The sequence below is a fragment of the Bacteriovorax sp. BSW11_IV genome (assembly GCF_000447755.1).
Lineage (GTDB): Bacteria > Bdellovibrionota > Bacteriovoracia > Bacteriovoracales > Bacteriovoracaceae > BSW11-IV.
Genome location: NZ_AUNE01000052.1, coordinates 1 through 199,238, shown reverse-complemented (window position 1 = coordinate 199,238; position 199,238 = coordinate 1). Strand labels below are relative to the sequence as shown.

Below are 199,238 nucleotides of genomic sequence, written 5' to 3'. Positions count from 1 at the left end.
AAAAAAAATTGGCCTTCATTTTGAGAAGAAAAAGTTTTATATTATCATTCCCAAAAATAATAAGAAGGCCAAAGAGTTCTTAGATATCGTTAATCAAACTTTAGAACAAAGAAGTTAATTCGACTTCGGGTCATTCCCAACTTTTTGCTCATTCTCAAAAAGAGCGACATTTTCATTAAAAGTCTTGTAACCCTTTTTAGAAAATTGTTTCTTCACTTCTTTATCGAAAGCAACTTTATGCTTTGTAAAAGCGGGATAGATAAATTCAATCGAATAATAATTTGAATCTACAGAGTATGAGCTCTTCAGTAGACCCACGAGAGAAACAAGCAACTTCTCATCATAATTTTTTGCCAGCTCTTCACTTGCACGAATAAGCAGTTTGTTCACGGACAACAAAGGTGTTTTTTTAATTTCTTTTGAAACACTTTTGCACTCATTTATTAATGATTCATGTGCTGTTGCACTGAACGCTGAAATATTAAATGTAAAAAGAATTAAGAATGTAAAAATAATATTTTTCATAATGATCTCTCTAGCTCTGCAGGTAGTTTAACATAGATACCAATGAGTTCTCTATGAGGATGATAGTCACTAATTGCTCTAGTGTTAATATGGTCTGAACCAAATTTACCATTATCAAGCTTAATTTCAATATGGCCTGGTCTTCCCGTTTTCTTTTGTGTATTTCTATAAACAAGAACTGCACCCTTTGGCGCCGTAGATGGTGTCATATTTCTAAAGCCTTCAACTTTAGTAATATCGATAAAACCAGCAGGCTTCAACCACTCTGCAGAATCAACAGCATACTCCCCATTAGGATATCCGCCAGTAACGTGCTTTGGGTTTTTCTCCCATAAACCGTGCTTTACATACTTTCCACAAAGACCAATTGATTTTCTTTCCGATTTTTTATAACCAGCGCCACGACAAACATTAACGCCTCTAAGAGTTTGTGCTCTTAAACACTTTGAAGCATTTTTTTCAATTGTAGAAATAGCACTAATTGTTCTAGGATCATTTGAATATGACTCCAATCCTTTTTGAATGGCCACCATTCTAATGTCACTGACTTCTTTGGGAATCGTTACTCCATGGGCCTTTAGATATTGCTCTTGCGCACATGTGTCGCAATCTCCATTGGCGATGGATAAATAAGGTAATAATAAAAATCCTAATAATAATTTCTTAATCACTTGGTCCTGCCCTGTTTTCTTCTCTTTCAACTCCAAAGCCTATATCGGACTTTGAGCGTTCAACTTGAGAAAACACAGGGCCAAGTGCTTTAATTAGGTGATAGCATTCCTAGAACTTGAAAGTAATCTTCATTACTTTGCCACAACTCATTGTAATATAGTAATCCATCAACCATGGTTGCATTCAATGAGAACTCTTCATATTGAAGAGATAACTTGTGTTCAGAAATATAACCGACTTTATCACCATGATAAATAAGTTCACCGTCTACAACGTTAAAAACTGAATAAGGATACTCGGCCTGGATATCGCCGCAACGATATCCTCCCCCTCTCAAAATGAGCTTATCACCCTCATGAATAAAGCGAATTTCGAGCATCTCGCAAGGGATTTCCTTACCGTTTAAAGTGGCCATTCCCTCTCCAGAGTAAACTCCTGAAGGAATGGCAAAAGAATTGAAACTTATTAGTAAAAAAAGTAAATATGTTTTCACTAAATCTTACCATCCATGATTTTTTCAACAACACTTGGGTCTAAGAGAGTTGAAGTGTCCCCTAAATTATCTGTCTCATCACAAGCAATTTTTCTTAAAATTCTTCTCATGATTTTTCCAGAACGCGTTTTAGGCAAGTCCGTTACGAATTGGATTTTATCTGGCTTTGCGATGGGACCGATATGTCTATTCACTTCGCCAATGATTTCGTCTTTAATATCACTCGCCGCTTGTTCTTCGTCGATGATAACGTATGCATAGATTCCTTGACCTTTAATATCATGGGGGTATCCAACAACGGCCGACTCGATAACAAAAGGATGTTCGTTAATCGCGTTCTCAACTTCTGCTGTTCCGATACGGTGACCCGAAACGTTCAATACATCGTCTACACGACCTGTAATTCTATACTTTCCATCTTCATCGCGGCGGGCACCATCACCTGTGAAGTACATACCTTTGTAAGTTGAAAGATAAGTTTCAATGAAGCGGTTGTGATCCCCCCAAATAGAGCGCAACATTCCTGGCCACGCTCTTTTAATACACAAGTTTCCTTCTGCTGGATCTCCCACAACTTCATCACCTTTTTCATCAACAAGAACTGGTTCAATACCAGGTAGAGGGTATGTGGCAAAAGAGGCCTTCTCTTTCGTAATTCCTGCAAGAGGAGAAATCATGATTCCTCCTGTTTCAGTTTGCCACCAAGTATCTACGATAGGACAAACTTTTTTCCCAACGAGATCATGGTACCAATCCCAAGCTTCTTCGTTGATAGGCTCACCAACACTTCCTAAAACTTTCAAACTCGATAAGTCTTTGTCTAAAACAAAATCTGCACCGGCACCCATAAGCGCACGAATGGCCGTTGGGGCAGTGTAAAAGTGTGTGATCTTATGCTTGTCGACAACTTGCCAAAATCTTCCGGCATCTGGAAATGAAGGAACACCTTCAAACATCGTTGTCGTCGCCCCATTAAGAAGAGGTCCGTAGGTAATATAGCTGTGTCCAGTGATCCAGCCGATATCGGCCGTACACCAATACAAATCATTTTCTTCAACTTGAAAGACATTGGCAAAAGTATAGGCGGCCCAAATCATATAGCCCGCAGTTGTGTGCTTAATGCCCTTAGGTTTTCCCGTTGATCCTGATGTGTAGAGGATAAAAAGATCATCTTCACTATCCATAACTTCGGCCTTGCACTCACTACTTTGAGATGCAAAAAGATCATGCCACCAAAGATCACGACCTTCTTTCATTGTAACTTCTTCGCCTACTCTTTTATGAACAATAACTTTTTCAACAGAAGCACACTCTTTTTTAAGTAGCGCTTCATCACAGATTTTTTTGAGCTTTACAGTTTTATTGCCTCTAAAGCCTGCATCATTTGTGATTACAAGCTTTGCACCACAATCTTCAATTCTTCCAGCAAGGGCCTCCGCAGAGAAGCCACCGAAGACAACCGAATGAACAGCACCGACTCTAGCACACGCAAGCACACTGATAAGAAGCTCTGGAACCATTGACATGTAAAGGCATACACGATCGCCTTTTTTTACACCTTGGGCCTTGAGCATATTAGAGGCCTTGCACACGGCCTCATGAAGTTGTTTATAAGTATATTTTTGAACTTGATCAGAAGGATCATTGGGCTCAAATAAAAGGGCCACTTTATCGCCTCTATCTTTAAGATGACGATCCAGACAATTTTCCGTGATATTGAGTTTTCCACCTTCAAACCATTTCACATTGGCCTCTGTGAGATTTCCTGAATGGACTTTATCCCACTTTTTTTGCCATAAAAAAGTTTCGGCAACATTACCCCAAAATGACTCTGTATTTTCTAGGGAGTTTTTATAGGCCGTTTGATAATCTTTCCATGATTTAATTTTCCATTCCATCGATTCCATCCTTTTCACTAATCTCTATTTAATTGTGAAAAGGATGGTATGAAATGTAAAGGAATGCAGTGGCTATTTTACGACTGTTTTACTTCGTAGAGATGAACATCTCTTTGCGGGAATGGAATTGAGATACCTTCTGTATCAAAAGTAGTCTTTACTTTTTCTAAAGTATCAAAATATACGGACCAATAATCCTCAGTTCTCACAAACATTCTAAGAACAAGATTAACCGAACTATCCCCTAACTGACTTACTCCCACAGTAATAGGATGCTCAGTTAAACGGCGAACCTCTTCATTGGCCACACGCTCAAGAATATTTTTAGCTTTTTTAATATCGTCACCATAACCAATGCCGAAAAGAAAATCCACACGACGATATGATTGGCGAGAAAAGTTAACAATATTACCCGTTGCCAGCGGACCATTTGGGATAAAGACTGTTTTATTATCAGGAGTCAAAAGAACGGTGTTAAAAAGGAGAATCGAATTTACCGTACCACCTTGCCCTTGGGCCTCAATATACTCACCGACTTTAAAAGGTTTAAAAAGAACGATGAGAACACCACCAGCAAAGTTTGAAAGAGAACCTTGTAAGGCCATACCAATTGCAAGACCGGCCGATGCTAGTATCGCAGCAAAAGAAGTTGTTTCAACTCCCATATAACCAAAGATTGAGATTGCTAAAGCAATCTTTAGGGCCATATTTAAAACAACACTTAAAAAAGATGATACTGTTTTTTCGATGGCCTTTCTTTGGAAAAACTTATCGACAGCGATTTGAACAAAACGAATGGCCTTAAGACCAATCCATAATAAAATAAGGGCCGCAACAAACTTTAATCCAAGCTCTGCTGCATTTGTGCCCAACTTATCTAATAGTTTTGAGTAAGAATCTAAATTCACAGCTTAACTCCCTCTATTCTTAAATCCTCAAAAATCTTTTCAATGATCACAACACTCTCTCCATCAGCACCATCTGGTTCGCTACAGTTTTTCCCATCATCATTACAACGATTCACTGTATAACAAACCCCAAACTTAGGATCATAGTCTTCTGCGTAATCAGTTTTACCACGCACAAGAACTCCTTCAACTTTTTTAGTTTTAGCATTCAACACTGGTGAACCAGAATTTCCCGCAAAAGTGTCGAGCGATGCGGTGAATAGAAAGTCTGAGGTTTTATCTAAAACTTTTCCATTGTCTGCAAATTTAAGGGGAAGGCCTAGTGGGTGACCCATAGTAAAAAGCTCTTCACCTTTTGCAATACTTGCTTTTCTATTAAGGCGAAGCGCACTTCTATTTCTCACGGGACGATCAAGTTTAATAACAGCGTAGTCTAGTCGATTCGTTGTTTTGGAATGGAGGACTTCTTTACAATTGTAGACGGCCTCTTTACTAATTTCGTTTAACAGATCTTCTGGTCCAACCATATTGTAGCTGAAGACCCATGAAAAATTTGAACAAGAATCTTCAATGTGATCGATACAGTGACCGGCCGTTAAAAGAATATCATCGCCAATTAAAAAGCCTGAGCAAACACCAATTACAGTTTGATCCCAGTACTTCACATCGCGACAAAGTCTTTTTCTTGTTATAAGAGTTGGTAATTTTTCTGTGTAAGTATAAGTGCCATTACCTTCTACGAGATAACTTTTTTCAACCATCGCACCCACAGAGCGGGCCATAGTTTTTTCACTTTGAGACAATTCGTACCAATCGCGTCGGTCATCATTTCCGTAGAGAACTTTATCCGAGCCAAATACCTGAGTGCACAACATCAATGCTAATAATATTTTATTCATCAATTCCTTCCTCATGGGGGTCAAAATACGCTTTGGGGCGGACTTTGACAACCGAGAACGGCAAAAATGGGAACATCTATTATTTCCCTACACCAATGGTAAAATCAAAGAGTTATGACTGGAAATAGAACCATCGACACAGTAATTATGGCCTTAACTCTCCTGCTAACCATGGCGACGGCCGGATTGTTTATCTACACTGAAAAAGTGTACAAACATCCTGTACCTTCAGATGCGGCCGAAAAAGAGCGCTTAATGCAGGACTCAGCGCAATATAATGCACTAACAACGACTAAAATTGAAAAACTAATCATCAATCTCGACTCTCCAACAAAGCGTCTGCGCTTCTTAGAAGTTGAGGTTAACTTCGTTACTTTTAAAGAATCTGGGGCCAAGGACATCACGGAAAACAATGCCATTGTAAACGATACGATTATCCGCCTGGCCAATGAAATGCCACCGGAAGAATTAAACTCAATATCTGGAAAAATTTTATTCGAAAATAGAATTAAGCGCGCCTTAAATGATTTCTACGGCAGACCTGTTATTAAGGAAATCTTCTTCTCTAGCTTTGTGGTGCAATAGCCCCATACAAGAAAGCCCCGTGCACAGACGGGGCAATATCAAGAATCAATTTATTTTAGAATTACTCTTGCTCTGATTTAATTTTACGAACTTCGTCAGTATATACTGAGCTTTGCTCGTCATCAGGAAGTGAATTTAAGTATTCTTCAACTTGTGCTTTAGTCACTTTTCCTTCAGCGATAAGCTTATCACGTAGGCGAAGGTCCATAACTTTTTCTTGTAAAGCTCTGCTTAATCTCATTCCAAAACCTCTTTTTTAGCATTAGTTAGCTCTGGACTTTAACATCGTTTTTGCCCATTGCCAACCTCTTTTCAGGCTATTGCCAAAAGCGTGGTGGCTTCTCATCATCATTTTTTACGATCTTCAAATGATTTTTATTACGTGCTTTTGTCGCCTTCGATGCTCCTAGATTCGGAATCTTAACACCTTTTGTCACAAAAAACATCCAAAGAACGGCCATGGCCATGGCCCCCAACTGACCCCAGGCGCCAGCAGCAGCTGGAGAAAAAAAGCCAGAGTACAGTGACATTCCAATTAAAATCAAACAAAAATATTTGGCCTTAATGGGAAAAACCATCATGAAACTAAATGTGCGCTCTGGGAATAAAATCGCATAACTCACACACATCGCCGCCCCCGTTCCCGCGAGACCACTGAAAGGATAAAGACTTAAGAGTCCATTGCTCAAAAACAAGAGATTGATGATGATATAAATAAGGCCCGCACCGATCACTGTCGTCAGTAAAAAACTTATGTAACGTCTTGGACCCCAAATTGATTCAAGCTCTGAACCTAAGAACCACAATAAGAGAGCATCAAAAAGAAAACTCATAAGACCGTTTGTGATTAAAGGATAAGTCACAAGCTGATAAATATGGCCCTCAAGAAATTTTCCAGAACTTAAACCAAAGACACCAAGAAGGCTAAGTCCAGTCGTTTTCAGAAGGATTGTATTCAAAAGAAAAAGTGCACCCGTTACAATAATAAGAACTTTATTGATCTTAGTCAGAGGTGGCATTTGAACTTGTGGTGTCTGATAACTCATATAGAATTCCTCTTATAATTTTTGTGAAATTTCAATAAGCACTCCACCTGTCGATTTAGGATGGATGAAATTAACAAGACAATTTCCTGCGCCCATAGAAGCCTTATCGTACAAAAGAACATAACCCTTATCGCGAAGTTCTTTAGCTTTTTTTTCTACATCAGGAACTTTAAAACATAGGTGATGAATTCCCTCACCTTTTTTAGCGATGTACTTATGAATTGGTCCATCTTCACCATAAGGGCACAGAAGCTCAATATGGGCATTCTCGTCAATGGCCGCAAACGCCGTAGTCACGGCCTGAGATTCGACAACTTCTCTTTCTGCAGCAAATGTAAGGCCTAGATCCTCATAAATTTTAATAGACTTCTCAAGGTCAGAAACGGCAATGGCCACATGATCTAAAATACAATCTTTATCTGGTAACATTTATAACTCCTCTAATCTTAATAATAGTTTTTGATAAATTTCTTTACGCTCTTCTTTTTCCAGCCACGCCCATTTATCTTGAGCGCGCAATTCTTTTTGCTTAAACACTAAGAGGTTTTTGAAAAACTCTTCTGAGCGCAACGTTAAAATTTTCTGTTGTTGCATGAAAGTATACTTGTGCGATTTTAAAAAGGCGACTTCTTCCAACTCCTTCTCAGTGAAAAGAGGTCTATCAAGCTCAGTTGAATTAACGGAAAAAGTCAGGGTGAATAGCATCCAAAAAATAATTTTCATGGATGCTATTGTACTAATTACTTATCGGAGGTTCAATGGCCCCTTCACAATCTGGATTTGCGGGGTCAAATTCTGGTTTTGTCGGTGTTTCCGGCTGACGACATGTTCCATCACACTCGGCAAAACGTCTTTCATTAAATTGCTCTAAGCGACATGATACAGTTCCATCAACAAGAACAGTTTTCACTTTCTTCCATACGTTCACATTTACTTGAGCACAGTACTGACTTGTCACACAACTTTGACCAACCGCCTTGCCACAAAGAACAGCATTTGCTTGTCCTTCGTTATAGTGCTCAGCACATGTTCCCGTAGACTCATTACAACAAAGACTGGCACACTCAAGATCATTTTGACACGAAAGCCCTGTTCCTAACTGACCACCAATGGCATCATCGTCATCAAAACACTGGGCCACGATATCTGTCGACCAACACTTGTTATTAAAACAACACTCATCTTTACCGCAAACTCTATTGCTATCGCATGAACGCAAAGATGTATAAACTGTTTCATTATCGTTGAAATCAATATTACTATCGCGAACGATTTGAAGCTTAAGCCCAATATTTTCGGCCAAGGTATTTGTCACTTCACCAGAGGAATCTTTTTCAATAAGGGAAATAGTCGCTGTAACGTTACATGATGAAATACTCTCTAGAGTTAATGAACTATAATCTAAAGTTCTAGCATTACAACCATACATAAAATCGGTAACACCGCTAGTTCCCACAGAGAGAATTGATTTTAGTGAGAATGGATCACTTGAACCAATATAGTTTACATTCTCGTTAAATTTAACTTTAGAAAATCTTGGATATAAATTCGCATCAAAGCCTCCGCGAATTTTCTTAACTCCTGCAACCGTTAACATCGTATCGTTAAAAACACCTTTGCCAGAAAATACGGCATCGCCTTTAATTTCCCAATCAGTGTATTCAATTTTTGATGACGGCTCAGTTTCAACTCCAGGAGTTTTATAAGGACCACTGAGATAATAGTTATCGCCAGTAATATTAACTCCTGTTGCCCAAGGCACTATGGCCGGATTTAAGGCATCAGTCATCGCCACTGTACCAGAGTAATTTGTTCTCAGAACGGCATTAAAAACACTACTTGAATTTGTGTCAGGCAGACATTTTTGAACGATATTATCAAAGTCATCATTAGCATAAGTCTTTGAAGCGTTAACATTAATTTGTGGGTATTTAGGTCTATTCGATACTTTTGTCGAAGTTCCGTTTACCACATCATCAAACATAAAAGTTTGATCTTCAATTTTTGCGTAAGCGTATAAACAAGTCTCACCTGCGGCATCACAAGTTGGATTTGTAATTGAATTTCCTTCGAATGTTGGATCGTGTTCTAACAAAAGTCCACGACAGTATAGATCACCGTCATAAGGAGAAGTCACACGCTCACCATCAGCAAGTCCTGATCCTGCTAAATAATCGTTGTAATCAAAAAGATCATACTTATTGATACGAACATTTTGAAAAGGACGTGAACTCATATCGAGAGTGACAACATCAATCGTCGTTTGTGGCGTAATACCAGAAGCACGACCAATAACGGCCGGAACATCAACCACAGTAAGCTCTCGCCCAAACTTAAAACGAACATAAACCTGGTTAGATCTAAGAGAAGTAATATTCAAACCAGAAATATACATGGGTCCATCATAATTTTTTGGAATAGTAACTTTAGATTTTAGTGTCCCCGTGAATGGGTCAAACATATTGGTCACATCAACTTTTAGAATTGTTGTTGTTCCATCTGATAGATCATTATCATCTGTTGGTGTTGTGTTATTCCCACCGCTATTGCCAGATCCACCTTGACCGCTGTCCGTTGTCCCCGCTTGAGATAGTGTTCTTTTTGCACTGACACCACCCCCAATACATCCTTGCAGGGATAACATGGCCAAAAGGCACAATGCTGTTAGGGATTTTATTTTTTCTCTCATAAATTCGTTTCTTCCTTAAAACCCATTACTTCACTGGGACTTATCGGCCAAATTGTTAAAAACGTTTAAGACCTAAGGCAATTTTAACATCAGAGTGCTTTGGTCAAGGTTGGTCATAGACAAATCCTCATAATTTCAAAGAGATAGATTAAAGTCATAGCTAAAAAATATTCCCATCATGCCTATGCTCGTTGGCGACCGTACTCGCTACTATTGTGATTTTGGCCTCATTTGTGCAAATGAATCTGGAAATTGCATATTTTGAACTTATAAAGTAACGATTTTTTGTAAAAGATTTTTACAAATGAGTAGGCCATGAACAGCTTTGCAAAGACTATTATCTTCTTCATGCTCTTAAGCTTGCCAAGCTTTGCGGGAAAATCGTTTAGTCCATGGTCCAAAGACGATATTTTAAAAAAGCAGACTGAATCTCATCTTTATTTAGATAGACATTTGGTTATAGAAAATATTTCGATAACGGATGAGCAAATTAGTAGTGAAGTAGCAAGATTGATCGATCAGAATGAGGCCATTCAAACTATATCAAATATGGCCAAGTCAAAAAATATTATCATCCGCTTCACCAATGAATCTCACTACGATTTACAGTCATATGCTTATTTCAAAATTCTAATGAACCAAAATGCAGATCTTTTGATAAAAGAAAAATTTGATGATCATATTACAAATATTTTTCCACACCTCGCAAAAGACAACGTGCTACATTTCACCTTACAAGGAGACAGCGATAATATTACTTCATTTAAAAATGAACTTCATAAACTTTTAAAAAATGTTGATATTACTCCACTTTTCCATGACGAACTTAGAGATGATATCAATATTAATTTCACCGACAGGATGCTAAGTCTTAATTCGACCATTAACAAAAAAGAACTAAGTGAAAAATTCAATTCAGTCATTCATGCCCTTCATTGGCTTAGTCGCTATGGAGTCTCAGCAAATCAACAGACATTAGAAGAAATGAAGAAAATCATTATCGATACCCATTCTCAAAACATCACTATTGATGAAGTCACAAGATTGGAAGCGGTTAAGATATTCAGCAATGCTCAAGACTTAGAGGATATTACAAAACTTATAAAAACCATTGATCCAAATAACCTGCTATCACAAGTTCTAGGTGATGAATTTAAATATTATATCGAAAAAGAAATACTAGTCCCAAAGTCAATTTTTACCAACAATGGGGCCACGGCAAAAGATATTGGACTTAATTATCTAAACCATCAAACGAAGAAACATTCATACTATGCGATGACGACGAATCCATTCGGAAAAGCAAATCTCACAATTTCACGGGCCAACCATAAAGATGAACTGGCGCGAAGAGGAGATGGTTTTTATACTATGAATGGTGCGGATAATGAATTTCATCCTGATTATGGAAAATACAAAATTATTTTTAAAGTGAATCCAAATGCTAGAGAAGGAAGAGATTTTTATCGTTACTACAATGAGATCATTTTCACAAACTTAGATGCACTCGAGATTGACTATACAATGATGTCAACAGATATAGAAATTTACGATTTCTTCAAAATGTTATCAGAGATTGGTCGAAACCAAAACGACGATGAGATCAATCGCCTTTACCGTGCTTATTACAAAATTCAATTAGATTCAATTCTTACGACTTATGATCGTCAAGCAATTGATCTTTTAGCAATCAATGTTTTTGAGAATATGACTATTTTCGAGATTTCGGAATTTTTTGTAGAAGCGTATCTCAATTTACCAAGAATCAATAACGAGTCATCTAAGAAAGCTTTTGATTCATTAATAAAGTTATTAGAAAAAAGAATTTACACAGAATCTCGAATGAAAGAGTTAAAACTACTTGATATCCTACTTGAGAGTCAATATCGAAATGATGTAAAAGAACTAGTAACTAAGTATCACAATAATCCAATTATGAACGGTAGATTCTATCTCAATGATAATATCATGCCATTTATAAACACTAAATTAATTCATGAAAATTGGTTTATTGAGCTTTTAAAAAATTCTGAATACAAAGAACAATTCATGAAAATTTTAAAATCGGGATACAACAATCCTAATATAGACTTATTGATTTCTAGAATTGAAGATGGAGCGAACTGCTTTTCGAAGATGAACGAGCTACTTTAGACAATTAATTCGATTCGGTCTCATCAGGAAGACTGGCCATTTTCCTCTCAAGAGCTTCAAGTCGCTTTTCAATCTCATCATTCTTAGCTCTAAGCTTCTCGTTCTCTTCTTCTAAATGACGAATCTTCTCATCTTGTTGTGACTGACCCACCAGATATTTTTGATAAAATTCTTTTGTGGCATTTATAACTAAAGGGATAATCTCTTGGTAGCGAACTCCTAGAAAACCGTTTCTTTCAGTTACCGCCTCTGGTAAAACTTTTTTTACATCTTGGGCAATAACCCCAACTCTTCGCTGTTGTTCAGAATCGTCTTCGTTATACCAATAAGTCACACCATCTATTTCACTCAATTTTGTAAGAGCATTAGGAATAGTTTCGATATCTCTTTTAAGTCTTCTATCAGAATTGGCAACCCAGGAAGTACCACCATTAGTAAGATAGGCGCCATTACCTGCTTGATTGTATATAATAAAATTATTTGAGCCATCAGGGCCCACTTGCCAAAATGTTGGTTGAGAAGAATGTCTAATATGTAGTGCGGCCGATCCACCAACGATATCCAATCTTGAACCTGGACTTGAAGTTCCAATACCAACGTTACCTGCACTTGTAATAACCGCTCTTTCAACATTTTGAGTTCTAAACATTATAGAAGATGGAATACTCGAAGCATCTGATTTAACACCAAAAAAACTTGAAGTGTCGTCACCACTTTTTGTTCCATACCAAAAATTGTCTGCGCCATCTTTTCCCGTTAGCCATTGACGGTTGGCAGTGAATTCAACAATTCCGGAACTATTTTCTAAAACCATCGCATCTGGCGAAGCTGTAGGTGCACCAATATGTGTTTTATCTGTAGCATCAACATAGATACCAAATGATGCCGTATTTGCAGAATTTGTAAGTCTAATTCCCTTGTGTGCAGTGTCGTCAGTTTGGACGATCGCCAGTTTTGATGTAGGAGCAGTGGCACCAATTCCGACGTTTCCAGTGACATCCGTAATTGTAAAACGATTAGCAAAAGATGCTGTCACATCTTGGATGCGAAATGAACCATCATTATGATGAACAAGGTTCCACTGTTGACCATCATCTTGAAGTCCAATTCCCATATATGTGTTTGTGCCACCCTTCTTTAAAGTCATCCATGAAGGCCAAAAGTGTCCGGCCTCCGTACCATCTTCAGACTCAACTCTAATTCCAGAAGCTCCCCCGCCAGCTTTTACAGTCATCTTATTCGTAGCATTTGGCGCAGACGTTCCAATACCGACATTACCAGTAGAATCGATGGTCATTCTGGTTTCTGCGGCAGTTGTCCCATTGGTTGTAAATTGCAAAAGGCCTGAACTTGTTACAATGGCATTTGATGATGTTGGATCCTTTAATTCTATTCTTGCAACGGCATCAGTACTTTCAACTAAAAGAGGGATATTAGATGTTGATTGAATATGAAGAGGCTGAGCAGGCGCATTTGTTCCGATTCCCAAATTTCCACCAAGTAAATAAGATGGGCCACTTGAAGTGAGTAAGGTTCCTAAGGTTCCTGTTGAATCATAAAGATTCAATTGCCCATTATTTGTAGCTCCAAGGTCTCCTAAAAGAGCATTTAACACTGCACCTCTTGTAATTCTTAAAAGTGGTGCATCTGCTTTTTCTAAGTGCAAAAGTCCAGAAGGAGATGCCGTACCGATCCCAACATTACCGTTACCATCAACTGTCAATCGTGGATCACCTGCATTGTTATCTTGTAAGATAAATTTATTCGCACCATTACCATGGCCATCAGCGGTAACAACCATTTGAAAATCGGCCCCATTGGTACTGGTATTTTGGAGTCTAATACCTGGCCCTGAAGTGGTCCCGCTGGCCGAGATATGAATATCTTTTGTAGGTGAAGTTGTTCCAACCCCTACTTTACCTGAATTGGTTATGGCCATTCTTGTATTAGTTCCCGTATTGAAAAGAATGTCTCCTGTTCCATTATTATCAGCATCGGCCGTAATCACTGAGTTCACATTATTACTTGTACTACTTGCTGTGACACCAGTTAAAGAAGAACCATCACCAATAAAGGCCGTTGCTTTTATATTACCAACTACATCAAGTTTTTCTGCAGGTGAACTTGTTCCAACTCCCACATTACCACTATCAGTAATTGTCATGCGAACTGAACCATCAATTTGACCAATTCCTGTCGTGAGAAAATATAAATAAGAACCGTGACCAGTAGCACTCCAGTCTTCAGCAGCTTTAGCAGATATACCAGTTGGATTATTTTGAGAAACAAAATTAGTTCCATCATGTCCACTAAAACTCAACCAACCTAATCGTGAACCATTTAGCATTCCCGTTGGCGCCGCCTCTGTTCCTCTTGCCCCTCTAAGTACAAGAAGACCTGCTGGATTTGTATTACTATAGGCGGTAGAAGAAATCCCTCTGCCGGCCCCAGTTCCACTCCCCGCTATTTCAAGTTGAGTATCAGGAGTTTGGGTTCCAACACCAACACTACCTGCAAAGAAGCTTGGAGCAGTAGCATCGTTAGTGAAAAATGACCATTTATTGGTTCCTTTCACTGTCTTAACATAGACACCGTAACCATTAGTAATATTCGCTTCAATTCCACCAGATGCGACTTCTACACCGTAGGCATTTTCAATTGTTCCGCTTTGTGCAGAATAACTCGCTCTCACTCCTACGGCGTGAGTGGTATTACCTGTAGACATGGAAACGATGGCCCCTTCTGATGCATGGGCACGAGTAATATTGGCCGCAGAGTTATGAACAAAGTAGCCGACATTAGAAGCATTTGTTCCAGTACTATCTAGTGCAGAATTATAGTTAACTGTTGATTGCAATCCTCTATTACTTGTCGCAGAAAGCGCGGTGTTATCAAGATCAAGAACGAAATGAATAAAGTTTGGAAAGCCAGCAACAGTATCAGTACTACTTCCTGCAACATGCAATTGGGACGTTGGCGTCGCTGTTCCTATTCCAACGTTACCTGTATTATAATAAATATCACTTCCCGTTTTAACCCATTTTCCATTGGCATCAATTTCGTTTGTGACATACGTTTTCATCGCACTTACAGATGCCGCTTGATCGGCTTCACTTCCTGCAGTTGAGTTAACGACTGAAGCACTCTTAGCTCGAGCGTCTGTAAAATAGAGATTTGTCCCTTCTGCAACATCAGTAGTTACCAAAGTAACGTTACTTGAGAGGGCCTTACCATTAACAGTTGTAGTCTTATCAACTTTGGTAGCATCTGCTGTATCTACATAAGTTTTAATTGAAGCGACACTTGGCGCTTGATCGGTTTGGGAACCAGCAGTTGAATTTACAACTGCTGCACTTTTAGCGCGAGCATCCGTAAAATAAAGATTTGTCCCTTCTGTAATATCTGTCGTGACTAATGTCACATCACTGGCCAGAGACTTACCGTTGATCGTACGAGATGTCGCGACCTTATTATTAAAGGTATTCCAATCTGTGCTTGAGAGATAACCATTTGTAGATGAGCTTGATTGTGTAATGGATAAATTTGGTGTTGCCCCACCACTCGATTGTAAAGGGGCCGTAACGGCAACATTGGTGACACTTCCTGTTGTGGGTGCAATCCAATTTAAATTTCCAGCACCATCAGTGGAAAGAACATATCCACTTGTTCCATTTGTTGCCGGAAGTATAAAGTTTAAATCTGCACTCATTGCATTATTTGCTTTTATCGTAACATAATTGATATCTGCATCTTTAAGTTTAATCCCGAAAGTAGAAGCATCAAGAGAGCCAGTCATTGCAATCGTTCCGTCACGTTTTACAAAATCAGTTGCCCCAACACCTGTAACTGCGTTATCGACATAGGCCTTAATGGCCTTTTGGGAAGGGACTTTTCCATCGCTATCCGCGGCCAAAGTAATATCGGTGTCAACATCTGAAGAATTGAACTTTGTGCCAATTGCAGTGGTGTTCGTCGCAATATCTGTAGCGTTAGTAGCAACACTTGTTTGTAAAGAAAGAATATCTCCTGCATTTGTAGAAATATTTGAAGTATTCGTTCCAACTGATGTACTTAGCGATGAAACATCTACCCCATCAACAGTTCCGACATTGCCAATATTATTTCCACCCATATCAAGAGCACCAGCTAAGGTGCCTCCTGTTAGAGGTAATTTTGCAGCAAGATCTGTTGCTAAATTTTGAATTTTTGATTGAGAGATATTTGCAGAGGCATTGATATCTGCATCAACAATGGAGCCGTCAGCGATTTCAGTTGAACTGACAGAACCGGCACCACCTCCCGAGAGGTCATCGCCCATAATCCATTTCGTACCATCATATTTTAAAACTTTACCCGCACTCGCTCCTGCCATATCAACATCAGACAAACCACTAAGAGAGTAGTCACCATCTTGAGCGGTAACGACTCCGTTTCTGCCGTTAAAACTAGTTACAGTTGAGCCGTTTGCGACTTTCTCCCACTGACCAAGAACAGCGTTGTAGATGGCCCAATCACCAACAAGCCATGAATTCGTACCTGGTCCACCTGCTAAATCTGTGGCCCCTGAACTTGTAACGATATAATAATCCCCGCCACTTGGTGAAACAGAAGGAGCTGCCAAACTTGAAGCATCCCAATTGCCTGCGTAGTTAAGTCCTGAAAGATCGGCCGGCCCCCACTCTCCTGCGGAGAATCTTAGAACCTGACCTTCTGCTGCTCCCATATCATGAATCTTTGTGGCCGTGACCGCTCCATCTTGAAGCTCAAACGTTACTGAAAATGTAGCAGAACCATAACTGTCACTGATAATGAGATTGAAAAGAGCACCAACTTTAAAAGAGATATTATTCAATCCATTGGCCACGATTTTAGATGCAGAGACAGACTCAATGGCAAAGTTTTCAGAAAAGCTATCTCCAGTTACTGAAACTTTTTTTGCGGATAAAAGATCTTCACCTTGAATGATGAGTTGATTATTTTCGATAGATACAGAAAAAACTTTCGCTTTATCCATCTGAGTTTTAGCACCTAAGATTTTATCTCCGATCCCAGAGATAGTGATGCTCCCCTTATCCATTACACATGACTGTGTTATGAATATGGTCCCAAACAAAAGAATAATGTGAAAATGTACCCTAAACACCTAATATAACTCCTCACATTCTCTTCGGAAATTTTAACTTAGCTCTAAGTTTTCCAAATAAAAGATCGTTATTTAGGCAACTTATGCCCGAGTAAAGGACTTAAGTGTTTAAAATTCGCCTCTGTCCGATGGCATCTTTACCTGCATGGCCTAATGACAAAGAGAAGCACTCGGTTTTATTTCGCATAAAACTTCTTTCATTTGATTTACTTTACTCTCCAATTTCTCATTCATATTTCTCAATGAAGAGATTTCTCTTTCTTGTTCTTGAGTGGCAGAAACAAGTAAAGGAATCATATTGGCCGTATTTAAAACATTGAAATCCTCAATAACTTTGTCACTGTATTTCTCTACAATTTTCTTTACCATTGTAGGGTCAACCAGTGCTACTTCTTGGGCGACAAATCCTGTCTTAACACCTGCAAGTTCCCTGCTACGACTTACATATTCTTTAATATATTCATAACGAACTGGACGAAGTTTCATAATCATCTCAAGTCCGTTTTGAACATCACGAATATTATCCTTCACTCTTCGATCAGAAGAAGTATCAAAGCTCGCTTGGGTCGAGCGGGCCACGCCATTGACATGTAAAAGATGCGATGGCGCAGTTGTTCCTATTCCAACATTCCCATCGTGATGAACAGTCATGCGAATAAAGGGCGAAGTCGTCCCATTTTGAGTTGTTTGAAATTGAATTTGACTTCCGGCCGCAGAAGCCGTTTGACTTTCAGTTGCACGAAAACTTATTGCACTTGAGTATGATCCCCAATTTGTTCCATCATGCCCCTGCGCTGAAATCCATGCGAGATTATCTCCCGATTGAACTGCTCCTGAAGATCTTCTCTTATAAAAATTCATCCCATGTCCTGAAGAACTGTTACTATTTCTCATTAAAACAGTTTGGCTTCCCTCAAGCTGTAAACTTCTATTCGCATAAATATAATCCGAAATAAGAAGTGCTGTACTTTCTACACCTGATTGCAAGGTTTGAAATGAAATATCCCCAGAGGCATTACCACTTGTTGCCGAAGTAGATTTCGTATAAATTCTTGAATAGGTTAATGATGACCCCGCACTATCAGGTGCAATGAATTTAATTTCACCAATTCGATCTCCACTAACACCAAGACCATCAACTCTTGATTTTGAGAATTCTAAATAGCTTCCAAAATTGCTGTCGCTATTTCTTGTAATACTTACGGTTGATGTACTCTGACTTGTTCCATAAACCTCGAGTCTCTTAGAGGGAGAGCTCGTCCCAATCCCCACACTGCCATTATTAAAATAAATATCACTTCCAGATTTTCCCCATTTGCCATTGGCATCTATTTCATTGGCCACAAAAGCTTTAACCGCTTTTTGAGAACTTACTTTAGTGTCACTATTTGCGGCCAATGCAGGGTCAATATCAATATCTGCAATATTTAATTTCGAAGCTAAGTCCGTTGTTAGATTTTGAATTTTTGATTGTGATATATTAGCAGTACCACTGATATGAGCATCAACAATTGCTCCATTTTGTAATTCAAAAGTTACCGAAAAAGAGGCAGATCCGTTTGAATCACTAATGACTAAATTAAAAATTGAACCCACTTTAAAAGAAATATTTTGAAGTCCATTGGCCACAATTTTATTTTCAGTAATGGATTCAATTGAAAAGTCTTCTGAAAAACCATCACCCGTAATGGAAATTTTCTGAACAGGCAAAAATGATTTTCCTTGGACGATCAATTGATTATTTGAAATTGCAACAGAACTCACTTGCGCACGACCTATTTGCGAGCTTCCACCTCGTGTATCATCATGAATTTCAGAAACATCAATATGACTATTGCCAACTACGCATGAAGCTAATAAACCAATAAGAACAACAAAATATATTGCTTTCATCACACCCTCCCCCTACTCGCGTGACTATTCGGACAGTGTTTAGAAAACATAAACACTCAGCTATAAATTTATGTAACTTAGGTGACTTATTCCTTATTTTTGACAATATCTAACGAAATCTTAATTCCCAATTTGTTTACAGGCCCTCTTTTGAATATTACTATGCGCCTAAATTTAACCCACACGAAGGATACCTATGAAAACTCTATTTGTTTTAATCGCTTTTGCAGCTATGACTCAAACTCAGGCCTTTTCTTGCAAACAGTACGAGGCCCAAGTCATTGGTAAAGTTATTTCTAAAACTATTGATGAAAATGGTGAATGCGCTCTTAGAGTAAGTCTTTGGCAAGTGAATGAGCACATTATGTGTCCACTTTCAAAAGGTGAAATCGAGAGCACTGAAATTACAGGTAGCTACTCTTGTTCATTTGAATCAGGCGATGATTTCTCAGGAATTGTTGTGAATGATGGAAAGACGACTTTTCTAGATTAGTCTTAAAAATATATTGAGACACTAGACTTCATCAGAAGTTCTAGTGTCCTCAAGACTTTCACGTTTTACTATCAAAAAACTCATCAATAATAAGATCACTGAAGGAATGACATCGAAAGCACAAAAAATCATTTCATACAGTGGCGTCGCTTTCAAACTTGGTAGCAAGATAAATTCACTTCCCATTCCATAAACAGATATCAGCACATATAAAATAATGACAGGTTTTAAATTGGCCTTAACAATAGCGGCCGATCTTTTAAAAACACTTTCTTCATTTTCATAAACAAGTGACACCATTGGACCAAAGGAATAATAAAATCCCACCAGAAGTCCAGGAATAACGAGTAAGCAAAAGCCTGCAATTAGGAGAATGACAAATTTAACTACAGTGAAGAAGTAATCAATGACTGACCATTTTTTATTAACAAGCAGAGAGAAAAATGAATGCTTCTCTCCTTTATCATTGGCCAAAAGTGAGAGAATAATAAAAATATTTAATAGCCCCACTAGTAAAGAAGTCACACCATCACTGACTAGGTATGCAATTTGATTATCACCAAGAAATAATCTCAAATAGACGCCAAAAGGTTTCAAGATTAGCATGAAAATATAAATGGGAAGTAAAGACACAAATGATTTTTTAAATAAGTTGATTGTGTCTTTTACAAGCATTGCAATTTCCTAAAATGTTTCAAATGTACGAGTAAGTTTATTCTTTCTCACACCTGGCACAGTGAAAATTCTGTTGTGAAAACTAATATAAATTCCAGGCCCCAATAATTTTGCGGCCAGCATGGCCTCAGTAACATTTTGAGTGGCATCGCTATTTTCGAAACCCATTGGTCTCATGGCCCCTGTGAATACGATTGGAACATTGAGATCAGTCATTTCTTGTTGAACGTATTCAGCGCTGACACTCATTGTATCAGTTCCATGGAGTACAACAATTGGTAGCCCCATCTGAGATTGGGCCTTAAGCGTATTTAATAAGAGCAAACGATCAGCATCAGTGAAATCCAATGAGTCCTTATTGATAATCGTAAAAACATTTAAATGCGTATAAGGTAAGCGTAGGCGCGAAAGAATCATTTGCTTTACAACCGACTCACGATTTAAGAGTGAACCCTCAACTTCATCGTAAGTTTTCTCAATTGTTCCCCCAGTTGTAATAATGATGACATCATCTTTATTTGGGAAAGGATTATTTGGCGTCATGTCGTCGCTCCTGCCTTTAAGGATTTTTCCTTATTATAATTGGAATTTCTTATATTTAGCCAAAAAAATTAAATTCGTCCATGGTTTGAACCTTGACGTTGGAGAAAATGGCCCCATAGTTAATGGGAGTTTAATTTAAAGAAGGAGTTTTTGACTATGAGCGAAAGAAAAGGAAGTATTTCCGTTCAAACGGCTGACATTTTTCCCATTATTAAAAAATGGCTTTACTCAGAGCACGATATTTTCATTCGCGAGCTTGTGGCCAACGCCACTGACGCCATTACAAAAAGAAGCACTCTAGGAAGAACTAGAAACGTAGAAGTTCCGGCCGGACGTGTAGAAATCAAAGTCGATGACAAATTAAATACAATTACGATCACTGATAACGGTCTTGGTATGACTGAATCAGAGGTTGAAAAATATATCGCCCAACTGGCCTTCTCTGGTGCCGAAGAATTTGTTAAAAAGATGGAACAAAATGGTGAGAAAAATAACGACATCATTGGAAAATTCGGTCTTGGATTTTACTCTGCCTTTATGGTGGCCAACAAAGTTGAAGTTGACTCACTTTCTATGGAAGATGGAGCAAAAGCAACAAAATGGATTTGTGAAGGTGATACAGACTACACATTTACCGAGTCATCTAAAACGGATGTAGGAACTACAATTACTCTACATATTGCAGAAGATTCAAAAGAATTTTTAAGTGAATTTAAACTTTCTACGACTCTTAAAAATCATTGCGATTTTATGCCTTACCCTATTGTTCTCATCAATGTGAACGAAAAACTAGAAGAAGGTAAAGAGCTAACACAACAACAAATCAACGATACAAACCCAATTTGGAAAAAAGACCCAAGTGAACTTAAAGATGAAGACTATAAAAACTTCTATCAAAAAATGTTCCCTATGGATGGTGATCCTTTATTTTGGATTCATTTAAAAGTAGACCACCCATTCACTCTTGATGGTGTGCTTTTCTTCCCGAAATTTAATCCTACGAAACCAATGACAGATAGAAATATCCGTCTTTACTGTAAGCAGGTTTTCGTTTCTGATAACGTAAAAAATATCATGCCAGATTTCCTAGGCCTTCTCAAAGGAACTGTAGACTCTGTTGATATTCCTCTAAATGTTTCTAGATCTTCACTGCAAGGTGATCCAAATATTTCTAAGATCTCAAACTATATTGTAAAAAAAGTGGCCGAGGCCCTTAAAAAATTATGGATAAAAGATCGTCCTCGCTACGAAGAGATTTGGGAAGACATTCATCTATTTATAAAATACGGATGTGTGTCAGATCCTAAATTTGATGAACTTATGAGAGAGCGTGTTCTTTTCAAAAATAGTGCTGGTAAGTTCATGACTTTGACAGAATATAAAGAATCAATTCCGGCCGAATACAAAGAAAAGCTTGGTGATAAAGTTATCTACTTTGAAAAAGAAAAATCAGACAACTCACTTAGAAAAGAGCTGCTAAGTGTTGGTGTGCAAACTCTAGAAGTAGACGACCATATTGATCCACATTTTATGCAACATGCAGAAACGAAGAAAGTTGGAGAGCACAACGTTCAATTCACGAGTGTTGATGCTGAAATTGCCAATATTCTTGAAAGCGAAAATACAAATGAAGAGGATATGAAAATCAAAGATCTTTTCATTAGCATCCTTGCTCCTAAAAAAGAGGGAGAGGAGGCCAAAATGGACGATACAGAGATCGAAATTGCCAAGATTAAGAACTCACACTCTCCGGCCTATTTCAAGGTAGATGAGCAAATGAAGCGCTTTTCAAAAATGGCCCAGAGTATGGGTGGAGGCATGAGTTTTCCTATTAAAAAGACTTTAGTCGTTAACCCCTTGAATCCTCTTGTGCGTAACGCATTGAAAATACATGAATCCGGAAAAAATGAAGCACTGGTTGAAAAATTATGTAAACACGTAGAAGATATGGCAACGATTTCTTCTGAAGGTCTGAAAGCAGAGCAAAAAGATCTGTTTATCGAAAGAACTCAGTCCCTCATGCAAGAACTCACATCAATTGCATTACAATAAGCGTCAGGGCATCCTTCTGGTTTTTTTTCAACGCAAACACTTATACACTTAGGTGTCTTGACCGCCCCTCCGCAAGGAGGGGTTTTTTATTGATGATTGGAAACTTTCCCCATAGAATTTTTCCATGCTAAACATCATCCTAAATTTTTTACTGATTATTTCAATTTGTACCTTCACCCTCTTGATGCAAAGAACTGCGAGTCACTTTAAACATAGTGGTTCAAAGACATTGTTCTTTATCTTGCTTGGGTATTTTATTTGGTGCTTTAGTGCCCTCAATATTATCCAGCTTCACGATATGGATTTACTTGTGGCCTTTACTCGCTTCAAGTTTATTGGCGTTGCTTTTATCTGCCCCCTATGGGCCCTCATTTTCATTCACGTTTTTTTCAAAGAACAAATCAAACTAACTAAAACTCTCACGACGATTATTCTTACCCCAGCTGCTGTCATTGCCATCACATGCTGGCTACCGTTTACAAGAGATTATTTCAGTTATGACTTTGAAACCATCACGATCCATGGAATAACAACCATTAAATATAAAGACGGACCCATTTTTTACTTTCATGTCATTTACACTTATCTGTTGCTATATACAGGTTTATTCTTTCTTTTTATTAAATTAGTTTTTTCTAAAACATTTAAATACCGTAGCCAGGCCACTGTTATTCTCATTAGTACTGGTTTTTCAATCTTTGCTGATACCTATGCCATGACTGTTGATGAAAACTATCGCTGGTTACAATTAACTCCTGTTACTCTTCTACCCTCTGCTCTAGGACTGAGTTTTGCCCTATTTAAGTTTGAGTTTTTAGACCTCTATCTACTCTCGCGCAATATTGCATTTGAAAATACAAAGAATCCAATTTTTGTTTTTGATAAATATAATACGCTAAAAAACTTCAACACTCAGGCCAAGGAATTATGTCATAATGAAATAAGGGCCGGGATCAATTTGGATAGAGTCTTCAGTTTTTTAAGCGACGAACAAGTGGCCAAGATTAACGATAATATTTCAATTACCATCCCTCATCTTGAACACGACCGATGCCGTTATTTTAGAATTGAATATGATCTAGTGAATAAGAAAAAGGATAGTTATCAAGGAAAAATTATTACTCTTCTTGATACAACAAAAGAGAAAGTTTTAACAAATGAACTAGAAGAATATATCGCGCTTAAAAATAAGCTACTCTCAATTATTTCTCATGACGTTTTGGGAAATATTAATAGTCTAAACTCTCTTTCAACTCAACTATTTGAAAAAGTCGATGAACTTGATAAAGAAAGAATTAAAAGAACTTTGGGTGTCATGAGCTACTCCTCCCTAGTATCTAAAGACTTTCTTTTCAATCTTCTCCACTGGATAAAAGGGCAAAACAAGACACTTGAAATTCACAAAGAAGAATTTTCTGTTTTAGATTTGATCGAAAGATGTACTAAAGAAGTTGGACCAATAGGCCATTCTAGAGAAGTTGATATCGTGAATAAGACTGAGAATAATTTTAAAATTCTCGCCGATCCAAATATTATGGCGCTTATTACAAGAAATCTCCTATCTAATGCTATTAAACATGGGGCCCGAAATAGTAATGTTGAAATCGAAGCGAAACAAGAAAATGGAACGGCCATTTTCTCAATTTCAAATAAAGGCGATAGAGTTTCTAACGCCTTTTTGAACTCACTATTTGAGAAAGAGAAGAGTAAGAAAAATCGTCTTTCTCCAGATTCAATTGGAATGGGACTCAATCTTTGCATTGACTTTGTTGAGGCCCACGAAGGAAAAATCTGGGCCACACCAAATGAAGACGGTGGATCGGTATTTAAGTTTTCAATCCCAATCCAACACGCTTAAGTCAAAAATTAGAGGTGCGAATCGAGAGTTTGCACCTTCTTCAAAAACTTTTCACGAGAGGCGGGAGTTGATTTTCGAACTTCAGCAAAATTTAAAACTTTCTTCGTTTTGATGCCGCAAAATTCGAGCACGGACTTTGTCAGCACCCGCGATGGCGCTGACCAATTTACAAGTTTTAACCAAAAATTTGGTGAATCCGAAGTCGTAATCACGGTTGCCGATTTTCCACTTAGAAGCTTATCCCAAAAAGGTGAATCTTTATGATAGCGAAAGGCAAATCCAGGAACAAAAACGCGATCAATAAAGCCTTTTAAAATTGCGGGCATATTCCCCCACCAAACAGGATAAATAAAAACAAGGTGATCAGAGTTTTGAATAAGTTCTGATGCGCGTTTTAGATCCTCTTCAAGGGGTTGCTTGGCATTTCCCTCTTTGTACTCCGTTTTAAGAACAGGATCAAATGTCATCTTGTAAAGATGAAGAGTTTCAACCCTATGACCGATTGTTCTTTTGTGATCGGCATATGTATTTGCTATGGCCTCATTGAAGCTTCCCTCTTTTGAATGGCCATTGATGACAACGATATTTTTCATTATTCCTCCAATGTTACCAACTGTAACATAAATGTTACCATTGTAAACATTGAAAATATGTTGTAGGATAAAAAAATGACAAATACCTATCATCACGGGGACTTGAAAGAGAGCGTTCTAACCCTGGCCATTGAATATATAAAAAAAGAAGGGCACCCCAATTTTTCATTAAGAGAATTGGCAACGAGTCTTGGCGTCAGTCATGTGTCACTTTATCGCCACTTCAAAAACAAAGATATGTTAATTAATGCAATTGTTGCGCGCTCATTTGAGAGTTTCCACCATGCCCTAACGAGTGCTCCAGTTCACAAGAAAGTCGATAAGCACCTTCTAAATGTTGGTCACGCCTATGTACAATTTGCTATTGATGAAGAGGGGCAATACCGCTCTATGTTCTATCGTTATTCGAGTGAACTCCAAGAAGGAAGTTGTGAGTATGCAGATAAGGCCTTTCTTTTTTTAATTGAACTCATTGAAAAAGGCATCAGCGAAAAAGTTTTCAAAAAAGTTGATCCTCAGATGGCGGCCCGCCATTTTTGGTCGGGACTTCATGGTCTTGCACTTCTAATTATCGATGGGCAATTTTATCAGACAGGTGAAAAAGAAATTGAAGAACAAGTTGAGTTTTCACTCAAACTTATTCTTCAATCTATTACTTTATAGTGCGCCTTCTAAGATAAGACCCACTTTTTCGAGATCAATATCTTGGTGCTCACCAAGTGCACCAAATTGACGAGACCTCAAGTTCTCCTTCACTTCTTCGATGAATGATCGATCCAGACCATAGTCACCAAGAGTTGTTGGAACTTCAAGCGAGTGGAAAAACTCTTCCATGGCCTTGATCCCTAATTCAATGGCCTTGTTCTCATCACTTTCATTGATACCAAATACACGATTTGCAAATTGAAGCAATTTCTCTTTTTTCTTATCTTTTTGCACTCTCAAAAGACTTGGCAGAACAACAGCAAGCGTTCTTCCATGGTCAATACCTTGAAGTGCTGTTAACTCATGACCAATTCCATGAGTTGCCCAGTCATGGACAACACCAACACCTATGATTCCATTTAGGGCCATCGTACAACACCAAACCATATTTGCCCTAGCATCGTAATCTTCCAAATTACTCATTACTTTTGGACCTTCTTCCAGCAAAGTTAAAAGAATCCCTTCTGCAATTCGGTCTTGTAGAGGTGTATTTACAGGATAAGTTAAGTACTGTTCTGTAACGTGAACAAAAGCATCAACGATACCATTGGCCACTTGTTTTTTTGGCAGAGAGAACATCACTGTTGGATCAATAATTGAAAATTTTGGATAAAGAAGAGGATGACCATAACCAAGCTTATCTTTACCTTTTGTCACAACTGTAAACATATTCATCTCAGATCCCGTGGCACTTAAAGTGAGCACACTTCCAAGTTCAATTGCCTTCGTAATTGGTAAACGCTTACGATAAACATCAAAGGGATCACTGCCTTCATAGCAAATGGCCTGTGCAATAAATTTCGTTCCATCAATTACAGAGCCACCACCTACGGCCAAAAGAAAATCAACACCCTCTTTTTTGGCAAGAGCGACCGCTTCCATCAGTGTTTCATAGCGAGGATTTGGTTCAATTCCTCCAAATTCAACGAATGAAATTCCTTCTAAAGCATTTACCACTTGTTGGTAAACACCATTTTTTTTGATACTTCCACCACCAAAAGTAATCATCACTTTTTTCTTGTTTTTCAAAAGATGAGAAAGCTTCGCAATCTCACCTTTTCCAAAAAGAACGTGAACAGGATTTTGAAATTCAAAATTTAACATGTCATGCTCCTAGATTGTTTGAAAAACTTCGTCTTCAGAAAATCGCACTTTCTTCAAATCTTGGTACTTATCATCTGCTGCTCTATAACCTACGGCAACAGCAGCAATCGTTGCATATTGAGAGTTGTCTAGCCCTAGAATTCTGTCGTAATCAGCTGGAGAAAGACCTTCTAAGCAACAAGTATCAATTCCTAAAAGAGCTGCAGCGAGTACGAGCTCTCCCATAGCTATATAAGATTGTCTTTGGGCCCAAGCAGATATATCTTGTTTTTGACCACCATTAACAATATTGGCCACCATCATATCTTTAAACCCTTTTAATCCTTCAACAGGAAGATTGCGAGTGTTTGCAATATCTTCAATGTATTTTTGAACATAACTCTCATCCATTGTTTTAAGAGCAGTAAAGACAATATAGTGAGAAGCATCTGTTACTTGTGTTTGATTCCAAGAAAACTCGCGCAATTGTGTGCGCACTTCAGGATTTTCAACAATGATAAACTTCCAAGGTTGTAATCCATAAGAAGACGGTGCCAAACGTAAACTTTCTTTTAAAACATTTAAGTCCTTTTCATTAATTTTCTTATTGGCATCAAAAACCTTCGTTGCATATCTCCAATCTAGAGCTTTCAAAATTTGTTCGTTCATTATTTAACTCCTTCACTTTTAACAGTGTTGTAAAATTCATCTATTTTATTTTTAAGTTCTGCTTCTCTTTTTGGATCAATGGCCACACATGAGAGCATTTTATCTCTCATTTCACAGGCCTTCTTTTGAAGCTCTTCACCTGATTTTGTCAAAGAGATATTAACAATCCTCTCGTCATCTGAGCATCGCTTCTTTTCAACATACCCCTTATCAATAAGACGTTTAATAAGTGGAGTAAGTGTTCCGGAATCAAGACAGAGTCTTTCTCCAAGATCTTTTACGTTTATTTTCTTTGTTTCCCATAAAACAATCATGGACAAATATTGAGGATAAGTTAAATCGATCTCATCCAAAAAGGGTCTGTACGTTTGAATCACCGCTTTACTCAGGCGGTAGATAGAAAAGCACAATTGCTTATGAAGAAGAATACTGTCATCAGTCACTATAATAGCTCCTTAATATCATCGAAAATTTCACTGGGTTTAACCTGAGGGGCATATCTTTTAACTGGTACACCATTTTTATCTACGAGAAATTTTGTAAAATTCCACTTCACGGCCTTTGACCCAAGAAGTCCTGGCAATGATTCTTTTAAGAAATTATAGAGAGGATGGGCCTCATCACCGTTTACATCAACTTTTGAAAATAATGGAAAAGTCACATTGAAAGTTAAGTCACAAAAACTTTGAATCTCTTCGGACTCACCTGGCTCCTGTGCTCCAAATTGATTACATGGAAAGGCCAAGACTTCTACCTTACCTTCAAAATTCTTGTATAGATCCTGAAGTTCCTTGTACTGAGGGGTGAAACCACATTTGCTGGCCGTATTTACTATCAGTAAAGGCTTGCCTTCAAACTCTGAAAGTGAGCGCTCTTTTCCTTTGATATCAATGGCCTTAAATTCATATACTGTTTTCATTAATCCTCCCTGTGTTTTTTGAAAATCTATCACAAAACTAAATTGTACACAATTTAATTATTGGCAATTTAGATATAAAAAAAGAGCTAGGCTAATAGGTGTCCAAAAAGCTATAATATTACTATGACAAAGAATAAAAATTACGAGGATTTACCTCACCTTCAAAGCTCATTTAAAGAAAATGTACGTGAAACAAAACGTATTGATGTCCACTCGCGTAAATCTGATAAAAAAGGAATTCGTGGGAAATTTGAAACAATCATTAGGAGTTTTCGCTCTTTTGCTTTTCTCATTGCCATCGCTCCCATGATCATTATCTATCTCCTGAGTTTTGGAATTGCCCTGACTCCCGGAGTGGCCATTGTCACTTCTTTATATGAATGGAGTGCTTCTTGGGCACTTTTACTTCGTGCTTTTTGCGTAGGAATGGGGATTGGTGTCTCTTATTTTATTTTTGGAATTTCTCTCGTGTTCTTGGCCCCATTTTTTAATTGGGCCTTAAGATTAAATTCTAAAATTAAATCAAATTGGCGTGGAAGTTGGTTCTCTATAGAGACACTTCCTTGGTATTACCACAACGCTCTTACACAGATGGTTCGTTATACTTTTCTCGATTTCATCACACCCACTCCCCTCAATATTCTCTTTTTCAAAATGATGGGTATGAAAGTTGGTCGCGGAGTTATGATCAACACTTCTAATATCTCAGATCCATGTTTAATTACTTTAGAAGATAATGTTACCATTGGTGGTTCGGCCACAATTTTTGGTCACTACGCACAGGGAGGATTTCTTATTCTTTCTCCAGTTGTGATCAAGCAAGGAGCAACCATTGGCCTTAAGGCCTCAATTATGGGTGATGTTATTATTGGTGAAAAAGTGACGGTAAAGCCTCATACGGTAATCCTACCGAAGTCTCGTATATCTAAAGGTGATCAGCTCTAGAAGTGATCACCTATTAAACTAGATTCTTAAAATATTCAGAATACTTTGCAAGCTTTTCTAGATAGGGATTGATATCTTCAACTTTCTCACGAGGCATTTCGCTTAGAGGATAAATATACTGGTCGGGCACATAGCGAAATGTCAGATTAATTCTGCGAGTTTCGTAGTCATCTAAATGATCATTGAATATGCGATTTCCCTTTGCCTCAACACGTTGGACGCGGTGAAAAAGCTCTTCTTTAAATCTCTTCGACCAAAAAATAAGTAGAGAGCCGTCGTTTAACCACATTTCATGAACAACGTTCTTTGGGTCCTGTGCCTTTCCCTTAACAAATTGGAACATGGCCCTCTCCCCCATGGAAATGGAGGCCACCGGTCCAGGTTCACTGTCTTTATGGTCTCCCACACGGGCCAAATCTTGCATCTGGCCGGCCTCATCTCTTTTTGAGCCGTAATAATTAATCAGACATGTATTTAGCTTCCATCCTTTTGGTACATCGTTACGGGCCATTTTATGAGTCATGGCCTCTATCTGATCCACAAGCTTTTGCATGAATGGAGGAAACTGCTCTGCCCTCAAGCAGCGATGTTCAAGGCCATGAGGAGGATGAAAATAATCAAGACAAGCAAATTGCCAATTGCCAAGCCAATATACCGGCCTTAGAAGGCCACGCCACGTATCCCCTTCTGGAGGGGGATTGGACTTTGAAAATCGCTCTTCCCAAATTGGATGAAATTTTTCGATTTCATTAATGAGCTGTTCTTTACTAGGTCCATTGAGAAAACCTGCATTGTAGTACATGCCATCGATGATTTTCTTCTTCGTGTTTTTAGCGGGTGATTTTTTTTTGTAATTTGATTGAGACATAATAAAGAGTATGCCATAGGCCTTTTGAAAAGAAAGGCCCCTATATCCTACAGGGGCCTTTTCTTCACATACGCCCCATCTCAATGGTGATGATAATGAGAGCGATTAGAATGATAAGATTTTTATTCACACCAACATCCTTGTAAGTGGAAGCCTCATGCCTAATAAAAATCTTAGCGTATTGAAAAACAATTCGTCAAAAAAATTAACAGCTTACAAAGCACTGCCAATTTTCGAAGGCGGCTAAACGAAAAAACAAAATAAATAATTTCATTTAATTAAGAAAGAGTCCGATAAATATTATCAGAAAGGTCAACTTATAGGCGACAATACAAACAATGAATAATCAAAGACTATTACTACTGCTAATCTTAAACTTAATTTTGCCATTTCCAATCATGGCCAAGTCGCTTCGTCCTTTCAGTGAAAAAGAAGTTAGTAACTTCTCTGGTGCGAAAAGAATTGCCATCTACAATACTTATATAAAGTTTCAGATTCTTGATGAGAGAAACACTCCCATCCCTCGCGTATCATCTTATTCATTCGGAACAAAAGATAAAATTGAAACATTTACGTCACTGTTCTTTCCAGAAAACGCCTATGCCAATGGTGCCAGTAAGTGCTTCTATGGTACTTATCCTAGCCAGGTCGTTAATCAGTCTTGTGAGCACCCTGCTAAAATTGCAAACAGTGGTTACAAATCGAGCTGTGGCCAAAACGAATTTCAATGTAACCCTCTTCTTTTTAAGCAAGGCTCATGTGTAGAAAACGCTGGACCATACCAAAACCTGACTGATGCTTGTATAAAAAAGGGAAAGCTTTCACCTTCTGAAATTGCAGATCTTGTCGCTTCCCCAAAATTTAGAAAATATCAAAACAATGTTTTAGAATATTGTAATCAGGCAAAACAAAGCGGCGACTGTATGGATCTCGAAAAGAAACTTGACGAGATTGTACGCGCTGATGACTCAATCAAGGCCGGACCAATTGTTCGCGACGTTGAAGAAATCATTCAAAATGTAAATAAACCGACATTAAATCGCGATTGTTTTGCGACCCAAGAAATTAACAGATGCCCACAAGTAATTGCAGACTCCCTTGATAATGTTTACTCAAATGGAGTTGTAGGTGCACTCAACTATGTCTTCAGTGATGGAAAATTCAAAGATCCGCGCTCGATTTGCCAATCTTCCCTTCCGAAAGATCTTGATATTGTAAAACTGAAATCAGAATTAAAAGAGAGATTTCCAAACGATGATCAACTCTCTCAATTTGCTGAAAAATGCGATTCAATCGCACTTAGCAAAGTTGAAGATGGAAGAAAAGAGTCAGACTCAAATGTAGCACCGGCCTATATGATGGTTGACTACAATATGAAATCAGAAAAGATTCAAAAAAGTATCAATGACCTTATGGAATCTAAGGCGAATTTAGATGCAACTCTTGGTGAAAATTCTTTCAATTGTAGTGAATTTAGAGGTTCATACTCTAATGCTAATCATTGTCTTGATCTAAAAGCCTGTGAACTTGGAAAGGCCAACGAACTTTTCGAGCAAAAACTGGATTCAACAACAAGTGCAGTTGAGGCCGCTAGAAAAATTCAAGATGAGTTGTATAAGATTAATAAAAAAATATCAAGTCTTGGATACGGTAGCTACATGAATGCAGGAGAAGCGGCACAGCTTATTGAGAGACAAAAAGAACTCAAAGCGCAGCAAAATGTTATTCTTGATAGCAATCCCATATTACGTGGGAAACATTTCAAAAAAATCATGGCAAAAGCACGTGCATCGACCAATGCTTATTCATACAATAAGCCAGCTCCTGAACCTACGAAAGATGAAATCAGTAAAGCACTACGCCAACAAATGAAGGACTCAAGTAAAGAAATTGATGGACTTGTAAATGACTATCAAAGAGCTCTTCAATGTCTTAAAGGTCAAAGAACAAGTTGTAGCGATTTCGATAAAATCCTTAAAAGAGCGAACTACAACACAGAAAATAGAATGTATCTCAAATCACCGAACTTAAATAAGCTCAACAACTTCTATACTTGTGTCGAAGGCTCAAAACAAAATAGAGACGAAGCAGATGAAGTTCTCATTGATGTCGGTGTTTCTATCGCACTTAGCTTCACCCCCCTATTTGCAGTGAACGTCTTAAAGGTTGCCGTAACAGCAAGTAAAGTCATTAAGGCCACAAGTACAATAAATAAAGGGGCACTTGCAGCAGATACTGTTTTTGCAGGAAATCAGGCCATGAAAGTTTACGACGCCTGTAAAGAGGCAGAAGTTACTTTCTTACAAACTCCAAAATCAGAAGTGAGATCATGTGGCGACAGAATGAAAGAAAGTTTAGCGGCCACAAATATGGATCGTTGTCGCACACAAGCGGCCTTTAGTGCGGCCCTTGCAGCACCTGTTGTGCTAAGCTCATTTAAATTGGCCAAAGTTCCAAAAACAACACCACCAACTCCTCCGAAGGCCACTGCACAAACACCGACAAAAACACCTCCGGTGAATAGACTTGCGACTTTAAAAGAAGCTGAGCAAAGAATTGCAGCTCAAAATGCTGTACCAAACGTTGGAAGTATTGCAGGAAAAGAATCTACAGCTGTTGCAACAAAGCAGTCCACTGCCGTTGCTAAAAAACAAGACGTGGTCCCAAAAGTTGAATCTCCAATAAGTGAATTCATTGGAAAAAGTACTGATATCGTTGTCTCTCCTCCAAGAGTTGCTCTTGAGAATGCTCCAATTCAAGGATTTGCAACGAGAATATTAGATCCTGAAAAACTTCCATCGCTAAAAGCTCTGACAGGACCTAAGCCAACGACTCCAAATTTACCTATTCCTTATAAGGCGCAGTTGCCGGCGACAACACCAAAAGTTGTAGAAGGGGAGTTTCTTGGCAAGGCCAATGAAGTTGTTCTAAGACCAAACTATAAACTTCTAGAAAATGCTCCAATAGATGTCACTCCAACAAGAGCTGCCCTTGGCCCAACAAAAGCTCAGCTACCTGCAAAGACAGGAACAGGTGTTGCGACAACAGGGCGTCAAGTTTCGGCCGAAGGAAGCGGAGAATATATTGGTAAGGCAACTGACGTCATCGTTAGACCTCCAATGAAGGCCATTGAGGCCGACGCACTTCCTGGAACATTCTCACGAGTTGTAGATGAACCAGCTAAAATTGCTCCAGTGAATAGATTAGCAACTTTAAAAGAGGCCGAGCAAAGAATTGCAGCACAAAATGCTGTGCGCACACCTCCAGTTAATAGACTCGCTACTTTAAAAGAGGCCGAGCAAAGAATTGCAGCAGGAAAACCACAACCAACAACTCAAGGTTCTGCTTTGAGAATTGTTAATGAGAGATCACCGCAAAGAGTGCTTGCCTCTCAAGCGGCTTCTATTGCTTATACGGCCTCTAGAGATAATGAAACAAACCAGAATCAAGTTCCTCCAACGACAAGTGCAGAGAATGAATCTGGCCCAGAAGTTCAAGGTTTACCAGGTGGAGAAATACCGCCAGAAGAACCTACTGAACCATCAGCTGAATCGCTATTTGATTTTGTTATTAATATATCAACGACTGAAACACATGAGCTGCTTACACCTGAAGTCATTTCTTCAATGCCAGATGGTGCCAGAGTTAGTTTTACATACTCATGTAATACTGAGATCGCTCCATGTAATGATAAAATTGAAAATGACGGTGTAAAAATAGCAAGAAAAGATAAAGAAAATCTTGTAACTGTAATTGGACTTTTAATCGGTGCTGATGGTAGTGAGCTTGCAAGAGTGGAACAGACACATATGGTCTCACCTCTTGATTCAGCTCCATCTCGTGATTCAGATGATGCAAATCCAGGAATTTCTATTAAGCTTGTTGAAGTTAAAAAAGAAGAAAAGAGTTATAAACTTAAAGTTGTCAAAAATGGTAATTTCACTAAAGATCATATTTGGTTCTGTTCTAAAGTTAGGATCAAAAAAGATGAATCTCCAAAAGCGGCCTGTTCAGAAAGCTCTGGTGGAATTGAAAGAACTTATGCAAGAAAGTCTTATAGCTACTACGTTAAGGTTAAACAACAAAAGAATGATTCGAATGAATTTGTTAACGCTAATTTTCTAGTTAGAAAATGTGATACTGATGCCTGTTTAAATCCTACATCAGATCGTGCTCCTGCAATGGCCCTTCCGCCTTCGGGAACAAATACTCCACCGAATAATTTAAATTTCAACATTCCAAGAAAGAAAGTAATTATTACTCCAGGATTCCTCTAATTTAAAATGAGGAATCCATTTCATTTCTTCTGACAAATGGTAAAACATTATTTTCGACTGTGTTTTCTTGATTGCGCTTAAAAGGAACAATCTTATTATAGAGTTCCACAGCAGATCCTGAACAATCATTACAATGGGTCTGAGTAGGACGCATAAAGATTTGAACTTTCTCAATTTCTTCAAGACATTCAACACAGTGACCAAAAGTTCCATCTTCGATACGCTCTAAGGCCATATCAAGCCTTTTTAAATAGTGATCGCGATTCTTTGCCAGCTTTACTTTGAGGGCACTCTCCTCGTTGCGCCAAATAAAATCATTTTCTAAATCGTAATTACTCTGCATGTGCTTGCTACGCATAACTAAGAATAATTCTCTAAAGTGACTTAGTGTTTTCTCATCCATTGAAACTCCCAATAAACGTTCATCGCACTCCCTTCCTAGGAGATGTCCGTACTATTGCTAAAACTGTGCCAATGATTTTTAAAAATGAGATGATGATTTTAGGAACTTAGATTTGGGATGGTGTCAGCGCGCCTCCGGCACATGGGCCAAAGCGCGCCCTACCATTTTTTTAGTCCCAGCGATTGTAAATAATGTTTACGTGGTCGAGCATATCTTTTGAAACCATAAAGTAACCAACGTCACTTTCAACATAACACACTTTAGAAAATGGTTTGCCTGGAATCATTTCTACACAGCTCTCGCCCATGGCATTTTTATTTGCGAGACCTAAGTCATGGGCCTTACAACCAATTGACTTCGCAACCTGTACGATGGCCTCTTTAGAAAAAGACATGGCGTCTTCATCAAAGTCATTATTTAAATCAATGTCGTTAATTTGGAATGACCTACTATCGTGATTACCGTCGTCGACAAACTTCATGTAACATTCATTTGCGTTAGCACCCATTGCGGATAGTAGTAGAACAATTGCCATTAAATACTTCATAAAAACTCCTTTTTCTAGGATCGCAACCTTCGATCTCTAGACAACTTATTTATAAAAGATTTATCGCAATTGTTAAATTATATAAAAGACATATTATCTATATAATTTATAGATACAAAAATAAAAGGCCCCACTTCATGTGAGGCCGTTTTATGACGTTATATTTTTGAATTAAACTGCAGCATATTTTTGAACTTCTTTGAAGGCCTTTTCTAACGTTTCACCGTTAGTAATGAGCTCAGTTCCAATAGTTTTTGATCTTTTCGCGTATAGTAAGTGTCCTTCATTTCTTTCGTGCTCTTCTTTACAGTTGATGCACATACTTGCAGTAGGACGGGCAAGTAATCTTTTTTCTCCGATGTCACCACCGCAGTCTTCACACTGGCCAAACTCGCCATTTTCAATCTTAGTTAGGGCCTCATCGATTTTTCTGAAAAAGAAGGCCTCGCGTTGCTTTAACTTTAAAACCATTGCGCGATCTCTTTCAGCATTTGCAAGATCAGCATCATCCCCGCCTAATCTTGTCGATCCCATTTCATCATTTGAATCTAGGGCAACATTACCGTTTTTCATTTCAAGAAACATTTTTTTGAAGTGCTCCACGTTGATTGTCATAAAATCCCCTTTTCCTTTTTCATCTACCGTGATGAAAGTCTTCAGTGAGTTTGTTCCTTAGATGATTAAAAAGCTTCTGTGCCTTAGTGCGATCTTCCTGATCTTCATCTCCATCCTAGAGATGCCATCCTTTCTGCTTTTACTATAAGCATGATGCGTGCCAAAATTGGCCACTCTAAAGGTTCCTGTAATAACATATAGTTACATCGAAAGTTAATGAAACTAATAATAAGCATTAGTGACACTGATGTCTTAATGACACTGAAAAGCAGTGACAAAAAGTGACTCAAAGAAAATTTAGTGGGGACTAAACGTACTCGTCGTTATTAGAAAAAGAAATTTCACCGCGCTCATGCATCTGCAAAACAACGTCTAGGACGCGTCTTTCGGCCTCTGCGACTTTAGTATAGAGAACTGGTGGCCCAGTAAATACATCAATCATTGTTTGCTTCATAGAAGAACTAAGTCCTTCCATAATTTTATCTTGAAGAGAGCTCGGATGAACTTTTAGAGAAAGAGCAAGGTCATCTAGTGAAATGCGCTTTAGGAGATCAACCTTCATCTTTAATGTAAGCTTAGCGAGATCTTCCAAAGTGACCATATGCTGTCTTAATTGCAAGGCCATCTGAGGGTCTTTTTTTGCAATTTGTTCAATAAGATTTTTTCGGTGCTCGGGTGCTAGAGATTGCAAAAGTTTTGCGGCCTCTAACACTCCTCCAAGTTTTTTTGCCATCTAGTAATGCGGGTCCTCTTTAAGAAGATAATTTTTTACATAATCACCAACGCCTTCCTCAACACTTCTAAATTTGAACTTTGGAAAGAGTTTAAAGAATTTCGTCATATCGGCCTCAGTAAAATATTGATACTGATTACGAATTGACATTGGCATATCTATAAATTCAACTTTAGCTGGAACATTCATAGCATCAAAAGTGGCCATCATAAGATCGTAGAAACTACGGGCCTTACCTGTTCCTAAATTATAAATACCAGAAGCTTGAACATTTGAAGTTTTCATCATCTCAATCATGGCAAGTGCAACATCAGGTCCATAGACAAAGTCACGAAGCTGTTTGCCATCTTCATAACCTTCTTTATGAGACTTAAAGAGCTTAACCATCCCAATCTCATTAATTTGACCGAATGCTTTATGAACAAGAGAGCGCATATCTGCTTTGTGGTATTCGTTTGGGCCGTATACGTTGAAAAATTTAACTCCAAACCACTTTGTTGGTTTTTCTTTTTGTCTTAGCACCCACTCGTCAAAAAGTTGCTTTGACCATCCATAAGGATTGAGAGGACGCAGTTTAGAAATTTCTTTTTCATTGTCACAATAACCATGCTCACCCGCACCATAAGTAGCCGCTGAAGAGGCATAGATAAAAGGAATGTCGCGATTAAGGGCAATATGAAAAAGATTTTGAGAATACACGACGTTATTTTTCATAAGGTAATCGACATCACGCTCAGTTGTTGCCGAACACGCACCCATGTGAAAAATACAAGTAATCTCACTTAACACATCATCATGATCACCATCAAAGAGTTCGTCAGCAAGAATATATTCTTGAAACTTCAATCCTCTAAGATTGAGCCACTTCACACCATCACGCAGACGATCAACAACAACGATATCTTCGCGGCCAATATTATTTAATTCTTTTAGTAAAACACTACCGATAAATCCGGCGCCACCAGTAAGTAGAATCATTCGTTTTCACCTTTTGGCAATTTTTGAAACGCCATTATTAACATCACAAGTAGTAATGTAACTTTCACTTTATCCAAATTCACATAGAGTCTGTGGTAGAAACCATGTTCAACAGAAATCTTTTGATACTCTGGACTCTCCATCTCATACTTAGCTCTTTCAGTATTGATCTCAATGATTCTTGGACTAACATGAAAGTTATATGTCAGAGCAATTCCAAATACCACCAAACTAAAAAAAGCAAAAATCTTACGTCCAAGTCCTTTTTTTACGACAGACTTAAGAGCGTAACCAAAAATGATAAGACCTAAAATAACTTCGACGACATTATATGTTGAAAAGATTTTCATCCCTACTGCACCGGCCTCATTCAATTTAGATACAGTTCTAAAAACCGTAGGTACAGCAACAAAATCAATCAGACAGCTTGTAGAAAACCAAGCGACAATAAGAGTAAACACTAATCTGAGCACAGGGAACTCCTCATATAAATTAGAACAATGAATTCCCTTCTATTTTATAATCAAGGAGTTGATAAGGCTAGCCTTTGTGCGAGTGGACAATCATTTCAAAAATATCACCCATCTTCGCGGCTATATCAAAAGAAGAAAAGGGTCCCTCTATAAAAGGGTCAAAGGGAGAATCTTTAAAAATGGATCTGAAGTGTGAATTATTTAGGTTGTGAGTAAATATGAGTACAGGAATTCTTTTTTCGTAAACAAGATTAATGAATTCCTCTTTCGACACATCGTGTTCATAAAAGACGAACAAATCGATATTGGCGAGGTCTTCTTTTATTTCAGAAATATTTTGAATCTTTGAATGACTAATTGGACAATCAAAGATCTCTACAAGACGCTCAAATTTAAAAGAAAGAGATTTATCTCTTATCAACGAACACACAGTGAACTTTTTCATATGGAGTTCATCGGCACAGTTTTAAAAAAAATAAAATTAAGAAATACGAAAAAGAAAATTAAGATCCGTGTTGTTTTGCCAGATACGGATGAACAATAAAACTTACTGCAAGCAGTCCCACTTCAAACAGTAATGTTAATGGAATCCATAGACCCAACATCGTTAAAACGTCTGGCGGCGTTAAGATTGCAGACATAACTGCAAAGAATACGTAGATATAACCACGCCAATTTCTCAATGAATACTTAGTCACAAGACCCATAAAACCCAAGATCAACATTAAGTTTGGCAATTGAAAAATTATTCCTAAAAACACAAGGACTTTGCTTGTTAAAACCAAGTATTCTTTCAATGAAATATAAGCATCTACATTTGAAACACCAAACATCATGAGCGTTTGGAAAGTAAGTGGAAAAACTAAGAAATAACCAAAACTGATACCAAGCCAAAACAAAATAAATCCGACAACAATAAACGGACGAACTGCTTTAATCTCGTAATCATAGAGACCAGGTCGAATAAATTTCCAAATTTGATAAAACCAAAATGGAGATGACACTATTACACAAGACCAAAAGGCAACTTGAAATTGACTGAGAACCTTATCAAGAATTCCTAAGTAAATAATTTGTCCGGCCGTTTCTTTAGAGGCCAAGGCCTCACGCAATGGCGCCAATAGAAATTCAGATATGACATCACCGAAGTGATAACAAACGCCGAAGCTGATCGCGAGGATAAACACTACTCGAACAAGGGCAGATCTTAGCTCTTCTAAATGTTCAACCAGAGTCATCTCTTTCACGAATAACCTCGTAATCCTCTCGGAATTATTCCCTTAAGGGTTTGAATTTTTTAATTTATTTAATCATAATACCGATAAGGTTATAACTCTTAGAAAATAAAATGTAAAAGTAATGATATGATGAAAAAGCTACTGATATTATTAAGTTTTTCCCTGTCTCTCCACACCTTGGCCAGTGGTACAATCATCGAGTGCTTAGGGCGTGAAGAATTAGTTTTACACAAGAAAAAATCTACGGGGCCACTCTATAAGTTGAATCAATATTTTATCATCGAGGCCAGTGCGCTTCAAAAACTGTCTCTTAAAGAAAAATACTTTGAAAAGATTTGTGGAAAAGGAATTAAAAACTCTCCTTCACTAGGACTACTCTACTATGGTCTCACTGAAGGTGTTTCTATTTTTCAACCCGTTGATGTTGAACTAGCTCCATCAAATAGATTTCTCTTAACGGAAATGGGACGTCTTATCGATTCTCTTCCTTTAATTTTCTTCGATTACCTTTCGCAAATTCAGGCCCAAGCTCCAAGTGCGGCCTGTCTTAAGACAGAAATACCGCAGCTAGCGACTCTCTTTCATGAGTACCGCTATATTGGAGAAGACTTGGATAAAGATTGGATTAAAACGAAAAATAAAGAAGTCACTTTTATTTTTTCCAAGCTTCATCAATTGAAAGATATTTTCGCGGCCTGCGAAAAAAGAGAAAAAGATAAGGAAAAAGACGAAAAATCTAAGTAAGAGCAATCAAGTGAAAGACCACTGAAGTTCTTTCTTTAATGGCCTTCTCAATTTCTCCAACGGCCACAGGCCCACTTACCTTAACATGAAGATCATGACCAATAAGATCGACGATCTCTGCTTGTACTCCTAAATCCTTTAAAATTTCATCAAGAGCAAGAATCCAATAAACTGGGGGCTGATTTTTGATATAAGGATAGCTCCCATCTTTTGCCAAGCGGGGATTTTCAGGATGGGCAAAATGCCAGCCTAAGTCATTGCAAAAATCACTGATAAGCTCTTCAATATCATGAGCACAACTACCGCATCCACCAGCGGCCATGGTTAAGTCTGTGGCCTCTCGCAAAGAAGTGATCTCACCGTGAACAAGTTTGTTCTTAATCTCTGTTTGCGTCACTCCAAAACAGCGACACAACAACTCTCCTTCTTTCCATGAAAGAACTTGAGCATCAGAATAATATAATTTTTTAAGAAGCTGACGATAAAGAACGGCCGGTAAGAAAAGAAATCTTCGCGACTCATCGTCATTTTCTTGTAATAAAATTGGCCATTCTAGCGATAAAACTTCTCTAGCATCGTGGCCAAGAATGTATTCGCAAAAAAATGAAAATTCAGCGTGATTTTTCTGATTAAAATCGCCTTCTAATTTATAAGAAATATCTTCAACACGATTTCTTTTATCTATTAGTAGATAAAGTGAAATCTTTAAATTATCAGAAACTTCAAAGGTCTCTTTAACACTTGGTAAAAAGACCTCTCGAAAAGGAATAGGTGTAGCAAGATGCTCGTTAAAAAGTCGCATTCTCTTCCTGACGAAGTGTTAGAATCTCATGGCCAGATTCAGTAACAAGAATTGTGTGTTCAAACTGAGCACTCCACTTTCCATCTTTAGTTAATACAGTCCATCCATCTTTTAACACTTTTGAATACTTTGTTCCAAGGTTGATCATGGGCTCAATAGTAAAAGTCATTCCCGGCTTCATTTCAGGGCCAGTACCTTTTTTTCCGATGTGAACAACTTGTGGCTCTTCATGAAATTCTCTTCCAATCCCATGACCACAATAATCCTCTACGACACTATAGCCATATCCATGAGCGATCTCTTGAATAACTGCTCCAATATCTCCGATATGCCCACCTGGACGAACTTGATTAATACCTTCTCTCATACACTGGTAAGTGACATCGACAAGTTTTCTTACTTCATCACTAACATTTCCTACAAGGAACGTTTTATTAGTATCGCCGTGAAACTTATTTAAATAAGTCGTCACATCTATATTTAAAATGTCACCATCTTTAAGTACATCTTTCTTGCTTGGAATTCCATGGCAGATGACTTCGTTTAATGAAGTACAAACACTCTTTGGAAATCCATGATAATTAAGTGGTGATGGATAGGCATTATTCTCAAGGATATAGTCGTGACACAATTTATTAAGCTCCTCAGTTGATACACCTGGCTTAACAAATGGTTCGATATACTCAAGGGTGCGTGAAGCTAAAGCGCAAGTTTGGCGCATAAGTTCGATTTCACGTCCTGATTTAATTGAGATCATAATGGCCCCCTAATGCCAAAAAAAGCTTTAATTTCAATACTTTTTATGTTTTTTAGACCCCTTCGTCAACGTTGGGTGATAAAATTTTACACCTTCCTTGATCAGAGTCCAAGCTCATGCAATAACAAGTGGCGTCACCACAAAAAAAAGGCCAGTAAATTGGGGAATTTAATGGTTAAATTGGTGATCTTTTTTCGGGGGGTACATAGTGAAAAGACTGAAGAGTCTAATCATTGTTTTAGGAGTTGTCTTCACAACACAACTTTCTTTTGGGGCAACAAGCAATACGCCTACCATTACACTGCAGTTAATTCGTGATGAACTCAACACAATTACTGTAGAGCGCGGTAACAGTGCCGAAACATTGCAAAATAATTTAATGAACTTCACACGCTTAAATAAGTTGGCCTTAAAGACGGGTCACTTCAATAGCGAGTTTTCAAAAAAAATCCAAATTATCATTGCAGATAACGAAGTCATAAGTGGTGCTCAATTAGACATCATGAGTAAGCTTGTTGATACCTTCCAACTTATGGCCCTTAGATATATTCAATTTTTACTGGCCTACAAACCCCTTGAAGATCTTCCTTCAGATGAAATGTTTCCTTTAGATGACGCTAAAGTTTTAAAGAAAAATATGATTTGGTACACGGCCCAACTCTATCTTTTTGATATTCTCATCGACTCTTATGACGGTTACTGGAGAGACGGTAATATTCGTCGAGTTGTCAAAAATATTTTTCTCTCAAAGAAAAATATCGAAGGACTTATGGAGCTTGCGGAGAGAATTCTCTCTAAAGAAAATCGTAAAATGCTTAAGGCCCATGCCAAGAGTTTGAGAAAGAACTGGGGTAATATCCTTGATTTGAATGATCAGGATATTGAAGTTATCACTGATGAGCTCGCTAATAATAAATCAACAAGAGAAATCCTAGATCGCTCTTACGGAGTGTTATCAAACCACGGCTTCATGGATTCAGTGATTTCATTCTTAGGTCGTGTAACAAATTTTGTAAGTGGAGTCTTTGGAAATATTGTAGGAGCAGTAAGATGGAGGCATGGATATCTTTTCGATGACCACTACGCTTACAATGCCATCAAAGATCATTTAAAACCATTAGATATTCTTGTGGAAAAGACTCCTTTTGCACTAACGGATACTTTTATTCCTGGACACTATGGTCACGCTGCTATCTGGTTAGGTACAGAAGCACAACTTAGGGCCTATGGTTTTTGGGATCTTCCGGCCATCGTGCCTTTCCATGAAAAGATCAGACAAGGCTACAATATCATCGAGGCCGTTAGACCTGGTGTACGCCTTAATACTCTTAAAGAGTTTATGGAAATTGATGAAATTGGAATAATTAGAGACCCGCGAGCTCTAACAAACAAAAAGGCCGTCAATATCATTTATAGTCGCTCTTTTGAGCACCTTGGCAAAAAGTACGACTTCAATTTTGACGTTGCGACAACTGATAAGATTGTGTGTTCAGAACTGGTTTTCCTCGCATTTGGTCATATCGATTGGCCGACAGAATATATTTGGGGAAGAAATACAATTTCTCCTGATAATGTGGCCTCACTTATTTTTTACGAACACTCACCAATTGAGTTAGAATACTCAATATACTCAAAGAAAAAAGGTGAGATTCTACCTGTAACTTTAGATGATTTAGCTGACAGGCTTGATTTCGTAAGAAGTGAAAACCAACATACATCTGGTCAAACGATGTACGATAAAAAAATCAAGAGTTGTCGAACTGTTACAGTCAGAACTCCCTTCAACGACAATGTCGAGCACAAGAGAGTTTGTACAACAAAATACAAGCACTACGTGTACGACCCAGGCGAAAGGGACGAAGCATGGAGAAAGTGGTACCTAACGGACAAAAGTATAAAGTAGTTAGAAAAAATGTATCTGAATATCAAGGTGCAAACTTCAAACAAATAGAGAAGAAGCACCTTGAGATAATCCCTGAAATAGAATATCACTGGGGAGAAGAAGTCACTGAAGGCAATTCTCCCCTTATTCTCATCACAACAAGTCAAACCAAAGTAGAACAAATTTCTGAGGAAGAATATAAGAATACAAAACTTCTTATTCATCCAAATTCGGGTCATGACAATTTAAGTTATGACTTTATTAAAAATGCACCTTTTCCCATAATTCTAGGAAACCCTATTAGGGCCCATGCCGTAACAAACTATATATTAAGTGCTGTCTTTAAACATTACAGCTCCTTTAAAAAGCAAGATGAATGGGACGCTAATAGAACTTGGAACCGTCATCTCCTAAATACCAAAAAAGTCCTTCTCATTGGTTATGGGCATATTGGAAAACTTGTTCATCAAAGCTTGGGACCATTGGTACAATCAATGAGTATTTACGATCCTGAAAAAGGTTATAAAGAACTAGAACAAAAAGATTGCGATCTTGTCATCGTGGCGGCCAGTTTAAATCCTACAAGTAAGTATTTAGTTGATAAGGCCTTCCTTACCTCATTAGCAAAAGACTTTGTCCTCATCAATCCGGCGCGAGGCCCTATTGTGAATCAACTGGATTTGATGGAAGTGCTAACTAAAAATAAGTATGCCACGGCCTACCTTGATGTTTTCGAACAAGAACCCTATAAGAAAATAGATTTTCTTGGAATGGACAATATTATAACGACTTCACATATTGCAGGTGTTTACTCGTCATTAAACTCTGAAATCATAAAATATGAATTTGACGTCATTAGTAAGTTTATTCAAACCTGTGATAAAATTGAAGAATTCAAAGGGTTTTACAAAGAACTCTTGCTACAAAACAAAATAAAAGAAGATTATATCCTATGAAAAAACAAAGTGATCTATTAACAAAAATGAAGACTTATCTTTGCCCTCCAGGCAATGGTGTCTTTACTGTAAATACGGCCAAAGAAAGAAAAGAAGGACTTCATCAAAAACTTTTCAAGACCACAGAAAATATAGAGGCCCTTTGGATGAAATCACTTGATGGCCTTGCTACCAGTGATGCTCCTTGTTTATTAGGAGTGTGTTCAGATACAGGTGGCGGTATTTTAAGAGGGGCCAACTGGGGACCATTATTTCTAAGAGAGCAGCTCTTAGCAGATAATCCCAATCTTAATATTTTTGATATGGGTGATATTAGAGTTATCCCTCACCTTTTGCATGACAAATATTTAAATGATCCAACTATCGCCAATTGTCGTAAGGCGCTTTATGGCGATGAAAAAAGTGAGCTTCCCGTAAGTTCTCTTTCGATCACAGAAGATTTTACAAAAAATTTCTATGACACTTTTCCAACCAAAGGAATTTTTGCCATCGGTGGAGACCATTCTGTCAGCTACCCTTTGGTGAAGTCATATTTAAAAGCAAAAAAGGCCCAAGGCAAGAAAGTCGCTGTTGTCCATTTTGATGCTCATACGGACTTACTTGTAGAACGACTGGGGATTGATATTTGTTTCGGATCATGGGCAACACACGTACTCGAATTCTTAGACTCACCTGCGCTTATGCATCAAATTGGTATTCGCTCTACAGGTAAATCTAAAGAGCATTGGGAAACAACATTTGGAGTTCATCAACACTGGGCCAAAGACGTAAAAGAAAAAGGCGCAGAGAAAGTGGCCAACGAAATTATTGAACATTACAAAAAAGAAGGTGTTCAAGAAATTTATGTCAGCTTTGATATCGATGCTATTGATTCAAGCTATGCATCGGCAACAGGAACACCAGAAAAAGATGGTCTTGACCCCCATGAGGCCATGACGATCTTAAAACTCATTAGTTCAAACTTCCCTATTACAGGGGCAGATATAGTAGAGATTGCTCCTTTTCTAGCAACTAACGAAGGTAAGCAAAGTGAACCGGACACGACTTTAAGTGTTGCGAGTTCTCTCGGACAATTTTTAATCGAGGCCATGGCCAATGCCAATCGTTCAATTTCCACCAATAGATAAGGCCGATGAGAATGGCCTACTTGCACTCGGGGGAGATCTCGCCCCCGAATCGCTTTTATTGGCCTATTCACAAGGAATTTTCCCTTGGCCATTAGGTGATGATTATCCGATGGCCTGGTTTTCACCAGACCCCAGAGGCGTGCTTCTGCTAAAAAATTTTCATATTCCGCGCTCACTTATAAAGTTTATGAAAAAAAGTCATTACAAAGTTACTTTCAATCAAGATTTTCTAGGAGTCATGCGCGGATGCCAAGAGTTAACAAATAGAAAAGATCAAAGTGACACTTGGATCACAGAAGAAATTATTGAGGGGTATTATAACCTTTTTAAAGAAGGTTACGCCTATAGTGTTGAATGCTATGACAATGAAGAACTTGTAGGTGGACTTTATGGCGTTTGTATTAATAGCTTTTTTTCAGGCGAGTCCATGTTTTTTCGCAAAGAGAATGCTTCAAAAGTAGTTCTTGTAAAACTTTTTGAAAAATTTCAAGACATGGGAGTGCCCATGCTGGACACTCAAATGGTAACATCAGTTGTTAAGGCCATGGGTGGCGAGGAAATTAAGCGCAAAGACTATATTAAGCTTCTACAGTCTGCCCTTTCCCAAGAACCAACTCACCTTCTTTCTCAAGATCAATAAGAAAGTTCTTATTTTCTCCATGACTTGAAAAGACATTGATTTTAGAACTCTTTAAAGAATCATCAGGACAAAAAGTGATACAGTCTTCACAGTAAATACAACGCTCAACATTTAAAAGCAGTTTATTTGAATTAGTCTCTAAAGCATTCGTTGGACAAACTTGAATACATAAATCGCAATCAGAGCAGCCACCTTTTTTTACTTTAACAGGAATACCTCTTAGCTGACTTGCCAACAAAATATCTGGCGCCATTTTTTTCTTTCTGAAAACAATGAGTAAATCTGCAAAGAAGAGTCTAATTATTTTCAACAGTGACGAAAGAGGATTTCTTTTATCATAAAGAACTTTATCTAAAATCATTTATCAACCTCCTTGCCTTCTATTCCAAACGAAGCAATGGAAGTCGATATCTCAGTGTATGAAGATTCTATCAGTAGCTTTTCCAAGGCACATAAAAATGAGCGACCAGGTAAGTTTAAAGAAAGCGAATACGGTGACGACTCTCCATCTTTAACCTCTAATAACAAACCTAGTTCTCCATGAGTCGATTCGAAACTTGAATAGTAAATTCCACTATTGAAGGTTAGTCCTTTAGAAACGGCATCAATATATTCTGCACGCTGACCATTGGCCTTTAGCTTTTTCCACTCTTTCATTGGCCCCATAAGGTATTCACCTTGTGGCATATTATCTAAAATTTGCAAAATAATACGGATAGACTGATTCACTTCTTCTAGACGAACGAGGAAGCGGTCATAGTTTGTTCCATCAATCCCTAGAGGTATATCGAACTGAACTTCATCATAAAGATAAAAAGGATCCGCCTTTCTTAAATCGTAATTTACACCTGTTGAGCGTAGAGAGGGTCCAGAGAATCCAAACGCGAGGGCATCTCCTGCATGAACTTTATAGGTTTCTGTTTTACTCATCCAAAAAGTTGAATTCGTTAAGTTATTTTTCAATGAAGAAACTTTTTGACCAAGTAGTGACAGCGTATTCAAACAGCGAGCAATCCAGCCAACTGGTAAATCGTGAACAAGTCCACCTAGCTTTATAATCCCTTCGCCGTATTGTGAATGATTATAGTGGCCAAACAGCTCGTGAACACTATTTTTAAGTCCATACACGAAATGAGATTCTAGACTTAAACCAAGTGTCGAAAAGATGCGCTCAAAATTTGCGAAATGGCCACCAATACGAGATAACTCAAGCATAACCATTCTAATGGCCTTTGCTCTAAGAGAAATATTGAGTCCAAGCATTGTTTCAAGAGTATGATTCACTAAAAATGACATTTCTAAAGACATTGGTGAATAGTAATTTTCAAGAAGCGCTGATAGTTGTAGAAAATTTCTCTTACATAAGGAAGATTCAATTCCTGTTCTATGATAACCTGTCGCTATCTTGAATCGCTTAATTGTTTCACCATCTAACTCAACAGCGCATTTCGCGAGATTAAGTGTCAAAGGTGATATTGGCCCCAAATTTAAATACTCTCTCGCCAATTCTTCTTCCTCAGAGATTGAGTAATCACGAGGAAATGGACATTGAGAAAAATCTAATGAAGTACAAGAGTTCTTATACCAATTTAACATTGGAAAAAGCTCATTAATATTTTTAACAAGTAAATCTTGTGCCTTACAGAGAACGAATATTCTTTTGTGAAATTCAAGGTTTGAAAGCTGAATAGCAATTCTATCATCACTAAGCTCATGAGTGGCCACAAGTACGATAAACCCGTACTGATTTTTTAACTCATTAATCACTTCATACAAAGACTCGCCCATATCTTTTAAAAAGAAATGACCATTTTCGCTGTAAAAAGCATCTTGAAACTTATCTTTTAATCTATTTTCAAATGAACTAAGCATTAGCACAAACTCCTTGCGCTACCCTTTCATGCAACAACTCAATGCCTTCCAGCAAAGCGCGAGATGAAATTCTTCCACCAGGGATATAAATATCGACAGCAATCTCACTTTGATTTTCAAAATCAAATTCTAGACTATCAGACCATGTAATAGTTTTTTTAGGACCGATATAAATAACCCACTTTTTCTGCGGCATTGAATGAAAGCGAGGGAGAATTTCCTCATACATCTTTTGAGTCATTGGCCCTTTGAGAATCAAAATATCAGCTTCTTTGATATCAAGACTTGGACTAATAAAATCTTTAATTGAATACTTGTGTTCATGGGCCATTAAGTAGGCACCCATCAGCTTTGATAAACCAATAAAATCGACCAAAGGATAGAACCACAATCTCTTCAAACTCAATTTGTGAACGAATCGTTCAACAAATTGCTCTGATTGTGCAAAAGTTGCAAATTGTGACAGGGCGAATTCGCCCGTTGCATATCGTGAAGTATATTTACTCATGCCCTATTCTACATCGGGAAAAGACATCTTATCAATTAGTAAATATACCCACTTTTATCTAGCTGTGTTTTCTTATGAAAGGACTGCCAGTTCACATCTTCAGGAAAAATGGACTGCGACTTGTTGTCTTCACATGACAACCTCTTGCCCGATTCATAAATCCATCTATAAATCTTCTCGTGAGTGTGCCCTGCACCAGAATCATACTCAATATATTTATAGTAAGATAGGCCACTTCTTTGGCGACTCGTCATAGCTGTAATTCCACGAATCATTGCAAGATCAAGAGATTCAGTCGAACATCCGCTAAGCATTTTTTTATTATCGTAGAGTCTTTTCCCTGATTGAAGAAGCGGATTTTCAATCCATGCTTCATTGTTACAGTTGTAAATCAAACCAACTTCTTCAAGATGAAAGTAGTTCAAAAAGTATGCAAAAAACCAATGTCTTTCAAAATTGTCTGTAATGGAACTCGATTGAATGAATTTCTCGCACGTCAGATATTTGCTTCTATGGTGGTTGTAAAAATGACGAAAAAAAGAAGAGAAGTTTGAAAAACGTTTATTCATAATTTTTTCAACTTCTGAAGGCTTCTCTTTTTGTTCGAACATTAAAACGTTACCCTGTAGCTTTGAGGCAACTGGTAGATCTTTTTCAAATTTCTCATCTTGAATTTTCTTTTCTTGCGCCTTTTTAGAAGGAGTCTTCTTCCCTTCTGGATAGAGCTCAGAAGCATTGTTCCAGACATAATCATAGAGGGCATGACAACTCTTTTGAAGGGCCTTTGCACTATTGCCCGTGAAGTGATGGTTGTTTTTACTAGAAAAATCAAGAACATTGTTCAAGCTAACTTCATTGAGAACACGATAGGCCGGAAGAATCTTATCTTCATTATGACTTGCTCCAAGATAATTCTCCATGGCCGCACGTGCATTTGACCAATCAACTTTTCTCTTAAGGCCATCGAGATCTACAACGCTTTTAAAATTTTCGTCATCATTAAAAACCGCGATATAAACAAGTCTAGAAACCCACTCATCTCTTAGTGAGCATGGAAAGTTTCGACAATACTGCTCAACAACTCCTCCGACGACTCTCACTGGGTACACGACACTGTCAGTAACCTTCCCTTCAGGTGCGTTGCCAAAGATATAGACTTTTTGGGGTGCTGCAAGCTGATCAAGGGAGCGTGGAACCAAACCGACGTTAAAAGGAAGAGTTTCAAGCTTTGAACTGTAGCGGGCCCAAGAATCTTTGTAAGGGCAAAATGTTCTTTTCAAATAAGCAGAGCCTGAGGCCAAATCGAATTCGTAGTGAAATTTTGAGTCACGTTGAGTCAAAATAAAAACATTCAACTCATTCTCAGAATAATTTTTGTTTTTCGCGGACGCATCAAAAAAGGGGTGAAAAGGAATTTCACCCATGCTAGAGCGGTATGAGAACTGTTTATCAGTGTTAAACCATGCTCTTTGATCGATTTGTTCGCCACTTTGCTTGTCCTGTTTTGCGCAAGCAGTAAGAAGAACAAAAATTAATATGAACTTTGAAATCCTTTTCAATTGACAACCCATTGTTAATAGTTAAAAATCATAAAATCTTTTTGGTCTGGTGGCGGAATCGGTAGACGCCCGGGATTTAAAATCCCGTGTCTGAATAAGGCGTGCGAGTTCAAGTCTCGCCCAGACCACCAAAAAGATTTCTTCTATTTTCCCTAAAATTCATTCGACGTGCAACCAATCATTTCAATTAATTGATGATTATGCTGCTTTTTTTAGAAAGGTTTCAATATATGCTTCCACAGTATTTGTAACCTCAGGTGATACTTCTATAAATTTTAATCCAATTCCTCTAGGTCTTGAATCACTAACTCTTACGATTTCAAATTTTACACTAAACGGTGTGGCCAAGACTGAATTTTGAAAGTGGATTTCTCCAACTTCACCTTTTTGAACATTCTCTGGCATCTTTGGCAGCTCTATAAAACATCCACCTACACTTAAACTTGTGCAATGACCTTTGTAATTTTCTTCATTCAAATCAAATGAAACCACATCATAAAAAGGTGCTCGGTAATCTGCTCTTTTAATGTAAAAAGTTTTCTTGCCTTCCATCTCATCAATTTGCAATGGCGCCCATACTTCATAGCGATCTCGCAATTTTGCCCAACGTTTTTCACTCTCCTTTTTAATGGAGTAGTCTTCATCAAGCATTCCGAGTTTTTTAAAACCGATAATATCTTCGAAAGAGTATGGCCCTTTAACTCCATCATCATTGCGAATAAGCCATTCTTTTTCATTGGTCACTTCATAAAGTGAACCAACAAGTTTGCGCTCTTCTTTATCTTCTTTTTGTCCATGGAAGTCTTTAATCTTCTCAAGTTCACCAGCACTTTGATGAAACTTACGAGCGTATTCTTTTTTCTTTTCATTTAGATAAAGAATATTCTCCTCGAGATTTTTAATTTTTGACTGGTCTTCAGTAATTTGATTTTCATACTTGGAAACTTTTTCATTGAGCCTCTTTAGCTCTGCAATTTCTTGTTTAAGCTTTGAGTTCTCAGCATGTAAAATTCTGTTTGCTTCATTGAGTCCATCAATTTCCATTCTCAATTGACGCTCTAGAATGTATTCTTCAGAGTTTGTGACCTCTTCAAGACGCGTAATTTTATCATAAATAAGCGAGAGCATTCTACCAATGCCATCTTCATTTAGCTGTGTGGGTGCAGCTCTTTGAGTTTTATTTGGTAAAGGAGGTAAAGCACCTTTTGAAGAAGTAATTATATCTTTGACAGATATTTGCTTATTGGATTCCAAATCAAGGACAAAAGTCTCTAGCTCAATCCATCCAAATTCAAGATACTCCTTGAGCCCATTGAGATCGACTTTATGTTTGTTGTTATCTAAATTAATAAGGTACACTTGCTTCATAGAAGACTTATCGACTATCTGATCAATTTACTAAACTATATTCATCAATTACCTGTAAAAACATTGAGTTATGAAAAATATCTTGTCCTTTAAAAACCTCCTAAATGATTACTTGAAATCAGATTTTCAGTGCTTATGTGATGAGAAAGCTATAGTGGAAAAAGAGGCGGCCCTTGAAGACTTGGTCGGGCTCAAAAATTGTGAGGACAATATTATTGGTAAATATAATCATCTAAAAGATAGCTACACTGATAATGAACTTTCGATGAATGCTTTAAACACATCATTTGCAGATTGGTATGTACTGTTGAAACATATCAATCATGATGAGACGCTGATTGACTTAGGTTCTGGCTATAGCAAAGGCTCCATTTTAAGTGCACTCTATGAAAACGTCGCAAATGTTGAAAGCTACGAATATATTTTGGAGCGCGTGAATAGCTCAAAAAAGGCCCTTAGATCATTAGAGTTATCTGACAAGACAATTCATCATCAAAACCTTTTGACCAACTTTCCTGAGGGAAAAAACTATTTCATGTATTTGCCTGCAAGTGTTTTTACAGAAAAAATGCTCACTCACCTTTTTGAGATTGCGTGTAAACACCAAATTTGTCTTTATGCGGTAGAATCCCATGGTGATTTTATAAATCTTTTAAAAAGTAAGAAGTGGTTAAACCTTAAAGAAAAACTTTCTTTAAAAACGCCACGCCATGATCCTTCTATTTATATTTTTAACTCTCTTGATCCAAAAGAATGTCTTAGTATTTTAAAAGAGACTCACAATAAGAACGAACAAACTCTCACAAATTTAAAAAATAAAAGTGAAACTGTGATGTGTTCAATTAACAATTTTTACTCATTACAAGAAATTTCAAAAGCAGATGATCAAATTGTCTTCGAAGATGAACGAGGACAATGGATTGGTGACTTCAAAGAAAGTAGTCTATGCTTTCTAGATCATAAAAAGCCCCATATTGAACTTCAATATCCCAAAAGAAGAATTCCATTTACAAAGGCCATAAAAATCCTTCGCCCAAATGAGGAATTAACCAAAACTATTCGCTTAAGAAGAGAGAATCCAAACTTTAGAAAAATTTATATTTATCCGCATTTTTTTATCGAGACGATTTAGAACAAATTTGTCATTCTATATAAAAATTAACATGAGGTTATTATGAAATACTTTCTACCATTTTTACTGATTACTAGCGTACATGCCAATCTCCAAATCAAATCTGGACTCTGGGGACAAAAGGCCACAGTTTTTGTAGACGGCGTAAATATGAATGATCAAGTAAGTAAAATTCTAGAGAGTATTCCAAAGGCCCAACAACAGATGGTCAAAGACATGATGAAGTCTCAAGGTGGTGGAGATTTCTTAGATATCTTGTCTGAGAAAAAAACATGTTTGACTCAGAAGATGATTGATAATCCTGAAAAACTTGCCGAAGTTGAGAAAGGTTGCACGAATAAAATCACAAAGAAAACAAAGAGCGAACTTGAAATGACCACTGAATGCAAGAATGGTGTAAAAGGTAAAACATCACTTAAGGCCAATAACGAAAAATCTTATGCCGGCCAGTTTGAAGGGACAACAAAAGACAAGAAGGCCATCAAAGTGGCATTCGTGGGAACGTTCATCGATTCTAAGTGCAAATAATTGGCACTCAATTTGAATTAATACTCCTTACAGATATGTAAGCTTTTAGAAAATGAGGCACTTAAGAACAAGGATGCCTCTTTATTCTAAACGGCCGTCTAAATTTTAGACAGTGGAGTATGTATGAAATTGCGTCAACTAGGAATCGGATTTTTAGCCTCTATGGCCTTTCTAAGTGCACAAGGTGCAGAGATAGACCAATTTAGTGTAAAAGATCAAAAAGTCGATGATTCTAGGGCCTATATCAATGCAAAAATCAATGAGTATGTAGAACTCACGCTTGAACAACTCCATGCTGACAACGTTAAATGTAACGATAAAAAACTCTACAAAGGTCTGCGCAAATATCTGCATAACCATGTCTTTGGTGAAATTACAGACTATATTGAAAATGATAAGGCCATTGAGAAAATCTTCCTCACTCCTAATGAGTCAATTTATAGAGAATGGACAATGTGGGATGGATTTGTACTTGGGCGCCCAGGAGCAGAAAAAAGTAAATTGGCCATGTCCCCTCTTATTAATATCAACAACACCTATATTGGTGTGGATAAAATCGAACATTTATTTGAGCGAGGATTTGCTTACTTTGAAGATCACTATCTGAATGGGGATGAAATTGAAGATGTCCTCCTCACTGGTGTATATACTGAAAAAGTCATTTTCGGTGGCAAGAAATGGGGAACGGGCGTATTTAGTTATGCCGATCTTGCAGCAAACTTCAACGGCCTTAGATTTTGGAATAATATCCTAGGAAAAAACAGAGATCTTCTCGCAGAAGATATCGGTCCTTATATCAAATGTGTTGATAGTAAATGGAAGCAAGTTAAGCAAATTGATATTGCCCACTACATCGATGATGCTCAAGATGAATCAATCAACTGTTCAACATATGCATCAGAAGGAAGTACGAAAAAAATTAAAAAGGCCTTAAAGGATTTAAACATAAAATCATGTCCCATTGCGCCTGAGAAATTTCAATCGCTAAAGAAGAAGTACGGCTACTATGGAAGCTTCATATTAAATTCAGATGGCGTTGGCCTTGCAAAATCAATGGATCAGTGGCGTGCAGATCATGACCGTCAGGATGGCTGGGTAAAGGTTCCAAAAAAATTCAAACCCTTATTAGAAGAAAACTATAATAATCTAGAGTACTATGCACCTAATAAATACCTTAGAACTTTTAGATCTGAAGTTCATGGCCGACATGGAAAAAGTTCAACTAACAAAGACTACAGACATCATAGTTTTAAAACAATAAAATTTGATCGCGACTATCACGATAAACAGCTACTACAATGCTGGTATATTTTCATGACAGGTGGAGATTGTGAGAAGGTCATCAATGCACCTCTCCCAACGGCGTACACAAGTAAAGGAACTTTAGATCTACTGGCGTACACACGCCAAATTTCTAAGCAATCAGGTTTAGTGAGGGCCCTTAACTATATTAAGAATGTGTTAGAAAATAAAAATGAAGATAGTAAAATTTTGAAAGAAAAAATTATTCAAACAACTCTAAATAAAGAACTCTCTTTCTCAGATAGCTTCTATACAATTGATCCAAGTGAGAGAAAAAAAATTGGTGTTTTTCTTGTTCTAGGTATAGGTGGTGATGATAGTGATAATGCAATCCTTATCAGAAAGGCCAGCGAAGAAATTCGTAATCTAGGATTTACTTCGTCAATGCTTGAAGTTGATCCTAACAAAGGGAGTAACTATAATTCTTCAATGCTTAGGGAAATCTTAAAGCACAAGATTCCTAAACTTGATAAAGTTGTCTTTGTATCTGCGAGTAAAGGTACAGCTGATTTTATTCGTTACTTCTTAAGATTTGGACATGTGTTACCTGAGAATGAAAGAGCAAAGGTACGACTTATGGTTTCATTAAGTGGTGTCGTTCGCTCATCTTTTGTGGCCAAGTATATAACAGAAGCTAATTACTTAACGGCGCTGGCAGTGAGAACAGGGCTGCGCTTAACTGGTAAATCAGATATGTTAGATGGAATAGAGTCTTTGGCCAATGATCCTTGGGAAGGATACGACATAACTAAAATACACAGAGAGTTTCCTAATATGAAATGGATGAGTTTCCCATCTTTACCTGAGTCAGAATTGGCAGTGACTAATCTATCACTATGGTCTGGCTTCTTACGCCAACCAGTACACAGATGGACACATATCGCATCTCCAGGAGATGGGCTTGTTGAAACTGCGGCAGCTATTTTACCTCCTGATACGGGAATTACTGAATATATTATTCCAATTACTGGCCCACATGCCATGGCATTAGGTAGCTATAGAGAAGGTGTTCGTTTAGCGCCGGAAGCTCAAGGAAATCGTTACGATAAGGTTAACCCTGAGGCCGGTCCAGAGATTTTAAGTGCACTTTTTAGAGCACTTCCTAAAAGTCTATTAGATTAAGAATAAATTAAGCTCTAGTAGCTTTATGCCCTCATGCTATAATAAGAAAGTATGAGGGCCATTTTAATCCCATTAATCGTTATCTTTTTTTCCCCTACAACTCTTTCACAAGAGATTATTCGTCACAACCATGTCTACAAACATTTTGAAATAATAAGAAAGATTTTAATCGCAACATTAGATGAAACAAAAACTGAGTACGGAGACTACTCTTTGAAAGAGGCCGAGTTTATCCCACAAGGACGTGAAGTAGAACTTGTAAGGGATAATGAGTTCTTCCAAGTGATGTGGTCCATGTCTTCACCTGAGCGAGAAAATAAAGTTCAAAGTATTCCTATTCCGCTTTTAAAAGGCCTCATTGGTTTACGAGTCATGATCATTAGAAAAAACGATCAAGATAAATTTCCAATGAGTCTTAATATTGAAGACTTTAAAAATATCCGCCTTGGACAGGCCAATGATTGGCCAGATTCAGATATTTTAGAATTTAATGGAATGTCACTTTTTAGATTTCCCAATTATCAAACTTCATTTCAACTTCTGAATAACTCCCGTTTTACGGGATACCCTAGAGGAATAACAGAGGCCCTATCAGAAATAGAAGAAAATAAAAATTTTGATTTTGCCTTAGAGAAAAACCATCTCTTCTACTACCCTGCTCCTTTTTATTTTTACGTTAGTAAAAAAAATAAAAGACTCTATGACAGATTACTTCTGGGACTGAATAGACTTATTGAAAAAGGTGAATTTGATAAACTACTCTTTAGTGATCCAACCGTTCGTGACGCTTTAATCAATACAAATATTATTAATAGAAAAGTTCATTATCTTACAAACCCATTATTTGATAATCAAAAAGTTTTGAATGATAAAAGACTTTGGATTGATATGACGAAAATTGATGAGTATCTGAAAAAATACAAATAAAAAAGGGCCATTTCTGGCCCTTTATTTTTTTACATATTGAGTGCGCGATTATCAGTGGCCGCTAGAGCAGCTTCTTTAAAGGCCTCTGAATAAGTTGGGTGAGCATGACAAATGCGACCAACGTCTTCGGCAGAAGCTCTAAATTCCATTGCAACAACAGCTTCATTGATAATATCAGCAACTCTTGGTCCAACCATGTGAACACCAAGAATTTCATCAGTTTCTTTATGTGCTAGAACTTTGATAAACCCATCAGCTTCATCAGAAGCTTTCGCACGACCTGAAGCTGCAAATGGGAATGATCCTGATTTATAAGGAACACCATCAGCTTTTAGTTGTTGTTCAGTTGCACCAACACCTGCAACTTCTGGCCAAGTATAAACAACACCAGGAATTAGGTTGTAGTCTACATGTGGTTTTTGTCCTGCCATAAGCTCAGCAACAAATACACCTTCTTCTTCAGCTTTGTGAGCAAGCATTGCACCCTTTACAACATCACCAATGGCGAAGATGTGAGGAACATTTGTTTGAAGATGACCATCAGTCTCAATACGACCTCTATCATCCATTTTAACACCGGCCTTATCTAATCCAAGGCCATCTGTATAAGGTTTTCTCCCTACGGCAACGAGGCAGTAATCGCCTTCTAATACAAGCTCTTTTCCATCTTTAACCGCTTTTGCTTTAACAGTTACAGTTTTACCGTTTCTTGTAACTTCGCTTACACCGTGACCAAGGTGAAATTCCATCCCTTCTTTTTTAAGAACACGGTGCAGACCTTTTGAACAATCTTTATCCATAGTTGCAATGATATCAGTTGCATATTCAACAACTGAAACCTTTGCACCAAGTCTCTTATAAACAGAACCTAACTCGAGACCAATAACTCCCCCACCAATAACGATAAGGTGCTTTGGTACTTCTTGAAGCTTAAGAGCTTCAGTAGAAGTAATTACTCTTTCTTTATCAAGAGTAATAAATGGAAGAGTTGAAGGCTTAGAGCCAGTTGCAATAACAACTTTTTTAGCTTTAAGTTCAACAGTTTCTTTTTCACCTTTTACTGAAATTGTGTTGGCATCAACAAATGAACCATGACCAGTAAAAACTTCGATTTTGTTCTTTTTCATTAGAAACTGAACACCGCCAGTAATTCCCTTAACGACTTCGGCCACTCTTTCAGACATTTTTTTAACGTTAAGCTTTACCTTACCAACTTCAATACCGTGCTTATCAGCAGAGTGAATCATCTCATAGTATCTTTCAGATGAGTCCAACCATGCTTTAGATGGAATACAACCAACATTTAAACAAGTTCCACCAAGTGTATTATATTTTTCAACGATTGCTGTTTTAAAACCTAATTGGGCACATCTAACGGCACAAACATAGCCACCTGGACCAGAACCAATGACTACTACATCAAATTCTTTACTCATAAATAAATCCTTCAAAAATAAGTAGGCGCAGTATTTAACTGCGCCTTATAAAAAACAAAAAAATTAGATATCAAGAAGCATTCTCGAAGGATCCTCAATTAAATCCTTAACGAGTTTCAGAAATCCTACAGACTCACGACCGTCAATAATTCTGTGGTCATAAGAAAGTGCAAGATACATTACAGGGTGAACAACAACTTGACCATTAATAGCAACTGGTCTTTCAACAATATTGTGCATTCCTAGAATTGCTGATTGTGGAATGTTGATAATTGGAGTTGAAAGCATTGAACCAAATACACCACCATTAGTGATCGTAAAAGTTCCACCTTGCATTTCATCTACAGTTAACTTACCGTCACGACCTTTGATGGCAAGTCTCTTAATTTCTCTTTCAATATCAGCAAGAGATAACGACTCAGCATTTCTCACAACAGGAACAACAAGTCCCTTAGGAGTAGAAACTGCAACACCAACATCTGCATAGTCATGGAAGATAATATCTTCACCGTTTATTTGAGCATTAACTTGTGGGAACTCTTTTAAAGCGATTGTGCAAGCTTTTGTAAAAAAGCTCATGAAACCAAGACCGATGTCATGTTTCGCAGCAAATGCATCTTTATATTTCTTACGAAGCTGCATTACATTGTGCATATCAACTTCATTAAAAGTTGTAAGCATTGCTGTTGAGTTTTTCGCTTCTGTTAAGCGGTTTGCAATAGTTTTTCTTAAACGTGTCATCTTCTCAACGTTTTGAACACGAGAGAAATTTGCACTCATTTTTGGCGTTTGTGCAGGAGCGGCCTTTGGTGCACTTGCAGCAGGTTTAGCAGCACTCGCGCTCATGGCATCAGATTTTGTGATACGTCCATCTTTACCAGAACCAGCAACAGAAGAAGCATCAACACCCTTTTCTTCAAGAATTTTTCTTGCAGCAGGAGATGGATAATTCTTGTCTCCACCAGTTGGGGCAGCAGCTGAAGTTGCAACAGGTGCACTTGTAGCTGGAGCTTCAGCTTTAGGAGCGCTAGCTGCAGGAGCTGCATCTGTATCAAGTTCAGCAATCTCAGCGCCGATTGGCAGGTCTGAACCTTCTTCAACTAAAAATTTAATTACACCACTTTGCTCAGCAGGCATCTCAACAGTTGCCTTGTCTGATTCGATTTCACAAATGATGTCACCTTCATTAACGTAGTCACCTTCGCTCACTGTCCATGATGCTAGTGTAACTTCACTAATAGACTCTCCAATACTTGGAATTGTAATTTTAACGGCCATAATCTCTGTCCTTTATAATTTAAATGCTTTCTCAACTATTTCGTTTTGTTCTCTTTGGTGAACTGCTGCATAACCTGTTGCAGGAGAGGCCGAAGCTTTTCTCGAAATGCAATCAAAGTCTCTAAACAGTTCTCTGAATCTTAATAAGTATGTCCAGTAACCCATATTAAATGGTTCTTCTTGTACCCACTTAAGATCAGCACCTTTATATTTTTTAAGTACTTCAGTAATTTGTTTTTCTGGAAGTGGGAACAACTGCTCAAGACGAACAATGGCCACATCCTTTCTGTTATCTTCTTCTTGTTTCTTTAATAGATCGTAGTAAATCTTCCCTGTACAGAAAACAACACGTTTAACATCTTTTGCTTTAACCGCAGAGTCATCAATAACTTCTTGGAAGTTTGATTTAGTTAAATCATCTACAGATGAAACACATAGAGGGTGTCTTAGAAGTGACTTTGGAGTGAAAACAATAAGTGGTTTTCTAAAGTTCCAAGTAAGCTGTCTTCTTAGAGCGTGGAACATATTCGCAGGTGTTGTAAAGTTACCAACAACCATATTGTCTTCAGCACAAAGCTGTAGATATCTTTCTGGACGACATGACGAGTGCTCAGGTCCCGCCCCTTCATAACCATGAGGAAGAAGCATTACAAGGTCACTCATTCTTCTCCACTTTGATTCAGCAGCAGAGATGAATTGGTCGATCATAATTTGAGCACCGTTAGAGAAGTCTCCAAACTGAGCTTCCCAAATATTCATCGAGCTTGGACTTGCTTGCGAGTAACCATACTCGAATGCAAGAACTGCGTACTCAGATAGAAGAGAGTTATAAATAAAAACTTTACCTTGCTTTTCTGAAATGTGAGCAAGACCACAGTGGGCGTGATTAGTTTTCTCATCAAATACTTTTGCGTGTCTATGTGAGAAAGTTCCACGGATTACATCTTGACCTGTAAATCTAATATTGTGACCATCTTTTAGAAGAGTTCCGTAAGCGAAAAGCTCTGCTAGGGCCCAGTCAATTTTATTTTCAGCAAATCTCGTCTTTCTCTCATCAAGAAGCTTTTGAGCTTTCTTAAGAGTTTTAAAACCTTCTGGTGTAGAAGTAATCGCCTCTAGTACTTTTTCTAGATCAGCTTTTTTCACTGCTGTATTTGGAGATTTTTCAAAGTCCGATGGCTTAGACCAAGTTAAGTTTTCCCACTCTCTGTGTGGTCCCTTAACTCTTCCTGGTAGATCTTTTTCCTTAACGCTGTTGAAACGATCAGAAAGAAGATTTTTATAATGATCAGTCATTTGTTCAGCAAGATCTTTATTAAGCTCACCACTAGAAAGAAGTCTATCAAGGTAAAGCTCTCTTGGGTTTTTAGCTTTAGCAATTAGTCCGTAGAGATGTGGCTGAGTATATTTCGGCTCATCCCCTTCATTGTGACCATGCTTTCTATAACAAACCATATCGATGAAAACATCTTTCTTAAATTTTTGTCTAAATTCCATTGCAAGTTCAGAAACAAAAAGAACGGCCTCTGGATAATCCCCGTTAACGTGAAAAACAGGAATATCAAGCATCTTAGCAACTGAAGTACAGTAAGCAGATGAACGAGCATCAGCAAAGTCAGTCGTAAAACCGATTTGGTTATTAATTACAAAGTGAATTGCTCCCCCTGCTTGGTAACCATCAAGTTCAGACATTTGAAGTGTTTCGTAAACAACACCTTGACCCGCAACGGCGGCATCACCGTGAATGATAATTGGAACAATTTTCGATGTATCTTTTTCGTAGTTAAGATCAACTAGACCACGACAGTAACCCACTGCTACTGGCGCAACAGTTTCTAAGTGTGATGGATTTGGAAGAATTTTTAAAGTGACATCTTCCCCACCTGTAGCTTTTCTAATTGATGTAAAGCCCATGTGGTACTTCACGTCTCCATCACCTTGACCTTGTTGCTGCTCAAGTGAATTTCCTTCGAATTCAGAAAAAATGTACTCGTAAGTTTTACCAATGATATTTGCAAGAACGTTTAGACGCCCTCTGTGGGCCATACCAAAAACAAATTCTTTCGCTCCAAGCTCAGCACCTTTATTGATGATACCGTCTAGAGCTGGAATTGTCGTCTCTCCACCTTCAAGAGAAAAACGCTTTTGCCCTGTATATTTTGTTTGAAGAAAGTTTTCAAAAACGTTTGCTTCATTCAATTTTTCAAGAATTCTTTTTTTCTTTTCGAAAGGAATTTGAATTGTGCTTGAACCTTTTTCAAACTTTTCTCTTACCCAACGACGAATGTCTGTATTGTTAATATGCATGTACTCAACACCAACTTTGTTACAGTAGATGCTATTCATGCGATCGATAATATCTTTTAGTTTTGCTGGACCTAAATCAACAAACTCTCCTACCATGAACACTTCATCAAGATCAGCTTCTGTGAGATCGTAATGCTTAAGTGAAATTCTTGCATCTCTGTCTCTACGTGGACGAATTGGGTTTGTATCAGAAAGTAAATGTCCTCTTGTTCTGTATGATTGAATCATTCTGAAAACATTAAATTCTTTTCTAAGTTTTGCTTCACTTAAGTCGCCTCCTCCAGCAGGAGAATTTGAACCGAATTCAAAACCTTGGAAAAATTTTAGCCATGACTCTTCTAGCGCATTAGGATCTTTTTTGTATTGATCAAAAAGCGAGTCAATGTAAGTAATGTCTGAACTTGATAAGTGGGTAAAATCGAGATTCTTCATAAAAATAAAAATCCATTTAAGACGATTGTCTGAGTTAAAGGGTCAACTTATTAAAACACACTTTTAATATATTACTAAGTTACCATTTCGTGAAGAATTCTTTTACTCTAGGCAGATTTATCTTGCTGGAATACTTGAGAAAGTTACGCCCCGCAACCTCAATGTTGACGGGGCTTATTTTCTAAAATTTCATCAAGAATTGAGAATACTTCCTGACTGGCAATTTCCATTTGGCGCGCTTCTTCTGTGAGCATCTCATAGTTAATGCTAGAAGTGGTTTCAAGCAGCGACAAAATCGATTTAGTCGAGTTATGTACTTTAGAGTGCGGCAAATCCAAGCTCGAATAACCGCGCACATTAGAAAAGTTTTTGTGCCCGTCGCCACCAATATACCACTTTCCTAGTCGACAATTCTTGTGATCAACAAAATCAAAAACAGCGCTGCCATGAATAACGGAAAGGTATGTGTTGATTTTCCAAATCACGTGATCGATTTTTGCGAGTGACATAAAAATTTGATCGTTCGTATAGTAAACGTCCTCTAGCGAAGCAGAATTTCTATTCAAAAGTTCCACTAAAACTTCTTTAAAATTGAGAAGGGTTGAAGAAATTTTTGAACTGGCCTCATGGGAGCGGTCAATTGAGTGATTTAAGCGATCACTAGAGCCTGTGATTCTCTCCATACCCTTTTTGATCTGCGCCAAAAGTTCAGAAGTTTGCACAGACATCTTCTGGACTTCCATGGCCACAACAGCAAAGCCCTTTCCGGCCTCTCCGGCCCTGGCCGCCTCAACAGAAGCGTTGAAAGACAAGAGCTTACTTTGTGTCGCAATAGATTCAATATTCTGGATCAGCTCTAAAACACTTTCTGTATTGGTGTTCACTTCTTTTACAACTTCTCGGGTTTCTTCTACGACTTGATTAAGATGGCCTGTGCCCTGCTCAATTGTGGCCACTTCACTAAGTACAATTTCAACATTGTGCTCATTACTTTTAAACTCTGTAACGGCCTTTTGAGAGCGTGAAACGGCCTGTGAAAGCCCACTTTGAATATTTTGAAGAGCGCTCTTGAGCTTTTCATTTTCTTCTTCGAGGATATGCAATCGTGACTCTAGCGCACTGACTTTAGCTGTATCTTCTCGGTAAACGATCTTTTCTTCAACTTTATGAACAATATTTGAATGATTTGATTTCTTTTTTTTGAATAAATTAAGCATAACTTCCCTCATTTAACATAAGAGAAGTTTAAACGATTTTAGTGATTTAAAAGATTAATTTTTTTTAATGCTGAACAACAAGCTCAACTTTATTATCTGGAGTGCATTCTAGCTTTACACACTCGGCCTTATGCTCGGGATCGTTGTCACATTCTTCTTTTTTACCGCAGAACATGCAATCTTCACCAATAACATTACCTAGACCACCACATGAACCCTTCAACTCTTTCTTGGCAAAGATGAATCCAATCGCCATAGCAACAATTGATAGAGAGAGGACAGCAAATGTGATTAAAAAATATTTCATATCAACCTACTCAAAGATTTTTTTAAAAGCAGAGGACTCTTTACTAACAAATTGCGAGGCCTCTTGTCCATTTTCTTGATTATCAAGTCTGTAAATAAAGTATGCGGCTATATTTAATTTCTCGGCCAGCTCCATGGCCGCGACTGGACCCATTGCATTAAAAGCTGTGGCCCATGCGTCGGCGTTCATACAACTTTTTTCATCGATAACCGTTACTGAGGCCATAGTATGCTCTACAGGCTTACCTGTTTTAAAGTTTATCGTATGGGAATATTTTTTTCCACCTTGCTCAAAGAAATTGCGATAATCACCAGATGTGGCCATGGCAAGGTTCGAAAGAGAAACAACTTTTTGATAGCGCTCAGTAATATTTGTTGGATGTGGCGCTTCAATGGCAATTTTCCATTTATGACCATTTTTTAGGCCAGATGTCTTCACCTCGCCACCTATCTCTACCATATAATCATGGATTCCTTTTTGATCCAAAACCTTAGCCACTGCGTCAACACCATAGCCCTTTGCTGAGGCCGAAAGATCTAAATAAAGTCTTGGGTGCAACTTTTTGATGCGTCGATTTTCTTTATCGATCACGATAAGGTTATGACCGACGGCCTCCATGGCAAAAGCAAGCTTTTGTGCTTCAGGAACTTTGCGCGTACCATCTGGCCCAAAGCCCCAAAGATTTACAAGAGGACCAATTGTTGGATCAAAAATGCCATTAGTGGCCTCACTTACGCCAAGAGCATGCTCTAGAACATAGAAAAAATCTTGATGAATAACTGTCCAATCACTACTTTGATTTTTATTAAAAAGTGAAATCTCAGAAGTTGGAATATAAGTCGACATGAGAGCGTTCACATGAACAAGCTCCTCATCAATAAGTGCCTGGAGCGCTTTTTCAGAAATAGTTACTTTACCTAAAGTGTACTTTACTGAATAAGTTGTGCCCATTGTTTTGCCAAAAAGTGAATAAACTTTTTGCTCTGTACAAGCGCTCAATAAAAATAGGGATAGAAAGATTAAAGATAGTGTTTTCATGGCCATTTTTTATCCAAAAAGAAGAAATAAGGCCATGGATATTTTACACAAATTGTCATAGAAAAGGCCCATGATTAAATATTTCAATATCAATACTTTTAATCTCTCGGCCGGCAAACTTGATGCCCTCATTTTGATTAGGTTGCGCTGGTTGATGTGTGCTCTCTTGGCCCTAATGGCCATGATGATGGCCATTACTGAACTGATCGCCAGTGAACAATTTGTTAAAGTAATTTTTGTTCTCATGGCCGCAACACTCATCAACAATATTTTCGAAGATCAGTACAAAAAAAATGGGAGCGCTCCCGTATCAAATTTTTGGCAACTGTTTTTAGATTTAATCATAACAACAATTGCCTTCTACTTTTTAGGTGGGATTGTTAATCCGACATACTTCATAATGCTTCTAATTCCCATGATTGCCCCACTTTTTGTAAACTTCAAAGAAAGTATTGTCCTTCTTCTTTCGTGTGCTCAAATGCTTCTTTTACAAATCTGGTCACCTTATTTACAAAGTGATGATTTCATCCCACAGGCCCACGATTTAATTGGAATCTATATTGTTCTCTTTGCGAGCTTTTCTTTAATGAGCTGGCTTTCATATCTCTTAGAACAAACTGGTCTTCGATTACAAAATATGGTGAAACAAAATATAAGAGTTGACGGTCTCAAGGCCCTAGGAGCTCTTAGCGCAAGTTTTTGCCATGAGCTGGGCACCCCGTTTGCAACAATGAGATTGTGCTTGGATAGAATAAAAGAAGGAAGAGCAACACAATTAGATATGGAATTAATTCGCAATTCATTCTCGCAATGTGAATTAAGTCTGCAATCAATGATGTCAATGGGACTAGATGACAAAGATATAAAACTCTCTAAGACTTCTCTTAATGAAATATTGGAAAAAACAACTGATAATTTTCTTAGAGAAGATTTAAATATCAAATTCACCCCAGCAATCAGTGAAACATATGTTTTACTACCGAAAATTCCTTTCACAAAAATGATTGTAGATATTATTGAAAATTCATTTGAGGCCGATGCAAATGAAGTCATCATTTCACTTAATAAAAATGAAGACCATTTCATCATTGAAATTACTGATGATGGCGAAGGAATTGATGAATCTGTTTTAATAAAACTTGGAACTCCTTTTAATACAACAAAAGAGCAAGGTACAGGAATAGGACTTTATAATGCAAAGACCTTACTTGAAATGCTTGGCGGAAATCTTTCAATTGAAAGAAGAAAAGGAACAACAAGAGGAACAGTAGCTAATTTAATTATTTCTAAATCTCTTGAGCATAAGGATTAGATGATGAAAGTTCTCTTAGTTGAAAATGATCTCAACTTCACCACAGTTCTTAAAATGGAATTTGAATTTAATAATATCGAACTTTATACCTATTCCGATCCTAAAAATGCTCTAACTTTGGATGAAAATATTGACCATATTATTTTAGATCAAAAACTAGGCGAATATAATGGCATTGATTTTATTCCAAACTTTAAAAAGAAGTGGCCTCTTGCCAGACTTGTTGTTCTCACAGGACATGGGAGTATAACGTCAACAGTTGATGCTGTAAAAAAAGGTGCTGACGATTATTTGATCAAACCAATTTCTTTTCCTCTACTTCTTGCAACCATTAAAGGAAATAGGGCCGATATCCAAAATGTTTTAGAAAATGAAGAAATGAGCTTGGAGCGCAAAGAACGTGAACATATTGAATTTGTTCTAGGACAATGTGATGGAAATATTTCTAAGGCCGCAAAAATCTTAGGACTTCACCGTCAGAGCTTACAAAGAAAGCTCAAAAAGTACACCCCGAAATAATTTGACATGTAACTCGAATTTAGATATTCGATAGTTCCTTATAGTTCTATAAGGAGAATCCATGAAATCAATCATCGCTACACTAACACTTGTTACTTGCCTAAACGTATCTGCAAACTGTCGTTTTATTGAAGCTTCAACCAACTTTGAAAAGTGCTCACTTGAAATCCACAAACTCTATTATGGTAATAGTAAGATTTGTTTCGAAGCGACAACTGAACAAACCATTAATGCTCTCGAATTTATAAATGACAACTACTTTGATGAAATTGAAATTTCTGAATTCACTGTGGCCGAAGATGAGCAGTCAATTCATTTGACTTATTCACCTTATGCTGGGGATACAAAGAGATTAGTGATCAAAAAATGTGATTAAAAATAAAGGCCCTTATTAAAAATAAGGGCCATGTCATTTAGGCAGAAATTTTTATTTCGTTCCCAACTAGTGCAGACAAATTACTGTATGCCTTTCGCATCTCAATGGTCTGCGCATTCAGAGAGTGAATCGTTGTCACATTTTCAGTTGCGAGGACAGAGTTTTCTTGGGTTACTTTGTCCATTTCTGAAATATTTTTTGTGATTAAAGAAAAGCCTTCACTTTGCTCTTTCAAAGAGTTTCTCATTTCAACACCCATATCTGTAACACTGTTAACCTTTACGACTATTTCCTGTAAAACATCTGAGCATTGTCTTGCAATTATACTTCCCGCTTCAACTTTTTCTTTACCTGACTCAATTAGCTCACTAACTCGACTTTGTGTTTCACTGACGATTGATTCAACTTTGGCACTAGAGTTTGTTAACATATCTGAAATTTCTTTAGCTGCAACACCACTCATTTGAGCAAGTTTTCCAATCTCTTCGGCCACAACAGAAAAGCCTTTACCATGAATTCCTGCTCTTGCTGCTTCAACTGAAGCATTAAAAGAAAGAAGTTTCGTTTGAAAAACAATATCATTGATAATGGTTGTCTTCTCACCAATTTGCTCAATAACTTTTGCAATCTCACTCATTTGACGATTACTATCGTCCACCTGGCCCATGATTTTATAATTACTTTCATTAATTGCCTCAATCGCATTAACCATATCCATCACAACACGCTCCCCTTCCTGAGCACTTTCACGAGATTTTTGGGCCAGTGATGAAGTCCTTTCAGAAAATTCTGCGTTTTGTCTTACGATATGGTTCATTTGTTCAATGGCCGAGCTAATTTCTTCAATAGACGCCGCTTGTTTGGTTGAACCTGTGGCAACAGAGTTACTAGAAGATCGAATATGATCAGCAACTGAGGCAACTTTATTTGAAGATTTATCAATATCATGTGCCACACGGTTCAAAGGATCAACAATTGATTTTGTAACAATCAGCCCCGAAACAATTGCAACCAAGAGACTAATGGCCGTTAGAATAATCATAAGATTTTGAAATCCGCTGGCCGTATTTCTTGCAGATATTGCATCTATATTATTTACCGACTCTTGATAATCAATAAAAGCATTAATACTCGCAAGCCATGCAATAAAAACAGGACGGGCATTATTCATCAAAGTGTCCTGGGCCAACGCAAGCTGATTATTCTTTTTATACTCCATAGTTTTGTTAATAATGGGTAATGCTTTTTGCTCTATTTTCTTAATATTTTCTAAAAGGCTTCTTTCTTTTTCATTAACGATATTTTTTTCAAAAATATCATCAAGCTTAATGGCAGCATTTTTATAGTCCTGCTCAAGAGTTCTAATGTCAGAAATAGACTTATCAATTTCCAAAGGATCAGAATTTAAAATAACATCACGAATACTAATTGCTCTATCGTGAACGCTACCTCGAAAATTGATTGCATACCTTTGCTTCACACTCGTAACATCATTGATTTGATAGAGTTCGCGATCGATCGAATTAACTTCACTAATGCCTACAATATTTAAAATAACCATAATTGTAGGAACGATAAGAAAACCAATCACCAACCTGCGTTTAATATCTATTTTTGAGAAATCCAACATACGTACTCCTTTATTACTACTTCATCATCTTAAGGGCCTATGCTTTTTGGATATAATGAAATTAAACTATCTATGGATAGAGAAAATTGATGATCAATAGGAGAATTTGACCAAATATTAACAAGGAGTTAACGCCAAATTCGACCATATTTTCTCTAATTAATTAATGTTTAAATTAACGATTATTTTCTCAGTACTCATTCATGCCCTCATTTTGTTCTTTCATATAAAGGGCCATTCCGTACAGATGGAGAATGCACTATCAAGGAAACAGATTCCCGTAAAAATAAAAAAGAGAGAAAAGAAAAAAACAAAAACTAAAAAAGCAAATAGAGGAATTGGAAAAGTGAGTTTAAAAGATTTAGCAATAACTCCAAAAAGCCTTGAAGAAAATGAGAAAGACTTCATCTTCGCAAGTGGCTCAGAAGTACTACAACTGAGTGCTCGTTTGAGAATGATTCAATACGATTATGCCCTGAGGGAAAAGAGTATTCTTGGTCATTGTCATATATTTTTAAATTTTAATAAGAAAGGATTTATGGCAAAAAAAATAACAAGATGTTCTTCCCCCTATCTTAACGTCAATTTGAATTTGGAATTAGATCGACTCTTAAAGAACTCATACTTTCAACAGATGAAAGGAAAGAACTTTGAATTTAGAGTTGTTTTTGATTTAACAACAACTCCTGACCTCATAGGAGTATTTGAGCTTGGTAATATCATCACGATTAGAGAATATGGGGCCAAAGATAAGGGAGGAAAGATTGTTAAAGAAGGACTTTTCGCCATCGGTGCCGTAATGAACATTTTGGCCATTCCTGCACGAATTAGTGAAATCAAAAAGAATGATCAAAAATTAAATAAATATCGAGAATCAACTTACTTTAAGTAGAACTACTTTTACTTATAAACAATTTTAAATCGCTCACATAGAAGGTCTTCATCTTCGGAGAAATCTTTGTAATATTCTGTGAAGAAATCGATATGTACCTTGCGCCAATATGCTAGAGTCCTATCGCCCTCTCCTTCTTCAAAGGCCTGTCTATCATCAACATCGCTGAATTTTTCAATCCATGTGTGAGTAATGAGAATAATGCATAATGGGTTTTCGCTACCATCACAAAGGACACTGAAGACTCCCGCGCGGGGTATCTCATCTTCATATCCACGATAAGAACGCAGTAAGCTACAGGTTGCCGTTTTCTTACCTGATAAAACAAGAGCGCCTAACTTGTTGGCCAGATCTGAAGTATAACCAAAACTCCAGGCGTGAAATTTATAATCTTTCAGATGAGTATAATTCTCATCAGAACTTATAAAAGAATTCCAAAACTGTTGAATTTTTTCAGATATCTTGATTGTCATTTTTTATATGCAACATAAGTTGCCTCACATGCGAGCCTTTCTTCATCATCAGAAATAACAGTTTTAACTTTTAAACGGGCCTTACCTTTTCTGAGAAGTGTTTCTACAAATTCAAAAATTGGAGTTTCTGGTCGAGACACACATACTGTGTCAGAATGAACAGGTCTTTTATAGTCACAAGCAAAGTCTTTGATAACTAATTGGTAAAGATCGTCCCAATCTTTCCCAAGTCTATCCTCTAAAGCTGTGAATGTGAGAGAATAACCAGATACAATTGAGGCCATAGCAAGTGACCCGCCAAAAATAGTTCCATGATGATTTTCATTTTCTTTAAGCGGACAACTAAGCTTGAGTTCATCATTTTCAAAAGAAATAAGCTTAAAGGCCAAATGACTGGTCATTGGTATTTTTTCTTTAATAAGATCTTCAATTTCGCGTAATCTTTTTTCCATGGATATAGAATAGAAAATAAGTTCTTAGAATACAAGACACATCTTATTTTCTAAATGAGACAGTAACAATTGTTCCACCTTTAGGATTATGAGAGATGAGAAAATTACCGCCATTCAATTTAAGTATATTTTTCACATAATGAAGACCAAGACCGTGACCATGTTCGCCATCAGTTCCAGACTTTGAGTCAACAGTTCCTGAACAAAGAATTTTTAGCATTACTTCATCACTCATCCCAACGCCTTCATCGATTACTTCTATAATTAAAAAATCTGAATTTTCCTTCACCCTTAAAAAGACATTTTTATTTTCTGGTGTGAACTTAATTGCGTTAGTAATTAAATTTTGAAGAATTTTAGACAACTCATAAGCACCGAATTCGAGATAATGATCCAGAGAACATTCTATAGAAAATTGAATATTTTTATTTTTTGCGAGTAGCTCAAAGATTTTATTTTGACCAGTGAGAAAAGAATGAAGATGAATTCTTTCCTTCAGATAATTGTTTTCACTTTTATACATGGCCTGTTCAAGAGTATCATTTAACAGTTGAATCAATCCATCAGCAGCATTTAAAATGATATCAACAAGCTCAAGGTCGCCCTTAGGAATTTGTTCATTCTCTTTAAGTATCTCGGCAATCCCTCTAATAGATCCAATTGGGTTTAATAAATCATGTGCCAACATTCTTAATAATTCATCTCTTCGTTCAATAGCAATTCTTAATTTCTCTTTAGATATTTGCTCTTGAAATTCTCGTGCATTGATTTCTGTTTTATCTTTATAAATAAAAATCCCACCACTGCATTCACCATCTTGAATAATAGGACTACCACTAAGCAGTAACCACTTTTTAGAATGATCCTCATCTTTGGTAAAAAAGACTTGCATATTAGTTATCTTTTTTCCACCTAGTACAATTCTTTCAGGAAGGTCATCAGAATTAAATTCAGTAACTCCATCTTCTTTATAAAAAATAAAATCATTGCTCTGATGTCTAGCAACCTTCATACTATGAATTCGTGAGCCAAAAATTTCCAAAGCGGCCCGATTGTGAAACAGACAGCGAAATTGATTATCGAGAATAACAATTCCGTCTTCAAGTTGATCCGCTGAAAGTTCAATTAACTCTTTAAAGTTGATATTTTTATTATCAAAATACATAACTTTAAATTTAGGCCATAACGGGATTTTGGAAAAGTAAATTTTACTATTATCTCATTTCAGATAGAAACTGGTCATTGAGAGTGACCCCATAACGATTGATTCATTAAAATAGTAATAATTTTCTCCATCTTCCCTAAAGAAAGAGCAAATAAGTGCAGGAATTAGATGATCAATACCAGAGTGGGCCACTTTAGTTTCCTCACTTTGCAACAGTTCCTGAAGAACATTATCATCACCAGAGTCAAATATGGCCTTTATCTTGTTCTCATAATTAATGGCCCAATCAAAGACAATACCTGAGTTCGAACGATCGAGATTTCTTAAATTATGAGTAATATTTCCACTTCCAATAATCAGAACCCCTTCTTTTCTTAACTTAGAAAGATTCATGGCCAACGTCCTATAATCTCCAATACTCATATTTTTAGAGATAGAAACTTGAACAACTGGTACATTACTCTTTGGATACATATGCTTTAGTAAGCACCAAGCACCATGATCCAATCCCCATTCATAATCTTTTTTTGCTCCCGTAAGAGTTGCAACTTTTTGAATGAGCTCTTCATCACTTTTACCTTGATAATCATACTCATACATGAAGTCTGGAAAGCCATAAAAATCGTAAATGGTTTTTAAATCTTTGCTAGCAGTAACTCTTAAATCATCTGTATACCAATGGGCAGATAAAATAATAATCCCTTTTGGTGTTTCTAGATTTTTTCCAAGTTCTTGCCATGACTGAGTAAAGATATTATTTTCGAATGCAGAAAGTGGAGAACCATGCCCGAGGAAAACCACGGGCATGACATTTTGAGATTTCATTACTTCACAACAACTTTAAAGTCTACAGCAACATCATTATGGATCATTTTGTCGCCAAGATTTTTAAAGAAGTCGCCTGAACCATAAACCATATCAAACTTCGTTCTATCGAAAACAAGTTTCCCAACATAGGCCTTACCTTCTTTTTTGAACTTAATTGAAACTGGTTGTGTTTTACCTTTGATTGTTAAATCACCCTTCACTACATCTTTAGTCGCACTTGTAATTTTTAACTTCGAAGTTGGAAACTTGCCTACATCAAAGAAATCTTCATTTTTAATGTGACCTAAGAATTTATCTGCCCACTCACCTTGAAGATCAGTAACAGAAAGAGTGTTCATATCAATTACAAACTCTCCACTTTTAATTAGATCTTTGTCAACTTCTAATGAAGCACTTTTTAATTTAAGTCCACCAACGTGCTCACCAGTAACTTTTGTACCTTTCCAGTTAAATGAACTTTGTGCCAAGTCAACGTCTGCTGAAAAAGCGTTTAATGATAATAGAGCTAGTACTGTAATAAATTTTTTCATTTGGAATCTCCCCATTTGTTTTATTGTTAAACTCATTATCGCTAATTTGCGATTGTTTCAAAAGAGGACTATAATAGAACTTATAATTGCAAAAATGGAACAAATTATGATCGATCTCAACCTCATTAGAATATTCTGTAAAGTATCGGAATTAGGCAGTTTTACCCAAGCTGCTCGCTATTTTAAGGCCCCCAAATCCCGTATTAGCCGTGCTATTACATCCTTAGAAGATGAGCTTGGGGTTCAGCTTTTACTGCGCACAACACGCCAAATTCAGCTCACGAAGGCCGGTGAAGCACTCTTTGAAAAGACAAAGGTACTCATTTTTCAGCTACAAAGTGAACTCGATGATATTCAAAGTGAAGAAGATAATATGAGTGGGGTTATTCGCATCACGGCGGCCGAGGACTTTGGCCATAATATAGTCGCCCCTCTTATTTTAAAATTCAATGAGCTCTATCCTAATATTATCTTCGAATGTCTTTTTACTAATCGCTTTGTAGATCTTGTTGCCGATAAAATAGATGTCGCCTTTAGAATTGGGCAAGCAAGTGACTCTAGCTACAAACAAAAAAGGCTAGGCCAAGTCTCGCTAGTTCTTATGGCCTCACCAAATTATCTTAAGACATATGGCCGCCCAAAATCGTTCCATGAACTAAAAGATCATAGACTGATCACATTTAAAAATGAACAAGGTGTTGATGTCTTTGCTGATATGATGGAGAGCAAGGCCAAAGGAAGCGCCTTGACTGCAAGTCTATATACAAATAGCTTTTTACAAATTCTAAGCTACACCAAATCAGATATGGGAATTGGAATTCTACCTGATTTTTTCTGCATAAAAGAAAGAATTAATAAAGAACTAGAACAGGTTCTAACTCCTATCGATAAGACTCCTTCTCCTATCAACTTAGTTTTCCCGCCGAGTAAAAATCTCCCTAAGCGAGTTCGCGAGTTTATGGATTTTGTTTTTGAAAATACGAGAAATTCTTTTTGTGTGAAATAAAAAAGGGACCAAAAAAATTGGTCCCTTCTCTATTATAAACATATTTTTGACAAATATATTGGCGATTAGCCCCCGAAATCATCAAGCATGATATCTTCTCTCTCTACACCTAGAGATAGAAGCATTTCGATAACACATTTGTTCATGATTGGAGGTCCACATAGGTAGTACTCACAATCTTCTGGAGCTGGGTGATCTTTAAGGTATTCATCATGAAGAACATTGTGGATGAAACCTGTGTAACCAGTCCAGTTGTCACTTGGTAGAGCATCAGAAAGAGCAACGTGCCACTTGAAGTTATCATTTGCAGCTTGGATGCCATCAAAATCTTCAACATAGAACATTTCTCTAACAGAACGAGCACCATACCAGAAAGAAACTTTTCTCTTAGTGTGTAGTCTCTTAAATTGGTCGAAGATGTGTGAACGCATAGGCGCCATACCAGCACCACCACCAACGAAAACCATTTCTTTGTCAGTATCGCGAGCAAAGAACTCACCAAATGGACCAGAAATAGTAACTTCATCTCCAGCTTTAAGGCTAAAAATATAAGAAGACATTTTACCTGGAGGTAAATGGTCTTGTCTTGGAGGAGGTGAAGCAATACGTACGTTTAGCATAATAATACCGTACTCTTCTGGGTAGTTTGCCATCGAGTATGCACGAATTGTTTCGTCTTCAACATGAGAAGTATATTTCCAAAGATTGAATTTATCCCAATCTTCTCTATATTCTTCTTCTACATCAAAGTCTTTGTAGTTAATTGTTAGACCAGCAGGTCTTTCAATTTGAATAAAACCACCCGCTCTGAAAGGAACAACTTCGCCTTCAGGTAGAGCAAGTTTGAATTCTTTAATGAAAGTAGCAACGTTATTATTTGAAATAACTTTACACTTCCACTTTTTAACACCAAAAACTTCTTCGTGAACGTGAATGTCCATGTCGTTCTTAACAGAAACCTGGCAAGAAAGACGACACCCTTCACGAGCTTCTTTTTTAGAGATGTGTGAAAGTTCTGTTTCAAGAATTTCACCACCACCACTTAGAACATTTACTTTACACTGACCACAAGTACCACCACCACCACAGGCAGAAGATACGAATAGCTTTTGGTCAGCAAGAACGTTTAGAAGTTTCCCACCAGCTGGTACAGAAACAACTTTCTCACCGTTAATTGTAAGCTTCACATCACCTGAGCTTACAAGTCTAGACTTGGCGAAAAGAATGATAACAACCAGGGCAAGTACCACGGCCGTAAACATCAAAACCCCAAGAAGAATTAAATTGTCCATTTATAACTCTCTTTTTAACTTGTTAAACCGTTAAACTCTTAAAGTTGGATACCTGAAAAAGACAGGAATCCAAGGGCCATTAGACCTACAGTAATGAAAGTAATCCCAAGACCTCTAAGACCTTCTGGAACATCACTGTATTTCATTTTTTCTCTAATACCTGCAAGGGCTGCAATAGCAAGGGCCCAACCAAAACCTGAACCAACTCCGTAAACAACAGACTCAGCAAAGTTATAGTCACGCTCAACCATGAATAGAGATCCCCCCATGATGGCACAGTTAACTGTGATCAGTGGCAGGAAGATCCCTAGAGCAGAGTAAAGTGCAGGGAAAAACTTATCTAATACCATCTCTAGAATTTGAACGATCGCCGCAATAACACCGATATAAGAAATTAGACCTAAGAAAGATAGGTCTACACCTTGGATACCGGCCCATTGAAGAGCGTTATCTTTTAATAAATAAGTGTATAGAAGGTTGTTAACAGGAACTGTAATAGACTGAACAACTACAACTGCTACACCAAGACCAATTGCTGTTTTAACTTTCTTAGAAACGGCGATAAATGTACACATCCCTAAGAAGAATGAAAGAGCAAGGTTTTCAATAAATACAGACTTAATAAATAAACTTAAATAGTGCTCAACCATCTTAGTTCCCCTTCTCTACTTGATCTTTTTTCCAAGTTCTAATACCCCAAATGAAGAAACCAATTAGGAAGAACGCACTTGGAGAAAGTAGTGCCATACCGTTAGCTTGGTACCATCCACCTTCTGAAGTAAGAGGTAGAATTGAAATACCAAATAATTTACCTGATCCGATTAATTCTCTAAAAATACCTACAAAAATAAGAACTAAAGAGTAACCAAGACCATTACCAATACCGTCTAGGAAAGATAGTACAGGACCATTTTTCATAGCGTAACCTTCTGCACGACCCATAACGATACAGTTCGTGATGATTAGACCTACGTAAACTGACATTGACTTAGCAACATCATATACGAAAGCTTTAAGCAACTGATCCGTAACGATAACAAGTGAAGCAATAACGATCATCTGAACGATGATACGAATGCTTGAAGGGATATGGTTTCTAAGTAGTGATACGAAGAAGTTAGAGAAAGCTGTAACAAGTGTTACGGCCATGGCCATAACAACTACAGACTCAAGCTTCGTTGTAACCGCAAGCGCAGAACAAATACCAAGAATTTGTAGAGCAATTGGGTTGTTATCAAAAAGTGGTTTAAATAATACTTCCTTAATTTTGCTCATCTTGAACTCCTTCTCCATTTGAAGTTGTAGCTCTAAACTTAGCAAGGAATGGTCCAAAAGCGTCGTTACCTAACCAGTAGTGAACTAGTCCTGTAACACCATTACTTGTCAAAGTCGCACCAGAAAGTCCGTCAATTTCGCTATTAGCATTTGCTGAAGCTGGATTAACAGAACCTTTAATAACTTTGATTACTGGTTCGAAAGCAGCATCAAGAGCTGTCTTACCAATCCATAGTTTTTTCCAGTTAGGATTATCAATCTCTCCACCTAGACCCGGAGTTTCTCCGTGTTGGTAGAATCCAAGACCTTTAACTGTTGTAGTATCAGGTGCAAGTGCTAAGAAACCATAAAGAGTTGACCAAAGACCTTTTCCGTTAACAGGAAGAACGATCATTGAAACTTCATTATTTTCTTTTACTAGGTAAACCTTAGAAAGTTTCGCACGAGTTTTGATGTGTGCGATATCTTTTTTAGAATCAATCTTGTAGTTTTGACCAGGAGTTTTAGCAGCTTTAACGGCATCATAAGACTCAGGGTCCATATCTACATATTCACCAGTAGAAAGATCTACAACTTTTGTCTCAACAACTTGGAACTTCTCTTCAACTTCTTTCGCTGTCATTTTGCTAACATCAGTAGCAAGACCTGAAGCAAGAAGAAGGTTTTTCTTGATATCCAAAACTTTATTTAAATCTTGAGCTGGTTTCAATGAAACAGCAGCTCCAGAAACTAGTACCGAGCACACTACACAAAGAAGAGTCGCAACGATAAGAGTTTTTGTTGTACTATCATTACCCATTGTTTCCTCCTACGCCTGTGCTCTCTTAGCTCTTCTTTTGATATTTGCGTTCACAACGAAGTAGTCGATTAGTGGCGCAAAAACGTTACCAAATAGAATTGCTAGCATTGTCCCTTCTGGGAATGCAGGGTTAATAACACGAACTAGAACAACCATGAAACCGATTAGGGCCCCATAGAACCAGTGACCAAGTTGAGTCATAGAAGCAGATACTGGATCTGTTGCCATGAACACTGTACCGAAGGCAAAACCACCGATAACAAGGTGCCACTCAGGTCCCATTGCGAACATTGGGTTAGTAGTTGAACCAATGATGTTTAGAAGTTTTGAGAAAACAATTAGTGAAACTGTCATTGAAAGCATAATTCTCCATGAACCGATTCCTGTATAAATCAGAAGAGCGGCACCAAGAAGACATGCAAGAGCTGAAGTCTCACCCATTGAACCTGGAATTAGACCGATGAAGCTGTCCCACCAAGAAACAGAAATCGCCTGAACTCCACCAAGAGCAGCTTGACCAAGAGCAGTTGCTCCAGTGAAACCGTCTACGGCCGTCCATACAGCGTCCCCAGAAATCTGTGCAGGGTATGCAAAGAAAAGGAAGGCACGAGCTGTAAGTGCTGGGTTAAGAAAGTTTTTACCAGTTCCACCGAAAATCTCTTTACCAATAACAACACCGAAAGAAATCCCGATAGCAACTTGCCATAGAGGAATTGACGGAGGAAGAGTTAGTGGGAAAAGAAGACCTGTTACAAGGAAACCTTCGTTGATTTCGTGACCTCTAACAGTCGAGAAAATCACTTCCCAAAATCCACCTGCAAGATTTGTTACAAGGAATACTGGAAAGAAGTATAGGAAACCGTGAACAAAGTTAGAAACTAAGTTTGTTGGATCAAGCGCAAGACCAAGCATGGCCATTACAGCTCCTCTCCAACCTTCTACAGATGTAGCACCCATCGCTGCAAGAGCTTTGTTTGCTTGGTAACCTGTATTGAAACAGGCCATTAAAATACATGGTACAAGTGCCATAGCAACTGTAACCATTAAACGTTTAAGATCTAGACCGTCTCTTACGTGTACACTGCCTTTAGTAACATCTGAAGGTGTGTAGATGAACGTATCAACCATTTCATAGATCGGGTATAGCTTCTCAAGCTTCCCACCCTTAGCAAAGTGGTGGTGTTGAGCATCTAGGATATTTCTTAGAAATTTCATTTACCCTTCCTTCTCAATAATTGTTAAGTTTTCTCTTAGAGCTGCACCAAAGTCTACTTTACCTGGAGAGGCAAAAGTACAAAGTGCTAAATCCTCTTCATCAAGCTCTAGAGCTCCAAGTTCTACTGCATAATCAGTATCATTTGTAACAACAGCTCTTAGAAGTTGAGTTGGAAGAATATCAAGAGGCATAACAGTTTCGAACATTCCAACTGGAACCATCGCTCTTTCAGAACCATGAAGCTTAGTTGTTAGATCGAATTTCTTACTTGGAGTAAACCAAGAAAGGTATGTTCTTTTAATTGAAAATTTATCAAAACCAGGAGCATGCCATCCTAGGAATTCTCTTTCTCTATCTTCTTCAAGAATAGTTACTTGATTGTGAAATCTTCCAAGGTAGCAAAATGGATTTTCTGATTTTCTACCGTTAAGAACTGAACCTGAAACAATACGAACTTCACCACCAAGAGCTTCCTCTTTAGTTAGTTCGCATAGACAAGCACCAATAGTTGTTTTCACAAGTCTCGGGTTCTTAGCGTGTGGACCAGCAATAGCAATTACTCTTTCGTTAGAAACTTTTCCAGTTTTGAAAAGCTTACCGATAGCAACTACATCTTGGTAACCTACGTGCCATACAAACTTTTTAGCAGAAACTGGTTCAACAAAGTGAATGTGAGTTCCTACGTTACCTGCAGGGTGCTTTCCAGAAAATTCTTTAACAACAACATTTGAAGTTGTAGGAATTTTTGCTCCAGCTTTCTTACAAAGGTAAGTCTTACCAGTAGTAAGTTTAGAAACAACTTCTAAACCTGCTTGGAAATCTTCCTCGTGTCCAGCAAGAACAACTTCAGGATCAGCAGCAAGTGGATTTGTATCCATAGCTGTAACAAAAACCGCAGAAGGTGCCTCGTCTAGTCTTGCAACTGTAGAGAACGGTCTTCTTCTGATGGCAGTGAAAAGTCCAGCTTCATTTAAAAGCGCTTTAACTTCTTCACCGTTTAAACCAGAAACGGCCTTTCCTTTGTAGTTTTCAAATTCAACCTGATCGTTGCCAGAAACTTCGATCACAATTGATTGGAAAACCCTTCTTTCACCACGGTTAATCTCAACAACTTTACCAGCTGCAGGAGATGTAAAAACTAGACCTGGGTTCTTTTTACATTCGAACAAAGGCGTTCCTACTTTAACCGCATCACCAACACTGACTTTCATAGATGGTTTCATACCTACGTAGTCAGCACCAACAAGAGCTACCTTCTTTACAGAGGCAGCAGCTTCAACTTTTTGTGACGGAGCTCCACTAATCGGGAGGTCCAATCCTTTTTTGATGTGAGTCATAGCGCTACTCAATCCCGTTAACGTTATTATTAATAAAAAATTAAATACTTTTGAGGGAAACGATAGCAGAAGATTGCAGATATGTAACTAATCAATTTGAATAAAATACTCGGCCAAAAATTTGCGTTGCAACATCATTTCTTAAATCAAATAACATCCATTGACGGGCCGTAAAACTTCTGGATTAATAGATGAACACACTTCTTAAGGAGAGAGACATGAAACGCCTATTTGCATTGACTGCATTGCTATTATGCTCGGCACCAACACTAGCAATTGGTGACCAAGTTTTATTTAATCCACCAATTGAATTTAGCGATATGAAGCTAACTTTAAAAGAAACAAAAGGCCTTCATTTTTACGTTAAATCTATCAAGTGGGGAAAAACTGTTGTTGGCCGCCACCTATTTGTGCAAAACACAACGTTAGAGCCACTGTGTGTCAAGATAAGCTATCCAAAAGCTGAAAATGTTTTGTCTCAACTTTTTGAAATGCCAGCTCCAATTCATATTGAAGTTGGTGGTGATGAATTCCTTGGAGCTTACTGGAGCAAGGAAGTTACAACAAAATCACACCTTCAAATTAAAACAGAGGTTTTAGATAAAGAAGCTTGCCTCTAATTGAAAATAAATAGGGCCTTCACCGGCCCTATTTTCAAAATTGCCACACCAAATTAAATCCAAACACGATCCTAACTTTACAGTTTTTTAATTGTTAATGCATAACGGCCCTAGAATTAATCGAGGGAGTTACACATGAAATTTTTATTGGCCGTACTAGTGACATTTTCACAATTAACAATGGCAGACACATTTTATTCAACAAAAGAGTTCACATCACAATCAAATGATGACTCTTTTAAATTTCCAAAAGAAATCGAAGTTAAAATCAAATCAGTAAATTTCAGCAAAGATGAAGCGACAATTCTATATGGTGATAAAGTTGTGACTATCCCACTTACAATTGTAGCAAAAGATATTACAAGACAAAGTCTAAATGTTGACTACAAAGGGATTGTTGAAACTCAAACAATGAAGAATATTTCTTATTGTGACGAATATGAAAAAGTAGAATTCCACATTGAATTCAACTATGAAAAACCATATGTTGCTCACGATCCTATCGAGACAACAATTACAAAATTCTATGCTGTACAAGTTTATAAGTACGATATCTGTCACGATCCACAACCAGAAGTGACAGTTTATGAATTTTTAAAGAAATAATTATTCGCAGATCTTCAAATCAGGCTTGATTGAGCATAGCGCTTCTTTCATGGCCTGATTTTCTTTTTTCAAGTCATCAACTTCTTTTTCAAGACTAGCAATTTTTCGAGAGTTCTCAAGAACAACACCTTCACTCATGGCCTTCATCATCGCCCTATTATTCTCAATTTTAGCATCGAGATCATGAATGGCGTTAATAATATACGGAGTGAATGCCCCTTGATCAAGGCCAAGAAAAACACCTTCTGGTCGCTCTTGTTCACTCACTGCGTGAGGAATTACTTTTTGAACTTCTTGAGCGATAAATCCATATTGTAAAATATTTTTATCATCATTATTCCAATAATATGTTCTTGGTCGTAATTGAAGGACATAATTTAAACCGTCAGTGAAATCTTCAACAGTATTTTTTAAGCGCTCATCTGATGAACAAGTAAATGTCGAAGCACCACCGGCCTTTGAACAAACTGCAGAGCTACCATCGTAGGTATGAATTCTACCATCGGCATAATTAATGACATAGGCATCTGTACTACAGGCACCTTCACAACCAGCTCCAACCCAACCACTTGCGGCGATATTTCCCCCAACAGTTAAGGCCGCTGAAGGAGTGGAATCGTTGATACCAATGAAGCCAGTATTTTTAACAGTGAAAATATCTGGGTTTGCAGTAGTGCCCTGTCGAATCCACCAACCAGCTCCATCCACACCGGTGTAAAATTTTTGAGTCGTATCTGTTTCTTCCCAAGTTAAATAAGGAGCTCCACCGACCACGTGAATAATTGATTCAGGGTTTGTGGTCCCAAATCCAACTTTTCCTGTTTCACCCTTAATCGTCACATCATGTCTAAAGGCACTCGCCCCTGAGCGCCAATGAGATAAGTGAAGGTCTTCACCTAAATCATCGCCGTAAAATAGGACCGTACTATAATCGTTTGTCGTTGCACTGTTACCGTCTCTATCAAGAAGACCAATACCACCAAAATCATTGCCATTAATAACAAGAAGTCCCCCTTCTGCATGATTGAGAGGTGCATTTGTAAAAACGTTTGAGTTCACTGTTAACTTAGAGTTTGGTGTCGCGGTACCCACACCAACGTGGCCATTTGTTTCAGAAGTATATAAAAGAACTTTCGAATTGGCCTGATCATAAATACCTGTATAACCAGTTCCTGTTCCGTTAGTCCAAATATAACTATCACTACCAGACATTTTTAAATCCCCAGTAATTTTCACATTTCCATTAACATCCAAAAGTTCTGATGCAGCCTGTGTCCCAATACCCACATTGCCACTAGTGTGTTTGATATGAATTCCACCAGTTCCTGTAACTGTTCCGTTATTGTAAGTATCGATTGAAAAAACATCTGTGGCCGAATTATATTGAAGTGAACCGTACCAATCACTTTGACCGACTTGAATTTCTGAAATACCTGCAGCGTGGTTTGACTCTTGAACTTTTAACTTAGGAGTAGTCCCTCTAAAAAGTCCATTTCCAGCAACGTGAAATTTTTCAGTTGGTGAAGTCACACCAATACCAATATCTCCTTCACCTTTTATTGTCATACGCTCGGCAAGAGTACCAGCAGCATTTCGAGTAAGAAAATCAAGTCGTCCCGATGGTGCTGTCCCCAAATCGGACTCAGCAATTGAGCGAATGTCAGCGACATTAGTATAAGCAGTGCCATCGTGTCCTCTAAAAGACACAAGACCAATGATATCATTTGTGAGTGCTTGAGTTGGAGCACTCGCAGTACCACGAGATTTTCTTAAAGCAAGTAAAGAAGAAGCAGTATTGTCATTATTAGAGTCAATTAATACATCATCGTTCACACCGCCAGTTCCAGCAATATGAAGAGCGCGCTCAGGAGTTGATGTTCCTAGACCAAGGTAGCCTTCTGAAGTGAGTCGCATTTTTTCTTGTTCGTATCCAATTCCCCAAGTCCCTGAACCATCGGCAACATTGAAAGACAGAAAACCTTTTTCAGCGCTTGCCGTATTGTCTTGGATGCCACCGAATATCCTGGCGTAATCTTTCTTAGTTCCGGCAGAATTATTTAGGGAGAAGATCGTTCCTGAAGCGTTGTTTAAAGTATTCACAGGGCGATAAAGAGAAAAAGCTAAACCTGAAGAAGATTGAACTTCTAACGGGTAGGCAGGATCAGATGTACCAATCCCCACTCGACCAGAGCGAGTAATAGACATAACATCACCAACACCATTGGCGTTGAATTTTAGTGCACCACTGCCCTGTTGAGCAGCATCGCCATCGTAGCGAAGTGTGAAGTGATCTTGTGATGCATTTTCAGCAAAAACGATACTACTCGAATTTGCGATATTCTCAGTAGAAGATTCAAGGCGGATAGTACTGCCATCTTTTTTGATGGTGAAGTCATCGACAGGTGCAGAAGTTCCAATGCCGATTTTGCCATCATTTTTAATTGTCATCTTAGCGGTTGATCCCGTTTGAAAAATGATCTCACCAGTTCCATTTGTATCTGAATCGGCCCCAATCGTTGTTGAAACAATATTGCTGGTATTAGAAGCACTAACGTTTGTTAGCCCAGAACCATCACCTATAAATCCCGTGGCCTTAACATTGCCATTAACATCCAAAATTTCTGTAGGAGCAGCTTTCCCGATACCAATTTTACCATCACCTTTTATGGCCATGGCAATTTTTGGAAGATTATCGTTACCCGTGTTCACAAAGTACATACTGTCGTCAGGTGCAGGGTTATTTAAATCTTGGTTTTCAAAAATGATGGCAGAATTATTACCAGTACCGTAGGGATTACCATTGTTCGCATCATCTTGTATGAAAATCCTAAAGTCCTCTGTAGTACTTGTACTCGGGGCCATAAAATTGTTTTGGGCAGCACTTCTTATTCTAAAAGAGTTTGAAACCGTCAATTTATCGAGGGCACCAGATGTAGACACACCGATATTTCCGTTTGCCGCAATAGACAGCCCCTCTGTCCCACCATTACCAACGAGTTTAGAGCTTGCAAGATTAATATTCTGAGTAGCTGTATGATTACCTAAATTATCAGCACTTGATGGGACGGCCAATGGGGCCCACGCACTCCCGTTCCAAGTAAGCACATCATTTGAACTTGGTGCCCCACTATTAACAGCTCTTCCTTGAAGTGCCACGACAGTATTTGAATTTATCGCCCCTGTGACATCTCCACTCAATGAAACTAGAGAATCACAACTCCAACTTGTTCCGTTCCAAGACAATTTTTTATCGGCGGCCGTACAATTTGTAAGATCGGCCTTCGCTACATAATTTGGAAGGGCCGAAGCATTTGCTTTAAGTGCAAGGGCATCGAAAACAGCATTTTGTGAAGGCGCCACATTCGTTACGGCATCACTAATGCTATCTGCTACAGCAGAGGCCTTTGCTCTTGCGTCTGTGAAATATAAATTTGTTCCTTCTGCCACATCAGTAGTTACCAATGTTACGTTTGCAGAAAGGGCCTTTCCATTTATTGTTGTGGTTTTTGCAACCTTACTATCAATTTGCGTTTGAATTGCAGAAGTCACTCCATTTAAGTAAGAGAGTTCTGTATTATCAACACTCCCACTAGCAAGTTTTGTTGCATCAATTGCAGCACTAGCATTGATATCTGCATTTACAATAGAGCCATCAACAATCTTCGATGAATTTACTGAATCAGGAGCAAGGGAGCCACCACTTAAAGTACTCCAACCAAGAACTCCAGAACCATTATTTGTTAAAACCTCACCAGAGTTACCTTGGGTATTTGGAAGAGTTAGAACAAAGCTTGATGCCAGAGCATCTGGAGCTTTCAATCCCACATAATCTGCACCATTAGAAATAAGTTCTTTAAACTGAACTTCCCCCGTCTCACCAACATTTGTTCCATAAGGAAGTACTGTGATCCCATTTTGCATGCTTACTTGGACACGCCCTGGAACTATAGCATCACTTTGAGTAATTTGATTTTGTTTTAAGGCCATCGCCTCATATACGGCTTCGCCGTTAGGAGCTTTTGTGAGTTCATTATCGTTAATCGCATTTGCAATAAGATCTGCTCTGGCGGCAGTCGCACTATAGTATAAATTAGTTGAACCTTGAGGAAGGTCATCCGTTGAACTTGGCATACTCGAAGTCACTTGAGAAATTTGTCCTTGAAGTTTTTCAAGGGCCCCTTTAATAGTATCTCCTGTTGTAACGGCACTATTAACTGGTGAAAATGAAGAAAGGGCAATCGCCTCAACTTCGGTTGCAAGAGTTGCCCAAGAGTTATCACCTTTCAAATAGTGAGTAGTATTACCACCAGAAGGAAGACCAACTTTGCTATTAAAAGTATTCCAATCTGTTGAGCTCAGATAACCATCTGTTGAAGCATCTGCAGCGGCAAGAGATAATGTAACGTTGGGTCCTGCACTCGCAGACAAGGGAGCGTTCGCATTTACCCCTGTAATTGTTCCCGCACCACTCAAATCATTAGCACAATAGAAACTACCATCGGCATTTGTTTTTAATACTTGCCCGGCGGTGCAGTTTGCACTTACTCCTAAAAGTGATTGTTGAGAAATCGCTCCATTAACAACACTATTTGCATAGAGTGAAACTAGTGCTGTGGGAGTGTTGCTAATTTTTTGTTTTGTATAAACTTTTGAGTTTGTTTGATCAGTGATTTGAATATAATTCGTGTGAGATGCTTTCGCGCTATCGCTTAAAACTGTAGCGAGAGTTTTAGAATTAGAAGCACATGTTGTTGCATAATCTAGTTCAACATTGAAAACACCATTACTCAATGAAACATTCGTAACATTGATAGTACATTGAACATTATCACTAGCACCATCATTTACAATAATATCAAGAGTTAAATCAACGGGGCCAGAAATGGGAGCGCCATTACTTTGCACAAGACGACCAGAATAAGAAATATTCTGGGACCCAAAAGTTGAAAACGAAAATAATAGAAAAATGACTTTAAACATAACCACCAACGTACTGCAATTAAAGCTAAAAACTCTTAACTGCACCTATTTTATCGGTATGTTAGCTTAAATGTTTATTTATTCAGATAAGGCCCATAAGTAACTGAAAATTTGATTCAAATTTCAAGATCAAATTGTGAAGATTAAATGAAAATGCCAGTCATTTAAGGCGTTATATCCTATTTTCGACATAACGCCAGAGAATCATTTATAGAGCAGATGGCCTCTTTTAATTGACGGTTTTCTTCTTTAAGATCGTCGATTGTATTGGCCTGCTTTGACAACTCAGTTTTCAAAGCATTGATTTCAACATCATGTTTTTGAACTGTCTCACTCATGCCATTAATCATTGTTTTTTGCATCGTTTGGTTTTGATCTAATTCCTTAAAAGCTTCAATAAGTGGTGCCACTAATTTTGAATAAGCAACTGAGTAATAACCATCATCGTCAACTTCTACCGCTTCGGGAAAAACAGAAAGAACATTTTGAGCAATCACACCAATATCTTGTCCTACTTTGAATTCTTTATTCGGGAATTCATCGTTTCTCCACACGAACTCCACTCCTTTTAGTTTTTTAATTTTCTCACTCGCACTTTCGATTGTATGAATATCTTTTTTATAGCGCTCGTCTGATGTATTCACAAAGGCAGAATTTCCCGCGACAGCTCCGTTGACGTGTAATTTATACGATGCAGATCCCATACCAATGGCCACATTACCGTTAGAGAATATGTGCATTCCTGTAGGAGAGGACCATGGTGACGATCCGTGTGTTAAGAAAATTGATGACTGAGTGGTACCTGTTCCATAGACACCGATTCCAACAAGTCCATCAGCTGTTGGGTTCACACTTCCATCAGGTGTATACATCATCCCTCTTGCCCATCCACCACCTGTAACAGGTCTTTGTAGAATTAAACTTCCCCCTATTGATGTGATATCACCATTAACAGTAAGTTTAGAAGCAGGGTTATCTGTTCCGACTCCCACTTGCCCTGTACTATTTGCATGTAAGGCAAGCACGCCTGAAACGTCTACAGGTTTACCTGTATAAAGTGACCAATTGAGACCTTGAGATTTCTTCGCTGTAACAGTGACATCATTGCCGGTACCACTTAGATCAGTCCATGCAGAGTTATTTCCAATTGATCTAATTTTAACATTCAAAGGAAGCGCTACTCCAGAGATACCGCATGACCCACTTGCTTTAACTGCACGTAAACGAAATTGAGGTGAATTTCCATTTCCTTTCATATCAACAGTAAAACACTTCGATGCCCCTTCATAAGAATTCTCAGCAGTCTGGGGAACTTCTAACCAAGAAGATGCATCGGAGTGACCACCGGACACACGATAAAGATGCCCTTCCGTCCAATTTCCTCTTGTACCTGAGACATAAATCTCCCACATACTTGAAACACCAGCAGAATTTGGAGTTGCCTGCACGACTTCAAAATAATCCCCTACGGACCAGCCATCAGCAATATCAATTGTTCTTAAATAGTGATCTAAATCTTTTAAACGTCCATTGGCCTTGATATTTCCAGCAACTTCTAATTTTTCAGAAGGAGCAATTGTCCCAATACCAACATTTCCTGTTTCTGTGACACGCATTCTTTCAAGATCATTTGTACCGAAAACAATTGGTTTAGCACTATCGTTACCAATCATTAATCCATTCACATTACCCGCATTAATAGTCGAGAGCTCGGCCCATCCCGCAACACTCATTCCATAACGAGTCATCGTCCTATCATTCCCATGGGCGGCCATGAAAAGCCTACTGTCTATACTTGTATCAGTTGAAAAATTTGTTAAATTAATAGCGGCATAATTTGTAAGCTGGTCACCTGTAGACTCAACTCTTACAACACTTTGAGTATCAGTACTCGCGACTTCAAGTGAATCTGTGGGAGTACTTACACCAATCCCAACTTTACCAGTTGAGGAAATACTTATCCCTTCATTTCCACCATTTCCAACAAGTTTAAAAGTATCGAGATCTAAATTTTGTGAGACCACATGGTTCCCAAGATTATCTGCAGCGCCCACACCCGTTGAAGTGTACTCTTCAATAAGGACATAACCTGGAAGACCTGCACGGCTTCCACTGTAGCCTGAACCTCCTGCTCCAACAGTTACTGAATAAGTTTGCGATGATGATACAGCAAAAGTCTTAATAGCGAGACCACCAGCTCCCCCCATTGAAACCGAGTAACTTGCATAATCACTTAGTGGACCAGCAAGGGCACCACCACCAGTAATATTAATATCACCACCTGTACCGGTACCGGGATTACCAGGAGCGACGGAACCACCTGTTGCACCTTCATTGGCCTCGCTACCACCCGTACCACCAGATGCAGACACAGAACCAAAGACAGAAGTACCACCAGGTCCCCCATTACCGCTACCAGCACCGTAAGGAACACCAGAGCCCCCACCACCACCGGCCACGGTTACTTTGATAAAGGCTACATTTGATGGAACTGTATAGGTATAGGAACCTGGGGTTGTATAACCAGTAACGTTTGCAAAATTAGTTGAACCTGCCGCACCCGTGCCCATTTCTGCCCACGAAGAACCATTGTAGTACATCATCTTATTAGAGGTTGTATTATAGTAAATTTGCCCAGAAGTTCCTGAAGCAGGATCACTGGCCAGACTTGGGATATTGATACCATTCGAAGAAGCAAAATCAATTTTATCAACAGTAATTGCATTGTCAGCAATATCAGAGGCCGTAATTGTTCCATCTGTGATTTCTGTCGTTGTAACAGAATTGGCCGCTAAGGCACCTGAACCTCCGCTATTGAGATAAACCGCTTTCATAGTTGATGAACTAACATAACCACTCGAGAGGTTGTAGCCCCCTGTAATATAATCGGTTGTACCATTCATAGGAACAATACTTACAACAATTTGATCCGCATTGCCTGAACCAATTGTTCTTGTAAACACAGCATGGTGAGTGGCCCCATTTTTTGCAATGATAGCATAATGGTGGGCACCAGTACTCATTCCATCAGCAGCGTTTTGAACAACAACAAGGTAATTACCGGCCTGCTTAGGTGTAAAGCGATCTGTTGTGAGATCAAATTCATTATTGGCGTCGTAAGTTTCAGTTGTATAGTTTACAGTTCCTGATCCCGTTAAACTTGATCCCGTATACTTTACGTCAATACGGCTCTCAACACTTGAAGATGCTCCACTTCCAATTTCACTCCATGTTGAACCGTTGTAAATCATGAGCTTATTAGTTGATGTGTTAAAGTAAATTTGACCAGCAACCGCCGAACCTGGATTTGCGGCAAGACTCGGAATATTAATTCCATTTGAAGAAGCAAAATCTACATTATCTACGGAAATAGTATTGGCGGCGATATCAGAAGAAGTAATAGTTCCATCTGCAATTTCAGTTGTCGTCACAGCATTGTCAGCAATTTCATTACTTGTTACGGAATTGGAAACTAACGTTCCCCCAGTTCCTCCACTTCCAGTAATGAGGGCCCCACTAAAATAAGTAAAGTTTGTTAAACCATAAATATGCGGGGAAGGACCGGAACTTATACTAACAAGTGTTTCCAAGTAATCTGTTGTCCCATTCATTTGAACAATAGCACTGATACTAATTACGTTATTATCTATTGCACCTGGTGAGTATTTGAATTGTCTCGCGATAGCAGTACCATTTTTAGAAATAATTGCATAAGTATGTGGATTGCCTGAAGTATCTAATCCACTCGTTCCAACATTGAAATTTACAATATACGTCCCTGCAACATTTGGTTGAAATCTATTTGTTGCTGGATCAAAAGAATTAGCGGTATCAAACTCTTCAGTTGTCCAATCTACGAGAGTATTAGTTGCGGCACTGATTGATTGATCGACATTATTACGATGAACGCGAAACGAAATATTGTTACTTGTACTAATTTCCGCCCATTCAGATCCATTATAAGAATTCAATTTATTTGTTGTAATATTAAAAACGATAAGACCAACTGCCGGAGATGAAATAGCGTCACGCTGAGCAGTTGTCATACGAGGAGGTAAAAAACCTTTAGACGTAGATTGCAAGTCTAGTAATGAACTCCCATCAGGTGTTGTTCCACCTATTGTCACATTACCTGTACTAAAAAAGAGATTCCCAGAGTTCTCACTCCATAACCTATCACCACAAAAAAATGATCCTAGACCATTTGTTAAAAGGATCTGTCCATTGGCACAACTAGAAGAAAGACCACTTAAATGAGTATCAAGAATCCCTTGGGCCGCAACTGAAAAAGCTGTCCCTACAAGAGAAAGTCCTGTACTTGCCGTATAAGTTGTATCAGTGTCTGTATCTGTATCAATATCATTTACACAAGTAAAACTAGTTCCATCAGATTTTAGAACTTGGCCTACACTACAAGTAGGAAGTGATGTTTTTGCAAAAGCAGATACAGTAGGATCAGTTTCAACACTTGTCGCAAGCTTACCAGTGCCATCAAGTTGAACAATTTTACCTGCAGTTGTTCCCACATCGACAGCGAGAGTTCCCGTACTTGTAATTGTTCCACCAGTAAGCCCCGCACCAGCAGAAACAGAGGTCACAGTTCCACCACCACCAGCACTTGGCCAAACAGCACGGCAATCGGCCCCGATACAAAGTTCTGTCCCCTTCACCTTACCGAGGACATCGAGTGCTTCACTAGGGTTGGTTTTATTAATCCCCACTTTTCCAGAGTGAGTAATATTCAAAATTTTAGAGGCACTTACCATAGCATCATCATTTGATGTGATAGCAAGATAGTTTTCAGTCGCTCCATTAACATTCATGATTTGAAAATTTTTCTTATCTGCAGAAGCAGGAGAAGAAGGGGCCATAAATTCAACCACAGCAGTTGAAGCACCAGCAGCGTCGCGATCCGATTCGATACGAATCATGGCCTGAGTATTTGTATCTTCATTAACATGAAGAAGTTTTGCAGGTGTCGTTGTACCAATCCCTACTTTACCAACAGCATAATAAATGTCTGTTATATTTGTTCCCCATTGGGAGGCCCTTGCATCAACATAATTTTTAACAGCATTCTGAGAAGGAACAACGGTATCGCTAGAACCAAGATTTGCATCTGTTGAAAGTGCACTTAAAGGCATTTTTGCGGCAAGATCTGTTGTTAAATTATTTATCTTTGACTGATCGATGGCCGCGCTCGCACTAATATCAGCATTTACGATAGAGCCAGGAGTGACTCCTGCAGGGATCGCTTCACAAACAACTGTTCCATCAGCGTTTATCGTTTTGATGGCATTGCCAGCACTACAATTTGCACTTACTCTTTTTTGAATGATTGAAGAGTTTATATCTAAAGAGCCGGCAGTAAAAGTAAGACCAGAGCCTGCGACAGCATCAATTGTCACAACTCCGCCTGCAAGTGAAACAGAATTGATTCCATTTCCAGCACTAAGATTAGCTCCATCATCTGATTCACAAACAACTGTTCCATCAGCATTAATTGCACGAATTGAACTTCCCGCCGCACAAGTACCAAACATTGTCCAATTAACAACACCACTACCATCTGTCATTAGAACAGAACCATTGGCCCCAGATTTTATTTTTAGTTGGTTTGAATTAACTTCGATGGTTGTATTATCAACAGCAACACCAATAGTTGGATCGGTGGATGTTCCGGCCACAACAATAGCACTTGCAGGATCGGCCGAAACAGAAGTGACAGTCCCACCGGCCCCAACAACATAATCTGCACATTCAAAAGATCCATCGGCCTTCGTTTTTAAAACTTTATTAGCGCCACAGGCCGACTGATCTGCATTGAAGTTTTTAATATTTAGAGCACTCTCTGCCACAGTTTTAGCGACAAGAGAAACAGGACTCATGTTAATAAGTTGTTTTGTATATGTTTTTGCGTGAGTAACATCTTCGACTTGAATATAAACACTATGAGAATTTTTTAAAGCGGCGCTAAGAACCGAACTAAGTGTTGTTGATCCTGTACATGTTGTACCAAAATCAAAGCTAACGTTAAAAACACCATTGGCCAATGGAGCATTTAATACATTGATCACACAAGAATCAGTATCAACGCTCCCATCATTGGTAATAATGGTGAATCTTAGATCAACACTACCGCTAACGGGTGCACCTAAATTATTCACGAGTCGCCCAGAGTAAGAGATACTCTCACTGGCAAACCCATTGAATGACATCAAAACAAATAGAATTAAAAATCTGTACATAAAGCACCAACGTACAACAAAAAATATTAATTCTCTAAACGCCCCCAAAAGCGATTAAAGTTACAATCTGTATAAGTCACACCAGTTCCCATGGTGTAGCGAATATCAATGGTGTCTCCAGCATTAAGTTTAGTCATAAGCGTACCCTGAACTGTTTCCCAAGAGTTTGCTGCTTTAACTGTGATCATAATATTTTCGGGAGCACCATTCTTATAAAAACCATAGCGATACTCTCCCGAGCCAGCATTATTCGCGAGAGTGTTAAATCCAAATTGGTAAATACCATTTACAGGTGCAGTGAAAACACCATTAGAACTATTGTAATGTCCACCTGTATTGTGGCCGACAGATTCCCAAACTATTCTTGATCCAGAAGAAACAGAACCACTACAATTTTTTGCCTCAAATGAAACATGATCAGGGGCCTGAATATTGCCTCCAACCACTTCAAGTTTTGCACTTGGTGTAGATGTTCCGATTCCCACTTTACCATCATTTGAAATATGAAGAGCTTCGCTGCCATCAACTTTCATTGATATTGAGCCATCACTTCCGTTATCAGTCATTTCTACAGATGTATCTCCAACCTTTAATTGATTTGAACCGGCCGTTTGAGGAGCAGAGACACCATTGAATGAACAATAAAGAACGGCAACGTTTTTAGGACGGATCTCATCGGCGGCATTCCATCTTACCCCTGATGCCGCAGATGGATTATTCCATCCCCCAGCAAAGAGATTACCGACGTATGTCGATGTTGATTTCCCCATATCCACAGGTCCATGGCTGTAGCCCGAACTCACATTTTGAAGAGTATTAGTCATACTAAAACCAACCCAATCAAAATTTTGGATATGACCGGCAGCTCTTTGTCCGGCCGGATCAATATTAGTTCCCGTCTTATCAATACCTCTTAAGAAACGACCTTGGGCCGCGGTATACTCAGACCAACCAGCAGGACAACTAGTTGCATCGAAGGCCATAATGGCACCCGCTGGGATGCTATTACCAAGAGACTGCCACGTTGTTCCGTCGTAAACCATTGTTAGACCAGAGCTTGTGTTGTAATACATCTGCCCAACAACTGGTGATGAAGGAGCACTTGCAAGTTGAGGGATTTTCACACCATTGCTATCACCTAGTGATGATCCTCCAGATGCTGCCTCAACAAGAGTAATATTCCATCCATTCGTACTTGATGAAACATCACTTGAGCGCATACATGAAACTTTAATCACATCGCCAGAAGTTAGATCAGAGAGCGAATAAAGTCTTTGAGGCACATAGGCCGTAGACCCTGACTGCCCACCACCGTAATAGAAAGGACTATCTTGTAAAATATCTGCATTTTTATAAAGCTTGCAATGAAAGGCAAAGTACGTCCAAGATGCACTTGTTTGCCCAGTTCCCCCTGCGAAAATATTAAATTTAGAAGTTTTACTAACAACTAAACTAAGAACATCAGTCCAAACAGTATTTGGCAATGATACTGAGCTTGCTTGATCTACAGTTTGCGTATGAACGAGACCACCACTTGATGATCCAACCTCTTCCCAAGATGTTCCGTTATAAACCATTAGCTTTTTAGTCGTCGTATTAAAATAAACTTGTCCAGTCACTGGAGACGAAGGGTCACTTGCTAGTTGAGGGATTTTCACACCATTGCTATCACCTAGTGATGATCCTCCACCAGAGAGTGGGAAAAAGCGAATAAGCCCTGGATCATTTCCATAGGTATTTACAACTTTGAAATATTCATTTTTTCTAATTGGAACTGTAGAAGTCGCCATTGAACCACCTGAGTGGTAGGCCTTCCCCCAGCCTCTTAGCGCAACAGGTGGATCAACCGTGTCAACGCGAACCTCATGATAACTATGTGTTCCTCCACCACCAGGAACAACTACGAGAAGTCCATCTTGTGTGGCCTGAACAGAAGTATTAAGAGCGATATCAACAGGGGCCCCTAAAGCATCACCACTTGATCCAGTAGAAGATGAGAGATCTACCCAAGTAGTCCCGTCATAAACCATCATTTTATTAGTGGCAGTGTTATAGTATATTTGCCCAGCGACACCTGAGGCTGGATTACTTGCAAGTTGAGGGATATTAATTCCATTAGAAGAAGCAAAATCAACGTTATCTACGGTTATAGTATTTGTTGCAATATCAGAAGAAGTAATAGTTCCATCTGAAATTTCAGTAGTCGTAACAGCATTATCAGCAATTTCATTACTGGTAACTGAATCAGTTGTTAATGAGCCTCCACCACTTGTGCTGTAACTCACATTTAATTCTGTAGCAGCAAAGTATGTGTTGTAATGATGAGAGACTTGCCCAGTTCCAATATTATCATCTCCAACTTGAATCCAGACATTCTCATCTATTGCTGGCGTGTATATTTCAAAAACTTGTCCTTTAAATCCATAATTACCTGTACCAACAGGTGTTGTTGTATAGGCCTGAAGTCCAATTGTACCTGCAGCTGATCGAAGGTAATATCCAAGATATCCACTACCTGAAGCAGCAACTGTACTAACGGCAGCTTCAAGTCTATAAGTAACTCCAGCTTTTAAGTTGATACCATTACCTGAAGTAGTCATTCCATTCGATGAAATGATTGTATTAAAATTTATAACACTCCCGTTATCCACTGTTTGATAAGCGTTCATCCCTAATTTTATATAATTCGCTTTACCAAACATTGATTTCCATGAGCTTCCATCATAAAAATCTAATTTAGACGTTGTCGTATTAAAAATTATTAAACCTTCACTAGGACTAGCGATAGCATCTCTTTGTGCGGTAGTCATTCTTGGAGGAAGAAACCCCTTTGTTGTCGATTGTAAATCAAGAAGTGAACTCGTATCGGGAGTCGTTCCTCCAATGGCCACGCTTCCTGTATTAAAGAATAGATCTCCAGAGTTTTCACTCCAGTGTCTATCACCACAATAAAAAGAGCCAAGTCCATTTGTAAGAAGTATTTGTCCATTGCCACAACTTGAAGAAAGACCACTTAAGTTTGTATCTAATATCCCTTGAGCAGCAACTGAAAAAGCAGTTCCTGTTAAACTTAAGCCAGTAGATGCACTGTAAGTAGTATTCGTATCTGTATCAATATCTGTAACACAGCTAAAACTTGTGCCATTAGATTTTAAAACCTCACCGGCATTACAAGTTGGTAGTGCCGATTTTGCAAAGGCCTGTACCGTTGGGTCTGTTTCTACACTTGTTGCGAGTTTTCCAGATCCATCAAGTTGTACAATTTTCCCAGCAGTTGTCCCCACATCAACAGCAAGTGTTCCAGAACTTGTGATTGGACCGCCAGTAAGTCCTGTGCCCGTTGCAACAGAAGTGACTGTTCCAGAACCTCCGGCACTTGGCCATGCTGCTCGACAATCAGTTCCAATACAAAGCTCAGTCCCCTTCACTTTACCATTTACTTGCAACTTCTCTGTTGGAGCAGCAACTCCGATCCCAACGTTTCCACCAGGGGCAACGACAACTCGTGCTCCAGTGCCAGAACCAATATTATTTTGTTCCCAAATATAATATGAACCTGCCGGCATTCCTGCATGAGAAGTCGATCCCGTTACAGCAGATTCCCATGTGGCACCACTTGAGGTATTTTCAAATTCAACGGCCATCCAAGTATCATTTGGACTTGAGAACGTTGCACTATAGCTATTCGCAGGTGCATTGACTCTAAAGTGTTCACTAGCTCCAATTGTTGGAGTCCCGACACTAACCTTTCCTGTATTGAAATAAATATTTGCACCACTATTAGTCCATTGACTTGCTCTAGCATCAACATAGTTTTTAACGGCATTTTGAGACGGAACAAGAACATCACTTGTTCCTAGGGCAGTATTAGTATTGAGGTAGCTCAATGGCATCTTTGCAGCAAGATCAGTTGTTAATCCATTAATCTTTGACTGATCAATAGCGGCAGCGGCATTAATATGAGAATTAGAAATCCCACCTGTTGCAACAGAGAAAGTTGTACTTGTAAGATCAAGTCCAGTGCCTGCACTATAAGTTGTATTGGTATCTGTATCAACATCAGTAACACAGCTAAAGCTTGTTCCATTAGATTTTAAAACCTGTCCAACACCACATGTAGGAAGGGCCGACTTTGCAAAGCCCTGAACAGTCGGATCCGTTTCTACACTTGTAGCAAGTTTTCCAGTCCCATCAAGTTGGACTATTTTTCCAGCAGTTGTTCCTACATCAACGGCAAGTGTCCCCGAGCTTGTAATTGTTCCCCCTGTAAGTCCGCTACCTCCAGTAACAGAAGTAACTGTTCCACTTCCTCCTGCACTTGGCCAAACAGCGCGACAATCAGCGCCAATACAAAGCTCATTGGCCTTAACTTTTCCCGAAACATCAAGTGCCTCACTAGGAGTTGTATTATTAATCCCAACTTTACCAGAGTGAGTGATATTTAATATTTTAGAAGCACTCCCCATGGCATCATCATTAGATGTAATGGCCACGTAATTTTCTGTCGTGCCGTTTACATTCATAATTTGAAAATTCTTTTTGTTTGCAGGAGCTGGCGATGAAGGTGCCATCAACTCTAAGACGGCGGTTGAGGCCCCTAGGCCATCACGATCAGACTCGATACGAATCATCGCCTGTGTATTAGTATCTTCATTAACATGAAGTAAGCGAACAGGAGAAGTTGTCCCAATTCCCACTTTTCCGACACCATAATAAATATCTGTTAGATTTGTTCCCCACTGACTCGCCCTAGCATCTACATAAGTTTTAATAGCATTCTGGGAAGGAATTAAAGAGTCACTTGTCCCAAGGTTTGAATCAGTTGAAAGAGCACTAGTGGGAATTTTATTAGCAAGATCAGTTGATAAGTTTGAAATCTTTGATTGGGCGATATTGGCACTGGCACTGATATCGCCATCAACAATTGAAGCATCAGCTATCATTGAGGAATCAACGCTATCGTTGGCGATCATAATTGTTCCACCAGCAAGAGACAGAACATCGATACCATTACCTGCGCTTAATACTGTATTGTCATCACCTTCACAAACCACTGTGCCATCATTATTGATGGCACGAATAGAGCTACCTGCTGGACAAGTTCCAAACATTGTCCAGGTCGGTATACCTGAACCATTTGTCATAAGAACACTACCATTAGTCCCTGACTTTAATTGTAAAGCGTTTGATGAAATTTCAAGAGTTGTATTATCGACATTTACGGCAAAGACAGGATCAGTGGCCGGACCAGAGACAGTTAAGGCACCATTGGCATCAGCGCTTACTGAAGTAACACTCCCGCCAGCACTTGCAACATAATCATCACAAATAAACCCACCACTCGCAGTTGTTTTTAAAACTTTGTTTGCCCCGCAAACTGCAGCAATTCCTTTAAAGCTAAGATGATCGATTGAACCTTCAGCAACTTTATTGGCAATAAGGGCCCTTGGAGTTGATTGAATTTTTTGTTTTGAATAAATTTTTGAATGAGTAAGATCTTCAACTTGCAAATAAACAGTATGACCATTTTTTTGAACATCTGAGAGGACTTCTGATAAAGATTTTGTTGCGCCAACACAGGCCGAACCAAAATCAAATTCTACATTAAAAACTCCATTTGAAAGGTTGGCATTATTAATTACAAGGCCACAGGCCGTGCTATCGCTAGAACCATCGTTAACAATAATTGAAAAACGTAAATCAACTGGTCCAGAGATAGGAGCACCACTGGCCGTCACTAAACGACCAGAATATGAAATGCCTTCACTCCCAAATACTTGAGCAAGATAGAGGCAGAAAAATAGAATTACGGTAAATAATTTCAATTAATGTCCACCAACGTACAGCAGTAAAAAAAAGTTAACTGCTTTAATTTTATCGGTGACTTAGGAGAATATGTGAAAATTATTTTATTGTTTTAACAAACCATTGAAATCTGGAAATCATTAAAATTTACTGACTTTTGATTCTGCCAACTTTCCTCGTGGCCCTCTTTATTTTCTTAGTTCTTATAAAATCTCGCATAAATTTCATATTCCTTTTGTGTTTAGCTTTTTGACACACTACTGGTCAACTGGACATATTAAGGGACTATTGCCCTAAGAATATGAACACTTTTTGGCCCATATCTTGCTTTTTAACCTCTGAATAACTTTGGAGCAGTCATGAACAAAATGTTTCTTTTCTTACCTCTTTTCTTTTTTCTTTCTTGTCAGCAGCAACAAGAAAATCAACAGGTATCAAATCAAACAAAGGTTAGTTCACAGGTACTTACTAAAGAGAACAAATGGAAAAATGAATCCACAATAAAATTTTTATTTCTAGAAGAGAGTAAAATAGAGCATATCGATATTTTTATTTCCCAAGCGAGAAAATGGGAAAAATACATAAACTTAAATTTTGAATTTCATAAAATTGATAAAACGAGAACAGGATTATTAACTCCAAAATTCTGGAGAAAAACTATTCTTGTTAAATTTGATCCTTCTTCAAGTGGCGGTTCTTCAAAATTGGGAAATGGCTACGATGATTCTTTATTTATTAAATCCTTTATGACTATTGGAACAGACAACCATATTCAGTCATTGAAAGGTGTTATCCTTCATGAAATTGGTCATGCACTAGGTTTAAAGCATGAACATCAGCACCCTGATACAAACTACTACGAAGACGAAGAACAACTCAAATTAATTTGCGCACTCTATAATATAAAAGAGAAAGAAGAATGTTCCGTTAATTTCAAGCGAGAAGAAAGAAATGATCAAAATGAAGTTTCACAATATGATCGTTTCTCCATTATGCACTACAACTCAATTGATGGAGCAAAACTCAACAATGGGTATGCCCTAACAAGTGGTTCGCTAAATCTTTCATTAAGCGACAAAATCTTTATTGCTAAGATTTATCCAAAAAAAGAACCATTAACTTTAGAACAAATAGAAAGAATGCATGAAATCGATGTAGAACAAGAAAAAATAGAATTTCGCGAAAGTCTAAAAAATGAAATTTGTGAGATCACAGAAAGCTCAGAGCTTTGTGGTTCAAGTGCGCCTTATACAATTGTCATCAATGGATTTGCGGTAGGCTGTTTTGAAGATATCAATACCGCCTACCAATTCGAACATAATTTCTGTGGGGTAGATTAGGCCCCACAGCACTTTTTAAATTTCTTACCTGAACCGCATGAACAAGGATCATTTCTTCCTAACTTAGGAGAATTTCTTGTATAGCTTTGGTGTACTTGGTGGCCATCAACAAAGTACCACTTTCCATCAACTTTCTTAAATTCACTCATTTCGTGATGGGCCTGCTTTGAACCAGCAATATCAAAGTTTGCAATAAACTCTACTTTTCCTTCCGTGTCTTTTTCTCCACCTTTTTCAGTAGAGACAATTTTAAGACCTAGCCATTTTGAATTTTCAGACCAAGTTTTAATTTCATTAACTTCTAGTGCATCTCTATCTCTTTCATGGTGAGTGGCCACGATATAATCGATATTTCCAGTAACATAAGCACTATAACGAGAACGCATTAAGATCTCAGCAGTAGGAGCACTTTCTTTTCCTGAAATATATTTTTCACAGCAATTTGCAAAAGTTTGTTCTGATCCACATGGACAATGTTGCATAGACTCTCCCTAAAATCTAAATAATAAATCTGTAAATGAAGTCGTTTCTTCATCAAAGTGTATCTTACTTTCCAGTACTCTGGAAGACACAAAGGTAAAATGTTTTTTAATCATCTTCTGATACTTGGACCTCGAGCGCCTAATGGCATATTCATCGAAGAATTCTAACTCTTCCACTTGCCTCTTTAGCTCAATATCAGTTGGCACTGAGAAATAAACATATTTACACTTCAATGCCATAAAGGCCAAGGCCTCTTCAATTTCATCATCATTCAAATATTGAAAAACCGAAGTACAAATACCTAGATCGAATCTTTTGAGAGACGGATATTTTCTACAAAAAGATATAATATCAGTATTGTAAAGTTGAAGCTTAGTACTCTCAACAGGATTAATATCTCTTTTTTTCACTTCATTAAAAGCAAACTCTGATGGTTCAACTCCAACTGCTTTGAAGGGAATAAATTCTTTTAAGACACCTTCAAATAAATGACCTAAACCAAATCCGAAATCAATAACACTACTCACGTCTATAAATTCGAGACCAAATAAGTTTTTAATATAACCCACATGAGATTGCACATTACCAATGCCGTCCATTTCTTCAGGTGAGGCATAATTGACTTGCCAGTACTCATCAGCAAAGCCAACTGCACCAGTGGTTCTTTTTGTTGTTTTAGACATGGGCCACTCCTACTTCGCTTCTCGTTTTATAAAATCCACTGGCGGCCCTATAGATAAGAAGAACGCTCAATGCAATCCACAGTATGAGTAAATTATCATAGACAAAGACAAGTAGAGCAAGAGGCAGAAATACTGCGAATACTCCAATCATCATATGCTTACGAATAAAGGCAAAGGCACCAAATCCAAATAGCAGTCCATCATAAACATAGGCAACACTTGCAAACCACTGAGTAAGGGCAATAAGTGGCCATACTTTTGCGAGCTCTTCTATGACTTTACTATCTGTAGTAAACAGACTCTGGACATAAGTATCGAAAAGAAAATAAGTTGCACTAAAAAAAACACCAATTAAAAATCCTTGTCCTAAAAGAATCGATGACATTTTTCTCAAAGATTCCTTATCCCCTTTCGCCTTCAAATTTGCCCCAACGACATTGGCCGTTATGGCTACTCCATCAATGAAAAAAGAGCTGAAGAGCCAAACTTGCAAGAGGATTTGGTGGGCCGCAAGTTGAGTTACACCAAGTCCTGCAGCAAATTTAGTACACAGAAAGAAACAAGACGTTAAAGAAAATGAACGCCCAAATAAATCCAAAGAATTCTTGCCAAATGTAAAGAGCCCCTCTCTTTCAAATTTTGAGTTCTTAAAAAATTCTTTAATGATCTCACTTTTTGAAAGGACAACAATTGTTGCGATTAATCCTAGAACATTTCCTAGCACAGTTCCTATTGCTGCTCCTTTAAGACCAATTTTAAGAACATAAAGAAAATACCAAGAGAGAACTATATTTGAAAATGTTGAAAGACCCACAATAAAAAAGCTTGCACGAACTTTACCAAGGCCTCGAAGTTGAGACAGCGAAGTGGTAAAAAGTAGAGTCACTGTATGACCAAGTATTCTTACTGAAAAATATTCATCTACTAGTGGAATAAGTGATTCACTGGCCCCAGTGAATTTATACAGGGGTACTCTAATCAAATAAAGAATGATCGAAGTCAAAATACCGAGAATAAGGGCAACCAGCGTAGAGATTTTAATACGTGAACAAAGTTCCGAGTAATCATTTTTCCCATAGGCCTCAGAAACACCTTGAGTAGATGCGTGAATTAAAAAATTAAACATCCATGTGAATGAACTTAAAATAATGGCCGCGATCCCCATGGCAGAGAGCCACTGCGTGTTCATACGACCAACTAAGGCCGTGTCCACGACTCCAGACAAGGGTTCAAGCAGTGAGGCAAAAATACTCGGAATAGAGAATAAAAAAAGGGCCCTAAAATTTAGGGCCACCAAGTTCTTCATTTATGTAGACTCGCTATGTTTTAAAATGGTTTTGCTGCAGCTAAATATCCTGCACATGAAGCCAGAATGACAATACCATAAAACGCTGCAAGACGAAATTTTGTTAAACGTTTTGCTAAAACAGGTCCTAATACAGTCACTATGGCCCAAATTGTAACTTTAGCATGTAAGAAACCTGGCCATTTATCAGCGTGTTTGATTCCTAGAGCATAAACAATTAGACCCATACCACCAACTAGAATGAGTAGAGAGGCGATTCCTGTAATGATCTTTGTGATTTTTGGAGTTTTTTCTCCGCCGAAAAAGCTTACGCCAATACCTGATAAGAAAAAGAAAATTGCTACAAAGTGCATCACTCGATAAAGTACATACTTATCCATTGTTACCTCTTGAAAATAAAATTAATTTTTGTATTTTGACTATAGTACTCAATTTCTTCGAAATTGTTTGTAAATTTTTTGACAAATCTCACCCGACAAAAGAACTCCACTTTAATCACATTGCACAAAAAGCTATCTTCCAAGTTTTTTAAATCTCAATTACAATTTAAGTATGGGATATTTCAAAAAAAGACAAAGTGAAGATAAAGTTTTTAGAGGCTCTTACGCTTATACACGTAATGATAATGTCTATTGCGAAGAAACATTTGAAGTCTTTCGAGATCGCAAAGACTACACCACGACATTTCAATCTCAACTAATTTCACGCGTTGCAACAGGGGAACTCCTCAATATCAACGTTGATTATACTGTGAATAAAGATTTTATTCCGCAAAAGGTCATCATTGATCGTGCGCTTGGAGAAGAGAAAGTCACTGAACTTTTTCTCTTTGATTCTAAGGCAACACGTATTCAATACTCATTCATCTCAAGAGCTGGTGAAGAAAAAGTTGTTTTACCTTCTAGCCCAAAATTTCACATAGCCACTCCGGCCATGTGTACTTGTATGCTTTTTATTCGCTCGAAAAAATTTGAAAATACTGGACGCAACTACTACTCGACTCTAGTAAGTCGTAACCTGTGGACATATGAAGAAGAGCCAGTCTTTAAAAATATTGTTGTTCAAAGACAAAGTACCTCGACAGAAAACCTCACCATTGAAGGAAATACTGTCCAAAGTGTACAGTATAAAGTTCAAGAACAGCTCGAAGGTGTCGAAACCGAAGACTCTTTGAGAATCTGGCTCAGTCAACACTTAACAATTCCCTATCTCGTTAGAACTCCTGAAGGAACTAAGATACAAATAAAGTACCTCAACAACTTGGATAAAGAACAATGAACTCATGTGTCGGACACTGTTTAGCTGATAGTTTTTCTTTTAAAGAATTAACTGAATCACTAGCAAAAAAATATTCAATAAAAATATTTAAAGACTCTATTTTTATAAATAGAGATGGCGCTGATATTTTCTTATTTCCCTATGGGGTTCTAGTAACTTGGTCACAAGGTGACTTCGATATAGTAGGATTTAAGGAAGAAATTAAAAGCTTTATGAATGTTCCAGTAAAAGAAGATTCATTAAGTATTGATGAATTTCTATACAGTCCGAACAATGATTCATTTCAAGTTTCAGATGATCATATCTATCTGAAAGAGAATAATAAAGTCATGAAATTGGCCATTTCCCATGCAGTGGCCCAATCAATGAAACTCTCTCAAATGGAAACTTCAATTCAAAAATCAATTGAAGACACTGCTCATATTCCAAGAGAGCTTTCAATTAGCGGTACAATTAAATTAACAAAAAAACAAATGGGCCAAATGCGAGGTCTCCTTTATCAGAAAAAGTCGAGAGTGAACCTACACTACGACCTACTAGATAAGCCTGAATTTTTCTGGGAATATCCTGAGCTAGACGATTACTACTTGAAGACAAAGAATTATCTCGAAGTAGAAAATCGTCTCAGTGTTGTTAACAAGAAACTTGAAGTCATTGACCAACTTCTAAGTATCCTGTCAGAAGAGCTAAACCACCGCCACTCATCTAAACTTGAGTGGATTATTATCTGGCTTATCGCCATTGAATTAGTAATCTTTTTAGGACATGACCTACTTAAATTATTTTAGTGACGAATAAATTCTTCTACGCCCTTACAAGCTGAGTCCAGTGATGTACGAACTAGCTTGTAAGGCTCCATTAACTTAAGCACCTTTTCCATTGTCTTGCCTTTCCAATTTCTCGTTCTGGAATCAACTATGATTACACCACCATAATCTTTTTCTGTTCTTAACAGACGTCCAAGCTTTTGATGAAGTGAGCGTGTTCTATGAGAAAGATAATAATCAGTGAATTCATTTCCAATATTTGATTCATAGAACTCTCTACGATCATTAATGACAAGATCCATGCGAAGATCTGGAACTTTATCAATAAAGACAAATTGTAAGGCCTCTCCTGGTACATCAATCCCTTCTCCAAATGATTCCATTCCAAGAAGTATTCCGTTTCCAGAGTTTTTAAATTCCTCTACAACATTATTTCCCATACCTTGAACAAAGACAGGAAGCTCTCCTTCAAATTTTGAGAGTAAATATTCTCTGGCCTTTTCAAAACGTGTTTTAGCAGAAAACAAGAGCAAAGATCGACCCTCAAGATTGCGAATAACATTACTTACTGGGCCCAGGACCTTATCAATAAAATCATGAGAATGGAGTGAAGGAACATCATCACATAAGAAAACACGAGTCTTATTCTCGTAATCATACGTGGCAGGCAGGAAAAAACCACTCTTAAAGCGTCTTTCAGGCTCTGTATAGACATAACCAGTGGCCCATTCAATCCCCTTTGCCCCTTGGTCACCATGAGCGTTGCCAAGAGTCGCAGAAGTGAAAACCACTGAGGCAGATGTTTGTAAAAGCCCATCATGCAAAACACGTCCAACATTGATAGGACATGAATTCATAATAAAACCTTGCGCCTCTAAGTATTTTAACGAATGAGTGTAGTCACTTCTATAATCTGGAAAACCAAGACCAAATTCTAGTGCTGTCGCAATATCACTTACGTGGCCAAAGAATGCCTCAAAACGAGTAAAGGCAATAATCTCATTATCATTTTTAAGATTACTCGCTTCCCATTTTACTGAGTAAGGCATCATAAGTTTTAAAAGTTCTGATACAATATGGCGGATACTATCAAGATGGTTGTAAATATTTTTACCAAGTTGATCGTTTGCTCCCTTTTTAATCATAGGAAGCTCATTCCAATAATCTGATGTATAACGAGGCATTTTTTTAAAGTAGCTCTCTACTTTATCGGGAAGACCAACAAGATGATCGGCAAGCATGCGCTGAAGAGACATGGCCTCACTTCGAATAAAGTTGATAATCTCCGTACTCTCCCCTTCATTTTCTTCATGTTGAGAAAGAAGATAGAAAAGTGAACCTATACCTTGTAAGTGCAATAGAGACTTGTTTAAACCTTCTAAATCTTTTGCACTTACTTCATATGAGAAAGCATCTGTCGTCTCACCTTCAATCTTATGGGCCTCATCTACAACAATATACTCTGGTCTTGGAAAAGACTTTGGCCATGAGAACATTAATGAGTGGTTTCCAATAATAATATCAGCATCCTTGGCCTCTCTAAGCCCTTTGATGTACGAACATTCATTCTTAAACGGACAGCTCTTACCTGTACAGGCCCTAAAATCAACTGCTAATTCACTTTCTTTATCGTCAAAGTATTTTGATTTCTTCTTAAATACAAAAGGTAAATCAGCTCTAAGAATTTGATTACCACTTATTGCATGGGCATTATGATAGAAGACCATATCAAAATACATATTTGTAAATTTATCTTGAAAAGATTTTTGATCTTTAAAAAGATCATCTTCTTCAAGTGATTGTCTAAAAAGAAGCTCGCACAAATGGTTGCCTGATCCTACAAGTTGTTTCACGCGAAGCTCTGTTTCATCAAGGCCAAGGAGCATTCTTAGTTGTGGTACATCTTTGGCCATGGCCTGATGTTGTAGGGCCTTGGTCCCTGTAGCAATCAGAACTTGTTTTTGATTTTCAATTGAATGAAGGGCCGCAGGGATCATGTATCCCAATGTTTTCCCCGTACCTGTGGGGGCCTGAACTAAGGCGTGCACCTTATTTTTAAAGGCCTGCCCAACTCTTAGAGAGAGATCCTCTTGTGACTTTCTATAGCGAAAATGCGGGAGTCTATTTTTTACAACTTCTTCATTATCGTAGATTGCCTTAATATTTTGACCCGTAAAATCGAAAGAAAAGGCCTTAGGCCGTAAATCAAGCGGGGCCTGAGTGGCCTCAAGCTTTTCCTTTGCAATTTTCACATGGTTCTCAAGATCAAAATCGATTTGATCAGCAATCTCTTGCAGTGAAACTCTGTCTAAGCTAAAAAATTTGTAATACCAGTAATCTTTCAATTCATACTTTTGAAAAAGAGAATGAAGAGTATTAAAGCGCGCCTTATCATCGTGAATAACACGTGTAGCGATTAATATGACTTTCAATAAGTCCACAGAGTCTTCATATCCTCTGTGCATCTCTTTCTGGGCAAGTCCCCAATCCACAATAAAATTTTCTAACTTGAAAGAAGAAAAGTGAGGAAAAAGAAGGGCCAAAAAGTAGAGAGAGTCTTCATAACTTTCTCTTTGCAAACCATCGTCAACTTCATCAAAGAATTTTCCTAAAAAGGCTTCTTCAAATTCAGCATTGTGGGCCAACAGGTGCTTTCCATAGAGCTCTTGAATTTCAGGAATCACTTCTTCAGGTCTTGGTGCTTTGGCCACCATTTTTGGTGTAATCCCAGTTAGTTTTTGAATAAAATGACTTAATGGAATTTCTGAGCGCACGAGAGAGTTGTATTTTTTTACAAGTTTTGTGCCTTCAAACTCTAAATAACCCACATCGATGATTTCATCATAGTTAGAATCAGCGCCAGTTGTTTCAATATCAACCACGGCCCATTGGCCTAGGGGATGTTGTGTAGAAGACATAAAGTTTACCTTTAATAAAAATAAGTTTGAAACTTGTTTATAACGCATCTCAAAAGATTGTAAATGCGCCCATTTTATTCTAATCTTAGCTTCTCGATTGACAAGGACAGATGCAATGAACACAAGCTTAATATTTCAAGTTCAATCTTTTCTTATTCTCGCTCTAATTTATTTAGGCGTTTATAAGAGAAAAAACAGAGCTCTTCATGTTAAAATGATGACAAGCGCAATTATTTGGGATGTTTTACTCATCCTACAAATTGAACTGAGTCGCAGTGCTATTATGAAAGCTTCAAAAGTAATGACTAACCCTATGCTTTTGAAAATACACCTCTTTTTTGCGATAGGGAGTGTTCTTTTATTCGTGGCCATGCTAATTACTGGCCGCAAGTTCTTAAAAGGCAACAATGCCATCCGCCCTCTTCACAAGAAGCTTGGTTGGACGACTGTTGTATTTAGAACGATGACATTAATCACTAGCTTTTGGGCCTCATGGCCAGAGGGAACTTTATAATGACTATTTTCGAAGATGTTGCAGCATTAATTAAGTCGAATATCACAGATGCAAAAGTCATGGTTACCGACCTTACAGGAACTCAAGACCATCTAGGCATTACTGTTGCTAGCGATGCTTTTTTAGGCAAGATGCTTTTTCAACAACACAAAATGATCATGGACATACTTGCTCCTAGATTAAAGCAAGATATTCACGCAGTACAAATTAAAACAATGACACTGGCCCAGGCCAGCGAACAAAATATTTTCAATTAAGGAGATCATCTCTATGAGCGACAATCCATTCAATATTTTAGGAAGCGATAAAGTACCTGTAGCAGGCGGACAGAGCGTTGATAGCGCAGACAAGTCTCTTGCACTTAATGAACAAATTACAGGTCTAATTTCATCTAGTGATGTATTTGTATTTATGAAAGGAACTCCAGACATGCCAATGTGCGGATTCTCAGCGAATACGACTGCAATTCTAAATGCAATGAACATCCCTTATAAAACATTTAACATCTTATCTGACGATGATATCCGTCAAGGTGTTAAAGAATTCTCTAACTGGCCAACTTACCCGCAAGTTTACTTCAAGGGTCAATTGATTGGTGGAAATGATGTTGTGACAGAAATGTATCACAACGGAGAGCTTGAACAACTATTCAATTCTTAATCATTAGGCCAGGCAATTTCTATAATTGCTTGGCCAAATTTTTCCAAGTCCATATCCTTTAAAATATACTTATTCGCTCCTAGCTTTAAACACTTTTCCATTTCTTCTTGGTTATCACTAGAACTCATGATTGCAACAAAAGTTTGTGACGAATGAGATTTAATTATATTTAACAATTCCATTCCATTATATTTAGGCATTTTTAAATCCAAAATAAAATGGGCCTGTCCTATTTTGTTTAAGTCGTCCACCAATTCACCTGAATCAGTATAAAAAAGAAGCTCACAATTTAAATGAGAAGTTAAATATGTTTTTATAATGAGACAATCCTCAGCGGAGTCATCACAAATAACAAGTTTCATAGTGGTAAGCTCACTGTTACAATTGTTCCCTCACCAACATTACTATAAACAGATATGTCACCAGCGTGTTGCTTCACAATTAAATGACATAAAGACAAACCTATTCCATTGCCCTCTTTGGAGCCACCCTTATAGAAAAGATTAAAAACATTTTTCATCGCAAGCTTATCAATACCAAGGCCATTATCGATAAAATCGAGTTGAACTTCGTTATGGGAAAGACTGATCGCTATTTTAAAAATAAAAGGCACATCACTTTTTCGGAATTTAAGAGAATTATCTATAAGGTTTTGAACAACCTGACGAAAAAGTAATCGATCGACAACGATAAAATTCAAATTCGTATTTATTTCGATAAAGAACTTATCTTTTGGATCAAGAGATAATTCGTAGAGTGAGAAAATTTCTTCAAAATATTCTTTAATATTAATACGCTCAAGATTTAGCTTTACTCGCCCTAATCTAGAATACTCAAGTAGCCCCTGAACCAAGGACTTCATTTTTAGCGTAGAGGCATTAATTAAAGATAAGTATTCATTAATTTTAGGCGTATCATTTTCTTGTATCGATATTTTCAAAAACTCACTAAAGTGACGAATATGTCTAATTGGTGCTTGTAAGTCATGGCTGGCCACAAAAGCAAAATTTTCAAGCATATCATTACTTTCTTTTAAGTCTGACGTTTTTTTCTCTAGTGTTCTCTCGATCTCTTTATGCTCGTGAATATCTGTCAAAGAGCCGCTCACTGAAGAGAGATTTTTGGTATCATCAAATTCAAATATCACACTACACTTTACCCAACGAAAATGATCTTCAGTCAAAATTCTAAAAGTAATTTTTTGCGACTCTGTTGTTTTACTGGCAATGGCCTTCAGCCAAAACGATAAAACTTTTAATCTATCCTTGCGATAAATCTGCATCAGTCGATTTGGCTTTTTAAATAAGTTTTTAAGATGAAAACGAGTTAAGTGAACGTGAGGACAATCACCTGCAATCCATCCCGACTTCTCAGAAAAATTCCATTCCCAGAATATGTCATTAGAAGCTTCCATTATTTTTTTTAATCTTAGCTCAGCTCTTTTTCTCTCGTCGATATTAGTCATAGTTCCAATCATGATATTTTTTTTCTGAATCAAAAAACCACGATCATTAAACCACTGATATTCACCGCCCACATCCATTCTAAATTCGAGATAATAGTTATCAACTTCTTTCAAGTAGCGCTCAAGCTCTTCTTCAACAATATGTCTATCTTCGGGATGTACAAGATCCATGAAAAGCTCGAAACTTTCTTTTTGAGTAGCATCAAGTCCAAGAAGTTCAAAGAGCTTTGGACTCCAACGAACTTCGTTAGTTGCAACATTCCATTCCCAATACCCATCACCTAAAACAGTCAAAATATCTAGCTGACCAGCATCCAGTTTAGTGCGATGAAATCTGCCATGAAATGTTAATTGGTCAATTATCCATCTTAATATTTTCCCCATAATTCACTATACTTTATAAAAACTTAAATAATTCAAGGTTCTATAAAATTGAGAATATATTAATATTCTAGGAGTAATTTTTCTAAGTACAATTAAGCCATGAATAATAAGGAAAAAACCCTAAGGGTTCTCATCATTGATGACTGTAAGTTGGATTGTGCTTTCCTCGTGGAAAGTCTTAAGAAGATGAATCTTTTCAATACTTCAATTGAAATATGTGATTTACCAACCAAAGAAAAGATGTCAAAAGAACATTTTGATATTGTTTTTTTAGACTATGCCTTTCAAGGTATTACTGCGACAGATTTTCTTATTGTAAACAAACATCTTATTAATGAATTTCCAATTGTTATTATAAGTGATTGCCAATCACCTGTAATTGGTTGCAACCTATTGCGCTTTGGTGTTCAAGATTTCATTAATAAAGAATCAATAATGAGTACAAACTTCGATATTTTTATTTCTAATATCTTAGAGCGCTTTAAAAGAGATCAACATTTGAAGTTACTGTTGCATAATACGCAGACCTTCACAAGTATTGTCAGTCACGATTTAAGAAATCCACTTTCAACAATTAAATCCTATCTGGACATCCTTCTAGAAGAAGATCCGGCCACACAAGAAGAGATTATAGGAATTTTGAAAAACTCTGTTGATAGCTCACTTATTATGTTGGATTCTTTGCTGAGTGATTTGCAGCTTAAAAGTAAAGAGATCGTTCTCGATCTCCACCCTGTTGAAGTTAAGGACTATCTGGAAAATATTGCCAGTGAAGTTAAGCGTCTCATAGAAAATAAAGACCTCGATTTTAATTTGAATCTCAAAGAACTTGAAGCGAAGTCAGTTGTCATAGACGAAATAAAAATAAAAAACGTCATTCTAAACCTGATCAATAATTCTTGTAAGTTCACAAATGCAGGTGGAAAAATCGAATTGGGTGCCTACATCACAGGCGACAACAATATTCTTCGCTTTTATGTGAAAGATACAGGTCTAGGAATTGATGAGGAAACGATTCAAGCACTTTTTGATGAAAATGCCAATGTCTCAAAAGATGGTGTGGACGGAGAAAGAGGATTTGGGATCGGTCTTCATTACTGTCAAAAAGTTTTGAAAAAACACAAATCCCAAATGAATGTTGAAAGTAAAAAAGATTTGGGATCTACTTTTTACTTTGATCTTCCGACTTCGTAAGAGAATCAATTTTCTTAACGACTTTCTCACTCATCGGATTTGTCATAGACAAATAATAGTCTACAAATTCACCATCTTTGTTGAACAGAAATTTTTCAAAATTCCATTTCACGCTGCCATCTTTAAGTTTTGTCAGATAAGCAAATAATGGGTGAATATCTTTGCCTGTTACGACAATCTTTTCTAGAATTGGAAAAGTGACACCATAGTTTAAGCGACAAAATTTTACGACCTCTTTATTCCCTTCGGGAGTTTGTCCATTGAAGTCGTTAGAAGGTACTCCTACAACCATTAATCCCTGAGAAGAATATTTTTTATAGAGGGCCTCTAAATCCTCTAACTGACCAGTAAAACCACATTTAGTTGCGATATTTGCAATTAATAGAGTTTTGCCTTTGAACGCATCAAATTTTACTTCTTTTCCATTTTCATCTTTCAATGAAAAATCATAAATAGACTGAGCAAATGCATTGATTGAAACCATAAAGCCAAGTATACAAATTAATTGTCTCATTGTTCTTCCTTATTCATTAAATTCAAGGTTATGGTAAACCTGTTGAACATCATCATTATCTTCTAAGAGATCGATCAATTTTTCAAACATTTCCAAAGACTTTCCTTCAAGGGCCTTGAAGTTATTAGGGATACGTTTTAAACCCGCTTCCTTAGGCTCTATATCCATCTCATGAAGCTTTGTAGAAACTGAACCGAAGTCTTCCATGGCCGCAATAACCATAATAAACTCATCATCAGAGTAATCGACATCCTCTGCTCCAGCATCAATCATTTCCATCATAAAATCATCATCATCCATGGAAACACTTTCACGAGCTAGAGTAAAAATACTCTTACGATCAAAAATAAATTGAAGACAACCGTCTTTGCCAAGTGAGCCCCCACATTTTGTAAAATAGGACCTCACGGCTGAAACAGTGCGTGTATTATTATCAGTTGCACACTCTACAAATACGGCCACGCCATCTGGCCCATAGCCCTCGAAAGTTGTTTCAATATAATCTTCAGCACCAGCACCGGAGGCCTTTGCAATGGCCCGTTCAATATTGTCTTTTGGAACATTGCCACCACGACAATTTTGCATAGCTAGTCTTAAACGAGGATTTGAATCGGCATCTGGTCCACCTTGCTTTACAGCAACGCCAACTTCCTTTAATAATTTTGTCCAAATTTTTGCTCGCTTAGAATCTTGAGCTGCTTTTCTGTGTTTGGTATTGGCCCACTTACTATGACCTGCCATAGATTCTCCTTTTCGTACAATAAAACAAAGAGAATTTTAACAATTATGAGTGGGATTGAAAAGGAGCCCTACTTCAACGCAGAAATCAGCTCTACTTCGATTTCGCTTATGAGCTCTTCTAGATCAAAAGGTTTTGCAAAGAATTTTTTCGCTCCAGCATCAATGGCCTCTTCAATTGAAATATCGGCCTGACCTGAAACAAAGAAGAAAACTGGTTTTTCAATGGCCGCCATTGTACTCACTTCTTTGAGCACGGCCATACCATTACCGTTAGGCATTTTATAATCGGAAACAACAACGTTGAAATTATTTTTTCGAATAAGATCTATTGCATCATTTCCACAAATGGCCGTCATGGTTTTATAACCATGGTAATTGAACTCTTCTTCCATAAGTTCAAGAATATCCGGCTCATCATCAACGATAAGAACGAGAATATCTTTTGGATTAATTGACTTTGCTTCTGCCAAGAGTGAACTCACTTTTTCGCGTAAGAAGAATAATTACTAATGCTAATATTGATACCATTATATAGTAAAAATATTTAATTACAAAGTAACTAATCCAACCTAGGCCACGAAAAATTGATGACAAAAATTCGCTACGATAAATCACCCTAGCGTATGATGGGGCCGAGCTGTAGTAGATTTGCACAAATGCTCGACCAAGCGAACTCTTTAAAAGAACGTTGTCTCTAAAATGTCTCAAAAATGTCAAAACATAATGGTCGGTTTTAAAACCCGCCGAAATGAGATAACAAGAATTTTTCTCGAGAAAATCTTCAATTTCTAAAGGTTGCCCTGTGCGCTGATTTGATTGAGGCGTTGCAAAGAGATACTTATTTCTAAAGGCAACTGTAACATCATAATCTTGGCCATTAGTTAAGTTCTTAACCTGTCCCAGTCCTGAAGTTGAGCTACTTTCTAATAATCCGATGATCGTAGGGTTCTCAAGACCACCTGTTCCATGAAAGGGAGCATTGGCCGATCCTCCATCAATAATCACCACATCTTTAAATGATGAGATCTGCGAGTTTGAAGTTGAATAAGTCAGATATAAAGACTCATCGCCTGGAGCGACGGCACTTAAGTTGATCGAAAATGAGCTATCAACTTTTGTTGAATAGTTTATTTCTACGTACATACCATTTGAAAAATCTTCTGGATTTATGTCGTCATTTGTAATGTCTGTGTCAGCAAGAAAAATGTAATAAGTTTGCTTCCCAGATGTGTTATCTGATGTTAGCCCAGCTGAAGTACAATTTAGACCTGTAGTAAGACACAAATCAGTCACACTCACATTGAGTCCAAAGGCCTCAGCATCTGAAGAGAAAGTAGTCGAATTGAAAATTTCAACAATTTCATAATTTGTTTCAGATCCATCTTTGGCCGCAATCACAAGATACTTCTCAGTGGCATCAACATCCACGTTCAAATACAAAGTCATTGTACCACTTGTTGGTGTGGCCAAATTTGTTTTTAACCCAGTGAAGTATAATTCAGGTTGCGAAGCACCCTTCATGGGAACATAAACTTTATAGGCCGCGGCCTCAGTCTTCCCATCCCCTGCAACATCTACAGTTAGATCAAATGTAGAGGCCACTGTCATTCTTACAACCGGCTCGTCCGAGTCACTCATAAAAACACCAAATGAGAATGCTTTAAATGAGAGAGTTAAAAATGTAAGTATGAGAATTAATTTATTTATCATATCTTAAGTATGACTGACGATGAGGCGTAAAGTCAATAAAATGGTCATGGCCAATAAACAGCAGATTGGCCATAATGGGCATATGAAAGCATTTAAAAATATTATTAAAATCCCATCACTACTGGCCCTTTTAACTTTGGCGTCTTGTTTCAATGCTGCTGATTATGGCAATGCAGATAAGATCATCAATTCCATGGCCAATTCCATTGAAAAACAAAACCCAACTGTTGCTTCGGTTCATCCTAAGAATATCAAAGAAGAGGATGTTCTTATTGATGTTAGAACTGAAGAAGAAATAAATATTAGTATGATCACTGGTGCAATTACCAAAGCGCAATTTGAGAGCAATATTGATTCATACAAAGACAAGCACCTCATCGTTTATTGCACAGTGGGCACGAGGGCCACGCAATACGCCAAAGAGTTGAAAGAAAAAAACTTCGATGCTTCCAATCTTTATGGCGGAGTTTTAGCTTGGGCCCAGGCGCAAAAGTCATTTGAAAAAAATGGTGAGAAGACTAATAAAGTTCACGTCTCAAGCAAGGCCTTTGACTTACTTCCAAAAGGCTATGAAGGAGTTTACCCATAAAACATCTAGTTAGCATAAATGGTGATATTCTCTCTCGAGAAGATGCAAAAATTTCTATTTTTGATCGCGGCTTTTTGTTTGGTGATTCTGTCTACGAAGTGACACAAACTTTTAATGGTATTCCTTTTCTTTTGCCTGAGCATTTAGAAAGACTTTGGGCCTCAGCAGAAAAATTACATATGAGCTTCTCTTTCACTAAGGAAGATCTCTCTGCTCAAATCGATTCACTTATCAAGGCCATCGCTCTCCCAAGAATTTACCTTAGAATTATCATTACACGTGGCGAAGGTGATATTGGTCTCGATCCATCTCTGGCCAAGAAAAATAACATTATTCTTATAGCAAAAGAGCTCCCTGAAAATCCTGAATGGTGGCTCACAAAAGGTCTATCCGTTATTGTGGCCGACACTATCAGAACATCAGTGAAATCAGTGGACCCCGGAGCAAAATCTGGAAACTATCTCAATAATGTCATGGCCTACGAAGAGGCCATGAAAATTGGTGCCCATGATGCCATCATGCTCAATCACGCAGGTTATGTCACAGAGGCCACAACAAGTAATGTTTGGATCGTCCAAGATGGTAAGGTCATCACGCCACCCCTTAAGGCCGGACTCCTAGGCGGTATTACGAGGGCCAAGCTACTAGAAGTGGCCAAAAAGCATAATATTCCAGTTTTTGAAGAAAATTTTACCGCAAAAGAGCTTCGCATGGCCGATGAATGCTTTGTCACGGCCACCACTAAACAAATAGTCCCTGTAACGACGATTGATGGCAACGCTGTTGGCACAGGGCTACCTGGCGAATTCACCCTAAAGCTGCTCCAGCTCTATAAAAAAGAACTTGGACTTCGTTGATTTCATTGACACAAACAAGCCTTTTCAGTATGATCCACCAGTCGCATTCAAGTATTAACGGTGTTTGAGGGCCTGGGTATATCCCAGAGATGTGATGCGACCATTGGCCATGTCCCAAAAACACAATAAAATTAGGAGCTTATATGGCAAAGTCAACGACAGGTCAGGCCCGCTTTAAAATTCAAAGAGCGCTAGGTCTTGAACTTCCTGGTCTAGGAAAAGCAGGAGCACTTGAAAGACGTCCTTACGGACCAGGTGTTCACGGTAACAAGAGAAAGAAAATCTCTGATTACGCTGTTCGTCTTAAAGAAAAACAAAAACTAGTATTTCACTACGGTCTAAGAGAGAAACAACTAGTTACTTACGTTAAGCAAGCTAAGAGAAACAAAACAAGAGCGTGGATGGATACACTTCTAATCACTCTTGAGTCTCGTCTTAACAACGTAATCTTCCGTCTTAACTGGGCACCATCAATGCCAGCTGCTTCTCAAATGGTAGCTCACGGTCAAGTTCTTGTTAACGGTAAAAAAGTTAACAAAGCTTCTTTCGTAGTTAAGCCAGGTGACGTTCTTACACTTTCTGAGAAAGGTTACAAAAACCAACTTTACAAGCAATCAGTTGAAACTCCAAGACTTCCATCTGTTCCAGCTTGTTACAATGTTGAAGCTAGCGGTGAAAACCTAAAAGCTAAAATGATTGCTGAACCAATGCCAGCTGATATCCCATTCGAATACAATGGTCAGCTAGTAACAGAGTTCTACTTCAAAGTTAAGTAATTCGTTTTTTCGATTCTTAATAGAAGAAGGCCCAGTTTTAAACTGGGCCTTTTTTTTAAATGAAAATTAAAGATAGTCGTTATAGACAAAATCGTCAGCAAACTCTTTTATATTTTTCGCTGAAGCAATATTCAAAATGGCATCCCCTTCATTAACTAAAGGGAGATTGCTAATACCAAGCACAAGTCCTTCGTACTTCGATTTTACCAGATAAGATTTATCATTAAGAAGATCACTAATTTTTCCAATGATCTCACCCTTATGAACAATGTCACCCAGTTTTTTTGAAGGCATAAACACACCACTACGTGTGGCCCTAATCCAACCAGATGATTTTGCCACAACAGGAGTTGAACCAACTTTCTCCACAGTTGGTAGCATCTTTAAATGCGACATAACATTCAATATGCCAGTCACCGCAACATCAATAACTTTCTTCTCAAAGCGCAGCGCCTGCCCACCTTCAAAAAGGAGAACGGGTGTGCCCGCTTCATAGGCCGCTTGCCTCAAAGAGCCATCTCGTAGTTTACTATCCAAAATAACCTTAGCGCCAAAACTGGCAGCAAGCTTTTTCATTAGTGGTCGTTGAAATGATACGCGAATGTGAGGATAGTTAGAACGGTGAATGGCACCAGTGTGGAGGTCAATTCCATAGTCACACTTTTTTACAACTTCGTTCATAAAAATATGGGCCATTCGTGAGGCCAAGGAACCTTTTAAGCTCCCAGGGAAAACACGATTTAAATCTTTTCTATCTGGGAGATAGCGAACAGCACTATTAAAACCAAAAACATTTACAATCGGAATGACTAAGAGTGTTCCCTTAAGTTTTGCAAGTATCTTTTTTCTAAGAAGCTTTCGACAAGCGGCCACTCCATTTATTTCATCGCCATGAATGGCCGCGCAAACAAATAAAGTAGGCCCTGTTTTTTTTCCTCTAATAACATGAACAGGAATTCCAAGTTCGGTACAATCAAAAAGAGAAGGCATTGAAAGTCTTATGAGCTTCCTTTGTCCAGGAAGAATAACCTCACCACCTAATTCAAATTCATGAACCATGGAACAATCCTTTTATCTAACAGCGCTGCTTGTCTCCATGAGCAACAACGCGTTTAGCATTTTCAATAAATTCGTAAATTTTTTCGGCAACGTTGATACCTGTAGACTTCTCAATTCCTTCAAGACCTGGAGAAGAATTCACTTCCATCAACTTAGGACCATCATTAGAACGTAAAATATCAACACCAGCTACATTTAGACCTAGAGTTTTAGCAGCAAGAATCGCAATACGACGTTCTTCTTTTGTGATTTTGATGGCCTTTGCACTTCCACCACTGTGAAGGTTTGATCTAAACTCCCCTTCTTTTGCTTGTCTCATCATACTAGCAACAACTTTGTCACCCACAACAAAACAACGAATATCGGCCCCATTTGCTTCTTTGACAAACTCTTGAACTAAGAAATAAGCATTCAAACAACGAAAGGCTTCCATAACGCTTTCAGCGGCCTTTTTAGTTTCGGCCAAAACAACTCCCTTACCTTGTGAACCTTCAAGAAGTTTAACAACAAGAGGAGCTCCACCACAAAGTTGGATCATATCATCTATTTTTTCAGTAGAATGAGCAAAACCTGTAACAGGCATCCCAATTCCTTTTCTTGCGAGAATTTGATGGGCACGCAGTTTGTCGCGAGACTTCAAAACTGCTCCAGAAGGGTTAACTGAAAATGTCCCCCCCATCTCAAACTGTCTTAAAACAGCAGTTCCATAAAAAGTTACGGCCGTAGCAATTCTTGGAATAACTGCATCGAGATAAGAAAGCTCATGTTCCATATAATGAACAGTTGGCTTAGAAGATGAGATTGTCATATAGCAACGAAGAGGATCAAAAATTTCAACTTGATGTCCTCGCTTAATCCCTTCTTCCACTAATCTTTGACATGAATAACTATCAGGTAAACGAGATAGAATTCCAATTTTTAATCCACCGTTTTCAGCACTCACACAGATCTCCCAATCCATTTTTTCTTTTTTAGATATATAAAGACAGTTAAAACTGATATTAGCATTAAAGCAAGAGCAAAAAAATACCCGTATTTCCAACTCAGTTCAGGCATATTAAAAGGAGAATGAGTTGTGAAATTCATTCCATATAGACCCGTTATAAATGTTAAAGGTACAAAAAAAGTTGACAGGACCGCAAGAAGCATCATGGCCTCATTTTGTTTAGATGAGGATATGGCAATCGACAGATTAATTGTACTATTAAAATTATCTAATAATGATTGTGCCTTGAGATTCAATACCTTTATATTTTCATGAACCTCATCCCAAAAATCTTCAAAACGTTGTAGCTCTTCTTTTTTGAAAAAATTTGTTAACACATTTAGCTCATCTTCAACCTTTTCAAGTAGAAAAGCTCCTTTTTGTATCTGATCTCTAATAGGAAGAATTGAACGAATGAGACCGTGGGAAATCTCCCCCGTTGCCAACTTCTCTGAATGTTCATAATAATTTAATTTAATTTTCTTAAAACGATCTGAGTATCGGTCAACAAAGAAATCAAACAGCGAAAGAAATAAATTCTCGACTCTATCCTCAGAAATATGTGAGCCTTTGGCCATAAGCCTCTTATCGACAAAGCGATTAAAGAAATGAAGAGAGTTACTAGTAATTGTTACGACTCTATTTTTTAATAATAGAAGAGCGATATTTGCCGATTCTAAATTACCTGAAAAAATATCTTCTTTTAAAAGAAGAAGGACATAATCATCGATTTCAATAAATGGAAATGAAACAGGAGAAACAATATCTTCAATAAAAATTTCATTAATCCCAAGTTCGGCCAAGAAGCGACAATTCTCTTCACTAAAACCGCTCAGATGAGTCCATGAAAAAAGATGTGCCTTATTGGCGAGATTTTCCATGGCCGTATCAATCGAAACTTCGCTATGAACTTCAACTTCTCCCCCACGGAAGAAAATTTGCTCAATGCTTGAGTCTGATTCATATTTAATTTGTGACATGTCACCAAAGCTTGTAATTTTATTCAATGTGACCTCCCACCGTACTTACGATATGCAAATCTCGTTGTGGAAATGGGATTGAAATATTTTCCTCTGCAAGAGCTTTATTAATTGTATGCATAACTCTACTTTTCACTTCATGCTGTATATCTGGACGATTTACCCAAAATTTAATGACAAAATTAAGGCTGCTATCACCGAATTCTGTAAATAAAACTCTTGGCGGCGGACTTTGAAGAACTCCAGCAGTTTCCAAAACACGTCTTTCTAAAAGAGTTGTAACAACCTCTGGATCTGTTCCGTAGGCCACACCCACATAACATTTCATTCCAATTTTATTATCGTTTAAAGTCCAATTGGTAAGTCTATTTGATAAGATGTCAGAATTTGGGATTACAGTACAACTATTATCAAAAGACACAACCATCGTACTTCTAATCCCAATACGCTTAACCTGAAGGATATTATCATCTATCTCAATAAAGTCTCCAACGCGAACAGGTCTTTCAAATAAAAGAATAATTCCGGAAATAAAATTGTTAACAATATTTTGTAAACCAAATCCAATCCCGACCCCTAATGCTGAAGCAATAATGACCAGGTTTTTATAAGTCACCCCTAAAATTGAAAACATATGCACAATGTAAATGGCAATAAAAACATATTTTAAAACCGAAGAGAAATGGGCCGTTTGACGGGGCCCACCTGTCACAGGTTCATCATCTAAGACAAGCTTCAATGAAGCGTCCACAAGATGAAAGATAATATTGTAAACAAAAAATAAAAGAACGAGATTGAAAGGCTGAGAAAATTTAACAGCAGTTCCTCCCATAAAAAAGAGTTCAACATCACCTAAACTTTTTACCAGTAAGAACTCTTTTGCCCAGTGATTGGCCACAAAGTAGATAAAAAGAATAAAGAACATAAAGTTCATTGTTCTTATTAAGTTATCAAAAAATTCTTTAAATTCTTTGAGTTGAATTTTATTCTTGAGATTGATAACAAGATCAAGAACAAGATGGTAAATAAACCATCCCCAAAAAAGATGCTGAACACTTTTGAAAAGGTTATCAGTAAGTTCGTTACCTAGATTTTTAAACCCGACAACTGAAACAAAGGCCGAAACGGCCATGGCGAAAGAAAGAAATACGGTAAAGATATTTAAAAATGAAAGAAAGATACTTCCTTTTTTGAAATATCCTGTAATATTCTCAGCTCGAATATGACCCGTAAGTTTAAAAAATGTAATTGCCAAATAAATAAGAACAACATCTTTTGTAAATGAAATGATATCTGATTCTAGGGTAAATTTGTTTTCAATGAGAAAAAGGGCATAAAATAATAAGAAAGATATTTTTGGTATTTTAGCGGCAAATTCCTTTTCACTTTTATTAATTTCTGTAAACACGAGTTCAATGAGAACTGTAGCACATCGAAACCATAGGAAAGGAATTAAAATGAGGTTCGCAATAAAAATCACAACAGAAAATTCAATATAAGGTCCTTCAAAATAGCTCAATATATTTAAAGAAAGAAATAAACTTACTATGAATTTATTTTTAAAAACATTTTCAAAAACGCCTTTTGAAACATCTCCCCCCAAAATGAAAGAATGAGCACGAACGGCCTGTTCAGTTTTTGAGAAAATTAGCATCAAAGAAATTAATGACAAGAAAAATACAATCAATAATCCTAAAAACTGAACTCTCCCTTCGTTATCAAAGAGATGATCATACTCTTGCTTAACCTGCTTTAGGATTGCATCTGAATCAACAAGGAATACCATTTTCAATTGAGAGATGGGATGAATGATAGTTTCTCTTAACTTAAAATGAGAAAAGGCCTTTTTTGAATCTTCTTGAATTCTATTAGAAAGAAAGTTTTTCCACTTACTGACCTCTAAAGTATAGCGATCCATTTCTTTTGTCATACGAGAAAGGTCATTGTCCATTTTAAAGACTTCATTTTTTGCTTTTAACGTCTCTTGAATTTCAGGATTTTGAAGATCTACTGATTCTACTTCAGAGAAGTTGTCTTTTAAATAAGTCACTCTCTCATGAATATCGACAACTTCTTCTTTCAAAATATTATTTCTTTCTTCAAAAAGAATTACCGAATCGAGAATTTTTTTAGTGAGTCCCTTATCTACCGTACCAGAAACAACTCCTGCAAAATCACCTGAGAGATTTTTTCGTTCGATTTTTAAGGCACCAAATTCAACATTTACTTTTGTGTAGTTTCCATGGATGGCCTTGAGATCATCTTCCAAATTATTTTGTGAATATGACTGGACGGAAATAAATAGACATAAAAATAACGATAGTATTCGCAACACTTAGAACTCCCTTTCTATTCTTTAATTTTAAAGGGAAATGGGAAAACTTTGTATGTTTTATTTCGTAAGAATGATGAGTTTTCCTACACTTTGTCCTGACTCAATATCACGATGCGCATCAGCAACGTTTGAGAAACTATATTGCGTAACCTTTGGTGCTTTTAATTGACCTGATTCTATCCATGTAACAATATCGCCCATTGCCTGACTTAAAACATCAACTTCATCAAAAAGAAATGAAAGATTAAATGAAATAAGGCTCTTATTTTGATTGGTCATATTAATTGGATTGAATCTTGGAGTCGTAAGAAAAGTATAAATAAGCTTAAACCAATTCAAACGCCCACCCTTCTTAGGCAACATTGAGTGAAAGCCATAGGAAACAAGTTTCCCCATAGGGGCCAGCAAATCAAAACTTTTTTTCAATGTCGACTGTCCATTGGCATCGAAGACGATATCGTAACCACGCTGTGAGAAATTCTTGGCCTCAACAAACCAGTTCTGTGTTTTCTTATCAATGACAAGATCTGCACCAAGCTCCTCCACATAACTTCTTTTGTGGGAAGACCCAATGATGCCGACACTTTTATGACCAGCGATCTTGGCCATCTGAACCAAAGCTCCTCCAACCCCACCAGCGGCCGAGTGAATGAGGATTGTTGATTGAGGTCTTAGAATGATATTTTGAAAAAGCCCGTAGTAAGCTGTGAGATAAACTGCAGGAATTCCTGCGGCTTCACTCATAGAAATATTTTTTGGTTTACTGAAAACTTGATGAGAAGGCACTATTACATCAGTGGCATAAGCGTTAAAAAGTGAGACTCCAAAAACTTCTTGGCCAATAGCTACATTAGAAACTTTACTACCTATATTTTTAACGACTCCGGCCCACTCAAACCCAGGAGTGATTGGCCAACCAACATATTGCTTAGCAGACTCATAGAGCCCCCAGCGAATACAGACATCAGCAAAGTTCACACCAAAAGCGTGAACTTCTATATGAACTTCATTATCTTTCAATTGCCTTAAATCACATTCAACGATTGTTAATTTCTCGTAACCGCCAGGACCTGGAATTGAAATTTTTTTCATATATTTTGACCACGAATTTGGGTTGAAGATAAATTTTGAAAATCATGTTCACTTAAGACATTTACATCGACTTGAAATTGCATTTGAAAATTTTCTTTAAATTGTTCAATTTCTTGTTTTTTATAGAGCCTAGGAACAACATAAATTGTACTTAAACTCGACATTAACTTTTCGACACCTGTCCACTTATGAAGACTAAAAAAGTTGTCATCACCCATGAGAAAGTTCTTTTTCGCAATTTGAACTTCAGGCAACCATTGAACTGTAGGATTTGTTCTCTCAAGAATCCAAAAACCTGGAAACAATGAAAAGCGTGAATCTTGAAACTTATTAACGATTTCTCTAAAACTTTGCCAAAGACAAATTTGATTATCTTCAAGATTTTTAGGTTCTTTCCAAGGATTACTATCTGGAATAATCACAATATCTTCGGCTGGACATTGTCTTAAACACTCTGAATGACCTTCATGCCAAGGATTAAACGATCCACCATAAAAAGTAATTTCTTCTAATGATTGCGCAAGAATTTTTTCTCTCATTCTTGTTTTAAGAAATTCCCTAGGAATATAATTCAGATATCCTTCAAGCCCTTCGGGCATAAAGCTGTAAAACTTAGAAATAGCATGGAGGACAAAACGCCCATGTCCTAGATGAAATCGCTTAATACTTTGCAACTCCACCCAATCTCCGTCGCAATTTTCAGTTAGAAGAAATAATGAAGTCTCACCAATTTGAAATTGATGAGCGTATTGTTCATTAGTATATTCTGGAAGTTTAAAATCACCTTGTTCATTAAGGGCATTAATAAAAAGGCGATGATTATCGATTTTGAAATGAACTTTTAATTTTTGCACGTTCTCGTCTTTTAGACCTAGGCCTCAAGAGCTTCAATGGCCTTTGCACATTTAATATCGTTTACAGTAATGCCGCCAGCATCATGAGTTTGGTAGCGGACAACACATTTGTTGTAGCTCACTTCTAGATCTGGATGATGAAGCTCTTTGTTAGCAATAAACGCCACTGCATTTACAAAACCCATTGTTTTGTAGAAACCTTTAAATGTGAATTCTTTAATAAGACAATTTCTCTCTTGTTCGTAGCTCCAACCATTCAACGACGATAGAGCACTATGAATTTCATCTTGTGAAAGTCTAGGAGGAATATTAGTAGGCATAACCACTCTCTTTATTTTCTAAATTTTTCTTTTTAGGTTTAGGTTCGAACTTCGGAGGAAAATCACCAAGCTCTTTTGCTTTATCCATTAAATTGAAAATCTCATCATCAAGAACAGAGTAAAGCTGATTGATATTTTCTAAGATAAAATATACTGGTTGTTTAATATCAATTCTAAAAGGTGTTCTTAGTGCCGTGAGTGGTTCAAGAGGTTGTCTTTCAGGAACTTTTGATTCTAGAGCATAGAGTGTTTCTTCGAATGAAGAAAGGATTCCCCCACCAAAAATTTTCAGACCTTCTGATGTTTTGATTAAACCGAATTCAATCGTAAACCAAAACAGACGGAAAAGTTGATTTCTCTGCTTTGCCGAAACTTTTAGAGCAACTTTTGCATATCTTTCCATGAAATCAGCATAGGCCTGATTCGTAAGAAGAGGACAGTGTCCAAAAAGTTCGTGAAATAAATCTGGCTCTTCTAAATAGTCGAGTTCTTCTCTAATTCTAATAAAGCTTGCTGCTGGAAATTTTTTATTGGCCAAGAGGTTAAAAAAATCTAGCGCAGGAATAACTGCGGCCACAGGTTCAACACCCCAGCCCGTTGCTTTCTCAAGCTTCTCATTAATATCTTGCCAGCGAGGTATGCGATCTTCTGGGAAATCCAAAATTTCGATTCCTTTTAAATATTCTTCACAAGCGCGACCTTTGATCGCTTCTTTTTGACGCTTAATTAAAATGGACCATGTTTCATGTTCATGATCGCTGTAATGGATTTCACCATTTTCATCGGCCTCACGGGCGACGTAGACGTGCTTAGTCATAGCAATTCCCTAATTCCCAAGTTCTTTACTCTAGCATAACTCTTATTGACCCCTTTGTCCTTAAAATTGCAAGAAATCAATAAATGGCCTTTACGACATTTCAACAATTTACTTATTAATGGTCAAGTCCTGCGCTTAGAAAAGGCCGAGTGAGCACTCTTTAGGCCATGGAGGGAGTAAATGACCAGGCCCGCCCAGATGAAAAGACATGCATAGAGATGGTAATCAGTGAATTCTTCACCGTAGAGCTTTACCCCAATAAAGAGTTGCATAATTGGCGTGATATATTGGATAAGACCGACCGTAGATAGGTTGAGCCTACTCACAGAAAGCAAAAATCCAAATAATGGAATGATGGTGACAAATGAAGTTCCTAGCGCAAGCATTTGTTGCGAAGTGGGTGCATCAAAAAAGGCAATTTGACCGTTACTGTACATTCTAAAAAAGAAAAAGAGTAAAAGTGGTGTGCATAAAGCAGTATCAAAGAGTAGTGACCAAAGGCCAGGCATGGGCGCCTTCTTTTTAACCACCCCATATAGACCAAAAGACATGGCCAAATAAACACTAATCCACGGCGAACCGATACCACGTAGTGCAAGGATTGAAACACCAATCGCCGCGAGAGCAACACACAACCACTGTATCTTTTTTAAAGATTCTTTTAAAACAAAGACTCCTAAGAGTACATTCACAATCGGATTAATGAAGTAACCAATACTTGCTTCAATGATATGCCCATTGGAAACGGCCCAAATAAAACACCACCAATTAGTAAAAATTAGAAATGTTCCAGCAAGAGAGTATTTGAGAAAATTTTTATCTTTTAACATGCGCAAAAGTCTTGCGACATCGCCTTTTAAAAAAAGATAAGCAAAGAGAAGAACAAAAGACCAAACAACTCTATGAATGAGAAGTTCGAATGAATCAAAACCTACGAATTGTTTCCAATAAAGGGGCACAAGGCCCCATATAAAAAAAGTACCAATGGCATAAAAAATACCGACGATATCAAGGCCCATATGCTCCTAGAAGTCGCGATCCATAAGAGTTTTTCTTCCCTCTTTCTTGGCATTGTCGACTGCGCGATCAACTGTGACTCTTACGATATCACTTAGTCGGTCGATAACATTAGCGGAAGTGCTTAGGTTATGTTTGTCTTTAATATACTTCTTAAGCTTAGATGCAACAATTAAAACATCATGATTAAATTGATCATCACTAATTTTCGTTTTCCCTTCTGCCTTAACTAAAATCCTTCTAGGTCCATTATCCTCAGTCATCTCGCTCTCCTGTGTTTCAGTGTTGTCGTCCAAATAACTAATTCTTGGCACAACAGTCTCCTCTTTTTTATTTATATGTTATCTAGTGCTTTTTATTGTCCTGTGATAATTTGTTAGTGGAAAGCGAAAAATTTTGCCGAAGGTCATTATGAAATTCTCATGCAGTATCGAAGACATTAATTTAGTTATAGAAGTTAATAAAATTAAGTTCAGCTCAACAAATCAACATTATCTTCTGACTAAAAAAGATCAGAATGAAATGAATAACGGAGAAATTTGCTTTTACGAGATTATCATCACTTCTGAAGTCGATGGCGAAAAAATGACTCACTATTCTCCAGGTCATGCACTAACGGCCCATGAAGAAGATTTAATGGAAGAAGTTGAACATGTTCTCGATGATTCAGGACTTTTAGACAAGGTTGTTGATCATTGGAACCTAAACGAAGAAGAAGGACCAAGATGGAAAATCAAAACATAAGATCAAAAACAGAACTTCAAGGCCACGACAAAGTTGTTGGCTATCTATTATGGATTTTTGGATTCACTGGATCTCACCGTTTTTATTTTGGTAGACCGATATCAGGAACTATCTACTTTTTTACTTTTGGTCTATTGGGAATTGGTTGGCTTATCGACATTTTCCTCATTCCACAGATGGAAAAAGAAGCTGATTATGAATATAGACAAGGTGAGTTCAACTATAATATCGCTTGGCTATTATTAACTTTCCTTGGAGTTTTCGGAGTGCACCGCTTTTACCAAGGAAAATTTATTTCAGGGATAATCTACTTTATCACGGGTGGATTTGCTTTATTAGGTGTCATCTATGACTACTGGACACTCAACGATCAAATCTCTGAACTTAACGAGCAAAATTCCAATTAAACTCAATTGGTAAAATTGCCTGTCCTTTTGCTGGGGACAAGACTAGTTTCACGTTCCCTGCAAACTCTTTTAAGTCTTTTGAACATACGTCTATATTCATCGTTGGATTCTTATCACCTAAAAGTGGATGATCTCCCCTTTTATCAAATTCACTAGCTAGTGAACTTGGTTTATTGGCAAGAAAAAGTTGGTAATTGGCACCAAGTTGAGTGTCATTGACATAGAGATAAGGAGACCAATTTTCATGTGCAACAGCACTTGCCATTGAATGAGTCACTTGAATAAAGAAGCACTTTTCCTCTTTATATTTATTACGATATTTTGTGAAAAGTTGTTTTAGTCTCTTTACTCCCGGCTCCTTTTCTAAAACGTAATGATAATAAACTCTATCTACAAGCACCGGCCATGTATAAGGAACAGCCTGTACGATGAGTTTTTCACCGATATAATTTGTCATTTTGATTTGTGAAAGTTTTTCTACCAATTCATCTACAGAATGATTTGGTTTTGAAAGATTCTCTTTTGTGAAGGAATTGGGCACAACAGATGCGCAAGAAGAAAGTAACGTAATAAAAATGGCCATAAAAAAAGGTCTCATGCTAACTCCAAAAAAGAAATCATGAGACCTATTATATCAAAAAATGAAAAAATACCTAGAAGCAATGTCCTTGATATTCGTAAACTCTTTGGTGAGAGATATTTCCACCGTTAAAAACGGCCTTTAAATCCTCTGAGTTTGGTGCAAAGAAATCAATCGCAACTGACTTATCGAATGTCACAACATGAAAGCGAGCATCTCTCCAACCATAGAATGTTTGAAATTCAGTATGACATACTTGCCCACCGTTTGGTACAGGACGACAAACAGTCACAGGTCTTTGGTACGTACAAGTTTCTCTTTCATAGCGAGAACCAGAACGAGTAACAATTGTATCAACAGCGCCATGAATATCGTATGGCTGACCAATTTGAGCTGACTTTAGTGTAAACTCACCATCTTTTGATGGAATAGAATTTTTAGGAACGGCAAATTTAAATTTATGTCCTTTAAGTTCTAATTCCAGTTTTTTCTTAGATTTTACTTTGATTGATACATTTTCAATAAATTCAGGAGAAAGAGTAACCGTCTTTCCATCATCATTTTTCAACTTAATCGACTCGCGCACGTCGAGATTACCATCTAGAGTTTCACAACCTACGAGTAAAAACAGAGCGCTTAATCCCAAAAGTAACTTCTTCATAATCTCCCCTATTGTTGTTTGTTTAAGAAATTCTATCCCTAAAAAAAACACATTGAAAAGCATCGCGTAAATCACTAAGATTACTTGAATTCGACTTCAAACTTTTGCACGTAGTCAGACTTTGGGTCAAAATCAGAACCAGCTAACACGGCAAAACGAACTTCCCAATATCCCATCATCTTTGAAAAATAGAGATCACTCACAATATAAATGCCACGAGCACTGTCATAAGTTAGAGTTTCTGGTCTTGATCCGTGCTCCATACCGTTATTCATTATCATCCATGGATAAATTCTAAGCCCTTCAATTTGAACAGGAGCATGAGTGCTATCACCATGTTTCCAAAATGCAACTTCAAGTGTTGAGGCCATCGGTCTGCCAGTATTTTTCATCATATGATGATGGCCACCCCCATGAGCACCATTCAAATGTGGACCGTTTGTCCAAGTATAATTGAAACAAAGTTCTCCTTGTTCAAGCACAATTTCATTTGGGCAGTGAGAAAATGCATTTAATGAGAATAAAGCAATTGTAAGTGCGATTAGTTTTTTCATTTTTATAAACTCCAACGTTTATGAACAAGCACTCCGACACTTCTTGATAAAGTTGTATTTTGTGCTGGTCCGAGAATTGATTGATCTGAATAATTAATTGATAATGAAAGATTTGGATCTATTGCATAACTTCCAACAATTGAAAGCTCAGAATAAAATTCTTTTTGCGTCTCAATTTTCTTATCTCCAAAGTAAACATTTTTAGCACTTTCTTGAAAGTAACTAATGTTTACTCCAAGGCGAAAGTTAGAATTATAAGGACTAACTCCTGCACCGATTAAGAAACTTCCATAGAACGATTCATTTATAGAAACACCTTTTTGTTTGTCAGAAAAACGATGTCCTATTTGAAACGATGAAAGAAAGTCATAAGACCTAATTATTTTTACAAATGACATTCCAGTGGAAACACCCCACTGCTCTTTTCCATTTACATCACTATAGAGAGACGAACTCGAATTATAATTCGAACTTCCGGTTGGCAATGTTAAAGCAATGAATACAAAACCTCTTGGTTGCCACCATGAAAAACTTCTTTCTTGAATGAGTTCATAACCAAAAGAAATTTCACTATCTCCAAATTGAGATGCCGTTTCTTTTTTGGCATCATTTGAATAATCTGTTTGGGAAAAATTAATCTTCCCGCCAATTTGCGCCCTTTCCGAAATCATAGAACTGGCAAATAAAGAATAATTTTGGCGAGTTCTTTTTTTATTATGGTTATAGTAGAGATATTCACCCTGTGAATAGGCTTTACCAATCTCATTTTGATACGTGGCCTGAAGCCCCATTTGCGCTCGAAAGTCTCCAGTTATTAAACCAGGAATTGAACTTCCTCCACCACAACAGCTGGCCCCATAAGAAAAAGAAAGAGATGTGAAAAGATAAAATAAGATAAATTTCATAGCATATAATCAAAATTGATCGTTTCAACAATTTCGTTATTTTTCATAAGATCAATATAAAGAACCCAATCTCCAGGCATGTTAAAAAATAATTCTTTATGAAAATATAAACCTTTTTCAAGACGGATATTCTCACCATCCCAATCAGTTCCATGTCCCATGCTTGGCATTATGCCAGTAACCTTCAATGAGTACTCTTCAAGCAGCTCGACTGTTTGTCCCTTAGAATTTGTTAGGACCATTAGAAATTGTGATTCCTGTGCAGGATCACCAAAGGGTCCTTGTAGCCATTGCAACTGTACAGAGGTTGCAATTGATTTGAATGTCTTTTGCTCTTTTGAATTCTCAAGAGAGTCAGTTATTTTTTTCTCGTAGCTGTGCTCATTTTGTGGTGAGTTTCCACAGCTAGCAAAAAAAGTTAGAACAAATATTATTATTAAATTTTTTTTCATAATTATCTCGCTATATAACAACCTAGCGCCCTCGCAAAATCGCGACGTGGTTTTTGCCCTTTGGAAATATCATTCAAAACTTCTTGCAAATAAAAAGTTGTTGCGCTGTTGAAGTTACTCGAGTTCGTAACTCCTCCGTGATAAATGATCTTCCCTTCTTTATCTAAGAGATAAACATGGGGAGTTTTAACGGCACCTAGTGCATCAGCGACTTTAAAGTCTTTATCTAAGAAAATTGGGAAATTTAAATTTTTATTTTGATAGTAAGAGCGAATTTCATCAATTCTCTCTTTTCCATTCTCATTAATGCCCACAAAAGTAATCTCAGGAAACTGCTTCTTAAGGTCCACAAAGTGTGAAAGATGAGAATCAGAACACGGGCAATCAATAGAACTAAAAAAGATAACTGTGTTCTTCACTCCAATTTGGAGCGTCTCAATTTTTAAGTTTTCAAGATTAACTACTTCAAATTTTGTTGCAGTACTGGCCCACGAAAAATTAATAAATAAAAATAGTATAAAAAATGTAAATTTCAGCATGCTGCATATATGTCAAAAACAACTTAAATCCTCAATGCAGCAAATTGTTGCGGCCGAAAAAATATTTATTTTTTACACACATTGCCCAAAAACGTGATATAAATCATGGGGTAATCTTGAACATTAATCTATAGTTCTGGTATAACTAGACCCAGTTTAATTGGAGAAAGTAAAATGAGTGAATCGACTAAAACTGTAAAAGTTTATCCAACATCTATTGTCCCTCAAGGCGAAAAACTTGAGCCTGTTAGAAAGCACGATATGGTAGCATCTTCACTACAAGTTGAAGTATTCCACATTGCTTGTTTCGTTGTTATCTTTGCTTTCATTTTTGCTGGTATCTGGAAAACTGCCCTACGTGCAGAAAAAGCAGAAGCAAAAGCATCAAAGAAGGGATTACAAGAAGCTTAAGCTGAATGTAACAGGGCCTTGATTGGTAATTTGAACTTCCATCCTGGCCCCAAATTCCCCTTTTTGTACGGGAACTTCTTTACTTAAAATAACGCAAAATTTATCAAAGAGAATTTGAGCTTCTGTCGGTGGCATAGAATTGTCAAAAGATGGCCTATTTCCCTTTTGTCCGTCCCAGGAAAGAGTAAACTGACTGATGGCCAGTATTTTTCCGTCGGCAGCGAGAATGTCTTTATTCATCCTCCCATTTTCATCTTCAAAGATTCGTAATTTGAGGATTTTTTCACAGGCCTTTGAAATAGTTCTTTCTGTATCACCTTTTTCACAACATACCAGCAATACCATACCGTGATCAATTTCACCCACAATGCTACCATTTACACGAACTGATGAAACTCCACTTCTTTGAACCACTACTTTCAAGATACGCTCTCCTTAATCTTAATTCTTCCCTAATATTATGAACTGGCCGCATTGAAAGTTAAACCATCTGATAAAATAAGAGAAATTTATTTATCAAAGGTCATCCTATGCTGGTTAAAATCCTATGCCTTTTTATACTCTCTTTTCAAATAGTGGCCCAAGAAAATGCTGAGACTACAACCACTCCAGAAACGAGTTCACCTCCAGTACAATTGGAAAATAAGGTAGATGAAGGTCACAAAGAAATTGAAAAAGAAGATAAAAAAGAGAACCCATCAAAAGATGAAAATAAGCCGCGGGCAATTGCTAAGATAATACGGGGTGATGTTTATTTTATAGCTAAGGCCATGGATGGCGAAGAAACTAAAGAACAAAAGCTCGAACAAGGAAGTGAAATTGAACCTGGCCATACAATCACAACTAAAGATAAGTCTTTTGCGCAAATCTCTTTGCCTGATGAAACCATTCTGAATATTGGACCGAATTCGCAAATGATGATTGAGCAATTGGACGTAACAACAACATCAAGAAAGATCAGCCTTCTTCATATAAATGGCCAAATAAGATCCCTCATTAATCGAAAAAGTGTCGAGGGAGACAGCTGGAAGTTAAATACCAAGGCCGTATCAGTTGGAGTACGTGGTACGGAGTTCTTATCTAATGCTTACTTAGTGGGCGCAAAAGATACAACCGATGTCGCTCTTTTAAAAGGTGAAGTCTTGGCGGATGTTTCGAAGACGGGAGCGAGTGTTAAAGATATTACTCTTAAACCAGGTCAATTTTTCAACTCTAGTGAAATTGCAAGCAAGGGGCTTGATGGGATTAAGACTCTTTCTAAGGATGTATTAGAATCACTTCAACAAAACGCAGAAGATTTTCTGCCAAAACTACAAGATTTAAATGGCGATCTCATTGATCTTGATAAGAGTTTAAGATCTAGTCTAGGGCTCCCTCCTCTGGCCGCGGCAGCTGGGCTCCTAGGAGCTGTGGCGACAGCACCTTTACTTACAGGTGGGTCTGATGATGACAAAAAGGAAGAAGAGAAACCAGTCTTGGCCCCAGTCAAAAAAGAGGAAAATACAAAATCAAGAGTTGTCATAAAAGGTGGCAAACATAAAGAGCTCAAAGACCAACCGTGGGATATTCGTGATGCTATGATCAATGCATCTGACAAGCGAGTTGATAACACTTGCTTTTTCTGGTTTTACAAATCAATTCCAGGAAGTGGAGATTTAGAACGCTTTAGAAGGGAGAGAAGCTGTGAAGACTATGAATATTAAAATATTAATCTCTCTTTTTATGCTGGGATTTTTGAGTTCTTGTGGTTCAAATGAATTCATTCCCACCACTGATATTTGTTCAGTTGAAAAGCATTATCGAGATGATATTTACCAAGTGAAAATTGAAGGTAAAAAGATAAATAATCATTGGTATCTTAAAGATGATGCTTTAGAAGTTACAAAATTTCTTGCAAACAAGAATAAATGTATGCATTAATAATTTTTAAAAAATATACTCTTTAAGAAGACTAAATAGTTTCTTTTCTTCAGCAGACGCAATTTTCTCAAATTGAATTGGGTCGTTAATGCCCTTTTCGAGAAGAACAGAAATATATTCCTCTCCACCACGAACAAATGTGTAGAGTGATTCTAGATTAAAGTTTATGCAGTATTTGCGACCATTGTTTTCTTTAATTTCACCTTCACAATAGAGCTGACCAGATGATTCATCTAGTTCATAAGCATAGTACCTTCCAGCGTTCATTCCCGTATCCTGAGGGGCCTTAGTTTTTTGAACAATCTGTAGTGTTTCATCCTCACTAATTGTACCGTGTTCGTCACAGTATTCTTCCCATGAATCTCTAGTACATTTTGTAACTCCAAATGCAGGAACAACAGTTTGAGCCTGCTTCAAACGATCTTTATATCCACCTTTTGCATTATGAAGGGCATAAATAAAACGTTTATATCGAGTTTCTAGAAGATGTAAAATTTCATGAGCAATACTTTCATTGAATTCGTAATCACATCTAATTTTATCAGTATCTTCATACCAATAACAAATTGGTTTTTTGTGAATAGCTATTTTAGAGACCTCTACAACAGAATAGTTTCTTGTGAAATTCGATTGTTCTTCACTAGAAATACGTGGATTGGAAATATCCTCGTTAAAATATTCTAAATCTTTTTCTGCCAAACAATGACAGTCTCGCCTATCCCAAGGAGAAAAAAGATTAATAATAAGATCTGCTTCGAAATTATAATTTGTTCCTCTCTCGTTGCTCTCGCTAGGGACAAAAGAAACAACAGAAGAATTAAGCTGCGATAGGATAATAGGTAGATCAACTCTGATTTCTTCTGGTAGAAAGCCTAGCTTAGCAACTCCATTTTCCCAAAACTCAACACCGTTTGAATCGGCCCAAACGAAGGGAGTCGTTTTTTCTTTTTTAATTATTTTCAAAATTGATAGTACTTTTTCTTTATCATCTTGCTTTAAATGTCCCTTGTAATCACAGTCCATCACAAAATCAATATAATCATACGTTTTAAAATCAAGTGACTGAGCTTGTGAATGAGATAAAACATTTTGAATTTTGATAATTGAATCTGCCAGTTTTTTATCAGTGCATTCTTCATAAACATTGGCCCACGACTGTAGACCATTAAGAATCAATATAAAAAATAGAGATTTAATAACGTTCACTTGCACCTTCTCTTTTAAATAACAATTTAGTGACATTGTTAATTTTCTATACAGATATTTTCTCTTCGTTTTTAAAGAAGTTTTTAGCAGTAGACATAAGCCTCTGATTTCACTAAAGAATCTCAAGTAAAACAAAATTAGATATCAATTACTTAACAAAATAAGCAAATCGGGTGCCAAATAGCTTGAAAAAATAGGAATACTAGATAATTAGATTAGCTCAATGTTGCACGGGACTTAGCTTTTTCAAGCTCAAAACTCTCTTTCATTTCTTTCAAGCGACGCTCATAATTCGCGATGAGTTCTTCTCTTCTCATTTCACTATCTTTCATAAGATTTTGAAGTTGATCTTGAAGAGTTCCAACTTTGGTTCTGATTTCCATTTGATGCTCTTGAAGCATTTGTTGACGTTCAAAATCTTTTTGTTGGAGAAGTTTAGTGTGCTCTAAGTCGTTATTACGCTTTATTTTACCAATTTCAGAATCATATCTATTTCTTAAATTCTGGATATCTTTTTCGTAATCTTTCCTCAAATCACCAATAACCTTCTTCATCTCTTCACGATTTTGCTTTAATCGTTCTTGATAGTAGCGCTGCTCAGCTCTTAGCTTCAAGTCATTACTTCTTTTTGTATTAGAAAGAAGTAATTCATTTTGATCCATGTGCTTATTATACTCTTCATGCTGAGTATTGATCTGCTGCTCAAAACTTTGAACGACCTTGTCCATTTTATCTTGAAATGAGCTTTGCTGATTTGTAATAGCATCTTTCAGATTGCGACTAAAAATTGTGCCGATTTCTTTTTTCTCACTTGCGTACTCAGCTTGTAACTTTTGAACGTTATCAAGATTTTTTTCTTCAAGTGTTTTTACATTCTCTCCATAGATTTCACGTTGTCTATGAAGAAGTTTATTACTATTTCTTTGTTGATGTAATAGACTCGCCTCATAATCTTTTTGCTGTGAGTAGAAAGTTTTTTTGAAACGATTTTCTAAATCGTGCTGACTATCTGCAGATTTTCTTTTGTGATCATTAATTTGTTCTGTTCGCATTTGATCTTGCTTAATGAAATTATCTCTTAACTCTCCAGTCTGAGAATTAAGATTTTTTTCACTCGCAATTTTGATTTCATCTAACTTATTTTTATAATCTATACCTTGGTCTTCCATCATATTTTTCAGACCTTGCAATTTAAATTCATAATCACCTTTGATACGGTCTCCATAAGCAATAAGATCTTGCTCGGATAGAGAGTTCTCAATGATCTTTTGAATTTTACGATCCTTTTCGGCCATCGATTTTTTATAATCGACATCTTTGGCCGCCATCTCTCTTTCACTAATTTCTTGATTATGACGAATACTGCGCTCCGCTGAATTTTCAAGAGTTGAAATTGAACGCTGGAATTGATCTCGAAGTCCTTCTTGTCCTGACTTATTTTCGTTAGAGTGTCTTGTGGCAGTCTCTTGAATACGATTTTCGAGACCAGCAATCTGAGCATCTTTAGAATCAATAACTCTATTCAAATGCCCATCAAACTTCTCTTTGTCCATTAGGCGCTCTTTTGAGAAATCAGTATTCAATTGTGACTCGCGCTCTTTAAATGTATTGGTCAGTGTTTTTCTTTCTTTATCAGCATCACTTTTTAGTGAGGCAATGGACCTTTCACTAAAATTACTAATATTTTTAATTTTCTCATCTGCATGTTTATTTTCTGTAACGATGCGATTATTGAAATTATCTTCTTTATTCTTTAATTCTTTATCATGCTCAATATTCAATTGCTTTACAGAGCGATCATACGTACTTTTTAAATCTTCAAGCCGATCATTGAAGCTTTGACGATTTTCATCAGTTGCAACTTTTGAATCATCACGAATTTCTTGGAGTTTTGACAGATAGTCTTCTCTTCTTTTGGAAAATTGCTCTTCAGCTTTACGACTTAGAAGGTCAACACGATCATTAGCATCATTTACGAGTCTTTCACGCTCATTTTTTTGGACTTTATCTTTTTGCACAAGACGCTTTTGCGCAGTCTGCTCAACATTTTGCAGACTCTTTTCATACTCTTCTTTCATCTTAGAGACAGTTTCTCTATTTTTCTTTCGAAGATCAGAAAGTTTTTGAGATAAAGTACTAGCAACATCCATATTCGCGAATTCCCATGGGCGCAGACTGCCCTTCTAAAAATTATACCCTAAATAGCGTCAATCGCCTTTGCCTGGCTGAAGAGGAAAAAATAACCGACTTAGAAATTATGGATACTTAACGAATATTCCAATAAAAATACTCACCTTTTTACTAAGGTCAGGACAAGCATTATCCGACAAGTTTTATCAAATACAAAAGGAGAAGCGAGTGAATTACCCGATGACTGAAAGCAAGTTCTATATGTGGCGTGCGGCGGTGGCCCTTATTCATGTGGATGGCGAAGTAAGTTCCGAGGAAACAGCTTGGATACGTTCTCATCTTGCAAAAATCCCTTTTAGCGAATGCCAGTGGGACATTCTCATTTGCGATATGGAAAAACCAATTCGCTTGGACGATCTTCTCCCCCATATTCACGATGCCAAAGATCGCGCGTCTTTGTTACATTTTGCACACATCCTGTTTAGAAAAGATGGCCTAGTAACTATCGAGGAATCAACACTAAAAAAACTAGAACAAAAAATATTAGACAGTATCGACATGATGGGAACTCTTAAATCCCTTGAGGCCCATAATGCGAAGATTGAGCTTCATCAACTTGAAGAGAAGAAAAAAAGAAAGGGACTATTCAAGTCCCTAATCAATTACTATGAAAAAAGGCTGTAGCTTTTAAACTATAGTCCTTCAAAATCCATTAATTTATGAACTTTGTATCCTTTTGACTGAAGCTTATCGATTCCTTTTAGTTCAGGAAGATCGACGATTACAGAAAACTCAATAACTTCTCCACCAAGTTTTTCTACAAGCTCAATCGCCCCTAGGGCCGTACCACCTGTCGCAAGAAGATCGTCCATTACAAGAACTTTCTGTCCTTTTGTGATGGCATCAGTATGGATCTCAAGAACATCAGTACCGTATTCTAATTCATACTCAACAGAAATCGTTTCCGCAGGAAGCTTACCTTTTTTACGGATTGGCACAAAACCTACGCCAAGCATAACCGCAAGAGCAGCACCAGTGATAAAACCACGAGACTCAACTCCAGCAATCACATCGATCTCCATTGCTTCATAGCGCTCTTTAAATAGGCGCATTGTTTCTTGTAGACCTTTAGAATCTTTAAAAAGGGTTGTTACATCTCTAAACATAATGCCCTCATGAGGAAAATGAGGAACAGTACGAACTAGGGATTTGATATCCATGACACACTCCAGCGTAAATTAAACTAAGGCCCGACTATACAACACAAGAAAACTTGTGAAAAGGGATTTAAAAAATTAAGTCTTTTATGCTATGTTGCAGGGGTTAATTTTCGACAAAAAAGGAATAAGAATGAACACTACTGATCTTAAAGATTTAGTTAAGGCCCTTGGTAAATTGGTTCGTCCAAATCCATGGCACGGAGTAGAGCTTTACACTGGCGACAACAAGCAAGATGTTAGAGCATATATTGAAATCGTTCCAACTGACCGTGTTAAGTACGAAGTTGATAAGAAAACTGGATTTTTGATGGTTGATAGACCACAAAAATTTTCAAATATTGTTCCATGTCTTTATGGTCTTCTACCACAAACATACTCAGGTGAGAAAACTGCTGAATTCGCAAGAAAAGCAACAGGCAGAGATGGACTATTCGGTGACGGTGATCCAGTTGACGTTTGTGTTTTGACTGATGAAGCGATTACACATGGAGATCTACTAGTTGATTGTAAAATCATCGGTGGTTTTAGAATGCTAGATGGTGGTGAAGTTGACGATAAAATCATCGCAGTTCTAAAAGACGACTCTACATTCGGTAAAATGAATGATGTATCAGAAGTACCTGCAGGTGTTCTTGATAAAGTTAAGCACTACTTCCTAACTTATAAGCAAATTCCACATGAGGGATATACTCCAAAATGTGAAATCACTCACACTTATGGAAAAGAAGAAGCTGTGAAAATTGTTGAGCTTGGTGTTGTTGATTACAACGAAGAAGTTCTTCCAAAACTATTCAACTAAAAGAAAAGGCCCTAATATAGGGCCTTTTTTACCAACTTGTTTGTCCCATTTTTCTAAGTTCATTAACAATCATTCTTCTGGTTATAACACCTTTTAGAATGCCATCTTCAACTACTGGATAAAGTTGAAAATGGTTCTTAATAAAAAGTTCAACAGCATACAACAGACTATCGGTTGGTTTAAGAGTTATCAATGACTTTGCCATATAATCCCCTACAACGCCTTGCCCATGATTGTAGTATTTGAGATCGAGCGCGTATTTCAAACAATCTTTTTCTGAAATCAGTCCTAAAACTTTCATATCGCGATCGACAACGATTAAACCCGTTGTAGCGTTGTCACAAATGATATTTAAGGCCTCCAAAATATTAGTTTCTGTTGTCACAGTGGCCCATGAACGATTCATTATATTTTGGACTGTTAATCCTGTTTGCTGGTCAATTGTAGATTCAACCTGAGATAAGTTTGGCGTATAGTTAACCATAGATTCCCCCTTAACTAACTACATACAGTATAGTGGAGACCTAATTATAAAATATGGAGAATTGTTAAAATTTATTCATCTAACCTGAAGCCTACCATCATAGTGACTTGAAACAATGGCTTTCCCCCCTCAAAATTTCCACGGATTTCCTTAACTTCAAACCATCTTAGATTGTGAATAGATTCAGATGCCTTCTTATAGGCATTATTGACTGCATCTTCGATAGATTTACTAGATGAGCCAACAATTTCAATTTTTTTGTATGTTCTCTCTGGCATAAAAGATCCCTTGTAAAAGTCTTCACAACTCTATTGTAACGCTTAAACAAGGGATGATTTATAAAATATCCGAAATGAAAATAATTTCGTTTCTTATGAAGTCCATTCTCAAGAAGGTCATAAGACTACATGTAGCCGCCACCATTTGGAAAAAAGTCATCATCGTCTTCTTCTTCAGAATCAATGTCTTCTTGCATATTATTGGTATAGCGCTCTTTTAAAAGCTTATCTTGAAGATCAAAAATTTGCGCTTTAACTTCTTCACTTACGCCATTTTCTTTGAGTAGGCTGCCAATTTTATCGCGAGTTTTCTTCTGATGATTGATGCAATAAAGAGCTCGACTAATAGTCTCTTCAAGTTCATCAATATTAAGTGGCTTTTCAAGTACATCAAAGGCCCCATAACGAAGAAACTCGTACAGATAATCTTTTCCAAAACCTGAAATGAAAATAAATTGGCAACTATTTCTGAACTCGCGAGCAACTTTTAAAAGTCTGCGACCATCCATATTTGGCATTTTAATATCGCTTATAACGATATCTGGTTGAACGGCCATGATTAGATTTAAGGCCTCTAGGCCATCGTTTGCTTCGAATATCTCAGCATCAGGCAATAACTCTTCTACTACAGTAAGATAAAGTGATCTCACATCCTCTTCATCATCCACAATCACGACAGACATTTTATCCGTTGCGTTCATCCCTACTCTCCTGTGATTCCCTACTGAGAATGCTTTCTCCCTAAAAAAACATTCCTAATAATAGAGGTACCATAGAAAAACTTAAGGAAACAAAGAAAAACTTACGCCTTAAGTTAAAAATGATATTAAAAAACAAATATTATGGTGCCAAAATAAAGATTTCTTCAACTAGCGTTCACCAAAGATAAATTCCAGCTTAAAAATGATCCCATGCTCCCTATTGAAGCCACTCTCCTTGGGCCAATCAATATACGGAATCAAGTCGTAAAAAACCCAATTTTTGTAGATTTTTTGCCTTAAATCGATTTGAAAAATATAATTCACTATTGAATATTTATTAGCATCGGAGAAATTGGCGCGAAAATTATAAGAAATTGTTCTTCTGTCACTAAGCTTGTGGAACAAAGATGGCCCATGAGAGGTATAGATAATTCTGGTGTTTTCATTTCTTGAATAGCTATTTGAAAAACGAGCAAGTACAGCATCTGAAAGATTTCGATCAAGATCAACAAAGATATTCGTCGTCAGATTATCTTTTAGTGAATATATCCAGTTGGGCGAAATCGTCAGAAGAAAATCCCCCATCGAAATATCTTTTTTACTACGAAAGTAAATATAAAAATCTGGCGGAAGACTAAGTTTTACCCCTGTACCAATTCTCGTTTCAAAACCTTTCAAAAGATCAAGGCCATAACCAAGCCCGAGTAAAGGAGATGTCGTCGCACGAGTCTGATCTGTAGACAAAACACTTTCATCCGTCGGTGTATTCTTCTCAGCACTAGCATCATTTCGAAAAAGCTCGAGATGGAGCTTCTCTTGTAAGGCAGGCAATCTTATTCTAAATCGATAATTGAGCTCAGGTGTAATCTTGTTTCCTTCTCTTTTTTCAAAGATAGAATAAACCCTTAGCCGTGAGCCATTATCATATTCAAGAGATTTTACATCGCCAAAAAATGAATCCATTTTATTGGTTGCATAGAAAATATTATCCGAAGCAAACTCTTGGGCAGCATCAAGTTTATTGCCAAAATAATTTTGAACTTTACTAAATGAACTTTCCTGGCCAAAAGCTGACAACGAACCAAAAAGCATACAAAATATGAAATAGAAGATTTTAGTATTCACTCTTCTAGATTAGTGGATTTTATTTTGATTTAAAAGCTTGGTAACAAAAATTTTACGATACTCTCTTCGAAAGGCTCCTCCATTGATAGTCCCATCTTATAATCTTTGACCGTCATGACTGATTCATACAAAGGAGTAACATGACAAATTGTACATAAGAGTGGCTTCTCAAAGTTCACTTTGCCGATTGATTTCAAAAGTAGAACATCACCTTTTCTAAAACAATCTTTTTTCGTAACACTAACATGCAGACCTAATCCTCTTTCGCTCATATCGAGAAGTTTAAGAGAAAAACTCGTTTTTCCGATAATCTCATCATCTTTTTTATCAATAACAACATTGTATTGATTCTGTGTCGTGGCCTTTCTCTTGGTATCACGATTTTCTTCAATTCTATACTCGCGAGGATAACTCATAAGAATGCGCCCATTTTTTATCCCAATAATTTTTGCTCTAAAAAGAAGATCGCGAAATTTAAATTTAAAATAAACTATATCATTTGCTTGTAACGAAACTTCTTTCGATTCATTTACAAACTCAAATATACGATGTGAAGGAACATCTAATTTGATCTTTCCTTTGAAGACAACTCTCTTCTCTCCACGAACAACCCAAACCATGGGCATTTCTTTAAAGCGCAAGATATAATCCAAGCAAAGAGAAAAATCGTTTACGCAATTCAATGTTTGATGTGATTTATTTTCTGTTTCCATTAAATTATTTTAAACGGATTCTTTTCAGATGAAAAAAAGGGCCAGAACTTCCACCTAAATCAAGAATTCTTAACACGCACTGCCTACTTAGTGAGTATTAACAAATAATGTCTTTAATGTGGGCCAAAGAAGAACGCCACAACTTCTTTATTATGTGATGTTGTGGCCAAATAATTTATTTTAAATGTCTTTTAGTAAAAAGCTTATTGATTTCATTATCAAATGATGGCCATTCTATGGGCCTCTGCTTTGAAGATGAACGTGCTTTTAAGAAAGATAAAACGTGTTCATTAATTAACAACTGCGAAAGGAACGGAGCAAGAAGATCGTCTCCTTCATGGCCAACCATTCCTGGAAAGAAGGCCTTGTCTGAAAATGTTTGATGATCAATTCTTTTTATATCGACTAAATATTGATCCTCACCAAAATCTCGATCTTGAATGCGATCTAAGTTTGGAAAACTTGCTGAATGAATTTTTAGAAATGAAAGTTTTTTATCCACTGGCCATGCACCATCAACTTCAATCCCAATTCCATTAATATCTCCACCATCTAAATTAATGACACCGGTACAATTAGAATCAAACTTATCACAATAGTACGTTGCACTCATTCCCCCACCCGAATGTCCCATCATAAAAAACTTTTTCATATCAATTTTATATTTACTTAAAAAATTTCTGACAAAAGAGAAGTCTTTTATGTTTTCTTCAATCATCTCCCCTAAGAGTTTTACAAGTGGATTTCTTTCAATAGGAAGATCAATCATGGGGACAATACAATTCTTAGTTGCATCATAGACGTTGCCAGACATATAAGGATGAGAAAATGCGAAAATAAGATAACCGTGGGAGGCAACCTCTTCTAATAATGCGGTATAAAACAAACTCGAAATCCCAAGCCCCGGAGAGAAGAAAATTACTGCCTTGGGTTTTTCTAAAACTGTAAACTCATTCATTTCGAATGATCTTTTTTCAATACTGGCCATATTTTCTGGTAGACCCATAAATTGAGTCAAAACTTTTGGCAAATATTTATTTGGGCGATGATCATGAGTGTTTGTTGGAGCATAGATTGTTAAAGGAATGCGACGAAAGTTTTCATTTGCACTGCATTCCGGTGATTTGTCTCCATATTTTGACATAACATCTGTGCGAGAATGATCTTTCAAAACAATTGTCTGTGAGGTAACTGCAAATTGACCAGAGAGCGCTGGGAAAGGCACATCTAAGGCAAATGAACTTCCAAACATGAAGCTCATTAAAGAGATTAAGAATGTCATAGTTCGTTCCAGTTGTGTTTTTTTCGAAGCTACAACAAAGAATTTCACATGGCCATTTACTGTCTATAAAAGTTAGTTAAAAATAATAGAATAATTTTTACTAAGGATAAAATATGATGGGATTTATAAAAGAATTCAAAACGTTTGCCATGAGGGGCAATGTTCTTGACCTAGCAGTCGGTATGATCATAGGTGCGGCCTTTACAGGGATTGTAAAATCACTTGTTGACCACATCCTATCACCAATTCTTGGCCTTATTATTGGCGGTATAAAGCTCGATTCATTAACATTGAAGTTGGCCACAAAAGAAGATGGCCAAGCTCTTTTAACGTTAAATTACGGACAGTTTCTCCAGGCCTCTATTAACTTTATCCTTATGGCCTTTGCGATCTTCTGCCTGATTAAATTTGTAAAATCCTTTGAGAAAAAAGAAGAAGTCGCACCTATAGCTGAACCGGCGCCTTCTAAAGAAGAAATTTTATTGGCCGAAATTAGAGATCTATTAAAAAAATAAAAAAAAGGGCCCCATAAGGCCCTTCTATTATTTGAAAGTCGTAAGTTTAATTTTTTCTTTTTTAACTTCTTCCAACCAAAACTCAACACCAGCGTGGTTTTGAATATTATCCATATACTGAAGAATCGCCTTATTTTTTATTTCCACCCCGTAGCTTAAAAAACGGAAAACTACTGGTGCAAAAAAGGCATCAACAATTCCAAACTCTCCAAATAAATAAGGTCCTTTACTAAGTTTTAAGGCCTCTTTCCAAAGAGTGAGAATTCTCTCAATATCAGAAATAACACCAGGAGTAAGGATCGTCTTAACCGTTTTTACGTTTAGATCCATTGGGAGTTCTTGTCTTAATGATGTAAATCCCGAGTGCATTTCACTAACGTAGCTTCTTGCCATCGCTCTCATACCCATGTCTTTTGGCCATAATCCAGCGTAAGGAGAGAGTTCATTCAGATACTCTGCAATGGCAAGAGAATCCCAAATAATAAGATCACCGTGCTTAAGGGCAGGTAAACGACCCGATGGTGAATGTTTAAGTATTTTTTCACGAGTATCTTTACGATAAAGCTTAATTTCTTTCTCTTTGAAAGGAATCCCAGAAGCTATGGCCACGAGCCATGCCCTCATCCCCCAAGAAGAGAGTGATTTATCCGCGATATAAAGCTCTAGAGACCCTGTTATTTCAATTTCATGGTCATGGTCGCAGTCATGATCATGGTCGCAATGCTGATGTGCCATATTCGATCCTCCCAATTATAGAATTTGGAGTATCTACGATCTCCCTAAGTTTGACTAGATATAAACAAAATACAAAGAAGATGGCCAAGATGTTGTTTTTACATCACTAAATATGACAAAATTATCGACGGCCCCCTGTAAAAAATATGTAACCTACTGATCTCATTTAATTAAAGGAGTAAAAGATAACATTCAAATTGGAGTTGTAATGAGAATGTTAAAGTTTCGCCGCTCAATTAGCGCCCTATCATGTATGGCCATCCTGCTTTCGACAGTAGTTCTTCCAAGCAGCAACCTAAAGGCCAGCAGTACAGAATCAATCACACCAGATGATAGTCACGAATTAGTAAGGACGTTGTCTGAAAAATTCGAACATCCAGAAGGTGCAACACACCCACTAGATTATTTTCATCTACTTGATCAGGTTGTTACAGATCACAATGAAGTCAAAGTAGATGGACTTAAGGCCAAGGAAAAGAGTATTAACGACTTTCTAACTATCATTGAAGAGTTGGAAAAGAGAATTGATGCCACTGAGTACTCAACGCTTACACGTATAGCGACGGCGATTAAATTTGTTAAAGAAAATGCTCTTTCAACATTAGATGATGAAGAAATGATTAAAAATGCCGGTTATTTCTTTTCAAAAAAATACAAGGCCGACAAATCTGAGATTGCTAATCTTGCATCTGGGCTTGATAAAATTGAAACAGCTCCATTTAGTGAAGCACTAAAAGAGTTCAATCAAGACGACTATATTGAAGAATTTGAAGATTTCATCGCTGGAGCTAAGGCAAACAAGAATTATCGTTCAAATCTTAAACTTAAGTTTACAGATGAAGAAGATATTCTTAATCAGACAGATTTTCTTTCAGCAGACCAACTACAATTTGAACAAGAAATCACTATTAATAGAGATTTAGACTTTCAACTTGCTAATAAAAATGGTGAAGCTCTTCATGATATGAAGATGAAAGTATCATTCGCTCAATTTTTTGGGGATTACCTTGTATTTGTAAAACAATCAGAAGCACAAAAAGCTGATGGTGTCATGGATGTACACTATATCGATCTTAAAACATTCAAAACAAATATTGGAAACTCTTCACTACCAATTTTCAAGTTCCCAGTTCATATTAATGGACCACTTGAAAGTGCGATGATTAAAAATGGTGCTCTTGTTCTTAACGATAAGGCAAAGATCACACTAAATGGATTTAACTCTCTTTCAAAAATTCATCAAGTAACGTTCAATATTTCAGTTGGTCTTCTTGACCCAAATACTTACACACGCTCTAAGCAAATTCTAGAGGAAGCAAGTAATTTCTTTGATCAAGCGATTAAAGAGCAAGGTAAAGTATTTGAGAACTCATTCGAAGCTGTTTTAGACAATGATGAGAATCTAAATCCAAAAGAAGGTCTTAGAAATGAGCAAGTTTCAGCTCTTAAGGACCAATCAGACATTATTGCCCTTGTAAAAGAAATCGAAGATATGGGTGGAACACATCCTTATGTTGAAACACTTAAAAATAGCGGTCAGGCCATGATGATGACAAAAACGGCCCACGCGACATCAAGAAAATTCTTAACAAGAGTTCACCTTCTAATGGCCGAGATTTCAATGCCTCGCCTTCAAGGTGTAAAAATCCTTCTTTCATCACTTGCTAAGCTAGCATCAAAAGATGCTGATCAAAGAGCTGCAGCAAGAGGAGTGATTGCAAGTTCAAAACTAGTAAAATTCGTAAAATACGGAACAGTTGCAACAGCTGCTGCCATCGTTGGTCACAACCTTCCTACAGAAATCCATAACGTAATGTTAGATGGACTGGAGATTGGTAAAAATATTGCCTCAAGTGTACATGGATACTTCCAACACACTGGGTATGGGCTAAATTTCCTAGACCTTTTAAATAAAGCTAAGGACGTGGCAGTATCAGGTCCAATGAGTGTTCCAGACGCTTATTTTGCAGCTGACAAACTACCAAAATTCCTTATCGGTCTTTCTTCGGTAATTACACTACCATTCATTACTTTCGCTATCCCTCACGTTTTAACAAACATGACATTGGCACTTAAGAAAGTACTTATTGAGAACTGGAGAGGCCTAAGAGAGACGACAAGTGGGAAAATGACATTCTTAAAAGATGCATTTATCACTCACATGAACAATCTTAAAAAGAACTACGATGATGCAATCAGTTCTGCAGAAAGTGCAAAGACTGGTGCAAAAGTAGAACTTTCTAAAGACGAAGAGGCCGAACTCAACAAGATCATTGGTGACGTTAAAAGAAAAGTTAAGAAAAACAACAAGGCCGTTGAAACAGCTGCAGAATCTTCAAGAGAAGTGAAAACATTTGGAAAGGCCATGATGAACTTCATGTTCAGCTACCCTGCCCTAACACAAACTTATACATTCCTAGCGACTGTATGGAACTACTTCTATATCTCTAGATCATTTATCTGGAAGCCATCAACTTGGGTTCTTCCATTTATTTATCCAAACTACTTGAAAATCGCCACTCGTGATATCAAGAGTAACGTTCACTATCCAAGTGATTTCAATGGTGGGACAGACTCAATTATTGATGTTCTTAAAAATAAGACTGTTTCAAAAGATAGACTAGATCTTATTAAGAGATACGAAACTGCGGCCATTGAAATTGAGAAAGTTGTTCAAGAATTAGCGACTCAAAAGGCACTAATGGCCCTAATTAAGAGAACAACAGATGTAAAACGTCTAAACAGCTTCTTTGACAGTATAAGTGGATCAATTGGTCTATCAGGTCTAGATGATCCAAAACTTCAAGAACTAAAAGGACAAGACAAGGCGTTCTTTAGAGCATACTTCACAAATGCATTTGACTCTGTAATGTCAAAATACATTACAACACTTCAAGGCAAAGAGCTTAAGGATCTTGAAGGACTTCAGCTTGATCTTTCTAACTTTAAAAATGAAACTCTTTCAGCGACAGAGGCCATGGAAGAAGTTGCGAAGAGATCACAGTCAGAAATCAGAAAGGAAGTAGAAAAAGTATATGAATCACTAGACCAAGAAGAACTAATTAAAACTTCTGAATCTATTGCAACTGAACTAGGTCAGGCCTTTAACAAAGGTAAGATCAATTACAGACATAAGCTTTTTAAATCGATTACTCCTAAGAACGCTCAACTTAACAGGTTCCTAGTTGTAAGAGAAAAACTAAAGGACCCTAAAGCTGTAGCGAGAGCAGTAAGAAGTGAGATTGCAAGTCTTCTTGTAAGTAAACCACTTCAACTTCTAGGTATCTTTGCGATGTTTGCAGGGGTAACAGAAGGGGTACTAATGCCTCTTCAAGAAGAAATGTTTGGACCAAACTCGATCTTCTATATGAGCCGCCAGCTTTTCTATAACGGATTTGTTGCCGGTACTATTATTTCAATTATGGCCGATACTTGGTACAAGATTCAAGTAGACAATAGAATTGACTCAAGCGGTGGCTTTGACTCTGTTCCATCTAAACTTGACCAGGCCAGAGGATTTTGGAGATACTACTTTAAAAACCTTTCAAACCCAAATAACGGTTGGTGGGCAAACCAGTCAATGATGATGAAGCTTGTTTGGGCAAATATGCCAGCAGCTTTAATCACATTTGCGATCACTCAATTTACGACGCTAAATCGTTTTGATATCGGGATTTTCTTATCAAGTTATATCCTCTACTTCACGACTCCAATGTCGGGTATCAATACGAAAATTGAACAAGCATTTGAGCTTGCAAGTAGCTGGGTAAGTAGTAAAATTCCTAAGAAGTATAGAGCTTCGGCCAAGGCACAGGAATATATCAACATGGAGATTCAAAAGAAGAAATTCCAGTTTAATATCTTCCACCAAACTTATGAGATCGTAATTGGTCACATGATGGAAATCTTTGAACTTATGAGTACTAAAGAATACGGTTCAAGATCATTCCTAAGACTCATTTTCTTTGGATATACGCCAACAGAATTAGCGGCCCTAGGACTAAGAAAAACGAATGAAATCTTTGGATTCATTCCAGGAGTAGACTTCATTACAAACAAGTGTGAAGACCTATTAACGAACAACTACACAGACTGGAGCAAAGTATCTCCAAGAGTGAAAGAATAAGGAGAAGACAATGAGAGCACTATTAGTTGGAATGACATTGTCTCTTTTAAGTTTAAATTCGATGGCCAGCATGGGATGTTTTGAGCTTGTAAGCGCTCTTTCAAACCCAAAGGCCCTTGATGCCTATATTACAAGTAAGAACTCTGCTAAGCTTTACGAGAAAATTGCTGAAGCTCTAGATGATAGAGTAAAGACATTCGAGATCACTGAGTCTGAAGCTTCAGATCTTTTAGGGGCCACAAAGTCTTTCAAAGCAAACAGCGGTGAAGACCTAGTGGGAGCAGGCATCCTAACTTGTTATGAAAACTTCTCAGAAGTTGCATTTAAAAATGTAAACTCACTGATTAGAGCGGCCGCAAGCTCAACTTCAGCAGACAACGCCTACGAGGCCCTTGTGAAAAAGTCTAAACAGATCTTTGGCGATTCTGATGAGATTGCAAAGAAGAGAATCTGTGAATTAAGTCAGACAAAAGCTAATTGTCAGATTTTTTCGGCGAGTGTTGTAAAGAACATCAATTGTAAATAAAAAAAAGCCCCATCAAATGGGGCTTTTTTTATATCAAGATTTAGCAAATATTAGTGAAAAATAAGACAATAAAAAAAGCTACTTCATAAATCTTTTCAGCTATTTTTTCCCAAAAAGAAAGATCGCTATCATCTCTTTTATCTAATTTATATTCATTCTCTACGATACTTTGTAGGTTTTCTCTAGTCGATTTATCTTTTGAAAGCTCTAATTCTTTAGCGAGTTTTGGTGCTTTTTTAAGCGTATCACTAATAAGACTTGTATATTTCTTATCTAATTGGGCCTCATCTAGAGTTCCAAGATCTTCGTTAATTTTATCTATGACTTGGGCCAATTTCTTTTCAGAGTAGCCTTTTGCTTGGGCCATAGAAGTGATACCCAAGAGAACTGATAGAATCACTAAAATCTTAAACATCTTCATAAAAATCTCCTCTTAATGAAACAAATTAATTAGATCCATACATGAAACTTTTCCATCTCGAATATATGTTGCTCTTAAGCTTTCAAGTTCTTCTACAGACATATTAAAAACTGATGGACTCACTGCTTCATCTACCATGCCTGTGATTTCCAAAACAAGAGCGATTCTCTTCTTTTCCAAATCAAATGCATTTACTGTGGCAAATTCGCTATCACCAAGATCCTTTTTCAAGTTCGCTGCTAACTGAAAGGCCAATCGATTAAGAGCACTCTGCCCTTCTTCGTTTAAATTTAAAGAAATAAAAGGAGCAAGGGTGCCATGAAATAAGAAAAACTTTTCATTAATCTCTCTAGGGGCCATTGCCAGAATATTGGAGTTGAGGTCTTTATTTAAAAGGACGATAGTATCGAAATAATAAGGAGCAAAAGCACCATCAATAATGCCACCTTCTAGGTTCATTTTTTGGAAGAGACCTTTTAGCTTTGCAAGTTTTGATTGATTTAGCGAATTAACAGATTCATTAATGCTCTTAATTCTATCAAGAAAATGCTCTGTTCTTTTATTATCATGAATATCAAGCCTTGTTCCTTCATCTGCAAGGATAGACATTAATATTGAATACAGCTCTTTACTTTCCGAAGACAGGTTAAAATAATTGTCTTTAAGTTCTTTTACGATAGAGATTTTAGAATTGATTTGAAAATCAAGGGCCGCACTCATAACTTTTAGATCAGTCTCAGAGAGCGTTTGATCAAAAAATGAACGGTAATATGAATTGATCTCATAATAAGCAGGATAGATCGTTTCTCGCGCTCTTACCGGTCTGCGTGGACTATCATCAAAGCTACCCCAATCATCACCTGAATAAGGAGCTGTAAAAGCAAATTTGAGCCTATTGGCATTGTCTTCAACAAGCCTCATGAATTTCTCTTTCAAGCTTGCATGCTTTGCAAAGTATTCTTTCTTGAAGACATAGGACTTATTGCTATCAGTGAGAATATCGACATCATACTCTCTAATGAAAGTTATGATGAGCTCTTTGGCCGCTTTGATAGATTGACCCTCTTTTGAAAAGGCCACACCATCAACTGAAATCATTTTGCGATATTGAGCTTCAATTGCACTTTGATCAGCCGTAATTTCAAGATTTAATTTTTTATAAGCGGCCTTCACAGCATCAGGATCAATGGCAAAAGCAAGCTTAGAACTAAGAAGTAGCAGTAGGAATAGTGTTGTGTTTTTCATGGGATAGATTGTCCCACAAAGGCCTTAAGAGGGGGCCAACCCTGTGAAAATTACAGGGGGCCGCTCGGAGATTGAACGGCCCCAAGTAATGGAAATTATAAGAGACCTGAAGATACCATTGCTTTAATATCTTCGGCGCTAAATAGATTTTGAGATCCAAGGTAGGCCACAACCTTATTTACAGTTTCCTGCGTTCTTTGTGACTGGTACACAACTCCGCCATAAACCATGTGGTGAAATTGGAAAGCATTTTGAATTACAGCAAATTCTTGGTCCGAAATTTCTCTGCCAAGAACGTGGTTTGCCTTAAGAGCAAGTACTCCTCCGATTTCATTTGGTAGAAGAGTGTCTTCTTTAACTTTCTTACCACCTAAGAATCCTAGTTTTTGTCCACCAGTAACTTTTGAGTAGTTCTCAAGAAGAAGTTCTTCAGAAAGTTCAGAAACTTTTTGTACCGTTACTTTTCCAGGAGTGCTCGTCATAGAAATAACAAATGACTCATCAACAGACTTTAGAACAAAGTAGCTTGCTCCTGATTTTGTAAAGGCCATATGAAGAGTCGAGGCAAATAGATCCTTTGATGATACAAGTTTTGAGCTCAGTAAGTGAGAAACAACACTTAAACCCACCTGATTCATCAGACCACTGTTAAATACAGTATTTTGAGTAGAAAGGTATAAGTTTGCAATTTGAGCTTCATTTCCTTCTTTTAAAATTGGGTATTTTACCATTCCCATTTTTGTGAAAGCAACGATCATATTGTCACCAACATTAAACTCACGCTCAACATTTGCATGGAAACCGATACCCATATTTGGCGTATATTTTTTGAACTCGCCTTCATCTAGGATGTAAAGTGTTCCATTGTATTCAGCAAGTGTCGCTTCTTGTTCGATATCAAAAGTTTTACCATTATAAAGCATAACTGATTTTTTAAACTCTTCGCTATTGATTCCATGGAACTCAGCAAAGGCCTTAAGAGCATCAGCATCTGAAATTTGTACTTCGAGAGCATAATCAGCATCACCAGCTTTGAATTGCTTAGAAATAACTCTCTTACCTTTTTCAAAAATAAGAACTTTATCTTCTTCAATACGAATCTGTAGGTTTTCCCCTCTATAAATGCCCATGGCATCCATATCAAGCTTTGAAAACTTATTATCTTTAACAAGATAAACACCCGCATTACTAAGCCAAAGCTTTCCAGCATCATCTGAATTTAAGTTATTCAATACTTTTGAAGATGCAACTTCTGAAAATGTAAGACCAAGCTCTTGCATCTTTGAAGGAAGAGCATCTTGATTTTCTTTCATAAAAGAAAGAACTGAACTATCAAGACCTTCGATAGAATCAAGATCAATCAATTTTAAGTCTAAAAGTGAAGCGAGCTCATATTGAGGTAGGATTTGGAAACCATCACTACCAATGACAAGGGCAAGCCCCTGCTCTAGCTTAACAACATCTTTATTAATGATACCAAAACCTGGACCAGATGTTGGAACAAGACCAACTTTAGCTCCGTTCGTTAAATCATCTTTGATGGCGTCTTTTCTGAGGTAAAAAAGATTTCCTTTTATAACAGCAAAAGTCGTTACACCATCCTCAGAGTTAAGAAATTGAGCGGCCTTAACATCATTAACAGTCAAAATTTCATATGAATGTGCACCACTCTTAAGTGGGCGACCAATGAGAGAAGAAAGTTCACTTTCCCACTCTTTATGAGATACACTTACAGCTTCATCGCTTGATTGAATCCAAGTAGCAAGATTGGCCGTATCAACCAATTCTTTTCTTAGGATCTTCCAGCGATTTCCTTGATTAATTGCGACTTTATCTTCACCAAGTTGAACTCTTTTTGGAGTGAAACCTGTTGGATTAAAACCAATTGTTTGGTTTGAAATAAGTCCCCAATTAGCATTAACACCAAGTTTTTCAGGAGTGTTTGTAAGAAAGAAAAGATCTTTTTCACTTACGACCACATAGAATGAAGTATTTGTATCAAGATCACGAGCAACAAGAATATCACTATCCATAATGTCGCGACCTAAGCGCTTGGCCATATCTTTTAGTTCAGCACTAAATTTCTTTAGAACTTTCCCCTTCTCTCCAGCAATAAGCTTAGCTGTTGATTGTTTTGTAAAAACATTTAGTTTATCAAAACACTGTATTGCATAAGACGTGCTTGCAACACAAAATAGGGTTGATACAAGGGAAAACTTAACAATGTGGGATAATGACTTATTTTTCATTCCGCCACTATCAATGAAATCGGTGGAAAAATCTAAATGTCAGTTCTGACATTTTCCAACATCGTTACATTTTTTCACGCTTTCTAGTAAATAACGCAGGTCATGCTATAAAAACTTCATGATTAAATATTTATTACTGTTAGCAATTACACTCTTTGCCACAACTTCACATGCTGTTGTTGATGAAAATACGTATCAGAAAATTACGAATCTAATAAAAAGTACAATAAGTGATAAAATCGACAATAAAATAGAGCTAAAGTTCACAACAAAAGTGAACGAATTGCCTAATGCCTTCGCTAAAAAAAATGGCAAAGACGTCTGGGAAATAACCGTACACGACTCTCTACTCACTTTAAATAATATCTCTTCAAGCTCCTTGGCCATGATTCTGTGCCATGAAGTCGGACACTTTATGGGAGATAAACCCTATGTGCAGGGGCGCCAACTAACACCAGCAGTACGCTCTCGTGCACCGAAAGAGATGTCTTGTGAAGGACAAGCAGATTACTATGCGGCCACTAGTTGTCTAAAAGATTTAATAGCGAATGCTCCAGAGCTATTTAATGACCATCAGATATTTCCCAATCTCTTTTCATTAAATGATGAATGTCAAAAAAACAGAGATCCTAAAATTTGCGAAAATATGCTTCATATTTCTTACGAAACAACTCTTGTCTATCAAGATCTTATGAGAGCATTAGATGTGCACGAAAGATTTCAAGGTATTTTAAATAATAATTCGGCCGAAAGAACATTAAATTATGTTGGCGAATATCCAACGCTTGATTGTCGTTTTGAAACCTTTGTTAGGGGAACTCTTTGTAACGAAGAAAACACAAAAGAATGTGAACAGTCACAGTGGTCTAGACCATCATGCTGGTTTGTTGACTCTGATTAAACTAAAAATTCTCAAGTTGTTTGAAGAACCAATACCAAAGAAGAAGAAGCGACAATCAACCATAAGATCACTCCTTGAAATAATGGCCTTAACCCCACTTCTTTAATTTTCTTTAAACTAAGTGAACACCCGATAAAAAACAAAGTCATAATCATCATTTTCTTGGCGAGAAAAACAAAGTATCCCCCTATAAACTGAATAGGAGTAACATAGGTAAACAATATTGAATTTGCGAGAAATCCAAAAATAAACCATGGGACTTTAACTTTAACATCGCTATGGGCCTGTTCATCACCTTTGTAAAATTTTGCAAAGATAAATGTAATCGGAATAATCCACAGAGAACGTGTTAACTTTAATGTAGCGCCAACTTTTAAGGCCTCTTCTCCATATGTTAATGAAGCACCAACAACAGAGCTGGTATCATGAATAGCAAGTGCACTCCACGTTCCAAACTGAAATTGATCCAAATTATAATAATGACCGATGGCCGGGAATAAAAATAGAGCAAGTGCATTTAGAAAAAAGACGACTCCTAGAGAAACTGCGACGTCATCATTCTTTGCATTAATCGCTGGGGCAACAGCAGCAATAGCACTCCCTCCACAAATGGCCGTCCCAACAGAGATAAGAGCACTCATACTTCTTGAATTTTTGAAAATTTTCCCAAGCATAAGGCCAATAGTAATTGCTAATGTAATTGTAAAAAAAGTTTGCACTAGGCCTTTTGCCCCGAATTCAAAAACTGTCAAAATATTTAAGCCAGCACCAAGACCTACAATAGACCATGAAAGGAGATGTCGAGTATTGTTTTTCATCCATTCTTCAAACGGATTCGAAAGCAGTGTTGCAGCAACAAAACCCGTTAATAAGGCCAATGAAGATGATCCCCATGGAGTCAGCATGAAAATCATCAACAGAAGATAGATTATTTTGTTAGTTAAGATGTTTCTCATTTTTTAATTTCTTTTGTACTTCTCTGTGCATAAGAATCAACTTTGGTAGAGAGAGAATTAAATCCCAGAATGAAATAAACCCACCTCTCGCAGTTGTCCTAATAATTTGAAGAGGATTAGGCTTACTCGGCTCTCTAATATCAACTTCCAATTCTTTAGGGTCTAATTTTTGGTGCAAAAAATCTTGAACAAGCTTAGGTTCGTTCCATGAGCTTCTAAAAACGACCCTGCCCTCTTCATCAAGAACATAGAGCATATCGGGCAATAAACCAAGTTCACTATGAAGCATCCCCTCTAAATTATCAATCAAAATTTCGCGATGCTCGTTTTCGGCAATGATAAGATCAGTGGCACACTTTAGTTTTTCATCATAATTTCTATGTCCTTTAATTTTTCCCCCAGGATGGGCCTCTCTGACATAGAGGACAACGAACTTCACTTCAGGAAATTTTTTTGCAAGTTCGTTCATAGGATTAATATTTTTAACATACATAGGACAAGTCGTACTTCCTGTCTCAAGAATAATTTTTCTTCCTTTATAATCAGAAAGTTTTACTTCACGCCCATCAATTGTCGTTAATAAAAAATCAGATACAGACTGACCTCTTTTTGGGCCTGTAAATTTTGAAAAATCAAAAAACTTAGTAGAAAAACGATCGTAATTATACATTTGAACCTCTTTTCAAATAAGAAGATAAATTATCATCCATCTTCGCTAACGTTTTTAGTGTTATCTCTAAATCCTTATCTGAAATTCCTTCTTCTGCTATTTCCAATACATCATTGATGGTCTTATAAACTTTTTTTTGAATACTTTTTGATTTTGTCGTTGCTTTAATAATCTTCTCTCTTGAATCTTCTAGAGAAGGATTAAATTGAATCAATTCTTTATCTTCTAACTTTTTCAAGTTTCGTGAAACAGTCGATTTATCTCTAAAAAAATGTTCACTTAGAGTTTTTGATTTGAGCTCATCTTGAAAATTCCAAACAAGCCCCATAATGGCCCACTGTTCTGGCGTTAGGTCAATATCTCTTTTATTAAAAAAGTTTTGCAATACAGTTCTTAATGTAATTGTTGTTCTATTTAAATAGAAACCCGATTTGTTCATGATCATATAGTTGCATTATACAACCATATTAAGTTTTCCGCAAAAAAAAAGGCCCTTTTAAAAGGGCCATGTAAGTCTCGATAAATATTGGGTTAATTAAGGAAGTGCATTATATGCGTCATAATCTACTTTCCAACCGTTCTTAGTTTTTTTCCAGATTACGAGATATTTATTCTCTTGAGTAAATGTTTGATTAGATGATGGGTCAAAAAAGTGAATCTTGTTTTGTCCAACTTCGACGACTCTTTTTGGTGAAATTCTTTTTAATTCAATTGTAGAAAGCTCAAGTCCGATCGCACCTTGTGCCATTGCCGCTTGATAGAAAGCTCCCACACCTTCTCGACCAACGATAACAGGAGCACCAGGAGCAAGGAATGTCGTCTCTTTTGTATAATGAGACATGACTTCATTTAAATCCTGATCTGAGACGGCCTGACTAATTTTTTGATTAACTTCTGAAATGTCTTCCACATAACCAGCAAAGGCCGTTGAACAAAATAAAACACTAAGGATTAACAACATTAAAATCTTTTTCATATTTCCTCCACGAAAAGTATGCACCCTTCTCGCCAGAGAATAAAAAACATTGAGTTAAGATTCCTTAATCTACCTATTCTGGAAATGTATCAAACTTAGGAAGAAGCTCTAAATTGTTATCCCATTGATTTCTACTTTTACAAAAAAGATGAGCATTTGGTTTCATATCAAATTTTGAATCGAGCGCACCAGCAGGAGTTACGACAACTGTCTCATTCATAGTGTATGGAAGTGCGCTGCCACACTCAGTACAAAATGCTTTCGTATGCCTTGTATCGGGAAGATTAAAAATCTTTACACAATCAAAAGCACTGTGCCATTTCAATTGAGCATCCATTGAAAATAAGTTGGCCCCATGGAAAGAGCCAGTGTCTTTTTGACAATAAGAACAATGACAAAGGTAAAAACTATTAAAGTCCCCTATAACTTCAAATTTATTTGTACCACATAAACAAGATCCAAAATAACTTTGACTCATAAGATTCCTTTTAAACGTTTAAATCTCTTTCATAAGCTGAGCAACAAAAGATTTCATAAAAGAGATTCGATGATCTGCCTCTTCTTTTGCAGCACTTGTATTCATTAAATCTTTTAACTTATATAGCTTTACGTAAAAATGATCTAATGTAAAATTTTTATCATCATATGAGCGTTCCTTCGCCATTGGATCATCTACGTTGTAGTAACTTGCCTTCATCAAAGCGCCACAAGTTACAGTTCTCATTATTCCAATCGCTCCTAAGGCATCTAGACGATCCGCATCTTGAACTATGGCCGATTCCAAAGATGATGGCCTAAACCCTCTTGAAAAACTATGTTCGAGAACAGCATTGCATACATTTTCAATTTTTTTTGGATCAAACTCAATTTCAACTAAGATCCTTTGGGCCGACGCCGCGGCCAATTCACTTGCCCTTGATCTTTGGGGGTGATCTTTTGGAAGATTAACGATGTCGTGCAAATAGGCCGCGGCCATAACGATTTCAACATCGGCCTTTTCAATCTCTGCTAACTTCTTCGCGATTTGAACAACTCTTTCAATATGGGCAAAGTCATGACTTGGATCAAGACTAGTATATTTGGGACGTACAGTATTTTTTAGTAACTCTATTTTTTCCATAATTTTCAAAGATTAATATCTCCAGCGATTTGAAATTTTAACTAAACTTAACATGACTGGCACTTCGATCAAAACACCAACCACTGTTGCAAGAGCGGCCCCTGAATTTAATCCAAAAAGAGCGATGGCCACAGCAACAGCGAGTTCAAAAAAATTACTAGCACCAATCATTGCCCCAGGACTAAGGATACAGTGAGAAATATTCATTTTTCTTCCTAACCCCCACGCTACAAAAAAGATAAAGTACGTCTGTAAAGTTAATGGGACAGCAATTAAAAAGATATGAATTGGATTAGCTAAAATCTTTTCGCCCTGAAAGGCAAAAAGAAGAATAAGAGTTGTAAGTAAGGCCACAATTGATACTGGTTTTAATTTTGCTAGAAATATTTCTTTAAACCATTTGGATCCATTTTTTGCGATAAGAAATTTATTTGTCAAAAAACCTGCAATAAGGGGGATGATGACAAAAATGACAACAGAAGAAAACAACGTATCAAAAGGGATGACAACATTTGTAACTCCCAAGAGAAATTTTACGATGGGAATGAATGCCACAAGTAGAACAAGGTCATTGATCGCCACTTGAACAAGTGTATATTCAGGGTCTCCTTTAGTAAGATAAGACCAAACGAAAACCATTGCCGTACAAGGAGCTGCTCCAAGCAAAATTGCCCCTGCAATATATTCGTTGGCCACTTCAGGACCTAAGTAGGATTGAAAAAACTTAGAAAAAAAAAGCCATGCAAAAAAGGCCATCGTAAATGGTTTAATAAGCCAGTTAATTATTAAAGTTAAAGCAAGTCCTTTTGGATTTTTTCCAACGTCTTTGATAGAGCCAAAATCAATTTGCACCATCATAGGAAAAATCATTAGCCAAACAAGAATCGCAACAGGAATATTAACCGAAGCAATATTAAAATCACTCAACAAAGAAATTGTTGAACCTGCCATCTTTCCAATCACGATGCCAAAGACGATACAACCAGCAACCCATAGACTTAAATATCTTTCAAAAAACCCCATTTTTGATGCTTCTGAACTCATTCTCTATTCCTCTTCACTAATATTAGAATTATCTTCTAAATAACTTTCTAAATTTATAATCATCTCTTTTATTTCATCTCTAACTCGACGATAGACTTCTAGTATCGATTCTTCATCGTTCATATTTGCAGTTAGCCTTGGTGGATCATCAAAACCAAGATGAATAATTTTTCCTCCTGCGAAAAACGGGCAGTTTTCATTAGCATCAGAACAAACGGTAATGACATAATCCATATGAATATTGGGCAGCTCTTCTGTTATTTTAGAATAGTGCTCTGACATATTAATTCCTAGCTCATTCATAACTGTAATGGCCCTTTGATTCATGCCATGTTTTTTAGTCCCTGCAGAGTAGAAACAAAACTTGTCCCCTTTTAAATTCTTCGCCCATGCTTCGGCCATTTGGGAGCGACAAGAGTTTCCTGTACATAAGAATAAAATGTTTTTCATACAATCCTTAAAAATGCTCCAAGATAGGGCATTCACTCAATGATGCGCTTTTATCTTCACAACAGCTTGCAAGGGCCTGTAAAGATTTTTTCATTCGCTTTAAGTCTTTTATTTTTTCATCTATCTCGATGATCTTTGATTCTGTTTTATTTAAGACATCGCTACATTTCGATTGTTTTTGAACACGAAGATTTAAAAGTTCTTTCACTTCGGACAAAGTAAACCCCAATTCCTGTGCTCTTTTTATAAATTGAATACGGGCCACATAGTCGTGGGGGTAATGGCGAAAACCACCATTTTTTAAGGGTTGTTTAATAAGCTCTTTATTTTCATAAAAGCGGATGGTCTCTACACCAACACCTGAAGCAGTGGCGAGTTTACCAATTGTTAATGATTTATTCATAGTGATAATATAAACTCCGTAGTATAGTACGGAGTCAATATATCAAAGAACTTGCCATAGAAGAAATTTTATCTATAAGGGATTCATTTTTAAGTCTTCCCTCTATGAACTGCGAGCGAATTGAGCTGACACTAAGACATCTTTCTTCTTTAACAACCAAAGACATAGTGCGCAAAACTTCTTTAAGAGATTCCATGGCATGAAATCCATCCCCAGCAGAACATACAAAAAGGAAAACTTCCTTACCAGGCATCCGTTCATCTGAAACAAGCCAATCGAGAGCATTTTTAAGCACACCTGGAACACCATGAGCATATTCAGGTGTGACGATGACGATATAATCTGCGCGACTAACTAATTCTTTAAATTGAAGAACCACTTCTGGAAAATGACCATCAGGAGTAAAATGCGGAAGATCACCCAGTGAAGGATAAATGATAAATTCAAACGGAGAAAAAAAGTCTTCTAGGGCGTTTAAAAACTGTCCATTAGAAGACCCAACTCTCAGACTACCGTTTAGTGCAATAATTCTTTTATGGCCCATTAGCGACTTCTACCATCGATTTTATGGACAGGTACAGATTCAAAATCAAAATCATCTAAGCAACGAAGATTTATCGCCCTTTTTGGTTCATCTGCACCCGGAGGATTGGCCTGTCCAAAAGGACCTACTCCACAGTTTTTACAAAATAGATGGTGAACAATTTTCTTATTGAATTGGTAATCACTTAGAGATTCTTCACCAGAAAGGAGTTTAAAATTACTCTCAGTCGTAAAGGCCAGAAGATGGCCCCTTTTGGTGCAGATTGAACAATTACAAGAGTAGGCTTCTTTAATATCTAAATCCACCTCAAATCGAATAGTGCCGCAATGACAGCTACCAAGGTATTTCATGATGACCTCACATATTTTAGAGTATTGTTACTATACTCTAAAACTGTGAGATAGATTGCACAAGAAAGTGTTTGTATTTTTAATTTTATTTTACAGGAACCCAAAATCGCATTTTGCGCGACTGTCCACCCACATCAATGATATCTTCTAAAACTCCGCCATTATTTTCAATCGTCTTTTGCGAACCCATATTTCCTTCATCGCAAGTGACTAATACTTGAGTTAAATGCGGTAAGTTAATCTTTACCCAGGATAAACTCTCTTTCAAAATGGCGGTGGCATATCCTTGCCTTCTAAAGCTTGGACAAACACCATAGCCAATATGACCTCCGGCCTTTAACAGGTAATCTGTGAGAGTATGACGAATAGAGGTTCTCCCAACAATTTCATTATTCTCATTGAAGGCAAAAAGAAAGGTACAAGGGATATGTCCTTTTGGAAGATGTAGACCACGACTGATTTCAGGAATAACTTCAATAAATCGTTCAAAATTTCCCTTAGCGAGAGAATCCCAATAATGAACGAAGTCAAAATTACTTTCCCAATTTTCGGCCATGGCCTTTTCTAAGAGAACTTTATCATCTAGGGTCAAATGTCTTAAGATTATTTTACTCATTACGTTTTATCTCTTTATGTTGATTTTTGTATCTATAGTAGTGCTAACGACTTGAACATTCCACTAACTTCTCTTCCAAGTTATTATTTATCAAATAAAAATTTACAAACTATAGAATTATAAAATTCATCTCGAATTCATTTCCAACCATTCTAATATGACTTTATTTGTCTTATCAGGACACTCTTGTTGTATCCAGTGACCACTCTCAATAGTTGTTTCACTAATGTTGGGTACATATTGTGAGATTCTTTCAAATTTAGGAATTAAATCTTTTTGTCCATAGATCATCAAAACGGGATGCTTAATAATAGAATCAACTTTTCCTAAGATATGCCAATTCCGATCTAGATTTCGATACCAATTTATACTTGGAGTAAATCCCGTTTTTTCAAAAGCTGAAATAAAAATATTAAGTTCCTCAGCACTCAAGATGGCCTCTCCTTGCGCTTTATTAGATGTTGCCAAGTCAATCATCATATTTGTATCAAGAGATGGAGAAGGTGCATTCTTTCGAAAAAGATTTGTGAAAAACTGTTCTACATTTTCATTTAGAATTTTATCCGCAACTCCTGGCCTTTTATTGAAGTGAACAAAGTAATACTCATCACCAAAGAATTTTTCCATCATTTGGACCCAAGGAAGTTCTCCCCTCTCCTGATAAGGAAGAGCTAAATTGATTTGCGCCACTACTCGCTCAGGATGTAAAAGACCCATTGCCCATACCACAGCAGAGCCCCAGTCATGCCCCATAAAAATAGATTTCTCATAACCATAATGATCTAGGATTCCTAATAAATCTTTGGTCAGATTGTCGATGTCATAGGCCAAGGTATCACTTGGGCATGAGGAATTCCCAAAACCTCTTTGATTGGGCACAATCACATGATAACCAGCTGCAACTAAGGCAGGTATTTGCGACCTCCACGAATAGGCATGCTCAGGCCATCCGTGGCATAGAACAATAGGTCTTTCCCTATTTTCTTCACCGGCCTCGAATACTTCGAGTTCAATATTATTAACAGCAATAATTTTAGGTTCTGGAAAATTTACTTTTTTTATCATCTCTCTCTCCTTTTTCTTATCATATAAAAAATTGTGTCATCATATGGCACATTTAATGCTAAGCTCATCACATGGGAAAAGGATCATTAAAAGAAAAGAAAGACAGACAAGAACAAATCGTTGCTTGCCTAAGATCAGAGAGTTTTTGGACGAGTGCTCGTTTATGTGATGAACTTGAAATTAGCTATCGAACACTCATGAGAGATCTTGCCGAACTCAAAGAGGCCGGAGTTCCTATCATCTCCGATAAAGGACGCGGTGGTGGTATTTCGATTGTGGGAAGATGGGGTCTAAATAATTTGCAACTTAGTAACTCTGAAGTCATAACTCTTTTAACTTCATTGGCCATAACAGAATCACTCAACTCTCCCCTTTTCACAGATAATATAAATTCAATAAAAAAAAGAATTTCATCCGCTTTTCCCATAGAGCAACAACAAGTCATTGCGAAAATAAGAAAACGAATTCTTATTGGTGATCATGCAACACATGATGTGCTTGAAAATTACCAGACACCAAAAAAAGATGTCTTAAAAGATTTGACCGATAGCTTTTTCAACTTCACCAAAATTCAAATAACTTATAAATCAGCGGCAGGCGAAATCACTGAGCGCCTTATTGAACCCCAAATGCTATGTCTTATTTATCCTATATGGTATTTTTTATGCTGGGATGATTTAAGAAAAGCAGAGCGCCTCTTTCGAATTGATCGCATCTTAACAACAAAAAGAACTAATATACATTTTAAGTTAAGAAATAAGGGAAAAATGATTGAAGGCGCTGGTGAATTCTTTCAAAAAATTTAGTGCCCTGACGTGGCCAATTATCCAACTGTCTGTGAATAGTGATGCCATAACCTATTAAATTTTTGTTGCGAAAAAAAATCTTCATTTATTTTTAATTTAATGACATAATATAAAAGGTTTCACGGAGAAGCCTGTCCGCCAAAAGAGTACCTCACTCCGTATCACTAAAAAATTTATTATTATTCATAAGATACAATCGGCGGTAGGTATCAGAGGATTTGTTATGAATAATTCTAGCCTGGCCTCCATTAAAATTAAGGCCAAACTTCTACAAAAGAAAAAAAACTCTCCAAACTATGCTTTAAAAGATGCATACGCAAGTATTGCAAAGGCCGCCGGATACTCAAATTGGAAAGAGATGAAAGATATGATTGTGATCTCTGATCTTTTAAATCCCCCTAGATGGAGTGCAATCTGGAAAGCGTGGTTTTCAAGTAAAACTGATGCCATAAAGCATTTAAAGGAAGATCATTTTCTCTTACCCTATCGAAAGCATTTTTTTATTTGCACTACTGATTACATTAATGCCTTGGGAATAAACTCTAATGACCCTGATTTAATAAAAATTGGTAATGACTGGACTTCTCCAAAAGATCAAGAAGCTTTTGAACGAATTTTAAAAAGAATTGAGAACAGAGAAAGTATAAAGTTTGAAAAATTTGAAGTTTAGATAAAAAGCCAGATGTGGATTAACATCTGGTTTTTTCTTAGTGCCCTGATGTGGGCACTTATCGAATTGCGATACTAAAACTTGAAGCTGTTTTTGAAAAATTCGTATTTAGAAGGTAAATGCTTTTTTAAAAGCTTAGGACTGACTATGAAGCAAGTTAGTGACTCCGCAAAGTCCTCGGCAAAGTTTGTGTACGCATAATCTGATATAAAACCATCATAAGGGCCCGCCACTCTTGATTGCCTAAATAGCTCAAGCCATTTTTTTGAAAAATCTAAATCACTTTTGGTTCCAACGATATGGGAAAACTCATGAATTGCTAGGCCAATCTTTTCTATAAAATTTAAGTATCGCCATTGGATGAAAAAAGTCCACTTCCCATTACCATAGAGCCCATTATCAGCGTTGATCATTGTAATTGGTCGACCAATCAAATAAGTATGAAATCTTTTAGGCATGATTTTCATCGCAAGAATAAAAGCATCTAGTTCTTCTTTTTCAAAATCGATCTGTTTATTCTCACAGTAATCACAATTCTTTCTCATCAAAAACTTACTCATATTAATTTGATATTTAGACTGCATGTAAATAAGTCTTAACAGAATATCTTCACGATGAAACATAAGGGCCTTTTTAAAGCACTCTTCAACAGAATCCTTACATACAATTGTCTTAGGCATAAGTTCATTGATTTGAGAAAGAAGCCCCTTACCTACAGTAGAGAAATATAGCTTTTTATAAAAAGGAGTATGCTTATATTTAGAAAGAAGATCCTGATAATACTTGGAAAAGACTTCATCTTCCACTTCACTCTCTAGCGACTTCACTTTACTTATGAGATCAGCTTCATCGTAGCTACTCCACTGCAATGCAATTCGACCATTATCTTGTAAATAAGAAGCGAACCTTAATGGACTAAAGATAAATGTACCTATGATTAAACATAGTTTGAGTAATTTCATCTCAGTATAATAGATGCAACTAGAAGATACAGTTAGCGAATGATACTTTTTATACTAACTGTAAAAAGATTTTACACAGAGCTTCGAGGTTGCTCCCACCTAAAGGTGTTTTTTCTGCACAATTTCAAAAAAAGGCAAAAAAAAACCAGATGTGGGTTAAACATCTGGTTTTTTATGGTGCCCCGACGTAGAAGTTTATCGAACTACAATTCTTAGGTATCAGACTGCACAACTTTCATAATTTTAAATACTTATTGAAAAAGAACTATTATCCCCAAAGTTATTGAGAATCCCTAATTATTAAATATAAGCCTTTGTTAAGAATAAAAGATCGTCATTACCGTCATTACCGTCACCCTTACCACTTCCTAGCGTGTAACTTTCATAAGGAATTATTGGCCGTATTTATCAAACATCACCAAACTCTTCAGCAAGAGTTAATATTGTTATGACACTACAAGAAGAAAACAATCTCAAAATATCTGCCTTTCCAAAAGTCTTATTTTCAATATAGCTCGACAACCGAACAAGAGCTGAAGCTGTAATAGCAAACGCAGGTACTCCTGTTAACTCTTTAATTTCTCTCAACCGACTTTCAACATTTCCTTTAAACCCCCCTGCAACAACTCCAAATGAATTCAAAGAAGATGACGGTCGTAATTCTTTATAATTTTTAATATAGTTTGAGCTTATTTTGGCGAAATCATTAGAGCCCAAAGAATAAGATGGCGACGCTTTAGTATCAATTAGCACGATTTCTTCACCTGATATATCTACAATTATATCTGTATAAGCACCTGTTCCCGCACTACGATGCTTTTGACCGATATGGGAGGCTTTAAAGTCTAAGATACCACCAAAGATCGAAGTGACAATTTTTTCAAACTCATTTGCTGTCTTTATCCCTCCGGTAGAGACCTCAATCAACCTCTCCTCATAACTAGAACGTGAATCTTTAAAATAATCATCTAAAACTTTTTCAATCTTTGTGTCAGCAAAACCATATTCATTCTTCATTAATGATATAAATTGTGATTTATCAAATTCAGCACCTGTCTCAGAAATAATTTTTAATAATGACCTTTTAATTTGAAGATACTCAGGGTCCTTCTTTGCAACCTCAACACTCCTGCCAAGCAATACCCTTGTATCCCTTTTATTATTTAGTTTTCCAAACTCTCTTTGAAATGCTTCATCTGAGACATTGCTATCTATATAGCCAGTTCCCTCTATCTCTTTTAAAAGATTTAATGAGTATTCTGTAGCACAATAAACTTTTACATTTGTCGCAAAAATGCTTTTATCAAATTCTGCAATAAGCCCACATGACTGCAAATAGTTTTTGCACGTATTCCCAATATCTTTCACATCAACTAATGCATTCTCTATTGTTCTACCAACTGTTTTATGAGTGTATAATAAGTCTTTATCATCAATCAGGTCTGATATTTCCAGTTTACCACTCCTAATCTTTAAAACTTTCTGAATACATAATTCTAAATCTGAATCACTATGTCCCCATATTACTGGTATAGAAAAATCATCGCTTTTTAAATACTCTATCCTTGGATCTCTTAAAAGTTTTAACACAAATTCGAAAGGCCTAACTTTAATATCAGGATTTATCTTAACATTCATACTCTTACTATAAACAGAGGGGTATTGAAGCCTCAGAAGCATTCTTTGAAGAATTGAAACAGGAGGCTCTCCATTAAGTATTTTTTCTCCAGCAATCGTTAAATGAATTGTTTTATCTGGCTTTGTAAAAACTAAACCTAACAGTTCCAGTTGCTTGTAATAGGTTCTCGGTCCACCACTTTTTGGATCATATTGATCGCCTACTCTTTTTAAGCCTGTCTCTTCCAGTAGCTTGCAAAATCGATCCTGAATATCTTGTTTTCCATGCCACTCATACTCAGAGTTTCTATTTAATTCATTAAATATAGAGACTAATTGAGATATCTTCCATGGATGAATTTTTCGAATATTTCTCGGAAACATCCACAAACGTCTACAACCATCTATATGAACCGCCATAACATCCCTAAAGTTAATTAAATATTATGACGATCTAATCGGTAAACAAAAAAAAAAGTTGAGTAACAGTGAAGAAATTTCAAAACCTTACAAAGCTTCCAGACGGAAGCTTCAGAAGCCTAAAAGGCTATGCTGGTGAGTCCATTATTAGTGGATTAGCAATGTATGCTGGCTACATGATATACATACAAGCCTGGCGAGACTCTAAATATGATCTAATTCTTGATCACGATGGCACCCTATTTAGATGCTCTGTAAAAACAACTTCAACATCCTCTGTCAATGTAACAACTGGTACAAGGAGTGGTCAACAAATTCAAAAAGATAAGGTTAAACCTCAACTCATAACCAGAAAGGATTGTGATGTTGTTATTGTTTATTCATTTAATACGAATTCAACCTATGTTGTTCCCTCAAGTTTTATTCAAGCCGTAAAAAGAGATAATATCTCATTAAACCTGCTGGAACCATTTAAAGACAAATGGAAAATCTTTAGGTGTAAGATCCCTAACAAACTGGCTCCAACTCAAGTCCAAATGAGAAATTTACTAAAAAGTAAAAATATCAAAATCAACTACAAGAAAAAACTTGATGGAATCAAATTCAAAGCAGGGGAAAACAAAAAGAGGATACACCTCCTACACTCCTACTACTCTAAACAACTAGAATAGCTTATTGATCCCAATCTTCCCACCTAGCATTTATTGATGGATATTCAACTCCTGCAAGACACTTTAAAACAGAGTTAAATAGAATCTCTGCCATTTTAGGAGAAACAGCCATACCTATTTGTTTCCTAACACTCTCTTTACTGCCCTCAAAAACAAAATCATCTGGAAAAGTTTGTAGCCTAGCTCTTTCCCTATTAGTTAAAGCCCTATCTTCATCCCAGTGATAGCCATGAGTACCACCTCCGCCACTACCAGTAATTGTATAAGATGGCTTATTCGGGTCTAACCTTTTATATATTTGGCTTAATCGTGTTTTCTTACTATTGATCCTTAAATGTTCAGGCATATCATCTTCGCAGTCCCAAACATTTTTCCCTGGTTTTATATACTTAAGTCGCTCTATAACTTGAGCTGATTGTTTTGTTAATTCATTATTATGGGCATCTTTCTTTATTCGAGGCTTATTTATTGCGTCCAACGAAGTAACAAAGTTTGTTGAATTATGCGTTGGTCTAGGCACCTTAAACCTAACACCTAAGTCCCTCCTAATGCCAATCATAATTATTCTATGCCTAGCTTGAGGAACACCATACTCTTCAAACTTGTATAAGTGAGGTACAATGTCGTAACCGTGCTTACCAGCCTGAGATAAATCAGACAAGATTGCTTTAAAAGCTTTTCCTTGGTTTGCACTAGCAAGACCTCCAACATTTTCCGCTAAAAAAAACACTGGATTAAATTTATTCAATACTTTAATGCCATAAGTATAAAGTGGTCCATATTCACCATTAAAACCCTTATGTTCTCCAACGATGCTGAAGTCATTGCATGGAAAGCCATAAGCAAATGCATCTACCGGAGTCAATTTATTAAAGTCGAACTCCCTAATGTCACCATGAAAAGTTTTTCCATGATCTTTCATTACATTTTTATAATATGTATGGCATGAGTCTAAATCGATATCATTAACCCACTCATGAGCAAATGACACTTTAATCCCATCAACCTCTAGAGATGCCTTAGATGCTCCTAAACCTAGCCCACCTGGTCCACTAAAAAACTCTCCATACCTTAGAGTTAATTCTTTTGACTTCTTCGATTTTAAAATTTTATTTATAGCAGTTTCCATGCATCCCCTTAATAGTTATTTGCTCTATATTTTAGACAATTCCAACCAGGTTCCTTGTAATCATTTAACTCAATTCTTCTCTTGTTTGGAAAACCCTCTTTTCCACTAGTGTAAGCCAGATTAAAAATCTTATTTGGGTTACCATCATACTTTTCATATAAATTTAAAAATTCTAACAATGATTTAGAACGAGTTCCCCCTGAAAGATAGTAGGTGCCATTCCAGCTTGTACCATCGCATGAAACCCCAGACTTCTCAACGCCGTCAAAAGACACTTTTTCAAAATTTTCAATTTTGAAAAATATCCATTGAGATGGGTTTGCTGGGCTAATATTTTCAACCCCATCAATTCTGAATGAGTTTTTTATTTCACTCCATGAATTAAGGTAGTCATATAGAGCATCTAAGCTCTCTAAGCAGTTTGCTAAATTTACTTTTGATAATTGTTGTCCCATACCAAAATAGTATGATACCAGGTAAGGAATGTCATGCTGCATCTAGTAATTAACTAAATAATTACGAAGCTGTAATACCGAAAATACCACTACTTTAAGCCCTACAACAGCAACGTGACGCATTAAAAAAACACTTTCTAGAAACAGCTGCCACCTTAACGCCGCTCATCATGATAAAAAATATTGTTTCCCTTTTATTCTTCAAATACTTCAACACCAGTAAATACACACATTTTATTAAAGCAAAAATGTCATCTCTAATGTTAAACCTATTAGGATTAAAGAATTGTAATTATGTTCAGTGATTTCCGTAGGATTTCGATTAAAAACCCTCTTCGCCTCACTACACCTCAAATGAAGTTTATTGGCAAGCTTAACCAACTTCTCATCCCTCTTATTAAGTTTATCAAATAACATTAGAGCTGATTCCACACAAACTTCACTAATCGTCTCTTTTTCAAGATCAATACTGGATATCTCTTTATCTATGCACAGAGCAAGCCTCATCAAAGTAACATCCATAACCTACCTCCTTTTTTACTTTCGAATTAGGTAAGAATTAAATATATGCCTTGCTCCATTTATTACTTTCCAACATGAACGCCCTACAATTTTTTCATTATCACGGATTCTGCTATACGCATTAATAGGCTTTGTTAGGTTTGCAACTAACATATCATTTACTTCATCTGCTGTTAGGTGCTTCACGAATCTATTTTCTATTAAATATTTCAAATATACAGACTCATAATCGAAAATACAGCCAGTAATGTTGATACTAAACAATGAGTCAAAACATGATAGCAGTGGATCCTTATTTATCTGATTGGTCGCTATAAGAAACTCCAAGCCTTCTTCAAATTCTTTTTGAGTTGGCCTTCTCAACTCATCTGCAATAAATGTTCTTTTTTCTTTTATACGGTATCCAGTTCCGATACTGCACATATCTAGCTCTTCGTTAGATGTAGGTATGTTATATGGTGGAACCTCATATGTTTTATAGTTGCTGCATGAAGAAAGAAATATAAGATTAGAAATTAGGATGGTACACTGAAACAACTCTTCTTTTAATAATGCATACACCTTTTTCATGATCTTCTTGTAAGCACTTATAACAAACATGTCTAATCCCTTCTCTACGCACTTGTGTAGACTCATAATAATATGAATTATACTTCTCGCTTATGATTTGCTCCCTAATTTGAGAAGTTATAATCTCACCAGATGGAATGAAGAAATAATCAAAATAATCAGTATAGTCCTCAACAATATCCAAATAATTCACTGTTTTATCAGAGTTAATGCATGAATAACTTTTATCTTTATTAATCTGACCAACTTCTACCATATGAGCAGCCTCCTCCATATACTCCTCAACAGGAATAAGGCTCGCATCTTTTTTCCTATCCCCATATCGGTACATATAGTGATTTTTTGGTAAATATCTATATCTAAATCCAGAGAACACAAAATATTTTCCTGCATCTTTGCTCAAAACCTTATCGTGTATCGTGGATATTTTTTCGTTAAGGTATAACTCTGTTCTAACAAAAACATACTTTCCGTCTCGTTTCATAAAACAAGGAACACTCTTTATCTCCATATTAATCTGATTAATATTATTTTTTGTGCTTTGAACTTTTGAATTAGAAACTCTTTTATTCACTTGCATCATACTAGTATTCTCTGAACCAAATATTAAATGCCTATAATAACCTACTTCATAATGATTAAGTCCTACAAAGTTAAAACCAGTATCAGAACTCACACAACCACCACCAACATCTTTATTTATGTCTTTACTTTCAGCTATCTTTTCAAGCTTCTTTTCCGATAATCCTTTCTCTATAATATTTATTAATGACGTATTATTTCCAGGAACAAGTGGTAGCTCCGGTTGCTTCCATGGTTTAAGCATAGAGCACCCTGAAATAACAAATATGTAAAACAACATAAGTAATCTCATGAGTGCACCTTTTGTTCTTATTCCATAGATCTAAGTATTTTCTTCTTATCAACCTTCGCTAATAATCTATCTGAAAGTGTAAAATCAAATGCTGCTCGCATGTCACTTAGTCGTACTTTCGCTACACTTCTGCACTCTCTAGAAATCTTATATTTCTCTGGTCCAGTTACTGGTTCTGTTCTCGTTTTACACATTGTATCTTTTGCAGAGACTTGAATTCCTGTTAAGTTTTTAATTTTAGTGATTGAAATATCTTCCTTTGAGAAATCTTGAAACTCTCCACTCTCACTTGAAATAATTTTTTTAACTAGGCTCTCCATCATTGTTGGTGCCATATTAATTAAGTCAAACTTTGCATTGGACTTCGCAGCCTCTTCAGCAACCTGCACTCCTTTTTCAATAGGATAGATTGATTTACCAACTCCCCATACGTAACCATCGCGAATTCCATTATCATTGAACCTGTCCGGAAACTCTCCATTAGAATACTTCACGCCTTGGCTTAGGTGAGACATCATTTTATCGTTCTCTTCGCTTTCCGCTTTAAATGGTCTACTTGCACAAGATGTAAATACACCTAAGATCATCATACTAATCAATAATTTCATACTGTCCTCCAATATTTTTATGATTCTTGCTTTGCTGTTTGAGATAAGCCTTTCTTTTTTGCAACGATTGATAGAACAGCTATAATTACCAGGAATAAAACAATAAATAATTTCTTACTAAAAAAGAAATTTACGACCAAGGCAAATATAATTAATCCAAAGTTCTTTATCTGGAATGATTCTCCTGCCATATCCTTCATTCTTAAGTAAGACATACCGATGAAAAGTATAAAAAATACAGCAACGGTGATACCTATTATTCCCCAGAAATGAGTTGCCAATGGGTGACCATCTCTCGGCCCAAAATACAACAACCAATTTATGATATCTTCTAGTCGATCGCGGTGAATTATCTCCATGACATCTTTAGCATGCATGTAGAACGTAACAGCACTCAATGCTAAAGTTATTAGCAAACCAGGGAATATAGATAATATGTACCCCTTCCTTCCGACTCCATTTTTAATACTCATTACTCCGACTCCTTTTTAATCTTTTTCTTCCTTAAAACAATTTCATATAGTCCTTGAGATTTAATTTCAGCTTGAACAACTTCTAATTCATCATCCAGAGTTCCTTCAGAAGCTCCAAATACCAAGAAGTCCAAACTACAACTAAAAAAGTCTGCAAGTATGATTAATTTACTCAATCCGACTTCGGTACCGAGTAGATAATTATGAAGTGAAGAGCGAGGGATACCAGTCGCCTTTGAAACGGCAGACATATTTGTCCCTTTTTCTTCAATAAGAAATGCTAGTCTTTCTTTAAACTCCATAATGAACCTCAAAGAATATTTTACTAACTGTTCAAGATTTAATTAGATTTATCCCATATCTGGACACTTATTTCTCTAATCATGACACTATTTGACTAGATTCTGAATTCTTAACAAAAAGCTTACTTAGATATGTTAATCCAGCAGAACAAAATAATGCTGCTGATGCTCCACTTATTATTGCTGTAACTGTACTTGTCCCCATAAGCATAACAAGAAGAACTGATAAAATTAGGTCAGACATAATATTATGTTTTAAAATCCAGTAGAATATTCTTGGGTTGCTATCCTTTAGCTTAATTAATAAAAGAGCGACTCCTAGAGTACTCATCCCACCAACAAATATGCCATTGGCGACAGTTCCTCCAAGTATCACAGCACCTACTCCTAAAGCTCCAATTGAATAATACGTAATATCGGTAAAATTATTTTTCATTTTTTTCTCCTTTTTGTACCTAAAATATCCACGTTTCGTGAATTACTGTACAATCTAGATGATAAAGTCTATTTTCTCTCTAAGTTTAAAGTACTTACCTTTCTGTTATTATTTTTAAAATGTTCTTTTTATTCCTGGTGTAGCATCGAATTTGGTACTCAATTACCATTTCCTTAATGAGTTAAAGCTTTTACTCACTAAGGTTTTTTATTTTTATTCTTGAGTAATCCATCCCTAACAGCATTGCATACTGTTCCCTCAGAGACATTTAATAACTTACTTATCTGCTTATAAGTGAACCCTTTTCTTCGCAACTCCAGAATTGAATCTGTTGGTCTCTCTTTCCTCCTTCCAATTTGCTTCCCTTTAGCTTTTGCATTAATCATTCCATTTTTTACTCTTTCAGATATTAACTGCCGCTCGAACTCACTTAAGCTTGCCAGTATTCGAAATATCAAACTCCCTACTGCTGATGTTGTATCAATATTCTCACTTATACTGATAAACTCAGTTCCTTTTTCCTTAAATACATCTAGCGCCTCAAGAAGATGCTTCATTGATCTAGCAAATCTTGAAAAACTATAAACTATAACAATATCCACTTCTCCCTTATCAACTCTATCCATCATTTCATTCAAGGCTGGGCGTGATTTTATTGCACCAGATATTCCAAAGTCTTCATAAACAACATAGTTCTTATGTCCTCGACTTTTACAGTATTCAATCAGAGCCCTTCTCTGCGACTGTAAACCGTTTTCCTGTAAACTAGTCGAGGTCCTACAGTAAATTGCAATTATCTTTTCCATCATTAACTCCTTCCCGCTTCGCGGGGGGCTAACTGTTTTCTTTAATATATTCTTTCACTGCTGAAACTTTGTAATAAGTTACACCATTATTAAAACTTACAATCTCACCATCTTCTTCCTCAGAGGATATCCAATCATTAAGTGCAATCCTGTAATCACATTCACAAAGCTCTTTTAATATCCTCAATGTCTCTACCTTTAACCAGGCTACAGAACATTCTTGTTCATAAGCTGACTCTAAATATTCATCAAAACTTTCTTCTTGATCAACTTCATCTATATCTAAAAGAAGCTCTTTAATTATCCAGTCCGTTCCCCATTCAACACCGACACCATCTAGATGTCTCATTAAGTCATCACTGCCACATTTACTACATCTACCGGAAGGACAAATGACATAGCATCCATAACAGAACGGTTCACTTTTCTGAAAAGCAATCTCATTCAATTTCTCTAGAAATTCTTCGTTCATAATCTCTCCATAAAACCCCTAGTCGGAACTAGGGGAAACTGAAATCTATTCTAATTACTGTATGAATCTCACTAACAAGCTATTTTTCTTCTTCCTAATTCGATTAATTTCAATAATTGCTCCAGTAACAATTAATCCAATTCCAACAAGTGGATATCTACGTACAACTTGAACAGTAAGATATGGAACTGCTCTATAGATCAACAGTTCCATACATAGCTCATTACTTTGCTTCACTCTTTATTCCCATAACACCTCCTATGCTAAAGAATAGACCTCAGTTATTTATCTTTAGAATCTAAAAATAGAACTCTTTTTGCTCTAACCTCACATGACTCATGTTTATTACCATCCTTGTCTTCCCATGAGTTTTTAACAATCTCACAATCAACAAGAACTAGTCTTCCTTTTGCCAGATAACTAGAACAAAGTTCAGCTAGCTTATTCCAACAAACAACTTTATGCCATGTAACCTTCTCCTCTTCTTGACCATTATTGCTCAACCATTTCCCATTCGTGGCCACAGAGAAACTACAAATAAAGTCACCCTTTTGAGTTCTTTTCAATTCAGGATCACTTCCTAATCGTCCAACTAAAATAGTATTACTAAACATACATACCTCCATACGTTTGTTGATATAGCTTTGCCCTAAATGGCGAAGCCAATTATTCATAAATTAATGTTTTATGATTCGCCTTATGGCGATTGTTTGACACAGCTGTGCTGTTATATTCGAATGGCGATAGCCTGAGAATTCATTGAGCGTTAGCGAAATGCGGAGCGGTAGCGGAGCTTATGCAGCCTTTAATTCCTCAACCCTTTTTAAGTGCTGATATCTCTCTTTTAATGAGAAGTAAGTCTGTTTATACATTGGATTAATTCTAAGACATCCACTCCATAATACATCCATAATTTGTTGTAATTCATCTAAGCTAAGTAAATGAACTTCAACGAGATCACCATCATTAACATTTTGAATGAACTTTAATGCATTAACTCCACCATTACTCAAAAGCTCATCTGACTTTAATTTCCTGTAAAGAGATTTCAACTTGAAGTATGTAATCTTATCCTCAATTCTTTCCCCCTTCTTCTCTGCTAACCAAAGAACCTGTTTAATCAACTCAATACTTTCCTTCTCAATGTCATTAAAAGACGCTTCCTTCTTATTAAGTTTATCAATGAACCCTCTTGCCTCTTTAAACTTTTCATCAAATTCATTTTTTGTCTGAGTTACTTTCTTTTCTATTCTCTGGATTTTATGAATGTTACGATTCTCTTCTTCTTCAGCTTTTAGCTCTTCTAATCTTGCCTTAGTCATCTCCCAGTGGCCCAGAGCTACTCTATCTATCATCAAGTCAGTTCCATACAAAACCTCTTCTTTGATTAAGCTATCAATTGAGTCATAAATACTCTTCTCCATTCCTGAACAAGCTTCATAATCCGGTATAGCAAGTAAGATATTCTGATAATCACTGGATAAAGGAGTTAACTTTTTACGCTCTCCTTTTCTGTAGATTCTAGAGCCAACAATTTCACTTAAAGGCAACCCATAAAAAACAATGCGTGTTGTTTTACATAGTTCGATTCCTTTTAATTTCAGATAAACGGTTAAGCCCTCTGGGTCTAAAATCTTGCTCGTACCTACTTGAACCTTACTTCCAATTGCTTTCCACTTTTCAACAGCATCTCCATTTTTAGTAAACTCAACTCCAGATAAAAATTGTACATAACCAGTTACATACTCTTGAACCTCTTCCTTCGGGTAAGAAACCTTAGTCGGTGATTCAAAGTAGCTTGTTGCTAACTCCTCTAACTTTGCCAATTCCTCTACTTCAGGTTCACCCTGTGAAAGCCAATCCTGATCTTGCTTAATCCTTCTTTCAATCTCTTTTTCATCTGCAAGGTCATAAATAAACCTCTCATCAAGGAAATCTTGTGTTCCTTCTTCCGGTAAAACATAAAAAAACTCACATAAAATCTCTTCTAGTTCATTACTAAGCATAGTTTCCTCCTCGCTTAAGTTAATTTGAATTTCTTTTACTGGTTTAATAGATGAAGTCATAAAATCCTCCTTTTAGATAAACGACCCCGGTACCTCGAAACAAAGAAGACTTCCTGGGTATGTTTTCAAATGACACCAATCTAGGTGCGAAGAGTCGGATTTTTCGAAATCTGAAATTTATTTTTGAAATTTTTCATCTCTCATAAAATGATTAGTATCTGTCGTCACAATCGTCATTAACGTCTTGCCTCTTGCTCTCTTGCCTATTTTTTTCCTATTTGGTAAAAATAAAATGATCTTTACAACTCACAGAGGTTATAATGAAGACAGTTAAAGAACTGAGAACTAATCTAAAAAATGCTTTACGCAGAGTCGATAATCAGCGAGAAACAAATCCGGCAGGTGAGTTCTGTCTTCTACTTAAGCAATTGTTAACATCAAGACATTACAAAAATGAAATTCAGACTATTGTTAGACATATAGAATTAAAAGATCGTGAGCTTGAAAGTAAACCCGACTGGTTTGCAAACTTCATGGACAACAAAAAGTTTCGTATTTCTCAAGCAGACTTCTTAAAAAACACAAAGGTTCCCTTTCCAGGCTATCTTGATGCCCTGTATCTCTTGTACGCAATATCTTTATTAAAGAAAGTCCCCTTAAATAAACTAATAGAAGTTTTAAATTTACGCCTCTCAAATCAATTTCAGCTTATCAAACATTTCGATCTAGACTCAAAGTATAACTATATAAGTAAAATTAATCTTATTGGACAAGCTAGCCAAAGCCCAGTCGTTTCAGATCAATTTGAGGATCATGAGGGATTATTAGAACTACTTAATATTAACAAGCAAGAGAGAGAACTAATTGAAAGCTTTATTCAAGAGATGCACGATGATCAAGTTATTTCAACAAACTCAATCATTCAGGGTGTGTGCGTTTCTCCTTTTTATCTAAATATTCTAAAAACTAGAACGAAAAACTACATTGATCTTTGGCTCAACATAACAGAAACTAGTACATTTTCCATTGACTCTTATACATCTTTCTTCGAATTAAGTGGCATTATTGATGGAATATGGAACGATAACAAAAGAACAAGACTATTCTTAGAGCTTAAAAATGAATCAAAATTTCATGAGCTTCAGCATAAACTATCTTCTTTTATCAGAAATAAAATCTTAGAACATCTTCATAAAAATAGACAACAAGAACCAAGTGATGAAAGAGTTTCAGTTTGGAAATCAACAATAGACCAAGCGCTTAATAAGATGACAAATATAATTAGCAAATCACTATTTGATAAAGTGCAAGTTTCATTCTACTTCAATTACTCATCATCAAGCGCATCTCATCAATGTGCATTAAAAACAATATTCAACATTATTGCTCCTGTCATATTAGAAATAAGCACAATTTCACCACAAACGATACAAGACCTAACTACAGAACTTACAAATTTATATGAAAAAAACTTAAGATATCCTCTCGATCGAGAAGCAAAAGCAGAACTTCTATCAATGGTAATTTTTGAAGTAAACGCATCTCATTTCTCATTTTACCCTCAAGATTTATATGATTTATTTGAAGATTATTTTAACGATTCACACCGATACCAACATCTCAACAATATCGTTATATCATCATTTGAACGACTCAAGGGAAATGAAAACCTTTTAATAACACTACAAAATCAACTAATAGCTTCTCTAAAGAAAGATATCTCATTGGTCAAAAAAGTTGATCTCTACGACTTATCAAATAGTTAAAGACCTCGTGGAGGTCAACAGGCTCCACAACTAAAATTCTGAAAAACCTTTTCTCCTATCGTAACTAGTTAGATCTCTAAAACAAGTTAGAGAATTAACTATGACAGGAGAAAATTATGTCAAAATCACAATCACGTAAAACAACTGGTACATTGCATGAAATTAGAGTTTCAAACCAAGGTACATCAGTAAGTCTTTCAATTAGAATTAAAGAAAGTGACACAAACAAACTAATTCCTGCCTACTTTAGAATTAATAGCGAGATTGATAAAAAAAGACTTCAAAAAGTAATCAAAGAGATTGCACCAGAGAGCAACCTAAGTAAAGAGTTTCTAATTAAAGCTCAAAAAGGTGATCTATCAACATTCAAAAACTCTGGACGCACTTTTTCTTTAGAAGTCGAGCATGATGATTTTCTATCAACAGAAGTTGTTAAGAACCTTTATTTAGATGCTACTACAGAAGAAGCTATCTCACTATTAGATATCTAAATAGTATTTAAAATTCATGGCGGGCTAAGCTCGCCTATTTAATGAAAAAAAGGATAATTATGGACACTGCAAATATTGAAAATACCAATAACAATGAACAAACAGATAGGCCATTGTATTTAAAAGTAATTAATTTAATTGAAGATCTTATTGTGCCATTTGTAAGTTCAAACAATGAGGTATTCGTTGACTGGCTAGAAAATGGCTTTACTAAAACATATCATATTGACTCTCCAGATTTAAAAAGAACACTTCAATCAATTTCATTCAATGATTTAAATAAATTATTAAGAGATGACTCTTATAGGATGGTCAAGGATTATCTTTGTGCAAAAGCTTATATATCAGGCATTCAGTTACCTGTTCATCTTAGAACTCATTATGACGGGGAAAATATCTACTATAATTTAGCAAACTCTAGTGCTGAGATTGTTAAAATATCCAGTACAGGGTGGATTATAGAGCAAAACTCTGATGTTAAATTTCATAAAACAAGAAATATGCTCTCTAATGTAAATCCAAGTCCTCAAGGAACTGGAGATTTAAATCTATTAAAAAAATACATCAATTATAGCTCAAATGAACAATGGTATTTAATCGCCACTTGGTTACTCTCAACATGTTATAGAAAGCCTTATGTCGTTTTACTTTTTATCGGACAACAAGGCACAGCGAAAAGTTCATCCTCTAAAAACTTAATTGAAGTAGTTGATCCATGTCTTGCTCCACTAAACTCTAAACCAAGGAAAGAGCAAGATGTCTTCATCAGTGCTTCAAGTAGACATTTACTTGGGTATGATAATATTTCAGGTATCAATGCACATGTTTCAGATTTGCTATGCAGAATCTCTACAGGAGCAGGATTAGAGCTAAGGCGACTTCACACAGACTCAGAGCAAACAGTTTTTAACACAGCCAACCCGATGATACTTAATGGAATTACTGACTTTGCCAACAGGGGCGATTTGATGAGTCGTGCAATCTTTATTGAGTTACCAGTTATTCCACCTAATGAAAGGAAGACTGACCTTGAACTAACTAATGCCTTTCAGGAAGATCTCCCCAAAATACTAAGTGGCGCTTTTGATTGTCTTTCTATTGCTTTAAAAAACATAGATTCAATAAAACTAACTGACAAACCTAGAATGGCAGACTTTGCAGTATTTGGGTGTGCTGTAAGTGAAGCTCTAGGAATAACCCAGGAAGACTTCATGATGGCCTACAATAAAAACATTATCGAATCGAATAAAAAGACATTAGAGCTTGATCCTGTAGCGATATCAATCAAGAATTTCCTACTTAATGCTCCAGAACATTTGTGGGAAGGAACGATGACAGATTTACTCGTTCAATTAGATGCTTACTTACCTGAAAATTTAAAAAGGATTAATGAAGTACCAACTACACCTGCAGCGTTATCAAATACAATTAGTAGGCTCGCACCAATGTTAGAGATATCTGGTATTGGTGTACGACGTGGTAGAAATGCTAATGTTCGCTTTTGTAAGTTATTTATTATTAATAATGACGACAATGACGTTAATGACGCTTAAGAAATGACCTCACAAGTTAAGATATGTCCTATACCAGATTGTGAATTTCAAGGGACTCCACAGCTCCTTGAACACTTTCACATAAAATCACGTGCTAACGGTAAAGTTTATAAGAATAAGCAATGTTCCTCTTGTGTTAAAAGACTTCGTGCAAAGAAAAAGACTAAAGCGTCTATGGAGAAACAACTAGCTTCGATTCAGGAGCCTACTCATAAAGGGTCTTTTCTCAATTATGAGATTTTTTTAAAGAGCGATGACAGCTCTATTATCGAAGATTATAACAAATCAACATCTCTAAATTTAACTCAGAGTGATTTTACTAGAATAAAAAAAGCTGTCCTTATGCTTTTTCAACTTGAAGTAAACACTGAAAGTAATAATCACTCTCAAACTAAACATTAGAATAAGGAAATATCATGAAAGAAATAGCAATTGTATTATGTAGAATATCTGATCTATCACAAAAGGATGGATACAGCTTGGATGCTCAAAAGAAGCATGGCCTTGCATACTGTAAAAAGAATAACTTCGAAGTTTATAAACTTTTTAGTTTTATTGAAACTGCATCTAAGTCTTCAAGAAGAAAGAAATTTGAAGAAGTATTAGATCTACTTACTAAGCTTGCACTAAGTAATAAATACATAATTAACTTAGTTGTTGAAAAACCAGATCGCTTGAGTCGTAATTTTACCAGTAAAGAAAAAATAAACCTTCTAGTTATGACTGGAAAGGTTAATGTACATTACTATAAGGATAAAAGGATATTTGATAGCAATTGCAGCGCTGCGGATATTTTCACTGATGACATTCAAACTGCAGTTTCAAAGTATCACTCAAATAATCTTAAACGTGAATCTGAAAAAGGTATGACTGAAAAAGCTAGTCAAGGCTGGATGCCTCAAAGAGCACCTTATGGATATCAAAACATTGGATCCAAATACAAAAAGACAAAAAACCGCGATGAAATTGCCATTTTTCCTGATCCTGATATTACAATGGTTTCAATGGTTCAAAGAATTTATGAATTAAGAGCTACACTAAATATGTCCTACAGTAACATACTTAGAGTTTTACGAGACGAGTGCCTTATTCCTACCGGTAAAACGATCAGTAAATCAGGAATTGAGGGCATACTAAAGAATAAGTTTTATGGTGGGTACTTTGACTGGCATGGTATTGAGTATAAAGGTAAGCATGAACTTATTATTCCACCAGAACACTTTAAGGCAGTTAATTCAATTAAAGCCTCTGACTATACAAGAAAACCATCAGGTCTATTAAGTGGCTTTTTAAAATGCTCTCACCCTGAGTGTGAATGTAGCATCATATATGATCCTAAAGTTAAAACTCTTAAAACAACTGGTGAAAAAAAGATTTATCATTACTACCATTGCTCTGACGGAAAAGGGGTTCACAAAAGAGATAGAGTTAAACAAAAAAATGTTACCCAAAAAAGAATTTTAGATATGTTCACTAAGCCTATATCTGAGATTTCAATAACTGAGGAATTAGCCAAAGCTGTATCTCAAGCCCTTAAAAAAGCACATGACAAGACTATTGATGCTCACAAAAGAAACATGGAGGGCTACAGAACAATGGTTAAACAAGCAGAGATACAAGAGGATAAAGCCTATGAGCATCTTTCTGGCGGTGTGATAGATGAATCAACCTATCAAAGACAAATAACTTCTATAAGAGAGAAGAAGCGTAAATATGAAGACCTTTTAGAAGAAGGACAGGTGTTAATTACAACTAAGTTTTATGAAACTAGTGATCGTATTCTCGAACTGGCTAAGAATGCGGAATCATTGTGGAATACCGGAACAGACACTGAAAGACTAAAATTCTTAAAACTTGTACTCTCGAACCAGACTTTAGACTCATGTGCTAAAAACATTAGTGATGTAAACGTCGGCTACGAACTGATTGAGCCTCTTTCGGCAATTGCGGACATAAAAAAAGCTAGCACTCAGGCTAGCTTTTTTAATACATTTTCAAAATGGTGCCCAGTCGCGGAATCGAACCACGGACACAAGGATTTTCAGTCCTTTGCTCTACCGACTGAGCTAACTGGGCATATATTCCTTGTAAGGTGAGATTAAAAATAAGGTATCGGAGTGGAAACGTCAATTAGAAATTTAGGTTTTTTTTAAGTTTTTTTCGGGAGTTATGCGTTAAAAAAAGGCCTGATAAATCAGGCCCTTTCTATTTAGTTATCTTAGCTTTTTAATCTCGCCTCGACCCATAACGTGCACTGTTTCAGTGGCCGTGATGTGCTTCATCCAGTTCTTTACAGTGTACTGAACTTGTAGCGTTGCACCCGCTTCAGGATTTGCTTTTGAACCGTGGTTACTGATAGCAACAAGGGCCGACTTCGCATTGAAATCAAATCCCCAACTCACGTTTACATTTGTAGCTGTGATATTAACACCTGTTAGATATTTACCAGCGCCTTCAAAAGTTCCCCCACCTTGGTAGAAAACAGTGTAGACAAAAGATACTACAGTGCTGTTAAAACCGTTTTTAAATTCAACGAGAAAATCTTTTGATTCAGGAACATCCCAACCTTCCATATCAAAGAAAGCAGAACCTTCTTTAGCCGTTTGAGGTAGAACACTGATCACAAGATCCATATTCGTTTGAACAACTGGACGTCCAGCTGAAACGATATCCCAAATTTTCTTTCCAACAGCGATAATTTTATCAATAAGCATAACCACATCACCAACTTCTTTAGTTGTTTGCGCAAGTGGCTTATCTTCTTTTTCCCATACAGATTCTGTTAGCTCGCGAACAGTAACTTCTTGGATCGTAAAGTAGCGCGCAGTCTCATCTGTAATCTCATTTTTGTCACCATCTAGAGTTGTTGCGATTTCTTGATTTTCAACAGTGAATGGAATTTGAGAAGGAGAAGTAGCGGCGTGAGAGATCGAAGGCAGTAGAAGGGTTGATACAAGGGCATAGCGCCTTAACCTTTTCAGATAATAATTTGCTTTCAAGTGCGACCTCCAAAAATATGTTGTTGTTGTGGCCTTAAACTATGAAGACGAATACAATTCGTCATGATAAAAAACCTTACACCTTCTTTCTCCTAGGGAAAAGCATGTAAGGTGTTAATTATTCATACTGTTAACTGTGTAATTATTTCATACTTAGGAACGCATTATGTCTGTGAAACTAGTGAAAATCGAAATTCCTTATTTAGACCAAAAGGTAAATGCTATAGGTTTTTTACCTGATCCTGCTAAACCAACTAAAGACGGCCTAGCGATTCTTACCCATGGCTACACTTCTCATAAAGCAAGCATTCTCAACTGGCCCACACGTCTTGTAGAAGAAGGCCTTCCAGCTATTCTTTTTGATCTACCAGGACACTTTCTTGGTGGCTTTAGTGAAGTCTACGATTTTGAGTTATTTAAAACAGAGGCCCCAAAACTTTTTCAAAAGGCCTATGAGCTCATGAAAGAACATATCACTTTAACAGATAACTCTCCTATTGTTTTGGGTGGTCATAGCCTTGGCAGTTTATTGTGCCTTAAAGCAATGGAAAGTGACTTTTTCAAAAGTAAAAATACAAAAGCCGTTTGTGTAGGTCTAGGGCTACCACCAGAGGGAGTAACACATATTTTCGATACTCCATTTTACAAATCAACTCTTGTGATTCGTGAGCAATTGGTTTCAAAAGCACTCGGTCCAAAGATTGTCTTTCCATGGATTAAAGAAGAAAAAGAAAATATGGATATTTCTGGTCACAGAATCCACTTTATTACAGGTGAAGATGATTTAGTTGTTGGAAAAGATGGTACAGAGAGATTTGCAAAGATATTAGAGCGCCACGGAAATCAAGTCACAGTTGAAAAGCCAACAAAGCTTGGACATCATCTTCCAGAAATGGCCGCAGGTTATGTAAAAAAATATTTAAAGAGTGAAGGAATTATTTAAGATTTTTCCAAAACATTAAATTCTTCAAAAGCCCCACTCGCCCAGTTCTTTGCAGTGGGGTTCCAAAAAATAATTTTTGATAGGCCCTATTCGAAAGAGAATTTAGTTCACTGATTATTTCATCCACAGATCTATTTAAAAAGAAATCAATAATAAATTTATTTTTTGGAGACTGTAGGAGATCACTTTTAACTTCAATCATTTTTCTAAAGATGCGTTTATTCCAAGGGCAAACATCTTGACATATATCACAACCAAAAATTTCACCATGAGCACTCTCCATTTGTGCAGGTGCCGATGCCTCTTTAAAAAGTTCAATTGTAAAAGTACTAATGCATTTATTTGCAATCAGGCTTCTCGATTCTGGCTCAATGGCCATGGTTGGACAGGCGTCAATGCAACGAGTGCATTGGCCACAATGATCGGTTTCCATTTTCTTTTCAGAAACAATATGTGAGTAGTCCTTACTTAAAAGAAGTGATCCTAAAATTAGAAAACTTCCTTCTCTTTTATTGATAAGCATGGAATTTTTTCCAAACCAACCAAGCCCGGCCCTTAAGGCCAGATCTCTTTCAAGAACTGGCTGAATATCGAGAGAGAGTTCTACTTTAAGTTCAGGAAGTTCAGGGTCCAGTGAAATAAGTTTTGCTTTAATTTCTTCAAGGCGAGATTTCACTTCAAAATGATAGTCTATTCCATTGAAGCCTAAAACATAGCCAGCAATTTTATGACCATTACTTTCTTCACTTTTATAAAATTCATCCAATGCATATTTCGTATCAGCATAAGAAAAAAGAAACACGAGCGATGACTTAAACTCAGAAAAGTAATGGCGAAGATCTTGTCTTTTATCCTGTCTGTCCCCTTCTAAGTAGCTTAGAGGGCCGTGTTTACCTTGAGCAACCCAATCGTTGTAATGGGAAAGAGTATGGGGAACAGGGGCCGTTGTTAGGCCCATGTCCACAATTCCATATGATTTTAAATTTTCTAGGGTTAGAAATTCAGAAAGCTCTTTCATAAGAGTAAGACTTACTCTGGTTTAGGGATAATTTCAATGGCCCCTGTAGGGCATACGCGAACACATTCCATATCCATAGAGCATTTACTTACATTATCTTTATTAATAAAGACTTCTTTCGTTTTAGCGTTTGTTGTCCAAATGTCATGAGGGCAAATACTCACACAACTTTGACAAATGGCACATACGCTTAAGTCATGGAGTATTCGCTTTTTTCCATCGGCACCTTCTTCTAATCCTTCTGAAGAGCCTGGGACATTGTTATCACTTTTAATCACTTCAACTTGTACAGAGTTAGAAAGTCCGTTTTGAAAGAACTTTCCGTCCCCTCTCGTGATAACAACTTTATCACCATTATAGAGCTTTAAACGGTCTCTGATGATTGATACGACTTGTTTTTGATATTCGATACTATCTTCATCAATTCCTTCTAAAATCAAAGGATAAACACCCCAGTATAGACACATTCTTCTTGCTGTTTGATATGAAGTTGTCACACCTGCAACTGGAGTTTGTGGCCTATGCATAGAGGCCTTCAAACAAGAATTTCCACCTTCTGTTAGGGCAATAATTCTTTTGGCCTCTACTTTTTCAGCAATCATTGAAGCAGCAACCATTACGGCAGAGTTGATACTCTTTAAATCTAGGTTACGAAGATAAGGTCTCTCTTTTGGTGTTTTCTCAGCTTCACAGATAATATCATTCATCATCTGCACAGCTTCAATAGGATATTGACCAGAAGCCGTTTCCCCCGAAAGCATTACAGCATCAGTACCATCCCAAATAGCATTGGCAACGTCAGAAGCTTCAGCTCTAGTTGGAGTTGGAGCATCTGTCATACTCTCAAGCATTTGAGTGGCCGTGATTACAGGAATCTTGGCCTGATTACATTTATTGATAATAAGTTTTTGCATTGAAGGTACGAGGTGGTTCCCCACTTCAACACCCATATCCCCTCTGGCCACCATGATGACATCAGTCACGCTTAGAATTTCGTCAAGATTATCAATGGCCTGAGGTTTTTCAATTTTAGAAATGATAGGAATATTTACTTTGAGCGCATGAAGAAGAGTCTTCACTTGCATAATATCTTCTTTCTTTCTAACAAATGATAGAGCGATATAATCAATGTCTTGTTTAAGAGCAAACATCAAATCTTCTCTATCCTTATCAGTAAAAGCTGGAGCTGAGACTTCACAATCAGGAAGGTTAATTCCTTTATTTGACTTTAGCTCACCACCGACAAGAACTTCGATTTTATAAACGTTGCGATCTCTTGTAAGTGCTTTTGCTATAATCTTACCATCATCAAAAAGTATACGTGCACCATCATGGCAATCATCAACAAGTTTGTCGTAGATTGTTGGAATGTAGCAGTCTTTATACTCAGGATAATCATCTTTGAATTTTGTTTGACCAATAACCCAAGTTTGACCTTTTTCAAGAATCAAATTTTCTTTTAACTTATCTGTACGAATCTTTGGACCTTGAAGGTCAATGAGTATCGCCACTTCACGACGTGTTTCTTTAGATGCTTTACGGATAAGTTTAATAACTTCAGCATGACCTTCATGTGTGCCGTGTGACATGTTTACACGTGCGACATTTAAACCGGCATTAATGAGTTGTTTAATTGTTTCGAGATTATTAGACGCGGGGCCTAATGTACCAACGATCTTGGCCTTTCTCATAGGTGGTATCCTCCAGTATTAGATTATAGGATACCACAAATCGAAAGGCCTTGTACTTGGAATTTTAGGCCTTATGGAAGTTTGACTTATATTGTGCCGCTTTTTCAGCAAGGGCCTCTTGATTGGCCGTTCTCATTTCTTCTAGACGTTGATCAAATTGAGTTTGCATTGTCGTCTTTTCAAGTTCACTCAATTGATAAAGTTTATCGTAATTGGCCTGAGCTTCTTTTAGTTTAACATCCATTTTGCGCTTCATATCATCACGCTCTCTGGCAATCATATCTTCATAACGCTCGATGATCTGTGAAACTTGCTTTTCAGCATGAGACTTGGCCTCATTGATCCTACGCTCGTAAAGATTTTTCATTTCAATTTTTTCTTTCTTCACTTCTCTATCACGAGCTTCAAGAGCATACTTAGAATCAAGTTGACCTTGCATTCTTTGATCTTCATTCATCTGTTGCAGGCGCTCAATTTCATCGTGAGCTTTTTTTGCTAATTTATCTAGCTTCACTTCATATTGTTCAACTAAGCGGTCATTGATCTCTTTTAACTGTTGATTTCTCTCTGTTAGACTTTGTTCTTTTAAAGACAATTGCAGCTTGGCATCTTCTCTAACATCACTTAAATCACGTGCATGATCTTTCTTAGTTTTTTCGATAAAAGCAGAAGTTTCTTTTGCATGTTGCTGTTGAATATTTTCAACGGCCTCTCTATTTTTGTCACTTAATTTATTAATGACATTGCCATAGTAGGCGCGCTCTTTGGCAATATTACTTTTAAAATCTGTACGATTTTTAATGGTTTGTTCTTCATTATCCACACGAGTCTTATAAAGTTCACGCTTATAAGCATCAATGGCCTGTTCACTCTTTTCACTAGCATCGGCAAGAGTCGTTTCTTTGAACTCTTTAAACTCTTTATCTTTTGCCATTAGCTTTTCAGATTGTTTTTCTTTAAGCTCTCTATTTGATTCAATAAATAAAGAGGCCATTCTCTCTTTGTCTTGAGAATTTTTGAAGCGTTCATCATCCATTGTTTCATAAATATTTTTAATGCGATCGTCATAACTTCTACGAATATTGGCTTCTTTTTGCTGATAGTGATTATCAGCGTTCCCACCATTTAGCTTGGCAGCAAATTCACGACGCTGTTGATACAACCTCTTCGCATTTTCTTCTTCTAACTTCTCAGCACTCTCTGTTTGAGCACGAACTTCTGAACGGCGCAGGCGTTGATTTCTATCGCCAATATCTTCAGTTAAAGCTCTAAAACTTTGTTGAAGTTCTTTGTGTTCATCATTTTTTAAATTGCGTACGGATTCAAGTTGATTTTTTTGATAATCTTTCAATTGCTCAAGCTCTGTGCCTTGGGCCTTACGAAGATTTTCAATATCTTTATGATGTTGGTCTGCTACTTTTGTTTTCTCTAAAGAACCGTTTTTAACCAGTTCTGCTTTTTCATTACTATAGCGATCAATTAAGTTTCTCTTCTCTGCTGCTTGTTCTGATTGATATTGATTAAATTTTCTATCCGTTTCTTTGTCTAAACGAGAAAAGCTATCGTTATAGCTTGACTCTAATTTTCCCAAACGATCTTCATAGCGCTCTTTAGCACCATCTAACTGAAAATCTTGGAACTTATCTTTCTCACGGCTTGATCTTGTATATGAATCTCTTAATGAGTTCAAACGATCATCAAACCCTCTTTTAATCTCTTGTCTTTCTTGCTCAAAATCTGTGCGTTGATCTTCCAGCCCTTCTCTAAAGGCCTTTGTACGCTCATTGATTGTATCTTTTGTAACTTTTGAATAGAGACGATTGTTCTCTTCGTTTCTGGCCTCTAGCTCTTCTTTTGATGAACGATAATTTTCGGCCTGCTTCTTCTCGCGGGCCTCATGATTTTTTTCAAGATCTTTCAGATCTTTTTTGTAATTATCGCGAAGTTTATCAGCCGTATCAGAATAGTCTTTCTTAATTTGTGATAAACGATTTGAGTAGTCAGAAATATCCATAATCTTTATTCCTCATTCCTTCCTAGAATGACTTTATACATTTTAGTATTTTAGCAGAAATAAAAAAGGCCTGGAAGTTTTTTTCCAGGCCTTCTTTTAAGATATGCAATTTTAATTACATAGACAGTTCTTGATCAATTACCTCGGAAAATTGTTCCAGTGGAACAGCTCCACTAATCATTTTTCCGTTAACAAAGAATGTTGGAGTAGACTTAACCCCTACATCTTGACCTTCTTTCATGTCTGCTTCAACTTTAGCAGCAAATTTATTCGACTCTAGACATGTTTTAAAATCAGTTTCTTTAAGACCAATTTTTTTCGCCATACCTAGTAGGCCATCATTTGTTAGGTTTGCTTGGTTAGCGAACATCTCATCGTGCATTTTCCAGAAGAAGTTAGCACCTTGCTCGTTTGCACAAAGACCTGCGTTAGCAGCTGTCTTAGCATTGTTGTGAAATGGGAGTGGATAGTTTTTGAAAGCAATTTTAACTTTGTTTCCGTATTTTTTCTTAACTTCTTCCATAATGCTCGCACCCTTTTGACAGAATGGACACTGGAAGTCAGAAAATTCTACGATTGTAACTTTAGCATCAGCTCCACCAGCAAAAGGAGCATCCCCAACGTTTACATTGAAAACGGGACGATTAGGTCTTGCAATATAAATCTCTACAGGGTTGTTTTGTGTTTGCTTATTAAACCAAGCTTCAATAGCACCTTTTTCAGCTTCCATAGTAAGGAATTGGCTGATTCTTTGCTTCATTTGCTCATTGATGTGCTCAGCTGGAATACTTCTTTCTTTGATGAAAGCTTGAATTTCTTTTTCAGTAATAGTTACTTCTTTAGCAATATACTTCTTTAGGAATTCATCATTTGAAAGACCTTTCTTATTTGGGTCTGCATCAATCATTCTTTCAATCAACCAGGCCTTAAGTTTTGCCATTTTGATTTCGTAAACTTTCATTTCAGCTTCAAAGATTTCTGTTTCAGCGCCTCTGAAAACTTCGTTTACTTTGATGTCTTGACCTTTATATTTTGCCGCTACTTCGTTTGATGGAGCTGGCTTATAGATAAAATTAGGTCCAGATTTTACTTCTTTTGTACATGAAAAAAACAATGCCGTTGCAAACACTGTTAGGCCAAGTACACTGGCCAAGTTATTCTTTTTCATTAGAGATTCTCCTTTCAATAATTATGAATCTCTAAAATAATAACCTAAAACTTTTAATAATGCGATAATTCCGCAATGAACTCCTTATAAATGGAATTATTTTGAATAAGTTCCTGATGTTTTCCCTCGGCCATTACGAGTCCAGAATCCATAACTAAAATCTTATCAGCATTGATAATTGTCTCAACTCTATGGGCCACTATGAAAGTAAGCGAATTCTTTTGAATGAGAAGAACAACCTTTCTTAGCGCCAGTTCTAAATCACTATCGAGGGCAGAAGAAATTTCATCAAAAAGAACAATTGATTTTTTCAAATAACAAGATCGCACTGCTGCGATCAACTGTTTTTGTCCAAGAGAAAGATCTTTAATATTTAAAGTCGATTCTGGTGTGATCCCCCATCTTTTGAAATAAGGAATTTGCTCTTCGATCCAAGACCAAAATTTTTTAAATTCTTCAGATGTTTCACCATATTGAAAGGAAATATTAAAATAAACTGACTCAGAAAATATGTGTGAATCTTGAGATACTATCCCTACATTTTCACGATAGCGAACAACATCACTTTCACCATTTCCTGGGTAATGAACCTCTGCACCTGAGACGCAGTCAATAACAATATCAGCATCACCTGGAATAATATTTCCGGCCAAGATATTTAAAAGTGTAGACTTACCACAACCTGATAATCCGACGATTCCAACAAGTTCACCAGGAGATGCTTCAAAAGCAATATTCTTTAAAGCAAATGACTTTTCCTCATTCCCTCTCTTTGGATATTGATATCTTTTAATATCAACTGAAAAGTGATGAAAATTAAATGGCTCTCTTTTATGAATTAATGGTGATGAATGGCCCTTACTTAAATCCCCTAGGAATTCACTAATTCTCATAACTCCAGAAGCAGCACGTTGAACATTGGCAACTTTTGAAGCGACATCTTTTACAGGACCAATTGATCTTTGAATAAGATCAACAACAGCAAAGATCACGGCAGCTTCTGTGATGTTCGAGTAAGGAAAAATAAAGACAACCAAAGCTAAGAGCATTGGGTACAATGACTCAGCAACTGAATAATAAGAAGCGTCCCAAACATTGGCACGAAGTTGTTTAGCTAGAAAATCATCAAAAACAACTTCGCCTTTTTTTGAGGCATAGTTTCCGTGATTATTGTAATAACTCTCCGACACTCCATCCACAAGATTGGCCACAGTACGAGAGAGGTTTCCATTGGCATGACGAACGCTCAAGAAGATTGAGCGCATATACTTGCTTCCCCAAATAAGTATCCCTGCTGCCGCTACTTCTGAAAGTGCTAAAAATGAACCCGCATAGAGATTAATTCCAACAAAACTGGCCAAACATGAAATGACGAAAAATAAATCAATAAAAATGCCAAATGTCCCCGACGTCACAAGTTCTCTCAGGGCCTCGGTATCATTGACGATTCTTGCGAGAACTTCTCCTTGTGGATAGCGCTCACTTGCAGAATTATCTTCTGTTTGAATATCGTAATTTAAAAGCCACTTTTCAAAACATTCACTTCGCGAGTATTGAGCAAGATCTTTAACATAACGATTTACAAATAATTGATAGAGCGCCCTATTCACATATACGGCAATAAAAAGATAAAAGAGATTACGAATTGAATTAAAGAACAAATCACTTTCACTATATGTTCTTGCGAGGTCTGCCATAAAACGTGGAGTCAAGGCCCCAAGTACAGTAGAGCCTAGCAAGCAAACAAGAACAATTACAATATGCTTAATACTTCCCGGAAAGAGAAAGAAACTAAACCATTTGGTTTTCGAAGTACTCAACGACTGCTCCTTTACTTTGTCCGTTTACGATTTCTGCCACTGGACCTTGTTCAACCATCCCTTGGTCTTTATCAATATACATAACTTGATCACTTAAGCGCACTGTTGAAAGTCTATGGCTTGTTAAGATAATCGTTTTTTCTTTAATAAAATTCATATTCTTTAATTTTGAAAAAATTTGTTTCTCTAAAATTAAATCGACTGATGAGAAAGGGTCATCCCACAATAGGATATCGGCCTCACTCATTAATGATCGAACAAGACACAGACGCTTAGCTTGGCCACCAGACAGACGTTTCCCATTCTCCCCTACTTCCATTGCAAAAAGTTCTTCTGTTGAGCTTGCAAGATAATCAAGTCCAAAGAGTTCTAAAAGAACTTTGGCCTGAGACTTTTTTTCATCAGTTGCTTCATTTCCTAGAAATATATTGTTAAGTACAGAATCGTTATAAAGATAAGGATCCTGAGCAACATAACTGATATTTTTATTCTGCTTTCTTAGGCCTAAGGCCATCTTTTTAATTAACTCTGTTTTACCTGAACCCGTTCTTCCAACTAGCACACTCCACTTTCCTTTATTAAGAGGAAGATTTAAAAAAGTATCCCAATAAGGAAGAGTTATTGTATTTTCTGTCGAATCAATTGTGGCGATCAATTCTTCTTTTTCAGAAGGAATATCCACAATATTTACAAGCTCTCTTATCCTTGCCCATGCCCCATGACTTCGCGTGAATACAACTCCAATCCACGACAGAAACATTAAAGGCTCTAAGAATAGAAAAACGAAACCAGAAAAGAGAACCAAAGAAGACGGACCTAGATCCTGCAATTTAATTATATAGGCACCCCAAAGAAGTGAGATACCGACACCTAGCGGGACGAAAGGCATGGCCACAGAGACGCGTGTTCCAGCTTTGTAGAAGTTCCAAAGCTCACTATATGAATGGGACTTAAATAGATCAATAAACGATTTTTCGGAATGATAATTTTTAATTGTCTTTTTACCAGCGTAAGATTCCATAATAAAGTTTTGAACTTCACCTTGTAGGTCTTGCGTTTTTCGATAGTAAACTTTATTGCGAGAAACGATATAAGTGAATAAACAAAAAGAAACAACAAGTGGGATGAGCGCCACTACAATTTGAGAATTGAAGGCAACAACTTTTGGCACAAGTACTGACATGGCCACAACAATATTTCCAATCTGTAATAATGCAAAACCTATCATTGCTCTAATTTGTTCCATGTCATTACTTAGAATTTGAAACAACTGTCCTGATGAGTATTTGGCATAACGAGAAGGTTCAGCATTTTCAAGTTTAGCAAGTAACTCTACTCTCATATTTTTTTGCATCACTCTTGCTGGGTAGAAAAAGAGAAGACGAGAAGACGTTCTAAAAATAATAATCCCTAAGGCCATTAAAAAGAACTTCGATGTATCGATTTTATCCACACCGCTAGTGACAATTTCGGCCAATTCTTTTGCATAAAAAGGCAAATCACTTTGAATATAGTGAGTGAAGAATAAACACAAAAAGGCGCCTAAATAGTAATACCAATAAGTGACAAACTGATCGACAATCAGCTTAGTGAGACTGACATTTAATTTAATTTTCATGGAGGAAGTTTACAACTATTAGAGACTATAGGCCAACAACTATAAGATAAAATACACTTTCTATACGCACCAAGTCTTAAAAAATCTCATTGACATCAATGTGGCCTTTTCTTATATTTTAGGAACCAATTTTTTGCGATCTTAGCTCAGTGGGAGAGCGCTACCTTGACACGGTAGAGGTCACAAGTTCAATCCTTGTAGGTCGCACCATTTAAAATACAATCCCAAATCCAATTCTTAGTTCTTTTGCAGGTATCTCACTTGAGATGGAATTGTAATTGATAAAAACGCGATCAATATAAGAAAGTAGTTTATTTTTGAAGTAATAACCGCCACCCATACTTAAAACTGAATAACTTCCCCCTTCATCCGAATTAAACTTTTCCAATCCTAGACCAAGCTCTGCGTAGAAATTATTTATGCGATAATGCCCATAACCAAAAAAGCTTGTCACCCAAAATGAATCCTTCTCACCATTCAAGGTTTCAAATTGATAGCTATGCAATCCAAGCTCTCCACGAAGGGCGAGATTTTTCGTGTGCCAGTAATAAGGCGTCCAAGCTCCATTGAAAGAAGTAAATGAGTTTGAATCATCATCTGATACCGATAGATAGGAGAAAGAAAAGTTTTTAAGGTTAAATTTTTGATCCCAACTTCCCTCAACTTTTTCCTGCCTCATTAATTCTCTTTTTTCGACAGCATCTTCTCTTAAGCTAACTAATTCTGGATCTCGTTCTTCATTTGGATCAGGTAAATAGAAAAGATTCTCTTCTTTTTCTTCTTTTTTCGTTTGCACGACTTCAACTTTACTTGTTTTTAAAACTTGGGGAGCAAAGCTGCCTGGATGCTCAATTTTTTCTTCAGGATACTTAATACGAGTATCTGAGAGTAGGTATTTTTCAGAAGATTTCTTAGAGACGATTGTTTTCACTTTTTCATTAGGAGTAGGCAGCTCCTTCATTTTAACAACAGTGCTTCTAACATCAAACTCGTAAGCATTTTTCGTAAATGGTGCCCGACATACAAAGTCTGCTGCACACTTTTGCATATTCTTTGCGACTTCTCGACACTTCCAATCTTGCATAATATGGGGATAGAAGCTTCCTTCACAAATATTTTTTGCACGAATAATTTTTAAATAACTTCTTAACTGAAAGTATTTAACACTCTGTGATTTTGACTCGAAGGCCAAAGAAAATTCCTGAGCAAAATTGACAGCAGGAAACAGAATGGAAAATAGCAAAAAATATTTCATGATATACCTCTAATATTAATAGAATAAAATAAATCCCCTTGCATTGAAAGGATTACTGTATATCCTAAATAAGATTCATCAACTCACCAAAGGATAGAATATGACCAAGCTTTTTACTTCATTAATTCTAATAACACTCTTTGCCTCTTGTTCATCAATAATGACGAAACTAACAAGTGACGGTAAGGAAGTTAAAGTTGTCGATAAAAGACCTAAAAACTGCCAGCCTGTTGGAAAAGTAGAAGGACTTAATAACGATGGCAGTGAGGATCTTGCCATTGTTCATGCAAGAAATCTTGCTGGAAAAGAAGACGCCGATACACTTTATATTGATGACACTATTGAGCAGGGAAAAAGAAGAAGAGTTTTAGCAACTGCATTTATCTGTAACGAATAAAAAAAAGGCCTCCAAACGGAGGCCTTTATTTTTAGATCTTAGTGTAGAGCTGAACCAAAATTTGGTAATAATTCAAGCATAATCATCGCAATGATCGTTGGCCCGATAGCAGCTGCTAATAGTCCTAGTGGATTGAATCCTTCTTCACCGAATGAATCTTTAAGAATACCAAAACCAGCAGGGTTTGGAGCGTTGGCAATAACAGTTAAACCACCACCCGCAACAGCACCAGCAACTAGGTTGTACTTAGCACTAGCAGAAAGATCAACTAGTGAACCTAGGTATGTAAGTGCAGCATTATCAGTAATAGCTGTAAGAGCTGTTGCTCCGAAGAATAATTGGAAGTCACCAAGCTGAGTCAGGATTGGTTGTAACCACCAAGCTTGTTGAGCACCAAGAGTAACAAGACCACCAAGGAAGAAACCTACAAGTAGTGATTCTTTAAGTTTAATTTGATCTTGGTATTCAGTTGTAACGGCCGTGAAACCTAGGAAGAATAGGAATAGACCCATGAAAAATACCATGTGGTGAGCAGTGAAAACCACTAGTCCCATGAATACTAAGTGAGTCAGAGTAATCCACCAAGTTGGCTCTAGCCAGTTGTCATGCTTTTGCTTCATTTCAAGTTTACCTGTAAGTTCTTTTTTGAACGCAAAGGCAACAATTAGAGTTGAAATGATAATGGCCACAACAGACTTATATCCAAAGTGTTGGAACATAAATGCCATATCCCAGTGCCATTTACCGGCAACCATTAAAACTGGAGGAGCAGCAAAGTGAGTTAGAGTTCCACCAATTGAAACGTTTACAAAAAGAAGACCGATAGTTGCATACTTAAATTTCTGAGACATCGTTCCTGAGTAGAAATAGTCTAGAAGAATTAGCGCTGTAACAGTCATTGCAGCTGGTTCAGTAATAAATGAACCTAGAATTGGACCAACAACTAGAGTTGATACATAAAATCCCATCTTCCCTGGAAGAGGAATTACTTTAGAAATTGCTTTGATGATTTTTTCAGCAAAGACAATTACAGGTCTTGTACCGGCCATACACATAATAACAAATACAAATGCCGGTTCTGTGTAGTTAAGAGATTCAAGATATTGAACTGCTCCCCCTACAACTTTGTGAGTACCATGGTCTACAACCATCAAACCTTGAGTTGCCCCAAGATAGATAATGAAAAGACCTGCCCAAATTCCGAAAACGGCTTCAACTTCACCTAGAAAGTGAAAAAGATTTTCTTGAATTGAGCCCACTGGATACTTGTGCGCTAGATGCTGAAACTTTGATACCATGAACGTGTGAATTACTGCTAAAGCAAACAGTACTGTTCCCACGAGCTGTACCTGGGTTGGATTAAACTCCATCTTAAACCTCTCGTTTAATGTTAATATCAACTTGATAAAAAATAATTAATACAATTTTAGCAAATTCCAATAACTTGACCAATTAAAAAAGGCACCTTTCTTGGTGCCTTATTTTTCCATTAAGAATCTTTTAGCCATCGTTACCGATTGATGCAACTGGACAAGCATCCATTTGCTCTTCACATAGCTCATTTTCTTCTGGTGTTGTTGGTTGCTTTACAACGTAAGCATTCCCATCTTCATCTTCAGCAAAAAACTCTGGTGCACCTGTGTAACAAACGTTACAGGCAATGCATCCTTCTCCATTGTCATCGTCAGGATCTGTAGTGTACCAAGCTCCTGGGACATTTTTAGGATGTTTCATGTTCTTATTTGCCATAACTTCCCCTTTTAACTTTAATATCAACTTTTCTATCAATTTTCGCTTAGCTTATTTATACCATAATTTCCGATCAGTTAAGACGCAATAGTCATAAATTACCTCGGGTCAATTCGACATTACATCGAGTGTCAAAATAGACAAATGGCAGGCCCTTTGCGACAATGCCCCACACATTTTGGAGAACAATATTAAAGGACTAAATCTCTATGGAATTAACTATTCTAGATAAGGCCCAGGCCTGGGCAAGCAACCCTTACTTTGATGAACAATCTCGCCATGAAATTCAAGAGCTAATTAATAAAGGTGATGAAAAAGAATTAACAGAGCGCTTTTATAAAGATCTTGAATTCGGAACTGGCGGAATGCGCTCCATTTTAGGACAAGGTCTTAACCGCATTAACAAATATACTATTCGTAAAGCTTCACAGGCCCTTGCCAACGAAGTTCTTCGAGCAGGAAAAGAGGCCGGTAAAACAGAATTTAAAATTGCTCTTTCATATGACTCTCGTCGCATGTCTTTCGAATTTGCTCAAGAAGCGGCCAGCGTTTTTGCAGGCAATGGTATTCACGCTTATATTTATAAAAGATTAAATCCTGTTGCCCTTCTTTCATTTAGCGTACGTCATCACAATGCTTGTGCTGGTGTAATGGTAACGGCATCACACAATCCTCCAGAGTATAACGGCTTCAAAGTTTACTGGAATGACGGGGCCCAAGTTACTCCGCCAAATGATAAGAATATTATCAACAACTACTATGCCATCAATGATTTCTCTACAATTCAGTTCTTGGACTTTGAAGCTGGTCTTGCAAAGAATCTTATCCACTGGGTTGGAGAAGATGTTGAGAATGCTTACTACAAGGCAATTCACGATAAAGTTATTCTTCCTGAACTTTGCCAAAAAGAAGGAAGTAAATTAAAGATCGTCTACACTCCGATTCATGGAACTGGTTTAATTCCTTGTACTCGTGCCCTCACTGATATGGGGATGACAAATATTGAAGTTGTCGAAGAACAGGCAAAACCTGATAGCAACTTTCCAACAGTTTCTTCACCTAATCCAGAAAACCCATCGGCACTTAAAATGGCCGTTGATCTTATGGAAAAAACAAATGCTGATATCGTTATGGGTTCAGACCCTGATACAGATAGATTAGGAGTTGCCTTAAAGCACAACGGTGAAATTCATTATATCAATGGAAATCAAATCGGAATTCTTATGCTTCACTACGTAGCAAAGAATTTAAAAGAGACTAATCGCCTTCCATCTAATCCATATTTTGTAAAAACAATTGTGACAACTCCACTTCAAGACAAGATTGCAACTTCTTTTGGTGTAGAGACATTTAATACTTTGACAGGATTCAAGTGGATTTGTGGTTTGATGAATAAACTTGAAAAAACAAATCCTGAAAAGAATTTCATTTTTGCTACTGAAGAATCATTTGGTTACCTACCAAATAATTACGTTCGCGATAAAGACGGTGTGCACTCTGTGACACTTATGGCAGAGATGGCACTTTACTATAAAACGAAAGGCCTAAATTTGATGGAGGCCCTCGATAAGATTTATGAAGAATATGGCTTCTCACATGAATCTCTCCTAAATCTTGTTTACGAAGGTAAAGAAGGCTCTGAGAAAATTTCTCGTATCATGGAATCATTTAGAAAGATGAATGATGGCCAATTTGCAGGCCTATCTGTTGATTATCTTGAAGATTATCAGGTTTCAAACGTAGTAAGTTTTACAAAGAATGAGTCATGGAAACTTGACCTGCCTAGCAGTAATGTTTTAGGTTTCAACCTAGTAGATGGTGATAAAATATATCTACGCCCATCGGGTACTGAGCCTAAGATAAAATTCTATATCATGATCCAAGAAAATGAAGGATCACTAGAACAAAAGAAAGCGAAGGCCCAAGAAAAGACAGATAAGATTCTTGCCTTCATTAAAGACATGGCAAATAAAGCATAAGGACAAAGCAGTGACACAAAAATCCAAAGAATTAGCAGTTGTATTAGTTAGCGGTGGAATGGACTCTTTAGTCACTGCAGCTCTTGCGAATGAAAAGCACGAAGAGCTGGCCTTTTTGCATTTAAACTATGGTCAAAAAACAGAAGAAAGAGAGCTGAAATGTTTTACTGAAATCGCTGATTTCTACAATGTAAAACCTGAACACAGAAAAATCATCGATGTTAGCTTTTTAAGCCAAATTGGTGGTTCTTCTCTTACTGATTCGGCCATCGATGTTAAAGAATACCAAGGGGACTCAGAAGAAATTCCTGATAGCTATGTTCCTTTTAGAAATACACACATCATTGCCATGGCCGTAAGTTGGTCAGAAGTCATTGGTGGGAAAAAAATCTATATCGGAGCTGTTGAAGAAGATTCTTCTGGTTACCCAGACTGTCGTAAAACATATTACGAGGCCTATAACAATCTTATCAAAGTCGGAACTAAAGAAGGCGATATTTCTATCGTTACTCCAGTTATTGACCTGAAAAAAGAACAAATCGTTAAAATGGCCGTTGAACTTGGTGCTCCATTAAAATCATCATATTCATGCTACGCTCGCGGAGACAAGGCCTGTGGCGTTTGTGACAGCTGCGCTCTACGCCTTCGTGGCTTTCAAAAAGCCGGTATTGAAGACCCTATTGAATACTTAGTAAAACCTAATTATTTAAAATAGTTACGGCCCATCTTTGGGCCTTTTTCATTTACAATTCCTTGAAATTAGTCGAAAATTATTGTGAAACAATTTACTTGGGATTTTTATTTGAAACCAACTGTTTTATATGTCGACGACAATATTCTTAAAATAGAAGATTTTTGCCTTTTATTAGAAGAACACTTTAATGTGGAAACAGAGACTTCATCTTCAGAAGTCCTTAAGAGAATTGCCGGTAAAAAATATGATGCTATTATTCTTGATGTGCTCATGCCGAAGATTGATGGTTTTGCCCTTGCCGATCTAATTGAAAGCTCTGCTTGTTATAATGGCTGTCCAATTATTTTCCGCTCATCAGCAGAAAATCCAGATATCTCAAAGCGTGCCCTTACCCATGGTGCGAGAGAATTTCTTAGCCCTTATATTCCCAATCATGAATATCATATTCG

194 protein-coding genes, 3 tRNA genes and 1 pseudogene are annotated in these 199,238 nt (G+C 37.1%); 60 read left to right on the top strand and 138 right to left on the bottom strand.

Annotation, left to right across the window (positions count from 1 at the left end; genetic code table 11):
* Positions 1–114 precede the first annotated feature (114 nt).
* The 6 genes from M899_RS15705 to M899_RS15680 all read right to left on the bottom strand — a co-directional run bounded on the left by M899_RS15705 (position 115) and on the right by M899_RS15680 (position 5,395).
* Positions 115–525 carry a hypothetical protein gene (locus tag M899_RS15705; RefSeq protein WP_021272282.1) on the bottom strand — a complete coding sequence of 137 codons (411 nt, stop codon included), beginning with the start codon at positions 523–525 and terminating at the stop codon, positions 115–117.
* The gene (locus tag M899_RS15700) at positions 522–1,196 is read right to left on the bottom strand and encodes a hypothetical protein (protein ID WP_155897244.1); all 675 of its coding nucleotides are present in this window, start codon (positions 1,194–1,196) and stop codon (positions 522–524) included. The genes M899_RS15705 and M899_RS15700 overlap by 4 nt, the downstream gene beginning before the upstream one ends.
* A gap of 89 nt (positions 1,197–1,285) precedes the next feature.
* Entirely contained in the window at positions 1,286–1,612 is a 327-nt protein-coding gene (locus M899_RS15695; protein WP_155897243.1) for a hypothetical protein, read from the bottom strand.
* Positions 1,613–1,689: 77 nt separating this feature from the next.
* The gene (acs, locus tag M899_RS15690; protein ID WP_021272406.1) at positions 1,690–3,588 is read right to left on the bottom strand and encodes an acetate--CoA ligase; all 1,899 of its coding nucleotides are present in this window, start codon (positions 3,586–3,588) and stop codon (positions 1,690–1,692) included.
* A gap of 77 nt (positions 3,589–3,665) precedes the next feature.
* The gene (locus M899_RS15685) at positions 3,666–4,496 is read right to left on the bottom strand and encodes a mechanosensitive ion channel family protein (RefSeq protein WP_021272287.1); all 831 of its coding nucleotides are present in this window, start codon (positions 4,494–4,496) and stop codon (positions 3,666–3,668) included.
* Positions 4,493–5,395 (bottom strand): trypsin-like serine peptidase, encoded by a 903-nt coding sequence (locus M899_RS15680; protein WP_021272380.1) that lies wholly within the window; start codon positions 5,393–5,395, stop codon positions 4,493–4,495. Before M899_RS15680 ends, M899_RS15685 begins: the two co-directional genes overlap by 4 nt.
* 114 nt (positions 5,396–5,509) lie before the next feature.
* On the opposite strand from M899_RS15680, the gene fliL reads away from it, so the two are divergent.
* Positions 5,510–5,980 carry a flagellar basal body-associated FliL family protein gene (gene fliL, locus M899_RS15675; RefSeq protein ID WP_021272451.1) on the top strand — a complete coding sequence of 157 codons (471 nt, stop codon included), beginning with the start codon at positions 5,510–5,512 and terminating at the stop codon, positions 5,978–5,980.
* Between the two features lie 61 nt (positions 5,981–6,041).
* Here the strand turns inward: fliL and M899_RS15670 are convergent, their stop codons facing one another.
* The 5 genes from M899_RS15670 to M899_RS15650 all read right to left on the bottom strand — a co-directional run bounded on the left by M899_RS15670 (position 6,042) and on the right by M899_RS15650 (position 9,715).
* Entirely contained in the window at positions 6,042–6,221 is a 180-nt protein-coding gene (locus M899_RS15670) for a hypothetical protein (protein WP_021272353.1), read from the bottom strand.
* A 76-nt stretch (positions 6,222–6,297) separates the two neighbouring features.
* Positions 6,298–7,026: a rhomboid family intramembrane serine protease gene (locus tag M899_RS18050; RefSeq protein ID WP_021272385.1), complete on the bottom strand. Its 729-nt coding sequence runs from the start codon at positions 7,024–7,026 to the stop codon at positions 6,298–6,300.
* Between the two features lie 12 nt (positions 7,027–7,038).
* Complete coding sequence (gene mce, locus M899_RS15660) at positions 7,039–7,455, bottom strand: methylmalonyl-CoA epimerase (RefSeq protein WP_021272324.1); 417 nt, start codon at positions 7,453–7,455, stop codon at positions 7,039–7,041.
* Positions 7,456–7,749: a hypothetical protein gene (locus M899_RS15655; RefSeq protein ID WP_021272461.1), complete on the bottom strand. Its 294-nt coding sequence runs from the start codon at positions 7,747–7,749 to the stop codon at positions 7,456–7,458.
* 13 nt (positions 7,750–7,762) lie between these two features.
* A complete protein-coding gene (locus M899_RS15650; RefSeq protein ID WP_021272456.1) occupies positions 7,763–9,715 on the bottom strand; it encodes a hypothetical protein in 1,953 nt (650 codons plus the stop codon).
* A 315-nt stretch (positions 9,716–10,030) separates the two neighbouring features.
* Here M899_RS15650 and M899_RS15645 point away from each other — a divergent pair, with 315 nt between their 5' ends.
* On the top strand, positions 10,031–11,869 hold the full coding sequence (locus tag M899_RS15645) for a hypothetical protein (RefSeq protein WP_021272321.1): 1,839 nt from the start codon (positions 10,031–10,033) through the stop codon (positions 11,867–11,869).
* 4 nt (positions 11,870–11,873) lie between these two features.
* On the opposite strand, the gene M899_RS18045 is transcribed toward M899_RS15645, so the two are convergent.
* Together M899_RS18045 and M899_RS15635 are read right to left on the bottom strand one after the other, a co-directional pair.
* The gene (locus tag M899_RS18045) at positions 11,874–16,946 is read right to left on the bottom strand and encodes a tail fiber domain-containing protein (RefSeq protein ID WP_021272431.1); all 5,073 of its coding nucleotides are present in this window, start codon (positions 16,944–16,946) and stop codon (positions 11,874–11,876) included.
* A gap of 216 nt (positions 16,947–17,162) precedes the next feature.
* Positions 17,163–18,905, bottom strand: coding sequence for a tail fiber domain-containing protein (locus M899_RS15635; RefSeq protein WP_021272408.1), 1,743 nt, complete (start codon positions 18,903–18,905; stop codon positions 17,163–17,165).
* Between the two features lie 196 nt (positions 18,906–19,101).
* Between M899_RS15635 and M899_RS15630 the strand changes: the two genes are divergently transcribed.
* Positions 19,102–19,398 (top strand): hypothetical protein, encoded by a 297-nt coding sequence (locus tag M899_RS15630; RefSeq protein WP_021272441.1) that lies wholly within the window; start codon positions 19,102–19,104, stop codon positions 19,396–19,398.
* A gap of 21 nt (positions 19,399–19,419) precedes the next feature.
* On the opposite strand, the gene M899_RS15625 is transcribed toward M899_RS15630, so the two are convergent.
* Together M899_RS15625 and M899_RS15620 are read right to left on the bottom strand one after the other, a co-directional pair.
* The gene (locus tag M899_RS15625; RefSeq protein WP_021272402.1) at positions 19,420–20,073 is read right to left on the bottom strand and encodes a hypothetical protein; all 654 of its coding nucleotides are present in this window, start codon (positions 20,071–20,073) and stop codon (positions 19,420–19,422) included.
* 9 nt (positions 20,074–20,082) lie between these two features.
* Positions 20,083–20,616, bottom strand: coding sequence for an asparaginase domain-containing protein (locus M899_RS15620; RefSeq protein ID WP_021272311.1), 534 nt, complete (start codon positions 20,614–20,616; stop codon positions 20,083–20,085).
* Positions 20,617–20,772: 156 nt separating this feature from the next.
* Here M899_RS15620 and htpG point away from each other — a divergent pair, with 156 nt between their 5' ends.
* Positions 20,773–22,668: a molecular chaperone HtpG gene (gene htpG, locus M899_RS15615; RefSeq protein WP_021272433.1), complete on the top strand. Its 1,896-nt coding sequence runs from the start codon at positions 20,773–20,775 to the stop codon at positions 22,666–22,668.
* 124 nt (positions 22,669–22,792) lie between these two features.
* Positions 22,793–24,526 (top strand): sensor histidine kinase, encoded by a 1,734-nt coding sequence (locus M899_RS15610; RefSeq protein WP_034729829.1) that lies wholly within the window; start codon positions 22,793–22,795, stop codon positions 24,524–24,526.
* An 8-nt stretch (positions 24,527–24,534) separates the two neighbouring features.
* Here M899_RS15610 and M899_RS15605 read toward each other — a convergent pair whose 3' ends face one another.
* Positions 24,535–25,119, bottom strand: coding sequence for an NAD(P)H-dependent oxidoreductase (locus tag M899_RS15605; RefSeq protein ID WP_021272429.1), 585 nt, complete (start codon positions 25,117–25,119; stop codon positions 24,535–24,537).
* A gap of 75 nt (positions 25,120–25,194) precedes the next feature.
* Between M899_RS15605 and M899_RS15600 the strand changes: the two genes are divergently transcribed.
* Positions 25,195–25,782 (top strand): TetR/AcrR family transcriptional regulator, encoded by a 588-nt coding sequence (locus M899_RS15600; RefSeq protein ID WP_021272361.1) that lies wholly within the window; start codon positions 25,195–25,197, stop codon positions 25,780–25,782.
* On the opposite strand, the gene M899_RS15595 is transcribed toward M899_RS15600, so the two are convergent.
* The 4 genes from M899_RS15595 to M899_RS15580 are packed head-to-tail and all read right to left on the bottom strand — an operon-like array spanning position 25,777 to position 28,495.
* Positions 25,777–26,928 (bottom strand): iron-containing alcohol dehydrogenase, encoded by a 1,152-nt coding sequence (locus M899_RS15595; RefSeq protein ID WP_021272348.1) that lies wholly within the window; start codon positions 26,926–26,928, stop codon positions 25,777–25,779. The two genes, M899_RS15600 and M899_RS15595, sit on opposite strands and share 6 nt — an antisense overlap.
* Positions 26,929–26,937: 9 nt before the next feature.
* Positions 26,938–27,576: an NAD(P)H-dependent oxidoreductase gene (locus M899_RS15590; protein ID WP_021272349.1), complete on the bottom strand. Its 639-nt coding sequence runs from the start codon at positions 27,574–27,576 to the stop codon at positions 26,938–26,940.
* The gene (locus tag M899_RS15585) at positions 27,576–28,019 is read right to left on the bottom strand and encodes a MarR family winged helix-turn-helix transcriptional regulator (protein ID WP_021272445.1); all 444 of its coding nucleotides are present in this window, start codon (positions 28,017–28,019) and stop codon (positions 27,576–27,578) included. Before M899_RS15585 ends, M899_RS15590 begins: the two co-directional genes overlap by 1 nt.
* A complete protein-coding gene (locus M899_RS15580) occupies positions 28,019–28,495 on the bottom strand; it encodes a glutathione peroxidase (RefSeq protein ID WP_021272334.1) in 477 nt (158 codons plus the stop codon). Before M899_RS15580 ends, M899_RS15585 begins: the two co-directional genes overlap by 1 nt.
* 123 nt (positions 28,496–28,618) lie before the next feature.
* Between M899_RS15580 and M899_RS15575 the strand changes: the two genes are divergently transcribed.
* The gene (locus M899_RS15575) at positions 28,619–29,440 is read left to right on the top strand and encodes a transferase hexapeptide repeat protein (RefSeq protein WP_021272426.1); all 822 of its coding nucleotides are present in this window, start codon (positions 28,619–28,621) and stop codon (positions 29,438–29,440) included.
* Positions 29,441–29,453: 13 nt separating this feature from the next.
* Here the strand turns inward: M899_RS15575 and M899_RS15570 are convergent, their stop codons facing one another.
* The gene (locus M899_RS15570; RefSeq protein WP_034729825.1) at positions 29,454–30,308 is read right to left on the bottom strand and encodes an alpha-ketoglutarate-dependent dioxygenase AlkB; all 855 of its coding nucleotides are present in this window, start codon (positions 30,306–30,308) and stop codon (positions 29,454–29,456) included.
* A 338-nt stretch (positions 30,309–30,646) separates the two neighbouring features.
* On the opposite strand from M899_RS15570, the gene M899_RS15565 reads away from it, so the two are divergent.
* Positions 30,647–34,585 (top strand): hypothetical protein, encoded by a 3,939-nt coding sequence (locus M899_RS15565; RefSeq protein ID WP_021272286.1) that lies wholly within the window; start codon positions 30,647–30,649, stop codon positions 34,583–34,585.
* Between the two features lies 1 nt (position 34,586).
* On the opposite strand, the gene M899_RS15560 is transcribed toward M899_RS15565, so the two are convergent.
* The 8 genes from M899_RS15560 to tatC form a co-directional block, all read right to left on the bottom strand.
* Complete coding sequence (locus M899_RS15560) at positions 34,587–34,988, bottom strand: TraR/DksA family transcriptional regulator (RefSeq protein ID WP_021272391.1); 402 nt, start codon at positions 34,986–34,988, stop codon at positions 34,587–34,589.
* 169 nt (positions 34,989–35,157) lie between these two features.
* Entirely contained in the window at positions 35,158–35,535 is a 378-nt protein-coding gene (locus M899_RS15555) for a hypothetical protein (protein ID WP_021272305.1), read from the bottom strand.
* 171 nt (positions 35,536–35,706) lie between these two features.
* Positions 35,707–36,150 carry a TraR/DksA family transcriptional regulator gene (locus tag M899_RS18040; RefSeq protein ID WP_021272438.1) on the bottom strand — a complete coding sequence of 148 codons (444 nt, stop codon included), beginning with the start codon at positions 36,148–36,150 and terminating at the stop codon, positions 35,707–35,709.
* Between the two features lie 307 nt (positions 36,151–36,457).
* On the bottom strand, positions 36,458–36,883 hold the full coding sequence (locus tag M899_RS15545; protein ID WP_021272316.1) for a FliG C-terminal domain-containing protein: 426 nt from the start codon (positions 36,881–36,883) through the stop codon (positions 36,458–36,460).
* Complete coding sequence (rfaD, locus tag M899_RS15540; protein ID WP_021272401.1) at positions 36,884–37,861, bottom strand: ADP-glyceromanno-heptose 6-epimerase; 978 nt, start codon at positions 37,859–37,861, stop codon at positions 36,884–36,886. It lies immediately after the preceding gene.
* Positions 37,858–38,334, bottom strand: a complete 477-nt coding sequence (locus tag M899_RS15535; RefSeq protein ID WP_021272428.1) for a DUF4149 domain-containing protein — start codon at positions 38,332–38,334, stop codon at positions 37,858–37,860. Before M899_RS15535 ends, rfaD begins: the two co-directional genes overlap by 4 nt.
* Before the next feature lie 67 nt (positions 38,335–38,401).
* Positions 38,402–38,779 carry a hypothetical protein gene (locus tag M899_RS15530; RefSeq protein ID WP_021272400.1) on the bottom strand — a complete coding sequence of 126 codons (378 nt, stop codon included), beginning with the start codon at positions 38,777–38,779 and terminating at the stop codon, positions 38,402–38,404.
* Positions 38,780–38,837: 58 nt separating this feature from the next.
* Positions 38,838–39,572 (bottom strand): twin-arginine translocase subunit TatC, encoded by a 735-nt coding sequence (gene tatC / locus M899_RS15525; protein ID WP_231370288.1) that lies wholly within the window; start codon positions 39,570–39,572, stop codon positions 38,838–38,840.
* A 126-nt stretch (positions 39,573–39,698) separates the two neighbouring features.
* Here tatC and M899_RS15520 point away from each other — a divergent pair, with 126 nt between their 5' ends.
* Positions 39,699–40,316, top strand: a complete 618-nt coding sequence (locus M899_RS15520; protein ID WP_034729823.1) for a hypothetical protein — start codon at positions 39,699–39,701, stop codon at positions 40,314–40,316.
* Here M899_RS15520 and M899_RS15515 read toward each other — a convergent pair.
* Together M899_RS15515 and map are read right to left on the bottom strand one after the other, a co-directional pair.
* Positions 40,309–41,118 (bottom strand): (2Fe-2S)-binding protein, encoded by an 810-nt coding sequence (locus M899_RS15515; RefSeq protein ID WP_021272387.1) that lies wholly within the window; start codon positions 41,116–41,118, stop codon positions 40,309–40,311. The genes M899_RS15520 and M899_RS15515 overlap by 8 nt on opposite strands.
* Complete coding sequence (gene map, locus M899_RS15510) at positions 41,105–41,878, bottom strand: type I methionyl aminopeptidase (protein ID WP_034729821.1); 774 nt, start codon at positions 41,876–41,878, stop codon at positions 41,105–41,107. Before map ends, M899_RS15515 begins: the two co-directional genes overlap by 14 nt.
* Before the next feature lie 205 nt (positions 41,879–42,083).
* On the opposite strand from map, the gene M899_RS18035 reads away from it, so the two are divergent.
* The 4 genes from M899_RS18035 to aat are packed head-to-tail and all read left to right on the top strand — an operon-like array spanning position 42,084 to position 46,480.
* Entirely contained in the window at positions 42,084–43,778 is a 1,695-nt protein-coding gene (locus M899_RS18035) for a YiiX/YebB-like N1pC/P60 family cysteine hydrolase (protein ID WP_021272289.1), read from the top strand.
* Positions 43,739–44,713: an NAD(P)-dependent oxidoreductase gene (locus M899_RS15500; RefSeq protein ID WP_021272470.1), complete on the top strand. Its 975-nt coding sequence runs from the start codon at positions 43,739–43,741 to the stop codon at positions 44,711–44,713. Before M899_RS18035 ends, M899_RS15500 begins: the two co-directional genes overlap by 40 nt.
* Entirely contained in the window at positions 44,710–45,840 is a 1,131-nt protein-coding gene (locus M899_RS15495) for an arginase family protein (RefSeq protein WP_021272415.1), read from the top strand. Before M899_RS15500 ends, M899_RS15495 begins: the two co-directional genes overlap by 4 nt.
* Positions 45,809–46,480 carry a leucyl/phenylalanyl-tRNA--protein transferase gene (gene aat, locus M899_RS15490; RefSeq protein ID WP_021272280.1) on the top strand — a complete coding sequence of 224 codons (672 nt, stop codon included), beginning with the start codon at positions 45,809–45,811 and terminating at the stop codon, positions 46,478–46,480. Before M899_RS15495 ends, aat begins: the two co-directional genes overlap by 32 nt.
* On the opposite strand, the gene M899_RS15485 is transcribed toward aat, so the two are convergent.
* From M899_RS15485 to M899_RS15470, 4 genes are read right to left on the bottom strand one after another with little or no spacing between them, the layout of a single operon-like run.
* A complete protein-coding gene (locus M899_RS15485) occupies positions 46,419–46,841 on the bottom strand; it encodes a 4Fe-4S binding protein (RefSeq protein ID WP_034729819.1) in 423 nt (140 codons plus the stop codon). The two genes, aat and M899_RS15485, sit on opposite strands and share 62 nt — an antisense overlap.
* The gene (locus M899_RS15480; RefSeq protein WP_021272381.1) at positions 46,838–48,352 is read right to left on the bottom strand and encodes an NADH-quinone oxidoreductase subunit D; all 1,515 of its coding nucleotides are present in this window, start codon (positions 48,350–48,352) and stop codon (positions 46,838–46,840) included. Before M899_RS15480 ends, M899_RS15485 begins: the two co-directional genes overlap by 4 nt.
* Positions 48,345–48,860 carry a hypothetical protein gene (locus M899_RS15475; RefSeq protein WP_021272323.1) on the bottom strand — a complete coding sequence of 172 codons (516 nt, stop codon included), beginning with the start codon at positions 48,858–48,860 and terminating at the stop codon, positions 48,345–48,347. The genes M899_RS15480 and M899_RS15475 overlap by 8 nt, the downstream gene beginning before the upstream one ends.
* Before the next feature lie 35 nt (positions 48,861–48,895).
* Positions 48,896–50,419 (bottom strand): hypothetical protein, encoded by a 1,524-nt coding sequence (locus tag M899_RS15470; protein ID WP_021272412.1) that lies wholly within the window; start codon positions 50,417–50,419, stop codon positions 48,896–48,898.
* Positions 50,420–50,462: 43 nt separating this feature from the next.
* Here M899_RS15470 and M899_RS15465 point away from each other — a divergent pair.
* Positions 50,463–50,550, top strand: a tRNA-Leu gene (locus M899_RS15465).
* A 67-nt stretch (positions 50,551–50,617) separates the two neighbouring features.
* Here the strand turns inward: M899_RS15465 and M899_RS15460 are convergent.
* Positions 50,618–51,787, bottom strand: coding sequence for a PilZ domain-containing protein (locus M899_RS15460; RefSeq protein WP_021272379.1), 1,170 nt, complete (start codon positions 51,785–51,787; stop codon positions 50,618–50,620).
* 70 nt (positions 51,788–51,857) lie between these two features.
* Here M899_RS15460 and M899_RS15455 point away from each other — a divergent pair, with 70 nt between their 5' ends.
* From M899_RS15455 to M899_RS15440, 4 genes are all read left to right on the top strand, one after another.
* Positions 51,858–52,919 carry a hypothetical protein gene (locus M899_RS15455; protein WP_034729817.1) on the top strand — a complete coding sequence of 354 codons (1,062 nt, stop codon included), beginning with the start codon at positions 51,858–51,860 and terminating at the stop codon, positions 52,917–52,919.
* Positions 52,920–52,961: 42 nt separating this feature from the next.
* Complete coding sequence (locus tag M899_RS15450) at positions 52,962–53,447, top strand: DUF3617 domain-containing protein (protein ID WP_021272417.1); 486 nt, start codon at positions 52,962–52,964, stop codon at positions 53,445–53,447.
* Positions 53,448–53,570: 123 nt separating this feature from the next.
* The gene (locus M899_RS15445; RefSeq protein WP_021272296.1) at positions 53,571–55,871 is read left to right on the top strand and encodes a hypothetical protein; all 2,301 of its coding nucleotides are present in this window, start codon (positions 53,571–53,573) and stop codon (positions 55,869–55,871) included.
* Positions 55,872–55,922: 51 nt separating this feature from the next.
* A complete protein-coding gene (locus tag M899_RS15440) occupies positions 55,923–56,798 on the top strand; it encodes a hypothetical protein (RefSeq protein ID WP_021272450.1) in 876 nt (291 codons plus the stop codon).
* A 29-nt stretch (positions 56,799–56,827) separates the two neighbouring features.
* On the opposite strand, the gene lpdA is transcribed toward M899_RS15440, so the two are convergent.
* From lpdA to M899_RS15410, 6 genes are all read right to left on the bottom strand, one after another.
* Positions 56,828–58,234 (bottom strand): dihydrolipoyl dehydrogenase, encoded by a 1,407-nt coding sequence (lpdA, locus tag M899_RS15435; RefSeq protein WP_021272378.1) that lies wholly within the window; start codon positions 58,232–58,234, stop codon positions 56,828–56,830.
* Positions 58,235–58,297: 63 nt separating this feature from the next.
* Complete coding sequence (odhB, locus tag M899_RS15430) at positions 58,298–59,512, bottom strand: 2-oxoglutarate dehydrogenase complex dihydrolipoyllysine-residue succinyltransferase (RefSeq protein WP_021272443.1); 1,215 nt, start codon at positions 59,510–59,512, stop codon at positions 58,298–58,300.
* A gap of 12 nt (positions 59,513–59,524) precedes the next feature.
* A complete protein-coding gene (locus M899_RS15425; RefSeq protein WP_021272355.1) occupies positions 59,525–62,251 on the bottom strand; it encodes a 2-oxoglutarate dehydrogenase E1 component in 2,727 nt (908 codons plus the stop codon).
* A 158-nt stretch (positions 62,252–62,409) separates the two neighbouring features.
* Positions 62,410–63,468, bottom strand: a complete 1,059-nt coding sequence (locus tag M899_RS15420; RefSeq protein WP_021272467.1) for a methyl-accepting chemotaxis protein — start codon at positions 63,466–63,468, stop codon at positions 62,410–62,412.
* Between the two features lie 64 nt (positions 63,469–63,532).
* Positions 63,533–63,775 carry a (Na+)-NQR maturation NqrM gene (gene nqrM, locus M899_RS15415; RefSeq protein ID WP_021272360.1) on the bottom strand — a complete coding sequence of 81 codons (243 nt, stop codon included), beginning with the start codon at positions 63,773–63,775 and terminating at the stop codon, positions 63,533–63,535.
* Positions 63,776–63,781: 6 nt separating this feature from the next.
* Positions 63,782–64,813, bottom strand: a complete 1,032-nt coding sequence (locus M899_RS15410) for an FAD:protein FMN transferase (RefSeq protein ID WP_196801782.1) — start codon at positions 64,811–64,813, stop codon at positions 63,782–63,784.
* Between the two features lie 70 nt (positions 64,814–64,883).
* Between M899_RS15410 and M899_RS18030 the strand changes: the two genes are divergently transcribed.
* The 3 genes from M899_RS18030 to M899_RS15385 all read left to right on the top strand — a co-directional run bounded on the left by M899_RS18030 (position 64,884) and on the right by M899_RS15385 (position 67,020).
* Positions 64,884–66,125, top strand: coding sequence for a sensor histidine kinase (locus M899_RS18030; RefSeq protein ID WP_052610367.1), 1,242 nt, complete (start codon positions 64,884–64,886; stop codon positions 66,123–66,125).
* Between the two features lie 3 nt (positions 66,126–66,128).
* Positions 66,129–66,644: a response regulator transcription factor gene (locus M899_RS15390; protein ID WP_021272363.1), complete on the top strand. Its 516-nt coding sequence runs from the start codon at positions 66,129–66,131 to the stop codon at positions 66,642–66,644.
* A gap of 61 nt (positions 66,645–66,705) precedes the next feature.
* Positions 66,706–67,020: a hypothetical protein gene (locus tag M899_RS15385; protein WP_021272422.1), complete on the top strand. Its 315-nt coding sequence runs from the start codon at positions 66,706–66,708 to the stop codon at positions 67,018–67,020.
* Between the two features lie 37 nt (positions 67,021–67,057).
* On the opposite strand, the gene M899_RS15380 is transcribed toward M899_RS15385, so the two are convergent.
* Positions 67,058–68,650, bottom strand: coding sequence for a methyl-accepting chemotaxis protein (locus M899_RS15380; protein ID WP_021272455.1), 1,593 nt, complete (start codon positions 68,648–68,650; stop codon positions 67,058–67,060).
* Positions 68,651–68,816: 166 nt separating this feature from the next.
* Between M899_RS15380 and M899_RS15375 the strand changes: the two genes are divergently transcribed.
* Complete coding sequence (locus M899_RS15375; RefSeq protein ID WP_155897241.1) at positions 68,817–69,542, top strand: hypothetical protein; 726 nt, start codon at positions 68,817–68,819, stop codon at positions 69,540–69,542.
* Between the two features lie 8 nt (positions 69,543–69,550).
* Here M899_RS15375 and M899_RS15370 read toward each other — a convergent pair whose 3' ends face one another.
* From M899_RS15370 to M899_RS15350, 5 genes are read right to left on the bottom strand one after another with little or no spacing between them, the layout of a single operon-like run.
* A complete protein-coding gene (locus tag M899_RS15370; RefSeq protein WP_021272338.1) occupies positions 69,551–70,015 on the bottom strand; it encodes an ASCH domain-containing protein in 465 nt (154 codons plus the stop codon).
* The gene (locus M899_RS18025) at positions 70,012–70,467 is read right to left on the bottom strand and encodes a YiiD C-terminal domain-containing protein (protein WP_021272457.1); all 456 of its coding nucleotides are present in this window, start codon (positions 70,465–70,467) and stop codon (positions 70,012–70,014) included. The genes M899_RS15370 and M899_RS18025 overlap by 4 nt, the downstream gene beginning before the upstream one ends.
* A gap of 43 nt (positions 70,468–70,510) precedes the next feature.
* Entirely contained in the window at positions 70,511–71,632 is a 1,122-nt protein-coding gene (locus M899_RS15360) for a sensor histidine kinase (RefSeq protein ID WP_021272398.1), read from the bottom strand.
* A gap of 54 nt (positions 71,633–71,686) precedes the next feature.
* On the bottom strand, positions 71,687–72,457 hold the full coding sequence (locus M899_RS15355; protein ID WP_021272447.1) for a dioxygenase family protein: 771 nt from the start codon (positions 72,455–72,457) through the stop codon (positions 71,687–71,689).
* The gene (locus M899_RS15350; protein WP_021272359.1) at positions 72,457–72,990 is read right to left on the bottom strand and encodes a YceI family protein; all 534 of its coding nucleotides are present in this window, start codon (positions 72,988–72,990) and stop codon (positions 72,457–72,459) included. The genes M899_RS15355 and M899_RS15350 overlap by 1 nt, the downstream gene beginning before the upstream one ends.
* Positions 72,991–73,084: 94 nt before the next feature.
* Between M899_RS15350 and M899_RS15345 the strand changes: the two genes are divergently transcribed.
* Positions 73,085–73,996: a LysR family transcriptional regulator gene (locus tag M899_RS15345; protein ID WP_034729810.1), complete on the top strand. Its 912-nt coding sequence runs from the start codon at positions 73,085–73,087 to the stop codon at positions 73,994–73,996.
* Between the two features lie 65 nt (positions 73,997–74,061).
* Here M899_RS15345 and nqrF read toward each other — a convergent pair whose 3' ends face one another.
* The 6 genes from nqrF to M899_RS15315 are packed head-to-tail and all read right to left on the bottom strand — an operon-like array spanning position 74,062 to position 79,915.
* The gene (gene nqrF / locus M899_RS15340; RefSeq protein WP_021272371.1) at positions 74,062–75,288 is read right to left on the bottom strand and encodes an NADH:ubiquinone reductase (Na(+)-transporting) subunit F; all 1,227 of its coding nucleotides are present in this window, start codon (positions 75,286–75,288) and stop codon (positions 74,062–74,064) included.
* Positions 75,289–75,326: 38 nt separating this feature from the next.
* Positions 75,327–75,938 (bottom strand): NADH:ubiquinone reductase (Na(+)-transporting) subunit E, encoded by a 612-nt coding sequence (gene nqrE / locus M899_RS15335; RefSeq protein ID WP_021272452.1) that lies wholly within the window; start codon positions 75,936–75,938, stop codon positions 75,327–75,329.
* Position 75,939: 1 nt separating this feature from the next.
* The gene (locus M899_RS15330; RefSeq protein WP_021272367.1) at positions 75,940–76,563 is read right to left on the bottom strand and encodes an NADH:ubiquinone reductase (Na(+)-transporting) subunit D; all 624 of its coding nucleotides are present in this window, start codon (positions 76,561–76,563) and stop codon (positions 75,940–75,942) included.
* Positions 76,550–77,362 (bottom strand): Na(+)-translocating NADH-quinone reductase subunit C, encoded by an 813-nt coding sequence (locus M899_RS15325; protein WP_021272295.1) that lies wholly within the window; start codon positions 77,360–77,362, stop codon positions 76,550–76,552. The genes M899_RS15330 and M899_RS15325 overlap by 14 nt, the downstream gene beginning before the upstream one ends.
* Positions 77,363–77,371: 9 nt before the next feature.
* On the bottom strand, positions 77,372–78,577 hold the full coding sequence (locus tag M899_RS15320) for an NADH:ubiquinone reductase (Na(+)-transporting) subunit B (RefSeq protein ID WP_021272399.1): 1,206 nt from the start codon (positions 78,575–78,577) through the stop codon (positions 77,372–77,374).
* The gene (locus M899_RS15315; protein ID WP_021272419.1) at positions 78,578–79,915 is read right to left on the bottom strand and encodes a Na(+)-translocating NADH-quinone reductase subunit A; all 1,338 of its coding nucleotides are present in this window, start codon (positions 79,913–79,915) and stop codon (positions 78,578–78,580) included. It lies immediately after the preceding gene.
* 218 nt (positions 79,916–80,133) lie between these two features.
* Between M899_RS15315 and M899_RS15310 the strand changes: the two genes are divergently transcribed.
* The gene (locus tag M899_RS15310) at positions 80,134–80,535 is read left to right on the top strand and encodes a hypothetical protein (RefSeq protein WP_021272356.1); all 402 of its coding nucleotides are present in this window, start codon (positions 80,134–80,136) and stop codon (positions 80,533–80,535) included.
* A gap of 135 nt (positions 80,536–80,670) precedes the next feature.
* Entirely contained in the window at positions 80,671–81,141 is a 471-nt protein-coding gene (locus M899_RS15305; RefSeq protein WP_021272436.1) for a hypothetical protein, read from the top strand.
* Here the strand turns inward: M899_RS15305 and M899_RS15300 are convergent, their stop codons facing one another.
* The 3 genes from M899_RS15300 to M899_RS15290 all read right to left on the bottom strand — a co-directional run bounded on the left by M899_RS15300 (position 81,142) and on the right by M899_RS15290 (position 98,194).
* Positions 81,142–86,121 carry a tail fiber domain-containing protein gene (locus tag M899_RS15300; RefSeq protein WP_021272333.1) on the bottom strand — a complete coding sequence of 1,660 codons (4,980 nt, stop codon included), beginning with the start codon at positions 86,119–86,121 and terminating at the stop codon, positions 81,142–81,144.
* A gap of 179 nt (positions 86,122–86,300) precedes the next feature.
* Positions 86,301–92,369, bottom strand: a complete 6,069-nt coding sequence (locus M899_RS18020; RefSeq protein ID WP_021272294.1) for a tail fiber domain-containing protein — start codon at positions 92,367–92,369, stop codon at positions 86,301–86,303.
* A 26-nt stretch (positions 92,370–92,395) separates the two neighbouring features.
* Positions 92,396–98,194, bottom strand: a complete 5,799-nt coding sequence (locus M899_RS15290; RefSeq protein ID WP_021272376.1) for a C1q-like domain-containing protein — start codon at positions 98,192–98,194, stop codon at positions 92,396–92,398.
* Between the two features lie 339 nt (positions 98,195–98,533).
* Between M899_RS15290 and M899_RS18015 the strand changes: the two genes are divergently transcribed.
* Complete coding sequence (locus M899_RS18015) at positions 98,534–99,514, top strand: M12 family metallopeptidase (RefSeq protein ID WP_021272358.1); 981 nt, start codon at positions 98,534–98,536, stop codon at positions 99,512–99,514.
* Here the strand turns inward: M899_RS18015 and M899_RS15280 are convergent.
* The 4 genes from M899_RS15280 to M899_RS15265 are packed head-to-tail and all read right to left on the bottom strand — an operon-like array spanning position 99,511 to position 102,366.
* Complete coding sequence (locus M899_RS15280) at positions 99,511–99,996, bottom strand: YchJ family protein (protein ID WP_021272416.1); 486 nt, start codon at positions 99,994–99,996, stop codon at positions 99,511–99,513. The genes M899_RS18015 and M899_RS15280 overlap by 4 nt on opposite strands.
* Before the next feature lie 9 nt (positions 99,997–100,005).
* A complete protein-coding gene (locus tag M899_RS15275; RefSeq protein WP_021272299.1) occupies positions 100,006–100,680 on the bottom strand; it encodes a class I SAM-dependent methyltransferase in 675 nt (224 codons plus the stop codon).
* Positions 100,673–101,986, bottom strand: a complete 1,314-nt coding sequence (locus tag M899_RS15270) for an MATE family efflux transporter (RefSeq protein ID WP_021272370.1) — start codon at positions 101,984–101,986, stop codon at positions 100,673–100,675. Before M899_RS15270 ends, M899_RS15275 begins: the two co-directional genes overlap by 8 nt.
* 20 nt (positions 101,987–102,006) lie before the next feature.
* Positions 102,007–102,366 carry a hypothetical protein gene (locus M899_RS15265; protein ID WP_021272320.1) on the bottom strand — a complete coding sequence of 120 codons (360 nt, stop codon included), beginning with the start codon at positions 102,364–102,366 and terminating at the stop codon, positions 102,007–102,009.
* Between the two features lie 172 nt (positions 102,367–102,538).
* Here M899_RS15265 and M899_RS15260 point away from each other — a divergent pair, with 172 nt between their 5' ends.
* Both M899_RS15260 and M899_RS15255 read left to right on the top strand, forming a co-directional pair.
* Entirely contained in the window at positions 102,539–103,264 is a 726-nt protein-coding gene (locus M899_RS15260) for a hypothetical protein (RefSeq protein ID WP_021272340.1), read from the top strand.
* A complete protein-coding gene (locus M899_RS15255; RefSeq protein ID WP_021272386.1) occupies positions 103,261–104,052 on the top strand; it encodes an RMD1 family protein in 792 nt (263 codons plus the stop codon). The genes M899_RS15260 and M899_RS15255 overlap by 4 nt, the downstream gene beginning before the upstream one ends.
* Here M899_RS15255 and M899_RS15250 read toward each other — a convergent pair.
* The gene (locus M899_RS15250) at positions 104,049–106,949 is read right to left on the bottom strand and encodes a helicase C-terminal domain-containing protein (RefSeq protein WP_021272307.1); all 2,901 of its coding nucleotides are present in this window, start codon (positions 106,947–106,949) and stop codon (positions 104,049–104,051) included. The genes M899_RS15255 and M899_RS15250 overlap by 4 nt on opposite strands.
* Positions 106,950–107,064: 115 nt before the next feature.
* Between M899_RS15250 and M899_RS15245 the strand changes: the two genes are divergently transcribed.
* The 3 genes from M899_RS15245 to grxD are packed head-to-tail and all read left to right on the top strand — an operon-like array spanning position 107,065 to position 108,123.
* Positions 107,065–107,463, top strand: a complete 399-nt coding sequence (locus M899_RS15245; protein ID WP_021272309.1) for a hypothetical protein — start codon at positions 107,065–107,067, stop codon at positions 107,461–107,463.
* On the top strand, positions 107,463–107,720 hold the full coding sequence (locus M899_RS15240) for a BolA/IbaG family iron-sulfur metabolism protein (RefSeq protein ID WP_021272383.1): 258 nt from the start codon (positions 107,463–107,465) through the stop codon (positions 107,718–107,720). Before M899_RS15245 ends, M899_RS15240 begins: the two co-directional genes overlap by 1 nt.
* A 13-nt stretch (positions 107,721–107,733) precedes the next feature.
* On the top strand, positions 107,734–108,123 hold the full coding sequence (gene grxD, locus M899_RS15235; RefSeq protein WP_021272382.1) for a Grx4 family monothiol glutaredoxin: 390 nt from the start codon (positions 107,734–107,736) through the stop codon (positions 108,121–108,123).
* On the opposite strand, the gene M899_RS18010 is transcribed toward grxD, so the two are convergent.
* Both M899_RS18010 and M899_RS15225 read right to left on the bottom strand, forming a co-directional pair.
* Entirely contained in the window at positions 108,120–108,485 is a 366-nt protein-coding gene (locus M899_RS18010) for a response regulator (RefSeq protein ID WP_021272392.1), read from the bottom strand. The two genes, grxD and M899_RS18010, sit on opposite strands and share 4 nt — an antisense overlap.
* Positions 108,482–109,972 (bottom strand): sensor histidine kinase, encoded by a 1,491-nt coding sequence (locus M899_RS15225; RefSeq protein ID WP_034729802.1) that lies wholly within the window; start codon positions 109,970–109,972, stop codon positions 108,482–108,484. Before M899_RS15225 ends, M899_RS18010 begins: the two co-directional genes overlap by 4 nt.
* A gap of 99 nt (positions 109,973–110,071) precedes the next feature.
* Here M899_RS15225 and M899_RS15220 point away from each other — a divergent pair, with 99 nt between their 5' ends.
* Positions 110,072–111,166, top strand: coding sequence for a sensor histidine kinase (locus M899_RS15220; RefSeq protein WP_021272347.1), 1,095 nt, complete (start codon positions 110,072–110,074; stop codon positions 111,164–111,166).
* Here M899_RS15220 and M899_RS15215 read toward each other — a convergent pair.
* From M899_RS15215 to M899_RS15200, 4 genes are all read right to left on the bottom strand, one after another.
* Complete coding sequence (locus M899_RS15215; RefSeq protein WP_021272285.1) at positions 111,135–111,680, bottom strand: glutathione peroxidase; 546 nt, start codon at positions 111,678–111,680, stop codon at positions 111,135–111,137. The genes M899_RS15220 and M899_RS15215 overlap by 32 nt on opposite strands.
* A 9-nt stretch (positions 111,681–111,689) precedes the next feature.
* On the bottom strand, positions 111,690–112,421 hold the full coding sequence (locus M899_RS15210; protein ID WP_021272462.1) for a YebC/PmpR family DNA-binding transcriptional regulator: 732 nt from the start codon (positions 112,419–112,421) through the stop codon (positions 111,690–111,692).
* 68 nt (positions 112,422–112,489) lie between these two features.
* On the bottom strand, positions 112,490–112,891 hold the full coding sequence (locus M899_RS15205) for a response regulator (RefSeq protein WP_021272328.1): 402 nt from the start codon (positions 112,889–112,891) through the stop codon (positions 112,490–112,492).
* A complete protein-coding gene (locus tag M899_RS15200; protein WP_021272458.1) occupies positions 112,869–114,131 on the bottom strand; it encodes a CFI-box-CTERM domain-containing protein in 1,263 nt (420 codons plus the stop codon). The genes M899_RS15205 and M899_RS15200 overlap by 23 nt, the downstream gene beginning before the upstream one ends.
* 82 nt (positions 114,132–114,213) lie before the next feature.
* On the opposite strand from M899_RS15200, the gene M899_RS18005 reads away from it, so the two are divergent.
* From M899_RS18005 to rpsD, 3 genes are all read left to right on the top strand, one after another.
* A complete protein-coding gene (locus M899_RS18005; protein WP_196801781.1) occupies positions 114,214–114,720 on the top strand; it encodes a rhodanese-like domain-containing protein in 507 nt (168 codons plus the stop codon).
* A 98-nt stretch (positions 114,721–114,818) separates the two neighbouring features.
* Complete coding sequence (locus M899_RS15190) at positions 114,819–115,577, top strand: aminotransferase class IV (RefSeq protein WP_231370286.1); 759 nt, start codon at positions 114,819–114,821, stop codon at positions 115,575–115,577.
* A gap of 143 nt (positions 115,578–115,720) precedes the next feature.
* Positions 115,721–116,353, top strand: a complete 633-nt coding sequence (rpsD, locus tag M899_RS15185) for a 30S ribosomal protein S4 (protein WP_021272465.1) — start codon at positions 115,721–115,723, stop codon at positions 116,351–116,353.
* Between the two features lie 66 nt (positions 116,354–116,419).
* Here the strand turns inward: rpsD and M899_RS15180 are convergent, their stop codons facing one another.
* The 10 genes from M899_RS15180 to M899_RS18595 form a co-directional block, all read right to left on the bottom strand.
* Entirely contained in the window at positions 116,420–117,412 is a 993-nt protein-coding gene (locus tag M899_RS15180; RefSeq protein WP_021272281.1) for a succinylglutamate desuccinylase/aspartoacylase family protein, read from the bottom strand.
* A 16-nt stretch (positions 117,413–117,428) separates the two neighbouring features.
* Positions 117,429–118,355 carry a 30S ribosomal protein S6--L-glutamate ligase gene (gene rimK, locus M899_RS15175; protein ID WP_021272325.1) on the bottom strand — a complete coding sequence of 309 codons (927 nt, stop codon included), beginning with the start codon at positions 118,353–118,355 and terminating at the stop codon, positions 117,429–117,431.
* Positions 118,352–119,404: a magnesium transporter CorA family protein gene (locus M899_RS15170; protein ID WP_021272314.1), complete on the bottom strand. Its 1,053-nt coding sequence runs from the start codon at positions 119,402–119,404 to the stop codon at positions 118,352–118,354. The genes rimK and M899_RS15170 overlap by 4 nt, the downstream gene beginning before the upstream one ends.
* Entirely contained in the window at positions 119,397–121,712 is a 2,316-nt protein-coding gene (locus M899_RS18000) for a mechanosensitive ion channel family protein (protein WP_052610363.1), read from the bottom strand. The genes M899_RS15170 and M899_RS18000 overlap by 8 nt, the downstream gene beginning before the upstream one ends.
* A 57-nt stretch (positions 121,713–121,769) precedes the next feature.
* On the bottom strand, positions 121,770–122,804 hold the full coding sequence (locus M899_RS15160) for a synaptic vesicle VAT-1 family membrane protein (RefSeq protein ID WP_021272301.1): 1,035 nt from the start codon (positions 122,802–122,804) through the stop codon (positions 121,770–121,772).
* A complete protein-coding gene (locus tag M899_RS15155) occupies positions 122,801–123,658 on the bottom strand; it encodes a cytidylyltransferase (RefSeq protein ID WP_021272446.1) in 858 nt (285 codons plus the stop codon). Before M899_RS15155 ends, M899_RS15160 begins: the two co-directional genes overlap by 4 nt.
* A 17-nt stretch (positions 123,659–123,675) precedes the next feature.
* Entirely contained in the window at positions 123,676–123,978 is a 303-nt protein-coding gene (locus M899_RS15150) for a 4a-hydroxytetrahydrobiopterin dehydratase (protein WP_021272331.1), read from the bottom strand.
* On the bottom strand, positions 123,968–124,795 hold the full coding sequence (gene phhA, locus M899_RS15145) for a phenylalanine 4-monooxygenase (RefSeq protein WP_021272424.1): 828 nt from the start codon (positions 124,793–124,795) through the stop codon (positions 123,968–123,970). The genes M899_RS15150 and phhA overlap by 11 nt, the downstream gene beginning before the upstream one ends.
* Positions 124,796–124,917: 122 nt before the next feature.
* Positions 124,918–125,814: an EamA family transporter RarD gene (gene rarD / locus M899_RS15140; protein WP_021272326.1), complete on the bottom strand. Its 897-nt coding sequence runs from the start codon at positions 125,812–125,814 to the stop codon at positions 124,918–124,920.
* Positions 125,815–125,820: 6 nt separating this feature from the next.
* Complete coding sequence (locus tag M899_RS18595; RefSeq protein WP_196801780.1) at positions 125,821–126,126, bottom strand: hypothetical protein; 306 nt, start codon at positions 126,124–126,126, stop codon at positions 125,821–125,823.
* A gap of 97 nt (positions 126,127–126,223) precedes the next feature.
* On the opposite strand from M899_RS18595, the gene M899_RS15130 reads away from it, so the two are divergent.
* On the top strand, positions 126,224–126,556 hold the full coding sequence (locus M899_RS15130; protein WP_021272337.1) for a hypothetical protein: 333 nt from the start codon (positions 126,224–126,226) through the stop codon (positions 126,554–126,556).
* Positions 126,538–126,963, top strand: a complete 426-nt coding sequence (locus tag M899_RS15125) for an NINE protein (RefSeq protein ID WP_021272405.1) — start codon at positions 126,538–126,540, stop codon at positions 126,961–126,963. The genes M899_RS15130 and M899_RS15125 overlap by 19 nt, the downstream gene beginning before the upstream one ends.
* On the opposite strand, the gene M899_RS15120 is transcribed toward M899_RS15125, so the two are convergent.
* The 6 genes from M899_RS15120 to M899_RS15095 form a co-directional block, all read right to left on the bottom strand.
* A complete protein-coding gene (locus M899_RS15120) occupies positions 126,941–127,561 on the bottom strand; it encodes a hypothetical protein (RefSeq protein ID WP_021272346.1) in 621 nt (206 codons plus the stop codon). The two genes, M899_RS15125 and M899_RS15120, sit on opposite strands and share 23 nt — an antisense overlap.
* Before the next feature lie 55 nt (positions 127,562–127,616).
* Entirely contained in the window at positions 127,617–128,204 is a 588-nt protein-coding gene (locus tag M899_RS15115; RefSeq protein ID WP_021272366.1) for a hypothetical protein, read from the bottom strand.
* A gap of 80 nt (positions 128,205–128,284) precedes the next feature.
* Entirely contained in the window at positions 128,285–128,758 is a 474-nt protein-coding gene (locus tag M899_RS15110) for a hypothetical protein (RefSeq protein WP_021272284.1), read from the bottom strand.
* Positions 128,759–128,760: 2 nt separating this feature from the next.
* Entirely contained in the window at positions 128,761–129,663 is a 903-nt protein-coding gene (locus M899_RS15105; RefSeq protein ID WP_021272310.1) for a hypothetical protein, read from the bottom strand.
* Positions 129,660–130,115: a hypothetical protein gene (locus tag M899_RS15100; RefSeq protein ID WP_021272418.1), complete on the bottom strand. Its 456-nt coding sequence runs from the start codon at positions 130,113–130,115 to the stop codon at positions 129,660–129,662. The genes M899_RS15105 and M899_RS15100 overlap by 4 nt, the downstream gene beginning before the upstream one ends.
* Before the next feature lie 2 nt (positions 130,116–130,117).
* Positions 130,118–130,654, bottom strand: coding sequence for a redoxin domain-containing protein (locus M899_RS15095; RefSeq protein ID WP_021272330.1), 537 nt, complete (start codon positions 130,652–130,654; stop codon positions 130,118–130,120).
* Between the two features lie 174 nt (positions 130,655–130,828).
* On the opposite strand from M899_RS15095, the gene M899_RS15090 reads away from it, so the two are divergent.
* The gene (locus tag M899_RS15090) at positions 130,829–131,065 is read left to right on the top strand and encodes a hypothetical protein (protein WP_021272350.1); all 237 of its coding nucleotides are present in this window, start codon (positions 130,829–130,831) and stop codon (positions 131,063–131,065) included.
* Here M899_RS15090 and dtd read toward each other — a convergent pair.
* The gene (gene dtd / locus M899_RS15085; RefSeq protein WP_231370287.1) at positions 131,051–131,479 is read right to left on the bottom strand and encodes a D-aminoacyl-tRNA deacylase; all 429 of its coding nucleotides are present in this window, start codon (positions 131,477–131,479) and stop codon (positions 131,051–131,053) included. The genes M899_RS15090 and dtd overlap by 15 nt on opposite strands.
* A 116-nt stretch (positions 131,480–131,595) precedes the next feature.
* Here dtd and M899_RS15080 point away from each other — a divergent pair, with 116 nt between their 5' ends.
* Positions 131,596–132,768 (top strand): FecR family protein, encoded by a 1,173-nt coding sequence (locus M899_RS15080; RefSeq protein ID WP_021272339.1) that lies wholly within the window; start codon positions 131,596–131,598, stop codon positions 132,766–132,768.
* Entirely contained in the window at positions 132,749–132,985 is a 237-nt protein-coding gene (locus tag M899_RS15075; RefSeq protein WP_155897238.1) for a hypothetical protein, read from the top strand. The genes M899_RS15080 and M899_RS15075 overlap by 20 nt, the downstream gene beginning before the upstream one ends.
* Positions 132,986–132,991: 6 nt before the next feature.
* Here M899_RS15075 and M899_RS15070 read toward each other — a convergent pair whose 3' ends face one another.
* Both M899_RS15070 and M899_RS15065 read right to left on the bottom strand, forming a co-directional pair.
* Positions 132,992–134,191 carry a hypothetical protein gene (locus M899_RS15070; RefSeq protein WP_021272343.1) on the bottom strand — a complete coding sequence of 400 codons (1,200 nt, stop codon included), beginning with the start codon at positions 134,189–134,191 and terminating at the stop codon, positions 132,992–132,994.
* Between the two features lie 215 nt (positions 134,192–134,406).
* Positions 134,407–136,341 carry a hypothetical protein gene (locus tag M899_RS15065; protein WP_021272440.1) on the bottom strand — a complete coding sequence of 645 codons (1,935 nt, stop codon included), beginning with the start codon at positions 136,339–136,341 and terminating at the stop codon, positions 134,407–134,409.
* A 208-nt stretch (positions 136,342–136,549) separates the two neighbouring features.
* Between M899_RS15065 and M899_RS15060 the strand changes: the two genes are divergently transcribed.
* Positions 136,550–137,005 (top strand): hypothetical protein, encoded by a 456-nt coding sequence (locus tag M899_RS15060; RefSeq protein ID WP_021272351.1) that lies wholly within the window; start codon positions 136,550–136,552, stop codon positions 137,003–137,005.
* 8 nt (positions 137,006–137,013) lie between these two features.
* Here M899_RS15060 and M899_RS15055 read toward each other — a convergent pair whose 3' ends face one another.
* A complete protein-coding gene (locus M899_RS15055) occupies positions 137,014–137,541 on the bottom strand; it encodes an adenine phosphoribosyltransferase (RefSeq protein ID WP_021272437.1) in 528 nt (175 codons plus the stop codon).
* Positions 137,542–137,671: 130 nt separating this feature from the next.
* Here M899_RS15055 and M899_RS15050 point away from each other — a divergent pair, with 130 nt between their 5' ends.
* The gene (locus M899_RS15050) at positions 137,672–138,340 is read left to right on the top strand and encodes an inorganic pyrophosphatase (RefSeq protein WP_021272388.1); all 669 of its coding nucleotides are present in this window, start codon (positions 137,672–137,674) and stop codon (positions 138,338–138,340) included.
* A gap of 28 nt (positions 138,341–138,368) precedes the next feature.
* Here the strand turns inward: M899_RS15050 and M899_RS17995 are convergent, their stop codons facing one another.
* From M899_RS17995 to M899_RS15020, 6 genes are all read right to left on the bottom strand, one after another.
* The gene (locus M899_RS17995; RefSeq protein ID WP_021272454.1) at positions 138,369–138,824 is read right to left on the bottom strand and encodes a CBS domain-containing protein; all 456 of its coding nucleotides are present in this window, start codon (positions 138,822–138,824) and stop codon (positions 138,369–138,371) included.
* A 71-nt stretch (positions 138,825–138,895) separates the two neighbouring features.
* Entirely contained in the window at positions 138,896–139,102 is a 207-nt protein-coding gene (locus tag M899_RS15040; RefSeq protein WP_021272374.1) for a dodecin, read from the bottom strand.
* A 125-nt stretch (positions 139,103–139,227) separates the two neighbouring features.
* Positions 139,228–139,803 carry a response regulator gene (locus M899_RS15035; RefSeq protein ID WP_021272279.1) on the bottom strand — a complete coding sequence of 192 codons (576 nt, stop codon included), beginning with the start codon at positions 139,801–139,803 and terminating at the stop codon, positions 139,228–139,230.
* Between the two features lie 168 nt (positions 139,804–139,971).
* Positions 139,972–140,928, bottom strand: coding sequence for a hypothetical protein (locus M899_RS15030; RefSeq protein WP_155897237.1), 957 nt, complete (start codon positions 140,926–140,928; stop codon positions 139,972–139,974).
* A 29-nt stretch (positions 140,929–140,957) separates the two neighbouring features.
* Complete coding sequence (locus tag M899_RS15025) at positions 140,958–141,641, bottom strand: hypothetical protein (protein ID WP_021272283.1); 684 nt, start codon at positions 141,639–141,641, stop codon at positions 140,958–140,960.
* Positions 141,642–141,816: 175 nt separating this feature from the next.
* Positions 141,817–142,923, bottom strand: coding sequence for an alpha/beta hydrolase (locus M899_RS15020; RefSeq protein WP_034729788.1), 1,107 nt, complete (start codon positions 142,921–142,923; stop codon positions 141,817–141,819).
* A gap of 113 nt (positions 142,924–143,036) precedes the next feature.
* Between M899_RS15020 and mscL the strand changes: the two genes are divergently transcribed.
* Positions 143,037–143,438, top strand: a complete 402-nt coding sequence (gene mscL, locus M899_RS15015) for a large-conductance mechanosensitive channel protein MscL (protein ID WP_021272427.1) — start codon at positions 143,037–143,039, stop codon at positions 143,436–143,438.
* A 27-nt stretch (positions 143,439–143,465) separates the two neighbouring features.
* Here the strand turns inward: mscL and M899_RS15010 are convergent, their stop codons facing one another.
* Positions 143,466–144,173 (bottom strand): glutathione S-transferase family protein, encoded by a 708-nt coding sequence (locus tag M899_RS15010; protein WP_021272336.1) that lies wholly within the window; start codon positions 144,171–144,173, stop codon positions 143,466–143,468.
* A gap of 208 nt (positions 144,174–144,381) precedes the next feature.
* Here M899_RS15010 and M899_RS15005 point away from each other — a divergent pair, with 208 nt between their 5' ends.
* Positions 144,382–148,299: a hypothetical protein gene (locus M899_RS15005; RefSeq protein WP_021272469.1), complete on the top strand. Its 3,918-nt coding sequence runs from the start codon at positions 144,382–144,384 to the stop codon at positions 148,297–148,299.
* Between the two features lie 10 nt (positions 148,300–148,309).
* Positions 148,310–148,825, top strand: coding sequence for a hypothetical protein (locus tag M899_RS15000; RefSeq protein WP_021272389.1), 516 nt, complete (start codon positions 148,310–148,312; stop codon positions 148,823–148,825).
* 40 nt (positions 148,826–148,865) lie between these two features.
* Here the strand turns inward: M899_RS15000 and M899_RS14995 are convergent, their stop codons facing one another.
* From M899_RS14995 to M899_RS14985, 3 genes are all read right to left on the bottom strand, one after another.
* Entirely contained in the window at positions 148,866–149,246 is a 381-nt protein-coding gene (locus tag M899_RS14995; RefSeq protein WP_021272362.1) for a hypothetical protein, read from the bottom strand.
* A 12-nt stretch (positions 149,247–149,258) separates the two neighbouring features.
* Entirely contained in the window at positions 149,259–150,491 is a 1,233-nt protein-coding gene (locus M899_RS14990) for a hypothetical protein (RefSeq protein WP_021272404.1), read from the bottom strand.
* 95 nt (positions 150,492–150,586) lie between these two features.
* On the bottom strand, positions 150,587–152,740 hold the full coding sequence (locus M899_RS14985) for a hypothetical protein (protein WP_021272373.1): 2,154 nt from the start codon (positions 152,738–152,740) through the stop codon (positions 150,587–150,589).
* Positions 152,741–152,858: 118 nt separating this feature from the next.
* On the opposite strand from M899_RS14985, the gene M899_RS14980 reads away from it, so the two are divergent.
* On the top strand, positions 152,859–153,641 hold the full coding sequence (locus tag M899_RS14980; protein ID WP_021272329.1) for a M48 family metalloprotease: 783 nt from the start codon (positions 152,859–152,861) through the stop codon (positions 153,639–153,641).
* A gap of 11 nt (positions 153,642–153,652) precedes the next feature.
* On the opposite strand, the gene M899_RS14975 is transcribed toward M899_RS14980, so the two are convergent.
* The 13 genes from M899_RS14975 to M899_RS14915 all read right to left on the bottom strand — a co-directional run bounded on the left by M899_RS14975 (position 153,653) and on the right by M899_RS14915 (position 161,835).
* The gene (locus M899_RS14975) at positions 153,653–154,597 is read right to left on the bottom strand and encodes a YeiH family protein (protein ID WP_034729784.1); all 945 of its coding nucleotides are present in this window, start codon (positions 154,595–154,597) and stop codon (positions 153,653–153,655) included.
* A complete protein-coding gene (locus tag M899_RS14970; RefSeq protein WP_021272291.1) occupies positions 154,578–155,267 on the bottom strand; it encodes a TlpA family protein disulfide reductase in 690 nt (229 codons plus the stop codon). Before M899_RS14970 ends, M899_RS14975 begins: the two co-directional genes overlap by 20 nt.
* Entirely contained in the window at positions 155,260–155,706 is a 447-nt protein-coding gene (locus M899_RS14965) for a MarR family winged helix-turn-helix transcriptional regulator (RefSeq protein ID WP_196801779.1), read from the bottom strand. Before M899_RS14965 ends, M899_RS14970 begins: the two co-directional genes overlap by 8 nt.
* Before the next feature lie 96 nt (positions 155,707–155,802).
* Entirely contained in the window at positions 155,803–156,243 is a 441-nt protein-coding gene (locus M899_RS14960) for a YybH family protein (protein ID WP_021272298.1), read from the bottom strand.
* A 73-nt stretch (positions 156,244–156,316) separates the two neighbouring features.
* On the bottom strand, positions 156,317–156,721 hold the full coding sequence (locus tag M899_RS14955) for a GFA family protein (RefSeq protein WP_021272414.1): 405 nt from the start codon (positions 156,719–156,721) through the stop codon (positions 156,317–156,319).
* Positions 156,722–156,739: 18 nt separating this feature from the next.
* Positions 156,740–157,363 carry an HD domain-containing protein gene (locus tag M899_RS14950; RefSeq protein ID WP_052610362.1) on the bottom strand — a complete coding sequence of 208 codons (624 nt, stop codon included), beginning with the start codon at positions 157,361–157,363 and terminating at the stop codon, positions 156,740–156,742.
* 12 nt (positions 157,364–157,375) lie between these two features.
* Positions 157,376–158,407: an ACR3 family arsenite efflux transporter gene (arsB, locus tag M899_RS14945; protein ID WP_021272448.1), complete on the bottom strand. Its 1,032-nt coding sequence runs from the start codon at positions 158,405–158,407 to the stop codon at positions 157,376–157,378.
* Between the two features lie 3 nt (positions 158,408–158,410).
* Positions 158,411–158,857 (bottom strand): arsenate reductase ArsC, encoded by a 447-nt coding sequence (locus tag M899_RS14940; protein WP_021272365.1) that lies wholly within the window; start codon positions 158,855–158,857, stop codon positions 158,411–158,413.
* Positions 158,858–158,864: 7 nt separating this feature from the next.
* Entirely contained in the window at positions 158,865–159,260 is a 396-nt protein-coding gene (locus M899_RS14935; protein ID WP_021272293.1) for a MerR family DNA-binding protein, read from the bottom strand.
* 34 nt (positions 159,261–159,294) lie between these two features.
* Complete coding sequence (locus tag M899_RS14930) at positions 159,295–159,804, bottom strand: NADPH-dependent FMN reductase (protein ID WP_021272317.1); 510 nt, start codon at positions 159,802–159,804, stop codon at positions 159,295–159,297.
* Positions 159,804–160,154, bottom strand: coding sequence for a GFA family protein (locus tag M899_RS14925; protein ID WP_034729780.1), 351 nt, complete (start codon positions 160,152–160,154; stop codon positions 159,804–159,806). Before M899_RS14925 ends, M899_RS14930 begins: the two co-directional genes overlap by 1 nt.
* Before the next feature lie 85 nt (positions 160,155–160,239).
* A complete protein-coding gene (locus M899_RS14920) occupies positions 160,240–160,770 on the bottom strand; it encodes a GNAT family N-acetyltransferase (protein ID WP_021272460.1) in 531 nt (176 codons plus the stop codon).
* Positions 160,771–160,896: 126 nt separating this feature from the next.
* Complete coding sequence (locus tag M899_RS14915) at positions 160,897–161,835, bottom strand: alpha/beta fold hydrolase (RefSeq protein WP_021272290.1); 939 nt, start codon at positions 161,833–161,835, stop codon at positions 160,897–160,899.
* 71 nt (positions 161,836–161,906) lie between these two features.
* Between M899_RS14915 and M899_RS14910 the strand changes: the two genes are divergently transcribed.
* Both M899_RS14910 and M899_RS14905 read left to right on the top strand, forming a co-directional pair.
* On the top strand, positions 161,907–162,641 hold the full coding sequence (locus M899_RS14910) for a helix-turn-helix transcriptional regulator (RefSeq protein ID WP_021272425.1): 735 nt from the start codon (positions 161,907–161,909) through the stop codon (positions 162,639–162,641).
* 223 nt (positions 162,642–162,864) lie between these two features.
* Complete coding sequence (locus tag M899_RS14905) at positions 162,865–163,311, top strand: hypothetical protein (RefSeq protein ID WP_021272368.1); 447 nt, start codon at positions 162,865–162,867, stop codon at positions 163,309–163,311.
* Between the two features lie 74 nt (positions 163,312–163,385).
* Here the strand turns inward: M899_RS14905 and M899_RS14900 are convergent, their stop codons facing one another.
* Positions 163,386–164,273, bottom strand: coding sequence for a hypothetical protein (locus tag M899_RS14900; protein WP_155897236.1), 888 nt, complete (start codon positions 164,271–164,273; stop codon positions 163,386–163,388).
* 408 nt (positions 164,274–164,681) lie between these two features.
* A complete protein-coding gene (locus M899_RS14895) occupies positions 164,682–166,310 on the bottom strand; it encodes a restriction endonuclease FokI C-terminal domain-containing protein (RefSeq protein ID WP_034729774.1) in 1,629 nt (542 codons plus the stop codon).
* Between the two features lie 68 nt (positions 166,311–166,378).
* Between M899_RS14895 and M899_RS14890 the strand changes: the two genes are divergently transcribed.
* Positions 166,379–166,981, top strand: coding sequence for a group I intron-associated PD-(D/E)XK endonuclease (locus M899_RS14890; protein WP_034729770.1), 603 nt, complete (start codon positions 166,379–166,381; stop codon positions 166,979–166,981).
* Position 166,982: 1 nt separating this feature from the next.
* Here the strand turns inward: M899_RS14890 and M899_RS14885 are convergent, their stop codons facing one another.
* The 14 genes from M899_RS14885 to M899_RS14825 all read right to left on the bottom strand — a co-directional run bounded on the left by M899_RS14885 (position 166,983) and on the right by M899_RS14825 (position 175,694).
* Positions 166,983–168,110, bottom strand: a complete 1,128-nt coding sequence (locus M899_RS14885; RefSeq protein ID WP_021272354.1) for a DNA cytosine methyltransferase — start codon at positions 168,108–168,110, stop codon at positions 166,983–166,985.
* A gap of 8 nt (positions 168,111–168,118) precedes the next feature.
* Positions 168,119–168,565, bottom strand: a complete 447-nt coding sequence (locus tag M899_RS14880) for a hypothetical protein (RefSeq protein WP_034729768.1) — start codon at positions 168,563–168,565, stop codon at positions 168,119–168,121.
* 237 nt (positions 168,566–168,802) lie between these two features.
* Positions 168,803–169,087 (bottom strand): hypothetical protein, encoded by a 285-nt coding sequence (locus tag M899_RS14875; protein ID WP_021272459.1) that lies wholly within the window; start codon positions 169,085–169,087, stop codon positions 168,803–168,805.
* Positions 169,088–169,102: 15 nt separating this feature from the next.
* Complete coding sequence (locus M899_RS14870) at positions 169,103–169,657, bottom strand: hypothetical protein (protein WP_155897235.1); 555 nt, start codon at positions 169,655–169,657, stop codon at positions 169,103–169,105.
* Positions 169,596–170,483: a hypothetical protein gene (locus M899_RS14865; protein ID WP_155897234.1), complete on the bottom strand. Its 888-nt coding sequence runs from the start codon at positions 170,481–170,483 to the stop codon at positions 169,596–169,598. The genes M899_RS14870 and M899_RS14865 overlap by 62 nt, the downstream gene beginning before the upstream one ends.
* 65 nt (positions 170,484–170,548) lie before the next feature.
* The gene (locus tag M899_RS14860) at positions 170,549–171,139 is read right to left on the bottom strand and encodes a hypothetical protein (RefSeq protein WP_021272302.1); all 591 of its coding nucleotides are present in this window, start codon (positions 171,137–171,139) and stop codon (positions 170,549–170,551) included.
* A gap of 17 nt (positions 171,140–171,156) precedes the next feature.
* The gene (locus tag M899_RS14855) at positions 171,157–171,612 is read right to left on the bottom strand and encodes a hypothetical protein (RefSeq protein ID WP_034729763.1); all 456 of its coding nucleotides are present in this window, start codon (positions 171,610–171,612) and stop codon (positions 171,157–171,159) included.
* On the bottom strand, positions 171,612–171,914 hold the full coding sequence (locus tag M899_RS14850; protein ID WP_021272306.1) for a helix-turn-helix domain-containing protein: 303 nt from the start codon (positions 171,912–171,914) through the stop codon (positions 171,612–171,614). The genes M899_RS14855 and M899_RS14850 overlap by 1 nt, the downstream gene beginning before the upstream one ends.
* A gap of 79 nt (positions 171,915–171,993) precedes the next feature.
* Positions 171,994–172,350, bottom strand: a complete 357-nt coding sequence (locus tag M899_RS14845; RefSeq protein WP_021272393.1) for a hypothetical protein — start codon at positions 172,348–172,350, stop codon at positions 171,994–171,996.
* 197 nt (positions 172,351–172,547) lie between these two features.
* On the bottom strand, positions 172,548–173,156 hold the full coding sequence (locus M899_RS14840; protein ID WP_021272342.1) for a recombinase family protein: 609 nt from the start codon (positions 173,154–173,156) through the stop codon (positions 172,548–172,550).
* A gap of 28 nt (positions 173,157–173,184) precedes the next feature.
* On the bottom strand, positions 173,185–173,628 hold the full coding sequence (locus tag M899_RS14835; RefSeq protein ID WP_021272439.1) for a hypothetical protein: 444 nt from the start codon (positions 173,626–173,628) through the stop codon (positions 173,185–173,187).
* Positions 173,629–173,682: 54 nt separating this feature from the next.
* A complete protein-coding gene (locus tag M899_RS18460; protein WP_155897233.1) occupies positions 173,683–173,865 on the bottom strand; it encodes a hypothetical protein in 183 nt (60 codons plus the stop codon).
* A 44-nt stretch (positions 173,866–173,909) separates the two neighbouring features.
* Positions 173,910–174,242, bottom strand: a complete 333-nt coding sequence (locus M899_RS14830; protein ID WP_021272434.1) for a single-stranded DNA-binding protein — start codon at positions 174,240–174,242, stop codon at positions 173,910–173,912.
* Between the two features lie 180 nt (positions 174,243–174,422).
* Positions 174,423–175,694, bottom strand: coding sequence for a hypothetical protein (locus tag M899_RS14825; RefSeq protein ID WP_021272420.1), 1,272 nt, complete (start codon positions 175,692–175,694; stop codon positions 174,423–174,425).
* A 260-nt stretch (positions 175,695–175,954) separates the two neighbouring features.
* On the opposite strand from M899_RS14825, the gene M899_RS14820 reads away from it, so the two are divergent.
* The 5 genes and pseudogenes from M899_RS14820 to M899_RS18810 all read left to right on the top strand — a co-directional run.
* Positions 175,955–177,400 (top strand): hypothetical protein, encoded by a 1,446-nt coding sequence (locus M899_RS14820; RefSeq protein WP_021272335.1) that lies wholly within the window; start codon positions 175,955–175,957, stop codon positions 177,398–177,400.
* Positions 177,401–177,516: 116 nt separating this feature from the next.
* Entirely contained in the window at positions 177,517–177,891 is a 375-nt protein-coding gene (locus M899_RS14815; protein ID WP_021272312.1) for a hypothetical protein, read from the top strand.
* A 59-nt stretch (positions 177,892–177,950) separates the two neighbouring features.
* Positions 177,951–179,444, top strand: a complete 1,494-nt coding sequence (locus M899_RS14810; RefSeq protein ID WP_021272403.1) for a hypothetical protein — start codon at positions 177,951–177,953, stop codon at positions 179,442–179,444.
* A gap of 3 nt (positions 179,445–179,447) precedes the next feature.
* Positions 179,448–179,846 (top strand): hypothetical protein, encoded by a 399-nt coding sequence (locus tag M899_RS14805; protein WP_034729756.1) that lies wholly within the window; start codon positions 179,448–179,450, stop codon positions 179,844–179,846.
* 14 nt (positions 179,847–179,860) lie between these two features.
* Positions 179,861–180,676, top strand: a pseudogene (locus tag M899_RS18810) (recombinase family protein); the annotation flags it as partial.
* Positions 180,677–181,444: 768 nt separating this feature from the next.
* On the opposite strand, the gene M899_RS14800 reads toward M899_RS18810, so the two are convergent.
* Together M899_RS14800 and M899_RS14795 are read right to left on the bottom strand one after the other, a co-directional pair.
* Positions 181,445–181,520: transfer RNA gene (locus M899_RS14800), tRNA-Phe, on the bottom strand.
* Positions 181,521–181,657: 137 nt separating this feature from the next.
* Positions 181,658–182,443 (bottom strand): hypothetical protein, encoded by a 786-nt coding sequence (locus tag M899_RS14795; RefSeq protein WP_021272319.1) that lies wholly within the window; start codon positions 182,441–182,443, stop codon positions 181,658–181,660.
* A gap of 166 nt (positions 182,444–182,609) precedes the next feature.
* Here M899_RS14795 and M899_RS14790 point away from each other — a divergent pair, with 166 nt between their 5' ends.
* Entirely contained in the window at positions 182,610–183,386 is a 777-nt protein-coding gene (locus tag M899_RS14790) for an alpha/beta hydrolase (RefSeq protein ID WP_021272344.1), read from the top strand.
* Here M899_RS14790 and M899_RS14785 read toward each other — a convergent pair.
* From M899_RS14785 to M899_RS14760, 6 genes are all read right to left on the bottom strand, one after another.
* Positions 183,379–184,404, bottom strand: a complete 1,026-nt coding sequence (locus tag M899_RS14785; RefSeq protein WP_021272430.1) for an epoxyqueuosine reductase — start codon at positions 184,402–184,404, stop codon at positions 183,379–183,381. The two genes, M899_RS14790 and M899_RS14785, sit on opposite strands and share 8 nt — an antisense overlap.
* Positions 184,405–184,415: 11 nt before the next feature.
* Positions 184,416–186,095 (bottom strand): pyruvate kinase, encoded by a 1,680-nt coding sequence (gene pyk / locus M899_RS14780; protein WP_021272413.1) that lies wholly within the window; start codon positions 186,093–186,095, stop codon positions 184,416–184,418.
* A 64-nt stretch (positions 186,096–186,159) separates the two neighbouring features.
* A complete protein-coding gene (locus M899_RS14775) occupies positions 186,160–188,109 on the bottom strand; it encodes a hypothetical protein (protein ID WP_021272318.1) in 1,950 nt (649 codons plus the stop codon).
* 115 nt (positions 188,110–188,224) lie between these two features.
* Complete coding sequence (locus M899_RS17990; RefSeq protein ID WP_021272377.1) at positions 188,225–189,277, bottom strand: DsbA family protein; 1,053 nt, start codon at positions 189,275–189,277, stop codon at positions 188,225–188,227.
* Positions 189,278–189,330: 53 nt separating this feature from the next.
* Positions 189,331–191,097, bottom strand: a complete 1,767-nt coding sequence (locus tag M899_RS14765; RefSeq protein ID WP_021272464.1) for an ATP-binding cassette domain-containing protein — start codon at positions 191,095–191,097, stop codon at positions 189,331–189,333.
* Positions 191,069–192,715, bottom strand: a complete 1,647-nt coding sequence (locus M899_RS14760; RefSeq protein ID WP_081653852.1) for an ABC transporter transmembrane domain-containing protein — start codon at positions 192,713–192,715, stop codon at positions 191,069–191,071. Before M899_RS14760 ends, M899_RS14765 begins: the two co-directional genes overlap by 29 nt.
* Before the next feature lie 135 nt (positions 192,716–192,850).
* On the opposite strand from M899_RS14760, the gene M899_RS14755 reads away from it, so the two are divergent.
* Positions 192,851–192,925, top strand: a tRNA-Val gene (locus tag M899_RS14755).
* A gap of 1 nt (position 192,926) precedes the next feature.
* Here M899_RS14755 and M899_RS14750 read toward each other — a convergent pair.
* Positions 192,927–193,970 carry a hypothetical protein gene (locus M899_RS14750; protein WP_021272327.1) on the bottom strand — a complete coding sequence of 348 codons (1,044 nt, stop codon included), beginning with the start codon at positions 193,968–193,970 and terminating at the stop codon, positions 192,927–192,929.
* Positions 193,971–194,070: 100 nt separating this feature from the next.
* Here M899_RS14750 and M899_RS14745 point away from each other — a divergent pair, with 100 nt between their 5' ends.
* On the top strand, positions 194,071–194,367 hold the full coding sequence (locus tag M899_RS14745) for a lipoprotein (protein WP_021272292.1): 297 nt from the start codon (positions 194,071–194,073) through the stop codon (positions 194,365–194,367).
* A 38-nt stretch (positions 194,368–194,405) separates the two neighbouring features.
* On the opposite strand, the gene M899_RS14740 is transcribed toward M899_RS14745, so the two are convergent.
* Complete coding sequence (locus tag M899_RS14740) at positions 194,406–195,737, bottom strand: putative Na+/H+ antiporter (protein WP_034729753.1); 1,332 nt, start codon at positions 195,735–195,737, stop codon at positions 194,406–194,408.
* A gap of 130 nt (positions 195,738–195,867) precedes the next feature.
* The gene (locus tag M899_RS14735) at positions 195,868–196,116 is read right to left on the bottom strand and encodes a ferredoxin (protein WP_021272313.1); all 249 of its coding nucleotides are present in this window, start codon (positions 196,114–196,116) and stop codon (positions 195,868–195,870) included.
* A 209-nt stretch (positions 196,117–196,325) separates the two neighbouring features.
* Here M899_RS14735 and M899_RS14730 point away from each other — a divergent pair, with 209 nt between their 5' ends.
* The 3 genes from M899_RS14730 to M899_RS14720 form a co-directional block, all read left to right on the top strand.
* Positions 196,326–198,095, top strand: coding sequence for a phospho-sugar mutase (locus M899_RS14730; protein ID WP_021272410.1), 1,770 nt, complete (start codon positions 196,326–196,328; stop codon positions 198,093–198,095).
* A 10-nt stretch (positions 198,096–198,105) separates the two neighbouring features.
* Entirely contained in the window at positions 198,106–198,810 is a 705-nt protein-coding gene (queC, locus tag M899_RS14725; protein ID WP_021272468.1) for a 7-cyano-7-deazaguanine synthase QueC, read from the top strand.
* Between the two features lie 60 nt (positions 198,811–198,870).
* On the top strand, positions 198,871–199,238 hold a 368-nt coding region (locus tag M899_RS14720), incomplete at its 3' end, for a response regulator (RefSeq protein ID WP_155897232.1).

Excerpts from the sequence above, each read along its gene's own strand:
- aat (WP_021272280.1), top strand. The coding sequence starts at position 45,809 with ATGCCAATCGTTCAATTTCCACCAATAGATAAGGCCGATGAGAATGGC.
- M899_RS15110 (WP_021272284.1), bottom strand. The coding sequence starts at position 128,758 with ATGAAAAAACTAATCGCACTTACAATTGCTTTATTCTCATTAAATGCA.
- M899_RS14860 (WP_021272302.1), bottom strand. The coding sequence starts at position 171,139 with ATGAAATTATTGATTAGTATGATGATCTTAGGTGTATTTACATCTTGT.
- M899_RS15460 (WP_021272379.1), bottom strand. The coding sequence starts at position 51,787 with ATGAAGCAAGTGTACCTTATTAATTTAGATAACAACAAACATAAAGTC.
- M899_RS15225 (WP_034729802.1), bottom strand. The coding sequence starts at position 109,972 with ATGGGGAAAATATTAAGATGGATAATTGACCAATTAACATTTCATGGC.
- M899_RS15215 (WP_021272285.1), bottom strand. The coding sequence starts at position 111,680 with ATGAGACAATTAATTTGTATACTTGGCTTTATGGTTTCAATCAATGCA.
- M899_RS15495 (WP_021272415.1), top strand. The coding sequence starts at position 44,710 with ATGAAAAAACAAAGTGATCTATTAACAAAAATGAAGACTTATCTTTGC.
- M899_RS14995 (WP_021272362.1), bottom strand. The coding sequence starts at position 149,246 with ATGAAGATGTTTAAGATTTTAGTGATTCTATCAGTTCTCTTGGGTATC.
- M899_RS15610 (WP_034729829.1), top strand. The coding sequence starts at position 22,793 with ATGCTAAACATCATCCTAAATTTTTTACTGATTATTTCAATTTGTACC.
- M899_RS15065 (WP_021272440.1), bottom strand. The coding sequence starts at position 136,341 with ATGGATGTTGCTAGTACTTTATCTCAAAAACTTTCTGATCTTCGAAAG.
- M899_RS15305 (WP_021272436.1), top strand. The coding sequence starts at position 80,671 with ATGAAATTTTTATTGGCCGTACTAGTGACATTTTCACAATTAACAATG.
- M899_RS14750 (WP_021272327.1), bottom strand. The coding sequence starts at position 193,970 with ATGAAATATTTTTTGCTATTTTCCATTCTGTTTCCTGCTGTCAATTTT.
- M899_RS15485 (WP_034729819.1), bottom strand. The coding sequence starts at position 46,841 with ATGATTTTAGATAAAGTTCTTTATGATAAAAGAAATCCTCTTTCGTCA.
- M899_RS15645 (WP_021272321.1), top strand. The coding sequence starts at position 10,031 with ATGAACAGCTTTGCAAAGACTATTATCTTCTTCATGCTCTTAAGCTTG.
- M899_RS14810 (WP_021272403.1), top strand. The coding sequence starts at position 177,951 with ATGGACACTGCAAATATTGAAAATACCAATAACAATGAACAAACAGAT.
- M899_RS15005 (WP_021272469.1), top strand. The coding sequence starts at position 144,382 with ATGAGAATGTTAAAGTTTCGCCGCTCAATTAGCGCCCTATCATGTATG.
- M899_RS15450 (WP_021272417.1), top strand. The coding sequence starts at position 52,962 with ATGAAATACTTTCTACCATTTTTACTGATTACTAGCGTACATGCCAAT.
- arsB (WP_021272448.1), bottom strand. The coding sequence starts at position 158,407 with ATGAGTTCAGAAGCATCAAAAATGGGGTTTTTTGAAAGATATTTAAGT.
- M899_RS15300 (WP_021272333.1), bottom strand. The coding sequence starts at position 86,121 with ATGTTTAAAGTCATTTTTCTATTATTTTCGTTTTCAACTTTTGGGTCC.
- M899_RS15425 (WP_021272355.1), bottom strand. The coding sequence starts at position 62,251 with ATGAAGAATCTCGATTTTACCCACTTATCAAGTTCAGACATTACTTAC.
- M899_RS14970 (WP_021272291.1), bottom strand. The coding sequence starts at position 155,267 with ATGTATAATTACGATCGTTTTTCTACTAAGTTTTTTGATTTTTCAAAA.
- M899_RS15080 (WP_021272339.1), top strand. The coding sequence starts at position 131,596 with ATGCTGGTTAAAATCCTATGCCTTTTTATACTCTCTTTTCAAATAGTG.
- M899_RS14950 (WP_052610362.1), bottom strand. The coding sequence starts at position 157,363 with ATGGAAAAAATAGAGTTACTAAAAAATACTGTACGTCCCAAATATACT.
- M899_RS15680 (WP_021272380.1), bottom strand. The coding sequence starts at position 5,395 with ATGAATAAAATATTATTAGCATTGATGTTGTGCACTCAGGTATTTGGC.
- M899_RS15350 (WP_021272359.1), bottom strand. The coding sequence starts at position 72,990 with ATGAAAAAATTTATTACAGTACTAGCTCTATTATCATTAAACGCTTTT.
- nqrM (WP_021272360.1), bottom strand. The coding sequence starts at position 63,775 with ATGAAATATTTTTTAATCACATTTGCTGTCCTCTCTCTATCAATTGTT.
- M899_RS15180 (WP_021272281.1), bottom strand. The coding sequence starts at position 117,412 with ATGGTTCATGAATTTGAATTAGGTGGTGAGGTTATTCTTCCTGGACAA.
- M899_RS15360 (WP_021272398.1), bottom strand. The coding sequence starts at position 71,632 with ATGTATTTTGATAATAAAAATATCAACTTTAAAGAGTTAATTGAACTT.
- M899_RS14835 (WP_021272439.1), bottom strand. The coding sequence starts at position 173,628 with ATGAACGAAGAATTTCTAGAGAAATTGAATGAGATTGCTTTTCAGAAA.
- M899_RS15630 (WP_021272441.1), top strand. The coding sequence starts at position 19,102 with ATGAAAACTCTATTTGTTTTAATCGCTTTTGCAGCTATGACTCAAACT.
- M899_RS18040 (WP_021272438.1), bottom strand. The coding sequence starts at position 36,150 with ATGACAATCAACGTGGAGCACTTCAAAAAAATGTTTCTTGAAATGAAA.
- M899_RS15655 (WP_021272461.1), bottom strand. The coding sequence starts at position 7,749 with ATGAAAATTATTTTTTGGATGCTATTCACCCTGACTTTTTCCGTTAAT.
- M899_RS15355 (WP_021272447.1), bottom strand. The coding sequence starts at position 72,457 with ATGAAATCTCAAAATGTCATGCCCGTGGTTTTCCTCGGGCATGGTTCT.
- M899_RS15025 (WP_021272283.1), bottom strand. The coding sequence starts at position 141,641 with ATGGAAACAGAAAATAAATCACATCAAACATTGAATTGCGTAAACGAT.
- M899_RS15280 (WP_021272416.1), bottom strand. The coding sequence starts at position 99,996 with ATGCAACATTGTCCATGTGGATCAGAACAAACTTTTGCAAATTGCTGT.
- M899_RS14965 (WP_196801779.1), bottom strand. The coding sequence starts at position 155,706 with ATGAACAAATCGGGTTTCTATTTAAATAGAACAACAATTACATTAAGA.
- M899_RS15635 (WP_021272408.1), bottom strand. The coding sequence starts at position 18,905 with ATGAAAGCAATATATTTTGTTGTTCTTATTGGTTTATTAGCTTCATGC.
- M899_RS15130 (WP_021272337.1), top strand. The coding sequence starts at position 126,224 with ATGAAATTCTCATGCAGTATCGAAGACATTAATTTAGTTATAGAAGTT.
- M899_RS18025 (WP_021272457.1), bottom strand. The coding sequence starts at position 70,467 with ATGGAAAAAAGATTACGCGAAATTGAAGATCTTATTAAAGAAAAAATA.
- M899_RS15545 (WP_021272316.1), bottom strand. The coding sequence starts at position 36,883 with ATGGCAAAAAAACTTGGAGGAGTGTTAGAGGCCGCAAAACTTTTGCAA.
- pyk (WP_021272413.1), bottom strand. The coding sequence starts at position 186,095 with ATGAGAAAGGCCAAGATCGTTGGTACATTAGGCCCCGCGTCTAATAAT.
- M899_RS14775 (WP_021272318.1), bottom strand. The coding sequence starts at position 188,109 with ATGGATATTTCTGACTACTCAAATCGTTTATCACAAATTAAGAAAGAC.
- M899_RS15265 (WP_021272320.1), bottom strand. The coding sequence starts at position 102,366 with ATGGATAAGTATGTACTTTATCGAGTGATGCACTTTGTAGCAATTTTC.
- M899_RS15520 (WP_034729823.1), top strand. The coding sequence starts at position 39,699 with ATGATGAAAAAGCTACTGATATTATTAAGTTTTTCCCTGTCTCTCCAC.
- tatC (WP_231370288.1), bottom strand. The coding sequence starts at position 39,572 with ATGACTCTGGTTGAACATTTAGAAGAGCTAAGATCTGCCCTTGTTCGA.
- M899_RS14830 (WP_021272434.1), bottom strand. The coding sequence starts at position 174,242 with ATGTTTAGTAATACTATTTTAGTTGGACGATTAGGAAGTGATCCTGAA.
- M899_RS15160 (WP_021272301.1), bottom strand. The coding sequence starts at position 122,804 with ATGAAAAAAATTTCAATTCCAGGTCCTGGCGGTTACGAGAAATTAACA.
- htpG (WP_021272433.1), top strand. The coding sequence starts at position 20,773 with ATGAGCGAAAGAAAAGGAAGTATTTCCGTTCAAACGGCTGACATTTTT.
- M899_RS15420 (WP_021272467.1), bottom strand. The coding sequence starts at position 63,468 with ATGCTTAATTTATTCAAAAAAAAGAAATCAAATCATTCAAATATTGTT.
- acs (WP_021272406.1), bottom strand. The coding sequence starts at position 3,588 with ATGGAATGGAAAATTAAATCATGGAAAGATTATCAAACGGCCTATAAA.
- M899_RS15125 (WP_021272405.1), top strand. The coding sequence starts at position 126,538 with ATGGAAAATCAAAACATAAGATCAAAAACAGAACTTCAAGGCCACGAC.
- M899_RS18050 (WP_021272385.1), bottom strand. The coding sequence starts at position 7,026 with ATGAGTTATCAGACACCACAAGTTCAAATGCCACCTCTGACTAAGATC.
- M899_RS14865 (WP_155897234.1), bottom strand. The coding sequence starts at position 170,483 with ATGCTTAAACCATGGAAGCAACCGGAGCTACCACTTGTTCCTGGAAAT.
- M899_RS15445 (WP_021272296.1), top strand. The coding sequence starts at position 53,571 with ATGAAATTGCGTCAACTAGGAATCGGATTTTTAGCCTCTATGGCCTTT.
- M899_RS17995 (WP_021272454.1), bottom strand. The coding sequence starts at position 138,824 with ATGGTTAACTATACGCCAAACTTATCTCAGGTTGAATCTACAATTGAC.
- M899_RS15240 (WP_021272383.1), top strand. The coding sequence starts at position 107,463 with ATGACTATTTTCGAAGATGTTGCAGCATTAATTAAGTCGAATATCACA.
- M899_RS14925 (WP_034729780.1), bottom strand. The coding sequence starts at position 160,154 with ATGAAATACCTTGGTAGCTGTCATTGCGGCACTATTCGATTTGAGGTG.
- M899_RS15440 (WP_021272450.1), top strand. The coding sequence starts at position 55,923 with ATGAGGGCCATTTTAATCCCATTAATCGTTATCTTTTTTTCCCCTACA.
- nqrE (WP_021272452.1), bottom strand. The coding sequence starts at position 75,938 with ATGGTTGAGCACTATTTAAGTTTATTTATTAAGTCTGTATTTATTGAA.
- M899_RS15695 (WP_155897243.1), bottom strand. The coding sequence starts at position 1,612 with ATGGCCACTTTAAACGGTAAGGAAATCCCTTGCGAGATGCTCGAAATT.
- M899_RS15210 (WP_021272462.1), bottom strand. The coding sequence starts at position 112,421 with ATGGCAGGTCATAGTAAGTGGGCCAATACCAAACACAGAAAAGCAGCT.
- M899_RS14960 (WP_021272298.1), bottom strand. The coding sequence starts at position 156,243 with ATGAAAAAGATTTTAATGTTGTTAATCCTTAGTGTTTTATTTTGTTCA.
- M899_RS15345 (WP_034729810.1), top strand. The coding sequence starts at position 73,085 with ATGGAACAAATTATGATCGATCTCAACCTCATTAGAATATTCTGTAAA.
- M899_RS15380 (WP_021272455.1), bottom strand. The coding sequence starts at position 68,650 with ATGTTGGATTTCTCAAAAATAGATATTAAACGCAGGTTGGTGATTGGT.
- M899_RS15570 (WP_034729825.1), bottom strand. The coding sequence starts at position 30,308 with ATGTCTCAATCAAATTACAAAAAAAAATCACCCGCTAAAAACACGAAG.
- M899_RS14920 (WP_021272460.1), bottom strand. The coding sequence starts at position 160,770 with ATGAGTAAAATAATCTTAAGACATTTGACCCTAGATGATAAAGTTCTC.
- M899_RS15150 (WP_021272331.1), bottom strand. The coding sequence starts at position 123,978 with ATGCCTACTAATATTCCTCCTAGACTTTCACAAGATGAAATTCATAGT.
- M899_RS15270 (WP_021272370.1), bottom strand. The coding sequence starts at position 101,986 with ATGAAGAACTTGGTGGCCCTAAATTTTAGGGCCCTTTTTTTATTCTCT.
- M899_RS14850 (WP_021272306.1), bottom strand. The coding sequence starts at position 171,914 with ATGGAGTTTAAAGAAAGACTAGCATTTCTTATTGAAGAAAAAGGGACA.
- rfaD (WP_021272401.1), bottom strand. The coding sequence starts at position 37,861 with ATGATTCTACTTACTGGTGGCGCCGGATTTATCGGTAGTGTTTTACTA.
- M899_RS14735 (WP_021272313.1), bottom strand. The coding sequence starts at position 196,116 with ATGGCAAATAAGAACATGAAACATCCTAAAAATGTCCCAGGAGCTTGG.
- M899_RS15480 (WP_021272381.1), bottom strand. The coding sequence starts at position 48,352 with ATGCTTAGTTCATTTGAAAATAGATTAAAAGATAAGTTTCAAGATGCT.
- M899_RS14855 (WP_034729763.1), bottom strand. The coding sequence starts at position 171,612 with ATGAGTATTAAAAATGGAGTCGGAAGGAAGGGGTACATATTATCTATA.
- M899_RS15220 (WP_021272347.1), top strand. The coding sequence starts at position 110,072 with ATGAATAATAAGGAAAAAACCCTAAGGGTTCTCATCATTGATGACTGT.
- M899_RS14805 (WP_034729756.1), top strand. The coding sequence starts at position 179,448 with ATGACCTCACAAGTTAAGATATGTCCTATACCAGATTGTGAATTTCAA.
- M899_RS15575 (WP_021272426.1), top strand. The coding sequence starts at position 28,619 with ATGACAAAGAATAAAAATTACGAGGATTTACCTCACCTTCAAAGCTCA.
- M899_RS14730 (WP_021272410.1), top strand. The coding sequence starts at position 196,326 with ATGGAATTAACTATTCTAGATAAGGCCCAGGCCTGGGCAAGCAACCCT.
- M899_RS15475 (WP_021272323.1), bottom strand. The coding sequence starts at position 48,860 with ATGAGTAAATATACTTCACGATATGCAACGGGCGAATTCGCCCTGTCA.
- M899_RS15565 (WP_021272286.1), top strand. The coding sequence starts at position 30,647 with ATGAATAATCAAAGACTATTACTACTGCTAATCTTAAACTTAATTTTG.
- M899_RS15250 (WP_021272307.1), bottom strand. The coding sequence starts at position 106,949 with ATGTCTTCTACACAACATCCCCTAGGCCAATGGGCCGTGGTTGATATT.
- M899_RS15320 (WP_021272399.1), bottom strand. The coding sequence starts at position 78,577 with ATGAAATTTCTAAGAAATATCCTAGATGCTCAACACCACCACTTTGCT.
- M899_RS15020 (WP_034729788.1), bottom strand. The coding sequence starts at position 142,923 with ATGACATTCTTAATCTCTTTAATGAGCTTCATGTTTGGAAGTTCATTT.
- M899_RS14870 (WP_155897235.1), bottom strand. The coding sequence starts at position 169,657 with ATGAAAAAGGTGTATGCATTATTAAAAGAAGAGTTGTTTCAGTGTACC.
- M899_RS15670 (WP_021272353.1), bottom strand. The coding sequence starts at position 6,221 with ATGAGATTAAGCAGAGCTTTACAAGAAAAAGTTATGGACCTTCGCCTA.
- M899_RS14980 (WP_021272329.1), top strand. The coding sequence starts at position 152,859 with ATGATTAAATATTTATTACTGTTAGCAATTACACTCTTTGCCACAACT.
- M899_RS15590 (WP_021272349.1), bottom strand. The coding sequence starts at position 27,576 with ATGAACGAACAAATTTTGAAAGCTCTAGATTGGAGATATGCAACGAAG.
- M899_RS15705 (WP_021272282.1), bottom strand. The coding sequence starts at position 525 with ATGAAAAATATTATTTTTACATTCTTAATTCTTTTTACATTTAATATT.
- M899_RS15515 (WP_021272387.1), bottom strand. The coding sequence starts at position 41,118 with ATGCGACTTTTTAACGAGCATCTTGCTACACCTATTCCTTTTCGAGAG.
- M899_RS14975 (WP_034729784.1), bottom strand. The coding sequence starts at position 154,597 with ATGAGAAACATCTTAACTAACAAAATAATCTATCTTCTGTTGATGATT.
- M899_RS14895 (WP_034729774.1), bottom strand. The coding sequence starts at position 166,310 with ATGGCGGTTCATATAGATGGTTGTAGACGTTTGTGGATGTTTCCGAGA.
- M899_RS18030 (WP_052610367.1), top strand. The coding sequence starts at position 64,884 with ATGATTAAATATTTCAATATCAATACTTTTAATCTCTCGGCCGGCAAA.
- M899_RS14845 (WP_021272393.1), bottom strand. The coding sequence starts at position 172,350 with ATGAAAAATAATTTTACCGATATTACGTATTATTCAATTGGAGCTTTA.
- M899_RS14825 (WP_021272420.1), bottom strand. The coding sequence starts at position 175,694 with ATGACTTCATCTATTAAACCAGTAAAAGAAATTCAAATTAACTTAAGC.
- mscL (WP_021272427.1), top strand. The coding sequence starts at position 143,037 with ATGATGGGATTTATAAAAGAATTCAAAACGTTTGCCATGAGGGGCAAT.
- M899_RS15055 (WP_021272437.1), bottom strand. The coding sequence starts at position 137,541 with ATGGATATCAAATCCCTAGTTCGTACTGTTCCTCATTTTCCTCATGAG.
- M899_RS15245 (WP_021272309.1), top strand. The coding sequence starts at position 107,065 with ATGAACACAAGCTTAATATTTCAAGTTCAATCTTTTCTTATTCTCGCT.
- M899_RS15625 (WP_021272402.1), bottom strand. The coding sequence starts at position 20,073 with ATGCTTGTAAAAGACACAATCAACTTATTTAAAAAATCATTTGTGTCT.
- M899_RS15010 (WP_021272336.1), bottom strand. The coding sequence starts at position 144,173 with ATGGCACATCAGCATTGCGACCATGATCATGACTGCGACCATGACCAT.
- M899_RS15580 (WP_021272334.1), bottom strand. The coding sequence starts at position 28,495 with ATGAAAACAGTATATGAATTTAAGGCCATTGATATCAAAGGAAAAGAG.
- nqrF (WP_021272371.1), bottom strand. The coding sequence starts at position 75,288 with ATGGACAATTTAATTCTTCTTGGGGTTTTGATGTTTACGGCCGTGGTA.
- grxD (WP_021272382.1), top strand. The coding sequence starts at position 107,734 with ATGAGCGACAATCCATTCAATATTTTAGGAAGCGATAAAGTACCTGTA.
- M899_RS15260 (WP_021272340.1), top strand. The coding sequence starts at position 102,539 with ATGGGATATTTCAAAAAAAGACAAAGTGAAGATAAAGTTTTTAGAGGC.
- M899_RS18005 (WP_196801781.1), top strand. The coding sequence starts at position 114,214 with ATGAAAGCATTTAAAAATATTATTAAAATCCCATCACTACTGGCCCTT.
- M899_RS14885 (WP_021272354.1), bottom strand. The coding sequence starts at position 168,110 with ATGGAAACTGCTATAAATAAAATTTTAAAATCGAAGAAGTCAAAAGAA.
- M899_RS18020 (WP_021272294.1), bottom strand. The coding sequence starts at position 92,369 with ATGTACAGATTTTTAATTCTATTTGTTTTGATGTCATTCAATGGGTTT.
- M899_RS14740 (WP_034729753.1), bottom strand. The coding sequence starts at position 195,737 with ATGGAGTTTAATCCAACCCAGGTACAGCTCGTGGGAACAGTACTGTTT.
- M899_RS14940 (WP_021272365.1), bottom strand. The coding sequence starts at position 158,857 with ATGAAAAACATTTTATTCTTATGTACAGGAAACTCTTGTCGCTCCCAA.
- lpdA (WP_021272378.1), bottom strand. The coding sequence starts at position 58,234 with ATGAGTAAAGAATTTGATGTAGTAGTCATTGGTTCTGGTCCAGGTGGC.
- M899_RS15275 (WP_021272299.1), bottom strand. The coding sequence starts at position 100,680 with ATGTCTAAAACAACAAAAAGAACCACTGGTGCAGTTGGCTTTGCTGAT.
- M899_RS15115 (WP_021272366.1), bottom strand. The coding sequence starts at position 128,204 with ATGAAGAAGTTACTTTTGGGATTAAGCGCTCTGTTTTTACTCGTAGGT.
- M899_RS15595 (WP_021272348.1), bottom strand. The coding sequence starts at position 26,928 with ATGTTAAATTTTGAATTTCAAAATCCTGTTCACGTTCTTTTTGGAAAA.
- M899_RS15120 (WP_021272346.1), bottom strand. The coding sequence starts at position 127,561 with ATGAGACCTTTTTTTATGGCCATTTTTATTACGTTACTTTCTTCTTGC.
- M899_RS14915 (WP_021272290.1), bottom strand. The coding sequence starts at position 161,835 with ATGATAAAAAAAGTAAATTTTCCAGAACCTAAAATTATTGCTGTTAAT.
- M899_RS15105 (WP_021272310.1), bottom strand. The coding sequence starts at position 129,663 with ATGAAATTTATCTTATTTTATCTTTTCACATCTCTTTCTTTTTCTTAT.
- M899_RS15530 (WP_021272400.1), bottom strand. The coding sequence starts at position 38,779 with ATGAAAAAGTTCACTGTGTGTTCGTTGATAAGAGATAAATCTCTTTCT.
- M899_RS15455 (WP_034729817.1), top strand. The coding sequence starts at position 51,858 with ATGAAAAATATCTTGTCCTTTAAAAACCTCCTAAATGATTACTTGAAA.
- M899_RS15330 (WP_021272367.1), bottom strand. The coding sequence starts at position 76,563 with ATGAGCAAAATTAAGGAAGTATTATTTAAACCACTTTTTGATAACAAC.
- rarD (WP_021272326.1), bottom strand. The coding sequence starts at position 125,814 with ATGGGCCTTGATATCGTCGGTATTTTTTATGCCATTGGTACTTTTTTT.
- M899_RS15315 (WP_021272419.1), bottom strand. The coding sequence starts at position 79,915 with ATGACTCACATCAAAAAAGGATTGGACCTCCCGATTAGTGGAGCTCCG.
- M899_RS14745 (WP_021272292.1), top strand. The coding sequence starts at position 194,071 with ATGACCAAGCTTTTTACTTCATTAATTCTAATAACACTCTTTGCCTCT.
- M899_RS15095 (WP_021272330.1), bottom strand. The coding sequence starts at position 130,654 with ATGCTGAAATTTACATTTTTTATACTATTTTTATTTATTAATTTTTCG.
- M899_RS15035 (WP_021272279.1), bottom strand. The coding sequence starts at position 139,803 with ATGAACGCAACGGATAAAATGTCTGTCGTGATTGTGGATGATGAAGAG.
- M899_RS14815 (WP_021272312.1), top strand. The coding sequence starts at position 177,517 with ATGTCAAAATCACAATCACGTAAAACAACTGGTACATTGCATGAAATT.
- M899_RS15605 (WP_021272429.1), bottom strand. The coding sequence starts at position 25,119 with ATGAAAAATATCGTTGTCATCAATGGCCATTCAAAAGAGGGAAGCTTC.
- M899_RS14840 (WP_021272342.1), bottom strand. The coding sequence starts at position 173,156 with ATGGAAAAGATAATTGCAATTTACTGTAGGACCTCGACTAGTTTACAG.
- M899_RS15560 (WP_021272391.1), bottom strand. The coding sequence starts at position 34,988 with ATGGATGAGAAAACACTAAGTCACTTTAGAGAATTATTCTTAGTTATG.
- M899_RS15555 (WP_021272305.1), bottom strand. The coding sequence starts at position 35,535 with ATGAAGTATTTAATGGCAATTGTTCTACTACTATCCGCAATGGGTGCT.
- M899_RS15050 (WP_021272388.1), top strand. The coding sequence starts at position 137,672 with ATGAACACTACTGATCTTAAAGATTTAGTTAAGGCCCTTGGTAAATTG.
- M899_RS18010 (WP_021272392.1), bottom strand. The coding sequence starts at position 108,485 with ATGAAACTTGTTATTTGTGATGACTCCGCTGAGGATTGTCTCATTATA.
- M899_RS14875 (WP_021272459.1), bottom strand. The coding sequence starts at position 169,087 with ATGGATGTTACTTTGATGAGGCTTGCTCTGTGCATAGATAAAGAGATA.
- M899_RS15325 (WP_021272295.1), bottom strand. The coding sequence starts at position 77,362 with ATGGGTAATGATAGTACAACAAAAACTCTTATCGTTGCGACTCTTCTT.
- odhB (WP_021272443.1), bottom strand. The coding sequence starts at position 59,512 with ATGGCCGTTAAAATTACAATTCCAAGTATTGGAGAGTCTATTAGTGAA.
- M899_RS14760 (WP_081653852.1), bottom strand. The coding sequence starts at position 192,715 with ATGAAAATTAAATTAAATGTCAGTCTCACTAAGCTGATTGTCGATCAG.
- M899_RS14785 (WP_021272430.1), bottom strand. The coding sequence starts at position 184,404 with ATGAAAGAGCTTTCTGAATTTCTAACCCTAGAAAATTTAAAATCATAT.
- M899_RS14930 (WP_021272317.1), bottom strand. The coding sequence starts at position 159,804 with ATGGGCCATAAAAGAATTATTGCACTAAACGGTAGTCTGAGAGTTGGG.
- M899_RS18045 (WP_021272431.1), bottom strand. The coding sequence starts at position 16,946 with ATGGATAAGGGGAGCATCACTATCTCTGGGATCGGAGATAAAATCTTA.
- M899_RS14985 (WP_021272373.1), bottom strand. The coding sequence starts at position 152,740 with ATGAAAAATAAGTCATTATCCCACATTGTTAAGTTTTCCCTTGTATCA.
- M899_RS14935 (WP_021272293.1), bottom strand. The coding sequence starts at position 159,260 with ATGAATAAATCATTAACAATTGGTAAACTCGCCACTGCTTCAGGTGTT.
- M899_RS15000 (WP_021272389.1), top strand. The coding sequence starts at position 148,310 with ATGAGAGCACTATTAGTTGGAATGACATTGTCTCTTTTAAGTTTAAAT.
- M899_RS14905 (WP_021272368.1), top strand. The coding sequence starts at position 162,865 with ATGAATAATTCTAGCCTGGCCTCCATTAAAATTAAGGCCAAACTTCTA.
- M899_RS14790 (WP_021272344.1), top strand. The coding sequence starts at position 182,610 with ATGTCTGTGAAACTAGTGAAAATCGAAATTCCTTATTTAGACCAAAAG.
- fliL (WP_021272451.1), top strand. The coding sequence starts at position 5,510 with ATGACTGGAAATAGAACCATCGACACAGTAATTATGGCCTTAACTCTC.
- M899_RS15310 (WP_021272356.1), top strand. The coding sequence starts at position 80,134 with ATGAAACGCCTATTTGCATTGACTGCATTGCTATTATGCTCGGCACCA.
- mce (WP_021272324.1), bottom strand. The coding sequence starts at position 7,455 with ATGTTACCAGATAAAGATTGTATTTTAGATCATGTGGCCATTGCCGTT.
- M899_RS17990 (WP_021272377.1), bottom strand. The coding sequence starts at position 189,277 with ATGAAAAAGAATAACTTGGCCAGTGTACTTGGCCTAACAGTGTTTGCA.
- M899_RS14900 (WP_155897236.1), bottom strand. The coding sequence starts at position 164,273 with ATGAAATTACTCAAACTATGTTTAATCATAGGTACATTTATCTTTAGT.
- rpsD (WP_021272465.1), top strand. The coding sequence starts at position 115,721 with ATGGCAAAGTCAACGACAGGTCAGGCCCGCTTTAAAATTCAAAGAGCG.
- M899_RS15370 (WP_021272338.1), bottom strand. The coding sequence starts at position 70,015 with ATGACAATCAAGATATCTGAAAAAATTCAACAGTTTTGGAATTCTTTT.
- M899_RS15500 (WP_021272470.1), top strand. The coding sequence starts at position 43,739 with ATGGAGAAAGTGGTACCTAACGGACAAAAGTATAAAGTAGTTAGAAAA.
- M899_RS15200 (WP_021272458.1), bottom strand. The coding sequence starts at position 114,131 with ATGATAAATAAATTAATTCTCATACTTACATTTTTAACTCTCTCATTT.
- M899_RS14990 (WP_021272404.1), bottom strand. The coding sequence starts at position 150,491 with ATGAAAAACACAACACTATTCCTACTGCTACTTCTTAGTTCTAAGCTT.
- M899_RS15410 (WP_196801782.1), bottom strand. The coding sequence starts at position 64,813 with ATGAAAACACTATCTTTAATCTTTCTATCCCTATTTTTATTGAGCGCT.
- M899_RS15090 (WP_021272350.1), top strand. The coding sequence starts at position 130,829 with ATGAGTGAATCGACTAAAACTGTAAAAGTTTATCCAACATCTATTGTC.
- M899_RS15390 (WP_021272363.1), top strand. The coding sequence starts at position 66,129 with ATGAAAGTTCTCTTAGTTGAAAATGATCTCAACTTCACCACAGTTCTT.
- M899_RS15385 (WP_021272422.1), top strand. The coding sequence starts at position 66,706 with ATGAAATCAATCATCGCTACACTAACACTTGTTACTTGCCTAAACGTA.
- M899_RS15100 (WP_021272418.1), bottom strand. The coding sequence starts at position 130,115 with ATGAAAAAAAATTTAATAATAATATTTGTTCTAACTTTTTTTGCTAGC.
- M899_RS14820 (WP_021272335.1), top strand. The coding sequence starts at position 175,955 with ATGAAGACAGTTAAAGAACTGAGAACTAATCTAAAAAATGCTTTACGC.
- M899_RS15375 (WP_155897241.1), top strand. The coding sequence starts at position 68,817 with ATGTTTAAATTAACGATTATTTTCTCAGTACTCATTCATGCCCTCATT.
- M899_RS15650 (WP_021272456.1), bottom strand. The coding sequence starts at position 9,715 with ATGAGAGAAAAAATAAAATCCCTAACAGCATTGTGCCTTTTGGCCATG.
- M899_RS15255 (WP_021272386.1), top strand. The coding sequence starts at position 103,261 with ATGAACTCATGTGTCGGACACTGTTTAGCTGATAGTTTTTCTTTTAAA.
- M899_RS15600 (WP_021272361.1), top strand. The coding sequence starts at position 25,195 with ATGACAAATACCTATCATCACGGGGACTTGAAAGAGAGCGTTCTAACC.
- M899_RS15620 (WP_021272311.1), bottom strand. The coding sequence starts at position 20,616 with ATGACGCCAAATAATCCTTTCCCAAATAAAGATGATGTCATCATTATT.
- phhA (WP_021272424.1), bottom strand. The coding sequence starts at position 124,795 with ATGACTAAGCACGTCTACGTCGCCCGTGAGGCCGATGAAAATGGTGAA.
- M899_RS14910 (WP_021272425.1), top strand. The coding sequence starts at position 161,907 with ATGGGAAAAGGATCATTAAAAGAAAAGAAAGACAGACAAGAACAAATC.
- M899_RS14955 (WP_021272414.1), bottom strand. The coding sequence starts at position 156,721 with ATGAGTCAAAGTTATTTTGGATCTTGTTTATGTGGTACAAATAAATTT.
- M899_RS15040 (WP_021272374.1), bottom strand. The coding sequence starts at position 139,102 with ATGCCAGAGAGAACATACAAAAAAATTGAAATTGTTGGCTCATCTAGT.
- M899_RS18015 (WP_021272358.1), top strand. The coding sequence starts at position 98,534 with ATGAACAAAATGTTTCTTTTCTTACCTCTTTTCTTTTTTCTTTCTTGT.
- M899_RS14880 (WP_034729768.1), bottom strand. The coding sequence starts at position 168,565 with ATGGGACAACAATTATCAAAAGTAAATTTAGCAAACTGCTTAGAGAGC.